189 protein-coding genes, 5 tRNA genes and 1 pseudogene are annotated in these 230,686 nt (G+C 69.3%); 107 read left to right on the top strand and 88 right to left on the bottom strand.

The features are described 5' to 3' along the window. Positions 1-178 precede the first annotated feature (178 nt). Positions 179-5,422, top strand: coding sequence for a PAS domain-containing protein (locus ACWD26_RS04960; protein WP_451266261.1), 5,244 nt, complete (start codon positions 179-181; stop codon positions 5,420-5,422). A gap of 72 nt (positions 5,423-5,494) precedes the next feature. On the opposite strand, the gene ACWD26_RS04965 is transcribed toward ACWD26_RS04960, so the two are convergent. From ACWD26_RS04965 to ACWD26_RS04985, 5 genes are all read right to left on the bottom strand, one after another. Beyond that, the gene (locus ACWD26_RS04965) at positions 5,495-7,153 is read right to left on the bottom strand and encodes a long-chain fatty acid--CoA ligase (protein WP_451266263.1); all 1,659 of its coding nucleotides are present in this window, start codon (positions 7,151-7,153) and stop codon (positions 5,495-5,497) included. Positions 7,154-7,305: 152 nt separating this feature from the next. Then, positions 7,306-7,947, bottom strand: coding sequence for a SigE family RNA polymerase sigma factor (locus tag ACWD26_RS04970; RefSeq protein ID WP_451266265.1), 642 nt, complete (start codon positions 7,945-7,947; stop codon positions 7,306-7,308). A 226-nt stretch (positions 7,948-8,173) separates the two neighbouring features. Continuing rightward, entirely contained in the window at positions 8,174-9,340 is a 1,167-nt protein-coding gene (locus ACWD26_RS04975) for a lipid-transfer protein (RefSeq protein WP_451266267.1), read from the bottom strand. Continuing rightward, complete coding sequence (locus tag ACWD26_RS04980; RefSeq protein ID WP_451266269.1) at positions 9,337-9,786, bottom strand: MaoC family dehydratase; 450 nt, start codon at positions 9,784-9,786, stop codon at positions 9,337-9,339. Before ACWD26_RS04980 ends, ACWD26_RS04975 begins: the two co-directional genes overlap by 4 nt. Next, a complete protein-coding gene (locus tag ACWD26_RS04985; protein ID WP_451266271.1) occupies positions 9,783-10,778 on the bottom strand; it encodes a bifunctional MaoC family dehydratase N-terminal/OB-fold nucleic acid binding domain-containing protein in 996 nt (331 codons plus the stop codon). Before ACWD26_RS04985 ends, ACWD26_RS04980 begins: the two co-directional genes overlap by 4 nt. 481 nt (positions 10,779-11,259) lie before the next feature. On the opposite strand from ACWD26_RS04985, the gene ACWD26_RS04990 reads away from it, so the two are divergent. After that, positions 11,260-12,123, top strand: a complete 864-nt coding sequence (locus ACWD26_RS04990) for a bifunctional DNA primase/polymerase (protein WP_451266273.1) — start codon at positions 11,260-11,262, stop codon at positions 12,121-12,123. A gap of 93 nt (positions 12,124-12,216) precedes the next feature. Here the strand turns inward: ACWD26_RS04990 and ACWD26_RS04995 are convergent, their stop codons facing one another. Then, on the bottom strand, positions 12,217-12,426 hold the full coding sequence (locus ACWD26_RS04995; RefSeq protein ID WP_451266275.1) for an antitoxin: 210 nt from the start codon (positions 12,424-12,426) through the stop codon (positions 12,217-12,219). A 187-nt stretch (positions 12,427-12,613) separates the two neighbouring features. Here ACWD26_RS04995 and ACWD26_RS05000 point away from each other — a divergent pair, with 187 nt between their 5' ends. Then, the gene (locus ACWD26_RS05000; RefSeq protein ID WP_451266277.1) at positions 12,614-13,630 is read left to right on the top strand and encodes an HNH endonuclease signature motif containing protein; all 1,017 of its coding nucleotides are present in this window, start codon (positions 12,614-12,616) and stop codon (positions 13,628-13,630) included. Between the two features lie 163 nt (positions 13,631-13,793). Here the strand turns inward: ACWD26_RS05000 and ACWD26_RS05005 are convergent. The 4 genes from ACWD26_RS05005 to ACWD26_RS05020 form a co-directional block, all read right to left on the bottom strand. Beyond that, a tRNA-Ser gene (locus ACWD26_RS05005) sits at positions 13,794-13,880 on the bottom strand. A 102-nt stretch (positions 13,881-13,982) separates the two neighbouring features. Then, positions 13,983-15,014, bottom strand: a complete 1,032-nt coding sequence (locus ACWD26_RS05010; RefSeq protein WP_451266279.1) for a glycoside hydrolase family 5 protein — start codon at positions 15,012-15,014, stop codon at positions 13,983-13,985. A gap of 457 nt (positions 15,015-15,471) precedes the next feature. After that, a complete protein-coding gene (locus ACWD26_RS05015; RefSeq protein ID WP_451266281.1) occupies positions 15,472-16,821 on the bottom strand; it encodes an LmeA family phospholipid-binding protein in 1,350 nt (449 codons plus the stop codon). A 268-nt stretch (positions 16,822-17,089) separates the two neighbouring features. Beyond that, positions 17,090-18,856, bottom strand: a complete 1,767-nt coding sequence (locus tag ACWD26_RS05020; protein WP_451266283.1) for a S1C family serine protease — start codon at positions 18,854-18,856, stop codon at positions 17,090-17,092. Between the two features lie 264 nt (positions 18,857-19,120). Between ACWD26_RS05020 and ACWD26_RS05025 the strand changes: the two genes are divergently transcribed. From ACWD26_RS05025 to ACWD26_RS05035, 3 genes are all read left to right on the top strand, one after another. Then, complete coding sequence (locus ACWD26_RS05025) at positions 19,121-19,930, top strand: glycerophosphodiester phosphodiesterase (protein WP_451266285.1); 810 nt, start codon at positions 19,121-19,123, stop codon at positions 19,928-19,930. Between the two features lie 351 nt (positions 19,931-20,281). After that, positions 20,282-20,824, top strand: a complete 543-nt coding sequence (locus ACWD26_RS05030; protein WP_451266287.1) for an ATP-binding protein — start codon at positions 20,282-20,284, stop codon at positions 20,822-20,824. Positions 20,825-21,051: 227 nt separating this feature from the next. Further along, positions 21,052-22,041: a DUF5926 family protein gene (locus ACWD26_RS05035; RefSeq protein WP_451266289.1), complete on the top strand. Its 990-nt coding sequence runs from the start codon at positions 21,052-21,054 to the stop codon at positions 22,039-22,041. A 255-nt stretch (positions 22,042-22,296) separates the two neighbouring features. Here the strand turns inward: ACWD26_RS05035 and ACWD26_RS05040 are convergent, their stop codons facing one another. Beyond that, positions 22,297-23,163, bottom strand: a complete 867-nt coding sequence (locus ACWD26_RS05040) for a hypothetical protein (protein WP_451266291.1) — start codon at positions 23,161-23,163, stop codon at positions 22,297-22,299. 55 nt (positions 23,164-23,218) lie between these two features. Beyond that, positions 23,219-23,884 (bottom strand): bifunctional DNA primase/polymerase, encoded by a 666-nt coding sequence (locus ACWD26_RS05045; RefSeq protein WP_451266293.1) that lies wholly within the window; start codon positions 23,882-23,884, stop codon positions 23,219-23,221. Between the two features lie 513 nt (positions 23,885-24,397). On the opposite strand from ACWD26_RS05045, the gene ACWD26_RS05050 reads away from it, so the two are divergent. The 7 genes from ACWD26_RS05050 to fxsT all read left to right on the top strand — a co-directional run bounded on the left by ACWD26_RS05050 (position 24,398) and on the right by fxsT (position 37,161). After that, positions 24,398-25,921, top strand: a complete 1,524-nt coding sequence (locus tag ACWD26_RS05050; protein ID WP_451266295.1) for a PP2C family protein-serine/threonine phosphatase — start codon at positions 24,398-24,400, stop codon at positions 25,919-25,921. Positions 25,922-26,227: 306 nt separating this feature from the next. Then, positions 26,228-27,712, top strand: a complete 1,485-nt coding sequence (locus ACWD26_RS05055) for an aminopeptidase P family protein (protein ID WP_451266297.1) — start codon at positions 26,228-26,230, stop codon at positions 27,710-27,712. A 910-nt stretch (positions 27,713-28,622) separates the two neighbouring features. Further along, positions 28,623-28,820, top strand: coding sequence for an FxSxx-COOH cyclophane-containing RiPP peptide (gene fxsA, locus ACWD26_RS05060; protein WP_451266299.1), 198 nt, complete (start codon positions 28,623-28,625; stop codon positions 28,818-28,820). 22 nt (positions 28,821-28,842) lie between these two features. Next, positions 28,843-31,245 (top strand): FxsB family cyclophane-forming radical SAM/SPASM peptide maturase, encoded by a 2,403-nt coding sequence (locus ACWD26_RS05065; RefSeq protein ID WP_451266301.1) that lies wholly within the window; start codon positions 28,843-28,845, stop codon positions 31,243-31,245. A gap of 148 nt (positions 31,246-31,393) precedes the next feature. Then, the gene (locus tag ACWD26_RS05070; protein ID WP_451266303.1) at positions 31,394-31,705 is read left to right on the top strand and encodes a hypothetical protein; all 312 of its coding nucleotides are present in this window, start codon (positions 31,394-31,396) and stop codon (positions 31,703-31,705) included. A 125-nt stretch (positions 31,706-31,830) separates the two neighbouring features. Beyond that, positions 31,831-33,078 carry a TIR-like protein FxsC gene (locus tag ACWD26_RS05075; protein ID WP_451266305.1) on the top strand — a complete coding sequence of 416 codons (1,248 nt, stop codon included), beginning with the start codon at positions 31,831-31,833 and terminating at the stop codon, positions 33,076-33,078. A 102-nt stretch (positions 33,079-33,180) separates the two neighbouring features. Further along, the gene (gene fxsT, locus ACWD26_RS05080) at positions 33,181-37,161 is read left to right on the top strand and encodes an FxSxx-COOH system tetratricopeptide repeat protein (protein ID WP_451266307.1); all 3,981 of its coding nucleotides are present in this window, start codon (positions 33,181-33,183) and stop codon (positions 37,159-37,161) included. Positions 37,162-37,197: 36 nt separating this feature from the next. On the opposite strand, the gene ACWD26_RS05085 is transcribed toward fxsT, so the two are convergent. Together ACWD26_RS05085 and ACWD26_RS05090 are read right to left on the bottom strand one after the other, a co-directional pair. Further along, positions 37,198-38,061, bottom strand: a complete 864-nt coding sequence (locus ACWD26_RS05085) for an alpha/beta fold hydrolase (protein ID WP_451266644.1) — start codon at positions 38,059-38,061, stop codon at positions 37,198-37,200. A gap of 673 nt (positions 38,062-38,734) precedes the next feature. Continuing rightward, positions 38,735-39,181, bottom strand: coding sequence for an ATP-binding protein (locus tag ACWD26_RS05090; protein ID WP_451266309.1), 447 nt, complete (start codon positions 39,179-39,181; stop codon positions 38,735-38,737). Between the two features lie 315 nt (positions 39,182-39,496). On the opposite strand from ACWD26_RS05090, the gene ACWD26_RS05095 reads away from it, so the two are divergent. The 9 genes from ACWD26_RS05095 (at position 39,497) to ACWD26_RS05135 (ending at position 50,140) form a co-directional block, all read left to right on the top strand. Beyond that, positions 39,497-40,294, top strand: coding sequence for a hypothetical protein (locus ACWD26_RS05095; protein WP_451266311.1), 798 nt, complete (start codon positions 39,497-39,499; stop codon positions 40,292-40,294). A 297-nt stretch (positions 40,295-40,591) separates the two neighbouring features. Then, on the top strand, positions 40,592-41,344 hold the full coding sequence (locus ACWD26_RS05100) for a YcnI family copper-binding membrane protein (RefSeq protein WP_451266313.1): 753 nt from the start codon (positions 40,592-40,594) through the stop codon (positions 41,342-41,344). 118 nt (positions 41,345-41,462) lie between these two features. Further along, on the top strand, positions 41,463-42,137 hold the full coding sequence (locus tag ACWD26_RS05105) for an SCO family protein (protein ID WP_451266315.1): 675 nt from the start codon (positions 41,463-41,465) through the stop codon (positions 42,135-42,137). Continuing rightward, positions 42,134-42,616, top strand: a complete 483-nt coding sequence (locus tag ACWD26_RS05110; protein WP_451266317.1) for a copper chaperone PCu(A)C — start codon at positions 42,134-42,136, stop codon at positions 42,614-42,616. The genes ACWD26_RS05105 and ACWD26_RS05110 overlap by 4 nt, the downstream gene beginning before the upstream one ends. 14 nt (positions 42,617-42,630) lie before the next feature. Beyond that, positions 42,631-44,709: a copper resistance CopC/CopD family protein gene (locus ACWD26_RS05115; protein WP_451266319.1), complete on the top strand. Its 2,079-nt coding sequence runs from the start codon at positions 42,631-42,633 to the stop codon at positions 44,707-44,709. Positions 44,710-44,717: 8 nt separating this feature from the next. Continuing rightward, positions 44,718-46,115 (top strand): iron uptake transporter deferrochelatase/peroxidase subunit, encoded by a 1,398-nt coding sequence (gene efeB, locus ACWD26_RS05120; protein ID WP_451266321.1) that lies wholly within the window; start codon positions 44,718-44,720, stop codon positions 46,113-46,115. Positions 46,116-46,177: 62 nt separating this feature from the next. After that, positions 46,178-47,113 carry a prephenate dehydratase gene (pheA, locus tag ACWD26_RS05125; protein WP_451266323.1) on the top strand — a complete coding sequence of 312 codons (936 nt, stop codon included), beginning with the start codon at positions 46,178-46,180 and terminating at the stop codon, positions 47,111-47,113. 844 nt (positions 47,114-47,957) lie between these two features. After that, a complete protein-coding gene (gene serS, locus ACWD26_RS05130) occupies positions 47,958-49,235 on the top strand; it encodes a serine--tRNA ligase (RefSeq protein ID WP_451266325.1) in 1,278 nt (425 codons plus the stop codon). 53 nt (positions 49,236-49,288) lie between these two features. Next, positions 49,289-50,140, top strand: coding sequence for an HAD family hydrolase (locus ACWD26_RS05135; protein WP_451266646.1), 852 nt, complete (start codon positions 49,289-49,291; stop codon positions 50,138-50,140). A gap of 563 nt (positions 50,141-50,703) precedes the next feature. On the opposite strand, the gene ACWD26_RS05140 is transcribed toward ACWD26_RS05135, so the two are convergent. The 6 genes from ACWD26_RS05140 to ACWD26_RS05165 all read right to left on the bottom strand — a co-directional run bounded on the left by ACWD26_RS05140 (position 50,704) and on the right by ACWD26_RS05165 (position 55,218). After that, a tRNA-Ser gene (locus tag ACWD26_RS05140) sits at positions 50,704-50,786 on the bottom strand. A gap of 284 nt (positions 50,787-51,070) precedes the next feature. Then, positions 51,071-51,298 carry an SGM_3592 family protein gene (locus ACWD26_RS05145; RefSeq protein WP_451266648.1) on the bottom strand — a complete coding sequence of 76 codons (228 nt, stop codon included), beginning with the start codon at positions 51,296-51,298 and terminating at the stop codon, positions 51,071-51,073. 349 nt (positions 51,299-51,647) lie between these two features. After that, the gene (locus tag ACWD26_RS05150) at positions 51,648-52,367 is read right to left on the bottom strand and encodes an ABC transporter permease (RefSeq protein WP_451266327.1); all 720 of its coding nucleotides are present in this window, start codon (positions 52,365-52,367) and stop codon (positions 51,648-51,650) included. A 10-nt stretch (positions 52,368-52,377) separates the two neighbouring features. Next, the gene (locus ACWD26_RS05155; protein WP_451266329.1) at positions 52,378-53,289 is read right to left on the bottom strand and encodes an ABC transporter ATP-binding protein; all 912 of its coding nucleotides are present in this window, start codon (positions 53,287-53,289) and stop codon (positions 52,378-52,380) included. Beyond that, a complete protein-coding gene (locus ACWD26_RS05160; RefSeq protein ID WP_451266331.1) occupies positions 53,286-54,239 on the bottom strand; it encodes an ABC transporter permease subunit in 954 nt (317 codons plus the stop codon). Before ACWD26_RS05160 ends, ACWD26_RS05155 begins: the two co-directional genes overlap by 4 nt. Next, positions 54,229-55,218 (bottom strand): ABC transporter ATP-binding protein, encoded by a 990-nt coding sequence (locus ACWD26_RS05165; RefSeq protein ID WP_451266650.1) that lies wholly within the window; start codon positions 55,216-55,218, stop codon positions 54,229-54,231. Before ACWD26_RS05165 ends, ACWD26_RS05160 begins: the two co-directional genes overlap by 11 nt. Before the next feature lie 393 nt (positions 55,219-55,611). Here ACWD26_RS05165 and ACWD26_RS05170 point away from each other — a divergent pair, with 393 nt between their 5' ends. The 7 genes and pseudogenes from ACWD26_RS05170 to ACWD26_RS05200 all read left to right on the top strand — a co-directional run bounded on the left by ACWD26_RS05170 (position 55,612) and on the right by ACWD26_RS05200 (position 62,895). Then, positions 55,612-56,460 carry a M24 family metallopeptidase gene (locus ACWD26_RS05170; RefSeq protein ID WP_451266333.1) on the top strand — a complete coding sequence of 283 codons (849 nt, stop codon included), beginning with the start codon at positions 55,612-55,614 and terminating at the stop codon, positions 56,458-56,460. Beyond that, a complete protein-coding gene (locus ACWD26_RS05175) occupies positions 56,457-58,241 on the top strand; it encodes an SDR family oxidoreductase (RefSeq protein ID WP_451266335.1) in 1,785 nt (594 codons plus the stop codon). The genes ACWD26_RS05170 and ACWD26_RS05175 overlap by 4 nt, the downstream gene beginning before the upstream one ends. Continuing rightward, positions 58,238-59,175, top strand: a pseudogene (locus tag ACWD26_RS05180) (metal-dependent hydrolase). Before ACWD26_RS05175 ends, ACWD26_RS05180 begins: the two are co-directional and overlap by 4 nt. Positions 59,176-59,219: 44 nt before the next feature. Next, complete coding sequence (locus tag ACWD26_RS05185; RefSeq protein WP_451266337.1) at positions 59,220-60,167, top strand: MerR family transcriptional regulator; 948 nt, start codon at positions 59,220-59,222, stop codon at positions 60,165-60,167. A gap of 123 nt (positions 60,168-60,290) precedes the next feature. Then, positions 60,291-60,839 (top strand): RNA 2'-phosphotransferase, encoded by a 549-nt coding sequence (locus ACWD26_RS05190; protein WP_451266339.1) that lies wholly within the window; start codon positions 60,291-60,293, stop codon positions 60,837-60,839. Positions 60,840-61,002: 163 nt separating this feature from the next. Beyond that, the gene (locus tag ACWD26_RS05195) at positions 61,003-61,905 is read left to right on the top strand and encodes an LLM class flavin-dependent oxidoreductase (RefSeq protein WP_451266341.1); all 903 of its coding nucleotides are present in this window, start codon (positions 61,003-61,005) and stop codon (positions 61,903-61,905) included. 120 nt (positions 61,906-62,025) lie between these two features. Further along, positions 62,026-62,895 carry an HAD family hydrolase gene (locus ACWD26_RS05200; RefSeq protein WP_451266343.1) on the top strand — a complete coding sequence of 290 codons (870 nt, stop codon included), beginning with the start codon at positions 62,026-62,028 and terminating at the stop codon, positions 62,893-62,895. 84 nt (positions 62,896-62,979) lie between these two features. Here ACWD26_RS05200 and ACWD26_RS05205 read toward each other — a convergent pair whose 3' ends face one another. From ACWD26_RS05205 to hisC, 5 genes are all read right to left on the bottom strand, one after another. After that, positions 62,980-64,044: a M23 family metallopeptidase gene (locus ACWD26_RS05205; protein WP_451266345.1), complete on the bottom strand. Its 1,065-nt coding sequence runs from the start codon at positions 64,042-64,044 to the stop codon at positions 62,980-62,982. Between the two features lie 196 nt (positions 64,045-64,240). Then, positions 64,241-67,798 (bottom strand): thiol reductant ABC exporter subunit CydD, encoded by a 3,558-nt coding sequence (gene cydD, locus ACWD26_RS05210; RefSeq protein WP_451266347.1) that lies wholly within the window; start codon positions 67,796-67,798, stop codon positions 64,241-64,243. A 99-nt stretch (positions 67,799-67,897) separates the two neighbouring features. Beyond that, complete coding sequence (gene cydB, locus ACWD26_RS05215; RefSeq protein ID WP_451266349.1) at positions 67,898-68,902, bottom strand: cytochrome d ubiquinol oxidase subunit II; 1,005 nt, start codon at positions 68,900-68,902, stop codon at positions 67,898-67,900. A 27-nt stretch (positions 68,903-68,929) separates the two neighbouring features. After that, entirely contained in the window at positions 68,930-70,438 is a 1,509-nt protein-coding gene (locus ACWD26_RS05220; protein ID WP_451266351.1) for a cytochrome ubiquinol oxidase subunit I, read from the bottom strand. Positions 70,439-70,658: 220 nt separating this feature from the next. Then, positions 70,659-71,738: a histidinol-phosphate transaminase gene (hisC, locus tag ACWD26_RS05225; RefSeq protein ID WP_451266353.1), complete on the bottom strand. Its 1,080-nt coding sequence runs from the start codon at positions 71,736-71,738 to the stop codon at positions 70,659-70,661. 436 nt (positions 71,739-72,174) lie between these two features. Between hisC and ACWD26_RS05230 the strand changes: the two genes are divergently transcribed. The 3 genes from ACWD26_RS05230 (at position 72,175) to ACWD26_RS05240 (ending at position 75,640) form a co-directional block, all read left to right on the top strand. Next, a complete protein-coding gene (locus tag ACWD26_RS05230; RefSeq protein WP_451266355.1) occupies positions 72,175-73,287 on the top strand; it encodes a LacI family DNA-binding transcriptional regulator in 1,113 nt (370 codons plus the stop codon). 200 nt (positions 73,288-73,487) lie between these two features. Further along, positions 73,488-74,582, top strand: a complete 1,095-nt coding sequence (locus tag ACWD26_RS05235; protein WP_451266652.1) for a metallophosphoesterase — start codon at positions 73,488-73,490, stop codon at positions 74,580-74,582. A gap of 182 nt (positions 74,583-74,764) precedes the next feature. After that, complete coding sequence (locus tag ACWD26_RS05240; protein ID WP_451266357.1) at positions 74,765-75,640, top strand: hypothetical protein; 876 nt, start codon at positions 74,765-74,767, stop codon at positions 75,638-75,640. Positions 75,641-75,843: 203 nt separating this feature from the next. On the opposite strand, the gene thiC is transcribed toward ACWD26_RS05240, so the two are convergent. Beyond that, the gene (gene thiC / locus ACWD26_RS05245) at positions 75,844-77,670 is read right to left on the bottom strand and encodes a phosphomethylpyrimidine synthase ThiC (protein ID WP_451266358.1); all 1,827 of its coding nucleotides are present in this window, start codon (positions 77,668-77,670) and stop codon (positions 75,844-75,846) included. 220 nt (positions 77,671-77,890) lie between these two features. On the opposite strand from thiC, the gene ACWD26_RS05250 reads away from it, so the two are divergent. After that, positions 77,891-79,369: a YibE/F family protein gene (locus ACWD26_RS05250; RefSeq protein WP_451266360.1), complete on the top strand. Its 1,479-nt coding sequence runs from the start codon at positions 77,891-77,893 to the stop codon at positions 79,367-79,369. Between the two features lie 31 nt (positions 79,370-79,400). On the opposite strand, the gene ACWD26_RS05255 is transcribed toward ACWD26_RS05250, so the two are convergent. The 4 genes from ACWD26_RS05255 to ACWD26_RS05270 all read right to left on the bottom strand — a co-directional run bounded on the left by ACWD26_RS05255 (position 79,401) and on the right by ACWD26_RS05270 (position 82,098). After that, positions 79,401-79,838 carry an SsgA family sporulation/cell division regulator gene (locus tag ACWD26_RS05255; RefSeq protein ID WP_451266362.1) on the bottom strand — a complete coding sequence of 146 codons (438 nt, stop codon included), beginning with the start codon at positions 79,836-79,838 and terminating at the stop codon, positions 79,401-79,403. A gap of 98 nt (positions 79,839-79,936) precedes the next feature. Further along, complete coding sequence (locus tag ACWD26_RS05260) at positions 79,937-80,674, bottom strand: IclR family transcriptional regulator (RefSeq protein WP_451266654.1); 738 nt, start codon at positions 80,672-80,674, stop codon at positions 79,937-79,939. A gap of 728 nt (positions 80,675-81,402) precedes the next feature. After that, complete coding sequence (locus tag ACWD26_RS05265; RefSeq protein WP_451266364.1) at positions 81,403-81,615, bottom strand: DUF5326 family protein; 213 nt, start codon at positions 81,613-81,615, stop codon at positions 81,403-81,405. A gap of 165 nt (positions 81,616-81,780) precedes the next feature. Next, complete coding sequence (locus ACWD26_RS05270; protein WP_451266366.1) at positions 81,781-82,098, bottom strand: cupin domain-containing protein; 318 nt, start codon at positions 82,096-82,098, stop codon at positions 81,781-81,783. Positions 82,099-82,155: 57 nt separating this feature from the next. Between ACWD26_RS05270 and ACWD26_RS05275 the strand changes: the two genes are divergently transcribed. The 5 genes from ACWD26_RS05275 (at position 82,156) to ACWD26_RS05295 (ending at position 85,879) form a co-directional block, all read left to right on the top strand. Further along, positions 82,156-82,533 carry a phage holin family protein gene (locus ACWD26_RS05275; protein WP_451266368.1) on the top strand — a complete coding sequence of 126 codons (378 nt, stop codon included), beginning with the start codon at positions 82,156-82,158 and terminating at the stop codon, positions 82,531-82,533. A 9-nt stretch (positions 82,534-82,542) separates the two neighbouring features. After that, on the top strand, positions 82,543-83,034 hold the full coding sequence (locus ACWD26_RS05280) for a low molecular weight protein-tyrosine-phosphatase (protein ID WP_451266370.1): 492 nt from the start codon (positions 82,543-82,545) through the stop codon (positions 83,032-83,034). After that, positions 83,031-84,176, top strand: a complete 1,146-nt coding sequence (locus ACWD26_RS05285) for a cystathionine gamma-lyase (protein ID WP_451266372.1) — start codon at positions 83,031-83,033, stop codon at positions 84,174-84,176. The genes ACWD26_RS05280 and ACWD26_RS05285 overlap by 4 nt, the downstream gene beginning before the upstream one ends. A gap of 195 nt (positions 84,177-84,371) precedes the next feature. Then, positions 84,372-85,277, top strand: a complete 906-nt coding sequence (locus tag ACWD26_RS05290) for a LysR family transcriptional regulator (protein WP_451266374.1) — start codon at positions 84,372-84,374, stop codon at positions 85,275-85,277. A gap of 122 nt (positions 85,278-85,399) precedes the next feature. Further along, positions 85,400-85,879, top strand: a complete 480-nt coding sequence (locus tag ACWD26_RS05295) for an NUDIX domain-containing protein (RefSeq protein WP_451266376.1) — start codon at positions 85,400-85,402, stop codon at positions 85,877-85,879. 34 nt (positions 85,880-85,913) lie between these two features. Here ACWD26_RS05295 and ACWD26_RS05300 read toward each other — a convergent pair whose 3' ends face one another. Together ACWD26_RS05300 and ACWD26_RS05305 are read right to left on the bottom strand one after the other, a co-directional pair. Further along, entirely contained in the window at positions 85,914-87,371 is a 1,458-nt protein-coding gene (locus ACWD26_RS05300; RefSeq protein WP_451266377.1) for a globin domain-containing protein, read from the bottom strand. 417 nt (positions 87,372-87,788) lie between these two features. Further along, entirely contained in the window at positions 87,789-88,421 is a 633-nt protein-coding gene (locus ACWD26_RS05305) for an HAD family hydrolase (protein ID WP_451266379.1), read from the bottom strand. 165 nt (positions 88,422-88,586) lie between these two features. Here ACWD26_RS05305 and ACWD26_RS05310 point away from each other — a divergent pair, with 165 nt between their 5' ends. Then, positions 88,587-89,453, top strand: coding sequence for a GNAT family N-acetyltransferase (locus ACWD26_RS05310; protein WP_451266381.1), 867 nt, complete (start codon positions 88,587-88,589; stop codon positions 89,451-89,453). A 30-nt stretch (positions 89,454-89,483) separates the two neighbouring features. Here the strand turns inward: ACWD26_RS05310 and ACWD26_RS05315 are convergent, their stop codons facing one another. Continuing rightward, positions 89,484-90,692 carry an MFS transporter gene (locus ACWD26_RS05315; RefSeq protein ID WP_451266383.1) on the bottom strand — a complete coding sequence of 403 codons (1,209 nt, stop codon included), beginning with the start codon at positions 90,690-90,692 and terminating at the stop codon, positions 89,484-89,486. Positions 90,693-90,831: 139 nt separating this feature from the next. On the opposite strand from ACWD26_RS05315, the gene ACWD26_RS05320 reads away from it, so the two are divergent. Next, on the top strand, positions 90,832-91,290 hold the full coding sequence (locus tag ACWD26_RS05320) for a MarR family winged helix-turn-helix transcriptional regulator (protein WP_451266385.1): 459 nt from the start codon (positions 90,832-90,834) through the stop codon (positions 91,288-91,290). Between the two features lie 9 nt (positions 91,291-91,299). Next, positions 91,300-91,752, top strand: coding sequence for an N-acetyltransferase family protein (locus ACWD26_RS05325; RefSeq protein ID WP_451266387.1), 453 nt, complete (start codon positions 91,300-91,302; stop codon positions 91,750-91,752). A gap of 69 nt (positions 91,753-91,821) precedes the next feature. Here ACWD26_RS05325 and ACWD26_RS05330 read toward each other — a convergent pair whose 3' ends face one another. Both ACWD26_RS05330 and dnaB read right to left on the bottom strand, forming a co-directional pair. Beyond that, a complete protein-coding gene (locus tag ACWD26_RS05330) occupies positions 91,822-93,207 on the bottom strand; it encodes a serine hydrolase domain-containing protein (protein WP_451266389.1) in 1,386 nt (461 codons plus the stop codon). A 51-nt stretch (positions 93,208-93,258) separates the two neighbouring features. Then, positions 93,259-94,734, bottom strand: a complete 1,476-nt coding sequence (dnaB, locus tag ACWD26_RS05335) for a replicative DNA helicase (RefSeq protein ID WP_451266391.1) — start codon at positions 94,732-94,734, stop codon at positions 93,259-93,261. 449 nt (positions 94,735-95,183) lie between these two features. On the opposite strand from dnaB, the gene ACWD26_RS05340 reads away from it, so the two are divergent. Further along, the gene (locus tag ACWD26_RS05340; RefSeq protein WP_451266393.1) at positions 95,184-96,530 is read left to right on the top strand and encodes an MATE family efflux transporter; all 1,347 of its coding nucleotides are present in this window, start codon (positions 95,184-95,186) and stop codon (positions 96,528-96,530) included. Positions 96,531-96,716: 186 nt separating this feature from the next. Here ACWD26_RS05340 and rplI read toward each other — a convergent pair whose 3' ends face one another. The 4 genes from rplI to rpsF all read right to left on the bottom strand — a co-directional run bounded on the left by rplI (position 96,717) and on the right by rpsF (position 98,462). After that, entirely contained in the window at positions 96,717-97,163 is a 447-nt protein-coding gene (gene rplI / locus ACWD26_RS05345) for a 50S ribosomal protein L9 (protein WP_142153548.1), read from the bottom strand. 18 nt (positions 97,164-97,181) lie between these two features. Further along, a complete protein-coding gene (gene rpsR, locus ACWD26_RS05350) occupies positions 97,182-97,418 on the bottom strand; it encodes a 30S ribosomal protein S18 (protein WP_003949403.1) in 237 nt (78 codons plus the stop codon). Between the two features lie 82 nt (positions 97,419-97,500). Next, positions 97,501-98,094, bottom strand: a complete 594-nt coding sequence (locus ACWD26_RS05355; RefSeq protein ID WP_451266395.1) for a single-stranded DNA-binding protein — start codon at positions 98,092-98,094, stop codon at positions 97,501-97,503. A 77-nt stretch (positions 98,095-98,171) separates the two neighbouring features. Further along, positions 98,172-98,462, bottom strand: a complete 291-nt coding sequence (gene rpsF / locus ACWD26_RS05360) for a 30S ribosomal protein S6 (protein WP_005482942.1) — start codon at positions 98,460-98,462, stop codon at positions 98,172-98,174. A 265-nt stretch (positions 98,463-98,727) separates the two neighbouring features. On the opposite strand from rpsF, the gene ACWD26_RS05365 reads away from it, so the two are divergent. The 3 genes from ACWD26_RS05365 (at position 98,728) to ACWD26_RS05375 (ending at position 101,472) form a co-directional block, all read left to right on the top strand. Continuing rightward, entirely contained in the window at positions 98,728-99,030 is a 303-nt protein-coding gene (locus ACWD26_RS05365; protein ID WP_451266397.1) for a hypothetical protein, read from the top strand. Positions 99,031-99,253: 223 nt separating this feature from the next. Beyond that, a complete protein-coding gene (gene femX, locus ACWD26_RS05370; protein WP_451266399.1) occupies positions 99,254-100,375 on the top strand; it encodes a peptidoglycan bridge formation glycyltransferase FemX in 1,122 nt (373 codons plus the stop codon). 65 nt (positions 100,376-100,440) lie between these two features. Further along, positions 100,441-101,472, top strand: coding sequence for an alanine racemase (locus ACWD26_RS05375; RefSeq protein WP_451266401.1), 1,032 nt, complete (start codon positions 100,441-100,443; stop codon positions 101,470-101,472). Positions 101,473-101,595: 123 nt separating this feature from the next. Here ACWD26_RS05375 and ACWD26_RS05380 read toward each other — a convergent pair whose 3' ends face one another. Continuing rightward, on the bottom strand, positions 101,596-103,104 hold the full coding sequence (locus ACWD26_RS05380; protein WP_451266656.1) for a glycosyltransferase family 87 protein: 1,509 nt from the start codon (positions 103,102-103,104) through the stop codon (positions 101,596-101,598). A gap of 187 nt (positions 103,105-103,291) precedes the next feature. Continuing rightward, complete coding sequence (locus ACWD26_RS05385; RefSeq protein ID WP_451266403.1) at positions 103,292-105,955, bottom strand: transglycosylase domain-containing protein; 2,664 nt, start codon at positions 105,953-105,955, stop codon at positions 103,292-103,294. A 372-nt stretch (positions 105,956-106,327) separates the two neighbouring features. Between ACWD26_RS05385 and ACWD26_RS05390 the strand changes: the two genes are divergently transcribed. The 3 genes from ACWD26_RS05390 to ACWD26_RS05400 all read left to right on the top strand — a co-directional run bounded on the left by ACWD26_RS05390 (position 106,328) and on the right by ACWD26_RS05400 (position 109,503). Next, positions 106,328-107,008, top strand: a complete 681-nt coding sequence (locus ACWD26_RS05390) for a helix-turn-helix transcriptional regulator (protein WP_451266405.1) — start codon at positions 106,328-106,330, stop codon at positions 107,006-107,008. Positions 107,009-107,052: 44 nt separating this feature from the next. Further along, on the top strand, positions 107,053-108,135 hold the full coding sequence (locus ACWD26_RS05395) for an inositol-3-phosphate synthase (RefSeq protein WP_451266407.1): 1,083 nt from the start codon (positions 107,053-107,055) through the stop codon (positions 108,133-108,135). Between the two features lie 78 nt (positions 108,136-108,213). Continuing rightward, positions 108,214-109,503: an MFS transporter gene (locus ACWD26_RS05400; RefSeq protein WP_451266409.1), complete on the top strand. Its 1,290-nt coding sequence runs from the start codon at positions 108,214-108,216 to the stop codon at positions 109,501-109,503. Positions 109,504-109,643: 140 nt separating this feature from the next. On the opposite strand, the gene ACWD26_RS05405 is transcribed toward ACWD26_RS05400, so the two are convergent. Continuing rightward, positions 109,644-111,092 carry a CCA tRNA nucleotidyltransferase gene (locus ACWD26_RS05405; RefSeq protein WP_451266411.1) on the bottom strand — a complete coding sequence of 483 codons (1,449 nt, stop codon included), beginning with the start codon at positions 111,090-111,092 and terminating at the stop codon, positions 109,644-109,646. Positions 111,093-111,327: 235 nt separating this feature from the next. Between ACWD26_RS05405 and ACWD26_RS05410 the strand changes: the two genes are divergently transcribed. The 7 genes from ACWD26_RS05410 (at position 111,328) to trxA (ending at position 120,991) form a co-directional block, all read left to right on the top strand. Then, positions 111,328-113,736, top strand: a complete 2,409-nt coding sequence (locus ACWD26_RS05410; protein WP_451266413.1) for a DUF6049 family protein — start codon at positions 111,328-111,330, stop codon at positions 113,734-113,736. A 47-nt stretch (positions 113,737-113,783) separates the two neighbouring features. Next, complete coding sequence (murJ, locus tag ACWD26_RS05415) at positions 113,784-115,991, top strand: murein biosynthesis integral membrane protein MurJ (protein WP_451266415.1); 2,208 nt, start codon at positions 113,784-113,786, stop codon at positions 115,989-115,991. Positions 115,992-116,109: 118 nt separating this feature from the next. After that, positions 116,110-117,837, top strand: coding sequence for a protein kinase family protein (locus ACWD26_RS05420; RefSeq protein WP_451266417.1), 1,728 nt, complete (start codon positions 116,110-116,112; stop codon positions 117,835-117,837). Positions 117,838-117,861: 24 nt separating this feature from the next. Then, on the top strand, positions 117,862-118,575 hold the full coding sequence (sigM, locus tag ACWD26_RS05425; RefSeq protein ID WP_451266419.1) for an RNA polymerase sigma factor SigM: 714 nt from the start codon (positions 117,862-117,864) through the stop codon (positions 118,573-118,575). Continuing rightward, complete coding sequence (locus tag ACWD26_RS05430; RefSeq protein WP_451266421.1) at positions 118,572-119,474, top strand: anti-sigma factor family protein; 903 nt, start codon at positions 118,572-118,574, stop codon at positions 119,472-119,474. Before sigM ends, ACWD26_RS05430 begins: the two co-directional genes overlap by 4 nt. Before the next feature lie 172 nt (positions 119,475-119,646). Continuing rightward, a complete protein-coding gene (trxB, locus tag ACWD26_RS05435) occupies positions 119,647-120,618 on the top strand; it encodes a thioredoxin-disulfide reductase (protein ID WP_451266423.1) in 972 nt (323 codons plus the stop codon). Positions 120,619-120,658: 40 nt separating this feature from the next. Beyond that, positions 120,659-120,991 carry a thioredoxin gene (gene trxA / locus ACWD26_RS05440; protein WP_045558506.1) on the top strand — a complete coding sequence of 111 codons (333 nt, stop codon included), beginning with the start codon at positions 120,659-120,661 and terminating at the stop codon, positions 120,989-120,991. Between the two features lie 52 nt (positions 120,992-121,043). On the opposite strand, the gene ACWD26_RS05445 is transcribed toward trxA, so the two are convergent. The 9 genes from ACWD26_RS05445 to rpmH all read right to left on the bottom strand — a co-directional run bounded on the left by ACWD26_RS05445 (position 121,044) and on the right by rpmH (position 127,963). After that, positions 121,044-121,661: a GNAT family N-acetyltransferase gene (locus ACWD26_RS05445; RefSeq protein WP_451266426.1), complete on the bottom strand. Its 618-nt coding sequence runs from the start codon at positions 121,659-121,661 to the stop codon at positions 121,044-121,046. 325 nt (positions 121,662-121,986) lie between these two features. Further along, on the bottom strand, positions 121,987-123,084 hold the full coding sequence (locus ACWD26_RS05450; RefSeq protein ID WP_451266428.1) for a ParB/RepB/Spo0J family partition protein: 1,098 nt from the start codon (positions 123,082-123,084) through the stop codon (positions 121,987-121,989). Next, positions 123,081-124,154 carry a ParA family protein gene (locus ACWD26_RS05455; protein WP_451266658.1) on the bottom strand — a complete coding sequence of 358 codons (1,074 nt, stop codon included), beginning with the start codon at positions 124,152-124,154 and terminating at the stop codon, positions 123,081-123,083. Before ACWD26_RS05455 ends, ACWD26_RS05450 begins: the two co-directional genes overlap by 4 nt. Before the next feature lie 288 nt (positions 124,155-124,442). After that, positions 124,443-125,159, bottom strand: a complete 717-nt coding sequence (rsmG, locus tag ACWD26_RS05460; RefSeq protein WP_451266430.1) for a 16S rRNA (guanine(527)-N(7))-methyltransferase RsmG — start codon at positions 125,157-125,159, stop codon at positions 124,443-124,445. Positions 125,160-125,274: 115 nt separating this feature from the next. Continuing rightward, a complete protein-coding gene (locus tag ACWD26_RS05465) occupies positions 125,275-125,787 on the bottom strand; it encodes a Jag family protein (RefSeq protein ID WP_451266432.1) in 513 nt (170 codons plus the stop codon). Between the two features lie 17 nt (positions 125,788-125,804). After that, positions 125,805-127,079, bottom strand: coding sequence for a membrane protein insertase YidC (gene yidC, locus ACWD26_RS05470; protein WP_451266434.1), 1,275 nt, complete (start codon positions 127,077-127,079; stop codon positions 125,805-125,807). Between the two features lie 3 nt (positions 127,080-127,082). Beyond that, positions 127,083-127,436, bottom strand: coding sequence for a membrane protein insertion efficiency factor YidD (gene yidD, locus ACWD26_RS05475; protein ID WP_451266436.1), 354 nt, complete (start codon positions 127,434-127,436; stop codon positions 127,083-127,085). Further along, complete coding sequence (gene rnpA, locus ACWD26_RS05480) at positions 127,433-127,804, bottom strand: ribonuclease P protein component (protein ID WP_451266438.1); 372 nt, start codon at positions 127,802-127,804, stop codon at positions 127,433-127,435. The genes yidD and rnpA overlap by 4 nt, the downstream gene beginning before the upstream one ends. Before the next feature lie 21 nt (positions 127,805-127,825). Continuing rightward, the gene (rpmH, locus tag ACWD26_RS05485; protein WP_005482975.1) at positions 127,826-127,963 is read right to left on the bottom strand and encodes a 50S ribosomal protein L34; all 138 of its coding nucleotides are present in this window, start codon (positions 127,961-127,963) and stop codon (positions 127,826-127,828) included. A gap of 417 nt (positions 127,964-128,380) precedes the next feature. On the opposite strand from rpmH, the gene dnaA reads away from it, so the two are divergent. The 9 genes from dnaA to ACWD26_RS05530 all read left to right on the top strand — a co-directional run bounded on the left by dnaA (position 128,381) and on the right by ACWD26_RS05530 (position 141,442). Continuing rightward, positions 128,381-130,417, top strand: a complete 2,037-nt coding sequence (dnaA, locus tag ACWD26_RS05490) for a chromosomal replication initiator protein DnaA (RefSeq protein WP_451266440.1) — start codon at positions 128,381-128,383, stop codon at positions 130,415-130,417. Positions 130,418-131,298: 881 nt separating this feature from the next. Then, positions 131,299-132,429: a DNA polymerase III subunit beta gene (gene dnaN / locus ACWD26_RS05495; RefSeq protein WP_215456970.1), complete on the top strand. Its 1,131-nt coding sequence runs from the start codon at positions 131,299-131,301 to the stop codon at positions 132,427-132,429. A gap of 205 nt (positions 132,430-132,634) precedes the next feature. Beyond that, positions 132,635-133,510 (top strand): phosphogluconate dehydrogenase (NAD(+)-dependent, decarboxylating), encoded by an 876-nt coding sequence (gene gnd / locus ACWD26_RS05500; protein ID WP_451266442.1) that lies wholly within the window; start codon positions 132,635-132,637, stop codon positions 133,508-133,510. Positions 133,511-133,637: 127 nt separating this feature from the next. Further along, entirely contained in the window at positions 133,638-134,762 is a 1,125-nt protein-coding gene (gene recF, locus ACWD26_RS05505) for a DNA replication/repair protein RecF (protein WP_451266444.1), read from the top strand. Continuing rightward, complete coding sequence (locus ACWD26_RS05510; RefSeq protein ID WP_451266446.1) at positions 134,759-135,292, top strand: DUF721 domain-containing protein; 534 nt, start codon at positions 134,759-134,761, stop codon at positions 135,290-135,292. Before recF ends, ACWD26_RS05510 begins: the two co-directional genes overlap by 4 nt. A 393-nt stretch (positions 135,293-135,685) precedes the next feature. Further along, complete coding sequence (gyrB, locus tag ACWD26_RS05515) at positions 135,686-137,755, top strand: DNA topoisomerase (ATP-hydrolyzing) subunit B (RefSeq protein WP_451266448.1); 2,070 nt, start codon at positions 135,686-135,688, stop codon at positions 137,753-137,755. Between the two features lie 42 nt (positions 137,756-137,797). Continuing rightward, positions 137,798-140,395 (top strand): DNA gyrase subunit A, encoded by a 2,598-nt coding sequence (gyrA, locus tag ACWD26_RS05520; protein ID WP_451266450.1) that lies wholly within the window; start codon positions 137,798-137,800, stop codon positions 140,393-140,395. Between the two features lie 18 nt (positions 140,396-140,413). Next, entirely contained in the window at positions 140,414-141,232 is an 819-nt protein-coding gene (locus ACWD26_RS05525; RefSeq protein WP_451266452.1) for a DUF3566 domain-containing protein, read from the top strand. Between the two features lie 133 nt (positions 141,233-141,365). Further along, positions 141,366-141,442, top strand: a tRNA-Ile gene (locus ACWD26_RS05530). Between the two features lie 55 nt (positions 141,443-141,497). Here the strand turns inward: ACWD26_RS05530 and ACWD26_RS05535 are convergent. From ACWD26_RS05535 to ACWD26_RS05590, 12 genes are all read right to left on the bottom strand, one after another. Beyond that, a complete protein-coding gene (locus tag ACWD26_RS05535; RefSeq protein WP_451266454.1) occupies positions 141,498-142,655 on the bottom strand; it encodes a tyrosine-type recombinase/integrase in 1,158 nt (385 codons plus the stop codon). Then, positions 142,655-142,843, bottom strand: a complete 189-nt coding sequence (locus ACWD26_RS05540; RefSeq protein WP_451266456.1) for a helix-turn-helix domain-containing protein — start codon at positions 142,841-142,843, stop codon at positions 142,655-142,657. Before ACWD26_RS05540 ends, ACWD26_RS05535 begins: the two co-directional genes overlap by 1 nt. Then, positions 142,840-144,264 (bottom strand): replication initiator protein RepSA, encoded by a 1,425-nt coding sequence (repSA, locus tag ACWD26_RS05545; RefSeq protein ID WP_451266458.1) that lies wholly within the window; start codon positions 144,262-144,264, stop codon positions 142,840-142,842. Before repSA ends, ACWD26_RS05540 begins: the two co-directional genes overlap by 4 nt. Continuing rightward, positions 144,261-145,298 carry a DNA cytosine methyltransferase gene (locus ACWD26_RS05550; protein WP_451266460.1) on the bottom strand — a complete coding sequence of 346 codons (1,038 nt, stop codon included), beginning with the start codon at positions 145,296-145,298 and terminating at the stop codon, positions 144,261-144,263. Before ACWD26_RS05550 ends, repSA begins: the two co-directional genes overlap by 4 nt. After that, entirely contained in the window at positions 145,295-145,510 is a 216-nt protein-coding gene (locus ACWD26_RS05555) for a hypothetical protein (RefSeq protein WP_451266660.1), read from the bottom strand. The genes ACWD26_RS05550 and ACWD26_RS05555 overlap by 4 nt, the downstream gene beginning before the upstream one ends. Positions 145,511-145,515: 5 nt before the next feature. Then, positions 145,516-145,698 carry a hypothetical protein gene (locus ACWD26_RS05560; protein ID WP_451266462.1) on the bottom strand — a complete coding sequence of 61 codons (183 nt, stop codon included), beginning with the start codon at positions 145,696-145,698 and terminating at the stop codon, positions 145,516-145,518. A gap of 93 nt (positions 145,699-145,791) precedes the next feature. Next, a complete protein-coding gene (locus ACWD26_RS05565; RefSeq protein ID WP_451266464.1) occupies positions 145,792-146,097 on the bottom strand; it encodes a hypothetical protein in 306 nt (101 codons plus the stop codon). Between the two features lie 14 nt (positions 146,098-146,111). After that, positions 146,112-146,303, bottom strand: a complete 192-nt coding sequence (locus ACWD26_RS05570) for a mobile element transfer protein (RefSeq protein WP_055519984.1) — start codon at positions 146,301-146,303, stop codon at positions 146,112-146,114. A gap of 19 nt (positions 146,304-146,322) precedes the next feature. Further along, a complete protein-coding gene (locus tag ACWD26_RS05575; RefSeq protein ID WP_451266466.1) occupies positions 146,323-147,000 on the bottom strand; it encodes a DUF2637 domain-containing protein in 678 nt (225 codons plus the stop codon). A gap of 80 nt (positions 147,001-147,080) precedes the next feature. Further along, complete coding sequence (locus ACWD26_RS05580; protein ID WP_451266468.1) at positions 147,081-147,248, bottom strand: hypothetical protein; 168 nt, start codon at positions 147,246-147,248, stop codon at positions 147,081-147,083. Between the two features lie 84 nt (positions 147,249-147,332). After that, a complete protein-coding gene (locus tag ACWD26_RS05585) occupies positions 147,333-148,694 on the bottom strand; it encodes an FtsK/SpoIIIE domain-containing protein (protein WP_451266470.1) in 1,362 nt (453 codons plus the stop codon). A 2-nt stretch (positions 148,695-148,696) separates the two neighbouring features. Next, positions 148,697-149,026, bottom strand: a complete 330-nt coding sequence (locus tag ACWD26_RS05590; protein ID WP_451266472.1) for an SCO3933 family regulatory protein — start codon at positions 149,024-149,026, stop codon at positions 148,697-148,699. Between the two features lie 191 nt (positions 149,027-149,217). Here ACWD26_RS05590 and ACWD26_RS05595 point away from each other — a divergent pair, with 191 nt between their 5' ends. From ACWD26_RS05595 to ACWD26_RS05605, 3 genes are all read left to right on the top strand, one after another. Next, positions 149,218-149,538 carry a putative quinol monooxygenase gene (locus tag ACWD26_RS05595; RefSeq protein ID WP_351405704.1) on the top strand — a complete coding sequence of 107 codons (321 nt, stop codon included), beginning with the start codon at positions 149,218-149,220 and terminating at the stop codon, positions 149,536-149,538. 32 nt (positions 149,539-149,570) lie between these two features. Continuing rightward, a complete protein-coding gene (locus ACWD26_RS05600) occupies positions 149,571-150,770 on the top strand; it encodes a helix-turn-helix domain-containing protein (protein ID WP_451266474.1) in 1,200 nt (399 codons plus the stop codon). A gap of 832 nt (positions 150,771-151,602) precedes the next feature. After that, on the top strand, positions 151,603-151,872 hold the full coding sequence (locus tag ACWD26_RS05605) for a hypothetical protein (protein WP_451266476.1): 270 nt from the start codon (positions 151,603-151,605) through the stop codon (positions 151,870-151,872). 564 nt (positions 151,873-152,436) lie between these two features. Here the strand turns inward: ACWD26_RS05605 and ACWD26_RS05610 are convergent. Next, a complete protein-coding gene (locus ACWD26_RS05610; RefSeq protein WP_451266478.1) occupies positions 152,437-152,805 on the bottom strand; it encodes a DUF6344 domain-containing protein in 369 nt (122 codons plus the stop codon). Positions 152,806-153,173: 368 nt separating this feature from the next. Between ACWD26_RS05610 and ACWD26_RS05615 the strand changes: the two genes are divergently transcribed. After that, positions 153,174-153,302, top strand: a complete 129-nt coding sequence (locus ACWD26_RS05615) for a DLW-39 family protein (RefSeq protein ID WP_003999697.1) — start codon at positions 153,174-153,176, stop codon at positions 153,300-153,302. Between the two features lie 292 nt (positions 153,303-153,594). After that, positions 153,595-155,127, top strand: coding sequence for a hypothetical protein (locus ACWD26_RS05620; RefSeq protein WP_451266480.1), 1,533 nt, complete (start codon positions 153,595-153,597; stop codon positions 155,125-155,127). A gap of 243 nt (positions 155,128-155,370) precedes the next feature. Here the strand turns inward: ACWD26_RS05620 and ACWD26_RS05625 are convergent, their stop codons facing one another. Further along, positions 155,371-157,290 carry a serine/threonine-protein kinase gene (locus ACWD26_RS05625; RefSeq protein WP_451266482.1) on the bottom strand — a complete coding sequence of 640 codons (1,920 nt, stop codon included), beginning with the start codon at positions 157,288-157,290 and terminating at the stop codon, positions 155,371-155,373. Positions 157,291-157,567: 277 nt separating this feature from the next. After that, positions 157,568-158,116: a helix-turn-helix domain-containing protein gene (locus ACWD26_RS05630; protein WP_451266484.1), complete on the bottom strand. Its 549-nt coding sequence runs from the start codon at positions 158,114-158,116 to the stop codon at positions 157,568-157,570. Between the two features lie 182 nt (positions 158,117-158,298). On the opposite strand from ACWD26_RS05630, the gene ACWD26_RS05635 reads away from it, so the two are divergent. Beyond that, positions 158,299-158,371 (top strand) — tRNA-Ala (locus ACWD26_RS05635). 470 nt (positions 158,372-158,841) lie between these two features. Here ACWD26_RS05635 and ACWD26_RS05640 read toward each other — a convergent pair. Then, positions 158,842-159,543 carry a DUF5324 family protein gene (locus ACWD26_RS05640; RefSeq protein WP_451266486.1) on the bottom strand — a complete coding sequence of 234 codons (702 nt, stop codon included), beginning with the start codon at positions 159,541-159,543 and terminating at the stop codon, positions 158,842-158,844. A gap of 363 nt (positions 159,544-159,906) precedes the next feature. Here ACWD26_RS05640 and ACWD26_RS05645 point away from each other — a divergent pair, with 363 nt between their 5' ends. Both ACWD26_RS05645 and ACWD26_RS05650 read left to right on the top strand, forming a co-directional pair. Further along, positions 159,907-160,440, top strand: a complete 534-nt coding sequence (locus ACWD26_RS05645; protein ID WP_451266488.1) for a peptidylprolyl isomerase — start codon at positions 159,907-159,909, stop codon at positions 160,438-160,440. Positions 160,441-160,652: 212 nt separating this feature from the next. Then, a complete protein-coding gene (locus ACWD26_RS05650) occupies positions 160,653-161,546 on the top strand; it encodes a rhomboid family intramembrane serine protease (protein WP_451266490.1) in 894 nt (297 codons plus the stop codon). Positions 161,547-161,849: 303 nt separating this feature from the next. Here ACWD26_RS05650 and crgA read toward each other — a convergent pair whose 3' ends face one another. Next, positions 161,850-162,104, bottom strand: a complete 255-nt coding sequence (crgA, locus tag ACWD26_RS05655) for a cell division protein CrgA (RefSeq protein WP_045558527.1) — start codon at positions 162,102-162,104, stop codon at positions 161,850-161,852. A 142-nt stretch (positions 162,105-162,246) separates the two neighbouring features. Here crgA and ACWD26_RS05660 point away from each other — a divergent pair, with 142 nt between their 5' ends. Genes ACWD26_RS05660 through ACWD26_RS05685 form a run of 6 tightly spaced genes read left to right on the top strand, consistent with a single transcriptional unit; the run spans position 162,247 to position 166,692 of the window. Continuing rightward, on the top strand, positions 162,247-163,095 hold the full coding sequence (locus tag ACWD26_RS05660; protein ID WP_451266492.1) for a DUF881 domain-containing protein: 849 nt from the start codon (positions 162,247-162,249) through the stop codon (positions 163,093-163,095). A 23-nt stretch (positions 163,096-163,118) separates the two neighbouring features. Then, positions 163,119-163,805 carry a class E sortase gene (locus ACWD26_RS05665; protein WP_451266494.1) on the top strand — a complete coding sequence of 229 codons (687 nt, stop codon included), beginning with the start codon at positions 163,119-163,121 and terminating at the stop codon, positions 163,803-163,805. A gap of 53 nt (positions 163,806-163,858) precedes the next feature. Further along, positions 163,859-164,020 carry a hypothetical protein gene (locus ACWD26_RS05670; RefSeq protein ID WP_451266496.1) on the top strand — a complete coding sequence of 54 codons (162 nt, stop codon included), beginning with the start codon at positions 163,859-163,861 and terminating at the stop codon, positions 164,018-164,020. Next, positions 164,017-164,667 (top strand): aminodeoxychorismate/anthranilate synthase component II, encoded by a 651-nt coding sequence (locus ACWD26_RS05675; RefSeq protein WP_451266498.1) that lies wholly within the window; start codon positions 164,017-164,019, stop codon positions 164,665-164,667. The genes ACWD26_RS05670 and ACWD26_RS05675 overlap by 4 nt, the downstream gene beginning before the upstream one ends. After that, positions 164,664-165,926, top strand: coding sequence for a class E sortase (locus ACWD26_RS05680; protein WP_451266500.1), 1,263 nt, complete (start codon positions 164,664-164,666; stop codon positions 165,924-165,926). The genes ACWD26_RS05675 and ACWD26_RS05680 overlap by 4 nt, the downstream gene beginning before the upstream one ends. 31 nt (positions 165,927-165,957) lie before the next feature. Beyond that, entirely contained in the window at positions 165,958-166,692 is a 735-nt protein-coding gene (locus tag ACWD26_RS05685; protein WP_451266502.1) for a class E sortase, read from the top strand. Positions 166,693-166,861: 169 nt separating this feature from the next. Here the strand turns inward: ACWD26_RS05685 and pknB are convergent, their stop codons facing one another. The 6 genes from pknB to ACWD26_RS05715 all read right to left on the bottom strand — a co-directional run bounded on the left by pknB (position 166,862) and on the right by ACWD26_RS05715 (position 174,991). After that, on the bottom strand, positions 166,862-168,859 hold the full coding sequence (gene pknB / locus ACWD26_RS05690; RefSeq protein ID WP_451266504.1) for a Stk1 family PASTA domain-containing Ser/Thr kinase: 1,998 nt from the start codon (positions 168,857-168,859) through the stop codon (positions 166,862-166,864). Positions 168,860-169,028: 169 nt separating this feature from the next. Beyond that, complete coding sequence (locus ACWD26_RS05695; RefSeq protein ID WP_451266506.1) at positions 169,029-170,489, bottom strand: peptidoglycan D,D-transpeptidase FtsI family protein; 1,461 nt, start codon at positions 170,487-170,489, stop codon at positions 169,029-169,031. After that, positions 170,486-171,922 (bottom strand): FtsW/RodA/SpoVE family cell cycle protein, encoded by a 1,437-nt coding sequence (locus ACWD26_RS05700; protein ID WP_451266508.1) that lies wholly within the window; start codon positions 171,920-171,922, stop codon positions 170,486-170,488. Before ACWD26_RS05700 ends, ACWD26_RS05695 begins: the two co-directional genes overlap by 4 nt. 27 nt (positions 171,923-171,949) lie before the next feature. Beyond that, complete coding sequence (locus tag ACWD26_RS05705) at positions 171,950-173,506, bottom strand: Stp1/IreP family PP2C-type Ser/Thr phosphatase (RefSeq protein WP_451266662.1); 1,557 nt, start codon at positions 173,504-173,506, stop codon at positions 171,950-171,952. Positions 173,507-173,604: 98 nt separating this feature from the next. Further along, positions 173,605-174,132 carry an FHA domain-containing protein FhaB/FipA gene (locus ACWD26_RS05710; RefSeq protein ID WP_451266510.1) on the bottom strand — a complete coding sequence of 176 codons (528 nt, stop codon included), beginning with the start codon at positions 174,130-174,132 and terminating at the stop codon, positions 173,605-173,607. A 10-nt stretch (positions 174,133-174,142) separates the two neighbouring features. Then, on the bottom strand, positions 174,143-174,991 hold the full coding sequence (locus ACWD26_RS05715; RefSeq protein WP_451266512.1) for an FhaA domain-containing protein: 849 nt from the start codon (positions 174,989-174,991) through the stop codon (positions 174,143-174,145). Positions 174,992-175,475: 484 nt separating this feature from the next. Between ACWD26_RS05715 and ACWD26_RS05720 the strand changes: the two genes are divergently transcribed. The 5 genes from ACWD26_RS05720 to ACWD26_RS05740 all read left to right on the top strand — a co-directional run bounded on the left by ACWD26_RS05720 (position 175,476) and on the right by ACWD26_RS05740 (position 182,308). Next, positions 175,476-175,559: transfer RNA gene (locus tag ACWD26_RS05720), tRNA-Leu, on the top strand. Positions 175,560-176,005: 446 nt separating this feature from the next. Beyond that, positions 176,006-178,816 (top strand): beta-L-arabinofuranosidase domain-containing protein, encoded by a 2,811-nt coding sequence (locus tag ACWD26_RS05725; RefSeq protein WP_451266514.1) that lies wholly within the window; start codon positions 176,006-176,008, stop codon positions 178,814-178,816. Positions 178,817-179,144: 328 nt separating this feature from the next. Further along, positions 179,145-180,614: a DUF2252 domain-containing protein gene (locus tag ACWD26_RS05730; RefSeq protein ID WP_451266664.1), complete on the top strand. Its 1,470-nt coding sequence runs from the start codon at positions 179,145-179,147 to the stop codon at positions 180,612-180,614. A gap of 289 nt (positions 180,615-180,903) precedes the next feature. Then, positions 180,904-181,854: a hypothetical protein gene (locus ACWD26_RS05735; RefSeq protein WP_451266516.1), complete on the top strand. Its 951-nt coding sequence runs from the start codon at positions 180,904-180,906 to the stop codon at positions 181,852-181,854. A 124-nt stretch (positions 181,855-181,978) separates the two neighbouring features. Then, positions 181,979-182,308, top strand: a complete 330-nt coding sequence (locus ACWD26_RS05740) for a rhodanese-like domain-containing protein (protein WP_451266666.1) — start codon at positions 181,979-181,981, stop codon at positions 182,306-182,308. Positions 182,309-182,379: 71 nt separating this feature from the next. Here ACWD26_RS05740 and ACWD26_RS05745 read toward each other — a convergent pair whose 3' ends face one another. Further along, positions 182,380-183,573 (bottom strand): acyl-CoA dehydrogenase family protein, encoded by a 1,194-nt coding sequence (locus ACWD26_RS05745; RefSeq protein WP_451266518.1) that lies wholly within the window; start codon positions 183,571-183,573, stop codon positions 182,380-182,382. Positions 183,574-183,880: 307 nt separating this feature from the next. On the opposite strand from ACWD26_RS05745, the gene ACWD26_RS05750 reads away from it, so the two are divergent. The 3 genes from ACWD26_RS05750 to ACWD26_RS05760 all read left to right on the top strand — a co-directional run bounded on the left by ACWD26_RS05750 (position 183,881) and on the right by ACWD26_RS05760 (position 187,067). Beyond that, complete coding sequence (locus ACWD26_RS05750) at positions 183,881-184,834, top strand: DUF5819 family protein (protein ID WP_451266668.1); 954 nt, start codon at positions 183,881-183,883, stop codon at positions 184,832-184,834. A gap of 77 nt (positions 184,835-184,911) precedes the next feature. After that, positions 184,912-186,153, top strand: a complete 1,242-nt coding sequence (locus ACWD26_RS05755) for an HTTM domain-containing protein (protein WP_451266670.1) — start codon at positions 184,912-184,914, stop codon at positions 186,151-186,153. A 107-nt stretch (positions 186,154-186,260) separates the two neighbouring features. Beyond that, a complete protein-coding gene (locus tag ACWD26_RS05760; protein WP_451266672.1) occupies positions 186,261-187,067 on the top strand; it encodes a TrmH family RNA methyltransferase in 807 nt (268 codons plus the stop codon). A gap of 2 nt (positions 187,068-187,069) precedes the next feature. Here ACWD26_RS05760 and paaN read toward each other — a convergent pair whose 3' ends face one another. Further along, the gene (gene paaN, locus ACWD26_RS05765; protein WP_451266520.1) at positions 187,070-188,776 is read right to left on the bottom strand and encodes a phenylacetic acid degradation protein PaaN; all 1,707 of its coding nucleotides are present in this window, start codon (positions 188,774-188,776) and stop codon (positions 187,070-187,072) included. 160 nt (positions 188,777-188,936) lie between these two features. Between paaN and ACWD26_RS05770 the strand changes: the two genes are divergently transcribed. Together ACWD26_RS05770 and ACWD26_RS05775 are read left to right on the top strand one after the other, a co-directional pair. After that, positions 188,937-190,454 carry a 3-hydroxyacyl-CoA dehydrogenase gene (locus ACWD26_RS05770; RefSeq protein ID WP_451266522.1) on the top strand — a complete coding sequence of 506 codons (1,518 nt, stop codon included), beginning with the start codon at positions 188,937-188,939 and terminating at the stop codon, positions 190,452-190,454. Further along, entirely contained in the window at positions 190,451-191,041 is a 591-nt protein-coding gene (locus ACWD26_RS05775; RefSeq protein ID WP_451266524.1) for a TetR/AcrR family transcriptional regulator, read from the top strand. Before ACWD26_RS05770 ends, ACWD26_RS05775 begins: the two co-directional genes overlap by 4 nt. A gap of 50 nt (positions 191,042-191,091) precedes the next feature. On the opposite strand, the gene ACWD26_RS05780 is transcribed toward ACWD26_RS05775, so the two are convergent. Then, on the bottom strand, positions 191,092-191,577 hold the full coding sequence (locus ACWD26_RS05780; protein WP_013002201.1) for an Lrp/AsnC family transcriptional regulator: 486 nt from the start codon (positions 191,575-191,577) through the stop codon (positions 191,092-191,094). Positions 191,578-191,766: 189 nt separating this feature from the next. On the opposite strand from ACWD26_RS05780, the gene pdhA (ACWD26_RS05785) reads away from it, so the two are divergent. The 6 genes from pdhA (ACWD26_RS05785) to ACWD26_RS05810 all read left to right on the top strand — a co-directional run bounded on the left by pdhA (ACWD26_RS05785) (position 191,767) and on the right by ACWD26_RS05810 (position 198,930). Beyond that, entirely contained in the window at positions 191,767-192,900 is a 1,134-nt protein-coding gene (gene pdhA, locus ACWD26_RS05785; RefSeq protein WP_451266526.1) for a pyruvate dehydrogenase (acetyl-transferring) E1 component subunit alpha, read from the top strand. Continuing rightward, the gene (locus tag ACWD26_RS05790) at positions 192,900-193,904 is read left to right on the top strand and encodes an alpha-ketoacid dehydrogenase subunit beta (RefSeq protein ID WP_451266528.1); all 1,005 of its coding nucleotides are present in this window, start codon (positions 192,900-192,902) and stop codon (positions 193,902-193,904) included. The genes pdhA (ACWD26_RS05785) and ACWD26_RS05790 overlap by 1 nt, the downstream gene beginning before the upstream one ends. Further along, positions 193,904-195,277, top strand: a complete 1,374-nt coding sequence (locus ACWD26_RS05795; protein WP_451266530.1) for a dihydrolipoamide acetyltransferase family protein — start codon at positions 193,904-193,906, stop codon at positions 195,275-195,277. Before ACWD26_RS05790 ends, ACWD26_RS05795 begins: the two co-directional genes overlap by 1 nt. A gap of 173 nt (positions 195,278-195,450) precedes the next feature. Continuing rightward, positions 195,451-196,374: an NTP transferase domain-containing protein gene (locus ACWD26_RS05800; RefSeq protein ID WP_451266532.1), complete on the top strand. Its 924-nt coding sequence runs from the start codon at positions 195,451-195,453 to the stop codon at positions 196,372-196,374. After that, positions 196,371-197,726, top strand: coding sequence for a molybdopterin molybdotransferase MoeA (locus tag ACWD26_RS05805; protein ID WP_451266534.1), 1,356 nt, complete (start codon positions 196,371-196,373; stop codon positions 197,724-197,726). The genes ACWD26_RS05800 and ACWD26_RS05805 overlap by 4 nt, the downstream gene beginning before the upstream one ends. Positions 197,727-197,838: 112 nt before the next feature. Then, on the top strand, positions 197,839-198,930 hold the full coding sequence (locus ACWD26_RS05810; protein ID WP_451266536.1) for a potassium channel family protein: 1,092 nt from the start codon (positions 197,839-197,841) through the stop codon (positions 198,928-198,930). 80 nt (positions 198,931-199,010) lie between these two features. Here ACWD26_RS05810 and ACWD26_RS05815 read toward each other — a convergent pair whose 3' ends face one another. Together ACWD26_RS05815 and ACWD26_RS05820 are read right to left on the bottom strand one after the other, a co-directional pair. After that, on the bottom strand, positions 199,011-199,859 hold the full coding sequence (locus ACWD26_RS05815) for an ABC transporter permease (RefSeq protein ID WP_451266538.1): 849 nt from the start codon (positions 199,857-199,859) through the stop codon (positions 199,011-199,013). After that, a complete protein-coding gene (locus ACWD26_RS05820) occupies positions 199,856-200,878 on the bottom strand; it encodes an ATP-binding cassette domain-containing protein (protein ID WP_451266540.1) in 1,023 nt (340 codons plus the stop codon). Before ACWD26_RS05820 ends, ACWD26_RS05815 begins: the two co-directional genes overlap by 4 nt. Before the next feature lie 470 nt (positions 200,879-201,348). Here ACWD26_RS05820 and ACWD26_RS05825 point away from each other — a divergent pair, with 470 nt between their 5' ends. After that, the gene (locus tag ACWD26_RS05825; protein ID WP_451266542.1) at positions 201,349-202,329 is read left to right on the top strand and encodes an NAD(P)H-quinone oxidoreductase; all 981 of its coding nucleotides are present in this window, start codon (positions 201,349-201,351) and stop codon (positions 202,327-202,329) included. Between the two features lie 178 nt (positions 202,330-202,507). On the opposite strand, the gene ACWD26_RS05830 is transcribed toward ACWD26_RS05825, so the two are convergent. Then, on the bottom strand, positions 202,508-202,915 hold the full coding sequence (locus ACWD26_RS05830) for a hypothetical protein (RefSeq protein ID WP_451266544.1): 408 nt from the start codon (positions 202,913-202,915) through the stop codon (positions 202,508-202,510). Between the two features lie 247 nt (positions 202,916-203,162). Here ACWD26_RS05830 and ACWD26_RS05835 point away from each other — a divergent pair, with 247 nt between their 5' ends. Further along, complete coding sequence (locus tag ACWD26_RS05835) at positions 203,163-203,708, top strand: bacterial proteasome activator family protein (RefSeq protein ID WP_451266546.1); 546 nt, start codon at positions 203,163-203,165, stop codon at positions 203,706-203,708. Positions 203,709-203,807: 99 nt separating this feature from the next. Here the strand turns inward: ACWD26_RS05835 and ACWD26_RS05840 are convergent, their stop codons facing one another. Beyond that, positions 203,808-205,469, bottom strand: coding sequence for a protein kinase domain-containing protein (locus tag ACWD26_RS05840; RefSeq protein ID WP_451266548.1), 1,662 nt, complete (start codon positions 205,467-205,469; stop codon positions 203,808-203,810). 399 nt (positions 205,470-205,868) lie between these two features. Between ACWD26_RS05840 and ACWD26_RS05845 the strand changes: the two genes are divergently transcribed. From ACWD26_RS05845 to ACWD26_RS05860, 4 genes are all read left to right on the top strand, one after another. Beyond that, on the top strand, positions 205,869-207,458 hold the full coding sequence (locus ACWD26_RS05845) for a protein kinase domain-containing protein (protein WP_451266550.1): 1,590 nt from the start codon (positions 205,869-205,871) through the stop codon (positions 207,456-207,458). A gap of 700 nt (positions 207,459-208,158) precedes the next feature. Beyond that, positions 208,159-209,376: a pyruvate dehydrogenase (acetyl-transferring) E1 component subunit alpha gene (gene pdhA / locus ACWD26_RS05850; protein ID WP_451266552.1), complete on the top strand. Its 1,218-nt coding sequence runs from the start codon at positions 208,159-208,161 to the stop codon at positions 209,374-209,376. Positions 209,377-209,378: 2 nt separating this feature from the next. Further along, positions 209,379-210,407 (top strand): alpha-ketoacid dehydrogenase subunit beta, encoded by a 1,029-nt coding sequence (locus tag ACWD26_RS05855; RefSeq protein WP_451266554.1) that lies wholly within the window; start codon positions 209,379-209,381, stop codon positions 210,405-210,407. Between the two features lie 11 nt (positions 210,408-210,418). Further along, on the top strand, positions 210,419-211,876 hold the full coding sequence (locus ACWD26_RS05860; protein ID WP_451266556.1) for a dihydrolipoamide acetyltransferase family protein: 1,458 nt from the start codon (positions 210,419-210,421) through the stop codon (positions 211,874-211,876). A gap of 107 nt (positions 211,877-211,983) precedes the next feature. Here ACWD26_RS05860 and ACWD26_RS05865 read toward each other — a convergent pair whose 3' ends face one another. Together ACWD26_RS05865 and ACWD26_RS05870 are read right to left on the bottom strand one after the other, a co-directional pair. After that, positions 211,984-212,967, bottom strand: a complete 984-nt coding sequence (locus ACWD26_RS05865) for a BRO-N domain-containing protein (RefSeq protein WP_451266558.1) — start codon at positions 212,965-212,967, stop codon at positions 211,984-211,986. A gap of 181 nt (positions 212,968-213,148) precedes the next feature. Next, entirely contained in the window at positions 213,149-213,979 is an 831-nt protein-coding gene (locus ACWD26_RS05870) for a D-alanyl-D-alanine carboxypeptidase family protein (RefSeq protein ID WP_451266560.1), read from the bottom strand. A 303-nt stretch (positions 213,980-214,282) separates the two neighbouring features. Here ACWD26_RS05870 and ACWD26_RS05875 point away from each other — a divergent pair, with 303 nt between their 5' ends. After that, positions 214,283-214,957, top strand: coding sequence for a GntR family transcriptional regulator (locus ACWD26_RS05875; RefSeq protein WP_451266562.1), 675 nt, complete (start codon positions 214,283-214,285; stop codon positions 214,955-214,957). Continuing rightward, the gene (locus ACWD26_RS05880) at positions 214,954-216,270 is read left to right on the top strand and encodes an MFS transporter (protein WP_451266564.1); all 1,317 of its coding nucleotides are present in this window, start codon (positions 214,954-214,956) and stop codon (positions 216,268-216,270) included. Before ACWD26_RS05875 ends, ACWD26_RS05880 begins: the two co-directional genes overlap by 4 nt. A 136-nt stretch (positions 216,271-216,406) precedes the next feature. On the opposite strand, the gene ACWD26_RS05885 is transcribed toward ACWD26_RS05880, so the two are convergent. Beyond that, on the bottom strand, positions 216,407-217,231 hold the full coding sequence (locus tag ACWD26_RS05885) for a maleylpyruvate isomerase family mycothiol-dependent enzyme (RefSeq protein ID WP_451266566.1): 825 nt from the start codon (positions 217,229-217,231) through the stop codon (positions 216,407-216,409). 232 nt (positions 217,232-217,463) lie between these two features. Between ACWD26_RS05885 and ACWD26_RS05890 the strand changes: the two genes are divergently transcribed. Both ACWD26_RS05890 and ACWD26_RS05895 read left to right on the top strand, forming a co-directional pair. Then, the gene (locus ACWD26_RS05890) at positions 217,464-218,258 is read left to right on the top strand and encodes a carbon-nitrogen family hydrolase (RefSeq protein ID WP_451266568.1); all 795 of its coding nucleotides are present in this window, start codon (positions 217,464-217,466) and stop codon (positions 218,256-218,258) included. A gap of 171 nt (positions 218,259-218,429) precedes the next feature. Further along, positions 218,430-220,277 (top strand): thioredoxin-like domain-containing protein, encoded by a 1,848-nt coding sequence (locus ACWD26_RS05895; RefSeq protein ID WP_451266570.1) that lies wholly within the window; start codon positions 218,430-218,432, stop codon positions 220,275-220,277. Between the two features lie 29 nt (positions 220,278-220,306). On the opposite strand, the gene ACWD26_RS05900 is transcribed toward ACWD26_RS05895, so the two are convergent. The 3 genes from ACWD26_RS05900 to ACWD26_RS05910 all read right to left on the bottom strand — a co-directional run bounded on the left by ACWD26_RS05900 (position 220,307) and on the right by ACWD26_RS05910 (position 223,934). Continuing rightward, the gene (locus ACWD26_RS05900) at positions 220,307-220,543 is read right to left on the bottom strand and encodes a DUF6458 family protein (RefSeq protein WP_451266572.1); all 237 of its coding nucleotides are present in this window, start codon (positions 220,541-220,543) and stop codon (positions 220,307-220,309) included. 121 nt (positions 220,544-220,664) lie between these two features. After that, positions 220,665-221,963 carry a M18 family aminopeptidase gene (locus tag ACWD26_RS05905; RefSeq protein ID WP_451266574.1) on the bottom strand — a complete coding sequence of 433 codons (1,299 nt, stop codon included), beginning with the start codon at positions 221,961-221,963 and terminating at the stop codon, positions 220,665-220,667. Positions 221,964-222,107: 144 nt separating this feature from the next. Further along, positions 222,108-223,934 (bottom strand): acyl-CoA dehydrogenase, encoded by a 1,827-nt coding sequence (locus ACWD26_RS05910; RefSeq protein WP_451266576.1) that lies wholly within the window; start codon positions 223,932-223,934, stop codon positions 222,108-222,110. Positions 223,935-224,081: 147 nt separating this feature from the next. On the opposite strand from ACWD26_RS05910, the gene ACWD26_RS05915 reads away from it, so the two are divergent. The 3 genes from ACWD26_RS05915 to ACWD26_RS05925 all read left to right on the top strand — a co-directional run bounded on the left by ACWD26_RS05915 (position 224,082) and on the right by ACWD26_RS05925 (position 227,982). Continuing rightward, the gene (locus tag ACWD26_RS05915; protein ID WP_189780811.1) at positions 224,082-224,579 is read left to right on the top strand and encodes an SseB family protein; all 498 of its coding nucleotides are present in this window, start codon (positions 224,082-224,084) and stop codon (positions 224,577-224,579) included. 350 nt (positions 224,580-224,929) lie between these two features. Further along, positions 224,930-225,901 carry a pirin family protein gene (locus ACWD26_RS05920; protein ID WP_451266578.1) on the top strand — a complete coding sequence of 324 codons (972 nt, stop codon included), beginning with the start codon at positions 224,930-224,932 and terminating at the stop codon, positions 225,899-225,901. A gap of 632 nt (positions 225,902-226,533) precedes the next feature. Next, complete coding sequence (locus tag ACWD26_RS05925; RefSeq protein WP_451266674.1) at positions 226,534-227,982, top strand: glycosyltransferase family 39 protein; 1,449 nt, start codon at positions 226,534-226,536, stop codon at positions 227,980-227,982. Between the two features lie 39 nt (positions 227,983-228,021). Here the strand turns inward: ACWD26_RS05925 and ACWD26_RS05930 are convergent, their stop codons facing one another. After that, on the bottom strand, positions 228,022-230,601 hold the full coding sequence (locus tag ACWD26_RS05930) for a SpoIIE family protein phosphatase (protein ID WP_451266580.1): 2,580 nt from the start codon (positions 230,599-230,601) through the stop codon (positions 228,022-228,024). Positions 230,602-230,686 lie beyond the last annotated feature (85 nt).

Consider the following 230,686-nt stretch of genomic DNA (forward strand, 5'->3'; position numbering starts at 1 on the left):
CCCCCGTCCGCACCGTCACGGCATCTCCGGATATTCGGTGTGCGACCTCCCTCTCATCCGGCGTCGCGAGCGCAACCTCTGCCCGTAGACTCCCTCGCGTGACACGTCGCGGGCCGGTTGGCAAGATGGCCATGGCCCCAGCGGTCGGCAAGGTGCGGTAACAGGGAGGAAGCGTCTCGTGAGCAGCAGGCCATCCCGAGGCGCTGCTCGCCTCGCAGCCATACTGGACGCGCTGCCCGACGCGTTGCTCCTGGTCAACGCCAACGGGACCGTCGTCAACGCCAACACGATCGCGCTGGAGGCCTTCGAGGCCCCCGGGACCGCGTTGGTCGGGCGCGGGTTGCTCGATCTGCTGCCGGAGTTCGACTCACGGCTCATCCCGGGATCCATGCGCCGGCCCGACACCATGGACCCGACGGGGCGGACCAAGCCGACCCGTATGACCGCCCGCCGGACCGACGGCAGCGACTTCCCGGTCGAAGTCACAAGCGCGAATCTGGAGAACGGCCAGCAGGCGTACGACGGTTACGGCTACGCCAATGACGAGCTGCTCATGCTGGTCGTACGGGATCTTTCGGGCACTGTCGACACCGAGGCCGAACTCGCGCGTTCGCAACGGCAGACCGAGATGATTCTGCGGGCCGCGTCCGAGGGCGTGGTCGGGACCGACACGGACGGACGGATCGTCCTCGTCAATCCGGCCGCCGCTCAGATACTGGGTTATCGGGCCAGTGACCTGGGAGGGCGTGAGCTGCACACGCTCGTGCTGCACTCGCGCGAGGACGGCTCCCCCTTCCCGTACACCGAGTCGCCGCTCGCGGACACCCTGCGGTCCGGGCGCAAGCACCGGGTGCGCGGGCAGGTGTTGTGGGCGAAGAACGGCGAGAAGGTGTCGGTCGATCTGACAACCGCGCCGGTGCGCGACGGGGACCAGCTCGTCGGTGCGGTGATGACGTTCACCGACCGGCGGCCGTACGACAAACTCGCCGAGGAGAAGGACGCCGAGGCGGAGGCGCACGCGGAGGAGCTGGAGCGGCTCGGCAAGGAGCACGCCGAAGAGCTGGAGAGCGTGCGGGAGAAGCACGCCGCCGAGCTGGCCGAGCTGAGCGAGCAGCACGCCGAGGAACTCGCCGCCGGGGACGAGCGGTACGCGGCGCTCGGCGAGCGGGAGAAGGACCGGTACGAGGCGTTGGCCGCGCGGCACGAGCAGCTGCTCGCCGTGCTGGGCACCTCGCTGCGCGGACCGCTCGACCAACTCCGCGGGGAACTGGGCACGCTCGCCGCCGACGACGCCGGACAGCTGTGGCCCGAGGCCAACCAGGTCCTGCACCACCTGACCGCCGGGTACTCGCGGATCACGACCCTCATCGACAACGTGCTCGGCTACCAGCGGATCGACGCGGGCGAGGACGATCTCGTCCGTACGGCCGTCATGCTCGACGCGGTCGTGGCGGCCGGGGTCGACGGGGCCGTGGAACTGGTCGGGCCGGGGCGGGTGCAGTTCGCCGTGCACGCGCCGCCCATCGAGGCCGAGGTGGACCAGACGCGGCTCGCGACCGCGCTCGCCCACCTCGTCGCGGACGTGGCCGGTGTCGACGCGACGGGCAACGCGCCCATGTCCGTCGGCGGCTACATGGACAACACGGTCGTCGTGGCGGCCGCCCAGCGCGGTGAGGTCGTACGCATCGAGGTGCGCGGGCCGTACGCCGGGGGAGACCCGGTGCACCAGCCGATCGTCCAGGGGATCGTGCGGGCGCACGGCGGTGTGCTCCAGACGGTCGAGGTGCCCGGGATGAGCGGCAGCGCGTATGTGCTGGAGGTTCCGCTGGGTGGCGGTGCCGGGGCGGTGCCCGCCCAGGCGCTCCCCGCCGCGGTCGTCGAGGCCGAGGCCGACTCCGGGTCGGGGGCCGTGGCCACAGGCGCCGAGGTCTCCCTGCACGAGCAGGCCGCCGGTGGTGGCGGGCGGCGGCGGGCGCGGCGGTCGTCGGTGGACGCGTTCCTGGAGAGTGAGGACGCGCCGGAGGGTGGCGAGGCGGAGGCCGCCGTCGCTCCCACCGGGCGGCGCAGGCGGCGGGCCGAGGACGCGGCGGGCGGGGCCGGGGAGGGTTCCGGGTCGGCGCAGGGTGCCGACGGCGAGGGCGCCGGGGGTACCGGGCGCCGGCGTGGACGTGCGGCCTCGGGCGAGGCCGGCGGTGAGCCCGTGGCCGCCGAGGGTGCGGTCGTCACGGCGGCCGAGCACGCGGCGGGTGCCGCTGCCGCCGCCAACGGACTGGGCGGGACGGTGCCGCCGCAGGGCGTGCCCACGCCCGGCGGGCGGCGCGCGCGCCGAGAGCCCGCACAGAACGCGCTGCCGCCGGCGCTGCCCGCGGGGCCGAGTCCGGTCACCGGGGCGACCGCGGCCGACGCCGCGTCCGGCGAGGCGGGCGGCGCACAGCAGCCCACCGGGCGCCGTCGTCGCGCGCTCGCCCAGGCGGAGCAGCGCGCCGCCGCCGCTCCCGAGCCGGGCGCGCGAGCGGTCTTCGCGCTGCCGCCGGCCGAGGCCGACCGGGGACCCGACTACGGCCAGGCCGCCGGGCTCGGGCCCGTGCCGGTCCCTGCGGGGCCGGGTGCGCCGGGTGCGCAGGGAATGCCGGGTGCGCCCATGCCCATGCCGCTGCCCGCCGGGACCACTGTCCCCACCGCGCCCGCGCAGGGCGGGGAGGGGTACGAGGGTGAGGGCGGCCAGGGTGCGAGCGCCGCGCCCGGCGGGATGCTTCCCGCCGCCGGTGGGCCGGTTCACGCTGGTGGGCCCGTGCCTGTCGGGGGAGCGGTGCCCGCGGGTGGCGACATGCTTGCCGGAGGGCCCGTGCCCGCCAACGGGGTTGGGCAGCAGGCCGCCGGCGGTGCGCAGCAGGTCGCTCAGGGTGGCACGGGGGCGCCGGGTGGCGTCGCCGGGCCGGATGCGGGTCAGGCAGCAGGGGCGGGTCATGTGGTCGGCGCGGTTCAGGCACCGGGTGCCGGTCAGGTCCCTGGTGCGGGTGGTGCGGGCCAAGTGACCGCTGGGCAGGTGTCCGGGGCTCCGGCCGGGGGTGTCGACGACGGTCGCCATGACGCCGCTCCGCACAACCCGGCCGACGACCACACACCGCCGCAGCCGCATCCGGTGCCGACCCCGACCGGCCGCCGCCGGGCGGTACGGCAGCAGCCCGCTGCCCAGCAGGGTGAGGGCGCCGCCACGGTGGTGCCTGGGCAAGGGGGGCCGGTCCAGGGCGCTCCCTCCCAGGGGGTTCCTCCGCAGGTAGGGCCGGGTCAGCCGGTGACCGCGCAGGCTGTGCCGGTCGGCGCCGCCCAGCCCGTGCCCGCACAGGGCGTTCCGGGTGGCCCGCAGCCCGTTGCCGCGCAGGGCGCTCCAGGCGGCCCGCAGCCCGTGCCCGCACAAGGCGCCGCCGCCACTCCCGGCCGGCCCGTGCCGCCGCAGGCCGCAGTCGCAGCTCCCGGCCAGCCCGTCCCGGGTGCGGTCGCGGCCGCGCAGCCCGTCGCTCAGCAGGGGGCTGCCGGGCACGTCCTGGCCGCTCAGGCCGCAGCCGGGCAGGCAGCCGCACAGGCCGGCGCAGCCCAGGCTGCCGCCGGGCAGGCCATGGCCGCACAGGCCGCCCCCGGGCAACCCGTCGCCGCCGCGCAAGGCGCCGTACCGCCCCAAGGCACCCCCGGTGACCAGCAGCTGGTGCCCGCGCAGGCCGGAGCCACCGGCCAGCCCGTGACCGTCGTGGGAGTCCATGTCGTACACGGGGTGCAGGGAGCTCACGGTGTGCAGGCGGTTCAAGGGGCCGCCCAGCCCGTGCCCGCCCAAGGTGCGCCCGGTGCCCCGCAGCCCGTCACCGCTCAGGGCGCGGCCCCCGCCACGCCCCGGCAGCAGGCACAACCGCAGCCCCAGTCCTGGCCGGACCCTCACCAGGAGGCCTCCGGCGCAGGCATCCCCGTAGCCGCCCCTCAGACGGCGCTGCCCCCGCAGTCCACCCCCTCCTCCGGCACCCCGCTGCCGCCTGAGGTCGCCGTGCAGCCGCGTGCCGCGCAGCCGTTGCCCGCCGAAGCCGCGGCCCCGGCCCAAGCCCGGGCACAAGGCCAGGCCGTGCCGACGACTCAGGCCCCCGCTGCCACCCCCTCGGCTCCCGCTGCCGTCGACATCAACTCGACCCAGGGACGGGCGATCAGCGTGCGGACGCTCGGGCAGGGCGTCCCGTTCGCCCGCCAGGGCGGCCCCCAGGCGCAACCCCAGACCGGAGCCACGCCCGCGCCGAACCAGCCCGGTGGTTCCGGCAGGCGCCGCAAGCTCGGTACGCCGCCCCAGGCGAGCACCGACCGCCCGGAGACGGGCGCGCGCCCGCACCCGCAGTCCACACCCGCGGGCGGCACCGGCCAGACCCCGCTCCCCGCTCAGGCGGCCCAGCCGCAGCAGTCACCGGCACAGGGGGCGCAGCCCTCGCCGACCGGGCAGGTCCCGCTGCCGCCGCAGCCCTCGCCGACCGGGCAGGTTCCGCTCCCGCCACAGCCGTCCCTCGCCGGGCAGTCGCGGCTGACGGGCCGTACGGAGGGGGCCGGGCGCTCGTACGCCATAGGGGCACCCGACGAGAACGCGGCCGAAGGTCCCGAACCGCTGGACGGCCCCGGGGGCGCCGTGGAGGTGCCCGACCAGCCGCATCCGCAGCCGATGGACGACGAGTTGCCGCCGGAGCCGCTGGACAACCCGCGCCGGCTGCTGGTGTGGCCCGCGCCGGACGTGACGACGCACCAGGCGCTGAGCGACCGCGGCTACCGGCCCGTCATCGTGAACTCCCGCGAGGACGTGGACGCCCAGATCGCCGCCTACCCGGCCGCCCTGTTCGTCGACCCGCTGACCGGGCCCATCACGCGCACGGCACTCCAGTCCCTGCGCCAGGCCGCCGTGGCCGCCGAGGTCCCCGTCCTGGTGACGGCGGGGCTCGGCCAGGCGACGCGGGAGGCGGCGTACGGCGCCGACCCGGCCATCCTGCTGAAGGCGCTCGCGCCGCGCGACTCCGAGCAGCACCCGCCGCGCGTCCTGCTCATCGAGGAGCACGCGGAGATCGCGCTCGCCCTGACCGCGACGCTGGAACGGCGTGGCATGCAGGTCGCACGGGCCGCGTCCGACGCGGACGCCGTCACCCTGGCCGCGCAGATGCGGCCGAACCTCGTGGTGATGGACCTGCTGCAGGTGCACCGCCGCCAGGCCGGGATCATCGACTGGCTGCGGACGAACGGCCAGCTGAACCGCACCCCGCTCGTCGTCTACACCGCCGCCGTCGACCCGTCCGAACTCCCCCGCCTGGCCTCGGGCGAGACGGTCCTCTTCCTCGCGGAGCGCTCGACGAGCCCCGAGGTACAGACCCGGATCGTCGACCTGTTGGCACGAGTCGGTACGAACTGAGCCCGTTACGAACGGATGTGGGGCGGTGTTTCACGTGAAACACCGCCCCACATCACCTCACCGAGACGCGTCCTAGATCTGCGTCACGTCCAGCGCGCCCTCCGCGTACTGCCTCCGCAGTACCTTCTTGTCGAACTTGCCCACGCTCGTCTTCGGCACCGACTCGATGATCGTCCAGCGCTCGGGCAGCTGCCACTTGGCGATGTGGCCGTCGTCGGCGAGGAAGGAGCGGAGGGCCTCGAAATCGGTGGTCGAGCCCTCCTTCAGCACGACCGTGGCGAGGGGGCGCTCGCCCCACTTCTCGTCCGGTACGGCCACGACGGCGGCCTCGGCGACATCCGGGTGGGCCATGAGGGCGTTCTCCAGCTCGACCGAGGAGATCCACTCGCCGCCGGACTTGATGACGTCCTTGGCACGGTCGGTGAGAGTGAGGAAGCCGTCGGGGCTGATCGTGCCGACGTCGCCCGTCTTCAGCCAGCCGTCCTCGCTGAACTTGTCGTCGGGGCGGACGGGTTCGGCGCCCTGACCGCCGAAGTACGCGCCCGCGATCCAGGGGCCGCGGACCTCCAGCTCACCGGCGGACTCGCCGTCCCAGGGCAGGCGTTCGCCGCCGGGGCCCGTGAGGCGGGCCTCGACGGATGCGGGGAAGCGGCCCTGGGTGAGGCGGTACGCGAACTCCTCCTCCGAGCCGGCCTCGATGTGGGCCGGCGGCCGGGCGATCGTGCCCAGCGGGGAGGTCTCCGTCATGCCCCAGGCGTGGCAGACGCGCATGCCCAGCTTGTCGAAGGCCTCCATAAGGGCGGGCGGGCAGGCCGAGCCGCCGATGGTGACCTGGGTGAGCGAGCCCACCTCGCGCGGGCGGGCGGCCAGCTCGGCGAGCAGGCCCTGCCAGATGGTGGGGACGGCGGCGGCGTGCGTCGGCTTCTGCGTCTCGATCATCTCGGCGAGCGGGCCGGGCTGCAGGAACCGGTCCGGCATCAGCAGGTTGACGCCGGTCATGAAGGTCGCGTGCGGCACGCCCCAGGCGTTGACGTGGAACTGCGGGACGACGACGAGGGAGAGGTCCGCGTCCGTCAGACCCATGGACTGGGCCATGTTGATCTGCATGGAGTGCAGATAGATCGAACGGTGGGAGTACACGACGCCCTTGGGGTCGCCGGTGGTGCCGGAGGTGTAACACATGGCCGCGGCCGTGCGTTCGTCCAGCTCGGGCCAGTCGTACGTGGTCGGCTTGCCGGCGATCAGGTCCTCGTACTCGTGCACCTGGACGCCCGCTCCGGCGAGCAGCGACCGGTCGCCGGGCCCGGAGACGACGACGTGCTCCACCGGCTTGAGGTGCGGGAGGAGCGGCGCGAGGAGGGGGAGCAGCGAACCGTTGGCGATGATCACCCGGTCGGCGGCGTGGTTGACGATCCATGCGAGCTGCTCAGGAGGCAGCCGCAGATTGAGGGTATGGAGGACGGCGCCCATGGAGGGGATCGCGAAGTACGCCTCGACATGTTCCGAGTTGTTCCACATGAGAGTCGCGACGCGTTCGTCGCCGTCGACTCCGAGGTCCTCGCGCAGAGCGTGGGCCAACTGTGCGGCGCGGGCGCCGATCTCGGCGTAGGAACGGCGGTGGGGCTCACCCTCACCGGTCCAGGTGATCACCTGCGACGTCCCGTGGATGCTCGACCCATGGGTCAGGATCCTGGAGATCAACAGCGGTACGTCCTGCATGGTGCTCAGCACGGCGTCCTCCCGGGGCGGCTCTGCCTACGCGGTGGTAACGGTTGCGCTGATTCTGCTCACATACCGCTTGGTATGTCACTAGGTGCGGGATGATCGATCAGAGTGAATCCCGGGGAGCCGGATGGCAGCCGCATGCCAGGCCAACGAGCGAGCTACCGCACGGGTTCCAGCTCGGGGTCCTCACGCAGCTTGCCCAGCGCGCGGGAGACCGCCGACTTCACCGTGCCGACCGAGACCCCGAGGACCTCGGCCGTCTGGACCTCGCTCAGGTCCTCGTAGTACCTGAGGACGACCATCGCCCGCTGACGCGCCGGCAGCTTCATGATCGCCCGCCACATCGCGTCGTGCAGGCCCTGCTGCTCGGCCGGGTCGGCGGACTGGACCCCCTCCGGCTCCGGCAGTTCGTCGCACGCGAACTCGTCCACCTTGCGCTTGCGCCACTGGGACGTGCGCGTGTTCAGCAGCGCCCGGCGCACATAGCCGTCGAGGGCCCGGTGGTCCTCGATGCGCTCCCAGGCGACGTACGTCTTGGCGAGCGCGGTCTGCAACAGGTCCTCGGCGTCGCACGGGTTCGCGGTCAGCGACCGGGCGGTCCGCAGCAGCACCGGCTGGCGGGCCTTCACGTACGCCGAGAACGACGGGTACGACAGGTTCGTCAGGCTCGACAGGTTCGGCCGGGTCGAGGCCGAGCGGGCCGAAGTCGAGCGGGTCGAGGCCGAGCGGGCCGAGGTCGGCAGGGTCCGCGTCACGGGTGCAGCGGCCTTCGAAGCGCTGGTGCAGACGGGTGTGGTCATGGCTCCACGCTAGGAGCGGGCCCCGCCCGGCGGATCGGCCGCAGGTCCCGAAGACGAATCCCCCTCAGGTTGTAGGAGTGGGGCGGGCCCCACCTACTGGAGGTGGATGAACAGCCCCCAGGTACTGAGGGTGTACCCCTGAGAAGCACTGCCCAGGTTGTACGGACCGCGTCCCACCGGCCCCCAGGGTGCCCGAAGCCTCCCTCAGCCGCCACACCAGGACCACTCACCCGTCCGTCCCCAGCACCAACCCCGAGGTCGGCACCCCCGTCCCCGCCGTGACCAGCACCCGTTCCGCGCCGCGCACCTGGTTCACGGCGGTGCCCCGCAGCTGCCGTACCGCCTCCGCGATGCCGTTCATCCCGTGCAGATACGCCTCGCCGAGCTGCCCGCCGTGGGTGTTGAGCGGCAGTCGCTCCGCCGCGACGAAGTCCGCCGCCTCCCCCGGCCCGCAGAACCCGAACTCCTCCAGCTGCATCAGCACGAACGGCGTGAAGTGGTCGTACAGGATGCCGACGTCGATGTCGCTCGGGACGAGCCCCGAGGTCTGCCGGAGCCGGCGGGCGACGACGCCCATCTCCGGCAGCCCGGTGAGATCACCGTCGTAGAAGCCGGTCATCTGCTGCTGCGCCCGGCCCGCGCCCTGGGCGGCCGCCACCACCACGGCCGGCGGCCGGGGCAGATCGCGGGCCCGCTCCACGGAGGTCACGACGAGCGCCTGGCCGCCGTCCGTCTCCTGGCAGCAGTCCAGCAGCCGCAACGGCTCCACGATCCAGCGGGAGGCCGCGTGCTCGTCGAGGGTGATGGGGCGGCCGTGGAAGTACGCCGCCGGGTTCGTCGCCGCGTACTTGCGGTCCACCACGGCCACGTGCCCGAACACCTCGGGGGTCAGCCCGTACGCGTACAGGTACCGCTGGGCCGCCATCGCCACCCAGGACGCGGGCGTGAGCAGCCCGAACGGCAGCGTCCAGCCCAGCGCCACACCCTCCGCCGACGGCTCCCGGTGCCGTACGCCCGAGCCGAACCGCCGCCCCGAGCGTTCGTTGAACGCCCGGTAGCAGACCACGACCTCCGCCACGCCTGTCGCGACCGCGAGCGCCGCCTGCTGCACGGTCGCGCACGCGGCGCCGCCGCCGTAGTGGACACGCGAGAAGAAGGACAGCTCGCCGATGCCGGCCGCCTGCGCGACCGTGATCTCCGGGCTGGTGTCCATGGTGAACGTCACCATTCCGTCCACGTCGGCCGGTGCCAGCCCCGCGTCGTCGAGCGCCGCCCGCACCGCTTCGACGGCCAGCCGCAGCTCACTGCGCCCCGAATCCTTGGAGAAGTCGGTCGCCCCGATCCCGACGACGGCCGCCCGTCCGCCGAGCCGGTCCTTGGTCCGTACGCTCATGCGGCGCCCTCCGCCTCGGCCGGGGGCGGGTCCTGGGGCGGGACCGGGGACGGGACCGGGGGCGGGACCGTGACGGTGACCGTTCCGGTGACGTGTCGGCCGATGCCGTTGTCGCCGACGACCTTGACCGTGGCCGTACGACCGTCGGTCGCCTCGACCGTGCCGGTCAGCACCATCGTGTCGCCCGGGTAGTTGGGGGCACCGAGCCGGATGGCCACCTTGCGCAGGACCGCGGCCGGCCCGAAGTGGTCGGTGACGTACCGCCCCACCAGCCCGTTCGTCGTCAGGATGTTCATGAAGACGTCCGGCGACCCGCGCCGCCGCGCCAGCTCCGGATCGTGGTGCACGTCCTGGTAGTCGCGCGAGGCGATCGCCCCCGCGACGACGAGCGTGCGGGTGATCTCGATCTCCAACGACGGCAGTACGTCCCCCGCCTCGGCCCTCATGTCCGGGCCACCTCCTCCTCCACGCGGAACACCGGCAGCTCCAACTCCTCGTCGCAGCGCATGAACTCGAGCCGTACGGGCATCCCGATCCGCACCTTGTCGTACGGCACCCCGGTGACGCCGCTGACGATCCGCACCCCTTCCGCCAGCTCGATCAGCCCGACGGCGTACGGCGGATCGAAGGCCGGGAAGGGCGGGTGGTGCATGACGACGTACGAGTACACGACCCCGTCGCCGCCGGCCTCGACCGTGTCCCACTCGGGCGAGCCGCAGGCGTTGCACCCGGGCAGCCAGGGGAGGCGGAGGGTGGCGCAGTCGGCGCAGCGCTGGATGAGGAGTTGGTGACGCGAGACGCCTTCCCAGAAGCCGGCGTTGTCGCGGTTGACGACGGGGCGGGGGCGGCGGGGTGGTTGTTCGCGGGGGTGGGACTCGCGGAGTTGTTGTTCGCGAGGCTCTTGTTCGCGGGGTTGTTGTGCGCGGGGTTGGGGCTTGGCCTTCGTCGTCCGCGTACTCGGCGCGTACTTGAGGATCCGGAAGCGATGGGTGCCGACGAGTTCGTCGCCGACCCGCACGTCCATGCGGGTCGTGACGAAGTACCCGGTGCCGAGCTTGGTGGTCTTCCGGTTCGACACCGACTCGATGACCGAGTCGAAGGTGATCTCGTCCCCCGGCCGCAGCGCCCGCAGGTACTCCTGCTCGCAGTCGGTGGCGACGACGGAGGTGCAGCCGGCGCGGTCGAGGAGCGCGAGGAGTTCGTCGTACGCCGGCGCGCGGGTCTCGTGGCCGCTCAGCCCGCCCATCGTCCACACCTGGAGCATGGTCGGCGGGGCGACGGCGTCCGGCCCGGTGTACGCGGGGTTGGCGTCACCCATGGCCTCGCACCAGTGCCGGATCATGGGCGGGTTGACGGGATCCTTGCCACGGCCGCCGAGGACGGCCGCGCACCCCTCATAGGCCTTGAGCCGTACGGACAGGTCCTCGGTTGCCGCCACCGTTCCCCCTCCGAAGATTTCTGACTGTCCGTCAGATTGAAGGAACTGGCGCCGGAACTGTCAAGGTCGCGAGGGCGCGCCTGCGAGCCGCGAGGGCGTAGAAACGTCTGTGCGGCGATGCCGAAGCACCGCCGCACAGGCGTGCCACACCCCACGAACATGTCCCACATGTCCTACGTCGCCCGAGGGTCGGACTGGTGCCGTTGTTGTCGTGGCCGGCGCCGCTGCCGACGAGGTTCGCCACACCCGCGTTCGATCCGTTGTCCGCGAAGGAGCCGTTGCGAGAAGTCGAACAAACCCCTTTAGATCAAGAAACTCCCAGCTCAGACCCAATAAGCCGACACGGCGGAAGCAAAATCAAGCCGGGCAAGGGGTGAAGCGTTCCCTCACCCTTCCGGCCAACCCTCGAACAGACCTTCCACGACCGAAAGACCCCCTCGAACCCCTTCCCTTTATCGAACACCCGTACGAACATAGAAGCATGGCCACCACGGACCGGCAGGCCACCACCCTGGCCCTGGCGCACGCCCTATCCGCCGCCGAACGCGGACTGGCGGTGATCCCCCTGTCCCGCTCGAAACTCCCGGCCCTGCGTTCCCCCCACCGGGACGACCCCGTCCCCTCCCCCTGCCACGGCGAATGCGGCCGCTTCGGCCACGGCGTGTACGACGCCTCCACCGACGCCCAACGCATCCGCGAACTCTTCGCCGCCGCCCCCTGGGCCACCGGCTACGGCATCGCCTGCGGTGTCCACCCCCACCACCTGATCGGCATCGACCTCGACACGAAATCCGGCACGGACTCCTCGACGGCCCTGCGTGAACTGGCTCTGCGCCACCTCTTCACGATCCCCGAGACGGTCGTCGTGCTGACCCCCAGCGGCGGCCGCCACCTCTGGCTCACCGGCCCGCCCGACGTCGTCGTCCCCAACTCCGCGAGCCGCCTCGCCCCCGGCATCGACATCCGCGGCGCCGGCGGCTACCTCGTCGGCCCCGGCTCCCGCACCGACCACGGCGTCTACGGCACGGCCCCCGGCACGTCCCACCTGCCCCCGGCCCCCTGCCCACCGGCCCTGCTCCGCCTCCTCCTGCCCCCACCGCGCACGGCCACCCCGTCCCGGACGGCCGACGGCCACGGCCACGGCCTGATCCACTTCGTCCTCACCGCCCAGGAGGGCCAGCGCAACACCCGCCTCTTCTGGGCGGCCTGCCGCGCCTACGAGAACGGTCTCGGCCCCGACCTGACGAACGCGCTGATCGAGGCGGCCGTACGCACGGGCCTCACGGAACGGGAGGCGAGGTCGACGGTGGCGTCCGCTGCGCGGATGTCGGGGCGGGGCGTGTGATGCGGACGTCGCGGACACCGGCCGTGAAGCCGAGGCTGCGCCACTGGCCCCTGTCAGGAAGTCACCGAGACGTCCGCCGTGCCCGCTGTGAAGTCACCGCGGCGGTTCCTCGCGGCCGGTGTCGGTCTGCCCTGTCTGCTCCGAGCCGAACTGCTGCCTGAGCCGCTCCTGAGCCGTGTCGACCTGGCCGCTGTACTTCCCCTGCGTCCGCTCGTCGACCCGGTCGCCAGCCCTGTCGACACCCTTGCCGGCCTGCTCCTCATGGCCCTTCAGCATCTGCTTGAGCTTGTCCATCACAGACATCGCGACTCCTTCCGCCGTTTGCCATCCCCTCCAGAATCAGCGCCCCTCCCACAGGTCGCATCTCGTACGCACACCGAAGGGGCGCCCCGCAACCGGGACACCCCTTCCCCCTTCTGCCCGGCACCGGATTGTCAGTAGCGGATGGCATCCTTCCCGCTGACCTTCGACGTCCCATCCCAGGAGAAACGTGCCGAAGAAGAAGCAGAAGCCCCGCAAGAAGCAGACGCGACGTACGCCGGCCCCCAAGGGGGTTCTGCTTTACCACGACATGGCCGTGTACGAGAATTTCGAGCGATGCACTCAGAGAGTTCTCCAGGTCCTTCAATCGGCGCAGAAAAAGAGCCCTGGAGCCCCCAGACGCCTCCTCTTCCGGGTTCAGGGCCACAGAAACAGCGAAGGCGGTTACGATCACGACTCCTGGGAGATGATCCGACACTTCCTCCCGGATATCATCCTCCCCCACCTGACGGAACTGATCACGCCCCTGTATGAGGTGCGAAACCCGAGGAAGCAGAACAACGTCATACCTGACGAACTGCACATCTCCTATCCCCCAGGAAACAAAGGCTTCTGGTACGACACCGACCTGCTCCCCCTGCGGGCGCGCGAAACAGCTCCCGAGAGCCGGAAGACACCTCCCTCACGGCAGGCGATAGCGGACTACCTGGGCATGGGCGAGGAAGCATCCTGCCTGGTGTGCTGGGGCGTACCGGCCGAGCGTGCACACGTGGTACCGACCTCACTCGGCGGCTCCATGGACGTTCGGAACTTCGCTCTCCTGTGCAGCCAACACCATAAACAGGCACCGGACATCGCCGATGCCGAGGCTTTCTGGGCATGGGTCGACTATGCGGAGCTGAGAGATTCCGGCAGCAAGTGGTCAAGGGCTCCCGAAGACCTGAAGGATTGGCTGCAAAACCAGGGTGTCAGAACAGAGATGCAGTCCCGCGAGGATCTCGAATTCCTCGCCGACGTGAAATTTGAGCTGAAGCATCTCTACGGCTGGTCCGAAGACGACTTCTCCCATGCCTCTTGGGACCTCACCGAGGAGTACCACCGAGTCTTGGACGCGGCAACAGGAAAACACTTCGGCGTGGAGAAGAAAGTCGCGACCCACGCCTGGGCCTATCACATCGCAAGGCAGCGACTCACCACGCGCAAGCCGGGTGGGCAGGCGAACAGGGGCTACGGACCGCCGACCTGATCCCGAGCAGGCCCACGAGCCGTCCGCACAGGCTGACCGGAAACGGTAGCCAAACGCCCCGAAACGAGAAAAGACAACGCAGAAGGGGCGCCTCCCGGAGAGACACCCCTTCCGACCTTCCGACCTTCTGACCTTCTGGCCAGCAAGTCACACTCGCCTGCTGCGGTGGGTGTGGGATTTGAACCCACGGTGACATCGCTGCCACGACGGTTTTCAAGACCGTTCCCTTAGGCCGCTCGGGCAACCCACCTTTGCCCCGGACCACCTGGGTCGGAGTCGGAGCGGGTACAGCGTACCGGCACCGAGCGGTTGGCGGGGGCGCGGTCCATGCGGGGTCCGCGCCCCCGGTGTGTTACTGCTTCCAGGCCCAGTGGAGGCGGTCGAGGCCGCTCTGGTTGTTCAGCTTCAGGGTGAGGCGGGTGCCCGTGCCCTGGAGGGTGGTGAGGGAGTAGGTGTCGCCGTTGCGCAGGCCGGGCCAGTAGACCGAGCCGAGGCCCATCTCCCGGATGGTGTCGGTCGCGGCCTGGATGTAGGCGACCTCGTTGGAGCCGCTGACCGGACCGTTGTAGTCCAGGCCGGTGGTCATGGAGGCGCCGAACTCGTCGAGGATCGTGCGCGAGGCGCAGTCGCCGATGCGCTCCTTGAAGTCCGCCTTCCACTGGTCGACGCTGGTCCAGTCGGTGTGCCAGAAGCCGTAGTTGTGCAGCGCGATCCGCGTGCCGTCGAGCCGGCTGTCGGCGCACACGGGCTTGACGTCCTCGCTGTACTTGATGCCGCCGACGAGGACCCGGTCGCGCGGCACGAAGCGGTGCGTCTTCAGCCAGCGGGCGGCCACGTCGCGCCACTCCTGGGAGGTGTAGCCGAACGGCTCGTTCATCGGCTCGAAGTACACCTTGGAATTGCCCGCGTAGGCGGAGGTGATCCGCGCCCACATCCGGTCCCAGGAAGCCTGGTCGTCGATCTTGCCGTCCTTGGCGTTGTCGGCCTCCCAGTAGCCCAGGATGACCTTGAAGCCCTTGGCGGTGGCCGCGTCGATCGCGCCCCGGTACGACTTCCAGAAGGCGCCGTTCACGGAGGTCGGGTTGACCGGGAGGCGGACCGTGTTGGCGCCGAGCTTGGAGAAGCCGCCGATGATCGCCTTGGACTTGGCGTAGGTCGTGGCGTAGCTGTCGGAGGTGGACAGGCCCGAGGGCACGACCGCGTCGTCGGCGTAGTTGTCGCGCGGGTCGGCCCAGTTGACCCCCTGGAAGTCGCTGACGGGCGGCGGCGAGGCGTGGCGGGAGGCGCCTGCGGAGGCGGGGGAGGCGAGCGCCCCGCTGACTGCCGTGGCGCCGGCCAGGAACGCTCCCAGGCACGCTGTCCGGCGGTGGTTCTTTCGTGGCACGGCATCCCTTTCTGGGCAGGTGCGTTCGCGAGATCTCACCTGCGGGTCGGCGGCTCTGTGGCTTCCGCAAACTAGAAGGCATCTCAAACAGAGGTCAACACATCTGCACACCAAATTTCATCAAGATCGCAGTAAGGGAACGGGCGATCACGAACGCAGGCCATGAACGTCGCCCATGAACGTCGCTCATGAACGCAGCTCACCAACGCGGCTCACTTGGCTGGGTCCTTACGGCGTGACCGACGCGACGGGAGCGGCCGGTGTGTCCGACGCGAGCCCCCACGCCGACCGCCGAGGGTCGGCGGTACGACGATGGCCGTCCCCGCCGCCGCCGGCTCACCTGGCTGCCCCGGCCGTCCAGGCGGATCCGGCAGCCCGGCTCCGACCGACGCCGACGCCCCGGCCCATACCCAACGCGGCTCATGAACCCAGCTCCAGCGCAGCTCATGAGCGCGGCTCACGAACCGCCCACTGCCAGCCCCGACCCCGTCAGCCGCACCCGGATGCCGTCCTCCTCCACGCGGACGTCCCGCAGCCGCACATTCCCCCGCTTCGGCTCGGGCAGTTCGAAGGACAGGGACAGCCGGTCGGCGAGGACCGGTCGGGTGAGCTGGGACAGGGCGTCGAGGAGACCCGGGTCGAGGCCCAGATCCCGGAGCAACTCGGGGTTCTCCAGGGCCAGATCGATGAGGTTGAGGCTCTGGGCCTGGCGGGCGAAGCGCGGGGAGCCGGTCAGCTCGGCGAGCTTTCCGTCGTCGCCCAGGGCCTCGCGTACGGTCGCCTCGGGCACCCCCATGCGCCGCACGATCGCCGGGACCGACAGCAGCGCCTTCGCCTTACGGGTCTCCCGGGCGAGGTCGGCGGACGCCTTCGGCGTCAGGTGCAGGCCTTCCGAGGAGCGGGTGCCGGGCCGGTAGGTGGCCAGGTCCCCGATGTCCAGGCGCATACCGCCGATCTCCGTGGCGATGCCCCGCTCGCCCTGCCGCTGGATCGTGGCCTCGGCGCGCAGCCGGAGGTCGTGCCCGGCGACCGGCAGGGTGCCGCGGGCCCGGACCCGATCCGGGCCGTCACCCGTGAACGTCACCTGGGACGCGCCGAGTTCGCGGTTGAGGTCGGCGAAGGACAGCAGGACGTCGCCGTCGAGGCGGGGGACGCGGGCGCCGCGCACCGAGGTGAGGCCGTCGGCGTCCAGCCGTATGTCGTGGGCCGTGGCCGACACCTTCGCCAGTGAGACCCGGTCGGCCGCCACGTCCGGCACGGTCAGCCGCACCGACTCCAGCCGTTTGTCCACGAGTTGGGTGAGGAAGGGGAAACCGCCGATCTCCACCTCGGGCGCCGCGGCCAGGTCCAGCCGGTCCTTGAGGGTGTCCGCGGTCCTGTGCTCGGCGTACAGCAGTGCCCAGCGGTCGGTGAGGGCGACGAAGGCGGCGAGGACCACCAGGCCCACCACCGCCTTCAGAGCGAGGGGCAGCCCGGCGAAACGGCCACGGCCACGCCTGCGCCGGCCGCCGCGGCGGTGGACGGGCGGAGTCCACTCCGGCTCCTCCTCGGGCTCCCTCTCCGGCTCGGCCCCCGGCTCGCCCGTACCGCCGCCCAGAAACTCCTCCAGAGAGGTGTCCTCCAGAGGGCCGTCGTCGAGGTCGGCGAGTTCCTCGTAGGGGTTGCGGCGGGCTCCGGAACGAACGTGAGGTACGTCGGAACGGCCGTCGAGCGCTTCGGAGTGGTCGTGGGGGTGGGGCTGGGAGTGGGCGTGGGGATCAATGCGGTGGGAGTGGGCCTGCGGATCGATGCGGTGGGGGGTGCGCATCGATTCATCCGAACATGTGCACCACCCCTGGCCGCAACCTGAATCCCGCCTATGCGACTTACTTCACGATCGCTGCGGCCCGCCTTCACGATCGCTGCGGCCCGTTTTCGCCGCTCGATCGTGGTTCCCCACCCAGGCCCAGGAGTTGACCGTCAGGCACCCACTGCCCACAGCACAGCACAGCACCGGGCAGGACAGGACAGCACCGCGCCGCAGCACCCGTGATGCTGGGTTGCTGCGGCGCGGTGGCGACGAGATGGGGACGGCGTCAGCTGTCGCCCTCGCGTTCGCCGAGGGTCACTTCCGCCGTACGGGTCTTGCCGTCACGGGTGTACGTGAGGGTGACCCTGTCGCCGGGGAGGTGCGTCCAGATCTCGCCGATGAGGGTGGGGCCGCTGTCGATGACGTGGTCGTCGAGCTTGGTGATGACGTCACCGGGCTGGAGGCCGGCCTTGTCGGCGGGGCCGCCCGGCGTGATGGAGTCCGCGCCCCCCTCGGTGATCTTCGCGCCGCCCGTGCCCTCCTCCAGGGAGACCGAGGCGCCGATCACCGGGTACACCGGCTTGCCCGTCTTGATCAACTGCTGGGCCACGTTCTTGGCCTGGTTGATCGGGATGGCGAAGCCGAGGCCGATGGAGCCCGCCTGGCCGGAGCCGAAGCTGCCGTTGCTGGCGGACTGGATGGCCGAGTTGATGCCGATGACGTTGCCCTGGGCGTCGAGGAGGGGGCCACCGGAGTTGCCCGGGTTGATCGACGCGTCGGTCTGCAGGGCGCTCATGTAGGAGGCCTTGCTGCCGGAGGAGCCGTCGCTGGAGGCCACCGGACGGTTCTTGGCGCTGATGATGCCCGTCGTGACCGTGTTGGAGAGGCCGAAGGGTGCGCCGATCGCGATCGTCGAGTCGCCCACCGCCACCTTGTCGGAGTCGCCGAGCGTCAGCGGCTGCAGGTCCGACGGGGCGTTCTTCAGCTTGATGACCGCCACGTCGTAGCCCTGTGCGTGGCCGACGACCTCGGCGTTGTACTTTTTGCCGTTCGGGAAGGTGGCCGACACCTTTCCGCCGTCGACGGCCTCCGCCACCACGTGGTTGTTGGTGACGATGTGGCCTTCCTTGTCGAACACGAAGCCCGTGCCCGTGCCGCCCTCGCCGTCGCTGCCCGACGCCTCGATGGTGACCGTGCTCGGCAGCGCCGCGGAGGCCACCGCGGCGACCGTACCGGCCGCGCGCTTGACGTCCCCGCCGTTCTGCGAGGCCGAGACGGTCGTGGAGCCCGTGGAGTCGTCGTTGCGGTCGGCCAGCGTGTAGCCGATGCCGCCGCCGACGCCGCCCGCGACCAGCGCGGCGATGAGGATCGCGGCGATCAGACCGCCCCGCTTGTTGCCCGCCGGCTTGGGGGCGGGCTGCTGCGTCTGCTGCCACGAGGAGCCCCAGCCACCGCCACCGCCACCGCCACCGGGGCCACCGGCGCCTCCGGGCGCGCCCGCGTTTCCGTACGCGCCGCCCGCGTCCGCGTACGCGCCGCCACCGTTGTCCGCGTACGACGGGACGGCGTGCGGCGCCGGGGGCGGCCAGGCTGCGTCGGGTGCGGAGGACCCACCGGGCCCGCCTGCGCCACCCGGCCCGCCGGGGGGTGGTCCGTAGCCGCCACCACCGGCCGCCTGTCCCCTGTCATACCCCTGCCCGTGCCCCGAGGCCGCCGCGTAACCGGGCGCCCCGGCCGACACAAGCTCCGGCTGCGACTGTGGCTGCGGGTGGTGAGCCGTCGACTGCTGAGCTGTCGGCTGCTCCGCCTGCGGCACAGGCGGCTGGCCCGCGGTCGCGCCCGGCTCCGGGGCGGTCGGCGGGACCGGCGGCAGCTGGGCCGTCGGCGCGTTCTCGGCGGTGGTTCCGGCCGGGGCCACCTGGGCGGTGGGGTCCGCCGGTGCCGCGCTCGGCTCGTGCGCCGGGGCCGGCGCGGAGGCAGCGGGAGTTTCCACCGGCACGGGAGGTGCGGACGGGGCCGGGGGTACCGCGGTGCCCTCGTTCTCGGTGCTCACAGCTTTTCTCCTCGATCCACGGCTTCACCTTGTCGGCGGTCGACTGTTCTTGGTCGCACATGAGGCTGTGCGTGACTCTTGTATGCGGTCAGCTTTTCCCACGAGCCGTCAGGGCACCATAAGCGGTGACTGTGGGTCCGGGACCATTCTTTATATAGGATCTGTCGGACGAATGACCTGTATCGCCCGTGTGAACCCGGTCGTCCCCCGGTCATCCACCGTCACGCCCCCACGCGTACCCCGTCACGGTGGCACCATGACGCGGTGACCCACGCACGACAGCTCCCGATTCAGGTCGTCGCCCACCGGGGGGCCTCCGAGGCGGCCCCCGAGCACACCCTGGCCGCGTACAAGAAGGCGATCGAGGACGGTGCGGACGCCCTCGAATGCGATGTCCGGCTGACGGCGGACGGCCACCTCGTCTGCGTCCACGACCGACGCGTCAACCGTACGTCGAACGGCCGCGGCGCGGTCTCCGCCCTGGAGCTCGCCGACCTGGCGGCCCTGGACTTCGGCTCCTGGCACAACGGTGACGAGGCCCCCGACTGGGAGGTCACCCCCGAGGACCGGGCGGACACCTCCGTCCTCACCCTTGAACGCCTGCTCGAACTCGTCGCCGACGCTGGACGCCCGGTGGAGCTGGCCATCGAGACCAAGCACCCCACACGCTGGGCCGGCCAGGTCGAGGAGCGGCTGCTGGTCCTGCTGAAGCGGTTCGGCCTGGACGCGCCGGAGCCGGGCGGCGAGTCGCCGGTACGGGTCATGAGCTTCTCGGCGCGCTCACTGCACCGGGTCCGGGCCGCGTCCCCGACACTGCCGACGGTCTACCTGATGCAGTTCGTCTCCCCGCGGCTGCGCGACGGACGGCTGCCGTCCGGTGTCCGGATCGCGGGCCCCTCCATCCGGATCGTGCGCAACCACCCCGCCTACATCGAGCGCCTGAAGAACGCCGGCCACCAGGTGCACGTGTGGACCGTGAACGAGCCCGAGGACGTCGATCTCTGCGTCGAGCTCGGCGTCGACGCCATCATCACCAACCGCCCCCGCGCCGTCCTGGACCAACTCGGCCGCTGACACGGTCTCCAACGACTCCGAACACACCTATTTCGACAACTCCGAACACACCCGCTCTCGACAGCTTCGAACACGTCCGTCTTCACACCTGCGAGCGTTCCACCGAGCCCTGCCGCACCCGTCGAAGGGCTCTTGGCGGAGGTAAGAATTCCGCCAAGTCGGCCGGACTTCGCCACCGGACAAGTCAGGACATCGGGGGCGAAAATCAGCCAGGCAGCTACGGGGAGTGCACCGGCGCGTTCGATCCGTATTCGATCGTTGCGAGTGCGTCAGAGCACGTGCGTTGGCCGGTTTCCAGTCCAGTCCAATGGGGCATTCACACCGTGGCGTGGGGCGAAGGAGGTCTCGGGGGTGGCGTTGGTGGTGGCACAGGAGGTGCCCACGTCGTCGAGCATGGCCGTACCCCATGGCCCTGCGGGCGTGGGGAAAGCGAGGCACCGGATGCGCGATCAGTTGCGCGACGGTGGTGTGGCGGAATCGGTCATCGACGACGCCCTACTGATCCTTTCCGAACTGCTCAGCAATGCCTGCAAACACGGCAGGCCGCTGGGCGACGCGCTGGCCGGTGACGGCGATGTGCGCTGCGCCTGGCGCGTGGACCCCTCGGGGCGGCTCACGGTCGAGGTGACGGACGGCGGTGGTCCGACCCGCCCGGTTCCGTCCACGCCCTCGGTCACCGCACACGGCGGCCGCGGGCTGAACATCGTCACGGCACTGGCCGACGACTGGGGCGTGCGCGACGACGCCCGTGGCGAGGTCACGGTGTGGGTGGTCGTCCAGGACGACGTCCGGCACGCCCATCGCAGGGACGACTTCGCCACCCGCGTCGTCGCCCCGTCGGTCTCCACCCTCCCCGACCTGGACTTCGCGGACGCGTTCGAGGACATGGACTGACCGGCCGACCGAAAGCCGACCGGCAGCCGACCGACAGCCGGCCATCAGTGTGCGATCAGTCCGCGATCAGTCCGCGATCAGCAGTCAGCGATCAGCGGTGCACAACCTGACCTGAACCACCGGTTCCGGGACGACTCGGTGCGTTGCCCACAGGGTCCCGTCGGGCGTCGTACGAGCGGCTAGGCTCGCGCAAGTACGAGACGAGCCGTGATCGGGAGACACCCACGATGGCCAAGAAGCGACCCCACACGAAGGCCAAGCGCCCGCAGGGCACCGGCGGAGTCGGCGCCGCAGGCGCCGATGGGCAGGTCCCGGTTGTCGGCGCGCGCGAGCAATGCCCCTGCGGCAGCGGCCGCCGCTACAAGGCCTGTCACGGCCGGGCCGCCGCCCAGGCGGTGACCGAGCTGGTGCACCGTCCCTTCGAGGGTCTGCCGGGCGAGTGCGACTGGGTCGCGCTGCGCGAGCTGGTGCCCGCCGCCACCGTCGAGCTGAAGCTGAAGGACGCGCTGCCCGAGGGCGTCCCCTCGGTCACGCTCGCCACCGTCCTGCCGATGGCGTGGCCCGCGCTGCGTCGCGACGACGGCACGGTGCTGCTCGGCCTGCAGAACGACACGTCGTCCGGCGACATCAGCCGCGACCTCGCCGACACCCTCCAGCGTGCCCTCGTCGCCGAGCCGGGCACTCCGGTGCAGGGCCGGCGCGCCCCGGCCGACGGCCCGCGCCTGCAGGACCTGCTCGACCCCGAAGGTGACTTCGAGCCAGTTGTGCACTCCGGCTTCGAGTTCTGGGTACCGGACACGGAGAGCACGACTCCGGAGGTCACCGCCTCCCTGGAGCGCGCCAACTCCGCGGCCATCCCGACCGTGAAGCTCGCGGGCGTCGACTCGGCGTACTGGTGCGAGACCCCCGAGAAGAACCACCTGCGCTGGGTCATGCCGCACGCGGAGGAGCGGCTTCTGGACGCTCTCGCGCGGCTGCACGCGGCGGGGCGCTCCAGCCTCGGCGAGGGCACGCGCCTGGTGGGATCCTTCCGTGCTCACGGCCTCACGGTGCCGGTCTGGGACCTCCCCAGCGGGGTCGGCGCGGACGACATCGAGAAGCCGGCGGCCGAGTTCGCCGAGCGGCTCGCCGCCGCCCTGACGGACGAGTCTCCGCTCACCCCGGAGGAGCGCCGGGCGCGCGGCGGACTCACCAACCGGCAGGTCACGCTCAGCTGACGTACGTTCTCGGGCCGACCGGACGGTCGGCTGATCGAGTGCGTTCGAAATGTGGTGACTCCTGTCACAACTCCCCTACGTGACAGGCAAATTCGTGTCCGAATAGCCGAGATCGAATTTGCGAAGCGCCGATCTCTTGTTACGGTTCCATTAGCCCGGTTGCTGGTGCATCCCCCGTCGCCAGCAACCGGGTCTTTTCATGCCCGCGTTCCGGAGCGTCCGTGCTGTACGGAACCCGCGTCGGCGTCAACTGCCTTACGAGCGGCCCGAGTTGCTCCCTGAGCGCAGCAACAGCGGTCCACTGCCGTCGGGTGCCGCGAACTCCACCACGGCCGTGTACGCCTCCGCCCCGCCCCGCGTACGCTCCCTCGGCGTCTCGCACACCCCCGGCTCGTCGTGCGCGCCCACGGCGCAGTGCATGCGTACGGTGCGCCCACCGGGCGCCATCATGCTGAGGACCGCACTCAGCTCCCGCCCGGTCGCGTTGCGGTAGTACGTGCGGGCCCAGGTTTCCTCACCCTGCGTGAGGACACAGGTCTGCGCCTCGATGCCGTCGGGGGAGGTGAGCTCGGGGCCGCAGCGGGCAGCAGTGGCGAGTCCCACACCGAGCGGCCTGCCCGACGGGCGCTCGGCGTCGTCCGGGGTACCGCCCACGTCCGCCGCGTCATCACCGCCCCCGTCCGCCGTCTCCTCGTTCGCCCCGCCCGCCTTGGGATCGAGGCGCCCGGAAGAGTCCTCGGCGCCCTCACCGGAGCCATCCCCACGGCCGGAGGTGCCACTTCCGCTTCCGGCTCCGAGTCCGGCGGCATCACCGACACGCCCGGCGGCCCGGTCGAGCTCGGAGGTGAGAGCGGACTCAGAGGTGAGGGCAGGCCTGGAGGTGAGAGCGGACTCGGAGGTGAGGGCGCGTTCGGACGTACGTACGTCGTCGAGCGGACCGGCGGACGCGACGAGGGGCAGGCCCAGCGCGACCGCCACCGCGGCGGTCAGTCCCGCGAGGCGCAGTCGGCGTGGATCCGGCCCGCCCCCCGCCGACTCGGGTGCTCGGTGGCTCCGGGACGGGGGAGCGCAGTGGCGGCCGCGCGGCGACGGGGCGCCATGGCCCCCGGGAAGACGCTGCATGTGCGGAAGATAACGACCGACCGGGGGCGCCCGGCCCCACGCGCGCCGGGCGGGCTCAGAACTCGGGTGCGCTCACACCCGTACGAGTGAGGGCGTCGACGACCGCGTCCACGACCGCCTCGACGTCGGGCACCCAGGGCGCGGCCGAACCGGGCAGCGGCGCGCGCTCCCAGCGGATCGAGCCGTGACCGGTCTCGGAGGGGGGCAGTGCCAGATAGCCGCCCTCGCCGTGGAAGCGGAGGGAGCCGGGGACGAAGTCCTTGGCGTAGAGCAGCTCGCCCAACTGTTCCATGGAGTACGGCGCGACGAGGATCGCCCAGCGGTGCGGTGCCGCGACCACGGGGCCGAGGCGCATCCCGGTGCGGTCGAGCGCGGCGAGGGCACGCGAGGCGGCGAGCGCCGGCAGGCTCACCGCACAGGGAGCGGTGCCTCCGGTGGCGAGCACGATCGGCGCGGTCGGCCGGTTGGTCCACCACCAGCGGACCATGCGCTCGTCCGTCGTGGCGGCGAGCAGGCCGGGGTCGAAGGGGTGAGCGCCGGGAACCACGCACTCCGGGTCCGGGCAGCCGCAGCGGGCGCGCCCCTGCGGATCCGGCGCCACACCCGGGAGCACGGGCCACTGCCATTCCGTCGCGAACGTCAGGGCCTGCTCAAGAAGCTCTGGCCTCCCGCCGTTGCGCTTGGACAGGAGCCTGCGTCGCCTTCCGGGAATCTCGCGCATGAGCGCTCGTCCTTTCCGTTGCACGCATGGCAACACCGTGGGTCACATCACAACATGTGTCGTTCACTTCACTGTGCGTACCTGCTGGCGCATCACACCCCTGTCGCGGACAAGGGGAACCCTTGAGAGCCGAGCTCGGTTACGTCCGCGTCCATCGCTTGCGTCGACTTGCGTCTGTCAAAAGCATGGGCATGGCGTAGGGGTGGCGGCGCCTGGCGTTTTGCTGTCACGCATGTGCTCGCCGCCTCCGCCACGGGAGGATGGGGCTCGGTCGTCGGTGGATAGGACGCCCGGTTCCGTCGCCAGGTTCCGGGCGGCTCACGCCGCCCCTGGTCTTCACCGAGTACGTACCCATCACGACCGCTGTGACGCTCTGTTGAACAAGGCCAGTCGACCTCAATACACCGTTCACCACAACACTTTTAAGCCAACTTTCCTTTTTCCAAAGGACTGGACAAGAAGGGGACGGGAGTCCAACAGCACCTCACGGACACCAGATATCCCAGCAGGACAATGCTGGACATCCCCTCACGAGTGCGTGTACATGTGGAGACACTGCTAGCGGCGCAGAATGACATGGGGGTTTGCGATGCTTTTGAGCAATACGCACCGGTCGGAAAGCCGGACACCATGAACGCCCCTCACCCTCCGAAAGTGGCTGGAATCGATTCAACGGTTCCCTCCCCCGCACACACTGTCGCGCCCGCGCCCGCCGCCCCCGACTCCCCATCGGCCACTCCCGCCACAGGACCGGGCGCCGCTCCCGGCGCCGTTCTCCAGGACAGACTCGCGGGCTGGGTCTCGGACCTCACGACGCTGCACGAACTCACCGAACGTCTGGCCCGCACGGACTCGCTCGACAGCGCCCTGCAGGAAGCCCTGCACGCCGGAGCCTCCCTCGTCGGCGCCCGCCGCGGTCTCGTCGTCCTGGAACCGGGCGACGGACTCGGGCCGGACACCACCATCGGTCTCGGCCTCGGCCGCGCCGACCTCGGGCACATCGAGACCGTGCCGCGCAGCTCCCTGGCGTACGGCCGCATCCTCGACGGACTGCCGGGCGGTGACGGCGAGATCGCCCAGCCCGACCTGTTCGCCGAGGACGGACTCGACCCCCGCCACCGCGAGGTCGCCGCCCGCCTCGGCTACGCGGCGAGCTACGCGCTTCCCCTGTCCACCGAGGCCGCCGGCCGGCTCGGCGCCGCCGTCTGGCTGTACGACGAGCCCGCGGAGCCGGTCGAGCGGCAGCGGCACCTCGTCGGGCTGTACACGCGGTACGCCGCCGAGCACCTGACGCGGCTCGTCGAGGTCGAGCGCACCCGCGCCTCCATGAACACCATCGCCGAGGAACTGCTCCCCTCCCGGCTGCCCCGCGTCGCCGGCGTCCAGCTCGCCGCCCGGCACCGCACCGGACCGCGCGGCGGCGGCGACTGGTACGACGCGCTGCCGCTGCCGGACGCCGCGCTCGGCCTCGCGGTCGGCTCGGTCACCGGGTCGGGGCCCAGCGCGGTCGCCGCGATGGGCCGGCTGAGAGCCTCCCTGCGGGCGTACGCCGTGATGGAGGGCGAGGACCCCGTCGCCGTCCTCTCCGACCTCGAACTACTCCTCCGGCTCACCGAACCGGCCCGCTCCGCCACCGCGCTCTTCGCCTACGTCGAGCCCGCGCTGCGCAAGCTCACCCTGGCCGGGGCCGGGCACAGTCCACCGCTGGTGATCGGCGAGCGGCGCACGGAGTACGTGGAGACGTCCCTGTCCGCGCCGCTCGGCATGCTCGCCTGCTGGGAGGCGCCCAGTGTCGAGCTGACCGCCGGACCAGGAGAAACCGTTTTGCTCTACACCGACGGCCTCCTCCAGCGCACCGGCGAGACGGTCGACCGCGCCTTCGCCCGCCTCCACGCGGCCGCGGCCTGCGTCCCCCGGGCCCTGCGCACCGACCCCGGCGCCCTCGCCGACCACATCCTGCGCACCGTCCTGCCGAACGGCCTCGACGAGACCGGCGGCACGGAGGACGTGGTGCTGCTGGCGGCGCGGTTCGAGTAGATACCGGCTGCCGGTGGCCGACTGCCGGTTGCCGCTTGCCGACTGCCGGGCGCCGGGTGCCGGGGGGACGCGGTCGCCGCACGTCAGGGGCCCCGGACTCAGGGCTGCCGCACACCAAGGGCGGAGCCTCACGGCTGCCGCGCACCAGAGCCCGGCAACTCCCGGCTGCCGCGCGTCAGGAGATCGGAAACCCTCGCGGCTGCTTGCCGTAAGGGCTCGGTGACCAGCGGTGAAAGGCGCTTCGGCACCTGGGCGCTCTTGGGCACGACCGTACGATGGGCGGGGTCCAGTGCCGTACCTAGGAGGATGACCGTGGCGGACGAGCTCGAACCGGCGATCCCGGAGACCGAGGCGACCGAAGCCGAGGAGCCGATCAAGCAGCGCAAGAACGGCCTGTACCCGGGCGTGTCCGACGAGCTGGCCGAGAACATGAAGTCGGGCTGGGCCGACACCGAGCTGCACGGCCTGGAGCCGATCCCCCAGGCCGCCGAGACCGCCGCCCGCCGCGCCGCGCTCTCCGCGCGCTTCCCGGGCGAGCGCCTGGTGATCCCCTCGGGCAACCTGAAGACCCGCTCGAACGACACCGAGTACCCCTTCCGGGCATCGGTCGAGTACGCGTACCTCACCGGCAACCAGACCGAGGACGGGGTCCTGGTCCTGGAGCCCTCGGGCCAGGGCCACGACGCGACGATCTACCTGCTGCCGCGCTCCGACCGGGAGAACGGCGAGTTCTGGCTCTCCGGCCAGGGCGAGCTGTGGGTCGGCCGCCGGCACTCGCTGACCGAGTCGGAGAAGCTGTACGGCATCCCGGCCGCCGATGTGCGCGAACTCGCCGACAAGCTGCGCGAGGCCACCGGCCCGGTCCGGGTCGTACGCGGGTACGACGCCGGCATCGAGGCGGCGCTCACCGACAAGGTCACCGCCGAGCGCGACGAGGAGCTGCGAGGCTTCCTCTCCGAGGCGCGGCTGGTCAAGGACGAGTTCGAGATCGGCGAGTTGCAGAAGGCGGTCGACTCGACCGTGCGCGGCTTCGAGGACGTCGTCCGCGTGCTGGACAAGGCCGAGGCCACCTCGGAGCGCTATATCGAGGGAACGTTCTTCCTTCGGGCCCGGGTCGAGGGCAACGACGTCGGCTACGGCTCCATCTGCGCCGCCGGCCCGCACGCGACCACGCTGCACTGGGTCCGCAACGACGGCCCGGTCCGCTCCGGCGACCTGCTCCTGCTGGACGCGGGCGTGGAGACGCACACGTACTACACCGCCGACGTCACGCGCACGCTGCCGATCAACGGCACGTTCAGCGAGATCCAGAAGAAGATCTACGACGCCGTGTACGACGCCCAGGAGGCCGGTATCGCCGCCGTACGGCCGGGCGGCAAGTACCGCGACTTCCATGACGCCGCGCAGCACGTACTGGCCGAACGGCTGGTCGAGTGGGGGCTCGTCGAGGGCCCGGTGGAGCGGGTCCTGGAGCTGGGCCTCCAGCGCCGGTGGACCCTCCACGGCACCGGGCACATGCTCGGCATGGACGTCCACGACTGCGCCGCCGCGCGGGTCGAGTCGTACGTCGACGGGACGCTGGAGCCGGGGATGGTCCTGACGGTGGAGCCCGGCCTCTACTTCCAGGCCGACGACCTCACCGTCCCGGAGGAGTACCGGGGCATCGGTGTCCGCATCGAGGACGACATCCTGGTGACGGCAGACGGCAACCGCAACCTCAGCGCCGGGTTGCCGCGCCGCTCCGATGAGGTCGAGCTGTGGATGGCCTCGTTGAAGGGTTCGCGGGCCTGAAGACAACGGCCGTACGGCCCTGAAAAGCCCAGGGCGCAGCCCCGGGCTTTTCAGGGGCGCGGGGAACTGCGCGAGCAACCACACACCACCCGCACCCGCACCCGCACCCGCCAGAACGCACGCACCCCCCTGGTTTCCCGTCACGGCGGTGAAGTTAGGGAGGCCGTCCGTCAGGGGGCTGGGGCGCGGCTGTGAGGGGGCTGCGAGTGCCGAGAAGGCCGAAGCGGCTCCGCCCGGCGGCCGGAACCACGGCGGCGGACGGGGCGTCCCTGTCCGCAAGCAGCCGACTCGGGCGTTACGGACGGTCATGAAACCAGAAGGCTTCCCCCGAGTGGCTGAGCCAGGTTGAAGTGGGCTCGAATCCGGTTCAGGCAGGGCTTCGGGAGCACCCACATGCGCGGGCGCGCACGCCTTGGCGCGTGGAAGCGCGACCCTCACCCGGTTCACTCCCTCTGCCTCGGGAGGCCCAACTACGCTATTTGCAGTATGAGTTGCCGGCACATCGACTCGAATTAGGTAAATACTTGGCAAAAAGCTCCTGGCCCGTCACGCCTGCAAGGATCGTCGGGAAGCGCGAGGTTGAGCGAGGTCCAGTGCGGTGGCCTCGGCTTTGACAGCGCCGAGAGATCTGATCGCTCACCCGGCAGCGTGACCTGTCTCACGTTTATTTGCCAATGGGCCGGTGGGGCACGGCGTGGGGACCAAGCTAGGGGGGCTATGGTCTGCTCGCAATCAGTGGCTCGACTGGGCCTGATGCCCCGCTTGCCGTGTCGGCCACTTCAGCGTTTCCGCGGACTCAGCAGGCTCGTCAGCAGGCAGCCCCAGCCGACCAGTGCTTCAGTAAACCGCAAGGTCTAAGCCACTTTCCGTGCCGACAGGCGCTGAAGGTTGACAGATAGATGAGGTCCGAATGAACGCATCCCTCGACATCGCGGCCGAAGAGCCGGGAAAGCCGACCGCCGTCGGCCCGGAGCGGATTTCCCTGGTGCGCTTGGCTGCTCAGAGTAACGGTGCGTTGTCGCCCGCGCTTACTCGTGCCGTTTCCAACGGTGTCGAGCGGCGGGGGCCGGGCAGGGTCGCTGTCGCGGCCTTCAACTCCTCCGTCTGACCCTAGGACCACCAGCACCCTCATGACACCCATGGGCCGACCACCCCACCCCTTACGCCAATTCGTGCTCAAAATGCACAGCCGCTGCGATCTGGCATGTGACCACTGCTACGTGTTCGAACATGCGGACCAAAGTTGGCGCGGTCGGCCCATCGTGACGTCCAACGACGTCCTCCGGGCCACGGCAGAACGTATCGCCGAACATGCCACGACCCATGGCCTGGACATCGTCCATGTCGTCCTGCACGGTGGTGAACCGCTCCTGGCCGGACGGGCCCGGCTGCGCAGGGCGGCCGAGGAGCTGAGCAACGCGCTCAGCGGTGTCTGCGCCCTGGATCTGCGGATCCACACGAATGCCGTCACCCTCGATGAGCGGTTCCTGGACCTGTTCGCCGAGTTCGACATCAAGGTCGGCGTCTCGTTGGACGGCGACAAAGCCGCGAACGACCTGCATCGCCGCTACGCCAACGGACGCAGCAGCCACGATCGTGTCCTCCGGGGCATTGCCCTTCTCAATCAACCGCGCTACCGCCACCTCTTCGCGGGCATCCTGTGCACGATCGACGTACGCAACGACCCCGTCGCGGTCTACGACGCGCTCGCCGAACTCGCTCCGCCTCGCGTCGACTTCCTGCTGCCCCACGCCACATGGGACGAGCCCCCGCCGCGCCCGGCGGACGACACCGCCGGCACGGCGTACGCGCGCTGGCTGCTGGCGGTCCATGACCGCTGGGTCGCGGACAGCCGCCCCATGGAGGTACGCGTCTTCGACTCAGTGCTGCGCACCCTGCGCGGCGACAGCAGCCTGACCGAGTCGCTGGGGCTGGCTCCGGCCGACCTCGCGGTGATCGAGACCGACGGCACGTTCGAGCAGGCCGACTCGCTGAAGACCGCCTACGACGGCGCTCCCGTCACCGGCATGGATGTCATCGCCAACTCGCTCGACGAGGTGGCCGCGCATCCAGGTCTCGTGGCTCGGCAGCAGGGACTCGAAGGGCTGTCCGAGCAGTGCAGGGCCTGTCCGGTCGTACGCTCCTGCGGCGGTGGCCTCTACGCCCACAGGTACAAGACCGGCAGCGGGTTCCTGAACCCGTCCGTGTACTGCTCCGACCTGCTGCGCCTCATCACCGACATCCGGGACCGTCACATGTCCGACCAGTCCGACCAGCCCGCGCTCGCCGACCACCACCTCGCGGAACTCGCCGTCGGCCTCGGCTCCACCGTCACCACGGACCTGCTGGCTCGCCATCAACTCGCCCTAGGGCGCGAACTGTTGGGCCTCGTCTGGCACGAGACACCACACACCCCTCTGGGTGAGGCCGCCTGGGAGACACTGACTGTCCTCGACAGCGCGGCGCCGGAGTTCGTGGACCGGGTCCTGTCCCATCCCTACGTACGGCCGTGGGCTCTGCGATCCCTGCAAGGCGATGCGGAGGCGGCCGAGACCGCCATGCGCGGTATGGCGGAGATCGCCGCGGCAGCGGCGCTGCGCGCCGGTCATGAGGAGGCGGTCGTCGTCCCCGTGCACGACGGGTTGCTGCGGCTGCCGACGCTCGGCGCACTCACGGTGGGAGACGCCTGTGAGCGGGCCGAGGTGCGCACGGATGACGACGGCTTCGCGGTCCGCGCGGGCGGGGAGACGTACAGGCTGTCCTGGAAGGGCGCCAAAAACCCGGCCTGGCAGGGGGCCCGACGGTTCGAGCTGGACGGCTGGGCCGTCGCCCTGGAGGACACCGACCCCTGGCGGGACTGCCATGGACACCCGGCGCACCCCCGGCTCACCGAGGGGGAGGCCGAGGCATGGCGGGCCGACCTGGCCGCTGCGTGGTCGTGGATCCGCCGCGAGCTGCCGCAGTATGCCCCCGGAATCGCGGCCGGGCTCCGCTTGGTCACGCCTCTCACTCCCGCTCCCGAGGGCACCGACATCAGCTCGGCCGCCCGAGACGCCTTCGGGGCGGTCGCCATCGCCCGGCCGGCCACTGCCGAGGCCCTCGCGCTGTTGCTCGTCCACGAGTTCCAGCACGTCAAGCTCGGGGCTGTGCTCGACCTGACAGATCTTTACGACCCGTCCTGCGAGCGACTGTTCTATGCGCCATGGCGTCCTGACCCACGCCCTCTTGAGGGATTGCTGCAGGGCACGTACGCGCATCTCGCGGTCATCGACTTCTGGTTCGCCCGCCGCCGGTCTGCCGTCGGCGACGACGCCCGCGCCGCCGAGGTCCAGTTCTCGCGCTGGCGGGACCAGACAGCGGATGCGGTGGAGACCCTGGCGGCGTCAGGTGCGTTGACGCCGGCCGGGGAGCGGTTCGTGGCGGGGATGCGGGAGACCGTGCGGGGGACGATGGCAGCCGACGTCGGAGCGGATGCTCTCGGAGAAGCCAGACGCGTGGCTGAGGAGCACCGATTGGCCTGGCAGATGCGCTGACGCCGTGCAGACCTCAGCCCCCGTCCCGGGGGCTGAGGTCTGCACGCAACCGGCACACGGAAGACCTCTCGACACCTAAGTCGAGTGGGCGCCTCCTGGGAGCGCGCTTCGAAGCAGGATCGAGTCGGATTACGCCCTGCTGGACGACGTGGTTGTCATCCTCGACGCGTTGGCGGCCGTCTCGGCGACGAAGGCCGCCCTAACCGAACTGGACAAGTTGCTCAGCCGTATCAAGCAGGCCGAGCAGCGCTTCCTCGACATCCCCTTCGGGATCGTTGCGGCCGCCATGGAGGCGTATCAGGAAACCGTGCTGCCCGACGGCTATGCACGGAAGCTGGCTGCGGAGGAGACAGCGGAGGTGATCCTCGGCCCGTGCCGTCAGCAGGGCTCCGCGATCGAAGTCGTGCGCGCCGCGATCGTCACCGTTCAACGGGACATCGAGCGGCGTACCAAGCGCTGATCGTTCGGCACCGTACGGCCTCACCGGGCGAACATGACGCCGAGTCGGGTGTGTTCGTCCTGTTCCGAACAGGACTTGTGCCTTCCTACACTAGGGGCCCAGTCACGCAGCGTCGGGGGGCATACGTGCAAGGAGCCAGTCTGGGCAGAGAAGGGAGCAGTCCGTACTTCTTCCTCAGCTACGCGCACACGCCGAATCACGATTCGAGCGGCGCCGACCCCATCGTGTGGGTGAAGAAGCTGTTCGACGGGCTGTGCGAGCACATCATGGAGCTGACCGACCTGCCCAAGGGGGCCAAGGTCGGTTTTCTGGACCAGGGGATACAGGTCGGCACCCGGTGGACCGACGAACTGTCGGTGAACCTCGCACGCTGCAAGGTGTTCGTACCGTTGTACTCACCTCGCTATTTCCGCAGCGCGCAGTGCGGCCGGGAGTGGTGGGCCTTCTCCCAGCGCCAGGTGAACCATCGGGCCCGCGGCGGCGTGGCCCGGGAGAGCGCGATCATCCCGGCGTTATGGGTGCCCGTGGAGCCCGCTCAAATGCCCCAGGTGGCAAGGGACCTGCAGTTCAACCACGCCACCTTCGGGCAGGACTACGCGGACGAGGGCCTCTACGGGCTGACGAAACTGCGCTACCTCCGTGACGAGTACGAACGCGCCGTCTACCGGCTGGCCAAGCAGATCGTGCGGGTGGCCAACGAGGCAGCGCTGGAGGAGGGCAGGTACTCCAAGGACTACGAGTCGTTGCCGACCGCGTTCGGATCGGCGGAGCATCCAGCGGAGTTCGACATATCGGTGCTCGCCTGCACCCGGTCGGACCTGCCACAGGGCCGCAAGCCGGACTACTACGGGGACCGGCCGCACGACTGGAACCCCTACCACCCCGAGTCCACCCTGCCGCTCGGCGACCACGCGGCCGACCTCGTGCGCACCATGGACTACAAGGTGAACGTCGGAGCCCTCGACGACAACACCCGTATGCTCCGCCAGGAGAAGCCCCAGGCGCCCGGACTGATGCTGCTCGACCGGTGGGCGCTGGAATCCACCAAGGGCAAGGAACTCATGGGCAAGCTGTGTGGGGAGCACCGCCCGTGGGTCAGCGTCATGATCCCGCGGCACCGGAACGACATCGTGCCCGCCGAGAAGGAGCAGGAGCTCGAAGAGCGCACGTACCGGACGCTGATCCCGCGGATGGCGGACGGCGCCGGTCACTGCGCGGCCAACGGCAGCATCCGCGACCTAGACGCCTTCGGCAATGAGTTGCAGCGGGCCGTCGCCTCGGCCGTCTTCTACTACTGGGAACACGTCGAGACCTATCCACCGGAGGGACCACCGATCAAGCCTCCACGGCTGAAGGGGCCCGACCTGGGCTAGCGGAACCCGGGTGAGGGTCCCCGGCAGCACCACCTTGCACGACCACCGAAAGGCGCGCGACGAGCGAGGCCGAAAGAGGCCGACAGGGCGGAAGGCAGAAACATGGCACAAAGCCGCAATGGCACCGTGATCACGTTCTACTCGTACAAGGGTGGTACCGGACGGACCATGGCACTCGCCAATGTGGCGTGGATCCTGGCCGCGAACGGCCATCGTGTGCTGGCCGTCGACTGGGACCTGGAGGCACCGGGCCTGCACAAGTTCTTCCATCCCTTTCTGGATGCCCAGTTACTGCGCGGCACACCGGGGCTGATCAACCTCATAGACGACTACCGCCGTGAGGCCCTGCGCAATCTGCCCGACCGGGCGTCGGACTGGCACCGCAGCTACGCCAGGGTCCGGCCGCACGCCCTCTCCCTCGACTGGGCCTTCCCGGACGGCGGAAGCCTGGACTTCCTGTCCGCCGGGAAGAGGCACCGGGACTATCCCATCGTGGGCAACATGGACTGGGACCGCTTCTACGCGAGCTACGGCGGCGGCCAGTTCTTCGACGCGATGCGCGCCGACATGCAGCGCTACTACGACTTCACCCTGATCGACAGCCGCACCGGTCTCAGCGACCTCGCGGACATCTGCACCGTCCAGATGCCCAACACCCTGGTCGTCTGCTACACCCTCAGCGAACAGAGCATCGAGGGTGCCGCCTCCGTCGCCCAGGACATCAAGGAACTGCACGGTGACAAGGGCATCCGTATCCTGCCCGTCGCCATGCGGATCGACCTCGGTGAGAAGGACAAGCTCGACGCCGGTCGCGCACGCGCCAAAGAACGCTTCTCCGGACTGCCGGCCGGCCTGAACTCCGAACAGCTGGCCGACTACTGGGCATCCACGGAGATCCTGTACCAGCCGTACTACGCCTACGAGGAGATCCTCGCGGCGTTCGGCGATCCGCCGAAGTCCGCCAACTCCATGCTGAGCGCCTGCGAGCGGCTCACCTCGGTCATCACGGAGGAGCGGGTCACCAAGCTGCCGCCGATCAGCGAGGCGAAGCGGGCCCAGTACAAGAGCGCGTACACCCGGCAGCGGCCTGTTCCGCTGTCCCAGCTGACGCTCTACTACGTGTCCGAGGACCGGATGTGGGTGGACTGGTTGGAGTCGGTACTGCGCGGGTCCGGTTTCGAGGTGGTGCCCAAGAACGTGCAGTCGATGCTGACGGCAGAGATCGGTGCCGAAGCCGTGCCCGGCCAGGCGCACCGGGTGCTCGCCGTGCTCTCGCCGAGCTTCGTCGATTCCCGGCGTGCACGGGCGGCATGGGAGGCGGCGGTGCACTCGGGCGGATCGGAGAAGCGGCAGCAACCGGTGGCCATCCGTGTCGACGACGTGCAGCTCAGCCTTCCGTACGCCAGCCGGGGCGTCATCGATCTGAAGGGGCTCGACGAATCGCAGGCGTACAGCGCGCTGCTGACCGGCCTCGATCGCGCGGACGCCGTCTCGACGGTTTCCCCGAGCACTCGCGGCCTGCGCTTTCCCAGCATCGGTAGGCGGATCTCCAACATCCCCACCCGATATCGCTGGTTCACCGGCCGTTCCACCATCCTGGACCGGTTGCGTGAGCAACTGGCCAGCGGTCGCCCAGGACAGCGTCTCCCCCAGGTGCTGCACGGCCTCGGAGGGGTGGGCAAGACGCAGCTCGCCCGCGAATACGCCCACCGCTTCATGGCGGACTACGACGTGGTGTGGTGGGTGGACGCCGAGCAGCCGGAGCTGGTGCCGCCGAAACTGGCCGCGCTCGCCCAGCACCTCGGCGTCGGCGGTGGAGACGACGTCGGGGAGGCGGCTCAGGCCGCCATCCAAGCCCTCAGGAGCGGGGAACAGTACGACCGCTGGCTGTTGATCTTCGACAACGTCGAGGATCTGGACAAGGCGCTGGAGCTGTTCCCGGAGCAGACCGCGCCTGTCGACGACAATGTCTACGGCCATCTCCTGGTCACCACCCGCGCCAGGCCCACCTCGCCCCGGGTCCAGCCACTGCAGGTGGAGGTCTTCACCCGCGAGGAGAGCGTCGAGCACCTGTGCCGCCGGGTGCCCGGGCTGAACGAGGAGAATTCCGGGGACGCTGACCGAGTAGCCGACGCCGTGGGCGACCTGCCGCTGGCCATCGAGGTGGCGGCGGCCTGGCTGGAGGCGACGGCCACGCCGGTCGAGGACTACATCCAGCAGCTGCGCGAGCAGTCCACCCAGGTGCTCTCCGTGAAGGAAGCGGTGGAGGCCGTGGAGTACCCCTCTTCCGTCGGCGCCACCTGGAACATTTCGATCAGGCGTTTGCGCGAGGAATCCCCGGCCGCGGCCCGGCTGCTCGAACTGTGCAGCTTCTTCGCGGCAGAACCGATCTCGATGGGGCTGATCGGAAGCGACGCGATGATCAGCGCACTGCTCCCGTACGACAAGGACCTCCGCGCCCGTTACATGCTCGGCCGGGTCACCCAGGCGCTGAACCGCTTCGCGCTGGCCAAGGTCGACTCGACCGACAACTCGATCCAGGTGCACCGACTGGTGCAGGCGGCGGTGCGCGACAGCATGGCCGCGCAGAAGCACGAGGACACGATCCACGAGGTGCACCGCATCCTCGCCGCGGCCCGGCCGCCCGAGGGCGCCGTGGACGATCCCGCCCAGTGGGCCGGGTACGAGGTGATCTGGCCACATCTGACTCCTTCGAACATCCGGGAGTGCGCGGAGGAGCAGCCACGGCAGCTCATGGTCGACCGCGTCCGCTACCTGTGGAAGCGCGGTGAGCTGCACGCCGCCCGGACCCTGGCCACCCAGCTCGACGAGTTCTGGACCACCGAGTTCCCGGACGCCAACGACGAGCAGATCCTCAACCTCCGCTTCGAGCTGGCCAACGTGCTCCGCTCGCAGGGCCAGCACCAGTCCGCCCGCGACCTGGACGAGAAGACCCTGGCCAGCCAGCGCCAGTTGCTCGGTGAGGGCCACCCCAGCATTCTCATCACCTCCGGAAGCCTCGCCGCCGACCTCAGGGCCCTGGGCCGCTTCAAGGAAGCCCTGCAACTGGACGAGCGGATCTACCGGGGCTTCCGCGAGATATTCGGCGAGGATCACCCACGTACGCTGTCCGCCGCCAACAACCTCGCGATCGACTACCGGCTGGCCGGCAACAGCCAGGCCGCCCGCAGGCTCGACGAGGACACCGTGCGCCGCCGCGCCGCCCTCCTCGGCCCACTGCATCCCTACACCCTGATCACCAAGGGACACCACGCCCGCGACCTGCGCGAACTGGGCGACTACACGGGCTCGATCGAGATCTTGCGCGAGGTGCGCGAGAGCTACAAGCAGGTGCTCAACCCTGACGTGCCGGAGGTGTTGCGCGTCGACAAGAGTCTTGCCGTCTCCCTGCGCAAAGCGGGTCACCTCCCCGAGGCCCTGCGGCTTACCGAGGGCGCCTGGGAGACGTACGCGCGCTACCGCGACCGCTACGGCAGCACCATCCCCGAGGCCTTGGCATGCGGGCTCAACCTCGCTGCGGACTACTTCGCCACGGATCCCGTGAACGGCGCCGGGCGGGCAGTGATCCTGGTCAACGAGATACTGGAGGGCTACAAAAACTCCTTCGGCGCCGAGCATCCGTTCGTCATGTACTGCATGAACAACCTGTCCATCTATCACCGGGCTCTCGGGGAGCCGGAGAAGGCAGCCGAGCTCAGCGAACGGGCCCGCGACGCGCTCGCGACGGACCTCGGGGATGCCCACCCGGCCGTCCTGTGCGCCGGCCTCAACCTCGCGAACGCCCACAGCGACCTGGGCATGAACGACCTGGCCGAGCAGGCGGAGCGACAGGCCTTGGAGGGCCTGCGCCAACGGTTCGGCACGGACCACCCCGACGTGCTGGTCAGCACCGGGAATCTCGCGATGACCCTGCGGGAGTTGGGACGTCAGCAGGAGGCCATACGGCTCCAGGAGGAGGCGGAGGCACAACTGTCCCAGGTGCTGGGCGACGCGCATCCCGTCACCGAGTCGGTGCGCGCCTGGCGGCGGGTGGGCAGGGACCTGGAACCGCAGCAGCTGTGACGCTCAGCCGGCCGCAGCCCCTGCTGACCGCCACGGCTATCTGACGCCCCAGTTCAGCACACGCGTCATCACACGCAGTGCCCCGAAGTGCGCGGCGCCCGGTTCGACCTCGACCCGGGCGCCCGGGATGTTCCGGCCCAGCCATCGGGTGTGCTCCACGGGGGCGAAGATGTCGTCCTCGCCGTGCCAGAGCAACACCGGAGTGGTGATACGGCTCAGGTCGAAACCCCAACCCGTGCTTAACGCCATGACGTCGTCCACCCAGCCGTCCGCCGAACTACGCAGCCCCTCGATGAAATTGCGCTCGAGCATGTCCTGGATCCCGGCGTCCGCGACGATCCACCGGTCGGACTCGGGCAGGCTGCTGGTCATCTCGGCGACCGAACGGGCCGGATCGGCGAGGATCGACAACGAGCGGAGGCCCAGGGTCGCAGTGACTCGGTTCCGGCCGATCGACGCGTTGACGTACTCGCGCACGTTCGACTCGGTCATCCCCTCGAACCAGTCGAGCCCCAGCGCGTCCCGCGGAGCGAGGCTGACCAGCGCGGCCACCCGTGTCGTACGTTCCGGCAGCAGCGCGGCACACGCCAGCGCGTGTGGGGCGCCGCCCGAGCGGCCGACCACCGCGAAGCGGCCGATACCGAGCGCGTCCGCGATGCGCGCCACGTCAGCGGCCACCGCGCTCACCGTGCGGCCCGGCAACCGGTCCGAGTCCCCGTAGCCCGGGCGGTCGAAGGCGATCAGCCGGACGCCCAGGTGGTAGAGCACCCGCTCACGCGGCGCGGGACCGAAGCGGCTGCCGGGAGTGCCGTGCAGCAGGAACACCGGTCGGCCGGTCTGAGGTCCGCTGTCCTGGACCGCCAACCGCCGCCCGTCCGACGTACGCACGATTCCTTGCATCGCCATCCCCTGTCGTCCCGTCCCGCCCATGTGTCCCGCCGATCCCCGCCTCCGCCGGTCGTCAACCACCGCGGCGGGCATGGGCTTCGCACCGCGTTCGGCTTCGGTGGGAGACACCGGGGGAGGCCACGCCCACGAGTGCCGAGGGCACGTGGGCCGACGGTGGCTCGGGGCGGGGTGGTGTGCGGTGGCACGGCCCCGTCATGGGGCAGGCCGTCGCCGTACGGGACGCCGTCCTCGTACGGCATGACGGGGGTGTGGGCGTGAGCTTCGGCGTCGGCGTCGGCGTCGGCGTCGGCGTCGGCGTCGGCGTCGGCGTATGAGATGACTCCGTCGTACGGCATGACGTCGTCGTACGGCATGACGGCGTCGTACGTCGTGGAATCACGCACTGCCGGATCACGAGCCGTGGAGCCACACGCTGTGGCGCCGCGTTCCGCGGAACCGCGCCCTGCCGCATCGCACGGGCCATGACGGCCGTGTTTCGTGACATCGTGCCGGCCGTCGGCTCGATCCCCCTCACCGGCGGATGCCCGTGCTGGTCGCCAACTCCCCCATCCGGCCAGTATGCAGCCGGAGGGCCACCCGGCCCAGACCGCGTGCGGGTCGGGTCAGGACAGGTCGGGGGTGAGGCGTGGCGGGTCCGGGCACGCCGTGGCGGGCCCCGGTGGGGCTACACCGCCACCAAAGGTGCGTCCTCGCGCCACTTCAGAATCTTGTCGAAGCTGACGATCGCGCCGCCCCGGCCCGGTTTGTTGCCGATGTGGACGTGGTCGGCCAGTTCACGGATGAGGCAGAGGCCGCGGCCGTTCTCGTCGTCGGAGTGGGCCGGGCGGACCGGATGGCGGTGGGGGAATCCGGGGCCCGAGTCGGCGACCTCGATACGGCACTTCTCGCCGTCGAGGTAGGCGGTGACCCGGTATGCCTCGGAGGTGCCGCCCGCCGCGATCGCGCCGCCGTGCTCAACGGCGTTCGCACAGGCCTCGCTGAGGGCGATCGAGAGGTCGTAGGAGACGTCCGGGTCGACGCCCGCCGTCTCCATCGTGCCGATCAGCAGCCGCCGGGCGAGCGGAACGCTCGCAGCCTCACGCCGCAAATGGAGTGACCACCAGATGCTCATGCTCCAGCCTCCCGGCCGCGGCTCGACATACCGTTACGTATTGCCGCCGAGGGCGGTACGCAATCACCTGGAAGCCTTCTCTCCGCCCATACGGCGGATGCGTCCACCTCACAATCGGTGTATGCGGACGCGTTTCAGGGGCGCGGGGAACCATGCGACAAAGCCACACCCGTCGCGCACCCGCCTCACGCACCACACCCCTCACGCCCTGTCACGCCCGAACGCCCACCTGAACACCGGTCCCCTGCTCCCCGTACCTCCCGTTGTGAACCCGCCGAACCCAGCGGAGCGCCCCGGTGCGATGATGAGCCCGCCATGAAAGCCCCCCACCCGCGCCGGTCGCGCGCCGGAGACGGTCTCCGGATTCCGCGGGCCGCGGTCTTCGCCGCGGTCTGCGTCGTGCTGGCCGGAGCCGGGCACGCGCTCGCCTCGTGCGCGACGGTCCCGCTGTGGAGCCTGGGCGTCGGGTTCGTCGGCGCCTTCGCCGTCGCGACCGCGCTGGCCGGACGGGAACGCTCGCTGCCGGGCATCGCGGCGATGCTGGCGGTGGGCCAGACCGTGCTGCACACCCTGTTCGGGCTCGGCCAGCACGGGACGGCGGCCACATCGCGGGCCGCCGAGGCCATGGACGCGGCGCTCGTCGAGCGCGCCGCCGGCTTCGTGTGCGGCGTGACCGCGGCGGCCCTGAGCCCCGCGCAGGCCCGGCGGATCCTCGTCGAGGCCGGGGTCGGCGGCGCGCACGCCACGCACCACCCGGCGGACGCCATGACGACGGCGGCGGGCTCCTCCGCCGCCGTGCTCCCGTCCCTGCCCATGCTGCTCGGCCATGTCCTCGCGGCCGTCGCCGCCGGCTGGGTGCTCCGCCACGGCGACCTGGCGCTGCTGCGCCTCGTCCGGCTGTCCGCCCAGGAGCCGCTCGTACGGTCCCTGCGCGGGGCGCTCGCATTGGCGCGGGCACTGCGGTCCGGGCTGCCGAGTGCGCCGGAGACCGCGTCGCGCGCCCAGCGAGCCGTGTACGCGGCGCCCGCGACCCTGCGGACGGCCGCCCTCCAGCACACGCTGATCCGGCGCGGCCCGCCGCCCGCCGCCCCCGCCTTCGGCCTCGCCGCCTGACACGACGCGCATCCACACCCCTGCACGACCTCTGCATGCCCTCTGCACGCCCCCTGGGAGAGGACGCCGTCGCAAGGCGACGAGGCGCGCGCAGCCGTTCCGGTTCCGCCTCTTGTTCCAGTTCTGGTCCCGGTTTCCGGCTTCGGTTCTCGGTTTCCGGTTTCCGGTTCTCGGTTCCGGTTCTCGGCTCGGGTCCCGGCTCCGGCCCGGACCTCGGCCTCGGCTGCCGGCTCCGGCGTGCGCGCGCTGCCCCTGTTTCCTCTCTTCTCCCTCACTCACTGTGGAGTGTCACCAGTCATGAAGGCTTCTCGTATCGCCGCCGTCGGCGCCCTCGCCGGTTCGGCCGTCTTCCTCCTGTCCGGCCCCGCGTTCGCGCACGTCACCGTCGCGGCGGAGGGCACGGCGGCCAAGGGCGGGTACGCGACCGTCAACTTCAAGGTCCCCAACGAGCGCGACGACGCCACGACGACCAAGCTCGAGGTGAACTTCCCGACGGACCACCCGCTCGCCTCGGCCCAGCCGGAGGCCATCCCCGGCTGGAAGGTCGAGGTCACCAAGGCCAAGCTCGACAAGCCGGTCGAACTGCACGGCGAGCAGATCGACGAGGCCGTCTCCAAGATCACCTGGACCGCCAGCGGCAAGGGCATCGAGGAGGGCTTCTTCCAGAAGTTCCCGGTCTCCATCGGACAGCTCCCCGAGAACACCGACGAGCTGGTCTTCAAGGCCCTGCAGACGTACTCCAACAAGGAGGTCGTCCGCTGGATCGAGGTCCCGCAGGAGGGCCAGGACGAGCCCGACTACCCGGCGCCCGTGCTCGCGCTGTCCGCCGCGTCCGACGACCACCACGGCTCGTCCGGCGCCTCCACCGCCTCCGACGAGTCGGAAGACGCCAAGGACGCCGAGGACGCCAAGGCGGCATCGAACGAGACCGCCGCCCCCGCCGACAGCAGCGACACCACCGCCCGCGTCCTCGGCGTCGTCGGCATCGTCATCGGCGCCGCCGGCGTGGCGTACGGCGTCCTGGCCGGCCGCCGGCGCACGAACGCCTGAGCCCGGGGCTCCTAGCCTTTCTCTCCCCTCGGCGCGCACGCGGCCCGTACACGCTGGCTGTCCGCGGCGGTGTACGCCCCCGTGCGCGCCGGGGCTCGAACATCTGGGACATTTCTCTATGCGCACGAACACGAAGAAGAAGACGTTCGCGGCCGGCACCCTGCTCGTCGCGGCCGTCCTCACCCTCTCCGCCTGCGGCACCGGCGACAGCTCCACGACGTCGGTCGCGGAGGTCTCCGACACCGGCCCGCGCAAGGCCGCCACGGTCCTCGACCAGCCGTTCACCAAGCCGGACCTGGTCCTCACCGACACGAACGGCAAGTCGTACGACCTCCGCAAGGAGACCGAGGGCAAGCCGACGCTGATCTACTTCGGCTACACCAACTGCCCCGACGTCTGCCCGCTGACCATGAACAACCTCGCGGTCGCCAAGAAGGAGGTGTCGAAGAAGCTGTCGAAGTCGGAGCTGGCGAACCTCCGCCTCGTCTTCGTCACCACCGACCCGGAGCGCGACACCTCGGCGGAACTCGGCAAGTGGCTCAAGGGCATCGATCCCGAGATCGTCGGCCTGACCGGCGACTTCGACGAGATCCAGGCCGGCGCTCGCACCCTCGGCATCTCCATCGCCCCGCCGACCAAGGACAAGAACGGCAAGACCGTCTCCGAGCACGGCACCCAGGTCATCGCCTTCTCGCCGAAGACCGACGAGGGCTATGTGCTGTACGGCGAGGGCGCGAGCGTGCAGGACTACGAGAAGGACCTGCCGAAGCTGCTCAAGGGCGAGAAGCCGTGAGACCACTCGCCGGGCCCGTCCTGACCACCGCCGCCGCGCTCGCCCTCGTCCTCGCCGTCGCCGGGTGCGGTTCCTCCGATTCCTCCTCCGCCTCTTCCTCCTCCGCAGCGAAGCTCTCCGTGAAGTCCGCCTACATGCCGCAGCCCGTCACGGACTCCATGGCCGCCGGTTTCCTCGTCATCGAGAACGACGGCGGTACGGCGGACGAGCTGACCTCCGTCACCAGCGACCTCGCCCAGGACGTCAGCGTCCACGAGACGACCGGGCAGTCGATGCAGGAGGTCGCGGGCCTGGAGGTCCCCGCCGACGGTGAACTCGTACTCAAGAGCGGCGGAAACCACCTGATGTTCGAGAACCTGAAGCGCACGCCGAAGGAAGGCGAGACGGTGTCTCTGCGGTTGAACTTCACCAAGTCCAAGGCCATCACGGTCGAGATGCCCGTGAAGTCGGCGACGTACCAGCCGACCAGCGGGCACTGAAGGAGGTAGCTCCGTTGAGCCGGTTGAGGCCGTTGCTGTTGCTGTTGTTCGCCACCGTCGGAGCGCTGCTCGCCGGTGCCGGGCCTGTCTCCGCGCACGCCGCGTTGACCGGCAGCGACCCACAGCAGGGGTCGGTGGTCCAGGAGGCCCCGTCCCAGGTGTCGCTCACGTTCTCCGAGAAGGTCGCGTTGTCCGACGGCTCGGTGCGCGTGTACGACCCCAAGGGCAAGGAGGCCGACACCGGCGAGGTCACCGACCTGGGCGGCAACAGCTACGGCGTCGAACTGCACTCTGGCCTGCCCGACGGCACGTTCACCGTCACCTACCAGGTCGTCTCGGCGGACAGCCACCCCGTCTCCGGCGCCTTCACCTTCTCCGTGGGGGCGCCCTCCAAGACGACGGTCGCGGTCCCCGAGCAGGCGGCCGGCGGCGGAATCGTCGGCGGTCTCTACGGGTTCGGGCGCTACCTGTCGTACGCCGGGTTCATCCTGCTGGTCGGCGGCGCCGCCTTCGTCCTGGCCTGCTGGCAGCGCGGCGCGGGGGTACGGCCCGTGCAGCGGCTCGTGGTCTCCGGCTGGCTCGCGCTGACCACCGCCACCCTCGCGATGCTGCTCCTGCGCGGCTCCTACACCGGCTCCGGGAAACTCGGCGACGTCTTCGACCTGGACCTCCTCGGCCAGGTCCTCCAGACGAAGACGGGGGCCGCCCTCGTCTCCCGCCTGCTGCTGCTCGCCGCCGCGGCACTGTTCATCGCGGTGCTGTTCGGCGCGTACGCGCGGCGGGGCAAGGAGATCGAGGACGACGGGGAGATCGAGGAGGTGGTGGAGAGCAAGGCCGTGGCTCCGGTGGAGGTCGGCGGAGAGGCCGCCGAGACCTCCGAGGCCGACCGGGACCACCAGGACGACGAGGACGACGAGGACGACGAGGACGACGCCCTCCGCAGGGACCTCACCTTCGGGCTCGCCATCGGTGGGGGCGTGATCTCCGCCGGACTCGCCGCGAGCTGGGCGATGGCCGAGCACGCCTCGACCGGCATCCAGACGGGCATCTCCATGCCCCTGGACGTCCTGCACCTGCTGGCGGTCGCCGCCTGGCTGGGCGGCCTGGCGACACTGCTCGTGGCACTGTTCCGGGCACCCGTCGACGCCCAGATCGAGACCGCGGCCGTACGACGGTTCTCGCGGGTCGCGTTCGGCAGCGTGCTCGTGCTGACCGCGACCGGGATCTACCAGTCCTGGCGCCAGGTCGGCACCTGGTCCGCACTGACCGGTACCTCGTACGGGCAGCTCCTCCTCGTGAAGATCGGCCTGGTCGCCGTACTCGTCGGCATCGCGTGGATCTCACGCCGGTGGACCGCGCAGCTGGCGGAGGCGCCGGTCGCGGCGGCTGCGGAAGCGACGGAGGAGAAGGAGCCCGCGCCCGTGCATGCCACGGGCGGCCGAGCCGAACGGGCGGCGGAGGGAGGCAGGAAAGGCGCCACGGAGGACGGTTCCTCATCTGCCTCCGACGGTGGTTCCGAGCGGGCCGCCCAGCTCGCCCGGCAGCGGGCGGCGATGACGAGCGCGCGTGAGAGGCGGATGCGGGATGCCGATCCGGGGCGTACGGGTCTGCGCCGGTCGGTGCTGGCGGAGGCGGGCGTCGCCGTCGTACTGCTCGCCGTCACGACGGTGCTGACGGCCACCGAGCCGGGGCGGACGGTGGAGGAGGCCAAGGCGGCCAGCGCGGCCGTCACGCAGGAGGACGAGACGGCAGGGGCGCTGGCACTGGACATGTCGTTCGACACGGGCGGCAAGAACGGCCAGGGCGTGGCGCGGCTGCAGATCGACCCCGCGCGCGTGGGCGCCAACGAGATGCACGTCTATGTGCAGCGCCCCGACGGCAAGCCCTTCGACGTCCCCGAGGTGCAGGTCGCCTTCACGCTGGAGGCCAAGAAGATCGGCCCCCTGCCCGTCGTCCCCGACCGCGTCACCACCGGCCACTGGACGGCGGACGGCGTCCAGCTCCCCATGGCGGGCGACTGGAAGATCGAGATCACCGTACGGACATCTGACATCGACCAGGTGACCGTCAGCAAGAACGCGAAGATCGGCTGAAACACACCATGGCTGACCACAACCTCGTCGAAGACGGCTCCGCCGGCCCGGGAGGGGCTCGGAAAACCGGGCGAGAGGCGACGGACGATGCCCACTCGCCGTCCGGCCTCGCGAAGGCGGAGCGAAGCGGTGGCGCCGCATCCCCGGGTGGAACGATCTCGCGTCGCCGCCTCCTCGGCACCGCTGGTGCCACCGGCCTCGCACTGGGGGCGGCCGGCGGCGCCGCCGGTTATGCGGCAGCGTCCTCCGCCTCGTCCTCGGCCGGGAACGTCACCCCCTTGTCCTCCCTCGGCGCGGGGGAGGTGATGTTTCACGTGAAACATCAGCCGGGGATCACCACCCCCCTCCAGGCCCGCGGCCACCTCGTCGCGTTCGACCTGGCCGCCGGTGCGGGTCGCAAGGAGGCCGCCGCCCTGCTGCGCCGCTGGTCGGACACGGCCCGGCGGCTGATGGCGGGCGAGGCCGCAGCCCAGGACGACACGGATATCGCCCGGGACGCGGGGCCGTCGTCATTGACGGTGACCTTCGGCTTCGGGCACAGCTTCTTCGCCCGTACCGGCCTGGAGAAGCAGCGCCCGGACTCCCTGGACCCGCTGCCGGACTTCTCCTCGGACCAACTTGACAAGACGCGCAGCAACGGCGACCTGTGGGTGCAGATCGGCGCCGACGACGCGCTCGTCGCCTTCCACGCCCTGCGCGCGATCCAGAAGGACGCGGATGGCGTGGCCCGGGTGCGCTGGCAGATGAACGGCTTCAACCGTTCGCCGGGCGCCACGGCCCACCCCATGACGGCACGCAACCTCATGGGGCAGATCGACGGCACCCGCAACCCGAAGCCGACCGAGTCCGACTTCGACGAGCGGATCTTCGTCCCGGCGTCCGCCTCACCCGGCACCTCCGGCGACCCGGCGTGGATGGCGAACGGCTCCTACGCCGTCGTACGCCGCATCCGCATGCTCCTCGACGACTGGGAACAGCTCTCGCACAAGGAGCAGGAGGACGTCATCGGGCGCCGTAAGTCCGACGGCGCACCGCTGAGCGGGGGACCGAAGGCGACAGAGACGACCGCGATGGACCTGGAGAAGACCGACTCCCAGGGCAACCTCCTCGTGCCGATCAACGCGCACGCCCGGATCACCCGCCCCGACCAGAACGGCGGCGCGGCCATGCTCCGCCGCCCGTTCTCCTTCCACGACGGCATCGACGCGAAGGGCGTCCCCGACGCGGGCCTCCTGTTCGTCTGCTGGCAGGCCGACCCCCTCCGCGGATTCGTCACCGTCCAACGCAAACTCGACCGCGGCGACGCCCTCTCCAAGTTCATCCGCCACGAATCGAGCGGCCTCTTCGCGGTACCGGGGGGCGCGGCGAAGGGGGAGTACGTGGGGCAGGCGTTGCTGGAGGGCTAGCCGTTCCCGCCGACGGTGGGATGTGTGCGCGGGGGTCCCGTGAGGCCCACTAGGGTGAGTCCATGCCAGCCAGCTACGTGTACCTCGGCCCCGAGGGCACCTTCACCGAGGTCGCCCTGCGCACGCTGCCGGAGTCCGCGACCCGCGAGCTCGTCCCGATGGTGTCCGTGCCCGCCGCGCTCGACGCCGTCCGCAACGGCGAGGCCGAGGCCGCGTTCGTCCCGATCGAGAACTCCGTGGAGGGTGGCATCACAACCACCCTCGACGAGCTGGTCGCCGGTGCCCCGCTGATGATCTACCGCGAGGTGCTGCTCTCGATCACCTTCGCGCTGCTGGTCCGGCCGGGCACCAAGCTCTCGGAGATCAAGACGGTCACCGCGCATCCGGCCGCCCAGCCGCAGGTCCGCAACTGGATGAAGGCCAACCTCCCGCCCGACGTCGTCTGGGAGTCCGCCGCCTCGAACGCCGACGGAGCCCGCCTCGTCCAGGAGGGCCGTTACGACGCAGCCTTCGCCGGAGAGTTCGCGGCCTCGCGGTACGGCCTGGAGGCCCTGGAGACCGAGATCCACGACGCGGAGAACGCCCAGACCCGGTTCGTCCTGGTCGGCCGTCCCGCCCGGCCCGCCGCCCCGACCGGCGTCGACAAGACCTCCGTCGTCATCTGGCAGCGCGACGACCACCCCGGCGGACTGCGTGACCTGCTCGGCGAGTTCGCGGTCCGGGGCGTCAACCTCATGCTGCTGCAGTCCCGCCCGACCGGCGAGGGCATCGGCAACTACTGCTTCGCCATCGATGCCGAGGGCCACATCTCCGACCGGCGGGTGGCCGAGGCCCTGATGGGCCTCAAGCGGGTCTGCCTCCAGGTGCGCTTCCTCGGTTCGTACCCGCGGGCGGATGCCACCACGGCGAAGATCCGGCCCACTCTGCCGGGCACCTCCGACGCCGAGTTCGTGGCGGCATCGGACTGGGTGGCGCGCTGCCAGGACGGCCGGTTCTAGGACCGGCTGGTTCAAGGACCGGCTGGTTCAAGGACCGGCTGGTCGAGGGCCATCGGGTTCCAGGTGGCCGTGGATTTCGAGGGTCGGCTGGTTCGAGGACCGTCGGTCCAGAGGTCGTGGACTGCGAGGGCCGTCGATTTTCATGGCCACCCGTGCTGGGAATCGGGTGGTTCCGGGAATCGGGCGGTTCCGGAAGCCGGGCGCTTCCTGGAGCGGGGCGGTTCCGGAAGCCGGGCGCTTCCCAGGGTCCGTCCGTTGCGGGGGCAGCCCTGCCGCCGACCCTACCTGCTTATTTTCTTTGTCCACAGAAGTTATCCACAGGGCGGCTTCTCGACCTGGGGACAAGTCGACAACACGGCGCCACCCAGTCGACAAATCCCCTTCGTGAGCCCCCCTGCGTCCACAACCCCGTAGGTCACCCTTCGTCCACGCGTTTCCTCTGGTCAATCCTTTAGGGCGACCCATTTCCCCGCGAAACCACTCGAACGTGGGCGTGAGGGCGGTTTGAGTCGGGAATCCTCACGTCGGCACCCGCCCTTCCCGACGATCTCCCGCACAGTCCACAGATCTTTCGCACAGCCTGTGGATAACTTTCCCGCACTGCGGACTCCTGTGGACAGCCGATCCCCAAGTCCCGTACGACACAAGGGAGTCGAGTCAACCAGGTGCCACAACCATGCCTCCTTTCAGGGGTTCAGCCCCCGATTCATTGACTTTCACCGGGCGCCGCTCACCGGCCCGAGATCCCCACCACCGCGATCGACATTCAGGTCAAATCACCTCAGGAGCGGCGTAGAGCGAATTCGAGTCGTGGGCCGGAACCACACACCGGTAGCCTTGTGGGGTGATTGACCTTCGCCTGCTCCGTGAGGACCCCGACCGTGTGCGCGCGTCGCAGCGTGCCCGTGGAGAGGACGTCGCGCTCGTCGACTCCCTCCTGTCTGCCGACGAGCGGCGCAGGTCCTCCGGCGTCCGCTTCGATGAGCTCCGCGCCGAGCAGAAGTCGCTCGGCAAGCTGATCCCCAAGGCCTCCGCCGAAGAGAAGGCCGAGCTGCTCAAGCGCGCCGAACAGCTGAAGGCCGACGTCAAGGCCGCCGACGCCGAGCGCGACGCGGCCGACACGGAGACCCAGGAGCTCCTCCTCCAGCTCGGCAACCTCGTCCACCCCGACGTCCCCGTCGGCGGCGAGGAGGACTTCGTCACGCTGGAGACGCACGGCGAGATCCGCGACTTCACGGCCGAGGGCTTCGAACCGAAGGACCACCTGGAGCTCGGCACGATCCTCGGCGCCATCGACACCGAGCGCGGCGCCAAGGTCTCCGGCTCGCGCTTCTACTTCCTCACCGGCGTCGGCGCCCTCCTGGAACTCGCCCTGGTCAACGCCGCGATGGCCCAGGCCACCGCGGCCGGCTTCACCCCGATGCTGACCCCGGCGCTGGTCCGCCCGCAGTCGATGGCCGGCACGGGCTTCCTGGGCCAGGCCGCCCAGGACGTCTACCACCTCGACAAGGACGACCTGTACCTGGTCGGCACGTCCGAGGTCGCGCTGGCGGCGTACCACATGGACGAGATCCTCGACGCCGACCGCCTCCCCCTGCGCTACGCGGGCTTCTCGCCGTGCTTCCGCCGCGAGGCCGGCTCCCACGGCAAGGACACCCGGGGCATCTTCCGCGTCCACCAGTTCGACAAGGTCGAGATGTTCTCCTACGTCGCTCCGGAGGACTCGCAGGCCGAGCACCAGCGCCTGCTCGACTGGGAGAAGCAGTGGCTGACGTCGCTCGAACTGCCCTTCCGGGTCATCGACGTCGCCTCCGCCGACCTCGGCTCCTCGGCCTCCCGCAAGTTCGACTGCGAGGCCTGGATCCCGACCCAGGGCAAGTACCGCGAGCTGACCTCGACCTCCGACTGCACGGAGTTCCAGTCGCGCCGCCTGCAGATCCGTGTCCGTGACGGCAAGCAGGTCAAGCCACTGGCCACGCTGAACGGCACGCTCTGCGCCGTCCCCCGCACAATCGTCGCGATCCTGGAGAACCACCAGCAGGCCGACGGCTCCGTCCGCGTCCCCGAGATCCTGCGCCCCTACCTGGGCGGCCGCGAGGTGCTGGAGCCGGTAGCCAAGTGACCGAAGCGGCTGCCACCGAGGGCGCCGAGGGCCCCATGGGGTCTGAGGAAACCATGGGGTCCAAGGAACCCTCGGATCCCTCTGCCCCCTCGGGCTTCCCATACAAGCTGATCGCGACCGACCTCGACGGAACGCTCCTGCGCTCCGACGAGTCGGTCTCCCGGCGCACGCGTGAGGCACTCGCCGCGGCCACCGCTGCAGGCGCCGCCCACATCGTCGTCACCGGCCGGGCCGTCCCCTGGACCCGCCACATCCTCGACGACCTCGGCTACCGGGGACTGGCCGTCTGCGGCCAGGGGGCGCAGGTCTACCACGCCGGAGAGCACCGTCTCCTCACGGCCGTCACCCTGGACCGCCAGCTCGCCGCGGTGGCCCTCGCCAAGATCGAGGCGGAGGTCGGCCCGCTGCACCTGGCCGCCAGCCGCGCGGGCCTGGACGGCGAGATACTGGTCGGCGCCGGCTACGCCCTCCACGGCTCGCTCCCCACCACCCCACTCACCGACGTGTCCGACCTCTGGGTGGCCCCGCTGAACAAGATCTACATACAGCACCCCACCCTGAACTCCGACGAACTCACCGAAGCCTCCCGTCAGGCCGCCGGCGGCTTCGTCACGGTCGCCATGGCCGGCGAGGGCATCGTCGAACTCCTCCCCCTCGGCCTCACCAAGGCCACCGGCCTCTCCCTCGCCGCCCGCCGCCTCGGCGCGAAGCGCACCGACACCATCGCCTTCGGCGACATGCCCAACGACATCCCCATGTTCACCTGGTCCACCCACGGCGTAGCCATGGCCAACGCCCACGCCGACCTCAAGGCCATCGCCGACGAAGTGACCTCCTCCAACGAGAACGACGGCATCGCAGAGGTCCTTGAACGGCTGCTCAACACGGGGCTCGCCAGGCACTGACTGGAGCCTCGGCCAGGCCCCTCAGGGCCAGACGACTCCAACGACGTCTGGACGACGCCTGAGTGCGGGGGGGCAGTGGGAGCCGGTGGTACCGAGAGGCACCGTGTCGAAGAACCCGAGGACCCCCAGGAACAGCCCACGCTAAACAAGCCGAAATGCTGAGGGCAGCACGCTAAGGACTCCGAGGACCCCGAGGACCCCGAGGACCCCGAGGACCCCGAGGACCCCGAGGACCCCGAGGACCCCGAGGGACAACGTCCTGTAGAGACTGGCGATACCGACGGGCGGCGCGCTGTGATGGCCGATCGCGGCCGGGGCATTCGCTGTCGGCCGAGGCCCCTCACGGCCGCCACCCCCGCCGCCGCCCCTAGCTGCGGGCAGTGCCGCTAAGGCGGCACGGGTGGGCGCAGCGGCACCCTGCGAGCGCCGGTAAGCGAAACCCACCCCTGGCCGGCACAAACCGCCGTACACCTTCAAGGCCCCAATGCCCAGCACAGCCCAGGAGCCCCCTGCACTTACCCCCAGCCCAGAAGCGCGGCCAGGTCACAGCGACAGCGAAAACGCGGAGGATGCACGATTCGAACGTGCGCGGGCAAACCCGACCACGGCTTAGCAAGCCGGTGCCTTACCACTCGGCCAATCCTCCGGGTGGGCGGCCCACGCGAAGCGATTCGCGCGCTCGAAGCGGCCGCCCCGGGCAGCCCCCCACTCGGGGGACGGACTCGACGGAGGGGTAACTACTCCGGAACCCGCCGTGGGCTGCCCTGCCGGGAACTCGACGTACTGCGCCTGAAGGACAGCATCGCCGGGCTCCTCTCCCAGAACATGGCGCCGGCTCGACCCGGCGACCTGGACATCAACCACTCTGCCCGGCGGCCGAGTTGCTCGCCACCGAATATCCACCGCACCGCTGCCCGCCGGGCGACACAGTCACCGGGGGCGCCACCTGCGTCGTCGCGCCTTGCTGAAGAACCATCCGGCGGGCGGCTCGTCCGACCGCCACGGCTGGGGATCGGGGGCCCGCTGCCGCCAGCGCGCCGTGAGCATCCGGGCCCGCGCCGACGGCTCGGCCGTCTCGGCGGACCGTATGAAGTCCTCGTCCAGCACGATGCCGTCCCAGGCATCCGCGCTCTCGGCCCCGGCTGTCGGCCCCGGTATGGATCCGGATCCACCCCTGACGCCCGCGCCGCCCTCGGAGCCCGGGCCAGCCCCGAGGCCCGCTCCGGTGCCGTCGGCGCCCACCGCGTCTACGGCTCCGCCTTCGGCACCTGGTCCAAACGCGGCACCCGCTCCCGTCCCAGCCGCGCTGTCGGTCACCCCGTCCTGCGCCTCGCCCCCATCGGGCGACACCTCCGCTGCCATCCCCGTTCCTCCCGCCTCCTGGCCGCCCTTCCTGGCCGCGTATGCCCCGCCGATACCGCCTTGCCCAGTCTGCCTGGACGTGCGTGAAGCCCCCGTCAAGATCCAGAGAGGTGGTCCTCCGGGACGGCGGCCCCGGAGGATGCGGTCACTCCTCGCCGGCCAGCTTCAGCGTCCGCAGCTTCTGGCCCGCATACCAGGTCGCGCCCGCCGTGACGACCGTCAGCAGGATCACCGCGGTCGGCAGCCCGACCTCGGAGGTCACGAGGCCGCCGTCGGTGACCTTCTGGGCGACGGCGAGCGCCCACTGCTGGACACTGAGCGTGCGCGCCCCGTCCACCAGGGACCCGAAGAGGGTCTCCCAGACAAGCGCGTACACGAGCCCGAAGACGACCGCGTGCCGGGTGACCGTCCCGAGGAGCAGGAACATCGCGGCGTACGCGATCGAGGCGACCAGCGCCGCCACGGTGTAGGCGACCGCGATCTGCTGTCCGTTGCCGTTCAGGATGATGCCCGCGAGCAGTGTCGGTATGGCCGAGAAGGCCATGGTCACCGCGATCGCCACGATCAGCTTGGTGAAGATGATCGTCGGCCGCTTCACCGGCTTGGCCAGCAGATACACCACGGAGCCGTCGTCGATCTCCGGCCCGATCGCGCCCGTTCCCGCGATGACGCCGATGATCGGCACCATCGTGGCGAGCGCGAATCCGCCGAGGAGGTCCGCGGCCACCTGGTCGTCGGCGCCGCTCAGGGCGCGCACGGCCACGGAGATCACGATGAGCAGGGCGGGCAGCGCGCTGAGGATAAGAGCCCGACGGCGGCCGAGCAGGGCCCGGTAGGTGAGCCGGGCGACTGTGGGGTCGTACATCTTCGGCCTCCTACGCCGCGACGAGATACGAGAAGACGGACTCGAGGGACTCGTCCGACGGCGAGACCGTGAGCAGACGGATACCGTGGTCCCGTGCCACCCTCGGCAACAGGGCCGTGAACCGGCCGAAGTCGACAGCCTGAACGCGCAACGCGCCCTCCGCGAGGTCCACTTCGATCCCGGCGGTCGACGGGTCGGCGATCAGCGCGGCGGCCAGGGCCCGGTCGTCGCTGGAACGCACCAGATAGCGGTGCGGGCGGTCGGTCATCAGGCGGCGAATGCGCCGGAAGTCGCCGCTCGCCGCGTGCCGTCCGGCGACGATCACTTCGATATGGGCCGCCAACTGCTCGACCTCTTCGAGGATGTGGGACGAGAACAGCACCGTGCGTCCCTCGTCGCCCATCCGCCGCAGGAGGTCCATCAGCTGCATGCGCTGGCGAGGATCCATGCCATTGAACGGCTCGTCCAGCAGGAGCAGCGACGGTTCGTGGACCAGCGCCGAGGCCATCTTCACGCGCTGGCGCATGCCCTTGGAGTACGTCGAGATCTTGCGGTCCTGCGCGTACTCCATCTCCACCGTGGCGAGCGCCCGCTGGGCGGCCTTCGCGCCGAGTCCGTGCAATTCGGCGTTCGCGACGACGAATTCGCGGCCGGAGAGGAAGTCGTACATCGCCTCGCGCTCGGGGACGATGCCGATGTGCTTGTAGATCTGCTCGTTGCGCCACACCGGCTTGCCGTCGAGGGTGACGGAGCCCGTGGAAGGGGCCAGGAAGCCGCCCATCATGTTGATGAGAGTGGACTTGCCTGCGCCGTTCGGGCCGAGGAGTCCGGTGACGCCGGGGCCGATCGTCATCGTGACGTCGTTGACCGCCACCACGTTGCCGAACCAGCGTGAGACGTGGTCGATGTTGAGCGTGGTCACAGCCCGACCTTTCGGTAGCGGCGCATCAGCAGGCCGTAGGAGCCGGCGATGAGACCCAGGACGACGAGGACGTAGAGGGCTCCCTGCCCGTCGGAGGGCCCGTGCCCGCCGGGGAAGGCGGAGGGGGCGCCCAGGAAGGCGGTCTGCACGCCGTCGATGAGCGTGATGGGCGAGAAGAAGCCGAGCCAGGGCACCGTGTCCGAGCTGTTCTGCTCGGTGGCGATGGCCTGGACGACGGACACCGCGCCGTAGGAGATGGTCAGGACGGCGATGACGGCCGCGATGCCGAAGCCGCGCCGCGGGGTGACCGCCGAGATCACCAGGCCGATACCGGCGAAGAGGAGCGACAGCAACGCCACGGACACCAGTCCCTGTGCCAATCCCTTGGTCTGGTCGGTGAAGTCGAACTCGGCCAGCAACGCGCCCACATAGAGCACGAGCAGGGGCACCGCGGTCAGGATGAAGAGCGCCGAGGTCAGCGCCGCGAACTTCGCGCGGACGTAGTCGGCGGTCTCGATCGGGCGCGAGAAGTACAGCGGGACGGTCTTGAAGCGCAGGTCGCGCGAGACGGCCTGCGGTGCCTGGGAGGCGACGTACAGGCCGATGACGGCCTGCATGATGACCGCGTACTCGGTGTACTTGACGGGCAGGTCCTTGACGGGCAGGCCCTGGGACTGGGTGGCGATCGCGACCGCCACCATAATGGCCGCCGGCACGCACATCACCGCGAAGAGCAGCATGGGCAGCACCTTGGACTTGGCCGAGCGGCCCAGCCCGTACGCGCCGCGCAGGGACTGCGAGAACAGCGAGCGGCGGGCGTAGGCACGGCCCAGGCGAGGGCCGTCGTAGGAGCGGTATCCGATGTTGTGGATGCGGCTCTGTTCGCCCGCGCGCGCGGGCTGTCCACCGGCGAGGGCCGGTGCCTGTGCACCGTGCTGCTCAACCGCCATGGCCGACCGCCTCCTTCCCTGCGTCCTGGGCGCTCATGGTGCCCGTCTGTTCGTCGTCGTCCTTGAAGACCTCGGCGATGTGGTGCCTGCGCTGCTCCATACGGACCAGCCCCAGGCCCAGGTCGGCGACCAGGTCGCGGACCAGGTCGTAGGTCTCCTCACCCTGGGCGGTGAGCAGCAGGATGTGCCCGGCGCCCGGCAGACCGCTGCCGTCGGAGACGGTCACCCCGCGCGCGTGGAGCGCCTCGCGCAGCACGCCGGTGCCGTCCGGATGCTCGTCGCTGTCGGTGACCTCGATCGCGAGAGTCGCCGTGCTCTGGGTGAAGTCCCTGGTGGAGCTGGAGCGCAGGAGCTTGCCGCCGTCGACCACGACCACGTGGTCGCAGGTGCGCTCCAACTCGCCGAGCAGGTGGGAAGTGACCAGGACGGAGATGCCGAAGTCGGTGTGGATGCGGCGGATCAGGCCGAGCATCTCGTCCCGGCCGACCGGGTCCAGGCCGTTGGTCGGCTCGTCCAGGAAGACAAGCTGCGGGTCGTGCACCAGGGCCTGGGCGAGTTTCACCCGCTGCTTCATGCCCGTGGAGTAGCCGCCTATGGGGCGGTACCGCTCCTCGTACAGGCCTACGTGGCGCAGGGTGTCCGCGGTGCGCTCGCGTGCGGCGGTCGGCGGGAGCCCTGACATGCGGGCCATGTGCACGACGAACTCGGTGGCCGAGACGTCGGGCGGCAGGCAGTCGTGCTCCGGCATGTACCCCACGCGCTCGCGGATGGCGCCGCCCTCCGTGGCGACGTCGAGGCCGAGCACCTCGGCACGGCCCTCCGATGCGGGGGACAGACCCAGAAGGATCTTGATCAGTGTGGACTTGCCGGCGCCATTGGCACCGACAAGTCCCGTCACACCGGGTCCGATGTCCACGGAGAGCCGGTCAAGAGCGGTCACCCTCGGGAACCGCTTGCTCAGGCTTTCGGTCGCGATCACAGTCACGATTCAGACATTAGAGGCGCGGGCCGCCGCGGTCGTCACCCCGCAGAGCTGTCTCGGCCTCACTCTCGAGTCGTACGGGCCCGTAGGGGGCATCAACCGCCGGTCTCCCTAGGGGTCACCCTGAGGTCGAACAACCGACGGGCCCGAGCCGCCGCACCGATGGCTGTCATGAGGTTGAACGACCGGCGTCGCCGTTTCGTGCCCGGCCACCCACCTGCCTTGGCTCCGCCGACAGTCCTGCCGACAGTGCCGACGGTTCCGCCGACGCCCGTCGGTTTTCCACAGTCCCGCACACCTCTCTTGACGCAGCCTCCAAGCACTGTCACATTCATCAATGTCACATTGCGAACACGGACCGTAGTCGATGAAGACAGGTGGGGCAGTGACATGACCTCGGCGTTGACAGGCGGGTTCACTGCGGATTTGCGGGGGTTCAGGCAGGTGCAGACCCTCGCGTACGAGTGCGCGGAAGCGGTCGCGGCCCAGTTGAAGCCGGGTGTGACCGAGCGCGAGGCGGCGCGGATGCAGCGCAGCTGGCTGCGCGAGCGCGGCGTGCGGGACTGGTTCCACCTGCCCTTCGCCTGGTTCGGAGACCGCACGGCTTTCGTGAACTTCCGGATACCGCTGCAGTTCTTCCCCACCGACCGCCGGCTCGAGGCGGGCATGCCGTTCATCCTCGACATGGCCCCCATATACAAGGGCCACACGGCGGACATCGGCTACTCGGGCTGTCTCGGACCGAATCCGCTGCACGACAAGCTGATGGCGGACCTGCGGGCGCACCGCGAGCTGATCCTGCGCGAGGTGCGCGAGCGCCGGTCGCTGCGCGAGATCTACGAGGACGTGGACCGGCTCATGGTCCGCCAGGGATACGCCAACCGGCATCGTGCGTACCCCTTCGGTGTCATCGCGCACAAGGTGGACCGGGTGAAGGAACGCCGCTGGTCACCGCATGTTTTCGGGTTTGGTACCCAGGCGTTGAAGGGCCTGGCGGCCGACGCGCTGCGTGGGCACCGCGACGGCTGGTCGCCGCTGTGGTCGCCGTACCGGTTCTCCGACCACCCCCCGCAGCCAGGGCTGTGGGCGGTCGAGCCGCACCTCGGTTTCCGGGGCACGGGCGCGAAGTTCGAGGAGCTCCTGGTCGTCACGGACTCCAGGAACCCCGAGGAGAGCGCGTTCTGGCTCGACAACGACCTGCCGCACGTGCGCCGGTGGGCGGAGGAGAAGTGCCGATGAGCGAAGGGGGAGACGTGACGGGTGAAACGGGGCTCGAGAACGCACGAATGCGCCGGGTGCGCGCGGGCGGAGTGGAGTTGTGCGTCGCCGAGCTGGGCGATCCCGGGCAGCCGACCGTGTTGCTCGTGCACGGCTACCCCGACTCGAAAGAGGTGTGGTCCGAGGTCGCGGTCCGGCTCGCGGAACGCTTCCATGTGGTGCTGTACGACGTGCGTGGCCACGGCGGTTCGACGGCGCCGAAGCCACTGCGCGGCGGGTTCACCTTGGAGAAGCTGACGGACGACTTCCTGGCGGTCGCTGACGCGGTCAGTCCCGACCGGCCTGTGCATCTGGTGGGGCACGACTGGGGTTCGGTGCAAGGCTGGGAGTTCGTGACGGTCGAACGCACCGAGGGCCGTATCGCATCGTTCACCTCGATGTCCGGCCCGTCCCTGGACCACCTGGGGCACTGGGTCAAGCGGCGGGTGCGGCGGCCGACCCCGCGCCGGATCGGTCAACTCCTCGGCCAAGGCGCCAAATCCTGGTACGTCTACCTGCTCCACACCCCCCTGCTGCCCGAGCTCGCCTGGCGCGGCCCCCTCGGCAAGCAGTGGCCCGGCCTGGTCCGGCGGGCCGAGAAACTGCCCCAGGGCGACTACCCCAGCCCGACGCTGCCCAAGGACGCCGCGCACGGGGCGTGGCTGTACCGGGACAACATGCGAGCGCGTCTGGCACGCCCCCGGGACGACGCGTACGCGCACGCGCCCGTGCAGCTGATCACGCCCCTGGGAGACCAGTTTCTCTCCGAACAGCTCTACGACGACCTGGAGACGTGGGCCCCGCGGCTGATCCGCCGCACCCTGCCCGCCAAGCACTGGATCCCGCGCACCCGCCCTGACCAACTCGCGTCCTGGATCACCGAGTTCGTCACTGCCACCGAGGGCGGACGGCCCGCACCGGCAGCCACCGGGAAGTACGCGGACCGGTTCGGCGGGCAGTTGGTGCTGGTCACCGGCGCGGGCGGTGGTATCGGCCGGGCCACGGCCTTCGCGTTCGCCGAGGCCGGCGCGCGGGTGATCGCCGTCGACCTGGACGCCGAAGGAGCGTCGCGCACGGCGGAGTTGTCCCGGCTGATCGGAGCCCCCGAGGCCTGGGCCGAGGCGGTCGACGTCTCGGACGAGCAGGCCATGGAGAAGCTCGCCGGGAAGGTCGCCACCGAGTACGGCGTGGTGGACGTGCTGGTGAACAACGCCGGGGTCGGACTCTCGGGATCCTTCCTCGACACCACGCCGGAGGACTGGCGGAAGGTCCTCGACGTCAATCTGTGGGGCGTGATCCACGGCTGCCGGCTCTTCGGGAAGCAGATGGCCGAGCGGGGCCAGGGCGGTCACATCGTCAACACCGCCTCCGCTGCCGCGTATCTGCCCTCCAGGTCGCTGCCGGCGTACAGCACGTCCAAGGCAGCGGTGCTGATGCTCAGCGAGTGCCTGCGCGCGGAGCTGGCCGGACAGGGCATCGGCGTCTCGGCGATCTGCCCCGGCATCGTCAACACCAACATCACCTCGACCGCGCGCTTCGCCGGTGTCGAAGCCGAGGAGGAACAGCGTCGGCAGCGTAAGACAGCGCGGCTGTACGCACTGCGGAACTACCCACCGGAGAAGGTCGCCGACGCCGTCCTGCGCGCGATCGTCCGCAACCAGGCCGTCGTCCCCGTCACCCCGGAGGCCCACGGCGGCCGCCTCATGTCCCGGTTCGCCCCGAGAGCGCTGCGCGCGCTCGCCCGGCTGGAGCCGCCGCTGTGAGCCCCCGGTTCGAGCAGAACGAGCACCACGAGCACCGCGAGATCGCTCCACGCCGGGTCTCCTTCGACTGGGAGAAGACCCCGCTGCACCGGATCCCCGACGAGCCCACCGCCACCCACGTCATCAATGTGCCGCCTGCTGCCGGCGGGGGAGCGGTGGTTCGTCAAGGTCTTCAGGGAGGGGCTGCCGCTGGTCAGGGGCCCCGACTGCTCAAGGCGTCAGGGGTTTCATGGGGCGGCAGGAGGCGCCACACAGCGTGCAGCACGCATGTGCCGAGCCCTCTCGCGGTGCAGCGGCTCGGCACCGCGGACTTCACCCGGTACGTCGGCTTCCTCTTCGAGAAGCTGCTCGGCGACAAGCGACCTCTGGGAGCGCCGGTTCCGCCTCGGGAATGGCCGCGTTTCCGGCTGTCGGTGATCGCGGCGGTAGAGCAGTTCACGGCTGTCCTCGGCGACTGGGTGCTGACCGTCGAGGGGCTCGACAGGGCCGGGTCGGACGAGGTCATGCTGGACCTGCTGCGCCGGCATGGCGCGGAGGTGGTCGAGCACCGCGCGGTCGCCTTCGACATGTTCCAGCACAGCGGCGGCCGCGGCCGGCCCCGCTACGCCCGCCGGGTGGCGGGCATGGCGGTCACGGCACCGGTGATGCTCTCCATGTGGTCGTGGGGCAGCGGCGTACCTCATACGGCACGACCCGAAGCTCGCCGGACGCCTGTGCTACTTCCTGGCAGCGCACAACAGGGCCGGACGCAAGGGGACTGCTGCCCACGTGGAAGGAGCCCGGCGCGGCCGTCCCCCGCTACCTGCGCCGCTCCTACCACCTGTCTCAGGAGGGTTCACCGCGCGGGGCGGTCGAGTATCTGGCGAGGTCGCCTGCGACACGCGGCACAACGGGCATCGCGGCGGGCACGAACACACGGGCGGCGTCCGCGTAACCGTCGGCGGACGGCACAGGAAGGCAGAAGGAGGCACGAGGACCGTGAACGACGAAACGGCCGGGGCCGCGTACCGCATCGAGGACCTGGCGCACCGCAGCGGCGCCACGGTCCGGACGATCCGGGCCTACCAGGACCGTGGTCTGCTCCCCCGCCCCGAACGGCGCGGCCGGGCGAACGTGTACTCGGACGCGCATCTGACCAGGCTGCGCCAGATCGCCGGCCTCCTCGACCGCGGCTACACCCTGGCTTCCATCAAGGAGCTCCTGGAGGCCTGGGACACGGGCCGTGGCCTCGGCGGGGTGCTCGGCCTGGTCACGGAGGTCGACGGACCGTGGACCGACGAGGAGGCCGTACGGATCTCGCGTACCGAACTGGTCGAGCGGTTCGGCGGTGCCCCGGACGAGGCCGCGGTGGCGGACGCGGTCGAGCTGGGCGTACTGGAGCCGGTGCCCGGCGAGGAGGATCTGTTCCTCGTGCCGAGCCGTCAAGAGCTGGCGGTGGCAGTCGAGTTGCACGAGGCGGGAGTCCCCCTGACCGCGATCGCGGCATATCGGAGGGAGTTGCGGGGACAGGTCGAGCCCATCGCCGCACGATTCCTGGAGTTCACCACCGAGCACGTGCTCTCCCGCTACCTGGGGCAGCACGAGCCACCGACAGACGCCGAGGCGGTCGAGGCCGCCACGCTCGTACGGCGGCTGCGGCCGCTGGCCCAGCAGACGGTGGACGCCGAACTCGCGCGTGCGATGCGCCTGTTCGCATCCCGTCAGCTACGTCGACACCTTGATGCGCACGCTCCCACAGATACCTCTGACGAGGCGTGTTCCGTACGGATACCGGCTTCGACGATGCGGGCCGTGGAGAAGCTGGTTGGGCCTGAGCAGGCGTCGGCCTTCATCACAGCGGCGACCGAACGAGAGGTACAGTCACGCACCTTGGACACACTCACCGCAAATATGACCGTAAGCCCCAAAGTTGATCAATCGCCGTGAACTACACAGGGAGTTGTCCACAGAATCTTCAATTCCCCTGTGGATAACTCCACTTGGCTGTGGATCAAACATCCGGATCAAAACCAAGTGCGTGACACGGGTCTCTCCAGGCACGCTGACAGGATGAACGAACGACGTACCGTGAGGGTGTCGAAGTACCTCTCGAAACACCTTCGACACCAACCGGAGCGGATCGGGCTCACGCTCGACGAGGGCGGCTGGGTCGGCATCGACACGCTCATCGAGGCCGCCGCCGCCCACGGCTTCCGCTTCACCCGGGCCGAGCTCGACCACGTGGTCGAGGCCAACGACAAGCAGCGCTTCGCCGTCGAGGGCGACCGGATCCGCGCCAGTCAGGGCCACACCGTCGAGGTCGACCTCGGACTGCCCCCGGCGACCCCTCCGCCGTACCTCTACCACGGGACCGTGGCGGCCTACCTGAGCGCGATCCGGGCCGAGGGTCTGCGCGCCATGAACCGGCACGACGTGCACCTCTCGCCCGACCGCGAGACCGCCACCCGCGTCGGTGCCCGCCGCGGCCGCCCCGTCGTGCTCTCTGTGGACGCCGGCGCCATGCACCGGGACGGCCATGTCTTCCGCGTCAGCGACAACGGCGTCTGGCTGACCGAGGCGGTGCCACCCCAGTACTTGCGCTTCCCGGAATCGCACTGAGCGAGACCGGCCGAAGCCTTGCCCGCCGAAGCCTTGCCCGCCGAGGCCTCGTCCCGCTCAGCCCTGACCGATTCCGCCCCCACCGGGCCTGCCCGACCCTGACCGTCCCCCAGCCTGTCCGGACCGGTCAGGACCATCCGATGGCTGCGCTTACGCTCGATGTATGAGTCTGCGTCTGAGCACCGTGATCCTGCCGTACCTCCGCTGGCACGAGGGCGGTCGTGCCACGTGGCAGCGGGCCGAGCAGCTCGGGTTCCACACCGCCTTCACCTACGACCACCTGTCGTGGCGGACCTTCCGGGACGGGCCGTGGTTCGGCGCCGTGCCGACCCTGACCGCGGCGACCGCCGTCACCGACCAACTGCGCCTCGGCACGCTGGTGACCTCACCGAACTTCCGGCATCCGGTGACCCTCGCCAAGGAACTGATCTCCCTCGACGACATCTCGGGAGGCCGGATCACCCTCGGCGTCGGCGCGGGCGGCACCGGCTTCGACGCCACCGCGCTCGGCCAGGAGCCATGGACCCCGCGCGAGCGCGCCGATCGTTTCGCCGAGTTCGTCCCCCTGCTCGACCGGCTGCTGACCGAGGACTCCGTCTCGTACGAGGGCGACCACTACTCGGCTCACGAGGCGCGCAACATCCCCGGCTGCGTCCAGCGTCCCCGGCTGCCCTTCGCGGTGGCCGCGACCGGGCCGCGCGGGATGCGGCTGGCCGCACAGTACGGGCAGGCGTGGGTGACCACCGGGGACCCCAGGCTCTACGAGACGGGCACCCCCGAACAGTCGGTTCAAGCCATTCGCGAGCAGGTCGCGAGGCTGGCCGAAACAGCCACCGAGCTCGGCCGGGACGCGGCCAGGCTCGACAAGGTCCTGCTCACCGGGTTCACTCCGGACCGCACCCGACCGCTGGAGTCGCTGGACGCGTTCGTGGACTTCGCCGGCCGCCACGCAGAGCTGGGCTTCACCGACCTCGTGATCCACTGGCCGATCCCTGACTCGGACTTCGCCGCGGACGAGAAGGTCTTCGAGCGGATCGCCATGGAGGCACCGACCCAGCTGGCGTGAGCGTCGTGGTGTCACAGCCGGGGTCGGGACAGCGCTGGCAGTGAGCGTGCGAGGGCGGTAATCACTCACCTGTGCAGGGGCCCGCACGACCGTGCGCGCATATGCGCGACAATGGGACCCGTGACCTCAGCGACGAGACAGCCCGAGACCCCGGCCCCGACCGTCCCGCCCCGGCTGATAGCCACGGATCTCGACGGCACCCTGCTCCGCGACGACAAGTCGGTCTCCCCGCGTACCGTCGCCGCCCTCGCGGCCGCCGAGGAGGCCGGCATCGAGGTCTTCTTCGTCACCGGCCGCCCGGCCCGCTGGATGGACGTCGTCAGTGCACACGTCCACGGACACGGCCTCGCGATCTGCGGAAACGGCGCCGCCGTGGTCGACCTGCACGGCGGCCCCGGCACCCACCGCTTCGTCAAGGTGCGCGAGCTGGCACGGGAGAACGCGCTCGACGCCGTACGGCTACTGCGCGAGGCAGCGCCCGGCACGGTGTACGCGGTCGAGCAGACGTACGGCTTCAACCAGGAGCCCGAGTACCCGAAGCTCCACATGGAGATCCCCGACATCCTCGCGCCTGCCGAGAAGCTGCTGGCCCCGGGAGGAGTCGCCGACGACGAGCCGGTGCTGAAGATCCTCGCGTACCACCCCTCGATCGACCCCGACGACTTCCTCGCCACCGCCCGTATCGCCGTCGGCGACCGTGCCACCATCACCCGCTCCAGCCCCAGCGCCCTGTTGGAGATCAGCGGCCCGGGCGTCTCCAAGGCCAGCACCCTCGCCCTGTGCTGCGCCGAGCGCGGGATCTCGCACGAGGAGGTCGTCGCCTTCGGTGACATGCCGAACGACGTCGAGATGCTCACCTGGGCGGGACAGTCGTACGCCATGGGCAACGCCCACCCGGACGTCCTCGCGGCGGCCTCCGGTCGTACCGTCGCCAACAACGAGGACGGCGTGGCGATCGTGATCGAGCGCCTGCTGGCGGAACGGCTGTAGCCACGACCGCCGAGCCCAGGACCGCCGCCCCGGCCACGGCGGACACCGCCGCGGCGCCGGCCGGCCCCGTGCCGGAGTAGCCGGCTACAACTTCACCCCGTGCTTCAGCAGCCACGGCACGGGGTCCACGGCCGACCCCAGCTCCGGTGTCACCCGTACCTCGAAGTGCAGGTGCGGTCCGGTGGAGTTGCCGGTGGTGCCCGACTGGCCGATCCACTGCCCCGGGGCCACCCGGTCGCCCTGGTCGACGGCGACGGCCGCGAGGTGCGCGTACTGCGTGTAGTAGCCGTCGGCGTGCTGGACGACGATCTCGATGCCGAAAGCACCACCGCACGACACCCTCACCACGCGCCCCGCTCCGACCGCCCGCACCGGCGTGCCGATCGGTACCGCGAAGTCCTGCCCGGTGTGGCTGCCGACCCAGCGTTCACCACCGCTGCCGTACCCCGCCGAGAGCTCGTACGACTCGACGGGCGCCACCCACGCACTCCTGGAGCCGCCGTCCGGCTGGTCAAGCTGGACGGCTCCCCGGCAGGCGCCGGCCGCGACCGCGGCGTCGGCCTGTCCCTGGAGCGTCCACTGCGCCTCTTCGAGTTTCCGCTGGATCGTCTGCTTGATCTCGGCGAGTTCGGTGTTCCGCCGCTTCAGCGCCCGCCAGGCCGCTGCGGCTTTCGCCTCGTCCGCGACCAGCCTCGTCTCTGCTCGACGGCTCTTGGTCACCGCGCTGTTGACCGCCAGATCGGCCTGCAGGACAGCCCGCTGACCGCGCATCAGCTCCTCGGGATCGTCCGCGAAGAGCATCTGGGCGGTGTACGGCACCCCACCGCCCTCGCGGTACTGGGCGCGCGCGATCCGACCGAGATCGGCGTTCAAAACCGCCAGCTGCTTCCGCTCCCGCGCGAGCAAGCGCTCCAGCCCCTCCGCCTGCGCCTTCTGCGCATCCGCCGCCCGCCGTCCCGCCTCGTAGTGCCGCGTCGCCACCGCCGCGTCCTGGAACAGCCGCGTCACCCGGGCGCTGATCCCGGCGTCACCGGGCGCCCCCGGGTTCCCGCCCACATCGCTCTCGGCCGCCGTGGGCCGGGCCATGAGAACCGCCGCGGCGCACAGCGGCACTACGACGAACAGCGGGCGTCGGCGAGAGAAGCGCATGCCAGTGATCGTGGCCCGCCCCGGTGTCCCCGGTCCTCTTCAACCGTGCGGCTGGGGGACGGCGTGCCCCGGACGGACCAAGCGGCTGGGCCGAACAGGGGCCGGACCGCCGGATGTTCGGCGAGGAAGCTTGCGGACGGCACCGCCCCTCAGCGGGCGAAGGACTCGCGCAGGACCGCGCCGGGTAGCGAGAGGCTCAGACCCCGGCCAGCAGCTCCCCCATGGCCTCGCGTTCCACCATCGTCCGCAAGGGACCGTCGACCGCGGCCAGTTCCGCGTACGTCCCGCGCTGCGCGACACGTCCCTCCGCCAGCACGACCACCTCGTCCACGGCTTCCAGGCCGGCCAGCCGATGGGTGATCAGCAGGGTCGTACGGCCCTGGGTCGCGGCCAGCAGGTCAGCGGTGAGCGCGTCGGCGGTGGGCAGATCCAAGTGTTCCGCGGGCTCGTCGAGGACGAGGACCGGGAAGTCGGCCAGCAGCGCGCGGGCAAGGGCGAGCCGCTGACGCTGCCCACCGGACAGCCGCGCTCCGTGCTCACCGATCGGTGTGTCGAGCCCAGCGGGAAGTTCGTCGACCCAGTCAAGCAGCCGCGCCCGCGCGAGAGCGTCCCGCACCTCCGCCTCGGTGGCGTCCTTCCGGGCGAGCAGCAGGTTCTCGCGCACCGAGCTGTCGAAGAGGTGCGCGTCCTGGGCACACAGACCGACGAGCCGTCGTACGGCGTCCCCGTCAAGCGTGTAGGCGTCCACGCCGCCGAGCGTGTACGTCCCCTCGCGCGCGTCCAAGAACCGCAGCAGCACCTGCGCGAGCGTCGTCTTGCCCGCCCCCGAGACCCCGACCACGGCGATCCTGCGCCCCCGTTCGAGGGTGAGGTCCAGTCCGGCCAGCGCGTCCCGATTCTGCCCCGCATACCGTGCGCCGATCCCTTCGAGCCGCAGCGGGAACGGCGACACCGGCGCCTCGGCCGGCTTCTCCGGTTCGTGTACGTGATCGGGGGAGTCCAGTACGTCGTACACGCGCTCCGCGCTCCTGCGCACCCGCTGGCGGAACTGGACGGCGAGCGGCATCCCCAGCACCGCCTCGAACGCGGCCAGCGGAGTGAGCACGACGACGGCCATGGCCACACCGCTCAGCCGCCCGTCGACGACCGCCTGTGCGCCGAAGAGCGCCGTGGCGGCGACGGTGAGCCCGGAGACGAGCGCGGTGAGCCCGTCGCCGAGCGCGGTGGCCGTGGCCGCCCGGGAGGCGATCCGGGTGAGCACACGGTCGGCCCGACGCGCCTCGGCGGTACGGGCGGGCAGGGCGCCCGCGACCGTCAACTCGGCGGTGCCGGTGAGCAGATCGGCCACGCGTGTGGCCAGGACCCCTCGGGCCGGCGCCAGCCGGTTCTCCGCCCGCCGAGCCACGGCGTCTGTCAGGAAGGGGACTCCGGCCCCGGCGGCGAGCAGCCCGACGGCGAGGACGGCGCCGGCCTCGGGCAGCAGCCAGGCGGTGAACCCGACGGAGGCGGTGGACACGGCCACCGCGGCCCAGGCGGGCAGCAGCCACCGCACCCAGTAGTCCTGCAGGGCGTCCACATCGGCGACCAGCCGTGAGAGCAAATCTCCGCGTCGAGTCGTCCGCAGCCCGGCGGGGGCCAGCCGCTCCAGCCGCCGGTATACGGCCACCCTCGTGTCGGCCAGCATCCGCAGCACGGTGTCGTGCGACACCAGCCGCTCCGCGTACCGGAACACCGCCCGCCCTATCCCGAACGCTCGCGTCGCCGTCACCGCGACCATCAGATACAGCACCGGAGGCTGCTGCGAAGCCCGTGAGATCAGCCATCCGGAGGTGGCCATCAGCCCGACGGCGCTGCCCAGCGCGAGACTGCCGAGCAACAGGGCGAGGGCGAGCCGTCCTCGGCGAGGCCCGGCCATGTGGCGGACACGGCCGAGTACAGCATGCCGGGAGACGTGGGGCGACGCGTCAGGACGAGTCACCGCGCTGCGCGCATCCGCCCCAGCCGTGTCGAGGGGCGCACGCACAGCGGCAGGCCTCTCGGGCTCCCCCGAACCGACAGGCAGCGCCGCAGATGCTCGCTCCTCCAGCCCCACGACGGGCAGCGCTGCAGCGGCCCGTCCCTGTAGCCGCACCACCCGGTCCGCCACCCCCAGCAGCGCCGGCCGGTGCACCACCAGCAGCACGGTCCGGCCCACTGCCAGCCGCCGTACCGCCTCCACGACCTCGGCCTCGGTCTCCCCGTCCAGCGAAGCCGTCGGCTCGTCGAGGAGCAGCACGGGCCGGTCGGCGAGGAACGCCCGGGCAAGGGCGAGCCGTTGCCGCTGTCCGGCGGAGAGACCCGTACCGCCCTCACCGAGGACCGTCTCGGCCCCGGCGGGCAGCGCGTCCACGAACTCCAGCGCCCCCGCGTCGGCCAGCGCCCGCTGTACCGCCTCGTCATCCGCGTCCGGACGAGCCAGCCGTACGTTCTCGGCGATCGACCCGGCGTACAGGTGAGGTCGCTGTGGCACCCAGGCGACGTGCGAACGCCACTCGTCCCTGTCGAGCGAGGCGAGATCGGCTCCCCCCACCCGGACCACGCCCGCCGTAGCCTGCGTGAACCCGAGCAGGACGTTGATCAGCGTCGACTTGCCCACGCCGCTCGGTCCGACGAGGGCCACCGTCTCGCCGGGGGCCACCGTGAAGGACACTTCCGTGACGGCGTCGTACGACCGCCCGGGATACCGGACCGTCACCCCCTCGAACTGGATATCACCTGCGTCCGGCACTGTCCCGGTCCCGGACGCAGGTACGGGTGTCTCCAGGACCTCGAAGATCTCCTCGGCTGCCGCGAGCCCCTCGGCGGCCGCGTGGAACTGGGCGCCCACCTGGCGGACCGGCAGATACGCCTCGGGGGCGAGGATGAGGATGATTAGCCCGATGTACAGGTCCATCTCTCCGTGCACGAGCCGCATTCCGATGGTGACGGCGACCAGCGCGACCGAGATCGTCGCGAGCAGCTCCAGCGCGAAGGACGACAGGAAAGCGATCCGCAACGTCCGCATGGTCGCCTGGCGGTACTCACCCGTGATCCGCCTGATCGACTCGGCCTGTGCCTTGGCCCGGCCGAACACCTTGAGCGTCGGCAGCCCGGCGACGACGTCCAGGAAGTGCCCGGACAGCTGTGACAGCAGCCTCCACTGACGGTCCATCTGCGAGCGAGTGGCCCAGCCGATGAGCACCATGAAGACCGGAATCAGCGGCAGTGTGCCGACGATGATCGCCGCCGACACCCAGTCCTCGGTGACGATCCGCGCGAGGACCGCGACGGGCACGACGAGGGCAAGGCCCAGTTGCGGCAGATAGCGCGAGAAGTAGTCGTCCAGGGCGTCGACTCCACGGGTGGCGAGGGTGACCAGCGAGCCCGTCCGCTGCCCGCTCAACCAGCCCGGCCCCAGCTCGGCGGCCCGCTCCAGCAGCCGACCTCGCAACTCCGACTTCACCGCCGCACTCGCGCGGTGAGCGGCCAGCTCAGTGAGCCAGGAGACCAGTGCCCGCCCCAGTGCGACAGCGGCCAACAGCAGCAGGGGAGTGCGCAGTGCGGAGACGGACATCCCCTGCTGAAAAGCACCGACCACCGCTTCGGCGATGAGCATGGCCTGTGCGATGACAAGTGCCGCCCCGACAACGCCCAGGCCTACGACCGCCAACAGGAAGCGGCGGGTGGCGCGGGCGTATCGCAGCAGTCGCGGGTCGATCGGTTTCACGTGAAACACCCTCTTCTCAACAGGCATGTTTCACGTGAAACATGCCCCTTCGACCTGAGGGGGCGTGTTTCACGTGAAACATCGTCAACCACGCCCCCTCACCGGGACTCAGTGCACCGACTCGGCGATGTGCTGGGTGCCGATCCGCTTGCGGAACACCCAGTACGTCCACCCTTGGTAGAGCATCACGACCGGAGTGGCGATCGCCGCGCACCACGTCATGATCTTCAGGGTGTACGGGCTGGACGAGGCGTTGGTGACTGTGAGGCTCCACTCCTCGTTCAGCGAGGACGGCATGACGTTCGGGAAGAGCGTCAGGAAGAGCATCGCCACGGTGGCCACGATGGTGATCCCGGACAGGGCGAACGCCCAGCCCTCGCGGCCTGCTCGAACCACCATCAGCGCCACCACAAGAGCGGCGACCGCGCCGACCGCCGCGACCAGCGAGACGGCGTCGCCCTTCTCGATCTGTGTCCAGAGCAGGAAGAGAAGCGCCAGTCCGGCCGTCACGGCACCGACACCCAGAGCCAGCTTCCGCGCCCGCTCCCGGATGTCCCCGACCGTCTTCAGACCGACGAAGACCGTCCCGTGGAAGGTGAACAGCGTCAGCGTGACCAGGCCGCCCAGGAGGGCGTAGGGGTTGAGCAGGTCGGCGAGGCTGCCCACGTACTCGAAGTCGCGGTCGATCTTCACTCCGCGCACGATGTTGGCGAAGGCCACGCCCCACAGGAAGGCAGGTAGCAGCGAGGTCCAGAAGATCGCTGTCTCCCAGTTGCGCTGCCACCTCTCCTCGGGCCGCTTTACCCGGTACTCGAAGGCGACGCCCCGGACGATCAGGCAGACCAGGATGAGCAGCAGTGGCAGATAGAAGCCGGAGAAGAGGGTGGCGTACCACTCGGGGAAGGCTGCGAAGGTGGCGCCGCCCGCCGAGAGCAGCCAGACCTCGTTGCCGTCCCAGACAGGTCCGATGGTGTTGATGAGGACCCGCTTCTCCGGACGGTTCCGGGCCAGCAGCTTGGTGAGGACACCGACCCCGAAGTCGAAGCCCTCCAGGAAGAAGTAGCCGGTCCACAGGACGGCGATGAGGACGAACCAGACGTCGTGAAGTTCCATGACTGTGCTCCCTTGGCCCGGTGCGGCCTAGTACGAGAAGGCCATCGGCTTGTCGGCGTCACGGGAGTCGCCGCCGATCTTCGTGGGCGGGTTGAGGTCGGCCTCCGTCAGCTCGGGCGGACCCGCCTTGACGTACTTCACGAGCAGCTTGACCTCGACGACGGCGAGGATGGCGTAGAGCGTGGTGAAGACGAGCATCGAGGTGAGGATCTCCCCCTGGGAGACACCGGGGGAGACCGCGTCCTCGGTGCGCAGCACGCCGTAGACGACCCACGGCTGGCGGCCCATCTCGGTGAAGATCCAGCCCCAGGAGCTGGCGATCAGCGGGAAGCCCAAGGTCAGCACCGCGATGCGCCAGTACCACTTGGTGAGGGTCGGGCCGAGGGCCTTCTTCGGCAACAGCACGAGATGCGGCACCTCGTCGTCGCCTACCCGCAGATGCTGCGGCAGCAGGAACTTCGTGCGGGTGAGCCAGAGTCCGACGAGGCCGATGGCGAAGGACGTCATGCCGAAGCCGATCATCCAGCGGAAGCCCCAGTAGGCGACGGGGATGTTGGGCCGGTAGTCACCGGGCCCGTACTTCTCCTGCTCGGCCTTGTTGACGTCGTTGATGCCGGGGACGTACGAGTCGAAGTCGTCATTGGCGAGGAAGGACAGCAGGCCGGGGATCTCGATGGCGACCTTGTTGTGGCCCTCGTCGACGTCGCCGTAGGCGAAGACGGAGAAGGGCGCGGGCGCCTCGCCGTCCCACAGGGCCTCGGCGGCGGCCATCTTCATGGGCTGCTGCTTGAACATGACCTTGCCGAGCAGGTCGCCGCTGATCGCGGTGAGCATGCCGGCGATGACCACGGTCACCAGACCGAGGCGCAGCGAGGTCTTCATCACCGGGATGTGCTTCTTGCGGGCCAGATGGAAGGCGGCGATGCCGACCATGAAGGCGCCACCGGTGAGGAAGGCCGCCGAAAGGGTGTGAAAGACCTGGGTGAGCGCGGTGTTCTGGGTCAGGACAAGCCAGAAGTCGGTGAGCTCGGCCCGCCCCTTCGCCTCGTTGATCCGGTAGCCGACGGGGTGCTGCATCCAGGAGTTGGCCGCGAGGATGAAGTACGCCGACAGGGTCGTGCCGATGGAGACCATCCATATACAGGCGAGATGGATCTTCTGCGGCAGCTTGTCCCAGCCGAAGATCCACAGCCCGATGAAGGTGGACTCGAAGAAGAAGGCGATCAGTGCCTCGAAGGCGAGCGGGGCTCCGAAGACGTCGCCGACGAAGCGCGAGTAGTCGGACCAGTTCATCCCGAACTGGAACTCCTGCACGATGCCGGTGACGACGCCCATCGCGATGTTGATCAGGAAGAGCTTGCCCCAGAACTTGGTGGCCTTGAGGTACTTCTCCTTCCCCGAGCGCACCCAGGCGGTCTGCAGGCCGGCGGTGAGCGCGGCGAGCGAGATCGTGAGGGGGACGAAGAGGAAGTGGTAGACGGTGGTGATACCGAACTGCCATCGCGCCAGAGTCTCCGGCGCCAGAGCGAGGTCCACGTCTTCTCCTTACATGCCGTGGCACTGCGGCAGTTTGCCCTGTTTGTCACGTACACCACAGGGCAACCGGGACGCGCTTGTGAACGCGTTCACATTCACAAGCAATTATGGCGCATGGCCGTTCGAGGCATGAGCGTGGGGGCCCCCGAAAACGCAAGAGTGGGGCAGAACACATCAGGGGGCCCGGGGAAAATCCCCGGACCCCCTGGTCAGTTGCTGTCTAGAGTTCCTTGCGGAACGTCTCCGTCACCTTGAGGAAGATGTCGTTCGCCTCGGTCTCGCCGATCGTCACCCGCACGCCCTCACCCGGGAACGGTCGCACGACGACGCCGGCCTGCTCGCACACACCGGCGAAGTCGACCGTGCGCTCCCCCAGCCGCAGCCACACGAAGTTCGCCTGGGTCTCCGGTACCGTCCAGCCCTGGCCGCGCAGCGTCTCGACGACCCGGTTCCGTTCGCAGACCAGCGAGCCGACCCGGCCGAGCAACTCGTCCTCGGCGCGCAGCGAGGCGACCGCCGCGTCCTGCGCGAGCTGGCTCACCCCGAACGGCACGGCCGTCTTGCGCAGCGCGGCCGCCACCGGTTCATGAGCGATCGCGAAACCCACCCGGAGTCCTGCGAGGCCGTACGCCTTGGAGAAGGTGCGCAGCACACAGACGTTCGGCCGCTCGCGGTAGAACTCGACGCCGTCCGGCACCTCGACATCCCGTACGAACTCGCGGTACGCCTCGTCCAGCACCACCAGCACATCACCGGGCACCCGGTCGAGGAAGCGCTCCAGCTCGGCCCGGCGCACCGCCGTGCCCGTCGGATTGTTCGGGTTGCAGACGAAAATCAGGCGGGTCCGGTCCGTGATCGCGTCCGCCATCGCGTCCAGATCGTGCACGTCGCCCGGGGTCAGTGGCACCTGCACGGACGTGGCCCCGCTGATCTGCGTGATGATCGGGTACGCCTCGAACGACCGCCAGGCGTAGATCACCTCGTCACCGGGTCCCGAGGTCGCCTGCAGCAGCTGCTGGGCCACGCCGACCGAGCCGGTGCCCGTGGCAAGGTCGGCGACCGGCACCCCGAAGCGGTCCGACAGCTCGTTCATCAGCCCTGTGCACGCCATGTCCGGGTACCGGTTGAAGGACGCGGCCGATCCGGTCACGCTCTCCAGCACGCCGGGCAGCGGCGGGTAGGGATTCTCGTTGGAGGACAACTTGTACGCCACCGGGCCGCCCGCCGCGGCCGGCTTGCCGGGCTTGTAGGTGGGGATACCCTCCAGCTCGGCTCGCAGCTTGGGGCTCGTCTCGCTCACCGCAGTCCTCCTCGTCGACGTAATGCTTCTCACCTTATGAGGATTCGGCGCCCCTGCGAATGGCCTGTGGACAACCGCGCCCACCCCACACTCCAGGCATCTTCTGTGCCGTCATCCACGCCCCTGCCGTCCCATCGACCTCACGGGCATCACCACACGAAGGTGTACGAATCAGGGGGCGCGCCACTTGCGGGCGCGCGCGCCGGTGGCTCGCGCCGTGGCGCGCATCACCCGTGCAGGTGAGTTGAGACCTCTTCGAAACTTCGGGTACTTGGCAGGCCCATGCGCGTCTACGAGTCACGTCCTGACATTGGATCGCCCAACTCCCTTTCATTGTAAGGTAATTGGCCCCTAGTGACCTTGCAGAAACGTGCCTGTCAACGAGTGCATATGCGTCCGCACTACCCCACCGCATGAGCCCTACTATCGGCTCGCCATGACAGCAGCAGGGAAGCACCAGGTGAGCCGCGCGGAAACTCCCCGCCGAGGCAACCGGTCGGGCCGGGCGGGCATCCGAGACGTGGCCGCCGCCGCCGGAGTCTCCATCACGACCGTCTCCGACGCCCTCAACGGCAAGGGCCGGCTCCCGGACGCCACCCGACGCCATGTACGTGAGGTCGCCGACCGACTTGGCTACCGCCCCTCGGCGGCGGCCCGAACCCTCAGAACCGGCAAGTCCGGCCTCATCGGCCTGACCGTGACCACGTATGGGGATGAACCTTTCACCTTCACCGAGTTCGCGTACTTCGCGGAAATGGCGCGGGCCGCCACCTCGGCCGCGCTGGCCCGGGGCTATGCCCTGGTCATCCTCCCCGCGACCTCTCGCCACGACGTGTGGTCGAACGTCGCCCTGGACGGCACCGTGGTCATCGACCCCTCCGACCACGATCCGGTCGTCAGCGAACTGGTCCGCCAGGGGTTACCGGTCGTCTCCGACGGCCGCCCGGCCGGCTCGCTCCCGGTCACCGCGTGGGTCGACAACGACCACGAGGCCGCGGTCCTCGGCATCCTCGACCACCTGGCCGACGCGGGCGCCCGCCGGATCGGACTCCTCACGGGCACGACGACGGACACATACACCCATCTCTCCACCACCGCATACCTGCGCTGGTGCGAGCGTGTGGGCCAGGATCCGGTGTACGAGGCCTATCCGGCGCACGATCCATGCGCGGGGGCCGTCGCCGCCGACCGGCTGCTGGCCCGGCCGGACCGCCCCGACGCGGTCTACGGCCTCTTCGACCCCAACGGCACCGATCTGCTGGCCGCTGCCCGGCGGTACGGTCTGCGCGTCCCCGACGACCTGCTGCTCGTCTGCTGCAGCGAGTCCGCCGTGTACGCGACCACCGAGCCGCCGATCACCACGCTCTCGTTGAAGCCGCGCCGCATCGGCACGGCGGTGGTCCAGCTCCTCATCGACGCCATCGAGGGGGTCGAATCGGACCAACCGGTCGAGCAGGTGATACCGACGGAGCTGATCGTTCGGACCTCGTCCGAGCGACGTCCACCGCGTACGACGGTCAGCCCGCCACGATCGCCTGAAGAGGGTTGACGTCCTGCTTGAGGACCCGAACGGGAATTGGGCGGGGAGAGCCCCGCCCAATTCGGGAGAAAACCGCGGTGAACTGGGGGCCTGCGCCATTTCACCACCCCTGGGTCATCACATGGCGCGATCCGCATTCCTATGATGGGCGCACGACACCGCGGGCCGCTGCGACCAGGCAGTCCGATGCGGTGCAGATGCGGGCGATGGTGGTGGAGGGGTCGATGACTCAGGGGGCCGGTCAGGGACCCGAGGTGCGGACGCCGACGGTGCGCGATTTCCGCGTGCCCGCGTACGTCCACGAGGCCGGTCCGTACGGACACACCACGCACCCCGGCGAGGCCGCCAGGCCCGCCGACGAGCCGGAGGGCTACCCGGAGGGGTACACCCCGACCCAGCGGGATCTGCCGGTGATCAACCGGGGAGACACGGTTCAGGTCGTGATCGACCCGGAGACCGTGCCGGCCGAGCAGACCTCCGCCCGGCCCGGACCGCTCTTCGTCGTCGGGGACGTCCACGGCTACCTCGACGAGCTCCTCGCCGCGCTCCGCGAGAAGGGCCTCGTCGACGCCGCGGGCAACTGGTCGGCGGGCACCGCCCGGCTCTGGTTCCTCGGCGACTTCACCGACCGCGGCCCGGACGGCATCGGCGTCATCGACCTCGTGATGCGTCTGTCCGCCGAGGCGGCCGCGGCCGGCGGCTACTGCAAGGCCCTCATGGGCAACCACGAGCTGCTGCTGCTGGGCGCCAAGCGGTTCGGCGACACGCCCGTCAACTCCGGCGCGGGCACCGCCACCTTCCAGGCCGCCTGGCTCCTCAACGGCGGGCAGAAGACCGACATGGACCGCCTCCAGGACCACCACCTCCAGTGGATGGCCCGCCTCGACGCCATGGAGGAGGTCGACGGCCACCTCCTTGTGCACTCCGACACCACCGCCTACCGCGACTACGGCGACTCCATCGAGGCGGTCAACGACACCATCCGCGAGACGATCACGCGCAACGACGCGGACGAGGTCTGGGACCTCTTCCGCAAGTTCACCCGGCGCTTCTCCTTCCGCGACGAGGGCGGAGCCGACGCCGTGCGCTCCCTGCTCGATGTCTACGGCGGCACGCGCATCGTCCATGGTCACAGCCCCATTCCGTACCTCCTGGGCGAGGTCGGCTCGGAGGACGGCGAGGACGACACGGGACCTTCGGTCGAAGGGCCGTACATCTATGCGGACGGTCTGGCCGTCGCCATGGACGGCGGCGTGACCATGGCCGGAAAGCTGCTGGTCCAGGAACTTCCGCTGCGTACCTGAGCCTTCGCCGGGCAGGCGTCTTCCGTCGGAAGACTTCGCTGGCCAGGGGCCAATTTCTTCAAACCCCCTGTCACCGCCTGCCGTCACCGCTCTACCATCGGCTTATCCGTAGCAGGCTCCCCTCCGTTTCTGCCCGACGGCTCGTCAGCATGCCGAGCCACAGCCCTACGGAGCATCGGGGGATGCACATGAACAGCGTTCCGCAGCACCTGCTCAGTGAGGACCGCCAGGAGTACGAGCGGATCCTCGGCGAGGCGCTGCGCTCCGCACCACACCGCCCGGAATTCGCTGCTGGTCTGCAGAGGCTCAACCCCGAACAGCTGCGCACCATGGCCCTCAACGCCACGGCGATCATCACGGCCGCCGCGTCGACCGAATACCAGTACTACGTAAAGGTCCGCGACGAATTCCGCAGCCCGTCGTCGGCGACCACATCCACCCCCGAGAAAACGACGTCCGGCCCCGAACCGGACGGCACCACGGTGGGGCTCGCCGCCGCCATGGGCGAGGTCACCGAAGCGGTCGGCGCGGGCGCCGGTGCCATAGCCGCGGTGCTCGCACCCGTCCTCGCGGGAACCGCCGCGGTGCTCTTCCTGCTCGTGGGATACGTCATGAAGGTGCTCGACCCCGAGCGGGCGATCGCCGAGACCCTCCTCACCACAGGATGGGTCTTCGGCGCGGTCACGGCGGCGGCGATCCTCGTGGCCGCGGTCGGTCTCCTGCTCACCGCTCTGCGCAACAACGCCACCGCCCTGCTGGACGACGGAGCGCGCAGCGAGTTGAACGACGAGGTGAACCGGGCCAGGGAGGCCTGGCGCCTGGCCCTCCTGGAGCGCGGCATCCTGCCGTTCCTCCGTGACGCCCTGGCGAACCCGGGCCCGGCGGCGCTGAGCGAACCGGACCGGCCGGCCCGGCCCAGCCGCATGCCGCACCTCGGCTACAACCGCCCGAGCTTCAGCAGCAGCCCGGACAGCGGCGGCGCCGGTTCCCGCCCCAGCTACACCAGCCCGGACTTCACCAGCCCGGACTTCGGCGGCCCGGAGCATCAGCCCGAGTAGCGCCCGGGTTCCGGCCGCCGCCCCGGAAGCCACCGGGTTTCGGCGGCCACCCGGCGCGACACGGGCCTTCGCCCGAACCGTCCCACCGCACCGCCGACCCGCGACGGGCTCTCCCGGCAACCAGCCGGAAGAGCGCCGCTCGTCGCACGGCCGGTCGACCGCCACGACCATGTCGCCACGTGTCGACCTGCGCGTCGCTGCGCCTAGTCCGCCATCGGCAGATAGACGCGGTTGCCCGCCTCCGCGAACTCCTTGGACTTCTGGGCCATGCCCGCCTCGATCTCGTCCCGGGAGCCGCCGTGTTCACGGCGGATGTCCTGGGAGATCTTCATCGAGCAGAACTTCGGACCACACATGGAGCAGAAGTGGGCCGTCTTGGCCGGCTCGGCGGGGAGCGTCTCGTCGTGGAACTCACGGGCCGTGTCGGGGTCGAGGGCCAGGTTGAACTGGTCCTCCCAACGGAACTCGAAGCGGGCGTCCGACAACGCGTCGTCCCACTCCTGTGCGCCCGGGTGTCCCTTGGCGATGTCCGCCGCATGGGCGGCGATCTTGTAGGTGATGACGCCGGTCTTCACGTCGTCACGATTAGGCAGTCCCAAGTGCTCCTTGGGCGTCACGTAGCAGAGCATCGCGGTGCCCCACCACGCGATCATCGCGGCGCCTATGCCCGAGGTGATGTGGTCGTACGCCGGTGCGACGTCCGTGGTCAGCGGGCCGAGCGTATAGAACGGAGCCTCATCGCAGATCTCCTGCTGCAGGTCGATGTTCTCCTTGATCTTGTGCATCGGGACATGTCCCGGGCCCTCGATCATGGTCTGTACATCAAAACGCTTCGCGATCCGGTTGAGTTCCCCGAGCGTGCGCAACTCCGCGAACTGCGCCTCGTCGTTGGCGTCCGCGATGGAGCCCGGCCGAAGGCCGTCGCCGAGGGAGTACGTGACGTCGTAGGCGGCGAGGATCTCGCACAGTTCCTCGAAGTTCTCGTAGAGGAACGACTCCTTGTGGTGCGCCAGACACCAGGCCGCCATGATCGAGCCGCCGCGCGAGACGATGCCGGTCTTACGGTTCGCAGTCAGCGGTACGTACGCCAGGCGCACGCCCGCGTGGACCGTCATGTAGTCCACGCCTTGTTCGGCCTGCTCGATGACCGTGTCCTTGTAGATCTCCCAGGTCAGCTCCTCGGCCTTGCCGTCGACCTTCTCCAGTGCCTGATAGAGCGGCACGGTGCCGATGGGGACGGGGGAGTTGCGCAGCACCCATTCGCGGGTGGTGTGGATGTTCCGGCCCGTGGACAGGTCCATGACCGTGTCGGCGCCCCAGCGAGTCGCCCAGGTCATCTTCTCCACCTCCTCCTCGATGGAGGAGGTGACCGCGGAGTTGCCGATGTTGGCGTTGACCTTCACCAGGAACCGCTTGCCGATGATCATCGGCTCGATCTCCGGATGGTTCACATTGGCAGGCAGGACGGCCCTGCCCCCGGCGATCTCCTCCCGGACGACCTCCGGCGAGACATTCTCTCGTACGGCGACGAACTCCATCTCGGGGGTGATCTCCCCGCGTCGCGCGTACGCGAGTTGGGTCACCGCTCGGCCGTCGCGGCTCCGGCGCGGCTGGCGCGGCCGCCCCGGGAACACCGCGTCGAGGTTGCGCAGCCCGCCGCGCGGCGACGTGTGCTTGATCCCGTCGTCCTCGGGGCGGACAGGACGGCCCGCGTACTCCTCCGTGTCCCCCCGGCCGATGATCCAGTTCTCACGAACGGGGACGAGCCCCCTCCTGACATCGGTCTCCGCATTCGGATCGGTGTACGGGCCGGAGGTGTCGTACAGAGTGACGGACTGCCCGTTGGTGAGGTGCACCTGGCGGACCGGCACCCGCAGATCGGGGCGCGAGCCCTCGATGTACGCCTTGTGCCAGCCGATGGACTTCCCGGCCTCCAGGGGCTGTTCGCCCTGGTTCCTTTCGCCCTCGGACGCGGCAGATGCCCCGTCTGTCTGGCTGGAGGCAGGCGTGCGTGTGTCCTCGATGGTCATGAGACCTACTCCCTACGCCGGCATTACCCGGTAACAGGTTCAGCGGTCGACGCAGCGATTTCCGCCCGACGATGTTCCACGTGAAACATCGCGTCTGCGGAGGTCAGCGCCCTCTCAGCCCGGTGCTCCGAGCTCCCGCGTGTGCAAAGGTGCCTCCACGCTAGCGGCAGATGTGGCGCGGTGAACAGTGGGCATCGCTCGTTCTTGCGATGATCGGTCGGTGACCACGACGCAGCAGCCCCCGCCTCCGCCCCCCGAGCCGCCCCATGGCCATGGCCCAGGAAACGGCCATGGGCATGGCTCCGGCGGCGGCCATGGATACGGCTCCGGGGGCGGACACGGCTCCGGAGGCGGGAATGGCCCCGGTGACGGACATGGCCACGGCTCCTCCTCCGGCGGCGGCCACGGCCATTCCCACAGCCACAGCCACGGCCCCGCCGCACCCGTCTCACAGCACCTGCGCAAGGTCATCGCCGCAGTGCTGATCCCCTTCGCGACCGCGGTCGTCGTGGGCCTCGTCGTGCTCTGGCCCGGCGGCGCACCGGCGCATGAGCGCACCGGGGTGGGCTTCGACCGGCAGACACAACAGGCGACCGTCACCAAGGTCGAAGAGGTCGACTGCTCGTCGGTCAACGCCTCGGGCGTCCCCCCGACCGGCGACACGTCCACGGCCGAGGGCTCGTCCGCCCAGCAGCAGGCGAACGGCACATGCAAAAAGGCCACGATCCGGGTCGACACCGGCAAGGACAAGGGCCGTACGTTCACGGAGATCGTGCAGCCCGACCAGTCACGGCAGTTGGAGCAGGACCAGGAGGTCGTGGTCGCGTACGAGCCTGCCGCGCCCAGGGACCTGCAGTACTCGGTCACCGATGTGAACCGGAAGTTCCCGATGGCGCTGCTCGCCGGGATCTTCGCGCTCGCCGTCGTGGCGGTGGGCCGGCTGCGCGGTCTCATGGCCCTGATCGCGCTGGCCATCAGCTTCCTGGTGCTGACGCTCTTCATCCTGCCGGCCATCCTCCAGGGATCGAATCCGCTGGTGGTGGCGGTGGTCGGGTCGAGCGCCATCATGCTGATCGCGCTCTATATGTGCCACGGGCTCTCGGCCCGGACATCCGTGGCGGTCCTCGGCACCCTGATCTCACTGCTGCTGATCGGTCTGCTGGGTTCGGGGTTCATCGGCTGGGCCTATCTGACCGGCAACACGGACGACAACACCGGCCTGATCCACGGTCTGTACCCGACGATCGACATGAGCGGTCTGCTGCTCGCGGGCGTCATCATCGGTTCGCTCGGTGTCCTCGACGACGTGACGGTCACCCAGACGTCGGCGGTCTGGGAGCTGCACGAGGCGAACCCGGCGATGGGCTGGCGGGGGCTGTACCGCGCGGGCATCCGGATCGGCCGGGACCACATCGCCTCGGTGGTCAACACGCTCGTGCTGGCCTACGCCGGTGCGGCGCTGCCCCTGCTGCTGCTCTTCTCGATCGCGCAGAGCAGTGTCGGCACGGTCGCCAACAGCGAACTGGTCGCCGAGGAGATCGTGCGCACGCTCGTCGGCTCGATCGGCCTGGTGGCGTCCGTCCCGGTGACCACGGCACTGGCCGCCCTCGTCGTCTCGGCCGATCGCCCCAGCGCCCCGGAAGCGGCGGCCGTGCCGGCTCCGGCACGTGGGGGAAGGGGCCGCCGCCGCAAGCGCTGAAGCGTTACGGCGCCGTCGGCGCCGTAACGCTTCATCCCGCGCTCTGTTCCTCCGCCAGGATGCGGTCCAGCGCCTCGTCGAGCAGCATGTCGAAGTCGGCGAGGGAACGCTCCTGCCCCAGCGGCACGAGCTTGTCCGTACGGTCCAGGAAGGCCACCAGCGGCGCTGTGCCCACCCGGAACATCGCCTGGTCGGTGCCCACCTGAAGCCGGATCAGGACCTCGCCGAACGTCTCCGGATCGGCGGGCGCGATGTGGACGTCCCCGTCCCCGCACGGCCGCCCCACCCCGTCGATGAGCAGCTCCCGCCCGAAGGCCCACGTGACGGGGGCGTCGCCGGGCAGGTGGAAGGTCAGCCGCACGGCGTAGGGATCACAGGTGTCGTAACGCAGCTCCACCGGGATGCGGAAGGAGAGCTCCTCCGAGACGAGGAAGCTCATCATGACCTCTGCCTGTACCGACTCGCGCATCGCCTACCCCGCCGTGTTCGTCGACTGGCCAGGAATCATCCGCCTGACACCTCTGGAAGTTTGCTGAAAGTACACGAGAGATCACAAGGAGTGATTTTTCAGATGCTGATAGAGATCGCGAGTGTCCCTAGTAGCTTTCCGATCTCCGTCTGCAACTGATGGGCCGCGGGCAACAGCCGGTCGGCCTGGTGGCAGGGAAGCGAGATGGCCAGCGTCGCGGCGGTCGTCCCGGCGGTGATGGGAATCGCGGCACAGACCGTCCCGAGGGCGTACTCCTGCCGCTCCACGACCGGTTCCATCCGCCCGATCCGGTCCAGGCGCCGTAGCAGCGTCTCGGTGTCACGGACCGTGTACGGGGTGATCGACTGCACCGGATAACGCTCGAGGTGGTCACGGCGGGCCTCGTCGCTCAGTTGGGACAGCAGACACTGCCCGATGGCGTGCGCGTGGCCCGTCTCCCGGAAGTCGGCCCACTCCTCCACTGCCGGAGTGCTCGGGCTGTCGGCGACGCACATGACCTCGATCTCGCCGTCCCGGTAGATCGCGAAGTAGACGGGGGCGCCGAGGGCGTCCCGCCAGTGCGCCAAAGCCTCACCCACCGTGCTGCGACGTTTCTGCTGCGCTCCGCTGCTGCTCAGCCGCTCGGCCGCCTCGCCGAGGAAGAACAGTCCTTTCTCCCTGTGCAGATAGCCCTCGTGCACCAGCGTGCGCAGCAGGTGGTACGCCGTGGGCAGGGCGAGCCCGGCGTCCCGCGCCAGTTGTTTGGCGGGCGCGCCTTGTTCCCGCTCGGCGACTGCCTCCAGCAACCGCATCGCCCGCTGGACGGAGCCGATCAGCGTGCCGGAGTTCGCCTCCGACGCGGCCGGTGACGCCGGGGACGGGATGCGCGCTCCCCTCGCTGTCCCGTGCCCTTGAGGCGGCACGGGACGGACGGGCCCCGCCGTCCGCGTCCGTGTCTGGGACCGGCTCCGAGTCCGGGTCGGGGGTGCCGGTGGCTGCGCCTGCGCCAAGGACGGTGACGCCGAGGACTCCGTCCGCGTCTGCGTCACGGACGGCATAGCGCCTCGCACGTTCTCCTCGCCCGGTGAGGTGCGTGGCTGCACGGGAGGAGCGGGGGCCTTCGAGGGCGTCGCACGCGGCGGTGGCGGCGGGGCCTGTGTCTTGGCGGCCTGGACACGCGGCTGCTCAGCGGCCTGGGCACACGGCTGCTCGGCGGCTGCCGGTGTCGATCGAGGTCCCGGCTGTGTGGGGGGAGCCGCGCTCTGTGACCGGGAGCGCTGTCGGGCGGGTGAGGTGAACGGTTCTGCGGGTGCGGTGTCAGCCGTGGCCAAGGGTCACTCCCGAAGCGCGAGGAGGGCCGCCCGTGCGGGGACACGGGAGGGAGATGCGCCGCCCGCGGGGTCGAACCCGCGACGAGTGCCCGGACTCTAGCCGCCCGTCACCGCTCGCAGACGGCCCAGCCGGGAAACTTCCCCCTGGCGAGGGAACCTCACGTTCCTTTTACCGCCGTGCCCTGGCCAGGCCTCACCCACTCACGCCTCAGCCGTCGCGCCGTGCTGACGTCTCACCAGTCGCCGCGTGACGAGGAGCCCGCCGTGAACTTCCGTACGGCGTAGATCAGTCCGCCGACCAGCGCCACGAAGACCAGCACCTTGAAGAGCAGGCTCACCACGACCTGGACGACGCTGACTATCAGCCCTCCGAACACCAGCAGGGCGATGACCGGCACCGCGATCCACTTCACCCACCACGGCATCCCCGCGAAGATCTCCCGCATCGCCCTTGCTCCTCACGTCGCCACCCGTCGCCCCGCACACCGGGGCACTGATTCCGGGCCTTCTGCTGTCCTGCCATCGATGCTAGGGCCGCGAAGAGGCCGTTCGGGGGCTTCGCACCCCTTGTCCGTCCCTGATCGTCCCCCTAGGGAACACGGAAGCGGACGTCAGCCCTCCGGCGGAGAGAACACCACCACGACCCTCAAGTCCTCGGTGATGTGGTGGAACTTGTGGGCGACTCCGGCAGGCACGTACACGACACTGCCGCGCGCCACCTGGGTGGTCTCGAAGCCGACCGTGAGCGAGGCGCGGCCGCTCACGACGAGGTACACCTCGTCCTGACCGTGCGGCTTCTGCGGATCAAGGTCACCGGCATCGAGCGCGTACAGACCGACGGACATGTTCCGCTCGTGCAGGAACTGCAGGTAAGCACCGTCGTTGGCGGCGCGCTCCGCCTCCAGTTCGTCCAACCGGAATGCCTTCATCGACTTAGTCGCCCCTGCCCAGTGCTCGTACCGATCTCGTCTGCCACGATCAGACACATGATGAATTTCCTAGTCAAGACGATCGCCAACGCGGGCGCGCTGGCAGTCGCCGTATGGCTGCTCGACAAGATCACGCTGACCGGGGACAGCACGGGCAAGAAGGTCGGCACGCTACTGCTGGTCGCCCTCGTTTTCGGCTTGGTCAACGCGCTGGTCAAGCCGCTTGTGAAGCTGCTCACCCTCCCGCTGTTCATCCTGACGCTCGGCCTGTTCACGCTGGTCGTGAACGCCCTGATGCTGCTGCTCACCTCATGGCTGGCCGACAAGCTCGACCTGAGCTTCCACGTGGAGGGCTTCTGGACCGCCGTCCTCGGCGGCCTGATCATCTCGATCGTCTCCTGGGCACTCCACCTCGTCCTGCCTGACGGAGACTGAGGGCCCGGCATGACGTACCGAGTCTGCTTCGTCTGCACCGGCAACATCTGCCGCTCCCCCATGGCCGAGTCCGTCTTCCGCGCCCGCATAGCGGAAGCCGGGCTCGACTGCCTGGTCGAGGTCGACAGCGCGGGCACCGGCGGCTGGCACGAGGGTGACGCCGCCGATCCGCGCACCGTCTCCGTCCTGGAGGCGAATGGTTACGGCAGCATCCACGCGGCCCGGCAGTTCCAGGTCTCCTGGTTCTCCCGCCTCGACCTCGTGATCGCCCTCGACGAGGGCCACCTCAAGGCCCTGCGCCGCCTAGCGCCGACCGCGGCGGACGCGGACAAGATCCGGCTCCTGCGCTCCTACGACCCCGCAGCCGGCGACGACCTCGACGTTCCCGACCCCTATTACGGGGGCATGGACGGCTTCGAGGAGTGCCTGGAGCTCGTGGAGGCGGCGAGCCCCGGTCTGCTGGACGCCGTACGCGAGAAGGTGGAGGGACGGGCCGCATGAGCACGGAGAACCCCGCCAGGGGCCCCGGTGACGGCACCCGCGCGGTGCGGGCCGGGCTGCCCGAGCCCGTCAAGCACGAGCCGACCCTCCCGGGGCCGGTCTTCGCCGCTCACTACCACCTGCCGGGCGAGCCCACCGGCCCGTACGCCTACGGACGGGACCAGAACCCCACCTGGACCCTCCTGGAGAGCGCGATCGGCTCACTGGAGGCACCCGGGCAGGCCGACGCCGAGGCGGTCGCCTTCGCCTCCGGCATGGCCGCCATCTCGGCCGTCCTCTTCTCCCAGCTGCGCACCGGTGACGTCCTGGTCCTGCCGAGCGACGGATACAACGTCCTGCCCCTCGCGGGTGAGCAGCTGCGGTCGTACGGCATCGAGGTACGCAGCGCCCCGACGGGCGGTGACGCGCAGCTCGACGCGCTCGACGGCGCCAAGCTGCTGTGGCTGGAGACACCGTCGAACCCGGGCCTCGACGTGTGCGACGTGCGGCGGTTGAGCGAGGCGGCACGCGCGCGTGGCTGTCTCGTCGCCGTCGACAACACCCTGGCGACCCCACTCGGGCAGCGGCCGCTGGATCTGGGCGCCGACTTCGCCGTCGCCAGCGGCACCAAGCAACTGACCGGGCACGGGGACGTCCTGCTCGGATACGTGGCCGGGCGCGACGCCTCGCTGATGGCCGGTGTACGGCGCTGGCGCAAGATCGTCGGGGCGATCCCGGGCCCGATGGAGGCCTGGCTCGCACACCGCTCGCTCGCCACACTCCAACTGCGCGCCGACCGTCAGAACACCAATGCCCTGGCCGTGGCCGAGGCGCTCAAGGGACGGCCCGCGGTGACCGGACTGCGCTACCCGGGACTGCCAGACGACCCCTCGCACAAGATCGCCTCGCAGCAGATGCGGCGCTACGGGTGTGTGGTCTCGTTCGCGTTGCCCACACGCGCGTGCGCCGACCGCTTCCTCGACGCGCTCCGGCTCGTGGACGACGCCACGAGCTTCGGCGGGGTGCGGTCCACCGCCGAGCGTCGTGGGCGGTGGGGAGGCGACGCGGTCCCGGAGGGCTTCATCCGATTCTCGGCCGGCGCGGAGGACACCGACGACCTGGTGGCGGATGTGCTGCGGGCGCTCGCTGTTGCTACCGACTAGTACTCAGCTACGCCCAACGGACGGTCCGAGCCTCCCCCCTCGTGGCTCGGACCGTCCCCGGTTCCGCGCGCGAAGAACCGCGCGAACAAGGCTAGTTGACTCTGTGTCAGTGTCCAATCACAGTAGCGACAGGGACCTATCGACTTATTTATAGTTGGGCGCTCCGGAGCGGCGAGGGGAGGGGAAGGGGCGACCATGGATCTGGCCTTACTGCGTACCTTCGTGACCGTGCACCGGGCCGGTTCCTTCACCCGCGCCGCCGCTCTGCTCGGCCTCTCGCAGCCGGCCGTCACCTCGCAGATACGCACCCTGGAGCGACAGCTGGGGCGTCCGCTCTTCCTGCGCCAGGCCCGAGGGGTGACCCCGACGACCATCGGCGACGAACTCGCCCACAAGGCGGCGCCGCATCTGGACGCGCTGGTGGAGATCACCGAGACCGGCCTCGACGACGACTCCTCCTTACGGACCCTCCATCTCGCCGGCCCACCGGAGTTCACCGCCGAGCGGGCCCTGCCCGCCCTCACCGAGCTGACCGGCGACGACGGCCAGGGTTTCGCGCTGCGAGTCTCCTTCGGGAACTCCGACGAGACGCTGGAGGGCCTTGCCGCCGGCCACCACGATCTGGCCATCACCACCGCCCAGCCGCGGGGTGCCCTGCTCACAGCAACTGCACTCTGCGACGAGGAACACGTCCTGGTCGCCGCCCCGCGCTGGGCGCAGCAGATCGCTCCCGCCAAGCTGCGCCGCAAGGGGGCGCACATGCTGAAGGATCTCCCGGTCGTCGAGGTACACGAGTCACTGCCGTTCATCGCTCGCTACTGGGCCTCGGTCTTCGACTCCCGGCCCGCCTCCTCCGGCACCGTCGTCGTCCCGGACCTGCGCGCGGTCCTCGCCTGCGCGATCTCGGGCGCCGGTCTGGCGGTACTGCCCCGCTACCTGTGCGCCTCCGCCCTGGAACGCGGCGACGTCGTCGCGCTCTTCGACCCGACGGTGCCCCCGCTGCGGACGTACTTCCTGGTGGTCCGTACCGGCACCCTAGCCATGCCGCACATCGCGCGGGCGCACGATTGGCTGCTGCGGGCCGCGGTGGGCTGGTCCTGAGGCGGCCTTGAGCTCCTCGACGGAAGCGGGTGGCGACGGCGGGCCATGCACGAGCGCCGGGGAGCCGCTGTTCCTCGCTTCGGCGATGTTTCACGTGGAACATGCAGGGCCACATTTCTCCCATGACCGTACGACCCGTGGTCAAGCGCACCGCCCGTGCCGTTCTGCTCGACGGCGACGACCTGATCCTGATCAAGCGGACCAAGCCGGGCGTCGATCCCTACTGGCTCACGCCGGGCGGCGGGGTCGAACCGGAGGACACGACTGTGGTCGACGCGCTCCACCGCGAAGTGCACGAGGAACTCGGCGCCAAGATCACCGATGTGGTGCCCTGCTTCGTGGACACCGTCGAGCACATCGGGGACGGCGGCGCCACCGGTGTGAAGGTCCAGCACTTCTTCGTCTGCCGTCTGGAGTCCATGGACCCCTCCAAGCGGCACGGCCCCGAGGTGGACGAACCTCAGGGCGAGTACGAGATCGTGCGTATCCCCTTCACCCGGGTCGGCATCGCCTCCGTGCACCTCGTCCCGCTGTCCCTGCGCCACTACCTGGACGGGAACATCGAGGGCGTACGCGCGATGCACGCGCCCGACCTGGGCTGATGTCGACCCGGGCCCGTAGAGGAGACCTCGGCGGTCAGTCTCCGGCGGCCACCAGTTCCTCCACCGAGTCATGGCGTATGCGCTCCGAGGGGATGCCGGCGTCCCTCAACGCGTCCACACCACTGCGGATCATGCCGGGCGGGCCCGAGAGATACACGTCGTACTCGTTCCACGGGCCGTAGTCGCGTATGGCATCGGGCAGCTGGAGCAGTCCGTGCCGGTCGACGACCGGACGGACCTCGAGCCACGAATTGCTCTGCTGCAGCCTCAGCAGCGTGTCGAGGTCGTAGAGGTCCTGGCCGGTGCGGGCTCCGTAGAAGACCTCGACCGGACGGTGCCGCCCGTGTTCCGCGACGTCCTCGACGATGGCCTTGATGGGTGCGATACCGGTGCCGCCGCCCAGACAGAGCAGGCCGCTGTCGGTGGTGTGGTCCACGGTCATCGCGCCGGCCGGCGGCCCCAGGCGCAGAACGTCGCCGGGCCGGGCACGGTGCACGAGGGCGTTGGAGACCCAGCCCGCGGAGATCGCCTTCACATGGAACGACAGCAGTCCGTCCGAGCGGGGCGACGAGGCGAACGAGTAGTGCCGCCAGATCCGCGGCCACCAGGGGGTCTCCAGGCTCGTGTACTGCCCGGCGAGGAAGGGGTACGGCTGGTTCGGGCGGACGGTGAGGACCGCTATGTCGGCGGTTCTCAGCTCGTGCGAGACGACCTCGGCGAGCCACCAGGGCGGGGAGCGCAGTTCGTCGGCGGCCGCCGCGTCGATCATCACTTGGGAGATCGTCGTGTATGCCCGAACCCAGGCCGCCTCGGTCTCGTCGTCCCAGCTCTCCTTGGCGTACCGGCTCAGTGCGCCGATCAGGCATTCGCCGACGGCAGGGTAGTGCTCGGCCTGGGTACCGTACTTGCGGTGGCCGCGGCCGAGGCCCTGCAGATAGTCGACGAGGACCGGAGTGTTGTCGATGTGCTCGGCAGCGGTCAGCAGTGCCTTGAGCAGTCGGTCGCGCTGGGCGTCCATCGCCGGGGGAAACATCGAGCGCAGATCCGGGTGCTGGACGAAGAGCATCGCGTAGAAGTACGAGGTGACCTTGTCGGCGACGGGTCCGATCTCGTTCATCGTCCGCCGGATGAGAACGGCGTCGGGGGAGGCGGCGGTACTGTCGGCGCGCTGAATGGGCAGCCGGGTGTCGAAGACGGACTGATCGGAGCCGGGCTCCGCGGCCACCGGGCCGGGCTGGGGCTGAGGCGCCGCGTTGAGCGGAACGTCCGCGGAGGTCTGTATTCGCTCCCTCGCGGCGTCGCCACGGTCCTGCTGCGCGCTGCTCTTCGGCTCCTGGGGCCGCCCCATGGGCCGTAGGGCGGCGAGACGGTTGCCCTCGGGCTCCTTGTCCCCGCCGGGGGACGGCGGAGACAAGCGCGGCGTGAACCAGCCGCCTCCGTCACTGTCCCCCGAAGTGCCGTTGCCGGCCGACGTGGTGGTCGGAGCGTCCATGGTCTGCCTCGCCTCGAGCATCTTTCGGTCGATCTGCGCACTTCCCCAGTCGGGAGTCGCACGCTTTCCCCCGCGGACGGCCTTGCTTTCCCCGTTCGTTCCCGGTCGACCATTGCGGCCACATTCAATCCGGGTTCCCACTCCGTACGGACAAGTAGGTGAGAGTGTGACGTGAGCCGCAGCCCTCACCGCAGCGTTCCACAGCACACGAGCACCTCACCTCGTAACGGTAAACACAGGTCCTCGATCTCCCTGTCCGGTTAGGCTGCATTGAGCTGCGTTCACGCCCCCGCCATGAGACGACTGCATCTCGCTTCGGACACGAACCGGAATCGACCCTACCGGCAGGCGCGCCACACACAAGTCCCCCCTTGCCTTACAAGGAATTCAATGGGGGCGAATCAACAATTCCTTCAATTACCGGGCGCGGCCCACCAATCCATAGGCATCCCACAGATCCTGCCCTGTGTACGAGTGAGTGGCGAGCCCCGTCAGATGACGGTCGGCATTCACCGCGACCGAGATCGGCACAGTACCGAACAGTTCCGCGTCGGAGAGAGAGTCGCCGTATGCGACGCAATCAGCGCGGGTCAACCCGAACTCCGCGCAGAGCCGGTCCGCGATCTCCACCTTGGCCCCCGGTGTGAGGATCCCGTCGGGGTCGACAGGCTCGGTGAAAGGCACACAGGGGAAACGCGAACCGTATGCCGCGTGCACGCCCCACGCCGTGAGCCGCTCGACGAAGAACGAGGGCGAGAGCGAGATGACGGCGCAGTACTCTCCCCGGTCCTGGATCTCGGCCCAGGTGTCCCGGATCCGTCGCAGCCAGGGCGCACCTTCGAAGGCCGCAGCGACATGGCTCTCGGTGAGGCCGGCCCACAGCGCGTGGACGCGTTGTGCGTAGCCCCGTGAGTCGATGTGTCGTGTCACAAAGTCTCGTTCGAGCTTGGCTATCTCTTTGTCCAGACCGAGCTGCCGCGAGATCTCCACGGGGGCCGCCGTGCCGTGTAACAGGGTTCCGTCCAAGTCGAACAGGTGCAGTCGCGTCATGGGAGCCGAGGCTAGCCGCGCACCTGCACGCGTATGCCTGGAGGCGATGTTTCACGTGAAACATCTGCCCGCGCGCTGTGCGGTTGTGTACGAGATGGCCAAAAAACCGTGCGTCTGACGGCAAACCAGTGGACGCGAGGGCTCGTGTCGGACAGCCTGACCTGCGTGTCGACACCTTCCCCCGCAGCTCTGCCCATCCGCCGCCTGACGCCTCGCGATCTCACCGCGTGCGCCGATCTGTCCCAGGACCGGGGCTGGCCACGCGAGGAGCACAAGTGGGGGCTGCTTCTCACAGCCGGCACCGGGTACGGCGTCGATGATCCCGAGGGTGGTCTCGTCACCGCCTGCGTGGTGACCGAGTACGGCCCGGCGGGCCGCCCGGATCTCGGCGCGATCGGCATGGTTCTGGTGGCCGAGCGGCACGCCCGCCAGGGCATCGGCCGCCGTCTGATGCGCCATGTCCTCTCGCAGATGGGTACGACCCCGCTGACCCTGCACTCCACTCCCTACGGGCGTCCGCTCTATGAGGAGTTGGGCTTCAAGATCACTGGAGAGGCGGAGATGGTCTGCGGGCACTTCACGCCGGGCGGACCTGATCCCGCCGTCTCCACGCGCCCTGCCACGGCCGAGGACCTCACCACGCTCCTGCGCCTCGACGAGGAGGCCTTCGGCACGGATCGCACCCACATCCTCACCCGGCTCCCCGCCTTCGCAGATCAACTGCGCGTGGCCGAGGAGAACGGCCGGATCATCGGATACGCGGCCGCCTGGCCCAACATGGACACACACGTCGTCGGCCCGCTGATCGCCCGTGACGCACAGACGGCGAAGGCGCTCATCGCCTCCCTGGCCGCCCACACCGACCGACCGTTGCGCACCGACATCGACGTACGCCATGAGGGCCTGCTGAGGTGGGTGAAGGAACGCGGCCTGGCATCGGTCGCCTTCAACACGGTGATGACGTACGGGATTTCGGAGCTCCCGGGTGACTGGACCCGACGTTACGCCCCGCTGACCGTGGCGGCGGGCTGAGGCCGAGTCCAGCAGCGCGTCGGACGACCATCACCGATGGATGGCGGCCCGCTGTTCGGCCGTGACCGCTCCCGCGACCACAGTGCCGGCGACGGTCTCCTTGCGCTCGAGCGTCGCCGAGACGAACGCCAACGCGAGAGCACTGGCCGCCAGGGCCGCTCCGACCCAGTTGGGGGCCGTGTAGCCGAGGCCCGCGCCGATGACGAGGCCGCCCAGCCAGGCAGCGAGCGCGTTACCGAGGTTGAAGGCAGCGATGTTCATGGCCGAGGCCAGTGTGGGTGCCCCGTGCGCCTGGTCGAGGACCCGCTTCTGCAGCGGCGGAACGCTCGCGAAGCCCAGAGCGCCGACCAGCGTAAGGGTCACCGCCGCAGCGATCTTGTTGTGCGCGGTGAGCGAGAACAGCGCGAGGACGACGGCCAGGGCTCCCAGTGAGACATACAGCAAGGGCATCAGCGCGCGGTCCGCATATGTACCACCCACGAGATTGCCGCCGACCATGCCGAGGCCGAGCAGGACGAGAAGCCATGTGACGGAGGAGTCGGCGAAGCCGGCGACTTGGATCATCATCGGCGCGATGTAGGTGATGGCCGCGAAGACTCCGCCGAATCCCAGCACGGTCATCGCCATGGCGAGCAGGACCTGGGCGTTCTTGAAAGCGGCCAGTTCATGGCGCAGGCGTACACCCTCCGGCCTGGGTATCTCGGGGACCAGCCGGGCGATGCCCAGCAGTCCGACGACGCCCAGCGCGGCGACCCCGGCGAAAGTGATCCGCCAGCCCACGGACTGCCCGATCAAAGTGCCGAGCGGGACCCCGACGACGTTCGCGACGGTCAGACCGCTGAACATCATCGCGATGGCACCGGCCTTCCGGTCCGGGGCGACGAGGTCGGCTGCGACCACCGAGCCGATACCGAAGAAGGCCCCGTGCGCGAGCGAGGCGACCACCCGGCCGACCAGCATGACGGAGTAGGCGGGGGCGACCACGGAGAGCAGGTTGCCCGCGATGAACAGTCCCATCAGCAGCATGAGCATCCGTTTGCGGGACACCCTCGTACCCAGTGCGGTCATGATCGGCGCTCCGAACACGACCCCGAGTGCGTAGCCGGTCACCAGGAAGCCCGCAGTCGGGATGGAGACAGCGAAGTCTTCCGCGACCTCGGGCAGCACACCCATGATCACGAACTCTGTCGTGCCGATGCCGAAGGCCCCGATCGCGAGAGCCAGAAGCGCGAGAGGCATGGGGAGGTACACCTTCCATTTGATTGCGTATGCGCCATGGAAGCGTACACAATAATTGCAGACGCTCTCTATCTGTGATCGCGGGCAATTGCGGAGGTGCCCTATCCTGGACTTCAGCCGCTCCGGGACGGAGGAACCGATGACAACGACGGACCCTGCTCTCACCGCCCTGGCCCAGGGCTGGTGTGCCCTCTCCCTCCTGCACGGGAGGATCGAGGCGCGCATCGAACGCGCACTGCAGTCCGCGCACGATCTGAGCGTGCGTGAGTACTCCCTGCTCGACGTGCTCAGCCGCCAGCACGACGGGGAGGGCGGGCACCTCCAGATGAAGCAGGTCGCCGACGCGGTCGTCCTCAGCCAGAGCGCCACCACCCGGCTGGTCACCCGGCTCGAGGACCGCGGGCTGCTCGCGCGCTATCTGTGCCCGACCGACCGCCGAGGTATCTACACCGACGTCTCCGAAGCCGGCCTGAAACTCCTCACAGAGGCCCGCCCCACCAACGACGCCGCCTTGCGCGAGGCCCTCGACGAGGCCGCGAAGAATCCCGAACTGGCCCCTCTGGTCCGCGTCGTGGAGTCCCTGAACATGCCCGCATAGGGTGCAGGTATGGGAGATCTTGAAATCCGCCCGGCGACCGAGGGCGACCTGCCTGCCATCGTCACGATGCTGGCCGATGACCCCCTGGGGGCTCAGCGCGAGTCGCCGGACGACCTAGTCCCCTACGTCACCGCACTGGAGCGCCTGAACGGCGACCCGAACCAGCACCTGGTGGTCGCCGTCCGCGAGGGCCGTGTCATCGGCACGCTCCAGCTGACGGTCATTCCTGGGCTCTCCCGGCGCGGCTCCACCCGCTCGATCATCGAGGGTGTACGTGTCCACGCCGATGAGCGCGGCAGCGGTCTCGGCACGCAGCTCATCGAGTGGGCGATCGACGCGTCACGGCAGCAGGGCTGCCAATTGGTACAGCTGACGTCCGACGCCACGCGCACCGACGCGCACCGCTTCTACGAGCGGCTCGGCTTCGAGGCTTCCCATGTGGGCTTCAAGCTGCCGCTCTGAGGAGCGGCCCAATGATGCGAGTGGGGTCATGTTTCACGTGAAACATGACCCCACCACCGTCGAACGACGCTACGAGATCCCGCGCCACCCCTCGGGATCCACTCCACCCGGCACCGGAGCCCCCTCCTCGTACGGCTGACGCGTGAACACGAACGACCCGAGGTCCAGATGGCTCACGGTCCCGTCCGGCCTTCGTACCGCCCGCAGGAGCTCTCCGGCGAAGTATCCGTTGAGCCCGGTCCAACTGCCGTCGTTGTTGCGCCGGAAGTGAGCGCCGCGCAGAGTGGCGGACAACGGCTCCAGTGAGACACCGCCGTCGGCGACGAGCCGCAGCACGAAGCTGTACGTGCCCCAGTACCAAGGTCCGGCCAGCTCCAGGACCGAACGGTCCAGTTCGGGCAATGGCCGCCACGGCTCGGGGATCCGGGGCTCCGCCTCCGCCACAATGCGCACGAGATCGGCGGCCACCTCCGAGACCACCGGCCCGGAGGTGCAGTTGGTCAGCACGACGGCTGCCACATCGTCCTCGACGCTCATGGTGAGCTGTGCGAGGAAACCCGGAACCGAACCGCCGTGGCCGACGAGGAACCGGCCGTCCCGGTGTTGAAGCTGCATCCCGAGCCCGTACGCCGAGCCTGCCGCCACATCGGCGGCCTCCCCCGGCGCAGCCGGCGTCCGCATCTCCCGGAGGGACTCCGCGCTGAGCACTCGGCCGTCCCCCTTGGCCAGAAAGACCGCGAAACGGGCCAAGTCCGCAGCCGTGGACCAGAGTTGACCGGCTGGCCCCATCCGGCCCAGATCCTCAACCTGCTCCGGCAGCATCACATCGGCCCAGGGATGCACGGCCCAGCCACCGGCATGCGGTGCCTCCGGGTGCCAGGTCGTACGGTGCAGGCTCAGCGGTTCGAGCACCTCGCGTCGCAGGACGTCTTCCCAGGGAGCGCCCCGCAACTGCTCGACGAGTGCGCCGAGGAGGGTGAAGCCGGGGTTGGAGTAGTGGAAGCGGCGGCCGACGGGATGCCGGTGGGGGTGCTCGCCCAGCACATCCGTGAGTTCGGGACGCAGGGAGCCGGGGGTGCGCTCCCACCAGGGCGAGGGCGTCTCGGCCGCCAGTCCGCCCGTGTGGGAGAGAAGTTCGGCGATGGTGGCCTCCCCCGCGCCGGTACCCGGCAGATGCTTCTCCAACGGATCGCCAAGATCCAAGACGCTCTCGTCACGCAGGCGCAGGACCAGAACGGCGGTGAAGGTCTTGGTGATCGAGCCGATCCGGTACTGCACATTCGTATCGGGCCCGTGTCCCTCCACGGACGTCCGCGCCCCGCTCCACACCGTCTCCCCGCCCCGGGCCACTGCCGCGACCAGCGACGGTGCCCGCCCCTCGGCCTGAGCGACGGCGATTCGGTGCAGCAGAGCCCGGCGCGTGGCGGGCAGCAGCTCTTCCTGAGGTGTTGTCATGCGCCCAGTCCACCGGGCCCGGCAACGCACGTCGAGCGCATTTCCCTCGGATCAGGTCTGCGCCATGTCCACGAACCGCGAGTAGTGGCCCTGGAAGGCGACCGTGATGGTGGCTGTCGGACCGTTACGGTGCTTGCCCACGATGATGTCGGCCTCGCCCGCGCGCGGCGACTCCTTCTCGTACGCGTCCTCGCGGTGCAGCAGGATCACCATGTCCGCGTCCTGCTCGATCGAGCCCGACTCACGCAGGTCGGAGACCATGGGCTTCTTGTCCGTACGCTGCTCAGGACCACGGTTGAGCTGGGACAGCGCGATCACCGGCAGCTCCAGCTCCTTGGCCAGCAGCTTCAGGTTTCGCGACATGTCCGAGACCTCCTGCTGACGGCTCTCGGACCGCTTACCGCCGGACTGCATGAGCTGCAGATAGTCGATGATGACGAGCTTCAGATCGTTACGCTGCTTCAAACGCCGGCACTTGGCGCGGATCTCCATCATCGACAGGTTCGGGGAGTCGTCGATGTAGAGCGGCGCGGCCGAGACGTCCGGCATTCGGCGGGCGAGGCGCGTCCAGTCCTCGTCGGTCATCGTCCCGGACCGCATGTGATGCAGAGCCACGCGCGCCTCGGCCGACAACAGACGCATCGCGATCTCGTTACGCCCCATTTCGAGCGAGAAGATGACGCTCGGCATGTTGTGCTTGATCGAACAGGCCCGTGCGAAGTCCAGCGCCAGCGTCGACTTACCCATGGCGGGACGGGCCGCGATGATGATCATCTGGCCCGGGTGCAGACCGTTGGTGAGCTGATCGAGGTCGGTGAAGCCGGTCGGCACACCGGTCATCTCCCCCGACCGTGAACCGATCGCCTCGATCTCGTCGAGCGCGCCCTCCATGATGTCGCCGAGCGGCAGATAGTCCTCGGTGGTGCGCTGCTCGGTGACCGCGAAGATCTCGGCCTGAGCCCTGTTGACGATCTCGTCGACGTCGTCGTCGGCCGCGTATCCCATCTGGGTGATGCGGGTGCCGGCCTCGACCAGGCGGCGCAGGACGGCCCGCTCGTGGACGATCTCCGCGTAGTACTCCGCGTTCGCCGCCGTCGGCACCGTCTGGACGAGGGTGTGCAGATAAGAGGCACCGCCGACCTTGGTGATCTCGCCGCGCTTGGTGAGCTCGGCGGCGATGGTGATCGGGTCGGCGGGCTCGCCCTTGGCGTAGACATCGAGGATCGCCTGGTAGATCGTCTCGTGCGCCGGCTTGTAGAAGTCGGGGCCCTTGAGGATCTCGACCACATCGGCGATGGCGTCCTTGGACAGCAGCATGCCGCCGAGAACGGACTGCTCGGCGTCGAGATCCTGCGGGGGCACGCGCTCGAAGGCCGAACCTCCGCCGTCCCACTCACCGTTGTCCCGGCCTCGGTCATGCTGCTCGTCCCTGCCCCGGCCGCCGTCGGGGCGTCGGCGGGAGGCGGGCAGGCGATCACTGGGTCCGCTGTCGGCCCACGGGTCGTCCAGGGGCTCGGAAATGCTCACCGAGCGACCTCCTCCCGTCCGCCGAGCGGACCTCGCCGTGCTTCTCATTTCTACGGCACGACACTGACAAATGAGACGCCCAACTCCGGTTCTGGCGCGTCGGTTTTGCGAGGTTTCCGTGATCTGCCGAGGAGCGGGCGCCGCACCACCGTAGGCCCGTCGGCACCGTCAGCCAATCTGGTTATCCACAGGCCATGTGGACGACGGCCCAGATGCTGTGGAGAACCCCGCGAAACCTGTGCACGACTCGGTGGACAGGCCTGTGAACAAGACCTCGCCCGCACCGACAGATCGGCCCTGACCTGCCTCTTTACCGTCCACCGGCTGTGCAGAAGAAAAACTTTCCCGACTCACTCGAGATCGTCACGATCAGCGCACGACAGTGTGTCCGACCAAGCGAACTGTAATAGTCACTAGTCCATTGCATCTCTTACCTGTGGAAGATTAGATTGGTGGTCATGACACAGGCTTCCGCGACCCCCAGGGCCACTCGGCGTCGGCACGATCGAGAGATCGTCACGCTGGCCGTTCCGGCCTTCGGCGCGCTCGTCGCCGAACCTCTTTTTCTGATGGTCGACACGGCAATCGTGGGCCACCTCGGCACCGCGCAGCTGGCCGGACTCGGCGTCGCCTCGGCCCTCCTCGTCACCGCGGTGAGCGTCTTCGTCTTCCTGGCGTACGCCACCACGGCCGCCGTGGCCCGGCGGGTCGGAGCCGGTGATCTGCGGGCCGCCATCCGCCAGGGCATGGACGGTATCTGGCTCGCCCTCCTTCTCGGCGCTGCCGTCGTCATCGTCGTCGTCCCCACAGCGCCCGCGCTCGTGGCGCTCTTCGGCTCCTCGGACACAGCGGCTCCCTATGCCACGACGTATTTGCGCATCTCCGCCCTGGGCATCCCGGCCATGCTCGTTGTGCTCGCCGCCACCGGTGTTCTGCGCGGCCTGCAGGACACGAAGACACCTCTGTACGTCGCCGTCGCGGGCTTCGTCGCCAATGGAGCCCTGAACGCGGGCCTTGTCTACGGCGCCGACCTGGGCATAGCAGGATCCGCCTGGGGCACGGTCATCGCCCAGGTCGGCATGGCCGCCGCATACCTCTGGGTCGTCGTCCGGGGAGCACGTAGACACGGCGCCTCACTTCGTCCGGACGCTGTCGGCATACGTGCCTCGGCCCAGGCCGGAATGCCCCTGCTGGTCCGTACGCTCTCACTGCGCGCGATTCTCATGATCGCCACTGCCGTCGCCGCCCGGCTCGGGGACGAGGACATCGCCGCGCACCAGATCATCCTCTCGCTCTGGAGTCTGCTTGCCTTCGCCCTGGACGCGATCGCCATAGCCGGGCAAGCCATCATCGGCCGCTACCTCGGGGCGGGCGACACTCAGGGCGCCCGCGAGGCCTGCCGCCGCATGGTGCAGTGGGGGATCGCCACGGGTGCCGTGCTCGGAGTCCTCGTGTTCGTCGCCCGCCCCTTGTTCATCCCGCTCTTCACGGGCGACCCTGCAGTTGAGCAAGCCGCGCTGCCCGCCCTCATCGTGGTGGCGCTCGCTCAGCCGATCTCCGGGATCGTCTTTGTGCTCGACGGCGTGCTGATGGGCGCGGGCGATGGCCCCTACCTGGCCCGGGCCATGTTGCTGACCTTGGCTGTCTTCATCCCGGCTGCTTTGCTCGTCCCCACCTTCGGTGGTGGCCTGACCGCCCTGTGGGGTGCCATGACGCTGATGATGGCGACGCGCCTGCTGACTCTGTGGCTGCGCTCCCGCTCCGGCCTCTGGATCGTCACCGGAGCTACACGCTGAGAGTCTCGCCAAGGTCCCGCTTCGTTTCACGTGAAACATCGCCCACTTCACGCTGTTTCACGTGAAACAGCCGCTTGGCGGTCAATCCTGAGTCGGCCCACACCGGTCAGCAAAGAACCTGACAAGCATGTGGGGCCGCACCCTTCACGGGTGCGGCCCCATACGCCAATTCAGCGAGTGCAGCCCTTAGGCCGCGACAACCTCGATGTTGACCTTGGCGGCAACCTCGGGGTGCAGACGCACGGACGTCTCGTGGGCGCCCAGCGTCTTGATCGGAGCAGTCAGCTCGATGCGGCGCTTGTCGACCTCGGGGCCACCGGAAGCCTTGATCGCGGAAGCGATGTCGGCCGGGGTGACGGAACCGAAGAGACGACCGGCGTCGCCGGAGCGGACAGCCAGACGGACCTTGACGGCCTCCAGCTGACCCTTGACCTGGTTGGCCTGCTCGATGGTCTGGATCTCGTGGATCTTGCGAGCACGACGAATCTGCTCGACGTCCTTCTCGCCACCCTTGGTCCAGCGGATAGCGAACTTCCGCGGGATCAGGTAGTTGCGAGCGTAACCGTCCTTGACGTCGACGACGTCGCCGGCAGCGCCGAGGCCGGAGACCTCGTGGGTAAGGATGATCTTCATTGGTCGGTCACCCTTCCTTTAGCGCGCGGTGGACGTGTAGGGCAGCAGCGCCATCTCACGGCTGTTCTTGACGGCCGTGGCGACGTCACGCTGGTGCTGCGTGCAGTTGCCGGTCACGCGGCGGGCACGGATCTTGCCGCGGTCGGAAATGAACTTCCGCAGCATGTTCGTGTCCTTGTAGTCCACGTACGTGACCTTGTCCTTGCAGAAAGCGCAGACCTTCTTCTTCGGCTTGCGCACAGGCGGCTTCGCCATGGTGATTCTCCTGTGTGATCAAGAAGTGTGGGGTACGGCCCCGCCCTCGACCTCAATGACCGGTGCTCCGGCCCAAGGGGTCTTAGAAGGGGGGCTCGTCCGAGTAGCCGCCACCGCCGCCGGAGCTTCCGCCCCAGCCGCCGCCACCGCCCTGGTTGCCACCGGCGGGAGCGCCGCTGGCCCACGGGTCGTCAGCGGGAGCGCCGCCGCCCTGCTGGCCACCACCGGGGCCTCCGCCCCAGCCGCCACCACCCTGGCCGCCACCGCCACCGCCACCGCCGCCGTAACCACCCTGGCCCTGGCCACCGCGGCCGGCGGTCTTGGTGACCTTGGCCGTGGCACTGCGCAGGCTGGCGCCGACTTCCTCGACGTCCAGCTCGTAGACCGTGCGCTTGACGCCCTCACGGTCCTCGTAGGACCGCTGCTTCAGCCGGCCCTGCACGATGACGCGCATGCCTCGCTGGAGCGACTCGGCGACGTTCTCCGCCGCCTGACGCCAGACCGAGCAGGTCAGGAACAGGCTCTCGCCGTCCTTCCACTCGTTCGTCTGACGGTCGAAGGTGCGGGGGGTGGACGCGACACGGAACTTCGCGACCGCCGCACCGGAAGGGGTGAAGCGCAGCTCGGGGTCGTCGACAAGATTGCCGACGACCGTGATGACGGTCTCGCCTGCCATGGGGGAACCTCTCGGCGGGTTTGCTGCTGGCTGCTTGTGCTGCTACTCGGATCCCGGGATCAACTGAGCGAAAGAGCTCAGTGGGTCTCGGGACGGAGGACCTTGGTCCGGAGGACCGACTCGTTCAGGTTCATCTGGCGGTCGAGCTCCTTGACGACCGCAGGCTCGGCCTGCAGGTCGATGACCGAGTAGATGCCCTCAGGCTTCTTCTTGATCTCGTACGAGAGACGACGACGGCCCCAGGTGTCGACCTTCTCGACCTTCCCGTTGCCCTCACGGACGACGGAGAGGAAGTTCTCGATCAGGGGGGCGACAGCGCGCTCCTCCAGATCGGGGTCGAGGATGACCATCACCTCGTAGTGACGCATGTGGAACCCACCTCCTTTGGACTCAGCGGCCACGGTCGTTCCGTGGCAGGAGGGTTGTGATGCGTACGCAACGGTATCGGCCGCCACTGACAATCGGGGGTCCCCGCTGGGGGATCCCTGTCATGGCCTGGGCAGACACCGGTGCAGACGGTACAGACTACCCGCACACCCGCTTCCGGTTGAAATCCGGGGGTGGTGACCGTCAGTCTGTACACATCGGGTGTGTATGGCGCTACGATGCGCCGCCTTCCGCAGGAGGTGCCCCATGGCACAGACATTGCGACCCAACATCGCCGGCTCTCTGCTCGCCACCGACGACAAGCCCCACCCCGTGCAGGACACCCTGCTCGCCGTGACGCTCGCGCTCGGGGCGGTCTCCTTCATCACGGCGATGTTCCACCATCTGCACCTGCTCAGTTCCTGGACGGGCCTGGTGGGAATCCTGACCGGCGCGTACGGGCAGTTCATCTCGGAGACCACCCGTGAACGCTTCGGTCTGATCGTGGGTCTCGGTGCCTCCGCCGTCGGTTTCTTCCTCGGCATGGCACATGGAGGCCTCTTCGGCTGACTCCGTACCCCGGCCGCGTGGACGGCGGACCGAGCCCCTCGCCGTCCACTGCCTTACATCGGACCAAGCGGCCGAATAACACCACCTGACGTCCTGGCCGCGCATCGGCCAAGGCCCAGGTTCCATACGGCCATCCGGGCCGCCCGCGGGGCGCAGTAGGCTTCGGCGCGAGAGCCGGAGCCCCTGTACCCATGGGGACACACCAGCCCGAGGAGCGCCCCGAATGAGCCTGACCCTGAGGACGATCAGCCGAGAGCAGCATCTGGCGTACATCCAGAGCCTGCCCGCGGCTAGCCACATGCAGGTCCCGGCCTGGGCCGACGTCAAGGCCGAGTGGCGCTCCGAGAGCCTCGGGTGGTTCGACGGCAAGACCGGTGAGATGGTCGGTGCCGGCCTGGTGCTGTACCGCCAGCTGCCCAAGATCAAGCGCTACCTCGCCTATCTGCCCGAGGGTCCGGTCATCAACTGGTTCGCGCCGAACCTCATCGACTGGCTGGAGCCGATGCTGGCGCACCTGAAGCACCAGGGTGCCTTCTCGGTGAAGATGGGCCCGCCGGTGATCATCCGGCGCTGGGAGGCCACCTCCATCAAGGCGGGCATCCAGAATCCGGACGTGAAGCGCCTGCGCGACATCGAGGCGGACTTCATCGAACCGCGTGCCTTCGAGGTCGCCGACAAGCTGCGCCGCATGGGCTGGCAGCAGGGCGAGGACGGCGGGGCCGGCTTCGGCGACGTACAGCCTCGCTACGTCTACCAGGTGCCGCTCGCCAACCGTTCCCTGGAAGAGGTCCACAAGAACTTCAACCAGCTGTGGCGCCGCAACATCAAGAAGGCCGAGAAGGCGGGCGTCGAGGTCGTCCAGGGCGGCTACCACGACTTGGAGGAGTGGCAGCGGTTGTACGAGATCACGGCCGTGCGCGACCGCTTCCGGCCCCGCCCGCTGTCGTACTTCCAGCGCATGTGGACGGCCCTCAACACCGAGGACCCCAACCGCATGCGGCTCTACTTCGCCCGGCACAACGGCGTGAACTTGTCCGCCGCCACGATGCTGGTCGTCGGCGGGCACGTCTGGTACTCGTACGGCGCCTCGGACAACATCGGACGTGAAGTCCGGCCCTCGAACGCGATGCAGTGGCGCATGCTGCGCGACGCGTACGCCCTCGGTGCGACCGTCTACGACCTGCGCGGCATCTCCGACTCCCTGGACGAGACGGATCACCTCTTCGGCCTGATCCAGTTCAAGGTGGGCACGGGCGGCCAGGCCGCCGAATACCTCGGTGAGTGGGACTTCCCGCTGAACAAGCTGCTCCACAAGGCGCTCGACATCTACATGTCGCGCCGCTGACGCCCCCGTTTTTGCTTCCATACCTCTGATACACCGCAGCCACTAGAAAGGTTCCGGGACCGGCCATGGCGCTCACGCTCTACGTCGACACCGCGCGCTGGCGGGCACACCACAAGCACGTTCAGGAGCAGTTCCCGGGACTCGTCCCCGTCTGCAAGGGCAACGGCTACGGCTTCGGGCACGAGAAGCTGGCGGAAGAGGCCACGCGCCTCGGGTCGGACGTCCTCGCCGTCGGCACCACGTACGAGGCGGCCCGGATCAAGGACTGGTTCAGCGGCGACCTGCTGGTGCTGACGCCCTACCGACGCGCTGAAGAGCCCGTACCACTGCCCGACCGCGTCATCCGCTCCGTGTCGTCGGTCGACGGCGTGTACGGCCTGGTGGGCGCCCGCGTCGTCATCGAGGTCATGTCCTCGATGAAGCGGCACGGCGTGAGCGAGCAGGAGCTGCCGCAGCTCCACGCGGCCATAGAGAACGTGCGTCTGGAGGGCTTCGCCATCCACCTGCCGCTGGACCGCACCGACGGCTCGGACGCCGTCGAGGAGGTCATCGGCTGGATGGACCGCCTGCGCGCGGCCCGCCTCCCGCTGCACACGATGTTCGTCAGCCACCTCAAGGCCGAGGAACTCATTCGTCTCCAGCAGCAGTTCCCGCAGACTCACTTCCGGGCCCGTATCGGCACGCGGCTGTGGCTGGGCGACCACGAGGCGACCGAGTACCGCGGGGCCGTACTGGACGTCACGCGAGTAGCCAAGGGCGACCGTTTCGGTTACCGCCAGCAGAAGGCGGCCTCCGACGGCTTCCTTGTCGTCGTGGCGGGCGGTACGTCGCACGGGGTGGGTCTGGAGGCCCCCAAGGCCATGCACGGCGTCATGCCGCGCGCCAAGGGTGTCGCCCGCGCGGGCCTCGCGACAGTCAACCGGAACCTTTCTCCGTTCGTCTGGGGCGGCAAGCAGCGCTGGTTCGCCGAACCACCCCACATGCAGGTGTCGATCCTCTTCGTGCCGTCGGACGCCCCGGAGCCGAAGGTCGGTGAGGAGCTGGTGGCTCATCTGCGCCACACCACCACCCAGTTCGACCGCATCGTCGACCGCTGAGCCCTCGCCTCTCCAGGGGCGGAGAAGCGGATCGGCGAGCGGGATCGACCAGTGGCCGCGCGGAAGGCCGTACACGAGTTCTCGTGTACGGCCTTCCGCGTCGTCCGCCTGTGCGTTGTTCGCTCAGGGCGAACCGTCTCTCGGGCCACGGCTGCCCCACTCCACCTGCGGCCCCTCGAAGTGCATCGCGTGCCGCGGGGGACGAGCCGCCGCGCCGTAGACATGGACGTCCTCCGCGCCGTCGAGCACCCCGCCGGAGGGATCGTCGTCGCCGGCCCGGCGCACCATGTCCCGGTCCGGCATGAAGATGTCACGCACGACGACGAGACACAGATAGAGCGTCCCCAACAGGTGGGCCACGATGGCGAGTTGGTAGCCCTCGGCAGGCAGACCCTTGTGGGCATCGCCGCTGGTGGTGTACGCGAGATACATCCAGATCCCCAGGAAGTACGCGACCTCGCACGCCTGCCAGATCAGGAAGTCCCGCCAGCGAGGCCGGGCCAGCGCGGCGAGGGGGACCAGCCAGAGCACGTACTGCGGCGAGTAGACCTTGTTGGTGAGGATGAAGGCCGCGACGATCAGGAAGGCGAGCTGAGCGAAGCGCGGGCGGCGTGGGGCGGTCAGCGTGAGCGCCGTGATGCCCGCGCAGACAAGCACCATCGAGACCATCGCGTACGCGTTCGCCGTCTCGGCGGTGATCTGGATGTTCATCCGCTGCGCGATGACGAGGAAGAAGGAGCCGAAGTCGACGCCGCGCTCCTGGCTGAAGCGATAGAACTTCACCCACCCCTCGGGGGCCAGCAGCATCACCGGAAGGTTCACCGCGAGCCAGGCCCCGACGGCACCGAGCAGGGCGGTCCCGTATGCGCGCCACTTGCCCGCCCGCCAGCACAGCACGAAGAGCGGCCCGAGCACCAGGAACGGGTAGAACTTGGCAGCCGTGGCAAGCCCGATCAGCACACCGAAGGCGAGAGGCCGATGGCGCGACCACATCAGCATCGCGGCGGCCAGCAGGGCCACGGCGAGGAGGTCCCAGTTGATGGTGGCGGTCAGCGCGAAAGCGGGCGCCAGGGCCACCAGAAGGCCGTCCCAGGGTCGCCGGCGGTGGATGCGCGCACAGCAGACGGCGATGACCGCCGCGCACGCCATCAGCATCCCGGCATTGACCATCCAGTACCACTGCTCTTGCTCCTGGATGGTGCCGCTGCCGGGGGTGAGCCAGGCGGCGACCTCCATGAACACACCGGTCAGCACGGGGTACTCGAGGTACTCCATGTCGCCGGGGATCTTGTCGAAGTACGGCACGAGGCCGTCCGCGAAACCACGCCCCTGGTAGAGGTGCGGGATGTCCGAGTAGCAGGCGTGTGTGTACTGGGAGCTGGCTCCGAAGAACCAGGCTCCGTCGTAACAGGGCAGCTTCTGCACCATGCCGAGGGCGAACATGCCGATCGCCACGAGTACGACGACCCGTACCGGCGTCCACCAGGACGTGCCGAGCAGTGCCCGCCGCCCGATCGGGCCACCGATCAGCTCACTGCCGGTCGAAGCGACCTCGTCCTCCTTGGTCGGCCGCACCGGCTCCGGCTCGTCCACGCTCACTCGCGTCGTCTCTGCACTGGGCATGCCGCACATCCTGCCGTACGCGCCTAGGGATACGCCGAGGACCACCGCATCCCGTCGCATGCGAGGGCTCATGTTTCACGTGAAACACCTCTCAGGCCGCCCTGTCTGATTCCCCCGGCGAACAAGGCAAGGGCCACCGCACCAGATCGGTGCGATGGCCCTTGTTTCACGTGAAACACGTCCCCCCGGGCGGGGGCTATCCGGTGTTGCCTCCGAAGAGGCCCCCGTTCTGGTTGCCTCTTGTGTCTTCCTCGGACTCCGACGGTGAAGCGGTCACCCCACCATCGACACCTCCGGTGTCTGTACCGCCCGTGTCCGTACCACCGGGCTCCTCACAGGTGGGATCGAACGGGTTGGTGCAGACCTCGCTGGGGGACGGAGACGGCAGGATCTCGCTCTCGGTCGGCGTCGGGCTCGGCTCGGGGCTCTCCTCCTCCGACTCGGTCACCGTCGGGGTGGGAATCGGGTCCGGGTCGTCGTTGACGATCACACCGATTGGCTCGGGCTCCGGGAAGTCCTTCGCCGGGACGCCCTTGAGCGCGTCCTCCATGTAGTCGTGCCAGATCTCGGCCGGGAACGAGGCACCGTGGATCGTCTCTTGACCACCGGTGCCGTACATCTCCAAGAACGTCCGGTTCTTGTTGGACTCGTCGTCGTCCATGCGGTACATGCTGATCGCTGTCGACAGCTGCGGCGTGTACCCGACGAACCAGGCCGACTTGTTGCCGTCGGTGGTACCGGTCTTGCCCGCCACCTCACGGCCGGTCAGCTGGGCCGAGGTACCTGTTCCCTCGTCCACGACGGTCTTGAGGACGTCGGTGACGTTGTCGGCGACCTCCGACGTGAAGGCACGCTTGGGCTCCGCGACGTCATCGTGGTCGAACACGGTCAGACCCTCATGCTCGACCGTCTTGACGGAGAACGGGTCGTTCTGCTTGCCACTGGCGGCGAAGGTCGCGTACGAGCCAGCCATACGGATCGCGCTGGGATCGGAGATGCCGATCGAGAAGGACGGGAAGCCGGTGCCGGTGAGGCTGCCTTTCTTGAGGCCCGCCTCGATGGCCGCTTCCTTCACCCGGTCCAGGCCGACGTCCATGCCCAGCTGGACGAAGGCGGAGTTCGCCGAGACGCGCATCGCCTCACGGAGATCGATCTGGTACTTCGGTGGGCTGCCGTACGACTCGTCGCCGTCGTTGGCCTGCAGCCACTCCTTGCCCTCTTCGTTGGTCCAGATGTCGCCGTTGTAGTCCCTGATCTTGAGATCGTTCTTGCCGCTGTAGAGGCTCTTCGGCGAGACGATGGTGCGCTCGTCCTGCGCCTGGTCCGGATCGAGACCGGGGTCACGCTTGCCCCAGGTCATGGCTGCCGCCAGGACGAAGGGCTTGAACGTCGAACCGACCTGTGCGCCCGTGACGTCGGCGTTGTTGGTGAAGTGCTTGGTGGCGTCCTCACCGCCGTAGATCGCCTCGATGGCACCCGACTTCGGGCTCACCGACGCGCCACCGAACTGCACATGGGTGTCGGTCTCCGGACGCAGGTCCGGCTTGATGTTCTCCTTGCGGACCTTGTTCACGGCCTTCTCGAGCTCCTTGACCTTGTTCTTGTCGAAGGTCGTGTGGATCTCGTAGCCACCCTGTTCGAGCTGCTTCTGCGTGATGTCCGTGTTGTTGAGGATGTAGCCCTTGGCCGTGTCGACGAGGTAACCGATCTGGCCGCCGAGCTGGGCATTGGACCGAGGGCTCTGGATCTTGGGGAACTCGGAGTACTTCGCCCGATCCTCCGCGGACAGATGCTTGTCCTTGACCATCTCGTCGAGGATCCAGCTCCAGCGCTCCGTGGCCCGCTTGAGGTTGGCCTGCGGCGTGGCCGCCGGGTCGATCGACGTCGCGCCGGCCGGGTCGTAGTACGTGGCGCCCTTGAGGACGGCGGCGAGGAAGGCGCACTGGCTCGCGTTGAGCTTGTCCGCGTCCGTGCCGAAGTACGTGCGGGCGGCCGCCTGAATGCCGTAGGCACCGCGTCCGTAGTACGCGGTGTTCAGGTAGCCCCGCATGATGTCTTCCTTCTCGACCGAGGTACCCACCTTGACCGAGATGAAGAGCTCCTTGACCTTCCGCGACAGGGTCTGCGACTGGTCGTCGAGCATCGCGTTCTTCACGTACTGCTGGGTGATGGTGGAACCACCCTGCGTCTGACCGCCCTTGGCCATGTTGACGACGGCACGGGCGATGCCCATCGGGTCGACGCCGCTGTCGGTCTCGAACGTCTTGTTCTCGGCCGAGATGACGGCGTACCGCATCTCCTTGGGAATTTTCTCGTACGCGATGATCTGACGGTTGACCTCACCACCCGTCGCGACCATCTGGGAGCCGTCCGACCAGTAGTAGACGTTGTTCTGCGCCGTCGCGGCCTGGGCCGGGTTGGGCACGGCCACGACCGCGTATCCGATGCCGGCCGCCGCCACCAGGCATCCGAAGAACCCGATGAACACTCCGGTCACCTGGCGCCACGAGGGCACCCAGCGCATCGCCCCGTACTTGCCGGCGCGCGGATAGTCGATAAAACGCTTCTTACCTGGCGGGGCGGCGCGCCCACGGCCACGACCGGGCCCGCGCCCCGCGGGTTCGGCCGCTCTACGACGGCCGCCGCCCGGACCGGTGCCGGTGCTTCTCTGCGCCGCTCGTCGAACCGCGGCGCGGCCCTCGTACTGGGTCTCCTCACCCCCCGAGCCATAGGTCTCGGAAAGTGACCCGGTGGCGCCCCGCGGTGCCGCGCGGCGGCCGGAGGACGCCGACTGGCCGCGTCGGGCCGCGGCACGTCCGCCTCCCTGCGGCTGCGGCGGTTTGCGACGGTGCTCGCTCATCGAACGACTACTCCTCGGGCAGGCGCACCCGTGCGCGCCTGGAAACGGCGGCTGGTTTCCGGTCCCCCCGAAGTACGGATGCGGTCGTGTGGGTATTCATCCGTACCGCACCTAGGACGACGACGTGCTCAAACGTCACTCGGTTCCCAGTGGTGTGCATGCCGCACAGACTACGCACCGCCAAAACCCACTGGGCACCGAACTTCACCCCAAATCAGGCAACTTGCTTCCTACTAATCGGTGATGTGATCCCGTTCACCGCGTCCCCACTTGTCGCATCCGTAGGGGCGTTCTATCGTCTGGATGTATCGAGTCGATACATCAGCTCGGCATAAACGTGCCGCCAGCGCGAGTGGGAGAGGGGAGGCGACGATGAGCCGGCGCTCCGGGATCCTCGAGTTCGCCGTCCTCGGCCTGCTCCGCGAAGCCCCGATGCACGGCTACGAGCTGCGCAAACGACTCAACACGTCACTGGGTGTGTTCCGTGCGTTCAGCTACGGGACGCTCTACCCCTGCCTCAAGACGCTGGTCGCCAACGGCTGGTTGATCGAGGAGTCGGGGGGTGCCCCAGAGGATGCCGCCGCCGCACCGCTCACGGGCCGCCGCGCCAAGATCGTCTACCGGTTGACGGCGGAAGGTAAGGAACACTTCGAGGAGCTGCTCTCGCAGACGGGCCCCGACGCCTACGAGGACGAGCACTTCGCCGCTCGCTTCGCATTCTTCGGGCAGACCTCCCGTGATGTGCGCATGCGCGTCCTGGAGGGCCGTCGCAGCCGGTTGGAGGAACGGCTGGAGAAGATGCGCGCCTCTCTGGCGCGCACCCGGGAGCGCCTCGACGACTACACGCTTGAGCTCCAGCGCCACGGGATGGAGTCCGTGGAGCGCGAAGTGCGCTGGCTGAACGAGCTCATCGAGAGCGAGCGGGCGGGCCGGGACCTGAAGGGCCCCGCCCACGGAGAAACCGCTCGCGACACCACAGAGGGAGCGCCGGGCGCCCTGCCCCGGCCCGGGGACGCCCCCGGTCCGGATGCGCCCGGCGACACCGCCACGTGAGGTCCCTGCCAGGACCTCACTCGTACACACAGGGAGCAACCGGAATGGGTTCGGTTCGCGTAGCCGTCGTCGGCGTGGGCAACTGCGCCGCGTCGCTGGTGCAGGGAGTCGAGTACTACAAGGACGCCGACCCGGCGTCCAAGGTCCCAGGCCTCATGCACGTGCAGTTCGGTGACTATCACGTTCGTGACGTGGAGTTTGTCGCGGCCTTCGATGTCGATGCCAAGAAGGTCGGTCTCGACCTCGCGGACGCCATCGGGGCCTCCGAGAACAACACCATCAAGATCTGTGACGTGCCGAGCACCGGTGTGACCGTGCAGCGCGGCCACACGCTCGACGGTCTCGGCAAGTACTACCGCGAGACCATCGAGGAGTCCGCCGAGCCCCCGGTCGACGTCGTCCAGGTCCTCAAGGACAAGCAGGTCGACGTCCTCGTCTGCTACCTGCCCGTCGGTTCCGAGGACGCCGCGAAGTTCTACGCCCAGTGCGCCATCGACGCCAAGGTCGCCTTCGTCAACGCTCTGCCCGTCTTCATCGCCGGCACCAAGGCGTGGGCTGACAAGTTCACCGAGGCGGGCGTGCCGATCGTCGGTGACGACATCAAGTCGCAGGTCGGTGCCACCATCACGCATCGCGTCATGGCGAAGCTGTTCGAGGACCGGGGTGTGGTCCTGGACCGCACGATGCAGCTGAACGTCGGCGGCAACATGGACTTCAAGAACATGCTCGAGCGCGACCGCCTGGAGTCCAAGAAGATCTCCAAGACCCAGGCCGTCACCTCTCAGATCCCCGATCGTGAGCTCGGCGAGAAGAACGTCCATATCGGCCCCTCCGACTACGTCGCCTGGCTCGACGACCGCAAGTGGGCGTACGTCCGGCTCGAAGGCCGCGCGTTCGGTGACGTCCCGCTGAACCTGGAGTACAAGCTCGAGGTCTGGGACTCCCCGAACTCCGCTGGTGTCATCATCGACGCACTGCGCGCCGCGAAGATCGCCAAGGACCGCGGCATCGGCGGTCCGATCCTGTCGGCGTCGTCGTACTTCATGAAGTCCCCGCCAGTGCAGTACTTCGACGACGAGGCCCGCGAGAACGTCGAGAAGTTCATCAAGGGCGAGGTCGAGCGCTGACCAGGCGTTCTTAGTGGGTTGTGGAGGGTCTCCGGGTCATGTGCCCGGGGGCCCTCCCCGTATGTGAGGCTGTGCCCCATGTCCGTCGTGCGCGACCTGCGCGTCCTGCTCCGTTTCAGGAACTTCCGGCGTCTGCTGGCCGTACGACTGCTGTCCCAGGGAGCCGACGGCGTCTATCAGGTCGCGCTCGCCACATACGTCGTCTTCTCCCCCGAGAAGCAGACCTCGGCGGCCGCGATCGCCTCCGCGATGGCAGTCCTGCTGCTCCCGTACTCCCTCGTCGGGCCCTTCGCGGGCGTCCTGCTCGATCGCTGGCGGCGCCGCCAGGTCCTGCTGTACGGCAATCTGCTGCGCGCCATGCTGGCATCGGTGACAGCCGTCCTGATCCTGATCGACGTCCCCGACTGGCTCTTCTACGTCTCCGCTCTCTGCGTCACGGCGGTCAACCGCTTCGTCCTGGCGGGACTCTCCGCCGCCCTGCCCCGCGTGGTGGACGACGAACGTCTGGTCGTCGCCAACTCGCTCTCGCCGACAGCCGGAACGCTCGCCGCCACCGCGGGCGGCGGACTCGCCTTCGTCGTTCGGCTGGTGGCCGCGGACTCCGACGCCGTGGTGGTCCTCCTCGGCTCGGCCCTGTACCTGTGCGCGGCCCTCGCCTCATTGCGTATCGCCCGGGAGCTACTCGGTCCCGACCCCGCGTTGGTGCAGCCACGACTGGGCGCGGCGCTCGCCGGCACGGCACGTGGCCTGGTGGCAGGTGTACGGCATCTCACCGAGCCGGGACGGCGGGCAGCGGCCTGGGCGTTGGCATCGATGACGCTGATGAGGTTCTGCTACGGCGCTCTGACGGTCATGGTGCTCATGCTCTGCCGATACGCCTGGTCGTCCGACAGCTCTGGCGCATCCGGCTCGGACGAGGGGTTGGCCCTCCTCGGTCTCGCCGTGGGGATCTCGGGAGCGGGGTTCTTCGCCGCGGCGGTGATGACGCCCTGGGCGGCGGGGCGGTTGGGGCCGGGCCTTTGGATCGCCACCTGCGCTGCGGCCGCCGCCGCGCTGGAACCGGCCCTCGGCCTGCCTTTCACGGAAGTCCCCATGATGATCGCGGCGTTCGTTCTGGGTCTCGTCACGCAGGGGGCCAAGATCGCCACGGACACGATCGTTCAGTCCTCGGTCGACGACGGCTATCGAGGCCGGATCTTCTCCCTCTACGACGTTCTGTTCAATGTGGCCTTCGTCGGCGCCGCCGCCGTGGCCGCCCTGATGCTCCCTCCCGACGGCCGTTCTGTCGCTCTGGTGGCCACCGTGGCCGTGATCTACGGAGTGATCGCTGCGGCCATGGCCCGCTTCGGAGTCCCGCAGCGGCACTGATGCGAGGTGGGGATGTTTCACGTGAAACATCCCCACGCGGTACCTGCGTTCAGACTCCACGACACAGCAGAGCGACGCGATGTTTCACGTGAAACATCGCGTCGCTCTGCTGTTCTCCCGAAGTAACGGAGGATCTGCCGTCACGAAACGCGCGACGCCTGAGCCCACCACTCCTTGAGTGCCGCGACCGCCTCATCGTGTTCCATCGGCCCGTTCTCCAGCCGCAGCTCCAGCAGGAACTTGTACGCCTGCCCGATCACCGGGCCGGGGCTGACGCCCAGGATCTCCATGATCTGGTTGCCATCGAGATCCGGGCGGATGGCATCCAGCTCCTCCTGCTCCTGGAGCTGGGCGATGCGCTCCTCCAGACCGTCGTAGGCGCGAGACAGAGCGTTCGCCTTGCGCTTGTTCCGCGTGGTGCAGTCGGAACGGGTCAGTTTGTGGAGCCGGTCGAGGAGCGGCCCGGCATCGCGCACATAGCGGCGGACGGCGGAGTCCGTCCACTCCCCGGTGCCGTACCCATGGAAGCGCAGGTGGAGCTCGACCAGACGCGAGACGTCCTTGACGAGCTCATTGGAGTACTTCAGGGCCGCCATACGCTTCTTGGTCATCTTGGCTCCCACCACTTCGTGGTGGTGGAAGGAGACCCGGCCGTCCTTCTCGAAGCGCCGTGTCCGAGGCTTGCCGATGTCATGCAGCAGCGCCGCGAGCCGGAGCGTGAGGTCCGGTCCGCTGTCCTCCAGCGCGATCGCCTGCTCCAGGACGATCAGTGTGTGGTCGTAGACGTCCTTGTGTCGGTGGTGCTCGTCCCGCTCCAGCCGCAGCGCCGGCAGCTCGGGCAGGACGTGCACGGCGAGGCCGGTGTCGACCAGCAAGGACAGGCCCTTGCGCGGGTGAGCGGAGAGGATCAGCTTGTTCAGCTCGTCCCGCACCCGCTCCGCTGAGACGATCTCGAGCCGGCCGGCCATGTCGGTCATCGCCGACACGACCTCGGGAGCCACCTCGAAGTCCAGCTGCGCGGCGAAACGCGCGGCCCGCATCATGCGCAGCGGATCGTCGGAGAAGGACTCCTCAGGGGTGCCAGGGGTACGAAGTAGCCGTGCCGAGAGGTCCTCGAGCCCGCCGTGGGGGTCGATGAACTCCTTCTCGGGGAGCGCCACCGCCATCGCGTTCACCGTGAAGTCACGGCGGACGAGGTCTTCCTCGATCGAGTCGCCGTACGACACCTCCGGCTTGCGCGAGGTCCGGTCGTACGCCTCGGAGCGGTAGGTCGTGACCTCGATCTGATAGCCGTCCTTCTGCGCCCCCACCGTGCCGAAGGCGATCCCGACCTCCCAGACGGCGTCCGCCCAGGGGCGCACGATCTTCAGCACGTCCTCGGGACGAGCGTCCGTCGTGAAGTCCAGATCGTTGCCGAGCCGGCCGAGCAGAGCGTCCCTGACCGAACCGCCGACCAGGGCGAGCGAGAACCCGGCCTCCTGGAAACGGCGGGCGAGGTCGTCGGCGACAGGCGACACTCGCAGCAGTTCACTCACCGCGCGGCGCTGTACCTGGCTCAGGGCACTGATGTCTTCGTTGGCGTTCGGCACAACAGAAAAGGGTACGTGGCGCTGGTGGCCGCGGTCGCCTCCATTGAACGCGCACAAGGGCTTCGCGCAGGTGACCCCATCGTCGACTCCTTGGATACGTGCACATAGGGGGACAGCCCGGTCTCGTCCCCGATCTTGTGGACCGGACCGCGGCACTTCCCCTCAGCGCGCATCGTTACCATGCGTGGACGCACATTCCGACGACCACTGACGACGACGAGGGACGGGCGAGCGCGTGGCCGAGGCGGCAGACTTCCAGGGGATGAGTCCCTCACCTGCCCGCCGCTGGCTGCTGCGCACCGGAGCACTGTTCGCCGGGATGCCCCTGCTGGCCGGTCTGCTCCAGCTGTCCGCGGCCCCGGACGCCCAGGCGGCACAGAAAACCTCCCTGGCCGACGCCACGGGGTCGAACACCGTCGAAGTCGCCCTGGACTCCCTCAGCCCCAGTGTTCCCACGGACGGCGACACGGTCACCGTGTCCGGCACGGTCACGAACAAGGGCAAGCAGACCGTCACGGACGCCCACGTCGGCCTTCGCATGGCATCGGCGGCCGTCACAGGCCGCTCGGCCATCGACGACGCGGCCAAGCGCACCGGTTTCGATCAGTTCACCGACGGGAGGGAAGTCGGCGGCAAGTATGTGGAGAAGTTCTCCGAACTCGCCTCCGGTGTGGCCCAACCCTTCACCATCTCGGTGCCCGTCAAGGAGCTCGACCTCGGCTCGGACGGTGTCTACCAGCTGGGTGTATCACTCTCGGGTAAAACCTCGGCCGCTCCGTACGACCAGGTCCTCGGCATCCAGCGCACCTTCCTGCCGTGGCAGCCCGACGAGGCCGGTACGAAAACGAAGACGACGTACCTCTGGCCGCTGATCTCCACCACCCATCTGACGGCCGAGACAGGTCCCGGCGAGCAGCAGACACCGGTCTTCCTCAACGACGACCTGGCCAAGGAGATCTCCCCGGGCGGACGCCTCGAGCAAATGCTGACGCTGGGCAAGAACCTCGACATCACCTGGGTGATCGACCCTGACCTGCTGGCATCCGTGGTGGCGATGACGGACGGCTACCAGGTCCGCAGCGGCGGCACCACCGTCGCGGGCGAGAACCAGGCCGTCGCCAAGAAGTGGCTGGCGGAACTGGAGACGGCGGTCCAGGGCGAAGAGGTGATCGCTCTGCCCTTCGCCGACCCCGACCTCGCGTCGCTGGCGCACAACGGCAAGACGGTCACCGGCTCCCTCAGCCGACTGAAGGACGCCACCGACGTGGCCTCGGACACAGTCCAGAACATCCTCCGGGTCGTGCCGGAAACGGATTTCGCCTGGCCCGTGAACGGCGCCGTCGACCCGTCGATCGTCAAGGTCGCCATCTCCGCGGGCGCCGACAAGGTGATCGCCCGCAGTGACAGCCTGCAGGAAAGCAGCAGCCTGTCCTACACGCCCAACGCCGCCCGGCCCATCGGCGGCGGCACCACGGCCGTGGTGGCGGACGCCCGGCTGTCGACGGCCTTCCAAGGCGACATGACGAAGGCCGAGAGCTCCACGCTGGCGGTGCAGAGGTTCCTCGCCCAGAGTCTGATGACGGGCCTCCAGAACAACAAGCAGCGCAGCATCGTGATCGCCCCGCAGCGCATGCCGTCCGCGAGTCAGGCGCAGACGATGGCACAGGCTCTGACGGCGCTCCAGGGGGGAACCTGGTCGCAGTCGCAGGAGCTGTCCGAGGCCGCCGCCGCGAAGCCCGATCCCGGCGCCACCACCAAGATCCCGGCGGCATCGGCCTACCCCTCGTCGCTGCGCAAGCAGGCACTGCCGAAGTCGGCTTTCGAGAACATCCAGGACACGCAGGCCGACCTCGACCGGTTCAAGGTGATCCTCTCCGACCAGTCCCGTGTGGTCACGCCCTTCGGCAGAACCATGGACCGGGAGATGTCCACCTCCTGGCGGGGCCACTCCGTTCAGGCCGCGGTCTACCGCAACGAGGTGCAGTCGTACCTCAACACGCTCACCGACCAGGTACGGCTGATCGAGAAGTCCGAGACGAAGCTCTCGGGCCGCAGCGCCACCATCCCCGTGACCGTGCAGAACAACCTCGTGCAGGGTGTCGACAACCTGACGCTGCGCCTCACGTCGAAGGCCCCGAAGCGTCTGAAGATCGGCAACACAACCTTCGACGAGCAGTCCGTCGACATCTCCGGCGGGCACAGCGAGTCCGTGAAGTTCACCACCAACGCCGAGGCCAACGGGCCGGTCACCGTCGTCGCCCAGCTCTACACGGCCGACGGCGAGGCGTACGGCGAGGAGGTCACCTTCACGGTGAACGTCACCGAGATCACACCCACGGTGATGCTGGTCATCGCCGGTGGCGTCCTGCTCCTCGTCCTCGCCGGCTTCCGGATGTACACGCAGCGCAAGCGCGCCGCCGCGCGGCTGGAGGCGGAGGGGAGCTCGACGGACGAAAACTCGTCGGAAGGCGTCTCACCGGACGACGACGCGAACGCCGAGGCGGCCTCAGTCGTACACACTGCCGAGGAGGAGTCCCCGGTGAACTCCGGGGCAGACGAGCCGGAGCACGCGAGTGACCGCGTACAGGACACCGCACCGGAAAGCGCCGACCCGTCCGGCACGGGTGAGAGAGTGGACCGTTGAGCGATTGTCGCGGCCGGTTGGCCCGGGGACGATGAGGTGGGGTAACCATGAACGCGCCGTACGACGGTGACCGCGGTCAGGGCGCGGCCGACTCGGGGTATCCCGACGGCCCGCTGCCCGGGCCGGGCCAGGTGCCGCCGCAGCCTCCGGCGGACATGTACCTCCAGGACGCCTACGCCCAGGACCCCTACCGCGCAAGCGACCTGGCATCTCAGGACCCGGTTGCCGAGGCACTCTACGACCGTGCCGCGCATCCGCCGCCGGCTCCGGGCACCCACCAGCCGCAGCAGCCGCTCTACAGCCAGCCGTCGGCGCCGCAGTACGCACCCGATCCGCGTGTGTGGGCCCAGACACCTGCGCCCGAGCCGGAAGGGCCGACCCGGCATCTGCCGTACGGGGACGACGCCCGTACGACCCAGTTCGTCGGTGTGGACGACCTGGTGACGCAGGCCGGCGAGGAGCGCCACGAGCCGGACGCCTTCGCGCACCTCTTCCGCGACCAGCAGCAGAGCGGCCACGCCCCCACGGGGCAGCCGTCCGTTCCCGGTCCGGCCCCCGCCCCGGGCCGTCCCACGTACGAGGAGCCCGCCGCTGCCCCCACCCCCGCGCCTCCGGCCAAGAAGGGGGGGCGGGCCTCAGGTCTGCTGAAGTCGAGCGCCGTGATGGCGGCGGGCACCATGGTCTCGCGCCTCACCGGCTTCATCCGCTCGGCGATGATCGTCTCGGCGCTCGGCCTCGCCCTGCTCGGTGAGTCCTTCCAGGTGGCCTACCAGCTGCCGACGATGATCTACATCCTGACCGTCGGCGGTGGTCTCAACTCCGTCTTCGTCCCCCAGCTCGTGCGCGCCATGAAGGAGGACGACGACGGCGGAGAGGCGTACGCCAACCGACTCCTGACCTTGGTCATGGTGGTCCTCGGCGTGCTCACCGCGCTCGCCATGTTCGCCGCACCACTCCTCGTCCGCGCGCTTTCGACCCCCCTCGCCACCGACGCCGACGCCAACGACGTCGCGGTCACCTTCACGCGGTACTTCCTGCCCTCGATCTTCTTCATGGGCATCCACGTGGTGATGGGTCAGATCCTCAACGCCCGTGGCCGGTTCGGCGCGATGATGTGGACCCCGGTCCTGAACAACATCGTCATCATCGTCACCCTCGGCGCGTTCCTCTGGGTCTACGGCAGTGCGGCCGAGTCGAACATGCAGGTCAGCACCATCCCGCCGGAGGGCGTGCGGCTGCTCGGCATCGGCATCCTCCTGGGCCTCGTGGTCCAGGCGCTGGCGATGATCCCGTACCTGCGGGAGACCGGATTCCGGCTGCGGCTGCGCTTCGACTGGAAGGGCCACGGTCTCGGCAAGGCCGCGATGCTCGCCAAGTGGACGATCCTGTTCGTACTCGCCAACCAGGCGGGTGCCCTCGTCGTCACCCAGCTGGCGACCGCTGCGGTCACTGAGACGAAGATCTCCGGCACCGGTTTCAGCGCTTATGCCAACGCCCAGCTCATCTGGGGCCTGCCGCAGGCCATCATCACCGTCTCGCTCATGGCCGCTCTCCTGCCGCGCATCTCGCGCTCGGCCGCCGAGGAAGACGCCGGCGCGGTTCGTGACGACATCTCACAGGGCCTGCGCACCACGGCGGTCGCCATCGTGCCGATCGCCTTCGGCTTCGTCGCACTCGGCATCCCGATGTGCACACTGATCTTCGGTTCCTCCGGCATCGGCGCCGCCACGAACATGGGCTTCATGCTGATGGCCTTCGGGCTCGGTCTGATCCCGTACTCCGTGCAGTACGTCGTCCTCCGTGCCTTCTACGCGTACGAGGACACCCGGACGCCGTTCTACAACACGGTCATCGTGGCGGCTGTCAACGCGAGCGCCTCCGCGGTCTGCTTCTTCGTGATCCCGGCCCGCTGGGCCGTGGTCGGCATGGCGGCCTCGTACGGTCTGGCGTACATGATCGGTGTCGGTGTCGCCTGGCGTCGTCTCAAGAAGCGGCTGAGCGGGGACCTGGACGGATCCAGGGTCATGCGGACGTACGCCCGGCTGTCCATCGCCTCGCTGCCCGCGGCGCTGCTCAGCGGCGCGGCCTGCTACGGCATCAGCCGGTCCTTGGGGCAGGGCGTCGGCGGCTCGATGCTCGCACTCGTCGGAGGAGGAATCGTCCTGCTCGGTGTCTTCTACGTCGCCGCGCGGCGCATGCGCATCGAAGAGCTCAACTCGATGGTCGGCATGGTCCGCGGGCGGCTGGGGCGCTGAGGCTGGGGTACGCGCACAACCATTGTCCGCCGCCGCGTGTCGCTCATAGCGGTGGACTGTGGGCACAATTGGCTTGGCGTCGCAGAGCGCTCAACGGATTGGGGAGGCAGGAACGACGGTGGCGGAACGGAGCACGGCTGCCGTCGACGTGGCAGACAACAGCGGCGACGAGCCGCTGACCGCACAAGCGGACCAGTCCACGGCCGACGGGGAGGCCCAGAACCGGGAGCGGGACACGGAAAGCTCGGCGAGCGAAGAGGCACAGGGGAGCGGCGGTACCGAGAGCCCCTCGAAGACGACACCGCCCGAACTACACAGCGGCCACAAGCTCGCCAGACGCTACCGCCTCGAAGAGTGCGTCACCCGTCTGGACGGTTTCAGCAGTTGGCGTGCCGTGGACGAGAAACTGCGTCGCGCGGTCGGCGTGCATGTGCTGCCCGCCGACCACGCGCGCGCCCGTTCCGTGCTGGCGGCGGCCCGCTCCTCGGCGCTGCTGGGTGATCCCCGCTTCGTCCAGGTACTGGACGCTGTCGAGGAGAACGACCTCGTGTACGTGGTGCACGAGTGGCTGCCCGATGCCACGGAACTGACGGCGTTGCTGGCCTCTGGCCCGCTGGAACCGCACGACGCGTACCAGATGGTCAGCCAGGTCTCCCACGCCATGGCCGCCGCGCACCGAGAGGGCCTGTCGCATCTCCGGCTCAACCCGAGCGCCGTGCTGCGCTCCGCCGCAGGGCAGTGGCGCATCCGCGGTCTCGCAGTGAACGCCGCGCTGCGCGGCATCGGCTCGGACACCCCGCAGCGCACGGACACGGAGGCGATCGGCGCACTGCTGTACGCGGCGCTCACCCAGCGCTGGCCGTACGAGAACCACGCGCACGGTCTCTCCGGCCTCCCCAAGGGTGTCGGGCTCATCGCACCCGACCAGGTACGGGCGGGCGTCCACCGCGGGCTGTCGGAGCTCGCCATGCGTGCGCTCGCCAACGACGGCGCCACCGCCTCCCGCCACGAGTCCCCTTGCACGACGCCGGAGGAACTGGTGAAGGCGATCGGCGAGATGCCGCGCATCCGCCCGCCGGAGCCCGCCTTCACCGCACCGCCGGACTACCAGCGCACGACGTTCCAGCAGGGCTCGTACGGCCGTCAGGCACCGCACCAGGGCGTCACTCAGCAGCTGCAGCCCCCGCCGCCCCCGCTGCAGAGCCGGACCGGCAGAGCCCTCAAGTGGGCTGTCTCGGCGTTGCTGATCGCCGCGCTCGGTCTCGGCAGCTGGCAGCTCGCCGACGCGCTCATGAGCCATGGGGACCAGTCCAGCGAGCCGGATACGAGCCAGACCGCCGACGGCAACGACAAGGGCACCGACAAGGCCAAACCGATCACGACGCTGAGCATCAAGGACGCCGCGGAGTACTACCCGGACGGGAAGCCCCAGCATGCCGAAGACGTGGGCCTGACGTACGACAAGAGCACGTCCACGTACTGGCGGACCTACTCCTACACCGCCGGCCCCACGCTGGCGCCGTTCAAGCAGGGCGTCGGCATCGTCTACGACCTCGGCTCGGTCCGGGAGGTGTCGGCTGCTTCGATAGGGCTCTACTACCCCGGCGACCACACGACGGCCACGCTCTACGCGGCCGACTCCTTGTCGTCCTCTGCTCCTATCAGCTCGATGACGAAGATCGCCACGAACAAGACGACCGGGACGGAACTGAAGATCTCCGCCAAGGAACCGGTGAAGACCCGGTACGTTCTGGTCTGGCTCACCGATGTGCCGAAGGCAGCCCGTGACCAGTTCAGTGGCGCCGGCTACAAGCAGGCGATCACCAACGTGAAGTTCACGGGCTGAAATCTCACCCAGGGAGGAGGTCCGATGGCGCACGGCGCTGATCTCAGCGGGGTAAGCGATCAGGATCTCCTGGCCCGACACGTCGAGGGTGACCCCGACGCGTTCGGAGAGCTCGTGAGGCGCCACCGGGACCGGCTGTGGGCGGTGGCGCTGCGGACCCTGGGGGACCGCGAGGAGGCCGCCGACGCCGTCCAGGACGCGCTGGTGTCCGCCTATCGGGCCGCCCACACCTTCCGCGGTCAGTCGGCCGTCACGACCTGGCTGCACCGCATCACGGTGAACGCCTGCCTGGACCGTGCCCGCAAGGCTGCGTCCCGTAAGACGTCTCCGGTCGACGACACCGAGCGCCTGGAGCAACTACTGGAGCCGCACGAGTCGGCTTCCGCTCCGGCCGAGCGCAACGATCTGCACCGGGAGCTGCTGGAGGCGCTGGGTACTCTGCCGCAGGACCAGCGGGCGGCGCTCGTCCTGGTGGACATGCAGGGCTACCCGGTGGCGGAGGCCGCGCGGATCCTCGACGTGCCGACCGGCACGGTGAAGAGCCGGTGCGCCCGTGGCAGAGCCAGACTTCTGCCGCTCCTGACCCACCTCCGCAAGGATGGCGAGGGTGACGGCGGCCAAAAGTCGGGGCGCGGAAGGAACCGGACGCAGGGTGCATCCGTCCCACCCGCAGCGGGACCACATGATGCAGGGCCAAGCGATTCAGCTGCTGTGAAGGGCGGAGGTGGGCGAGCGTGACATCCACGACCGACATGGCCGGGCACCCGGAAGTCGCGGAAATCTCCGACCTCACCGAGGGGCTGCTCCCACCGTCCCGTACCGCGGATGTCCGTCGGCATCTGGACGAGTGCCCTCTCTGCGCCGACGTGTACGCCTCGCTGGAGGAGATCCGCAGCACGCTCGGCACCCTGCCGGGCCCTCCGCGTATGCCCGACGACGTGGTGGGGCGGATCGACGCCGCACTGGCCGCCGAGGCGCTGCTGAACGCCACGGCACAGCCTGAGAACGCCGAAGAGCCTGCCGCTGCCGATGCCTCCCGCCCTGTGGCGAGTGAAGGCGACGCGGATGTTTCACGTGAAACATCGCCTGTGGTGGATCGCCCTGTCGGGCATCCACGCGCGTCCACCGGCCCGGGCCGCGCACGTCGGAGGCGTCACAACCGTCGTCGGACGGTCATCGGTGCCGTCTTCGCGATGGCCGCACTGGGCTTCAGTGCACTCGTCGTCCAGTCGATGAGTGAGAGCGACGGTCCCACGCGTGTGGCCCCGGCCGCCGATACCTTCTCCGGCGTCAAGCTGGAGAAGCGGGTCGAAGACCTCCTGGGCACGGTCAAGAACGAGACCCAGGGACAGCGTGACAAGGATGATCTCGGGACTGCGGGGACCCCGGACAAGAGCACGCACAAGATCTTCAAGACCGACGTGCCCGACTGCATCGCGAAGGGCATCGGCGACACCACAGGCGCGATCGCCTCCGAGCAAGGGACCTACCGGGGCAAGGACGCGTACCTCGTGCTCCTGCCCGACCGCTCCGACGACGCACGCGTCACCGCTTATGTCGTCGATGCCTCGTGCTTGGACAAGGCTTCGGAGCCCGCCGGCGACGTTCTCGTGAAGCAGTCCTACACCCGCCCCTGACGACTGTCACTCGTCCTGTGACACCCTTGGCATCCCTGTGCGGTGCACCGTCTCCGTGTGCCCGGACACACCGGGAATGCACGCCCCTTAGGATCCGTTGGGTGGGGTGAGAGTTCCGAGAGCAGCTCCCACCGGCAGTACGCAGCAGTCTCCAGAGACGAGGAATCAAGCCGTGAGCGACGTCCGTAACGTGATCATCATCGGCTCCGGGCCCGCCGGCTACACGGCGGCGCTCTACACCGCGCGCGCGTCGCTGAAGCCGCTGGTGTTCGAGGGCGCCGTCACCGCCGGCGGCGCGCTGATGAACACCACCGAGGTGGAGAACTTCCCCGGTTTCCGGGACGGCATCATGGGCCCCGACCTCATGGACAACATGCGTGCCCAGGCCGAGCGCTTCGGTGCCGAGCTCGTCCCGGACGACATCGTCGCCGTTGACCTGAGCGGTGAGGTCAAGACCGTCACGGACACCGCGGGCACGGTGCACCGCGCGAAGGCCGTCATCGTCACCACGGGTTCTCAGCACCGCAAGCTCGGGCTGCCGAACGAGGATGCTCTCTCCGGCCGCGGTGTCTCCTGGTGCGCCACCTGTGACGGGTTCTTCTTCAAGGACCAGGACATCGCCGTGATCGGCGGCGGTGACACCGCCATGGAGGAGGCGACCTTCCTCTCCCGGTTCGCCAAGTCCGTGACCATCGTCCACCGCCGGGACACGCTGCGCGCTTCCAAGGCGATGCAGGAGCGTGCCTTCGCAGACCCGAAGATCTCCTTCGTGTGGGACAGCGAGGTCGCCGAGATCCAGGGCGACCAGAAGCTCGCCGGCCTGAAGCTGCGCAACCTCAAGACGGGCGGGTCCTCCGAGCTGCCGGTGACGGGTCTGTTCATCGCGATCGGCCACGACCCGCGCACGGAACTCTTCAAGGGTCAGCTCGACCTGGACGACGAGGGCTATCTGAAGGTGGCCGCTCCGTCGACCCGGACGAACCTGACCGGTGTCTTCGGCGCCGGTGACGTCGTCGACCACACGTACCGCCAGGCGATCACCGCGGCCGGCACTGGCTGCTCCGCCGCTCTCGACGCCGAGCGCTACCTCGCCGCCCTCGCCGACGGCGAGCAGGCCGCCGAGCCCGAGAAGACCACCGTCTGACCCCCGTCCGCCCCACCGCACAACCAGTTAGGAGCCCTCAGTGGCCGGCACTCTGAAGAACGTGACCGACGACTCCTTCGAGCAGGACGTCCTCAAGAACGACAAGCCCGTCCTGGTGGACTTCTGGGCCGCCTGGTGCGGTCCGTGCCGCCAGATCGCGCCGTCCCTCGAAGCGATCGCCCAGGAGTACGGCGACAAGATCGAGATCGTCAAGCTCAACATCGACGAGAACCCGGCCACGGCTGCCAAGTACGGCGTCATGTCCATCCCGACGCTGAACGTGTACCAGGGTGGCGAGGTCGCCAAGACCATCGTCGGCGCCAAGCCGAAGGCCGCGATCGTGCGTGACCTCGAGGACTTCATCGCCGAGTGATGTTTCACGTGAAACAGTAAGGGGCCGACCCAGGCGGGTCGGCCCCTTCGCTTCAGAGCGGGCGCAACGCCGGCTCCTTCTGTACAGCGCCAAGAAGCCGGTCCAGCGCCAACTCGACGTCCTCCTTCCAGGAGAGCGTCGTCCGCAACTCCAACCGCAGCCGCGGGTAACTCGGATGGGGACGGGCCGTCTTGAAGCCCACGGCCGTCAGATGGTCAGCGGGAAGGACACACGCCGGCTCGCTCCAGCGGGCGTCCCCGAAAGCCTCGATCGCCTTGAAGCCCCGCCGCAACAGATCTTTGGCAACCGTCTGGACCATCACACGCCCGAGCCCCTGTCCCTGATAGCCCGGCATGATGAAGGCGGTCATCAACTGAACCGCGTCGGGAGACACCGGACTCGTGGGGAACGCCGTGGAGCGGGGTACATAGGCCGGAGGCGCGTACAGCACGAAGCCCACCGGTACCTCGTCCACATAGACGACCCGGCCACAGGACCCCCAGTCCAGCAGGACGGCGGAAATCCACGCCTCCTTCTCCAGTGCGGGGGTGCCCGCCTTTACCGCTGCCTCGCCGCTGACTGGGTCCAGCTCCCAGAAGACACACGAGCGACAGCGCTTGGGAAGGTCCTGAAGGTTGTCCAGCGTGAGCGGTACGAGCCGACGCCCCATGAAGGCTGTTCCTCGCTTCCTTCGCCCGCAGCGTCGCGAGCTGCTGTCAGAGCGCTCCGCTCCCTGAGCAGACTGCCGACAAAGCCGCCGACCGCCCCCAGTCCCAGTCCTGCGGTCACCAGACCGGAACGGCTCACGGTTCGCATGGCCCCCGCCTCTCCCAAGAAGATCCGCCAGGTCGATGCGTCATACCCGAACGCATCGTATCCACGATGAGATTGCCTAGATACCGCCTCAAAGCAAAGAGCGGGCTGTGTCCGGTATACATCGGACACAGCCCGCTCATGCGGTCGACCGGCCGAAGGCCGTCCTGCCATTCGGAGGCTCAGGCCTCCGTTTCCTCCGAGTCGTCGTCCAGAAGGCTCTTCTGGAGAGCGAGCTTCTCGCCCGGAGCGAGCGTGCTCAGGATCCGCTCAAGGTCCTCCGTGGAGGCGAACTCCACGGTGATCTTGCCTTTCTTCTGACCCAGGTCGATCTTCACCCGCGTCTCGAAACGATCCGAGAGTCGGGTAGCGAGCTCACCCAGCGCCGGAGACGGCACGGAGCCGGCTCGGGGCCCCTTGGACCGTGTGGGGGTCCTGGGCCCCGAGCCCATGAGAGTGACGATTTCTTCGACGGCCCGTACCGACAGTCCCTCGGCCACGATCCGGTGCGCCAGCTTGTCCTGCTCTTCGGAGTCCTCGACGGAGAGCAGAGCCCGGGCGTGCCCGGCCGAGAGAACTCCGGCGGCCACCCGTCGCTGAACCGCCGGCGGGAGCTTCAGCAGACGCAGGGTGTTGGAGACCTGCGGGCGGGACCGACCGATGCGGTCTGCCAACTGGTCGTGCGTGCAGTTGAAGTCCTTGAGCAACTGGTCGTAGGCGAACGCCTCTTCCAGCGGGTTCAGCTGGGCACGGTGCAGGTTCTCCAAGAGCGCGTCCAGAAGGAGCTTCTCGTCATCCGTCGCCCGCACGATTGCCGGGATCGCCTCCAGCTCCGCCTCATGGCAGGCTCGCCAGCGCCGCTCACCCATGATGAGCTCGTAACGGGCCGGGCCCACTTGACGCACGACGATGGGCTGGAGAAGGCCGACTTCCTTGATGGAGGTGACGAGTTCCTGAAGAAGGTCGTCGTCGAACTCCTTGCGCGGCTGGCGCGGGTTCGGGGTGATGGAGTCGAGGGGCAGCTCGGCGAAGTACGCACCAATGGGCGCTGCGGGCAGCTCCACCGCGCCGTTCGACGACTCCTCCGTTGTTTCACGTGAAACAGGCGGAAGCGTGGTCACCTTCGAGGCTGCCAGCCCGCGCTCAGGCGTGAAGACGGATGCCGCCGTCGGCGGTGCTGTCGCGGGGCCTCCCTGTGCGGGAGGCTCCTTCTCTCCTGTTGAGGCCGCTGGGATCAGTGCGGCGAGACCACGGCCCAACCCCCTCCGTCGATCGCTCACTGGATCCCCTCCACCACACTCGGATTGTTCTGAGCACCGATGTGGGCGTGCGTCGGGTCGTACCCCACGCCCACGCCCTTCAGCGCGATTTCTCGTGCCGCCTCAAGGTAGGAGAGGGCACCACTCGATCCTGGATCGTAGGTCAGCACCGTCTGCCCATAGCTCGGCGCCTCGGAGATACGGACCGAGCGGGGAATGCTAGTCCGCAGCACCTCCTCGCCGAAGTGGGTACGCACCTCGTCGGCAACCTGCGACGCCAGGCGCGTCCGGCCGTCATACATGGTGAGCAGGATGGTCGACACATGGAGGACGGGGTTGAGGTGCCCCCGTACCAGGTCGACATTGCGGAGCAGCTGACCCAGGCCCTCCAGTGCGTAGTACTCACACTGGATCGGGATGAGTACCTCCTGGCCGGCGACCAAAGCGTTGACCGTCAACAGCCCGAGCGAGGGCGGGCAGTCGATGAGGACGTAGTCCAGGGGCTGCTCGTACGCCTGAATCGCCCGCTGCAGCCGGCTCTCTCGTGCCACCAGGGACACCAACTCGATCTCCGCACCGGCGAGATCGATCGTGGCGGGTGCACAGAAGAGACCTTCGACATCAGGAACGGGCTGGACGACTTCTGCCAGCGGCTTGCTGTCGATCAGCACGTCGTAGATGGAAGGCACCTCCGCGTGGTGGTCGATTCCCAGCGCGGTGGACGCGTTGCCCTGGGGGTCAAGGTCGACCACGAGGACACGGGCGCCGTGCAGAGCCAGCGAAGCGGCGAGGTTGACCGTCGTCGTGGTCTTGCCCACGCCGCCCTTCTGGTTGGCGACCACCATGACTCGGGTCTGCTCGGGCCGAGGCAGTCCCTCGCCGGCGCGGCCCAGAGCCTCTACCGCCAGTTGGGCAGCACGACCGATGGGAGTGTCGTCCATCGGGGGCGGTGTTTCACGTGAAACATCCTCCCCCATCGACTCGGTACGGGGACCGGGGACCGGATCGGTCATCGGTCCCGCGATGTTGGCGTCGGACCGCAAGGATTCACTCTCCTCGACTTCAGGCTCGCAATGAACAGAGCCTCCCATGTCTTCGGGGTCGTGAACCAGTGAGGCCTGGTGTTCTGTGGAGAATTCCACCTCTGTGGAAATCTCCGTTACCTCTCCGAGTGACCCGAGAGGCTTCCGGTCGCGCGGTTCGGCCGCAGCGCGGCCACGACTGATGATGCCGTGCAGCAGTGAGCGACGTTTCACGTGAAACACGATGCCCAGCACTACTGGCCACGCCCGCGCGACACTCCGAGATGCGTAGGTTTGGAAGCTTGTGTGGAGTACGACTCGTCGTCAGGACGGATCAGCGAACGTCCAGATCAACGCTCAGCGACGTCGACGTGCCCGCCCTGTCCGGGCTGCCTTTGCCCGCTTCGCCGCGAAGCGCACGCCACCCGGGCTCTCTCCTACCTCTACGCGGACGACTGTGGACAGCGGATCGACGACGCCATCGCCGACATGGAGGATGGACGTCTCCACCGCGCCGAGCTTACTCAGGGCCGTGGAAGCACTCTTCAGCTCCTCCTCGGCAGTGTCGCCCTTGAGCGCCAGCATCTCTCCATACGGACGCAGCAGCGGAATGCCCCAGGCAGCCAGTCGGTCCAGTGGTGCCACGGCCCGCGCCGTCACCACATGCACCGGTTGCAGCGTCCCGAGGACCTCCTCGGCGCGGCCGCGGACGACGGTCACGTGATCGAGGCCCAAGAGCTCGACGACCTCGGTCAGGAAATTGGTACGCCGCAGCAACGGCTCCAGCAGCGTGATCTTCAGGTCGTCCCGGACCAAGGCCAACGGAATGCCGGGCAGCCCCGCACCGGAGCCGACATCGCAGACCGTCACCCCCTCGGGCACGACCTCGGAGAGCACCGCGCAGTTCAGCAGGTGCCTCTCCCACAGGCGGGGTACCTCACGCGGACCGATGAGCCCTCGCTGCACACCCGCCTCCGCGAGGAGCTCGGCGTACCGGACCGCGTCCGCATAGCGATCACCGAATACGTCGCGCGCCTGCTCGGGCGCAGGGGGAAGCTCCGCTGCCTCCGTCACGGGGACCGTCCTTCCGTACCGCAAGAGCGCACTGGGCGCTGACACCAGAACTACAGGCTGACAAAGTTCGGCCCCGCCTGCGGGCAGACGGGGCCGAAGGGACGTACGCGCCGAATCAGGCGGGAAGCACGACGACGAAGCGCTGCGGCTCCTCGCCCTCGGACTCGCTGCGCAGGCCCGCGGACTTGACCGCGTCGTGCACGACCTTGCGCTCGAAGGGCGTCATCGGCTTCATTTTCACGGGCTCGCCGGTGCTCTTGGCCTCGGCCGCGGCCTTGGCACCCAGCTCGGAGAGTTCGGCGCGTTTCTTGGCGCGGTAACCGCCGATGTCCAGCATCAGACGGCTACGGTCGCCGGTCTCGCGGTGCACGGCCAGGCGCGTGAGCTCCTGGAGCGCCTCGAGCACCTCGCCTTCACGGCCGACGAGCTTGTTCAGATCGCGGCTACCGGAATCGCTGATGATCGAGACAGAGGCACGGTCGGCCTCGACGTCCATGTCGATGTCGCCGTCAAGGTCGGCGATGTCCAGCAGACCTTCCAGGTAGTCCGCCGCGATCTCACCCTCCTGCTCCAGGCGGGTCAGGGTGTCGCCACCCTCGGAGGCTGCGGAGGTGGTGCCTTCCGTCACGGGATGGGCTCCTCTTCTTACTTCTTGGACGGGGACTTGGGCCGCTGCTGGCCCTTGCGCTGACCGGACTGGGCCTTGCTGCGGCCACCGGAGCCGGGCTTGGGTGCGGCCTTCTTGGCGGCGGCGGGCTTGGCATCCTCGGGCTGGTCGGACTTGCTCAGCGAGGTGGGCTCGGTCGTCGGCTCGGCCTCGTCGGCAGTCTTCGCACCACCGGACTGACGCTGAGCCTTGGTCTGGCGCTTGGGCTGCTGACGCTTGGGGGTCGCCGGCGCACCGTCCTCGGCCGTGGCGACGGCCGAGGCCTCGCTCTTGACCACGGTGCCGTCGCCCTGGGCCGCGAGGCCCTCCTTGCCCAGGCCGGTGATGAACTTCCGCTCGTACTCGTTGCGGTCACGGCCCTTGGCGACGATCGCCTTGATGATGGCGCGCTCGCGGCGGTTGCGGGTCTTGCCGTGCCGCGTGACGTGCTTGAAGAGGCGCTCCAGGTAAGCGGCCTGGGCCTTGGAACCCGGGGTCGGGTTGTTGTGGATGACGTACATCTGCTGGCCCATGGTCCACACGTTGGTGGTCAGCCAGTAGACGAGGACACCGACCGGGAAGTTGATGCCGAAGACGGCGAACATGATCGGGAAGATGTACATCAGCATCTTCTGCTGCTGCATGAACGGCGTCTTCACCGTGGTGTCGACGTTCTTCGTCATCAACTGACGCTGCGTGTAGAACTGCGACGCCGACATCAGGACGATCATGACCGCGGTGACGATGCGGACCGTGGTCAGCGAGGCGTCGAGTGCCGCGACGTCCGCGGAGCTGTCCGTGAACTTCGCGGCCAGCGGGGCCCCGAAGATGTGCGCCTTCTGCGCGCTCTCCAGCAGGCTCGCGTTGATGACACCGACGGTGTCGTTGTTCGCGATGCTGTTGAGCACGTGGTACAGGGCGAAGAAGAACGGGGACTGCGCCAGGATGGGAAGGCACGAGGAGAGCGGGTTGGTGCCCGTCTCCTTGTACAGCTTCATCATCTCTTCGGACTGACGCTGCTTGTCGTTCTTGTAGCGCTCCTGGATCTTCTTCATCTCGGGCTGGAGCGTCTGCATCGCCCGGGTCGCCTTGATCTGCTTCACAAAGAGCGGGATCAGGCAGATACGGATCAGAATCACCAGGGACACGATGGACAGGCCCCAGGCCCACCCGGTGTCGTCGCCGAAGAGGGCGCCGTACACCTTGTGGAACTGGACGATGACCCAGGAGACAGGTGTCGTGATGAAGCTGAAGAGGCTGGCAATCGTGTCCACTAATCATGCTCCTTGGGCATGGGACGGGCTCTCGGCGGCCGGGCTCGAAGGGACGTGCCCCTCGGTGGCCGGTTCGACGGCGGAGGACCCGCCCTTGCGTGCGCGCCAGGTGCCACGCACCATCTCGTGCCACCGCGGACGCTTACGCGGCGGGACATGGTCCACACCGCCGAGCGACCAGGGATTGCACCGCAGGATGCGCCAGGCGGTGAGTGCCGTTCCCTTGATCGCACCGTGCCGGTCGATGGCCGTGTAGCCGTAGTGGGAGCACGACGGGTAGTACTTGCACACCGGGCCGAGCAACGGACTGATCGTCCACTGGTACAGCTTGATCAGCGCCAGCAGCGGGTACTTCATCGTGCGCCCCCTCCCAGCAACCGCCCTATGGCGGCATCCAGGTCTTGGGCCAGTTGTACGTGGTCGGCGTCACCCGCTCCGGGCAGCGCTCGTACGACTACCAGGCTACCGGGGGGAAACAGGGCGACTCGATCGCGCATCAGATGGCGAAGCCTGCGCTTCACCTTGTTACGCACGACCGCGCCACCGACAGCCTTGCTCACGACGAAACCCGCACGCGTCGGGGGAGCGTTCTCCCCAGGCGCGTGCGGGTCCGTGGCACCGCTACGTAGGTGAACGACGAGAAGCGGGCGTCCGGCCCGGCGTCCTCGGCGTACCGCGGTCGCGAAGTCCTCGCGCCGCCTCAGCCGATGCTCGGTAGGCAGCACGACGTCATGACCTGATCAGGATCAGGCGGACAGGCTGGCGCGACCCTTGCTGCGGCGGTTCGCGAGAATCGCGCGGCCGGCACGGGTGCGCATCCGCAGGCGGAAGCCGTGGGTCTTCGCGCGACGACGGTTGTTCGGCTGGAAGGTGCGCTTGCTCACTCGGGGGCTCCAGAAATAAATCGGGGTTTGCGGGTGCCGTGCTGGCTGTCACCGTGCGCCCACGAGTAGCTCGTATAAACGCCCGAGTGCACCGCTTTCCGATCACCTGACGCGATCTGTGCCCATCGGAGGCAGGCGGCAGCAGCCATCGACAACTCGACCTGGTTACGGTACGCGCGGCTACGCCATTCGGTCAAACCGGAGGTCACGGGGAGACACTATCCACAGGCTGGGGACAACAACTTGAACCGCACCGGCCGCCGTGACTACCGTGACTGAACTCCGATTCGTTCCCTTTCCATTGGCTGCTGGGCACCGACCCACCCCTCAGCACCTCGTTCCGAGCGCCCCACCCGAGTTCAAAACCGACCCGTCCCAGAACCACACGTTCGTGGGACCTGTGAGAGAGCGTGCCCTGTGGCTGACGTACCTGCCGATCTTGCCGCAGTGTGGCCACGAGTACTGGAAAAGCTCCTCGGTGAGGGCCGCGGTCAAGGCGTCGAGGTGAAGGACGAGCGCTGGATCAAGCGCTGCCAGCCGCTCGCACTGGTGGCGGACACGGCTCTTCTGGCAGTCCCGAACGAGTTCGCCAAGGGCGTACTCGAGGGCCGTCTCGCGCCGATCGTCAGCGAGACCCTGAGCCGGGAGTGCGGCCGCCCCATCCGTATCGCGATCACCGTCGACAGCTCGGTGGGCGAACCCCCACCGCCGCCGGTCCAGCCCCGCTTCGAGGAGCCGGAGCTGCCCTCGGCCCCGGGCCGGGACCGCGACCGCGACGCCTATGACAGCAGGGACGCGTACGACGGTCAGGGGCGCGACTCCCGTGGTTCCTACGAGGGCCCGAGCGCGTATGACAACCAGAACTCCTACGACGGCCAGGCCCGCGATCCCTACGAGGGGTACGGCCGCCACCGCGCCGACGACCGAGGTCCGGGACGGGGTGACCAGCCGACCGGCGGGCCCGGCGACCAGCTGCCGCCCCCGCGCACTGAGCAGATGTCCATCGGCCGCGGCGACCAGTTGCCGACCGCCCGCCCCGCGTATCCCTCCGAATACCAGCGGCCCGAGCCGGGCGCGTGGCCCCGGTCGTCGCAGGACGACTACGGCTGGCAGCAGCAGCGGCTCGGTTTTCCGGAGCGGGACCCGTACGCTTCGCCGTCGTCGGACTACCGCTCGCAGTCGAGGGAGCGGTCGCCGTACGACCAGCAGCGCGCCGAGTACGACTCCGGACGCGCCGACTACGACCAGCCCCGTGGTGAGTACGACCGGCCGGGGGCCGATTCCGACTATCCGCGCTCGGACCGGCGTGAGCTTCCCGATCCGCCACCGGGTTCGGGGCACGTGCACCGGGGCGGCCCGGCCAGCAGCGCGCCCGGTCCGCTGGCGGCGCAGCCCGCTCCGGCGCCGGGGCCTGGTGAGCCCACGGCGCGCCTGAATCCGAAGTACCTCTTCGACACGTTCGTCATCGGCGCCTCGAACCGCTTCGCCCACGCGGCCGCGGTGGCCGTCGCCGAGGCGCCGGCGAAGGCGTACAACCCCCTCTTCATCTATGGGGAGTCCGGGCTCGGCAAGACGCACCTGCTGCACGCGATCGGACACTACGCGCGGAGCCTCTACCCGGGCACCCGGGTCCGGTACGTGAGCTCGGAGGAGTTCACCAACGAGTTCATCAACTCCATCCGCGACGGCAAGGGCGACAGCTTCCGCAAGCGGTACCGGGAGATGGACATCCTGCTCGTCGACGACATCCAGTTCCTCGCGGACAAGGAGTCGACGCAGGAGGAGTTCTTCCACACCTTCAATACGCTCCACAACGCGAACAAGCAGATCGTGCTCTCCAGCGACCGGCCGCCGAAGCAGCTGGTGACCCTGGAGGACCGGCTGCGGAACCGTTTCGAGTGGGGTCTGATCACCGATGTCCAGCCGCCCGAGTTGGAGACGCGTATCGCGATCCTCCGCAAGAAGGCGGTGCAGGAGCAGCTCAACGCCCCACCGGAGGTACTTGAGTTCATCGCGTCCCGCATCTCGCGCAACATCCGCGAGTTGGAGGGCGCGCTGATCCGGGTGACGGCGTTCGCCTCGCTCAACCGGCAGCCGGTGGACCTCGGGCTGACCGAGATCGTCCTCAAGGACCTGATCCCGGGTGGCGAGAACGCGTCCCCGGAGATCACCGCCACGGCGATCATGGCCGCGACGGCCGACTACTTCGGGCTCACGGTCGAGGACCTGTGCGGCACCTCGCGCGGTCGTGCCCTGGTGACCGCCCGCCAGATCGCCATGTATCTGTGCCGTGAGCTGACCGACCTGTCGCTGCCCAAGATCGGCGCGCAGTTCGGCAACCGCGACCACACCACCGTCATGCACGCCGACCGCAAGATCCGCGCGCTGATGGCCGAGCGGCGCTCCATCTACAACCAGGTGACAGAGCTGACGAACCGCATCAAGAACGGCTGACGGAAGGCCCTGACGCATCGCTGAGGGCGCCCCGGGACGAGTTCCCGAGGGCGCCCTCAGCGTTCTGCGGCTCCTTCCTCAGTCGCCGGCCCGTCATCAGGTGTTCGAATACCTGCCGCGTTACGGCCTCCCTCCACAGATTCAGGGACTTTCTCCCGTCCACACCCTGGGGATCGGGAAGTTATGCAGATCATGTCCACAGGGCAGCCTGTTGCGGGATCATCGGGCCAGCTCAGCTGCCTGTGGATCCGTGGACGAAAGATCTCCACAGGCTGTGGACGAAGCGGAGATCCACAGCCTGTGGACTGAGTTGTCCACCGACGCCCCACAGGCTGTGGCTGGTTGTCCCCAGTGATCGACGGCTTCTCCACATGGCTGTCCACTGTTCGGCAAGCCCACGCGCCTTCTCACCTTGCCGAGTGAAAGGCGTCACATGAGGTTGCCTGGTTGGGCTGTGGGAAAGGCGGGTAAACCTGGGGACGCCGTTGGGGAGAAGTGCCCCGGGGCTGTGCACGGTGTGTGCAGAACTTTCTGTTCTCCACAGATACCCCCGGTTGTCCACCGCCCCCACCCACAGGCCCGGTGGACAAAACTTCGCCTCTGAGCTGCGAAAACGGGGTTATCCACGGTTTCCACAGGCCCTACTACTACTCCCAACTAGAGAGAGCTGGGAATCCGTTTCGAAGCGGGCCCTGTGCACAACTCGCTCTGGGCTGCCTGACCGCGCCTCGTCACGACTTGACCCCGAGAGGCTCCGAGTGTCAGCGGTGTGCGTCAGACTGTTCCCCGGTGTCCTTCCCCTCACAGGAACCAGCGACACCGAGACAGACGACGAAGCCAGGCAGGGCGAGAAGCGCCGGCAACAGCAGGAGGCGGCAACAGTGAAGATCCGGGTGGAACGCGACGTACTCGCGGAGGCAGTTGCCTGGGCGGCGCGCAGCCTCCCGGCCCGTCCGCCGGCGCCTGTCCTCGCCGGCCTCCTTCTGAAGGCCGAGGAAGGCCAGCTGAGCCTCTCCAGCTTCGACTACGAGGTCTCCGCGCGCGTGTCCGTGGAGGCCGAGGTCGACGAGGAGGGCACGGTGCTCGTCTCAGGCCGCCTCCTCGCCGACATCTGCCGCGCCCTCCCCAACCGTCCGGTGGAGATTTCCACAGACGGTGTACGGGCGACGGTGGTCTGCGGCTCCTCGCGGTTCACCCTCCACACACTGCCTGTGGAGGAGTACCCGGCCCTGCCGCAGATGCCGAACGCCACGGGCACCGTCCCCGGTGAGGTCTTCGCCTCCGCCGCCGCCCAGGTGGCCATCGCCGCGGGGCGCGACGACACACTGCCCGTGCTGACCGGTGTACGCATCGAGATCGAGGGCGACACGGTCACGCTGGCCTCCACCGACCGCTACCGCTTCGCGGTCCGCGAGTTCCTGTGGAAGCCGGAGAACCCCGAGGCGTCCGCGGTCGCCCTGGTGCCCGCCAAGACGCTCCTGGACACCGCCAAGGCCCTCACGAGCGGCGACAGCGTCATCCTGGCGCTCTCCGGCTCGGGCTCGGGCGAGGGTCTGATCGGTTTCGAGGGCGCGGGCCGCCGTACGACCACGCGACTGCTGGAGGGTGACCTCCCGAAGTACCGCACGCTGTTCCCGACGGAGTTCAACAGCGTGGCCGTCATCGAGACCGCTCCCTTCGTGGAGGCCGTCAAGCGTGTGGCCCTGGTCGCCGAGCGGAACACCCCGGTGCGGCTGAGCTTCGAGCAGGGCGTGCTGATCCTGGAGGCCGGCTCCAGCGACGACGCGCAGGCTGTGGAAAGGGTCGACGCCCAGCTGGAGGGCGACGACATCTCGATCGCCTTCAACCCGACGTTCCTGCTGGACGGTCTGAGCGCGATCGACTCTCCGGTCGCCCAGCTGTCCTTCACGACGTCCACCAAGCCCGCACTGCTCAGCGGCAAGCCTGCCGTGGACGCCGAGGCGGACGAGGCCTACAAGTACCTGATCATGCCGGTGCGGCTCAGCGGCTGAGGCCGGACCGGTTTCGGCGCGGCCGACGGTTGTCCACAGAGCTGTGGGGCCCGGTGGATGGATCACCGGGCCCTCGACATGAAGCCGCAGGTCGGGGCGTACGTATGAGCGCGTATGCCCACAGGTGTGCGTGAGCGTCCGGGTTTAGGCTCGTGCGTGGGTACGCAGGTGCCCTCATGCCACGTCGCAACCTAAGGAACAACTGATGGAGCTCGGTCTCGTCGGCCTCGGCAAGATGGGCGGCAACATGCGTGAGCGGATTCGCCGCGCGGGCCACACCGTCATCGGATACGACCGGAACCCGGATCTCGCCGATGTCCACAGCCTCGAGGAGCTTGTGGGCAAGCTCAAGGGCCCGCGGGTCGTGTGGGTGATGGTCCCGGCCGGTGCCGCCACCCAGTCGACCATCGACGAGCTGGCCGAGCTGCTCCAGCCCGGCGATGTCGTCGTGGACGGCGGCAACTCGCGGTGGACGGACGACGAGAAGCACGCCGAGGAGCTGGCGGCCAAGGGCATCGGCTTCGTCGACTGCGGCGTCTCCGGCGGCGTCTGGGGCCTGGAGAACGGCTACGCACTGATGTACGGCGGCGACGCGGAGAACGTCGCCAAGGTGCGGCCGGTCTTCGACGCGCTGAAGCCCGAGGGCGACCTCGGCGCGGTGCACGCAGGCAAGGTCGGCGCCGGGCACTTCGCGAAGATGGTCCACAACGGCATCGAGTACGCGATGATGCAGGCCTACGCCGAGGGCTGGGAGCTCCTGGAGAAGGTCGACTCGGTGACGGACGTTCGCGAGGTCTTCCGATCCTGGCAGGAGGGCACGGTCATCCGCTCCTGGCTGCTCGACCTGGCCGTGAACGCCCTTGACGAGGACGAGCACCTGGACCGGCTCAAGGGTTACGCGCAGGATTCCGGCGAGGGCAGGTGGACCGTGGAGGCGGCCATCGACCACGCCGTGCCGCTGCCCGCGATCACGGCCTCCCTCTTCGCGCGGTTCGCGTCGCGCCAGGAGGACTCTCCGCAGATGAAGATGATCGCGGCGCTGCGGAACCAGTTCGGCGGCCACGCGGTCGAGAAGAAGTAGCCCAAGGCAAAGAACGACAAACACGGCTCACGACAACACACGGCCGGAACGCGAGAACGGTCGAGCGAGAAGTCATCCACAGGTCCGCACAGCGGTCCACAACCCCGGGGGAGGTCGGCACCCGACCATGCACGTCACGCACCTGTCGCTGGCCGACTTCCGCTCGTACGCCCGGGTCGAGGTCCCGCTCGACCCGGGCGTCACCGCGTTCGTGGGCCCCAATGGGCAGGGCAAGACGAACCTGGTCGAGGCCGTCGGCTATCTCGCCACCCTCGGCAGCCACCGGGTGTCGTCGGACGCGCCCCTGGTCCGCATGGGCGCCGACCGCGCGGTGATCCGGGCGCAGGTGCGGCAGGGCGAGCGGCAGCAGCTGGTCGAGCTGGAGCTGAACCCCGGCAAGGCCAACCGGGCCCGCATCAACAGGTCCTCGCAGGTCCGACCGCGCGATGTGCTCGGCATCGTGCGGACGGTGCTGTTCGCGCCGGAGGACCTCACCCTGGTCAAGGGCGACCCCGGTGAGCGGCGGCGCTTCCTCGACGAGCTGATCACCGCGCGAGCGCCACGCATGGCGGGTGTGCGCTCGGACTACGAGCGGGTCCTCAAGCAGCGCAACACACTCCTGAAGACGGCCGCGCTGGCCCGCCGGCACGGCGGGCGCACGATGGACCTCTCCACCCTCGACGTCTGGGACCAGCACCTCGCGCGCGTGGGCGCCGAGTTGCTCGCCCAGCGCCTGGACCTGGTCGCCGCGATCCAGCCACTGGCCGACAAGGCGTACGAGCAGTTGGCGCCGGGCGGCGGTCCGGTGAGTTTGGAATACAAACCCTCGTCCCCCGGCATCATCGGCCACGCGCGCGAGGAGCTGTACGAGCAGCTGATCGCCGCCCTCGGCGAGGCCCGCAAGCAGGAGATCGAGCGGGGCGTCACCCTCGTAGGGCCCCATCGGGACGATGTGGTTCTCAAACTCGGTCAGCTGCCGGCCAAGGGATACGCCTCCCACGGGGAGTCCTGGTCGTACGCCCTGGCGCTGCGGCTCGCCTCGTACGACCTGCTGCGGGCCGAGGGCAACGAACCGGTGCTGATCCTCGACGACGTCTTCGCCGAGCTGGACTCCCGCCGCAGGGAGCGTCTGGCGGAGCTGGTCGCGCCGGGCGAGCAGGTGCTGGTGACCGCCGCGGTCGACGACGACGTACCGGACGTACTGACGGGGACGCGGTACACCGTGTCCGACGGGACGGTGGAGCGCGTATGAGCGGATCCGAGGGAGCCCCGAAGCCTCCCGAGCCCTCCGGCGTGGACCTCGCGCGCGTGGCGCTGCGGGCCGCGAAGGAGGCGGCACGCGCGCGAGGCGAGGCCTCCCAGCAGCAGAAGCAGGCCAGGCGCGGCGGCGGGCTGCGCTCCGGCGCCCGTGCCGACGGCCGCGACCCGATGCCTCTCGGCCCCGCGATCAACCGTCTGATCACCGAGCGGGGCTGGGAGACGCCGGCCGCCGTCGGTGGGGTCATGGGCCGCTGGCCGCAGATCGTCGGCGACGATCTGGCCAGAAGATGCGTACCGGAGCGGTACGACGAGGACGAGCGCGTCCTGCACGTGAGGTGCGACTCGACGGCCTGGGCCACGAACGTGCGGCTGCTCGCCCCGCAGCTGGTCGCGCGGCTCAACGAGGACCTCGGCCATGGCACCGTACGGCTGCTCAAGGTCCACGGTCCCGGCGGTTCCGCCCGTCGCTACGGGCCTCTGCGCGCCCCGGGAAGCACCGGTCCCGGCGATACCTACGGGTGAGCGTAATCACATTTCCAGGCGCTTCCGTGCCCATCACCGGGAGTTCTTCGCGGGTCGGCGGACGACCCTGTGCTCCGGCGCGGACTTTCGCATGCGGTTGCGAACATCGACCTGACCCGGGAGTAGCAAAGGGTTGACACCCGGAAGCGCTGAGTGCCGCTGTGAGCCTCTTGGAGCCCCGCTCCGCATATGGGGAGTCGGGAGAGACCGGTTCAGGGCGGCACATGCGGACTCAGGTACCGGCAAACCCCCATCACTGTCGGCGCTACCGGTAGACTGGAAGCTAATCCCGCCCCATCCGTGGGGACCGCTTCGGAAACACTGTGTAACGCTGACAAAGGCTTCCACCGCAATGCCGCAGCCGCTCCGGCAAACCCGCCGGGAGCCTGGCTTGTGCTGTGCCAGAAAGGGCGCTTCGTGGCCGATTCCGGCAACCTCAACGAGAACATCCCGTCCACCGAGGCCCTGGCCGGAACGGCCGAGGCCTCATCCTCGGCGTACGACGCCAGTGCCATCACCGTCCTCGAAGGGCTGGACGCGGTCCGCAAGCGCCCCGGTATGTACATCGGCTCGACCGGTGAGCGGGGCCTGCATCACCTGGTGCAGGAGGTCGTCGACAACTCGGTCGACGAGGCGCTGGCCGGCCACGCGGACACCATCGACGTCACGATCCTCGCCGACGGCGGCGTCCGGGTCGTCGACAACGGCCGAGGCATCCCGGTGGGCATCGTGCCGTCAGAGGGCAAGCCGGCCGTCGAGGTCGTGCTGACCGTGCTGCACGCGGGCGGCAAGTTCGGCGGCGGCGGCTACGCGGTCTCCGGCGGTCTGCACGGCGTCGGCGTCTCCGTGGTGAACGCCCTGTCGACGAAGGTCGCCGTCGAGGTCAAGACCGACGGCCACCGCTGGACGCAGGACTACAAGCTCGGCGTCCCGACCGCCCCGCTCGCCAAGCACGAGGCCACGGAGGAGCACGGCACCTCGGTCACCTTCTGGGCCGACCCGGATATCTTCGAGACCACCGACTACTCCTTCGAGACGCTCTCGCGGCGCTTCCAGGAGATGGCGTTCCTCAACAAGGGGTTGAGCATCAACCTCACCGACGAGCGCGAGTCCGCGAAGGCCACAGCCGGGGCGGACGAGGCCGGCGAGGACGAGAAGCACGAGGTCAAGACCGTCTCGTACCACTACGAGGGCGGCATCGTCGACTTCGTGAAGCACCTCAACTCCCGCAAGGGCGATGTGGTGCACCCCTCTGTTGTCGACTTCGAGGCCGAGGACAAGGACAAGGCCCTGTCCGTCGAGGTCGCGATGCAGTGGAACAGCGGTTACAGCGAGGGCGTGTACTCCTTCGCCAACATCATCCACACGCATGAGGGCGGCACCCACGAGGAGGGCTTCCGCGCGGCGCTCACCGGTCTGATCAACCGCTACGCGCGCGACAAGAAGCTGCTGCGCGAGAAGGACGACAACCTCACGGGCGACGACATCCGCGAGGGTCTGACCGCGATCATCTCGATCAAGCTCAGCGAGCCCCAGTTCGAGGGCCAGACCAAGACCAAGCTGGGCAACACGGAGGCGAAGACCTTCGTGCAGAAGGTCGTGCACGAGCACCTCACGGACTGGCTGGACCGCAACCCGAACGAGGCCGCGGACATCATCCGCAAGTCCATCCAGGCGGCCACCGCGCGCGTGGCGGCCCGCAAGGCCCGTGACCTCACGCGCCGCAAGGGCCTGCTGGAGACGGCGTCCCTGCCGGGCAAGCTGAGCGACTGCCAGTCGAACGACCCCACCAAGTGCGAGATCTTCATCGTCGAGGGTGACTCCGCCGGCGGCTCGGCCAAGTCCGGCCGCAACCCGCAGTACCAGGCGATCCTCCCGATCCGCGGCAAGATCCTCAACGTGGAGAAGGCGCGGATCGACAAGATCCTGCAGAACCAGGAGATCCAGGCGCTGATCTCCGCCTTCGGCACGGGTGTGCACGAGGACTTCGACATCGAGAAGCTCCGCTATCACAAGATCATCCTGATGGCGGACGCCGACGTCGACGGCCAGCACATCAACACCCTGCTGCTGACCTTCCTGTTCCGCTTCATGCGGCCGCTGGTCGAGGCCGGACACGTGTTCCTGTCGCGTCCCCCGCTCTACAAGATCAAGTGGGGCCGCGACGACTTCGAGTACGCGTACTCGGACCGCGAGCGCGACGCCCTGATCGAGCTCGGCCGCCAGAACGGCAAGCGCATCAGGGAAGACTCGATCCAGCGCTTCAAGGGGCTCGGCGAGATGAACGCCGAGGAACTGCGCATCACGACCATGGACCAGGACCACCGCGTCCTCGGCCAGGTCACGCTCGACGACGCCGCCCAGGCCGACGAACTGTTCTCGGTCCTCATGGGTGAAGACGTCGAGGCCCGGCGCCAGTTCATCCAGCGCAACGCCAAGGACGTCCGCTTCCTCGACATCTGAGTCGGTCTCAGCTGACCGCACCAGGAAGGATCCCCACCAGCAATGGCCGACGAGAACACTCCAGTCATGCCTGAGCCTTCTGAAGGCGAGACGACCGTGCGCATCGAGCCCGTCGGGCTCGAGACGGAGATGCAGCGCTCGTACCTGGACTACGCGATGTCCGTCATCGTGTCCCGCGCGCTGCCCGACGTACGTGACGGTCTCAAGCCCGTCCACCGCCGTGTCCTGTACGCCATGTACGACGGCGGCTACCGGCCCGAGAAGGGCTTCTACAAGTGCGCCCGTGTCGTCGGCGACGTCATGGGCAACTACCACCCGCACGGCGACTCCTCGATCTACGACGCGCTGGTCCGCCTCGCGCAGCCGTGGTCGATGCGGATGCCGCTGGTGGACTCCAACGGCAACTTCGGCTCTCCGGGCAACGACCCGGCGGCGGCCATGCGCTACACCGAGTGCAAGATGGCGCCGCTGTCGATGGAGATGGTCCGTGACATCGACGAGGAGACCGTCGACTTCACGGACAACTACGACGGCCGCTCCCAGGAGCCGACCGTCCTGCCGGCCCGCTTCCCGAACCTGCTGATCAACGGCTCGGCCGGTATCGCGGTCGGCATGGCGACCAACATCCCGCCGCACAACCTCCGCGAGGTCGCGGCCGGCGCCCAGTGGTACCTGGAGAACCCCGAGGCCTCCCACGAGGAGCTTTTGGACGCGCTGATCGAGCGCATCAAGGGCCCCGATTTCCCGACCGGCGCCCTGGTCGTCGGCCGCAAGGGCATCGAGGAGGCGTACCGCACGGGCCGTGGCTCCATCACGATGCGCGCGGTCGTCGAGGTCGAGGAGATCCAGAACCGCCAGTGCCTGGTGGTCACGGAGCTGCCCTACCAAGTCAACCCGGACAACCTCGCGCAGAAGATCGCCGACCTCGTGAAGGACGGCAAGATCGGCGGCATCGCGGACGTCCGAGACGAGACGTCGTCCCGTACGGGCCAGCGCCTGGTCATCGTCCTCAAGCGCGACGCGGTCGCCAAGGTCGTGCTGAACAACCTGTACAAGCACACCGACCTGCAGACGAACTTTGGCGCCAACATGCTGGCGCTGGTCGACGGCGTGCCCCGCACCCTCTCCCTGGACGCGTTCATCCGCCACTGGGTGACGCACCAGATCGAGGTCATCGTCCGCCGTACGAAGTTCCGGCTGCGCAAGGCCGAGGAGCGGGCGCACATCCTGCGCGGCCTGCTGAAGGCCCTGGACGCCATCGACGAGGTCATCGCGCTGATCCGGCGCAGCGACACCGTCGACATCGCGCGTACGGGCCTGATGGACCTCCTGGAGATCGACGAGATCCAGGCCAACGCCATCCTCGAGATGCAGCTGCGGCGACTGGCCGCCCTGGAGCGTCAGAAGATCATCCAGGAGCACGACGAACTCCAGGCCAAGATCCGCGAGTACAACGAGATCCTCGCCTCCCCCGTCCGCCAGCGCGGGATCGTCAGCGCGGAACTCGCCGCGATCGTCGAGAAGTACGGCGACGACCGCAAGACGATGCTGGTGCCTTACGACGGTGACATGTCCATCGAGGACCTCATCGCCGAGGAGGACATCGTCGTCACCGTCTCGCGCAGCGGCTACGTCAAGCGGACGAAGACGGTCGACTACCGCGCCCAGAAGCGGGGCGGCAAGGGCGTACGCGGCACGAAGCTCAAGGAAGACGACATCGTCGACCACTTCTTCGTGTCCACGACCCACCACTGGCTGCTGTTCTTCACCAACAAGGGCCGCGTCTACCGGGCCAAGGCCTACGAGCTGCCGGACGCCGGACGTGACGCGCGTGGACAGCACGTCGCCAACCTGCTGGCCTTCCAGCCGGACGAGTCGATCGCCGAGATCCTCGCGATCCGCGACTACGAGGCCGCGTCCTATCTGGTGCTCGCCACCAAGGGCGGTCTTGTGAAGAAGACGCCTCTGAAGGATTACGATTCGCCTCGTTCCGGCGGTGTCATCGCGATCAACCTCCGTGAAAAGGAGGACGGTTCCGATGACGAACTGATCGGAGCCGAACTCGTATCGGCAGAGGATGACATCCTTCTGATCAGCAAGAAGGCACAGTCGATCCGCTTCACGGCGACGGACGATGCGCTGCGCCCCATGGGGCGTGCGACCTCGGGTGTCAAGGGCATGAGTTTCCGCGAGGGGGACGAGCTGCTCTCGATGAATGTTGTTCGACCCGGTACGTTCGTGTTCACTGCCACAGACGGTGGGTACGCGAAGCGGACCGCCGTCGACGAGTACCGCGTCCAGGGTCGCGGTGGCCTCGGTATCAAGGCCGCCAAGATCGTCGAGGACCGCGGCTCGCTCGTCGGCGCGCTGGTGGTCGAGGAGACCGACGAGATCCTCGCCATCACACTGTCGGGCGGTGTGATTCGTACGCGAGTCAACGAGATCAGGGAAACCGGCCGTGACACCATGGGCGTCCAACTGATCAACCTGGGCAAGCGCGATGCCGTGGTCGGCATCGCCCGTAACGCCGAGGCGGGGCGCGAGGCGGAGGAGGTCGACGGCGACATCGCCGTGGACGAGACCGCCGAGAGCGCCGTGACGGTCGGTACGGACGAGGGTGAGGCGCCCTCGTCCGAGTAGCACGAGGAGTGAGTCAGCGTGAGCGGAGCCACGGGCGCCGGATCGTCCGGTACTTCGGCCGGTACTTCGACCGAGTCGGAAGCGGACGGCGGCGGCCGTGGCTCCGCCGCGCGTGCGATGGACACGCACACGACCCAACTCAAAGCGATCAAGCCGGGTACGACCGACTCGGCTTCGCCCTCGCCCGACGGGCCTGGATCCCAGGGGGGAACTGTGACGGACACCCGAGGTCCGCAGACCCAGCCGCCCGCGGCAGGCGGCCCGGCCGCGGCGCCGGGAGGGGCCGCCGCCCGCCCGGCTTCGGCCCAGCCCCAGCCGAAGGCCCCGACGCAGGCCGGTGGCTCGGCACTGCCCGGGGAGCGGCAGTCGCAGCAGCAGGCGGGCCCGTACCACCCGCCGCAGGCCTACCAGCCGGCGCCCGAGGAATCCTCCCGCAAGCCGCGGACGGGGGCGCGTACGGCGCCCCGGACGCGCAAAGCGCGGCTGCGGGTGGCCAAGGCCGACCCCTGGTCCGTGATGAAGGTCAGCTTCCTGCTCTCCATCGCCCTCGGTATCTGCACGGTCGTCGCGGCCGCGGTGCTGTGGATGGTCATGAACGCGATGGGCGTCTTCTCCACCGTCGGCGCCACCATCTCCGAGGCCACCGGCTCGAACGAGTCCAACGGATTCGATCTGCAGTCGTTCCTGTCGCTGCCCAACGTGCTGATCTTCACGACGATCATCGCGGTCATCGACGTCGTCCTCGCCACGGCCCTCGCCACCCTCGGAGCCTTCATCTACAACCTCTCCGCGGGCTTCGTGGGCGGCATCGAGCTGACGCTCGCCGAGGACGAGTGAGGACGGGGAACATCGTTTCCGCGAGGTGCCCCACCACCTCGCGGTCCCCCTCCGGGTATCGATTTTGGGACTGCCCACGTCGTGCGCTAATCTTCAGGAGTCAGCGCGCGGGACATACACCGCAGAGCGCGGCGGGGCTATAGCTCAGTTGGTTAGAGCGCATCCCTGATAAGGATGAGGCCACAGGTTCAAATCCTGTTAGCCCCACCAGCCAAAAGACCACCTGCTCTTTGAGTAGGTGGTCTTTTGACATCTACGGCTGACATCAGCCGATGATTTGATCTTCCAGTAGCTCGGCGAGCATCTCGGTTGCTTCGCGTTGGTCGGAGCCGACCACGTGTGTGTAGACGTCCATGGTCATGCTGATCTGGCTGTGCCGGAGGATCGTCTGAGCCACCTTGGGGTGCACCTTCAGGAAGGCGAGCAGGGTCCCGCAGGTGTGCCGAGCGAGTCGAACTGTGATCCGACGCACACCGGCCCGCTTCACGAGGGCGTTGAAGGCTCGGGAGAAGCCCACCGGGTCGGTCAGCCCACCGCGCTCCGAGGAGAAGATCACGTCATGGTCCGGCGCTTGCTCCCAGCCGGCCCCGACGATCTGTCGCTCTAGATCTTGCAGTTCGCGGCGTTCTTCCAGGGCGCGAGCGCAGAACTCCGGAAGCGGCAGAACGGCCGTCGAGGAATCGGTCTTGAGGTCCTTGAGGATCAGTCCCACTCCCTTCTCCCGCTGCACCTGCTTGGTCGGGGTGAACTGCCGGTTCTCGAAGTCGATGTCCTGCCAGCGAAGGCCCAGCACCTCACTCCGGCGCAGACCGAGGACGAGGATCAGAACGCAGGCCGCGTAGAAGCGGTGAGCGCGGGCAGTCCGCAGGAAGCTGATTGCCTCACGCGCGCTCCAGGCCCGTCCCTTGTCCTTGCTGACCTTGGGCATGTCGACCAGGAGCGCGACGTTACGCGTCAGCAGCTCCTCACGCATGGCGCGATTGAGGGCATTCCGGAGCGTGCGCAGCACCTCGAAGCGGGTAGCCGCGGGAACCTTCTCGCGCGTCAACGCGGCCATGCACGTACGGATCTGCGCCGGCGAGAGCTTGACCATGGGCTTCTTGCCGAGGTGAGGCACGAGGTAGAGCCGCACCTTCGACTCGTACTTGACGTACGTGTTGTGCTCGCGATCCGGCTTCACGATGTGCTCAAGCCAGTAGGCCAACCACTCCCCGAGACTCCAGGACCGGGACGGCACCGGGATGCCGTTGCGTTCCTGGTCTTGCAGCTTGCCGAGCTTCTCAGCGGCTTCATCCCAGGTCGCGCCGTAGACGTACTTCCGGACGCGGTTGCCCTCGGTGTCGGTGACGTACGCGGCTCCCTGGTAGCGGCCGTCAGCGCGCTTGGCGATCGTTCCGCCGCCGTTGGGTCGACGCTTGGCCATCAGGCAGCCCTCTCGATCTGCCCTCGGATGAATTCCGCGACCGAGTCAGCAGGGATACGGCGGCACCCGTCGACCTTGATCGAGACGAGGCGGTGTGTACGGATCAGGTCGTACACCTTGGTCCGGCCCATCTTGAGCAGCACCTTGACCTCATCCACGGTCAGCAGCACGGGAGTGACGGTGGTCATGCGGCGACTCCTTCCAGGTCGGGTAGATCGGCGAGGGCTTCGCGGGCGGTTTCGCGGTTGAGTTGGATGTCCCGGCGGATGGTGGCCGCGAGCCAGGATTCGCCGGGGGTGTAGCCGTGGCCGGCGTAGGTCCAGTGGGCGAGCGTGAGCGTGGTTGCCTCCGGGGTGTCGTCGGGGTCGGGCAGACCGAGGGCCGCGCGGTGCTGGGCAGCGCGGTAGTCGGCCCGGACCTGGCGGAGGGCGCCGAGGGTGGTGGAGTAGCGGCGTGACTTGGTGGAGAAGTGGCCCCGGAAGCCGAGCATGTGAGCCCAGTCCCGCAGCTTCCGATCCGGGTAGAGCGCATGCAGGTCTAGGCACGCTTCGATCAGCCGGCGGGGGTGGTCGGGCACGCTGAGGAGTACGAGGGCTTCTTTGTTGCCGATCCGGCGGTCCACGGTGCCGGTGGTCTCAGCCGCTTTCGTGGCGTACTTCGCGACGTACGAGGCGACAGCGTTTTCGGTGATCTCTTCGCCGTGACCGAAGGCGCCGATCGGCTGCACATCGACCTGGGTCCCCCATCGCAGCGTGCGAGCCGGCTCGGTGCGTGCGGGCTGGTCGGGGTTCGGCTGGAAGCGGGCCAGGGGCACCTCGACCGCGACGCGGGCAGCGGCGGCGCCGATCGCTTCGGTGAGCAGGTCGAGGGTGGCCCAGGCCGGCGGCGGGGAGTCGGGGCCGTCCGGTCCGTCGAAGCGGATCACCGCGTGGAAGTGCACGGCCCCGCGTTTCTGGTACTCGGCGACCTTGCCGAAGGCCAGCCGGGACTGTTCATGGGCAGCTTTCTGCGTGAGTCCGGCCCGTCGCGCGATCTCGCGGCGGAGGTAGATCGTGAAGTAGCGCCACAGGTCGGAGGCGTGGTTGTTCCACAGCACCGCGCCCGCGTAGTCGTACGAGGCAGGGTCGAGGGCGGTGCCGAGTTCGGGTGCGTCTTCGGGGTGCCGCACACCGCAGCGGCAGGGCCGGTTGCCGGGGCGGTTGTGGACGGGGCCGAAGGAGGGGGCGGTGAGGGTGGCGAAGACGCGGGGGTGTTCGCGCACGGTCTCGGGGGTGCCTTTGGCGGGGTCGCCGGTGAGTCCGGCGCGGATGAGGTGGTAGGTGTCGCCGGCGTAGGTCCAGGCGCAGGCCGGGCAGCGCGAGGCACGGCGGTTGCCGCACGCGACGCGGAGCATGCCGCCGGGCTCGGTGTCGGTGGAGTAGGCGTGCAGGATCGTCTTCGTGGTCGGGTCGATCGTCTTCGTGCCGCCCATCAGCCGGATGGGGTCGGAGCAGCCGCCGGTACGGCGGATCTGCTCATTCCAGCGGTCGAAGTCGGCCGAACCGGCCACCCTCAGCGCATCAGCGAGGGTGGCCGGGTCGAGACCCGCCAGGGTGGCGGTGTCGGTCACGCAGCCACCCCCAGCGCGGCGGGCACCAGAGGACTGAGGGCCACAGCGGCGAGCAGCGGCGGGACTGCGTTGCCGATCTGCAAGGAGCACTGCCCCTTGTTGCCCTGGAAGGGGTAGCCGTCGCGGAACGACTGGAGCCGGGCGCCCTCTGCCGGTTCGAGGCTGAGGTGGCCGCCGGTCTGTTTGCCGCCGACGTGGCCGATGGTCCCGGACACGGTGTGGGCGGGGCGCCTCCAGGCCCAGTGGTCGGGGTTGTCCATGGCGGCGCGCATGGCCTTGCGGGAGGTGTTCCCGAAGGGCTCGGGGCCGCCGGATTTCGTGCCGCCGCCCGTGACGGTGGGGGCGGGACGACGGGTGTATCCCCAGCCGAGAGCGTCCGCCATGGTGACCCACGGCGCCAGTGCGGGGCCGAACAGGGTCTCGGGGCCGGGGTTCCTGGCGTGGGTGGGCTCGGGTGGTGCAGCGGTGCGGGTACGGGAGGCGAGGAGGAAGGCGCGGCGGCGGGTCTGCGGGACGCCGTAGTCGGCAGCGTTGAGCACGCCGGTCCACACCGAGTAGCCCAGAGCGCGCAGGATGCCAGCAATGTGGGCGAACAGCGGTGCCACGGCGGGGACTTGCTCCAGGGCGATCCACTCCGGGCGCAGGTCGAGGGCGTAGCGAAGGGGTTCGATGACGAGCAGGGAGCGCGGGTCAGCGCAGGCGGCGCGAAGCGCGGTGCGGGTGTCCCTGCCGTGGGCGAGGTCGTCCATGCCCTGGTGACACAGGGCCATGTCGTCGCTTCCGGCGTGCAGTCCGGCGGCGCTGAAGGTCTGGCAGGGAGCCGAACCGATCACTCCGGCCACCTTCCCGCGCAGAGGCGCGGTGGGGTAAGCGGCGACATCGGCGCGGATCGTGGTGTGCCCGGCGGCGGCACGCGTCGCGCAGGCGGCCGGGTCGATCTCGATCCCGACGTCACGCAGGCCGAGGGCGCGCAGTCCCTCCGACCAGCCGCCGGGGCCGGCGAAAAGGTCCAGAGCGGGAAGCATGGTGTTCATCCCCTGCCTCCCCTGCGGTGGGCGGGGCCGTGGTTGTCGGTGTAGTCCTGGACCAGGGCCGTGACGTCGTTGTCGCCGTTGGCGTGGTCCTCGGCACCGCAGCCGCCGCACACGTAGTCGCCCTGGGAGCGGCTGTACTTGGTGCCAGCCTTGACGCGCAGGCCGGGGCTGTCCTCGGTGGGCCGCAGGTCGGCGGGGAGTTTGCGGAACATCCCGGTCACCGCCCCGTCTTCGCGAAGGCGGACGCGGGGAGGGTGTGGCCGGTGCCCCGGCAGGCGTTGCAGATGACGCGGAGCAGGACGCGGGAGCCGTCGGGGTGGCGGGCGCCGGTGGTGATCGAGACGACGGGGAAGCCGTCGCAGGAGCGGCAGACCGGACGGTTCGGGACGCGGGAAGGCATGATGAAGGTAGCCCTTTCGGATCGGAAGATCGGGAAGTGGTGGAGCCGTCCGGGGCGGCGGAAACTTGGCGGTTGAGGCCGCCCCGGAGGGTGTTACTTGCCGAGCGCGCGAGACGATCCCTTGCGCTTGGCGGTGCGGCTGAGCGTGTAGGTGATGCCGCAGGTCGCCGACAGGACCGAGACGAGCGACGCGGCGATGACCTGGGTGACGTACGCGATGACCAGCAGCACGACCACGGAGCCGGCGGTGATGACGAGGGTCAGCACGATCGGGCCCGTGTAGGAGCGCGGGGCTTCCTGCACGATCACGACCTTGCGCACGTCGGTGCCGGGCGGGATCTGCCGGTACACGCTGGCGGGGATGTGTCCGGCGCGGCGCTGTTCGTCGGGCAGTCGCATCGGGGCACCTCCTCTCAGGCCGTGCAGCGGTGGGTGCGGGCGGCGAGTTCGGCCGCCGACCGGTCGCCGTACTCGGACGAGAAACCGCACTTCGGGGCGGTGCACGCGGCCGTGTGCTTGGTCTGGCCGCGTCCGTTGTAGAAGGAGCCGACCTTGACGGGACCGATGCGGATCACGTCGTAGAAGGTGTTCGGGCGGCGGGACATGGGTGAACCTCCTTGTCTGTCAGGCGAGTTGGGCGGCGATTGCGCCGGCGAGGTCGTCCGGGATGCCGAGGCGGGCGCGCAGGGTGGCGGTGTCGATGTCGGTACCGGTGCGGGCGCGGTGGTCGGTGGCGACCTTGCGGGCGTGGTCGACCAGCGCCGGAGGCACGACCGGGACGTTCACGGGGGAGGCCGGTTGAGCGGCGGGCAGTTCCGGCACGGACGCCGGCTCAGGCGCCGGGACCGGGGCCGGGGCGGGCGGTTCGTCGCGGACCGTCTCGACCTCGACCGAAGCCGGTTCCTCACCGGCCGCCGCCGGGGCGGGGGGCACGTGGTCGACCGTGGGGGCGTGGACGAGGAGCGTGCCGCCGAGGAAGGCCAGCGCGGGCCAGCCGGCCACGAGGATGCGCAGCCAGGCCGGGACCGCGTGGAGGTCGAGGAGTCCGGCGGTGGCGATGTTGGCCCCGAGGGAGGCGGCCAGGGCGATCACGAACCAGGTCCAGGCGGCGCGGTCGCGGCGGGCGGTGCGCAGCCGGCGCCAGGCAGCGACGAGGAGCAGGTCAACGCTGATCGGGTAGGCCCACGCCTTCCAGCCGGTTTGTCCGGCTGCTTCGGCGAGGTCGTGCAGGTGGGCGAAGGACAACGCCCCGGCGATCACGGCCTGTACGAGTACGGCGTCCGGGCGGATCGAGCGGGTCACGGGTCTTCACCTCCTTCGCGGGGTGTCGGGCCGGGGCGGGCGGGGAGCAGGTGTCCGGCCGCCCGGCCCCGAGCAGGGGTTCAGTCGTCGGCGGGGATCTCGCCGGAACCCAGGCAGTTCAGGCACAGACCGGTCTGCTGACCGACCGTCCGCTGCTTGCGTCCGACGCGGACCGTGCGGGAGACCTCACCGGTACCGCCACACGGCGAACAGGGCTTGGTCTGCGGTTTCGCGGGCTTGCGGGCCATGAGCGATCTCCGTTCGGTTTTCGGCATGGCGCGGGTAGGGACTTGGCGCGGGAGCGGTCGCGCCGACCGTGGAGCAGTGGGGTGTTACTCGGTGACCGGGCGGGGCTGTACCAGCGGCGGCACGGTCGGCATCGGCGGCACGACGAGCGGCGACGGGGCCATCCGGGCCACCGGCCGGAACGGTGCCAGGAACGGCAGCTCGGGGGTGAGGTGGGCGAACTCCCGGCACACGGCAGCCGCTTCGGCCGGGCTGATCTCGGGGGTGCGGATGCGGGACCAGCCGCCGGAGGTGTCGCCGGCCACCGCCGTACCGGGACGGTTCGCCGCGATCGACGTGGACGCTACGACCGCTTCCGGGGAGATGTCCGACAGGCCCATCTCGGCACTGGCCTTGTCGTTGACGCGGTGCACCACACGGCCGGTGAGCTGGGCCCGCAGCGCGGTCGCGCCACGGCCGAGGTCGGAGCCGAACCGCTGCCCGCAGACCTCCAGGAAGATCCCGATGGCACGGGCCATCTGTCCCAGCCGCACCAGTTGCATGACCGTGCGGTCGCGGGCTGGCTCATCCTTCTTGGAGACCACGAGGAACAGTTCCGCGATCTCGTCGATCAGCACCACCAGCGGCACCGGCCGCAGACGCTCGGGCAGCTCCCACAGATCCGACACCCCGTGCAGGGCGAGGAGGTCGAAGCGCTCTTCCATCTCGACGACCAGCGCGTCTATCAGCCGTGCGGCATCTTCCGGGGTGGTGACCAGCGCCGACAGCCGGGGCGCGTAGCGGCTCTGCTCCACACCGCGCTTGCAGTCGATACCGATCAGCCCCACCGGCAACTGCGCGAGCCCCTTGATCAGGCTCCGCTGATAGACCGACTTCCCCGACAGCGTGGCCCCGAGGGTCAGCGCCATCGGGACCGCGCGGTAGTCGCGCTCGAAGACCGTGCCGTCCTCCCGCAGCGCGACCGGGACAACCAGATCACGGGACCGGGCCTTGCGCGGCAGACGGACCCTGTTGAGCACGTCGTAACCGGTCATCCGCAGCTCGACATAGCCCGGCTTGATCTCCGCCACCGACACCGAACGGACGCCCCAGGCGTGACGCAGACGCTCGGTCGACGCGGCGATGTCAGCGGGCTCCAAGCCGGCGGGGAGACGGAGCGTCACCCGTAGACCGGTCGAGGTCGGGACCACCCGGCGGACCTTCGGCGGCACCGGCCGAACCTCACTGCGGGCCAGGTTCCGGGTCACGAAGGCACGGAAGCCGGACGGCTGCACCGTCAGCCCGCACACCTCCATCGTCGAGCCGTAGGTCCAGGAGAACCGGCCCCAGGTGACCGGCAGACCGACCAGCGACCAGTACACGCGCGGAGCACGTGCCTTCGCGTAGCCGAGCCCGCCAGCACCAGCAGCCACGGTCCCCAGTTCCACCCAGGGGGACAGGTCGGCCATGATCAGGCCGCCGCAGTGACCGCGACCGCACGGAACGAGATCCCGTGCCGCTTCTGGCCGTTGAACTCGTTCTCCCAGTCACGCGCCTTGAGCCCGACGACCCGCACCGGCATGCCCGGCGCCAGGCCCTCCGGGAGACCCGTCTCCGGAACGGTCACCTGGTAGAGGTTGCCCTCACCCTCGTCCGAGACCAGCAGGCCGACCGTCGACAGACCCGCGTTGGTCTCGCGGTCCACGGCCCGTTCCCCGGTCTTCTTGTTGACCATCTTCGGTTCCGGCGCGGTCGCCACGAACACCACAGCGGTCGAGAGGTCGATTTTGAAGGACGGCATTATGGAGTCTCCCTTTGAGGGACAGGCCCCGGGCTGCGTTGTGATCTTGGCGGATGGCACGCAGTTCGGGGCTGCTTGTGTTCCGACACCATCGAAGCTACTCGCAGAAAAACTGCGAGTCAACAGAAAAGCTGCGACTAGTAGGAGAACTCCGAGTCTGCGAGACTGGACGCGACAAGGAAGGTGGAGATATGAGCAACTTTGGGCTTTTTGTTCGCTTTACGTTGCGCGACGGTGCAGGCGAGGCGTTTGACGCGCTGGTGGAAGCGACCACCGCAGGCATTCGGGCACACGAGCCCGGCACGCTGATCTACTCGTGCCACGAAGTCGAGGGCGCGCCCAACGAGCGGACCTTCTACGAGCTGTATGCCGATCACGCAGCTTTCGAGGAGCACGAGCGCCAGCCCCACACGCGCCACTTCCTCAGCGAGCGGGACAAGTACGTCGAGAAGACCGAGGTTGACCGCCTCCAGCCGTACGCCGGCAAGTACCCGACCGGAGCCGACAAGTGAGTGGCTCAGACACCGTCACTGTCGGCCAACGAGTGAAGGAGCTGCGTCGAGCCGCAGGCATGTCCCAAAGCGACCTTGCCGCCGCTATGGGACGCTCCGAGAGCTGGGTGTCCCAGGTCGAGAGAGGCGTACAGCCCGTCGAGAGGCTGTCGATCCTTCAGGGCCTCGCCGATGCACTCAACGTCTCCGTGCGAGAGGTGAGGGCCGACGCTGCACCCGCCGAAGAGGCCCCGCCTGAGAACCTGCCGAAGAGCAATGATCTCGACGGACTACGTGTAGCACTGACCGGCCATCCTGCACTGGCCAGCTTGTTTCAGCAGGCTCCGACCAAGCCCGAGCCATCACTTGCCGACTTCCGCCGACAGGTGGAGGAGGCATGGGCACTCGCGCACGCATCGAGCTACGCAAGGCTGAGCGATCACCTCGCTGAACTCCTGCCGAGCATCGAGGCCGCAGTGCGCCACGCGCCGGCGGGAGACCGCACCGAACTGCATGCCTTGCGCGCCAAGGCGTACCAGGTAGCCGCAGCCAGTTTCACCCGGCAAGACCAGGCGGACGCGGCATGGATCGCAGCCGATCGGGCGCTACAGGCAGCCGAGCTAGCAGGTCAGCCCTTGGAGGTTGTCTCCAGCCTGTTCCGCATGGCGCATGCCTTCATGCGGCAGCAGCACATGGAGCAGGCCGAACAGGCCGCGAAGTCGGCGGTAGCCGTCATGGCTCCCAGGGCGGAGGCGGCGACGTGCCCACCAGAGGAACTGTCTCTCCTCGGCGCCATGAATCTGGTCCTTGCCGTGATCAATGCGAGGGAGGGGCACCGGGGTCCAACTCGCCACCACATCGAGCGAGCACGAGAGATCGCAGCGCGGTTGGGTGGGGACCGAAACGACTTCGACACGGAGTTCGGGCCGACCAACGTTGAGATCCACGCTGTGAGCACGGCGGTGGAGTTGGGAGACGCGGGCCTTGCCCTGGAAGTAGCGGAGCAGGTGGACGCATCGGCACTCTCGAACGAGCGGCAGGCCCGTTTCCTGCTTGACGTGGCGCGGGCGCACGCGCAGCGGCGACACGTCGGGGAAGCCACAGCCGCGCTTCTGGAAGCCGAGGCCCTCACGCCCGAGCAGATCCACGATCACTACTTGGCACGCGAGGTCATCCGGGACCTGATCCAGCTCTCAGAGCCACGCGTGCCTGGTCCGCTGCGCGACTTGGCCGATCGAAGCGCTGTCGTCTAGCCGAGCTGTTACAGGTTTCTCTACCTCATCAAGCCCCGGCTGCGCTCCGCTCCGCCGGGCGCGCTTCCCGGCTCTGGCCGCGCCCGCGCTCCTGCCTTCGGCCCGCTCGGCGCCGCCGACGCCGACGCGCGCCCACATGTTGGATAGGGCCGAGGGCCATGGGGTGATCACCGTGCAGAGCAGCCACGCTACGAACAAGCCTCCGGCGGGGGCGCTCAGGCTCCGAGATGGCAGGGGGCCCGGTACGCGGGTGCCGGCCGTGAGTGGCTGGTGCGGGGGCTCCCATCCCGTCTGCCGTCGACCCAGGCAGAGCCGAGCAGTCGCGGCCCAGGGCGTCAAGGTCGTTCGTACAGTGGCGCGCTCCACCTTGACGCCCTGAACCACGCCCGCTCCACGGTGTGTGGGTCGACGGCAGACGGGATGGGAGCTGGGGTGGTGGAGGGGTGAGCGTGGGATGTTAAGTCGCCGGATCAGTCTAGTGACCTTGGTCACTGGTCAAATAGGGACATTCAACGCGTGTTTCACGTGAAACAAGCACAATGTTTCACGTGAAACATGGGGCGGTGGGCTAGGCGCCCTCGATTTGTCGGTGCCATGTGATAAGAGCTTCTATTTCCGCAGGTCAGCAGAGTGCAGCAGGTCAGGTCACACTGTCACTCAGTGGCGCGAAGGTGTACTCGGCGACTGTGTTCACGATGCGAGGTTCGGATGGACGTGGAGCGTGCCGTGGTGTCAGCGACGTGCCATACCTTTGAACTGTCAACACCGAAGGGCGCGCCCGCTCTTGGGGAAGAGGCATCGGGCGCGCCCAACTGATAACCAAGGAGGACGAATGCCCGTCCCGGGTATTGGCGGACTGCCGATGTTCGACGCCCACCTGCTTCAAACTGTCGCACGTGGGACTGACAGCCGCAAGAAAGTCATGATCGCTTCGGCTGTAATGCTGGCCTGCGTGCTCAACGGCGACACCGTGACTGGTGTACTGCGCCAGAGTACGTGGCTGGTTGTGGCGATCACGATCTTGATCGTCGTGCAGGTGGTCGCGAGTTACCTTCCAGAGCCGGTTGTCAAGCCCGCTCTCTCGTCTGACATCAACAGCTGACACCAACAGCTGCGGACTCAGACGGATCAGGGCGGATCGGTACGACCAGCGCCAGGCCGCAGAGCAGCCGAGCGGCAGGTTCAATGGATCGCCTTGATCGACCTGATAAGGATGAGGCCACAGGTTCAAATCCTGTTAGCCCCACCAGCACGAAGACCCCCAACCGGTCATGGTCGGGGGTCTTCGGCGTCTGTGGTCGACATCAGCGCGGTCTGGGCCTTCCTTACGGCATCGGGCGCGGCGGGCGGCTTTCCTCCCGCCCTGTGATACCGCCCGTCCCCAGAGCGCAACCTCACCCCAACAAGGTGGGGGACCTGGCGAGTTGCTCCCTCTATTGGTGGCCCGTCGGCTTCCCTACAGCACCTGGACGAAGGCCACCACGACCACCGCCCGCAGCCACACCGACCCCTTGTGGGTTTCGCCTGCGGGGGCTCAAGCCGTTCTGCCGGCTTCACCAGCACGAAGACCCTCAGCCTGTGTCGGCTGAGGGTCTTCGGCGTTCACGGTCTTCTTCAGGGCGTCGTACGCAAGATCGCCGCTGGGTGGGTGTCTTCCGGCCGGAGATCAGCGCTGGAGGGGTGCGACGGGATGCTCGGCCTGTGGGAGAGGGGTGTCGGGGGCGGCGGCCGGACCGGGCACGTTCGTGGCGGTGTCCGTGGCCGTGTGCAGGGCCGTGCGGTGGCGGCAGGAGGGGGAGGAGCCGTGGGCCTCGGCGCGGATGCGTTGCTTCATCGTGGGGGGCAGCGCGCGGTCGTGGGGCCGGGCCGGGAGGGACATCGCCGACGTCGTCGTGGGGGCCGCGCAATGGCGGGTGGTCTCGGTCTGCGGTACCGCGGCGGAGGCGGTGGCCGTGACGAGTCCGAGCGCCGTGCACAGCGCGAGGAAGGCGGTGACGATGGCGGTCCACAGCTTCATGACCTTGTTCTGGGCCATGGCCCCTCACTTTCGGGTTGGGCGATTTGCGTACTTTCCTCATGATGTGTATGTGCGCTCCGAAATCGCGGACCGACGCCCATGGCGCGTCGATCTTCAGATCAACACCACTCGGATGGGTGCAGGGGATGCCGAGAGCCCTGGACGGTCGCGGGAAGGAGGTGAGGGCGGAGTCCATGACGCCGTCGAGGTGTGCGAGATGTGATGGACCTGTGTGATGAGCCTGCGATCGGAACAGTGACGTCCGGTTCTACTGCGGTCTTCCCGGCGGGAGTTGAGCGGCCGACGCAGGTCACCGATCGGTATCGGTCGGTGTGTATAGTCGGGCGCCAGAGGTCCCCTACGTCAAGGAAAGACGAGGTCGCGCGGTGAAGAAGCTTCTCCTGGTCGCACTGGCCGCCATCGGCGGGCTCCTCGTGTACCGCCAGATCCAGGCGGATCGCGCCGAGCAGGATCTGTGGACGGAGGCGACTGACTCCGTGCCCACGGGTTCGTGAACATCGACATCAGTCTCAGAGCAGACCCCGGCCGCGATTGCGGTCGGGGTTTTGTGTCGCCAGGGCGCATCGTCCCGGACATTTACCCCCCATTCGGCGGGGATCGACTTCGCCTTGGCGAACGATGCGCCCGCCGAAGTGAAACAACGGTCCCCGTAGAGGCCGTTTTCGGCCGCTCGTTCCCAGGAAGGCGGGCATTGGAGCGCACCGCCCGGCAGGATGGGCGCGTTCGGGGCCGCGACCACTGAGCCGGGGCTTCGGAATCGCGGTCTACGACGAGGGGTGGCGCGTGATGGGGCGGCGCACGGTCTGGTGGCGAGCTGCGGCCGCCTTGGGAGCGGCCCTGTGTGCGATGACAGCGCTGCCCGGACCCGCCGCGGCGGCCGACGCGCCCACTCCGTACTCCTACGCCGCGGGCGCGAAGACCGTCGAGGGCGCCACGAGCAGCACCGGAGCCGCGCGGCTGGAGGCCGGCGAGACGTACCAGAGCTCCATCGGCCCGGGCGGCAAGCTCTACTACCGTCTCGGCCTCGACGCCGCCTCCCACGCGTACGTGTCGGCCACGGCCGTGCCAGGAGCGGGAGCGACGGTCGCCACCGGGGACGGGATCAGGGTGTCCCTGCAGGACGCCGACGCGCATCGGTGCTCCCACCAGACGGCGCGCTTCGGCCCGACCCGCAGCGCTCATCCGGTCACCGCCTGGGCCTCGCGGGAGATCGGCAGCGACGAGTACATGTGCCAGGCGGCCGGGGTCTACTACCTCGTCGTCGAGCGGGTCGGTTCGGCCGCGGGGACCCGTGCGGGTTCGAGTGCGGGGTCGAGTACGGGATCGGCTTCCGGCTCGGTGTCGGGCTCGACGCCGGGCTCCGTCCCGGACGGCTCGTCGGAGGAGTGGGGGCTGGAGCTCGGGCTCGTGTCGGAGCCTCTGGTGAAGAAGGGCGGTTCGACGAGTGCCCCCGAGAGCTGGAACTCCGCGTCGCCCGAAGGGCTGGCGGGGGACCCCGAGGGGCGTCGTGGTGGAAGCGGCTTCGCCACGGCGAGCCCCGTGGCGCAGGGCGTCTGGCAGGACGAGGTCGGGATCAGGCCCGGGGAGACGCTCTTCTACAAGGTGCCTGTCGGCTGGGGGCAGCAGCTCTACGCCACCGCCGAGCTGGGCAGCACGACCGGCGGCGACGGTTATGTGGGGAACGCGTTCGTCATGTCGCTCTACAACCCCGTACGGGGCCTGGTGGACGACAGAACCGCCAACTACGGGGGGCAACAGCAGTTCGCCGCTCTGGATCCGCTCCCGCCGGTCGCGTACGAGAACCGTTTCTCCCTCGATGACGAGGTGAGCGGAATGCGGTTCGCGGGCTGGTACTACCTGGCGGTCCACCTCGGGACATCGGTCGCCGACCGGTACGGCGAAAAGCCCATCGGCCTGACTCTGCGGGTGCGGCTGGAGGGCGAGGCCGGGCCCGGTCCGGGATATCTGGGCACCGCCGAGCCACAAGGGGTCTTCGAGGTCACGGAGGAGGACCGGGAGGCCGCGCAGAGTGGGGCGACGGGGGACACGCTGGACAGTGTGGGGGACAGCGGCGGCGGAGGGGACGCGGAGACTTCCGACAGCGGGGAAGGCACCGGGGACTCGTCGGGCGCCGGGGACCAGCGTCTGGTCATGACGGTCGTGGCGGCGGGCGGCATCGGCACAGGGACTCTGCTGGTTCTTGTGCTCGTGGTGTGGACCCTGGTGGCGCGCCGGCGTGCGGCCAAAGGCGGGGAGTCCGAAGGGCCGAGGGCGGGCACGGCTCCGCGGGGGCGGCATGGGGCGTCACGGGGGTGGTAGGGCTCCGAGGGCGTATCAGGCCTACTGGGCCTACTGGCCGTACCTGGCGTACCGGGCGTACCGGGTGTATGGACGTCGCGGAGGTGTAGGGAGCTGGTCGTCTCAGGTCGGTGCCTGACAGCGGTGCGTCAGGGCCTGATCTCGCGGGGGCGGGGGCGGGGGCAGGCGTCGACGGACGGGTGCCGGTGGTCGGGCTGCGCCGCCGGCCGGGGCTGAGCCGTCGATGGGCCTCGTTGGACAGGCTCAGAGCCGGCCCAGCGCCCAGAACCCCACCGCGAAGCAGACCAGCGCGAGCAGCAGGACCGGAACGACCACCTTGGCGGGTGGACCGGGACGGCGCCGTGGAAGTGCCCTCGATCGCCGTGGAACCTGCTGAGGGCGAGCGGTGTATGAACCAGTAGAGGCGTACGCGTGCTGCTGCACCGTCGGGGTCGGGGGCTGGGAGAGGCCCAGCGGCGGATGCGGCTGAAGGGAGGGCACATGCGCGGGTTCGGGGCGTGGAGCCGGAGCGGCATGTACGGGCGTCGCGGTCGGGGGAGTGGCCTGCTGCTCGGACTGGTGCTGTGGGTAGCCGGGGTCGTGCTGCTCCGCCTGGCGCGACGGTGTGTGGGCGGCGAGCACCTGGGGCGGCGGCAGATGGAAGCTTCCGGTGTCCGACATGGTGGACGGCTGCTGCGGTGGCACGGGATCACGGTCGGGACGCGGCGGTACGACGGTCGGGGGCGACTCGGTGGATATGGGATCGGTGTGCGCCGAAGACGCCGGAGAGAGGGGGCCGGAATCCTGGGACCACTGCTCAGCGCCGGCCCCGGTGCTCGCGCCTGTGACTGAATCGGAGTCGGTCCGGGGCGGGGCGGTGGGAGGCATGGGCGGCGGCACTATGGAGCCCGGGTACGGGGGCTGAGGTGTGGAGCCGGTTGGTGGTGTCGGCGGCGTGGAGCCGTTGGGTGGTGCTGGTGGCGTGCCTGTGTCGGGGCGTGGTGGGTCCTGGGGCCGTGGGCTGTACGACGGCGGATTGTGGGGCGGCGGCGGTGTCGCGTCCACGCCGGACGAGGGGACGCTTCCCGTGACCGGCCGCGAGATCGAGGCCGAGGATCCAGAGGCGGGGGGCGGTGATCCGGCGGACGGTGAGGAGGCGGGAGTCGAGGGAACGGGGGGAACCGAAGGCGCTGAAGGATCGGACCAGCCTGGAAAGTCGGAAAGTGAGTTCGTACCTGGGCGGGGAGTCGACGAGGGCGTGCCGTCGGTGTTCGTGCCGGTCTTGTCCAGTCCCGACGCCCGGTGCAATGGTCCTTCGGGGCCGAACCCCGTGGGAAGTGGGCCGAGTTGGTCGAAGACCTCCACCGACTCGTCGTCGGGGCCCGGCTCGGGCAGGAGTTCCACGGCTGCGGCGAGGGCCTTGCGGGCGCCCGTGGCGGTACGGAAGCGGGAGTCGGGGTCCGGCTGGAGCAGCGTGGCGATGACCTGCCAGAGCGGCTCGGGGATGCCTCGCGGGGCCTTCGGTGTGCCGTGGGCGGCGAAGTGCTCGATGAGGGCCTTGGCGTCGGGCTTGGCGCCTTCCAGCAAGTACAGGGCGACGAGGCCCACGGCGAAGAGATCGGCCGGGAAGTCCGGGTCGGCGCCCAGCATCTGCTCGGGGGCGAAGTAACCCGGCGTTCCCACCACGTAGTTGGTCTCGGTCAGCCGGGGCTCGCCCAGGCGCATGGCGATGCCGAAGTCGGACAGACGCAGGCGGGGCCGGGCCGTGCCGGTGGCCTCCAGCAGCACGTTGGCGGGCTTGATGTCGCGGTGAATGACACCTTCCGCGTGCACGGCGGTGAGGCCGGACAACAGCTGGTCGAGCAGGGTACAGACATAGGCGGGCGGAAGGGGGCCGTAGTCATTGATGAGGTTCACCAGGGAGCCTCCGGCGACCAGGTCCATGGTGAACAGGACCTTGTCGTCGTCGGCTGCCCAGCTGGCGGGCGCGAGCACATGGGGATGGTCGATCCGCACGGCTTGCTCGCGGACGAAGCGCAGCAGGGCGTGCGCGTCGCGCTGTTGCAGGACCTTGGCGGCCACATAGCGGCGGCGGCGGTGGTCCCAGGTGCGCCAGACCGCGCCGACTCCCCCGCGTCCGATCGGGTCGACCAGTTCGTACCGGCCGGCGAAGACCTCACCCATGGCTGTGCGTCGTTCCCCCTTCGGCTCCCCCCTTGGCTGCCCGTCGGCGGAGGACACGGCGCTCGCGCCGCCCTCCGCGGAGCCGGCCTGCACGTGCCCGGCTTTCTCGGAGCTTGTTTCCCGCCGCTGTCCCCCTGCCGTTCTGTTCCGCTGACCGCTCGCCTCTTCTGGAGCCTACGTCCACGTCTCCGTGGCTCACGAGGGGCCTACAGACCCCTCGCCCCCCTTCGGCCTCGGCCCGGTCGCCAAACCCCCTTTCGGGGAACGGGCCTTGAACTCAGTTCTGGTGGGACTGGTAGTGCGCCACCGCGTCCGAGGTGCGGCCCGCGCCGTACACCCGGAGGAACTCTGCCAGTTCCGGGTGGGTCGGGGCGAGGGTGTCCGCCGCCTCGATGATGTCGCCCGCGGCCGCGACGGAGCGCAGCAGTGACTGGATCTCGCGGACGACCCGCTTGACCGTAGGCGCCCCCGAACTCGTCGTCGACGGCGTGGTGTTGCTGAGCACAGATCCCCCCTGTGACTTCTTGATCTCGTCCATGCGCTCGGTTGCCTCGGCGGCGCTCACGCTGCCGTCCGCGACCTGCCCCGCAAGGTCCTGCAGCAGCTGGACCCGCTGGACCACTGCCGGATTGCCGATCTTGGCACGCTGACCGCTCATCAGCTGCGACAACATCGGTGCGGACAGGCCCAGCACCCCCGCGAGACGGGCCTGATTGAGCCCCAGATCCTCAATGAGCCTACGGAAGAGCGCCCCCAACGGCTCTCCGTACCAGTTCCGCTGCAGCTCCCGGGCTCTTGCGGTCGCTTCCTGCTGTGCGGCGTCCATTGCGTCTCCCCATCGCTTCCCCAAATACCGTGGTTCGCTGTAGCGAACCACGACGAGCATCTTACGGAGAGTGGTCGTTCACGGGGACCCCCAATCTTTTTGCGAGATCCCGGGGGTGACCCGGTACTCTGGTCTGCGAAGCCCTCCGGTGGTCGGTTCCTCCGGGTGGATGCTTCCCTTCCGGGGCCTTAGCTCAGTTGGTAGAGCGCTGTCTTTGCATGGCAGATGTCAGGGGTTCGACTCCCCTAGGCTCCACAGTGGATCGACCGGGCCGGATGTCGTAGGACATCCGGTCCGGTCTTTTTCTTGTCTCCCGGTGTTGGCGGGGCTCGGGCTGCCTATGGCGCTCGGAGCATGGGTCGTCGCGATCGCTATCTGTGCACTCCGTGAAGAGATGGCCGTTGGTGGGGGGTGACGGGTGATGGCACGTGTCGGCGTGCGCATATGCGAAACCGGTGCTCTGGGACGCAGAGGAGCGCGACCGGATGTGTGCGTCACCCTTCGCAACCGGATCAATACATTCCGGGTGTTGTGGCTCGGTGGCCCGGAGGGCGTGGACGTTTCACGTGAAACAGCCCTGTGGGGCAGAAGACTTTCAAGTCTTCTGCCCCACAGGGCGGTTGAAAGGTGCCCAGGCGAACGCACTCTCGGGCAGAAGGGGCTCGCGAGACTCGCCTCCGGGGCGGGAAGCAGCCTCGGAAGAAAATCTTCTCGGTTTCCGGCTCTCAGCGGCGGTTGTCGCGGTCGGCTTCCTCCTCGTCGGCCTGCTTGGCCTGGACCTCCGGGTCGAGGACGGACTGGCCGCTGCCGTCCACGGAGGACAGACGACCGGGTTCCGAGACCTCGGTGGCGGCGGGGGGCTCGACCAGCCAGTCGGGGTTGGCCTGCTTGTCCCACCACTTCCAGGCGGCGAAGGCGCCGCCTGCCAGGGCGCCCAGCACGGCCAGTCCCTTGACGGCACGGCCGAGCTTCGCCCGGCGTTGCTGCCTGCGAACCAGCTTCTGGATCTGCTGGGGCGAAACCTGCCCGCGCAGTGCGGCCAGCGCGGCGACACTGCGGGCAGTGGCCTCCTCGCGGGCGGGCCCGGCAACGGCCACGGCCTGTTCAATGCGCGGACGGGAGTAGTCGGCGGCCTGGCGGGCCGCCTTGCGAGTGCGGACGGCGGCTTCATGGGCCGCGTGGTCGACCTTCGGCGGTACATGCGTGCGAGCCTGTTCAAGGCGCGGGACGACATGGGCGCCGTACTGGACGCGTGCCTGTTCCGCGGCCTGCGACACCTTCGGCGCGAGTCGTACGCGTGCCTCGTGCGCGTAGTGCGAGGCCTTGTCCTTGGCCGTGTCGGCGTAGGGCGCCACCACTTCCGCGGCGTGCAGCACGCTGTCCTTCGCCGAGCCGGTCGCGGCGCGCACGCTGTCGATGCGGGTCACGGGATCCTCCTCCTCGGTGGCGTACGGTAATTCGACTTTCCACCCTTTTGGGGATCATGCCTCCCGGAGCGCTCCGGGGCATGTGCGGGCGGGCATCCGGGTCATGGATACCGACTCCGGTTGATCATCGAGCAGGAGTCGCTCATGAACCGGTCACGTGCAATAGAGGATGAATGCGGGGCAACGGGAGCTTGTCCACGACAATGCCGACAATGCCACGGATCGCCGCGAAGCGCGCCGGTACCGGGGGTACTCGACCGGTTTTCCGCGCACCCGCCGTACAAGAGCGCGGGCGTCGGGGGACGGACGGCGCCGTCCGTGCGAGGATCGGGGGAGTTCACAGAGGACAACGGAAGGCAGATCGTGGCTGAGCAGCTGTACGCCACCCTGAAGACCAACCACGGCGACATCGAGGTGCGGCTGCTGCCGAACCACGCGCCCAAGACGGTCCGTAACTTCGTCGAGCTCGCCCAGGGCGAGCGTGAGTGGACCAACCCGGCCACCGGCCAGAAGTCCACGGACAAGCTCTACGACGGCACGGTCTTCCACCGGGTGATCAGCGGATTCATGATCCAGGGCGGTGACCCGCTGGGCAACGGCACCGGTGGTCCCGGCTACCAGTTCGCGGACGAGTTCCACCCGGACCTCGGCTTCGACAAGCCCTACCTGCTGGCCATGGCCAACGCGGGCCCGGGCACCAACGGCTCGCAGTTCTTCATCACCGTCGCCCCGACGGCGTGGCTGAACCGCAAGCACACCATCTTCGGCGAGGTCGTCGACGCGGCCAGCCAGAAGGTCGTGGACGCCATCGCCGGCGCCCAGACCAACCCGCGCACCGACCGCCCGGTCAACGACGTCGTCATCGAGTCGGTCGTCGTCGAGACCCGCCAGGGCTGAGCCCACGGCGGTCGCCGCCAGGGCCGAGCCCGCGCCTGGTCTCGCCGCGTCCGCCTCGTCCGGCGGGTTCACCGCCGAGGCCGAGCGCGCCGGGTTCACCACGCGGGCGGAGCCGAAAAGGTTCGCAAGGTCCCGAAGGGAACCATTCGCCCCGCTCATCCGTAAGGATGGGCGGGGCCGATGCGTTCCACACAGGAGATGGAGGGGACCCCATGGACCAGGTGCCGAGCAGCTCGCGGGACGCGCAGAGCCTGCCCACCTGTTACCGGCACCCGGACCGCGAGACGGGTATCCGCTGCACCCGATGCGAGCGCCCCATCTGCCCCGAGTGCATGGTGAGCGCCTCCGTCGGCTTCCAGTGCCCCGAATGCGTCCGCGGCGGCTCCGGCACAGGCCATGCGCCCTCCGCCTCTGCCCCTCGCACCCTCGCCGGCGGCACGGTCACCGCCGACCCACGGCTCCTCACCAAGATCCTGGTCGGCGTGAACGTGCTGCTCTTCCTGGTGCAGATGTCCGCGGGTGACCGTTTCACCGACCGGTTCGACCTCATCGGGCGGGCCTGGGTACCGGAACTGGGCTCCTCGCTCCAGGGCGTCGCCGAGGGCCAGTGGTACCGGCTCGTGACGTCGATGTTCCTGCACAGCGGCGTCACGCACATCCTGTTCAACATGCTCAGCCTGTGGTGGATCGGCGGTCCGCTGGAGGCGGCCCTCGGCCGAGCCCGTTATCTGGCGCTCTACTTCGTCTCGGGCCTCGCGGGCAGTGCGCTCACCTACCTGCTCGCCGCGCAGAACCAACCGTCCCTCGGTGCTTCCGGCGCCATCTTCGGCCTCTTCGGCGCGACCGGCGTCCTCATGCGCCGCCTCAACTACGACATGCGCCCGCTGATCATCCTGCTGGTGATCAACCTGATCTTCACCTTCACCCCGATGTTCAACATCGCCTGGCAGGCCCATGTCGGCGGCCTCGTCGGTGGTGTCCTGGTCGGCTACGCGATGGTGCACGCGCCGCGTGAGCGGCGGGCGCTGATCCAGTACGGCGCATGCGCTCTGGTACTGGCCGCCGTGGTGGTCATGACGCTGGTCAGGACCGCGCAGCTGACCTGAGGTGATGTCGCACCGTCACCGGTCCGGCGCCCCGAGGGCACCGTTACGGCACTGTTGTCCACAGACCGTGGCGGATCTTGTGCATAGGGTGCGGGAACAGGTGTGCCCCCTGTCGCTCACCTGCGTTTTCGCAGGTCAGGCAGGGGGCGAACATGTTTGCGGATACTGGTGGAGCAGTCATACCGGCGTCAACGCCCAGTGAGTTATCCACAGATCGTCGTTCTTTTTCCCCACTGTGGAAAACGCCTGTGGATAACTCCGTGGATAGCTCTGGGGAGAGTTACTTCCACCGAGCGGAGACCGCTACTTCCACTGGGTCGAGACGCCGAATCCCGCGGCGATGAAGCCGAAGCCGACCACGATGTTCCAGTTACCGAGGGAGTCGATCGGCAGCGAGCCGTCGGTCACATAGAAGACGACGATCCAGGCGAGGCCGATGAGGAACATGGCCAGCATGACGGGCGCCACCCAGCCACGGCTGTTCAGCTTGATATTCGTGGCCTGCTTGGACGGCGGCGGCGTGTAGTCGGCCTTCTTGCGGATACGTGACTTCGGCACGAGGGTCTCTCCTGTCGATGCGCTGCGTGGCCGCGCAGGGAACTGTGGCGGGCTCCGGGGCAGCGTACAAGGGGACACTGATTGCTCCCCCGGGCGTCCGTTAGCGTAGTGCTTCCGTGGCGCCTAAGGAGATAAGGGTACGTTGAGCAATTCAGCCGACTCCCCCAAGGCTGGTTCCGGCACCTCCCCGGAGGCCGGTTCCGCCGACTCCTCCGGGGCCGGCCCCGAGGCCGCCTCCCGGAACGGCGATCCCTCCGACCGAGGCGGTTTCCGGCCCGTGCGCGTGCTCACCGTCGGCGTCTTCGCCCTGGCCGGGCTGATCTTCTTCACCAGCTTCGACACCGCCAAGGGCACCAACATCCGTACGGACGCCTCACTGCTGAAGCTCTCCGACCTCATTCAGGAACGCAGCCACAAGAACGGGCAGCTCGACGAGTCCAACGCGGTCCTCCGGGGCGACGTCGAGGCCCTCGCCGAAAGGGACGACGGCAGCACCGAGGCCGAGGACGCGCGGCTCAAGGCCCTGGAGAAGAACGCCGGCACCCAGAAGCTCAAGGGCGAGGCGCTCACGGTCACCCTCAACGACGCCCCGCCGGACGCCACCGCCAAGCTCCCCGGCTACCCCGAGCCGCAGCCCGACTACCTCGTCATCCACCAGCAGGATCTGCAGGCCGTGGTGAACGCCCTGTGGCTGGGCGGCGCCGAGGGCATCAAGGTCATGGATCAGCGGCTGATCTCCACCAGCGCCGTGCGCTGCGTCGGCAACACCCTGATCCTCCAGGGCCGCGTCTACTCACCCCCGTACAAGATCCAGGCGGTCGGTGACCCGGAGAAGCTGCAGAAGGCGCTCGCCGCGAGCGAGGCGATCCAGAACTACATGGTGTACGTCAACGTCTACGGACTGGGCTGGAAAGTGACCGAGGACGGGCCGGTGACTCTTCCCGGCTACTCGGGCACAGTGGATCTGAAGTACGCGAAGCCCGTGGAGTGACGGCAGCCGGGGGACCCGTGTCGGTGCGCGTGATCGTGAGGACCGTCAGCGAACTCTGCATCACCGCAGGCACCCTGATCCTGCTCTTCGTCGTCTACGTGCTGTTCTGGACCGGTGTGAAGGCCGACACCGAGATGGACCACCAGGTCGACCTGCTCCAGGACCAGTGGGCGAAGCAGCCGGTGAGGCCGACGTCCGGCCCGGGCACCACGGCGGCTCCGGAGCCACCCGCTCCGTACGAGGCAGGCAAGCCCTTCGCCCTCATGTACATCCCGCGGCTTGGTTTCACGTGGAACAAGCCCGTCCTCGAAGGCACGAAGACGGACACTCTCAAGAAAGGGCTCGGGCACTACGCGAACACCGCTCAGCTGGGACAGAAGGGGAACTTCGCGGTCGCCGGCCACCGCCGGACCTACGGTGATCCCTTCAAAGATTTTCCCAAGCTGCGCCCCGGTGACGCGGTCGTCCTGAGCGACGGAGCGAACTGGTTCACGTACGTCATCGACGAAGGGCCTTATCGGACATTGCCCACGGACGTCCAGGTCATCGACCCCGTACCGAAGAAATCGGGCTACACGCGCGCGGGGCGGTATCTGACGCTGACGACGTGCGACCCGGAGTGGGGACACAGCCATCGGCTCATCGTCTGGGGCCATCTCGAATCCACACAGCCTGTGGAGGCCGGGAAACCGGAGGCACTCCGCCGTTAGTCTGGTGGCGGTACGGCGTGAGACCGGTGCCGTGGTGTGAAGGAAGGGACGGCATGTACGGCTGGATCTGGCGACATCTGCCGGGCAACGTATGGGTGAAGGCGCTGGTCTCCATCGTGCTGACCCTGGCCGTCGTCTATGTCCTCTTCCAATACGTCTTTCCCTGGGCGGAGCCCCTGCTGCCCTTCAACGATGTGACGGTGAACGACCAGTGAGTGCCGCCCGACCCGCCCGGGTCCTCGTCGTCGACAACTACGACAGCTTCGTCTTCAACCTGGTCCAGTACCTGTACCAACTGGGCGCCGAGTGCGAGGTGCTGCGCAACGACGAGGTGGCGACCTCGCACGCCCAGGACGGCTTCGACGGCGTGCTCCTGTCCCCCGGGCCGGGCACCCCGGAGGAGGCCGGCGTCTGCGTCGACATGGTCCGCCACTGTGCCGCGACCGGCGTCCCCGTCTTCGGCGTCTGCCTCGGCATGCAGTCCATGCAGGTGGCGTACGGCGGTGTCGTGGACCGCGCGCCCGAACTGCTGCACGGCAAGACATCGCTGGTGGAGCACGAGGGCAAGGGGGTCTTCGCGGGCCTGCCCACCCCTTTCACCGCGACCCGCTACCACTCCCTGGCCGCCGAGCCCGCGACGGTGCCGGCGGAGCTGGAGGTCACGGCGCGTACCCACGACGGGATCATCATGGGCCTCAGGCACCGTGAACTGCCCGTCGAGGGCGTGCAGTTCCACCCCGAGTCGGTGCTCACCGAGCACGGCCACCACATGCTCGCCAACTGGTTGGCGGAATGCGGCGACCAAGGGGCCGTGGCGAGGTCGACGGGGCTCGCCCCCGTGGTGGGCAGGGCCACGGCGTGACGGCCCTGCGTCCCGAGCGCGAGAGTGCCCCCTACGGCGGCGAGGCCGCGTACGGGGGCGCCGAGTCGTTCGAGGCGGAGGCCTTCCAGTCCGGGCCGTACGCCGACCCGGCCGAGCCTCAGCAGCAGTGGGCCGCCCAGCCGACCACGCCGTACGTCCAGGGCGACTGGTACGGGCAGCAGCAGCCGGACGCGGAGCCCTCCTTCCAGCCGTATGAGGGCTACGGCGACCGCCTCCAGGCCACGTCCGAGGGCTCCTTCGAGGCCTATGGAGCGGCCACCGTCCATGAGCGGGTCTCGGCCGACACCGCCCAGGAGCACCCTCCGATCGACGAGGAGACCGTGGCGCTCCGGGTGGAGGAGGCGCGGCGCATGGCGGCTGCGGCCGAGCCGATATCCGCGCCCCCCGCCCCAGGAGGCCGTGCGGCCCGCCGTAAGGCCGCGAGACGGCACGGGAGGCATGGGGGCTCCCCGGGGGCCCACGTGGGCTCCGGAGTCGCTCAGGGGCCCGAGCAGGCCTTAGGGGCGGCTGGCCGGACATCGCCCCGTTCCCGGGTCGAGGCACGGCGGGCGGCGCGGGCGCAGAAGCCCAGTGCCGGGGTGATCGCCAGCCGGGTCATCGGAGAGGTGTTCATCACCACCGGTGTGGTGATGCTGCTGTTCGTCACGTACCAGCTCTGGTGGTCGAACATCCGGGCCCATCAGCAGGCGGGCAGGGAGGCGACGAGCCTCCAGGAGGAGTGGAAGAACGGCAAGCGCGCGCCGGGCGCGTTCGAGCCGGGGCAGGGCTTCGCCATCCTGCACATTCCGAAGCTGGACGTCGTCGTGCCGATCGCCGAGGGCATCAACAAGTCGAAGGTCCTCGACCGCGGAATGGTCGGGCACTACGACGAGAACAGCATCAAGACGGCGATGCCCGAGGACAAGACCGGCAACTTCGGTATCGCCGGTCACCGCAACACCCATGGTGAACCGTTCCGGTACATCAACCGGCTCAAGCCCGGTGACCCGATCGTCGTGGAGACGCAGGACAAGTACTACGTCTACGACATGGCCTCGATCCTGCCGGTGACGCCTCCGACCAACGTCAGCGTGCTCGACCCCGTTCCCCCGGGATCCGGCTTCACCGAGCCGGGCCGCTACATCACGCTGACCACGTGCACGCCCGAGTTCACGAGCAAGTACCGCATGATCGTGTGGGGCAAGATGGTGGAGGAACGGCCGCGCAGCGAGGGGAAGCCCGACGCGCTCGTCCAGTAGGGGCTCGACCAAGGGCGGAAGAACTGTGGCAGTGACCACCGACGACACCGAAGAGAAGACAGGCGTGTCCGAGACCGCGCCACGGCGCCGTGGCATGAGCCGGCTGGCCATGGCCGTCAGTGTCTTCGGCGAACTCCTCATCACAGCGGGGCTGGTGCTCGGCCTGTTCGTCGTCTACTCGCTGTGGTGGACGAACGTCCTCGCCGACCGCGAGGCGGACAAGGAAGCGAACAAGGTCCGCGACAACTGGTCCGCCGACACCGGCCCGGGCGCCCTGGACACCAAGGACGGCATCGGCTTCCTGCATGTTCCCGCGATGAACAACGGCGAGGTCCTGGTGAAGAAGGGCACCTCGCCCAAGATCCTCAACGGTGGTGTCGCCGGCTACTACACCGACCCCGTCAAGGCGACTCTCCCCACCTCCGACAAGGACGGCAACTTCACCCTCGCCGCCCATCGCGACGGCCACGGTGCCAAGTTCCACAACATCGACAAGCTTGCGAAGGGCGACTCGATCGTCTTCGAGACCCGCGACAACTGGTACGTCTACAAGGTCTACGACACCCTCGCCGAGACCTCGAAGTACAACGTCAAGGTCCTGTCGAACATCCCGAAGGAGTCCGGCAAGAAGAAAGCCGGCAAGTACATCACCCTCACCACCTGCACGCCCGTCTACACCTCGCGGTACCGGTACATCGTGTGGGGCGAGCTGGAGCGCGTGGAACGGGTCAACGCGGAACGCACCCTCCCGAAGGAACTGCGGTAGAGCCACGGCAGGTTGCTTGCGCGTAGGGATGTTTCACGTGAAACATCCGGTTTCACGTGAAACATCTGGACAACGAAGGAGCCCCGGCACCCCCTTCAGGGAGGTGCCGGGGCTCCTTCGTTGTACGGGACGAGGGGTGGATCATTCCTCGTCGTGGGGAGCGGTGGCGTTATCCGAAGAACCCGCCGCCGTTGCTCCCGCCATTGTTGTTGTTGCCGTTGTTGCCACCGAAGCCCACCGAGGCGAGGGTGATCGTCGTCTGGCTGGGGTCGGCGCCGTTGCCGCCGTCCGGGTCCTGGTCGGTGACGATCGCGGTGTCGCTCTGGTCGCTGCCTTGGGCGAACTGGATGTTGGTGAAGCCGGATGCCTGCAGGATCTGCTTGGCCTGGCCAACGGTCCGTCCCACGACATTCGGGACCTCGGCCTCCTGCTCCTCCTCCTCGGCCGCCTTACCGATCTGGATGGTGACCGTGTCGCCCTTGTTGAGCTCTGTTCCTGCCTCAGGGCTGGTCGCCACGACCTTGCCGACGAGGTTGGGGTCACTGGTCTCGACCTCGGTACAGGTGCCGACGAGGTTGTTGGCCTCCATCTGGGACTTGGCGTCGTCACAGCTCCGGCCAGTGACGGTCGGCACGGTGGCCTTCTCCTCGGCCTTGGCAACCGTCAGGGTGATCGTGGAGCCCTTCTCCACTTCCTTGCCGGTTGTGGGGTTCTGGTCGAGAACCGTGCCGGCCTCCTCCGGGGACTCCTTCGTCTTGGTCTCGACGACGAACTCGTAGTCCTCGCCCTCCAGCTTGTCCTTCGCGTCCTCGATCTGGTCACCGATGACGCTAGGAACTGCCACCTTCGGCGCGCCCGTGGACACCACCAAGTCGATGGTGTCGCCCTTCTTCACTTCGACACCCGCCTGCGGGTTCTGCTCGCAGACGTTGCCCTTCTTCTGGTCCTCGCAGGGCTTCTGGGAGACCTGTACCTTCAGGTCGACGTTCGTGGCCGCCTGTTTCGCCTCCGCCTCGCTCTGGCCGATGAAGTTCGGCGCCTTGAGGGTGTCGTTGCCGACGTCGTTCCCCGGGAACATCCATCGCCCGATGAGGATCGCGCCGATCAGCACCAGCACACCCGCGACGACCAGGAGGATCGTCGAGGTGTTGTTCTTCTTCTGCTGGCGTCGGCGGCCCTGGCGGTCGTCGTAGCCGTAGCCATCGTCCGGACCGACAGGCGGCAGCATCGTCGTGGCACCGGCGTCGGCGCGCAGGGCGGTGGTCGGCTGGTCGTCGGGGTAGCCGCCGTAACCGACCGAGCCCATGGCCGCCGTGGCCGCGACGGGCTGGCCGTCGAGGCAGGCCTCGATGTCGGCGCGCATCTCGTCGGCGGACTGGTAGCGGTAGTCCGGGTCCTTGACCAGGGCACGCAGGACGATGGCGTCCATCTCCGGCGTGATCTCCGGGTCGAAGACGCTCGGGGGCTGCGGCTCCTCCCGCACATGCTGGTAGGCGACCGCCACGGGGGAGTCGCCGACGAACGGCGGGCGGACCGTCAGCAGCTCGTAGAGCAGACAGCCCGTCGAGTACAGGTCGGACCGGGCGTCCACCTGCTCACCCTTGGCCTGCTCCGGCGAAAGGTACTGCGCGGTGCCGATGACCGCGGAGGTCTGCGTCATCGTCATACCGGCGTCGCCCATGGCGCGGGCGATGCCGAAGTCCATCACCTTGACCTGGCCGTTGCGCGTCAGCATGACGTTGGCCGGCTTGATGTCGCGGTGGACGATCTGGTTGCGGTGGGCGTACTCCAGTCCCTGGAGGATGCCGATGGTCATCTCCATGGCCCGCTCCGGCAGCAGCTTGCGGCCGCTGTGAAGAAGCTCACGGAGGGTCGAGCCCTCGACGTACTCCATGACGATGTACGGGATCGAGACCCCGTCGATGTAGTCCTCGCCCGTGTCGTAGACCGCCACGATCGCGGGGTGGTTGAGCGAGGCGGCCGACTGGGCCTCCCGGCGGAACCGGGCCTGGAAGGTGGGGTCGCGCGCGAGGTCCGCTCGCAGCGTCTTCACCGCCACGGTGCGGCCGAGGCGGGTGTCCATCGCGAGGTAGACCTCCGCCATGCCACCACGGCCGAGCACCTGGCCCAGCTCGTACCGGCCGCCGAGGCGACGCGGCTCTTCCATAGCTTCCTACCAGCCCTCTCCGTCGGTCCCGACCGCACCCATGTGTGGTCCGGCGGCTGTGCTCCGGGCATACGGTACCCGGCTCGCCTTCTGTGACCTGGCCAACCGCGTCACCCGATACAGGACCGGTATCGCAACGTGCACTGATGTGAAGGTGACGTGATCGGGGTCACTTCTTGCTGTTGATCACTGCCTCCATCACGCTTTTCGCGATCGGGGCGGCGAGACCGCCACCGGAGATGTCACCGCGGTTCGCCGAACCGTCCTCGACGACCACGGCCACGGCGACCGGCGAGCTGCCGTCGCTGAGCTTGGCGTACGAGATGAACCAGGCGTACGGCTTCTCCTTGTTGTTCACGCCGTGCTGCGCGGTACCGGTCTTGCCGCCGACGGTGACGCCGTCGATCTGCGCCCTGGTGCCGGTGCCCGTCTTGACGACGGTCTCCATCATCTCCTGCAGCTTCTGGGCGGTCTCCGCGGAGACCGCCTGGGACAGCGTCTCGGGGTCGTGCGTCTCGATGACGTCGAGGTTGGACGCGCGCAGCTGGTCGACCATGTACGGCTTCATCAGCTCCCCGTCGTTGGCGACGGCCGAGGCGACCATGGCCATCTGCAGCGGGGTGGCGCGGTTGGAGGCCTGCCCGATGCCGGCCATCGCGTTCTGCGGGCGGTTGTCCTCGGGGTAGACGCTCTCCGCAGCGCGGACGGGGGTGTCCAGCGTGGCCTCGTTGAAGCCGAACTTCTCGGCCTGCTCAATCATCTTGTCGTTGCCGACGGTGTCGGAGAGCTTGCCGAAGACCGTGTTGCAGGACTGCTCCAGCGCGTAACGGAGCGTGGCGTTCTTACACACACCGTGCTCGTTGGTGAGCTTGCTGGACGACTCCGGCAGCGGGTACGGGTCCGGGGTGTCCGTCTTGTCGTCAATGCCTGAGACGGCGCCGTCCTCCAGCGCCGCGGCGGCCGTGACCACCTTGAACGTGGAGCCCGGCGGGTAGGTCTCGCGCAGCGCGCGGTTCAGCATCGGCTTGTCGGAGTCCTTCTCCAGCTTCTGGAAGGTCTCGCTGTCCTTGCTGCTGATGCCGGCGAAGGTCGACGGGTCGTACGACGGAGTGGAGGCCAGGGCGAGGATCGCACCGGTCTTGGGGTCGAGCGCGGCGACGGCGCCCTTCTTGTCGCCGAGGCCCTCGAAGGCCGCCTTCTGTGCGGCCGGGTTGAGGGTGGTGACGACGCTGCCGCCCTCTTTTTTCTTACCGGTGATCATGTCCAGCGTGTTCCGGAAGAACAGCCGGTCGTCATTGCCGGTGAGAATGCCGTCCTCAAGGCTCTCCAGCTGGGTGGTGCCGACGATCTGGGAGGCGTACCCGGTGACCGGGGCCCACATCTCGCCGTTCTTCCAGGTGCGCTTGTACTTGTAGTCGGTGCCCTTGACTTCCATGGATCCGGTGATGGCCTTGCCGTCGACGATGATGTCGCCGCGCGGTGTGGCGTAGCGCTCGATGGAGACCCGCCGGTTCTCCATGCGTGACTGCAGGGCATCGGCCTGGACGTACTGGATCCAGTTGTCGCGAATGAGCAGGGTGAGGACGAGGAGTCCGCAGAAGATCGCGATCCGGCGCAGGGGCTTGTTCACGGTCGGACCACCTGGGTCATCTCGGCGTCGGGGTTGCTTGCGGGGGCGGGGGCCGGGCGGCGCGCGGTGTCGCTGATACGGAGCAGAAGACCGATGAGGGCCCAGTTCGCGATCACGGAAGAACCACCGGCCGCGAAGAACGGCATGGTCATACCGGTCAGCGGGATCAGACCCATGACACCGCCGACCACCACGAAGATCTGCAGGGCGAAGGCGCCGGAGAGGCCGACGGCGAAGAGCTTGCCGAAGGGGTCGCGGGCGGCCAGCGCCGTGCGCACACCTCGCTCGATGATCAGCCCGTACAGCAGCAGGATCCCCATGACACCGGCCAGCCCGAGCTCCTCACCGACGGTGGAGAAGATGAAGTCGGAGTTGGCGGCGAAACCGATGAGATCGGAGTTGCCCTGGCCGAGCCCCGTACCGAGGACTCCACCGGAACCGAAGGCCATGATCGACTGGCCGATCTGGTAGCAGGCATCGGAGTTCTCGTAGCAGGACCACGGGTCGAGCCAGGCGTTGACGCGGGCCTGAACGTGACCGGCGAACGACGCCACACCGACGGCGCCGGCGGCGGACATCAGCAGGCCGATCACAATCCAGCTCGTCCGCTCGGTGGCTACGTACAGCATGATCACGAACATGCCGAAGAACAGGAGCGACGTTCCCAGGTCGTTCTCGAAGATGAGGATGAGTAGGCTCACGGCCCAGATCGTGATGATCGGGCCCAGGTCGCGCCCACGTGGCAGGTAAAGGCCCATGAACCGGCGGCTGGCCAGGGCCAGCGCGTCTCGCTTCACCATGAGGTAGCCGGAGAAGAAGATCGCGAGAACGATCTTCGCGAACTCGCCCGGCTGGATGGAGAATCCGGCGACGCTGATCCAGATCTTGGCGCCGAACACGTTGGCGCCGAGGCCTGGGACGAGCGGCAGAAGCAGCAACACCAGCGCGGCCACCATGGAGATGTAGGTGTAGCGCTGGAGAATGCGGTGGTCCTTGAGGAATACGAGTACCGCGACGAACAGCGCGAGACCGATGGCCGAGTACATCAGCTGATTCGGAGCCGACGGGGAAAAGGCGCCGAAGGCGTTCTCGGCCAGCTGCTGGAGTCTCTCCGACTGGTCGAGCCGCCAGATGAATACCAGCCCTAGCCCGTTCAGAAGCGTGGCCAGCGGCAGCAGCAGCGGGTCCGCGTACGCCGCGAACTTACGTACGACGAGGTGGCCGATGCCGGCCAGCAGGCCGAGACCGAGGCCGTAGCCCAGCAGACCGGTGGGCACCTCGTCGTTGATGGCGAGACCCACGTTGGCGTAGGCGAACACCGGGATGACGACCGCGAACGCCAGCAGCGCCAGCTCGGTGTTGCGTCGGCTCGGGGTGCCGATCGCGCCGATCGTGGACGTGTGCTGCGTCGACGTGTTGGTAGTACTGCTCATCGTGTGAGTGGGCCCCTCGCGGCTTGCCTACTGCTCACCGCACCGCGAGACCAGCTCCTGCTCCTCCTCCGAGAGGCTGGGGCCGGTCGACGGTGTGGGTGCGGTCTGGGTCGGGGTCGACGTCGACGGTGTCGACGTCGGGGACGGTGTGGCCTTGGACGTCAGGGAGGTCTTCGTGGTTCCCGTGACGCCGCCGGCCTCGCCCTCGCCGGTCTTGGCGTTGTTGTCCGCCGCCTCGCGGCGCTCGGCGTTCTTCTTGCACGCCGACGCCTGGGTGGACAGCTCCTCGATCTTCTTCCGGGCGTCGTTCAGGTTGCCCTGGGGGATCGTGGCCTCGACCTGCTTCTGCCAGAACGAGGGCAGGTACTTGAGTTCGATCTCGGGGTGGTCCTTCTCCACCTTCGAGAGCGAGATCCACGCCAGGTCCTGGCTGATGCCGCGGTACAGCGCCACGTGGTTGTCGTTGGCGCCGACGTAGTACTGCGTCTGGGTCCAGCGGTAACCGCCGTAGAGGCCCCCGCCGAGGACGGCGAGGGCGAGGATGCCGAAGAAGGATCTCTTGAGCCACTTGCGCTTCTTGCGTGGCTTGACGAAGTCGTCGTCGGAGTAGTCCCCGAAGCTGCCCGCCGCCGGCATGTAGCCGGTGGTGTCGCCGGAGCCGGGCGGGCCGAACTCGCCGCCGCCCTGTCCGTGCCCCTGACGGCCGAGACCGGAGGCACGGCCGGCCGGGGTCTGCATGATGCCGTTGTCCTGCAGGTGCAGCTGGTTCTCGGCGACCGCGCCGACCACGACCGGCGTGTCGGAGAGCTGCCCGGCGAGGGTGTCGCCGGTGTCGAGGTCGAGGACGTCGGCGACGATGACCGTGATGTTGTCCGGGCCGCCGCCGCGCAGCGCGAGCTGGATCAGCTCCTGCACGGTCTCCTGCGGGCCCTGGTAGCTGGCGAGGGTGTCCTCCATCGTCTGGTGGGACACGACGCCGGACAGACCGTCGGAGCAGATCAGGTACCGGTCGCCGGCGCGGACCTCGCGGATGGAGAGGTCGGGCTCGACGTGCTCGCCGCTGCCCAGCGCGCGCATCAGCAGGGAGCGCTGCGGATGGGTGGTGGCCTCCTCCTCGGTGATGCGGCCCTCGTCGACCAGACGCTGCACCCAGGTGTGGTCCTGGGTGATCTGGGTGAGGACGCCGTCCCTGAGGAGGTACGCGCGGGAGTCGCCGACGTGTACGAGGCCGAGCCGCTGGCCGGTCCACAGCAGGGCGGTGAGCGTGGTGCCCATGCCCTCCAGCTGGGGGTCCTCCTCGACCATCGCGCGCAGCTGGTCGTTGGCGCGCTGCACGGCGGTGCCGAGGGAGGTGAGGATGTCGGAGCCGGGGATGTCGTCGTCGAGCGTGACGAGGGTGGAGATCACCTCGGAGGAGGCGACCTCGCCGGCCGCCTGGCCGCCCATGCCGTCGGCGATCGCGAGCAGCCGCGGACCGGCGTAGCCGGAGTCCTCGTTGCCCTCGCGGATCATGCCTTTGTGCGATCCGGCGGCGAAGCGCAGTGACAGACTCATGCGCACCTCGCCCGTCGGCTCCGGGTACATCCGCACGGTGCCCACCCTCCGGTCGGGAGCGCGCCGGGGCCCTTGGTGGGGGCCACCACTGCGTGCTCGCTCCGCTCGCGCCTATTCATGATGTAGCACTACTTCCGCAGCTCGATGACGGTCTTGCCGATGCGGATCGGCGCGCCCAGCGGAATGGGCGTGGGAGTCGTCAGTCGGTTCCGGTCGAGATACGTGCCGTTGGTGGACCCCAGGTCCTCGACGATCCACTGGCCGTCGCGGTCCGGGTAGATCCGGGCGTGCCGGCTGGAGGCGTAGTCGTCGTCCAGCACGATCGTGGAGTCGTGGGCGCGGCCCAGGGTGATGGTCTGGCCCTGCAGCGTCACGGTCGTCCCCGTCAGCGTGCCCTCGCTGACGACGAGCTTGGTCGGCGCGTTGCGCCCGCGGCGACCGCCGCCGGAGGGGGCCGCGGGCTGCTGGCCGCGCTGCTGCGGGGGCGCGGCCTGCCGGGCGGCCTGCTGCGGCCGCGCGTTCTCCCGGCGCGACCCCCGCTGGGTGACGCGCGTACCGAAGAGGTCGCTGCGGATGACCTGCACGGCCACGATCACGAACAGCCACAGTACGGCCAGGAAACCCAGCCGCATGACCGTGAGGGTCAGCTCTGACATTGCCCCCGCTTCACCCTTCGGCTTGCCGGTAAATGATGGTGCTGCTGCCCACGACGATCCGCGAGCCGTCGCGGAGCGTAGCGCGGGTGGTGTGCTGCCCGTCCACCACGATGCCGTTGGTGGATCCGAGATCCTGGATCGTCGAGGGCGTTCCGGTCCGGATCTCGCAGTGCCGGCGGGAGACGCCGGGGTCGTCGATCCGCACGTCGGCTTCGGTGCTGCGGCCCAGCACCAGCGTCGGGCGGGAGATCTGATGGCGGGTGCCGTTGATCTCGATCCAGTAGCGCGTGCGCCCACCGGCCGCCGGGGCGGCGGGTGGCCGCTGGCCGAGCGGGGCGGCACCGGGGCGGCCACCGCCGGGCGGCGGGGTGGCCGGCATGGGCGGGGCTCCCGCGGGCGCGGGGGTGGGCGGGTAGCCGTAGCCTCCGGGGCGGCCCGCGGCGGGGCTCGCCGGGGCGCCGCCCGAGGGGGCCTGCTGGTTGGTGGAGGAGGCGAGCGTACGGCTGCGCACCCGGTACAGACCGGTGTCGAGGTCGTCGGCCTTCTCCAGGTGGACCTTGATGGGGCCCATGAAGGTGTAGCGCTGCTGCTTGGCGTAGTCGCGCACCATGCCGGCGAGCTCGTCGCCGAGCTGGCCGGAGTAGGGGCTGAGGCGCTCGAAGTCGGGCGTGCTCAGCTCCACGATGAAGTCGTTGGGGACGACCGTCCGGTCGCGGTTCCAGATGGTCGCGTTGTTGTCGCACTCGCGCTGGAGCGCTCCCGCGATCTCCACGGGCTGGACCTCGGACTTGAACACCTTGGCGAAGGTGCCGTTGACCAGACCTTCGAGACGTTGCTCGAACTTCTTCAGGACTCCCATGGGGCACCTCCTCCGTCGTCACCGCTCTGCGTACCGCGTCGGTACTGCTTACTGATCGTATCCACGCGCCGGGAAATCGGCTGGTTCCCCCTGTCGGCCCGGTCGACCGGTGTCACCCGGTATCGACGCCCACTGAAGTCCCCTCCCGGATTCCCGCCGGAGCTCCTCTTCGAACTCCCTCGTCCGCACTCTGCCAAGGATCGTAGAGGCGGTGCGAGACCAGTGTCCCGCACCGGACTGTGCGTCCTGTCCCTCTGCAGTAGAGATGGCCGGGACCGGTACGAGGTTGATACGTGAACAAGCATCCGTTGATACGTGGCGGGAGGGGCAGCGCGTTCGGTCCGCGCTGGTCGGCCGGGTCACGTCGTGGTGGCGGGGGCCGGCCGCGGATAAGGGATGTGAAGCCACCCTCTCCAGCGTGCTAATCTTCTCGATGTCGGAAGGCGCCACACCGCAAGGCACGGAGCCCGAAGACACACCTAATGCGCGGGTGGCGGAATAGGCAGACGCGCTGGATTCAGGTTCCAGTGCCCGCAAGGGCGTGGGGGTTCAACTCCCCCCTCGCGCACAGCGAAGCGGTCCCATCGTGATCACGATGGGACCGCTTCTTTTTGCCCACTCGCTCAGCGCGTCGAGACGAGACGGTGAGTCGGCTACGGGCTCTGAGGTGTGAGGAGTCTCTCAGGAGATTCGGGTAAGGCCTTTCGGCTTCCGGTGGCGCGGGACGGCCCGGGGGCGCGCTTCGCCTCACGCGCGCGGTGAGCGGTGGTGTCAGGGTCAGCATCACGTGAATCGCCGTAGATGCGTATACGAACGATGTTTCACGTGAAACGGTGCCGAGTGGCCGTTTCGCGCTGCTCCTTATGCGTGCCACCCTCGGCAATCCCGTCAGGACCGTTGACGCTCGCCTACCCCCTCCCTATCTTCTGGTCGGACTGTCGCACAACGTTCGTTATTTCGAACGCAGTTCATTGCTGATGACCTTACGACGCACCTGCCAGAGACGAGGCGCACATGGCACCGCCCCTCTCCAGACGCTTTCTTCTTCAGTCCGCGATACTCGCCGCGGCCGTACCCGGGGTCTCCTTCGGGGCGGGTGGTGGCCGTGCGGTCGCCGCCACCGTCCCGACACCGTCCACCTGGCCGGTGCGGCCCTTCGAGCTCAAGGACGTGACGCTCGGCCAGGGTCTGTTCGCCGACAAACGGCAGCTGATGCTCGACCACGGCCGCGGCTACGACGTCGACCGGTTGCTGCAGGTCTTCCGCGCCAACGCGGGCCTCTCCACCAAGGGCGCGGTCGCCCCCGGCGGCTGGGAAGGGCTGGACGGCGAGGCCAACGGCAACCTTCGCGGCCACTACACGGGGCACTTCCTGACCATGCTGGCGCAGGCGTACGCGAGCACAGGCGACCAGGTGTACGCCGACAAGATCCGGACCATGGTCGGTGCGCTGACCGAGGTGCGGGAGGCGCTGCGCAATGATCCGCGCATGCTCGCCGTCACGGGGAAGTGGGGCGGCGCGCACGAGAACGTCCGGGGTTCGTACCAGTACGTCGACCTGCCTGCCGCCGTCCTCGGTGGTGCCTCGGCGATCACCCTGTCGGTCTGGGTGAAGCCCACCCACGACGCCAACTGGCAGCGGATCTTCGACTTCGGCAACAACACCAACCGGTACATGTACCTGGCCTCCCGCAACGCGGCCGGCGTACCGCGCTTCGCCATCACCACCGGCGGTGCGGGCGGAGAGCAGGCCCTCAACGGCACCACCGCCCTGCCGCTCAACCAGTGGAGCCACCTGGCCGTCACGATCAGCGGCACCACGGGCACCCTCTACGTCAACGGCACCGCCGTCGCCCAGAACACCTCGATGACGCTCAACCCCTCCGTCCTGGGCACCCTGACGAACAACTGGCTGGGCCGCTCGAACTACTCAGGCGACCCGGTCTTCGCGGGCGCCTTCGACGAGTTCAACGTCTGGTCGAGGGCGCTGACCGCGGCCGAGATCACATCGCTGCAGACCAACGAGGCCAAGAGGTCCTCCGCGGGGCTCGGCAACCTCGCGTCGTACTACTTCTTCGCCACCTCCGGCGGCACGTTCGACGACGCCTCCGGACGCGGCCTGACCGCCACGCTGCGCCGCACCTGGGGCGGACCCAGCCACGCCGGCTTCCTGGCCGCGTACCCGGAGACGCAGTTCATCGACCTGGAGACGCGGACCAGTGCCGACTACACCAAGGTGTGGGCGCCGTACTACACCGCACACAAGATCCTCAAGGGCCTGCTCGACGCCTACCTCGCCACGGACGACGCCCGGGCGCTAGACCTCGCGTCCGGGATGTGCGACTGGATGTACTCCCGGCTGTCCAAGCTGCCCGACGCCACACTGCAGCGGATGTGGGGCATTTTCTCCAGCGGCGAGTTCGGCGGCATCGTCGAGACGATCGTCGACCTGTACTCGATCACCGGCAAGGCCGACCACCTCGCACTGGCCAAGCTGTTCGACCTCGACCGGCTCATCGACGCCTGTGCCGCCGACACCGACATCCTGGACGGCCTGCACGCCAACCAGCACATCCCGATCATGACCGGCTACGTCCGGCTGTACGACGCCACGGGCGAAACCCGCTACCTCACCGCCGCCAAGAACTTCTGGGGCATGGTGATCCCCACGCGCATGTACGGCATCGGCGGCACCAGCACGGCCGAGTTCTGGAAGGCACGCGGGATCATCTCGGGGACGATCAGCGACACCAACGCCGAGACCTGCTGTGCGTACAACCTGCTCAAGCTGAGCCGGAGCCTGTTCTTCCACGAGCAGGACCCGAAGTACATGGACTACTACGAGCGGGCCCTGCTCAACCAGGTCCTCGGCTCCAAGCAGGACAAGGCGGACGCGGAGAAACCGCTGGTCACGTACTTCATCGGGCTGGAGCCCGGTCATGTACGCGACTACACCCCCAAGCAGGGCACCACCTGCTGCGAGGGCACAGGCATGGAGAGCGCCACCAAGTACCAGGACTCGGTGTACTTCACGAGGGCCGACGGCGGCGCGCTCTACGTCAACCTGTACAGCGCCGCCACCCTGAACTGGTCCGCCAAGGGCGTGACCGTCACGCAGACCACCGACTACCCGCGTGAGCAGGGCTCCACGATCACCATCGGGGGCGGCAGCGCGGCCTTCGAACTGCGGCTGCGGGTCCCGTCCTGGGCCACTACAGGCTTCCGGGTGACTGTCAACGGCAGTGCGGTGAGCGGCACTCCGGCCGCGGGCAGCTACTTCACGATCCCCTCTCGCACCTGGCGCAGCGGGGACGTCGTACGCGTGACGATCCCGTTCCGGCTGCGGGTGGAGAAGGCCCTCGACGACCCGTCGCTCCAGACCCTGTTCTACGGGCCCGTCAACCTGGTCGGCAGGAACAGCAGTACGAGCTACCTGTCGTTCGGCCTGTATCGCAACGCCGGACTCTCCGGTGACCTGCTGCCCTCCCTCACCCCGGTGAGCGGAAAACCGCTGCACTACACGCTGGACGGCACCGAGTTCGCTCCCTTCTACGAAGGGAGCGAGGATCCGACGCACGCCTACATCAAGCGCTCCGAGCCGAAGGTCGTGTTCGGGGGCACCGACTCGGGTGTCGCCAACCCGGCGAAGTCCGACGGCACGACCCTGCTCGACGAGATCTGGGGCGGGGCTCCGTTCGCTGCCAAGGGGGCGCTGGTCACGCGCGTGCAGTCGACCGTCAACTCCTGGGTGTCGGCCGGGCTGCTGAGCCAGGCGGACGGTCAGAAGGTGGTGACCACTGCGCAGAACGCGACGTACGCGGTGTGACGGCACGTGCGTGGTCTGACGCATGTACGGCGGGCTGACGGCACGTGCGTGGTCTGATGGCATGTACGCGGCCATGTTTGGCCGGGATGCCACGGGCGGCTGCTCCTTCGGTGGGGGTGGCCGCCCTTCGCGTCCCCCCTCGGAGGGGCCTACGCGGCGTGGCGCTCCGCCATCCTCCTGGGCCGGGTTTTCCACAGGCGTGGGTGGTCGGGGCGCGGAGTTGTCCACAGGGTGTGACGCGTTTTCGCCGTCGGCTGTACCGTCGTCACGAGTTGATGTTCGTGCGTGGACGTGTGCGGGGGAGGCGGACGGTGTGACCGAGGCCGGTATGACGACGGCGGGGCGGGCGGCCGAGGAAGAATCGGCGGAATCCCGGAAGACCGGGGCGGAGGCGGCGTTGCCGCAGCCTGTCGGCGCCCGTGTGCCGGGGGTGCCGGGGTTCGCCCGGTGGCCCTCGGAGGGGTCGCCCAAGGAGGACGGCAAGGCGCTGCGTGTGCGGGTCCCCCGCAGCGCGCATGCGGACCTGGTGCTCACCACCGACCGGCCGGACGCCGTGTCCGCGGTGGAGGAGTCCAACCGCGGACGCATCCCCGGCCTCGCGCCGATAAGGGTCGGCAGGATGGCGGCCACCCCCTTCGCGTTCCTGCGCGGCTCGGCGGGCCTCATGGCCTACGACCTCGCCCGTACGCCCATGACCGGTATCGGCACCCAGATCTGCGGCGACGCCCACGCGGCCAACTTCGGCCTGTACGGAGACGCCCGTGGTGGCCTCGTCATCGACCTCAACGACTTCGACGAGACCGTGCACGGCCCTTGGGAGTGGGACCTCAAACGCCTGGCAGCCTCGCTGGTGCTCGCCGGCCGTGAGGGGGGTGCGAGCGAGGACATCTGCCGCAAGGCGGCCTACGACGCGACGGGCGCCTACCGGCGCACGATGCGGCTCCTCGCCAAGCTCGCGGCGCTCGACGCGTGGAACGCCATCGCGGACGAGGAACTGGTCTCCTACACCGACGCCCACGACCTGTTGGGCACGCTGGAGCGGGTGTCGGAGAAGGCGCGTGCCAACACGAGCGGCCGCTTCGCGGCCAAGTCCACCGAGCAGGTGGAGGGCGGCGGCCGCCGCTTCGTGGATGCCCCGCCGGTGCTGCGCCGGGTGGGCGACGAGGAGGCCGCGGCGGTGGCCACCTCCCTGGCGCAGTATCTGGACACGCTCTCCGAGGACCGTCACCCGCTGCTCGCCCGGTACGCCGTGCACGACGTGGCGTTCCGCGTGGTCGGCACCGGCAGCGTGGGCACGCGCTCCTACGTCGTCCTGCTCCTGGACCACCGCGGCGAACCGCTCGTCCTGCAGGTGAAGGAGGCTCGCCCCTCGGCGCTCGAGCCGCATCTCGCGACCGCCGGTTTCGAGGTGCCGGAGGTCGACCACGAGGGCCGCCGCGTGGTCCTCGGCCAGAAGCGCATGCAGGTCGTCAGCGACATACTCCTGGGCTGGACCACGGTCGACGGACTCCCCTTCCAGGTACGCCAGTTCCGCAACCGCAAGGGCAGCGTCGACCCGGCGGCCCTGGCCGCCGACCAGGTCGACGACTACGGCCGGATGACGGGCGCCCTCCTCGCCCGGGCCCACGCCCACAGCGCCGACCCTCGCCTCATCGCCGGCTACTGCGGCAAGAACGACGAACTCGACGAGGCGATGGCCACCTTCGCCGCGACCTACGCGGACCGCACGGAGGCGGACCACGCGGATCTGGTGGCGGCGGTGCGGGCGGGGCGGATCGCGGCGGAGGTGGGGGTTTGAGGGGAGGGGCGGCGGGGCGTTCGGCTACATGACCGCGTCCAGGCCGGGGGGCTGCGTGAGCGGGTGAAGAGTTCGGGTGGCTGGAATGCCTTCGCTGCGCCGACCGGAGGGCATGGGCATACGCCCACTGGAGCGCGTGGGCATCCGCCGACTGGAGTGCGTGTGCGAGCGCCGGCCGGGCAGTCGGATCGGCGTGCCGGGCAGCGGATGTGACGGGGATGGTCTCACCGCGTTCCAGGTCGCCGGTGGTCTTCGGTGGGGCTCGGAGCCGTGGCCTAGGCTGGGTCGGGTGACGACCCCGGAAGCCGAGCAGACACCGTCCGCCGACAGCCCCACCGAGCCCGTAGCGCCCGACGGGGGCGCGGCATCTGCCGAGGGTGCGGCGTCCGCCGCGGACGAGACCTCCGCCGGGGGAGCCGTGTCTTCCGGCAGTGAGGCCGCCGAGGGCGTGGGAGCGGGGCGGCCCGAGGAGCGGCTGGAGCGGGCCGTGCGGGCGGCCGAGCAGGCGCTGATCGAGTACGAGATCGCCGTGGAGACCTTCCGGGTCGAGGTGGAGAACTTCTCCAGGCTGCACCACCAGAAGCTCGGCCCCATGTACGCGCGGCTCGACGAGCTGGACGCCCAGATCGCCGAGGCGAAGGCCGCCCGCACGGGCGACCCCGAGGATGTGCGGAAGGCACAGGAGGCTCGGGCCCGGGTCATGCCCATGCCGGGCGTGGAGGAACTGTTCCACGGCTGGATGGACTCGGAGGGTCTGTTCCCTGAAGCCGCCGCCATGCTCACCGACCAGCCCGTACGGCCCCCGGAGCGGGTGCGCCCGAGTGACGAGGCCCGCAGGCTCTACCGCGAGCTGGTTCGAAAGGCCCACCCCGACCTGGCGCGGGACGACAGGGAGCGGGAGCGGCGGGACGAGTTCATATCGCGGGTGAACGCCGCTTACGGCCGGGGTGACGAGGTGCTGTTGCGGGAGCTCTCCGAGGAATGGGCGGCAGGGCCCGTACCGGAGGAGCGCAGGCCGAGTCGTGCCGAGGAGCTGTACGCACGTCTCGAATGGCTCGCCCAGCGCAAGGAACTCCTTGCTCTGGTCGCCCGCGAGCTGGAGGAGGGGGCCATCGGCTCGATGCTCCGCCTCGCCCCGGACGACCCCGACCGTCTCCTCGACGAGATCGCCGACCAGCTGCTGGCGGAGGTCGAGCAGCGGGAGGCGAAGCTGGCGGGGCTGCTCGGCCAGGACGGGTAGCCCGGGAGACCTGCGGGTGGCCGCGGGCGATCTGGGGGCGTCTGTCAGGCGCTCGGCCTGGCTGGGGCTCGGCCTGTGGGCCGTGCGGTCGGGTAGCGTCGTACGTATGCATTTCGGATCTGGTGTGCCCACGGTCGAGGTCGGAGACCTCAAGGACGACGACTTCCTGCTGGACGTCCGTGAGAACGACGAGTGGCAGGCGGGTCATGCCGAAGGGGCGCTGCACATCCCCATCAGCGAGTTCGTGGAGCGTTACGGCGAGCTCACCGAGGCGGCGCCGCAGGACGGCACGGTCCATGTGATCTGCCGCTCGGGCGGGCGCTCGGCGCAGGTCACCATGTATCTCGTCCAGCAGGGCATCGACGCCGTGAACGTGGACGGCGGCATGCAGGTCTGGGCAGCCGCCGGCCGACCGGTGGTGGACGACAAGGGCGGGACAGGGTTCGTCCTCTAGGGACGCGCCAGGACCCGGCAAGGGGCGTGCAACCCGGTCGTGTGCGCCCCAGGCGACGGCGCGGGCGGCGCTCAGCCCAGCGGGTGCGCCGCCAGCAGGTCGCCCAACGCCTCCTCGTGGGCGGCGGCCGGGCCGAGTGACAGCTCCAGATGCTTGGCCCAGGCGTGGTAGCGGTGCAACGGGTAGTCGACGTCGGCGCCGAAGCCCCCGTGCAGATGCTGCGCGGTCTGCACGACCCGGCGTACGCCCTCCGAGGCCCAGATCTTGGCCACGGCGACATCCCCGGCCGAGGGCAGCGCGCCTCCCGCCCCGGAGGTGATCCGCCAGGCGGCCTGCCACAGCGTCGCCTCCATGGCGCGCAGGTCGATGAAGCGGTCGGCGGCCTGTACGGCGACGGCCTGGAACGAGGCGATCGGAAACCCGAACTGTTCCCGCTTGCCGGCGTATTCGCTGGTCATGCGGAGTACACCCTCGCCCAGCCCGAGCGCCAGCGCGCAGGTGCCGGTGGCCAGCAGCTCCCGCAGCCGTTCCCAGGCTCCCTCCGCGTCGATGACGTCCCGCGCGGTGATCCGGGCCGACTCCAGACGTAGCTCGGCGAGCCGTTCACCGGTGGTGGAGACCTGTTCGGCGAGTGCCACACCCTCGTGGACGCGGGGGACGAGGGCGAGCACGACGCGGCCGTCGGTGCCGGCGGTCGGGCCCGGCTCGTCGGCGGAGACGGCGGGCGCGACCGACTGCGGCGCGACCGTCGCGGGCACGACGACGAAGTCCGAGTTGTACGCCCACGGCACCGCCGTCTGCACGCCGTCCAGGACCCAGGCGTCGTCGGCCTCCCACCGTGCGGTCACGGCCAGTTCGGCCGGATCGTGGCCCGTGCGGCCGTGCGGGGCGACGGTCAGGACGACCTCGCCCCGGCCGACACCTGGCAGGAGCGCCGCCTTCAACTCCTCGCCCCCGTACGCCTGTACGGTCACCGCGGCCGCGCTGCTCTCCAGCAACGGCCCCCTGGCCAGCACCTTCGCCGACTCGCGCAGCACCAGGCACAACGCGATCGCGTCGAGCCCCGAGCCGCCGTAGGAGGGGTCCAGCAACAGGCTGAGGAGGTCCGCGTCGGCGAGCTTCGCCCACAGCGCCCGGTCGAAGTCGTCGGCGACGGCGCCCGGTACGAGCGAGGGGCTCGGCACTCCGTCCGGCGTGACCCCGGCGAACACCGCCCTCGCCGCCTCGGCCGCCGCCTGCTGCTCCTCGGTGAACGTGAAGTCCACGGTCCCGCCCCTTCCGTATCGCCGATGACGGGGCGTCAAGATAGAACAGGTTCTAGAAGAAGGGAATGGCGTGGACCAAGGCCCCGCCCTCGATGCCTACCGATCGTTCGGTCTGCACGGTCGGTCCGACGCCATGGTGGACCACCGCGCCGTAAGGTGTCCCCCGCTGTGGATAACCTCATGGGTGCCGTGTGAGCGGTGTGACGATGTGACTGCTGTGGCTGTCGGGGCTGTGCCGGAGGAACGCGGCTGAGTAAGTTCCGGTGGAGAAGTGGACCGGGTAGTGGGAATCGGGGAGCTGGGCGGAATGGACGCGTACGACGAGGTCTCGAACGCCCGGCGCGGGCCGGACGAGCCCGAGGGCTCGGCCCCCGCGAACGATGTGAAACCGCAGGCCCAGCCACCCCGGCAGCCCTCGGACCAGGCCCCCGGGCCGTCGTTCCCGCAGCAGTCGCGGACGCAATCGGAGCCAGAACCGGAGCCGGAGTCGGAACTGGAGCCGGAACCGGATTCGGAGCGGCGATCGCGGCCGGAGCACATAGCCGAGCCCGCGCAGTCGGCCCCCGGAATCGCCGCACTCACCCTCCCGTACCAGATCGCCGTGGCGGTGGTGCTCGCGCTCGTGGCGGTGGGGGCCTGTGTGCATCTCGGGCTGGTGTTTCTGCATATCGCCCCCTCGAACACGCTGACGAAGCAGCATGGCCGGGCGGTGGACGAGTGGGTGTATCCGGAGTTCGAGCAGAACTGGAAGCTGTTCGCGCCGAACCCGTTGCAACAGAACATCGCGGTGCAGGCGCGCGCCGAGGTCCGCACCGCCGAAGGAGAGCTGCGCGAGACCGGCTGGTACGACCTGTCGGCGCTGGACGGCGCCGCCATCGACCGCAATCCGGTGCCGAGCCACACCCAGCAGAACGAGCTGCGCCGGGCCTGGGACTTCTACGTCGCCACGCATGACGGCGAGAACCGCGCCACCACCTCGCGCGGCGATCTCTCCGAGCGTTATGTGCGCCGCATCGTGGTGATGCGCCTCGACCGCGAGGAGGCCGGCGGCCCCGGCGCTGTGATCGAGCGGATCCAGCTCCGGTCCCGTACCACCAACGTGCAGCCACCCGAGTGGAGCGAGGAAAAGGTGTCCGACAAGCCCGTCGTCCGTGAGCTGCCCTGGTGGTCGGTGACCGAAGGCGACCGGACGGACGCCGCCGCCAACGCGGCCGGCGACGGCCGGAGCGTCACCGGCCGGACGGAGGCGAGCGCCGAATGAGCTCCGTGGGCCCGAGCAACCCGAGCAACCCCATAAATCCGAGCAACCCGAGCAATCCGGTGCGGCCGGTGAGCCCGATGGGGCGTCTCGCCGCCGGGGCAGGCACCGGGATCACCCGGGTCACGGATCGCGCGCTGGGCCCGTACCAGAGCGCGATCATCCGTATCGGCTTCTCCGCGACCTGGCTGCTGTTCCTGCTGCGGGAGTTCCCGCACCGGCGCGAGCTGTACGGCCCCGACGGGCCCTGGAGCTGGGACCTCGCACAGCAGCTGATCGCGGACAACGACGCCTTCACGGTGCTGATGTGGTCCGACAGCATGGTGTGGTTCGAGATCGTCTACGCCGTCGCCGTCCTGTCGGCCCTCCTGCTGCTGCTCGGCTGGCGCACCCGCGCCATGAGCGTGCTCTTCATGGTGGGCGTTCTGTCGCTGCAGAACCGCAGCGTCTTCATGGGTGACGGCGGCGACAACGTCCTCCACCTCATGGCGATCTACCTCGTGTTCGTCCGTTGCGCCCAGGTCTGGTCGCTGGACGCGCGGCGCGCACGGCGCACGCGAGAGCGCGCCCTGCGCGAGGGCAAGGAGCCGGAGGACCACGTCGGACCGGTCCTGTGGAGCGGGCTCGGCTTCGTACTCCTCGTGGTGAGCTTCGGCGGCCTGCTCAGCGTCGGCTGGTCGGTGATCTTCTGGGGCCTGTGGCTCGTGCACGCGGTGTGGTGGTTCGTGCGCCGTGTGGACCGGCACGGGAGGTCCCACATCGTGTTCGACATCGTCGGCAATCTCGTGCACAACGCCGCCCTTGTCGTGATCATGGCCGAGGCGTGTCTGATCTACGCCGCCGCCGGCTGGTACAAGATCCAGGGCTCGCGCTGGCAGGACGGCACGGCCGCGTACTACCCCTTCCACCTGGACTATTTCTCGCCCTGGACCGCGCTCTCCGACTTGATGTCGTCCAGCGGCACGATGGTGATGCTGGCGACCTACGGAACGGTGATCGTGCAGGTCGCCTTCCCGTTCACGCTCTTCAACCGGCGCGTCAAGAACGTCCTGCTGGCGGTCATGATGACCGAGCACGCCGTGATCGCGATCGTGCTGGGCCTGCCGTTCTTCTCGCTCGCGATGATCGCCGCCGATGCCGTCTTCCTGCCTACGCCGTTCCTGAAGCGCCTGGGCGGCCTGGTGGCACGCGCGCGTGACCGCGTCGTCCGGCGTGTGCGGCCGGGGCGCGGCCGTACGGTGCCGGGCCAGCGGGAGCGGCAGCCGTCGCTCCCGGAGGAGAAGGAGACGACCGAGCAGGCGCGCGTAGGCTTCACCGCATGAACGATCCGGTGAGCGGACCAGCGGATGACCCGGCGGGCGGCTCGGTGGCCGGATCCGACGACCGCCCGGTGGCCGACCGCCCGGTGGCCGGATCCGATGACCGTCCGATGGCCGACCGCCCGCTGGCCGACGTCCCGGTGGCTGACCGCACGGCCGACCGTCTGACGGCCGATCCCGTACGGTCCTGGCGCCGCCTCGCCGACGCCTGCGTCCTGCTCGACGGCTTCCACGCCCTGAAGCACGCCGTGCGCTTCGGTGCCGAGGTCCCGGTGGCCGTCACCGCCGACCGCACGGCGGCCCTCGCTCTCGCCGACGACCTGGCCCCGGACGTACGGGACCGGCTCGCACACCTCCTCCAGGAGGTCTCGGAGGAGACGTACCGCACCCTCGTGCCACGCCCGCATCCCACGGCGGTCGCCGCCCTGGCCGTACGCCCCGCGCGGGCGACCAATCTGGCGGCCCTCGCCCACGCCCCGCGCACCGCCCCCGTCGTCGTCCTCGACAACCCGCGCAATCTGGGCAACGCCGGTGCCGTGATCCGCCTGGCCGCCGGTTTCGGCGCGACCGGGGTGGTCACCACGGGCACCCTGGACCCCTGGCACCCCACGGTCGTACGCGGCGGAGCGGGCCTGCACTTCGCGACGGCCGTGGAGCGCCTGGACGTGGCCGACCTGCCCCCGGGCCCGCTCTTCGCCCTCGACCCCGAGGGCGACGACATCCGGGGCCTGAAGCTCCCGGACGACGCCGTTCTCGCCTTCGGCTCGGAACGCAGCGGCCTCTCCCCCGAACTTCGCGCCCGGGCCGACCACTTGCTGTCCCTCCCGATGCGCCCCCAGGTCTCCAGCTACAACTTGGCGACGAGCGTGGCGATGACGCTGTACCACTGGAGCGCGACCGGGGGCGCACTTTCGTAGGCTCACGCCTCGCGCCGGACCTCCACCACCCGGAACCGGTTCGCCACGAACGCTCCGTCGCACAGCGCCGCGTTCGCCGCGGGGTTCCCACCCGACCCGTGGAAGTCGGAGAACGCGGCGGTCTGGTTCACATAGACCCCGCCCGTGAGGTTCAGCGACAGCTGCGCGCACTCCTCCAGGCAGGCCTCCTCGACGGCCTCGGCCACCTCGCCGGAGGTCGTGTACGCGCCGACGGTCATCGCGCCCTTGTCGCCGATCGTCCGCCGCAACAACTCCACGCCGTCCGCGGCCGAGTCGACGGCGACGGCGAAGGACACCGGCCCGAAGCACTCGTTCATGAACGCGGCCTCGTCCTCCGTCCGCTCCCAGTACTTCCGCGCGCCGTCGAGCTTCACGATCACCGGCGTCCGGACGACCGCGTCCGGGAACTCGGGGTTGGTGATCTCCCGTGAGGCGAGGGCGACCTCGCCGAGCGACGCGGCGGCATCGAGGCGGGCCTTGACGTCGGGGTTCACGATCGCGCCGAGCAGCGCGTTCGCGCGCGCGTCGTCGCCCAGCAGGCCGCCGACCGACTTGGCGAGGTCGGCGACGACCTCGTCGTAGGACCTGTGGCCCTCGTCGGTGGTGATGCCGTCGCGGGGGATCAGCAGGTTCTGCGGGGTGGTGCACATCTGGCCGCTGTACAGGGACAGGGAGAAGGCCAGGTTGGACAGCATGCCCTTGTAGTCGTCGGTGGAGTCGACGAGCACCGTGTTGACGCCGGCCTTCTCCGTGTAGACCTCCGCCTGGCGGGCGTTGGCCTCCAGCCAGTCGCCGAAGGACGTCGAGCCGGTGTAGTCGATGATGCGGATCTCGGGTCGGGTCGCCAGGTCCTTGGCGATGCCCTCGCCGGGTCGCTCGGCGGCCAGCGCGACCAGGTTGGCGTCGAAGCCGGCCTCGGTGAGGACCTCGCGGGCGACCTGGACGGTGAGCGCGAGCGGCAGCACCGCGCGCGGGTGGGGCTTCACCAGGACCGCGTTGCCGGTGGCGAGGGAGGCGAACAGGCCCGGGTAGCCGTTCCACGTCGGGAAGGTGTTGCAGCCGATGACGAGGGCGATGCCGCGCGGGACGGGCTTGAACCGCTTGGTGAGCGCGAGCGGGTCGCGCTTGCCCTGCGGCTTGGTCCACTCCGCGGTGTCGGGGGTGCGGACCTGCTCCGCGTACGCGTACGCCACCGCCTCCAGACCCCGGTCCTGGGCGTGGGGGCCGCCGGCCTGGAAGGCCATCATGAAGGCCTGGCCGCTGGTGTGCATGACCGCGTGCGCGAACTCGTGGGTGCGGTCGCTGATCCGCTTGAGGATCTCCAGGCAGACCGCCGCGCGCGCCTCGGCGCCCGCGTCGCGCCACGCGCGCTGGCCGGCCTTCATGGCGGGCAGCAGGGCGTCGATGTCCGCGTGCGGGTAGGTGACGCCCAGCTCGATGCCGTACGGCGAGATCTCGCCGCCCACCCAGTCGTCGGTGCCGGGCTGGCCGAGGTCGAGGCGGGTGCCCTGGAGGGCGTCGAAGGCGGCCTTGCCAGCCGCCGCGTCCAGGCTGCCGTGCTCGCCGTAGGCCTTGGGGTGTTCGGGGTGCGGGGACCAGTACGCCCGGGTGCGGATCGCCTCCAGCGCCTGGTCGAGGGTGGGCCGGTGCTTGGCGATGAGCTCGTGCGTGGTCTGTTCGGCGGCCATGCGGGACCAACTCCTCGTTTCCTGAACTCTTCCTTGAGCTCATGACCTGGGCAGAAACATGGGCAGGTGCAGCCAGTCAGAGTTAGAGTAACCGAACGATCGGTCGGGACAAGGGGGTCCGCCGCATCTGTGGACAACCCCGTGCGGGAGGATCGCGCACATGACAGCACTCGACCTCAGCAGCCCCGTGGCCGTCGTCGGCACCGGCACCATGGGCCAGGGCATCGCCCAGGTCGCGCTGGTCGCGGGCCACCCCGTACGGCTGTTCGACGCCGTGCCCGGCCGTGCCCGGGAGGCGGCCGAGGCGATCGGCGCCCGGCTCGACCGGCTCGTCGCCAAGGACCGCATGACCGGCGCCGACCGCGACGCCGCGCGTGCCCGGCTGTACGCCGCGGAGAACCTCGCCGACCTCGCGGACTGCGCCCTCGTCGTGGAGGCGATTCTTGAGCGGCTGGAGGTCAAACAGGAGCTGTTCCGCGCGCTGGAGGACGTCGTCGGCGAGGACTGCCTGCTCGCCACCAACACCTCCTCCCTGTCGGTCACGGCCATCGGCGGCGCCCTGTGTAACCCGGGCCGTTTCCTGGGCCTGCACTTCTTCAACCCCGCGCCGCTGCTGCCCCTCGTCGAGGTCGTCTCCGGGTTCGCCACCGACGTCACGTCGGCCACGCGCGCGTACGAGACGGCCCGCGCCTGGGGCAAGACGCCGGTCGCGTGCGCCGACACCCCCGGGTTCATCGTCAACCGCATCGCACGGCCGTTCTACGCCGAGGCCTTCGCCGTGTACGAGGCGCAGGCCGCCGACCCCGCCACCATCGACGCCGTCCTGCGCGAGTGCGGCGGGTTCAGGATGGGCGCCTTCGAACTGACCGACCTCATCGGGCAGGACGTCAACGAGTCCGTCACGCACTCCGTCTGGCAGGCCTTCTTCCAGGACGTGCGCTTCACGCCCTCGCTGGCGCAGCGGCGGCTCGTCGAGTCCGGCCGGCTCGGCCGTAAGACGGGGCAGGGCTGGTACGACTACGGTGACGACGCCGAGCGCCCCGAGCCGCACACCGCCGAACCGGTCCCGCCGCCCGCGTACGTCGTCGCCGAGGGTGACCTGGGGCCCGCCTCCGAACTGCTCACGCTGATCCGGGAGGCGGGCATCGCCGTCCGCGAGGACGACGAGGACCACGGCACCCGGTTCGTCCTGCCGAGTGGCGGCCAGTTGGCGCTCGCCGACGGGCAGACCTCGGTGGAGTTCCGGGACGTCGTCTACTTCGACCTCGCGCTGGACTACCGCAGGGCGACCCGGATCGCCCTGTCCGCCTCCCAGGACACCTCCTCGCAGACCCTCACCGAGGCCATCGGGCTCTTCCAGGCGCTCGGCAAGGACGTCAGCGTCCTCGGCGACGCCCCCGGCATGATCGTCGCCCGCACGGTGGCCCGGATCGTCGACCTCGCGCACGACGCCGTCGCCAAGGGCGTGGCCACCGAGGAGGACATCGACACGGCGATGCGGCTGGGCGTCAACTACCCGCTCGGGCCCTTCGAATGGAGCCGCAGGCTGGGCCGCAACTGGGCGTACGCACTCCTGGACGACCTGCATCTGCGCGACCCCTCCGGGCGCTACGCGCCGTCCCTGGCGCTCTACCGCCACGCCTACGCCTCCGACAAGCGGGAGGGCACCTCCTCATGACCACCGCCAAGCGCGACACGTACACCCCGGAGACGCTCCTGTCCGTCGCCGTCCGGGTCTTCAACGAGCGGGGCTACGACGGCACCTCCATGGAGCACCTCTCCAAGGCGGCCGGTATCTCCAAGTCGTCGATATACCACCACGTCACGGGCAAGGAGGAGTTGCTGCGCCGGGCCGTCAGCCGGGCGCTGGACGGGCTCTTCGGGATCCTCGACGAGGAGCACGCGCGCGAGGGGCGCGCGGTGGAGCGGCTGGAACACGTCGTGCGGCGCATGGTCGAGGTCCTCATCGACGAACTGCCCTACGTGACGCTGCTGCTGCGTGTCCGCGGCAACACCGGCACCGAGCGGTGGGCCCTCGAGCGGCGCCGCGACTTCGACCACCAGGTCGCCGAGCTGCTGAAGGCCGCGGCCGCCGACGGGGACGTGCGCGGTGACGTGGAGGTGCGGCTCGCGACCCGGCTGGTCTTCGGGATGATCAACTCGATCGTGGAGTGGTACCGGCCGGACGGGCGGGGCATGGGCGAGCGAGAGGTCTCCGAAGCGGTGGCGCATCTGGTCTTCACGGGGCTGCGCGCCCAGGACTGAATCGCCCTACGAGGGGCCTGCCGCGCGGGAGTCGCGCCCGCCGGGGCCGATCACCCCTCCGGTTCCACGTCCTCCTCCTCGAACACCAGCAGCGTGCGGGTGCTGAGCACCTCCGGGATGGCCTGGAGCTTGGTGAGGACGACCTCGCGCAGGGCCCGGTTGTCCGAGGTGTGCACCAGGAGCAGGACGTCGTAGTCGCCGCCCACCAGCGCGATGTGGGCGGCGCCGGACAGCTGGCGCAGCTGGTCGCGGACCGTGCGCCAGGAGTTCTGCACGATCTTGAGGGTGATGTAGGCGGAGGTGCCCTTTCCGGCGCGCTCGTGGTTCACGCGCGCCCCGAAGCCCCGGATCACGCCGTCCTCGATGAGGCGGTTGATGCGGGCGTAGGCGTTGGCGCGGGAGACGTGGACCCGTTCGGCGACGGAGCGTATCGACGCGCGGCCGTCGGCCTGCAGCATGCGCAGGATGTCCTGATCTATGGCGTCCAGCGGTCGAGGGGGTGGCAGGGCCGGGCCGTGCTCCGGCGGCTCGGCCATTTGTTCAGATGCCATGTGCCCCCGCCTCTCTACCATGGACGTACTGCGTTCATTGCAGGCTGTGCAGAACCGTTTGTCCACAGCCTGAGGGTGCCTGTAGCCAAAATGCGTCAGCGACCGAACAATCGGTAGGTGAGACGCGTCACAGCCGTGCCGTGTCCCTGAGCCACTCCCACGAGGAGGTGCCGTATGACGGTCATGGAGCAGCGGGGCGCGTACCGCCCGACACCGCCGCCCGCCTGGCAGCCCCGCACGGACCCCGCGCCCCTGCTGCCCGACGCGCGGCCGTACCGCGTCCTCGGCACCGACGCGGCGGCCGACGCCGACCCGTCGTTGCTGCGCCGGCTCTACGCGGAGCTGGTGCGCGGCCGCCGTTACAACACGCAGGCCACGGCTCTGACCAAGCAGGGCAGGCTCGCCGTCTACCCCTCCAGCACCGGTCAGGAGGCCTGCGAGGTCGCCGCCGCGCTTGTCCTGGAGGAGCGTGACTGGCTCTTCCCGAGCTACCGCGACACCCTCGCCGCCGTCGCCCGTGGCCTCGACCCGGTACAGGCGCTCACGCTGCTGCGCGGCGACTGGCACACCGGCTACGACCCGCACGAACACCGGATCGCGCCTCTGTGCACCCCGCTCGCCACCCAGCTCCCGCACGCCGTGGGCCTCGCGCACGCCGCCCACCTCAAGGGCGACGACGTGGTCGCGCTCGCCCTGGTCGGCGACGGCGGCACCAGCGAGGGCGACTTCCACGAGGCCCTCAACTTCGCCGCCGTCTGGCAGGCCCCGGTCGTCTTCCTCGTCCAGAACAACGGCTTCGCGATCTCCGTGCCCTTGGCGAAACAGACCGCTGCCCCGTCGCTGGCCCACAAGGCCGTCGGCTACGGGATGCCGGGCCGCCTGGTCGACGGCAACGACGCGGTCGCCGTGCACCAGGTGCTCGCCGAAGCCGTGGCCCACGCGCGCGCGGGCGGCGGCCCCACGCTGGTCGAGGCGGTGACGTACCGCATCGACGCCCACACCAACGCCGACGACGCGACCCGCTACCGGGGTGACGCCGAGGTCGAGACCTGGCGGGCCCACGACCCGATCGCGCTCCTGGAGCACGAGCTGACCGAGCGCGGACTCCTCGACGAGGACGGCATCCGGGCCGCCCGTGACGCCGCCGAGACGATGGCGGCCGACCTGCGCGAGCGCATGAACCAGGACCCGGCGCTCGACCCCATGGACCTCTTCGCCCATGTGTACGCCGAGCCCACCCCTCAACTGCGCGAGCAGGAGGCCCTGCTGAGGGCCGAGCTGGCGGCGGAGCGAGAAGGGGCGCACTGATGACCACCGTCGCTCTCAAGCCCGCCACCATGGCGCAGGCGCTCACCCGCGCCCTCCGCGACGCCATGACCGCCGATCCGACCGTGCACGTCATGGGCGAGGACGTCGGCACCCTCGGCGGTGTCTTCCGGGTCACCGACGGGCTCGCCAAGGAGTTCGGCGAGGACCGGGTCACCGACACCCCGCTCGCCGAGGCGGGCATCCTCGGCACGGCCGTCGGCATGGCCATGTACGGGCTGAGGCCGGTCGTCGAGATGCAGTTCGACGCGTTCGCCTACCCGGCGTTCGAGCAGCTCATCAGCCATGTCGCCCGAATGCGCAACCGCACGCGCGGCGCCATGCCGCTGCCGATCACCATCCGCGTCCCGTACGGCGGCGGCATCGGCGGGGTCGAGCACCACAGCGACTCCTCCGAGGCGTACTACATGGCGACTCCGGGGCTCCATGTCGTCACGCCCGCCACGGTCGCCGACGCCTACGGGCTGCTGCGCGCCGCCATCGCCTCCGACGACCCGGTCGTCTTCCTGGAGCCCAAGCGGCTGTACTGGTCGAAGGACTCCTGGAACCCCGAGGAACCGCAGGCCGTCGAGCCGATCGGGCGGGCTGCCGTGCGTCGTTCCGGCCGCAGCGCCACGCTGATCACCTACGGCCCGTCCGTGCCCGTCTGTTTGGAGGCCGCCGAGGCCGCCACGGCCGAGGGCTGGGACCTCGAAGTCGTCGACCTGCGTTCCCTGGTGCCCTTCGACGACGAGACGGTCGCCGCGTCGGTCCGGCGGACCGGCCGCGCCGTCGTCGTCCACGAGTCCGGCTCCTACGGAGGGCCGGGCGGCGAGATCGCGGCCCGTGTCACCGAGCGCTGCTTCCACCACCTGGAGGCGCCCGTCCTGCGCGTCGCCGGGTTCGACATCCCCTATCCGCCGCCGATGCTGGAGCGCCACCATCTGCCCGGCGTCGACCGGATCCTGGACGCCGTGGGGCGTCTGCAGTGGGAGGCGGAGAGCTGATGGCCCAGGTGCTGGAGTTCAAGCTGCCCGACCTCGGTGAAGGGCTCACCGAGGCGGAAATCGTCCGCTGGCTGGTCCAGGTCGGGGACGTCGTCGCGATCGACCAGCCCGTCGTCGAGGTCGAGACGGCCAAGGCGATGGTCGAGGTCCCCTGCCCCTACGGCGGCGTCGTCACCGCCCGCTTCGGCGAGGAGGGCACGGAACTGCCGGTGGGAGCGCCGCTGCTGACGGTGGCGGTGGGAGCGCCGGTCACCGACGGTTCCACCGGGGGCACGGGAGCGGACTCCGCCGAAAAGAGCGAGGGCTCCGGCAACGTGCTGGTCGGATACGGCACCGGGGCGCCTCCGGCCCGGCGCAGGAGGGTGCGGCCGGGGGAGCCGATCCGGCCCGCGGTGCCTGTGGCGCCGCCCGTACGGTCCACCGTCGTCGAGACGGCAGCCGCCCCGGTCGCCGCGCCCGAGCGCCTGGACGGGCCCGTGCCGGTCATCTCCCCGCTCGTCCGCCGGCTCGCCCGCGAGAACGGCCTGGATCTGCGGAAGCTGCACGGCTCGGGCCCGGAGGGGCTGATCCTGCGGGCGGACGTGGAGCATGCGCTGAGGGCCGCCACGGCCTCGGCCCAGGCTTTGGAGGCACCGGCCGCGCAGCCCGCCGCCCTCTCCGCACCCACACGTGCGGAGACCGCCTCCGGCACGCGCATCCCCCTTCGGGGCGTACGCGGCGCCGTCGCCGACAAGCTCTCCCGCAGCCGGCGCGAGATCCCCGACGCGACCTGCTGGGTGGACGCCGACGCGACGGAGCTGATGAACGCCCGTACGGCCATGAACGCGGCCGGCGGCCCGAAGATCTCTCTCCTCGCCCTCCTCGCCCGGATCTGCACCGCCGCCCTGGCCCGCTTCCCGGAGCTCAACTCGACGGTCGACATGGAGGCCCGTGAGGTCGTACGGCTCGACCAGGTACACCTCGGGTTCGCCGCACAGACCGAGCGGGGGCTGGTCGTGCCCGTCGTGCGGGACGCCCACACCAGGAACGCGGAGTCGCTGAGCGCCGAGTTCGCCCGGCTGACGGAGGCGGCACGGACCGGGACGCTGACGCCGGGCCAGCTGACCGGCGGGACCTTCACCTTGAACAACTACGGCGTGTTCGGCGTCGACGGCTCCACGCCGATCATCAACCACCCCGAGGCCGCCATGCTCGGCGTCGGCCGTATCGTCCCCAAGCCCTGGGTGCACCAGGGGGAGCTGGCGGCGCGGCAGGTCGTCCAGCTGTCGCTCACCTTCGACCACCGGGTGTGCGACGGCGGTACGGCGGGCGGCTTCCTGCGGTACGTGGCGGACTGCGTCGAACAACCGGCTGTGCTGCTGCGCACGCTCTGACCACGGGCTTCGCCGGTCGGGTTCTCCGACCAGAGGTTACAGCTTCCGGGTCCGCCGACCACGGGCTTCGCCCGGTCGGGTCCGATCGCTCTGAGCCATCGGACCCGACCGGGACGTGATCGCGCCGTCTCCCCCGCGTTCCCTGTGATCGTGCGGACACGCATACTCGGAGGGTGACCGCGTACGAGCCCCCGGGTGGCCCCGGTACCGAGGCGTTCGACGCCGTCGTGCTCGCCGGCGGCGCTGCCCGGCGGCTCGGCGGCGCCGACAAACCCGCCGTGCGCGTGGGAGGCCGAGCCTTGCTCGACCGGGTGCTGGCCGCCTGCGCCGGGGCCCGGACGACCGTCGTCGTCGCCGACCCCCGCCGCACCGCGCGGCCCGTCCTGTGGGCCCGTGAGGAACCCCCCGGCGGCGGCCCCCTCGCCGCGCTGGACGCCGGACTCCGTCACACCACAGCGCCGTACGTCGTGGCCCTCTCCGCCGACCTGCCGTTCCTGGACGAGGAGACGGTACGGCGGCTGCTCGGCACTCTGCGGGACGGTACGGACCTCGCCGACGGCGTCCTGGTCACCGACCCCGACGGGCGGGACCAGCCCCTCGTCGCCGCCTATCGGGCCGCAGCCCTGCGCCGGGAGCTGGCGCGGCTCGCCGCCGAGCACGACGGCCTGACCGGGCTTCCCCTTCGGCGGCTGACCGCCGCGCTGCGCCTCACCCGCCTCACCGACCCCGTCGCGTCCTTCGACTGCGACACCTGGGACGACATCGCCGCCGCCCGCGCACGGATCAGGGAGCATGGCCACGTGTTGGATGAATGGATTTCCGCAGTCAAGGACGAGCTGGGGATCGACCTCGACGTCGACATCACCGAGCTGCTCGACCTCGCCCGTGACGCCGCCCACAACGTGGCCCGGCCGGCCGCCCCGCTGACCACGTTCCTCGTCGGCTACGCCGCAGCCAAGGCCGGAGGAGGCCCCGAAGCGGTCACCGAGGCCGCCCGCAAGGCCGCCGCTCTGGCCCTGCGCTGGTCCGACGAGGACAGCCCCGACGCCAAGCCGGACGCCGCGCCCGGTCCGGACACCGCACCGGACGCCGGATGACCGCCCAGGACGCCGAAGAACTCGACGTGGAGGAGGCGCTGGCCGTGGCCAACGACAGGGCCGCCCGCGGGCCGGGCCAACCCCGCGTCTCCCGCGAAACCCCCACGACCGGACAGGCCGACGCGCACCGGGCCGAGGACGACTCCCACCACAAGGCCACCTCCTGGCCCGAGGCCCGAGCCGTCGCCGAACGCGCCGCCCGCTCGGCCGGAGGACGGTCCCCCGTGTCCGTCACCGTCGACAACGCCCTCGGCCTCGTCCTCGCCGCCCCCCTCACCGCCCTCACCGACCTCCCCTCCTTCGACACCTCCGCGATGGACGGCTGGGCGGTCGCGGGCCCCGGCCCCTGGGACGTACGGGAGGACGGCGTGCTGGCAGGGCACGCCGAGCCCGGACGGCTCACGGACGGGGAGGCGGCCCGTATCGCCACCGGCGCCCGCATCCCGTCCGACACGACCGCCGTTCTGCGCAGCGAGCACGGACGGACCGACGACAAGGGGCGGTTGCACCCGACCCGGGACCTGGCCCACGGACAGGACATCCGCCCACGGGGCCAGGAGTGCCGCAACGGCGACCAACTGCTGCCCCTCGGCACGCAGATCACCCCGGCCGCGCTCGGGCTGGCGGCCGCCGCCGGGTACGACACCTTGGCGGTGCTCCCCCGTCCGCGCGTCGAACTGCTCGTCCTGGGCGACGAACTGCTCAGCGACGGGCTCCCGCGCGGGGGCCTGATCCGGGACGCTCTCGGCCCGATGTTGCCGCCCTGGCTCCGGGCACTCGGCGCGGAGGTCACCGCCGTACGCCGCCTCGGGGACGACGCCGAAGCCCTGTACCGGGCCGTGCAGAAGTCCTCCGCCGACCTCATCGTCACCACGGGCGGCACGGCTTCCGGACCCGTCGACCATGTCCACCCCACCCTGCGCCGTGTCGGCGCGGAACTCCTCGTCGACGGCGTGAAGGTGCGCCCGGGCCACCCCATGCTGCTGGCTCGCATCAAGCAGGACCAGCATCTCGTGGGCCTGCCCGGCAACCCGCTGGCCGCCGTCTCCGGGCTGTTCACACTCGCCGAGCCCCTGCTGCGGACCCTGGCCGGACGCGCCGCTCCGGAGCCGTACACGATGCCCCTGCGAGAGGCGGTCCATGGGCATCCGTACGACACCAGGCTCATCCCCGTCGCCCTGCGTGGCGACGACGCCGTGCCGCTGCACTACAACGGCCCCGCTATGCTCCGCGGCATCGCCACCGCCGATGCCCTTGCCGTCGTACCGCCCGGTGGTGCCCGCTCGGGGCAGGAGCTGGAGCTGCTCGACCTGCCCTGGGCGACAGCGGGGATCCAGGTGTGTTTCACGTGAAACATCCATATGCCCGATGGGGCATGCGACCAACGGTGTTTCACGTGAAACAACGGGCCGACGGGGGCGCGGTACAGCCAGGGGATGTACGTCGAAACGGGGAGTGTTTCACGTGAAACTGTCGGGCCATGACGCGATCGCCCGCAACGCGGACGAGCGTCACGTGACCCACCAGGTGAGACTGCCGAAGAGGGAGGTCGAGCGGCCGATCCGCCAGGTCGCCAAACGGTTGGCGATGGCACTGTTCGTGCTGGTCGGGACCGCGTTCATCGTCTACGCCGACCATGAGGGCTACAACGACAACTCCGACGGGTCGGTCGATCTGCTCGACGCGTTCTACTACGCCACCGTCACCCTCTCCACCACCGGGTACGGCGACATCACGCCGGTCAGTGATGCCGCCCGATTCACCAACATCTTCGTGATCACGCCGCTGCGTGTGCTGTTCCTGATCATTCTGGTCGGCACCACGCTGGAGGTCCTCACGGAGCGCACGCGCGAGGAATGGCGACTGAACCGCTGGAGGGCGGCCTTGAGGGAGCACACCGTTGTCGTTGGCTGGGGGACGAAGGGGCGGTCGGCAGTCCAGACCGTCTGTGCGACGGGTTTGAAGAAGGAGCAGGTCGTCGTCGTGGACCCCAGCTCGAAGGCCATCGAGGCGGCGGCAGCCGAGGGGTACACAGGGGTCGTCGGCGATGCGACGCGCAGTGATGTGCTGTTGCGGGCCGAGCTGCAGAAGGCACGACAGATCATCATCTCGACCGCGCGGGACGACACCGCCGTGCTGGTCGCGCTGACGGCTCGCCAGCTCAACCGCGGGGCGAAGATCGTGGCCGCCGTACGCGAGGAGGAGAACGCGCCGCTGCTGAAGCAGTCTGGGGCCGACGTCGTCATCACCAGCGCCAGCGCGGCCGGACGGCTCCTCGGGCTCTCCGTGCTCAGCCCCGCCGCCGGCATGGTCATGGAGGACCTCATCCAGCAGGGCAGCGGGCTCGACATCGCCGAACGGCCGGTCATAAAGGCCGAGGTGGGGCGTGGCGTGCGGGAGACGGAGGACCTGGTGGTCAGCGTGCTGCGCGGACACCGGGTGCTCGGTTACGACGATCCGTCCATCGGAGAGCTCCAGTTGACGGACCGGCTCATCACGATCGTCCGCGCCACACCGAGCACGAAGGTGACCCCGGAGACCAAGCACCTGCCGTAGGGCAACGACAAGAGGGCGCCCCGGGGGATGTGCTCCCCGGGGCGCCCTCAACGCATGCCCCGACCGGTCCGGGCGGATCGCTACTTGCGGTTGTACAGCCGCATGGTGATCGGCCCGAAGATCAGCACGAACAGGGCGGACCAGCCCAGCGTCCAGGCGATCTCCGCGGTCGGCCACTCGCCCGCCATCAACTCGCGCACCGCCGAGGCCAGATGCGTGACCGGGCTGTTGTTGACGAACGCCTGGAGCCAGCCGGGCATGGTCTTCGGGTCGACGAAGACGTTGGACAGGAAGGTCAGCGGGAAGATCACCATCATGCTGACGCCCATCACGGACTTCTCGGTGCGCAGCATGAGGCCGAACATCGTCCAGATCCACGAGAAGGCGAACGAGAAGACGATGAGCAGCGCGACCCCGGCGACCACGCCCACCACCCCGCCGTCCGGGCGGTAGCCGAGGATCATGCCGACGGTGAGCATCACCACGGACGCGATCGCGTAGCGCAGGGCGTCGCCCAGCAGATAGCCGACCATCGTCGACGGCCGCCAGATCGGCAGCGAGCGGAACCGGTCGAAGACACCCTTCTCGATGTCCGTGTTGACCGAGACGCCGGTGTACATCGTGATCATCACGACCGACATCACCAGGATGCCCGGCAGCAGGAACTGGATGTACTCCTTCGGCGAACCGGCCAGCGCACCGCCGAAGAGGTACGTGTACATCAGCACCATCATGATCGGGAAGGCGGTGACGTCGAAGAGCTGCTCCGGCACGTGTTTGATCTTGAGCATGGCCCGCCAGCCGAAGGTCAGCGACGCCGACAGGGCGCTGGGCCGCGGCGGCCGGTCCTTGGCGATCAGCAGCGCGGCGAGTGACTCGGCGCTGACGGGGGCGAGTTCCTTGCTGTCGGTGGTGGTCGCGGTGCTCATGCCGCCGCCTCGTCCTTCGTGTTGACGACCTTGGAGTCGTGGGCCTTCGTGTCGTGTCCGGTGAGGGCGAGGAAGACCTCGTCCAGGCTGGGTTGCCCCAGCGAGAAGTTGTCGACGGTGATGCCGCTACGGGCCAGCTCGGCGAGCGCGCGGGCGGCCGCCTCGGCGGCACCCTGGCCGTTGGCCGACCCCGTGCCGACGCGTGCCGTCAGCGCCACCGGGTCCGGCTCGCGCTGCACATCGGCGTCCAGCGCGAGCCGCAGCACCTCCTCAGCCTGCGGTCGCTGGGCCGCGTCGCGCAGCCGCAGATGGACGGAACCGGCGCCCACGGACGCCTTCAGCTCACCCTTGGTGCCCTCCGCGATCACCTTGCCCTGGTCGATGACCGCGATCCGGGACGCCAGCTGGTCGGCCTCGTCCAGATACTGCGTGGTCAGCAGCACCGTCGTGCCCTGGGCGACCACCGCGCGCACGATGTCCCACACCTGGTTGCGGCTGCGCGGGTCGAGGCCGGTCGTCGGCTCGTCCAGGAACAGCAGATCGGGGGTGTTGAGGATGGACGCGGCGATGTCGATACGGCGCCGCATGCCGCCCGAGTAGTGCTTGACCTGTTTCCCGGCCGCCTCGCTCAGCCCGAAGGCTTCCAGCAGCTGCTCGGCACGGAGCCGGGCCGCGCGTTTGTCGTGGCCGAGGAGACGGGCGAGCAGCACCAGGTTCTCGGTGCCGGTCAGGTCCTCGTCCACGGAGGCGTACTGCCCGGTCAGGCTCACCCGGCCGCGTACCTCGTCGGCCTCCCGGACGACGTCGTGACCGAAGACATGCGCCTGACCGCCGTCGGGTCGCAGCAGGGTGGCGAGCATCTTCACCGTGGTCGTCTTGCCGGCGCCGTTCGGGCCGAGGACGCCGTAGACCGTGCCGGCCGGCACGGCCAGGTCGACGCCGTCGACGGCCCGGGTCTCGCCGAACGTCTTGACCAGACCCGCGGTCTCGATCGCGAGGCCGGATGTCTGTGCGCTCATGTCTGAGATCCTTCCGCGTACGGGGCCCGTGTCCGGGGCTACGCAAGGGGAGACCACCGGGACCGCCGAAACTCATCGGTCGCCGCGCGGGCCATCACGACTCCGTCGGCTGCTTCGCCATCGGGGCGAAGCGCGTCCGGAAGCGGGAACCCTGCGGCCGTAGGGTCTCCACGGTCTCGCCGATGGAGCCAGATCGCACCCCAATTAGGACCAAGGGCGCAGCGGGACCGGACCAACGACGTAGTGGCGTCGGACCGGGGATGTGGGGTGGGTCGGCAGGGTTCGGGGAACGGGTGGCTGTCGAGGCAGGGGGAGCAAGGCCGCCGGGAACCTGGCAGATGCAAGGCCGCCGGGACCGGGGGATACAGAGCTGCCGGGATCGGGGGGATACAAGGCTCCTGGGATCGGGGGGATATAAGGCCGCCGGGACCGGGGGCACGGCGTGGAGGGCGGGGAGTAGCGTCCCTCTCATGCATGCGATCACGATTCCCCAACCCGGTGGACCCGAGGCGCTGGTGTGGGACGAGGTCCCCGACCCGGTGCCCGGTGAGGGCGAAGTCCTCATCGAGGTGGCGGCGAGCGCCGTGAACCGCGCCGACCTGCTCCAGCGGCAGGGCTTCTACGACCCACCGCCCGGCGCCTCCCCCTATCCCGGCCTGGAGTGTTCCGGACGGATCGCGGAGATCGGCCCCGGCGTGTCCGGATGGAGCGTCGGCGACGAGGTGTGCGCGCTGCTCTCGGGCGGCGGCTACGCGGAGAAGGTCGTCGCCCCGGCCGGCCAGCTGCTGCCCGTGCCGTCCGGCCTCGACCTCAACCACGCCGCCGCGCTGCCCGAGGTGACGTGCACGGTCTGGTCGAACGTCTTCATGATCGCCCATCTGCGCCCCGGTGAGACCCTTCTCGTGCACGGCGGCTCCAGCGGCATCGGCACGATGGCCATCCAGTTGGCGAAGGCCGTCGGTGCGAAGGTCGCCGTCACCGCGGGGACCGAGGAGAAGCTCGCACAGTGCGCCGCCCTGGGCGCGGACGTTCTGGTCAACTACCGCGAGCAGGACTTCGTCGAGGAGGTCCGGAAGGCCACCGACGGCAAGGGCGCGGACGTCATCCTCGACAACATGGGCGCCAAGTACCTCGACCGCAACGTCCGCGTCCTCGCCGTCAACGGCCGCCTCGCGATCATCGGCATGCAGGGCGGCATCAAGGGTGAACTGAACATCGGCGCCCTTCTCGCCAAGCGCGCGGCGATCAGCGCGACCTCGCTGCGGGCCCGGCCGCTGGAGGAGAAGACCACCATCGTCGCCGCCGTACGCGAACATGTGTGGCCGCTGGTCGGCGGCGGCCACGTCCGCCCGGTCGTCGACCGCGAGATCCCCATGAACGACGCGGGCACGGCCCATCGGGTGCTGGAGGAGAGCGGTCACGTGGGGAAGGTGCTTCTGGTCGTGCCGTAGACGGGCCGGCCCGGGGGAGTACGGCGGGAAGCCGCCCCGGCCTGCCCGCCGTCGGAAGGCCGAACGGGCGACCGAGCGATCGGGCGGCGCGGCGGACCACCGAGCCCGCCTCAGCCCCAGGCCAGGCCCGCCGCAGCCCGCTCAGTCCCCGGTGTCCGTAGCCGAAGGTAAGCCCGGCTCAGTCCCGGCGTATCCGCAGCCCCACGAAGGCCAGGCCGAGGCCCAGGCCCATCAGCATGAGGCCGCTGCCGAGGGCGAGGGCCGGGAGGACGGGTTCCTCGACGGTTTCGCTGCCGGACCCGGGTGGGCCGGGCGGGACGGGCAGGGCGGCGTTCTCGGACGGTTCGGGGGCGATGGTCGTGCCGGGGCCGTCCGGATCCGCGCCGGGCTCTTCCGGCGCGTACGCGTCGTCCTCGCCCTCCGGTTCCACGGGACCGGCGTCCTGCCGCCCCGGCCGCTCCCGCCCCTCGCCCGCGCGGCTGCCGGCCCAGGAGGTGGAGGGGTCGGGCTCGGCGGCGTACGTGGCCGGCCCGGCCCCCGCCACCAGGACCACGAGCATCCCTGTGACGAGAACCAGCCCTGTCACACGCACCGATCGAAGCCAAGAAGCCACGCCCTCAGCGTCACACGCCCCCAGCCCCCCGGCACGCCGGAATCCGCCTGCCAAGCCCCGACCCAGCCCCACCCGATGCCGAACCGGGCCGATGTACAACCGGCCCCCCGGGCAGTCGCCGATCCAAGCCATGACACGAATGGCTGGTACGTAAACGGTGGATCACGCTGCGTCGGGGGCAGCACGGTGGTGAGGTGTACGTGTGCGAGAGAATGGCGGCATGGAGATGCCGAGGAACGAACGGTCGCCCGAACAGCCCCAGATCCTGGTCGTGGGCCAGGACGGCATGGCGGTGGGCGGCGGCGGAGGAGACGAGGACTCCCGCGAGGTCCCGGTGACGGAGATGGTGGAACAACCGGCCAAGGTCATGCGCATCGGCAGCATGATCAAGCAGCTGCTCGAAGAGGTACGGGTGGCCCCCCTCGACGAGGCCAGCCGGGCCCGGCTGAAGGAGATCCACGCCAGCTCCGTCAAGGAACTCGAGGACGGTCTGGCGCCCGAACTGGTCGAGGAGTTGGAGCGGCTCTCCCTGCCCTTCACGGACGAGGCGATCCCGAGCGACGCGGAACTGCGGATCGCCCAGGCCCAGTTGGTCGGCTGGCTCGAAGGTCTCTTCCACGGGATCCAGACGACGCTGTTCGCCCAGCAGATGGCCGCCCGGGCCCAGTTGGAGCAGATGCGCCGCGCCCTCCCGCCCGGCGTCGGCGGCCAGGACGGCGACGACGACCCGCGCACGCTCGGCCGCTCGGGCGGCCCGTACCTCTAGCCTCCGCTCAACCCCCACCGTACGTACGCAAAGGGCCCGGCACGCGAAGTGCCGGGCCCTTCTTACGACAAGTGACAAGGGGCGACAGGGCCCCTGGCCTCAGGCCGGGTTGCCCGTCGAGACCTTGAGGATGATCGAGGGCATGTCCTTGGGGTCGACGTCCTCGTCGGCCGTCGGGTACTGCTCCATGACCGTGCCCTCGCCGTACGTGTTCTCGTCGACGTCCTGGACGTCGTACTGCCAGCCCGCCGCCTGGAAGCACTTCTTCACCGAGTCGATGTTTTTGAAGGTGAAGTCCGGCAGCTCGATCTTGGCGGGGTCGTTGTACGACTCCGTGGGCTCCGTGCACTCGGTCGAGTCGATGACCTTCGACGTGTCCGGCCCCTTGTGCCCCTCGACCACGGTCGGCGAGGCCGACGCGTTCGCGCCGCTGTCACCGCCCTCGGACTCGGTGCCGCTGCTCAGGCTGAGCGCCGTGATCAAGCCGCCGATCGCGACGAGCGACACGACGACCGCCCCCACGATCACGCCCCTGTTGTTCTTCCCGCCCCCGGAACGTCCCGCCGACAGCGAGGACTGCTGGGGCGCGATGTTGTACGGCGGCGGGGTGGACGCCCCCTGCTGCGGCGAGTACGCGGCGGTCTGCGGCGGCGTCTGGTAGCCACCCTGCTGCGGGTAGCCGTAGGACGGGGCGGGCGTCGGAGCGGGGGCGGGCGTCGGCGGGCCGTACCCGCCGCCTGTCTGCGCGTGCGGCTGGTACGGCGTCTGGACGCTGCCCGACTGCGGAGCGCCCGTCTGGTCGATGGGCGGGAAGACCGCGGAGGAGACGCCGGCGCCGCTGGACGTCTGCGCGCCCGGCACGATGCTCGGCGCGACGGGCTGGAGCGACGCGGCGACCCGCAGGCACTCGTCGCGCATCGCCTCGGCGCTCGGGAACCGCTCGTTCGGGTTCTTCTTCAGAGCGCGGGCGATGATGGCGTCCACGGCCGGCGGCAGGGAACGGTTGATCGAGGAGGGAGCGACCGGCTCCTCCTGGACGTGCGCATACGCGATGGCCAGCGGCGAGTCCGCCTCGAACGGCAGCCGCCCGGTGGTCAGTTGGAAGAGCATGATGCCGACCGAGTACAGGTCGGAGCGGGCGTCCACACCGCGGCCGAGGGCCTGCTCGGGCGAGAGGTACTGCGGGGTGCCGACGACCATGCCGGTCTGGGTCATCGACGTGACACCGGACTGCATGGCGCGGGCGATGCCGAAGTCCATGACCTTCACGATGTTGCGCTTGGTCATCATCACGTTGCCCGGCTTGATGTCCCGGTGGACCAGGCCCATCTCGTGGCTGATCTCCAGCGCGGCCAGCACATCCGCGGTGATCTTCAGCGCCTTGTCGGCGGGCATCGCCCCGAGCTGGGTGACATCCGCGTCGAGCACCGAGCCGAGCGGCTTGCCCTCGATGTACTCCATGACGATGTACGGCGTCGTCATGCCGTCCATCTCGTCCTCGCCGGTGTCGAAGACCGAGACGATGTTCGTGTGGGTGAGCTTCGCCACGGCCTGGGCCTCGCGGCGGAAACGCTCGCGGAAGGCCTGTTCGCGACCCAGCTCGGTGTGGAGTGTCTTGATCGCCACCTGTCGGTCGAGCACCGAGTCGTACGCGAGGTGGACGGATGCCATGCCGCCCTCGCCGAGCAGGTCCCGCAGCTGATACCGGCCGCCGGCTAGCGACCGCCCCGCGTACCGGCCCTGTGCGGCGTCCTGGCTCATCTTCCTGCGTCCCCCATCGGCGCGCGCGAAAGCTGCTGGCGTGGCTCTCGCGATCGGTGATCCCTGATGATGCTGGTGATCCTTTGTGCTATTCCCGGCCAAGTCTGCCCGAGGGCACTGACACGTCAAGCGCGGTGCCCGATCCGTGACCGTACGCGAAAGAAGCGTCGCGGAAGCGTTACAGGGGGCGTACGCCCGGTACACACAACTTGCACGAGTGCGCGCGCTGCGGGTTTCATGGCCGGTCAGCCTTCGAATCCACCGTGAATCCGTCGCGATCCCCGATTGCCGGCCGCGCATCCAACTCGGACCGGCCCGTTGCGTGAAGGCTGTAGCGTGGCCGACGGAGACCGTAACAAGTACCGCGCGGACCGCGGGCAGAAATGACGGCGAGGACTGATGGCACAGCAGCAGCGCTCTCAGGGCCCGTCCGACCCCGAGGCGACTGGCGGCGGCATGTCGGACGCGCCGGAGTTGTGGGGCAACGGCGGGCTTGTCGGCGACGGCCGGTACCGGATGACCCACAGACTCGGCCGGGGCGGCATGGCCGAGGTGTTCGCGGCCGAGGACGTACGCCTCGGTCGTACGGTCGCGGTCAAGTTGCTCCGCTCCGACCTCGCCGAAGACCCCATTTCCAAGGCCCGCTTCACGCGTGAGGCCCAGGCGGTGGCCGGTCTCAACCACCACTCGATCGTGGCGGTCTACGACTCCGGTGAAGATGTCGTGAACGGTACCCCGGTGCCGTACATCGTCATGGAGCTGGTCGAGGGCCGCACCATCCGCGACCTGTTGATCAACGCGGAGGCTCCCGGCCCCGAGCAGGCACTGATCATCGTCTCGGGTGTCCTCGAGGCGCTGGCCTACTCGCACCAGCACGGCATCGTGCACCGCGACATCAAGCCGGCGAACGTCATCATCACCACCACCGGCGCGGTGAAGGTGATGGACTTCGGCATCGCCCGCGCGTTGCACGGGGCGTCGACGACGATGACGCAGACCGGCATGGTCATGGGCACGCCCCAGTACCTGTCGCCGGAGCAGGCGCTCGGCAAGGCCGTCGACCACCGCTCCGACCTGTACGCCACGGGCTGTCTGCTCTACGAACTTCTCGCGCTGCGGCCGCCGTTCATCGGTGAGACCCCGCTGTCGGTGGTCTACCAGCACGTCCAGGACATCCCGGTGCCGCCCTCCGAGGTCTCGGAGGGCGCGGCGCCGCCGGAGCTCGACGGCCTGGTCATGCGCTCCCTCGCCAAGGAGCCGGACGACCGGTTCCAGACGGCCGAGGAGATGCGCGGCCTCGTCCAGTACGGCCTGCAGATGCTGTACGACCAGGGCGGCCACACCGGCACCTGGAACACCGGGCCCGTCACCATGCACGAGGGCCGGCACACACCGCCGGGCGGTATGTCCGGTACGACGGTCATGCCGCACCCCGGGGAGTCGGGCACCTCGCAGATCCCGCAGCCGATCCTGCCCGGCTACGGCGGTGGCGGCGGCCGCGACGACGGCGGCTTCGAGGGACAGGGCAACCGGGGCAGCGGCCGCGGCAAGCTGTGGATCCTCGCGGTCCTCGCGGTGATCGCCGTCTCGGCGGGTGTCGCGCTGGCGCTGAACGGCAACGACAACACCGGTGGCGGCGGCGGGACCACCAAGTCGCCGACGGCCTCGACGTCCAGCAAGGACAAGGACCCCAGCGAGTCGCCCAGCGACGAGGTGACCGAGGAGCCCACGGACGAGAACACCGGCTCCAGTGACAACGGCGGCGGCTACACGCCGTCGTACACCCAGTCTCCGTCCTTCAGCCAGTCGCCGACGCAGAGCCAGCCGACGCAGAGCCAGCCGACGGAGGAGGATCCGACGACGGCGGATCCGACGCCTTCGGACGACGGGGGGGAGTCGCCTCCGCCGGACGAGTCGCCCGACGACGGCAGCGGCGGCGACACCGGTGCGGTCACGAGCGGTGCCATCGGCGGCGAAGAAGGTCAGTGAGCCGAGGCGTTCGTGGAGTGGCCTCCCGGGGCGTTCCACGTTCGCCTCGCACGCCGCGTCGTACTCCCGTGTCCAGGCGCACTGCCCGGTGGTGAGCCGGCGGACGATCGCGGCCGGGTCGGCGGTTCCGGGGCACATGCCCGCCGAGCCGCTGACCTCGGGCGTGTCACGGACGGTCATTAACGGTCACAGGATGTACAGAACCGAACTGTGGCTCGATGCGCGCACATGCGGGCTCTGCGGCCGCCGTTCCCGAGAGAAATATGGCGATTCAGCCTCCTTCACGTATGGAGCAATTACTCCAGGCGATCTAGTGGCCCACCCCCTGCGAAGTCTTCCCGTGGCCGGGGTGGCCGGGATAACGTGCCGGTGTTCCGGCCCCCCTGCCAGGCTGTGACCAGTGCTGTGACCAGCAGATGTTCCCGACGGACGCGACTTACTTGGACCCCCTAGTACCGAATTACTTGGAAATCCAAGGAAAATCGCAGGTCAATAGGGGTTTCACAGGAATGTGGAGCACTGGGTAACGTGCCTCGTGCAGGGCGTTCGCCGGGGCACCTGTCACGTCTGTTCCCGGCCAAGGGCACCCACCCCGTGCACGGGCACCGGGATCAGGCGAGCCGCTCCCCCAGGCTCTCAAGGACTGGGGGGACCCCCAGTCCTCGGCAACCCCGGGGGCCGGACCGACGGAGGAGCACACGTGACCGTGGAGAGCACTGCCGCGCGCAAGCCGCGACGCAGCGCCGCAGGCAAAACCGGCACCACCGGCAGCAAGGCGGCCGGTACCACCGGCACCAGGCGCGCCACTGCGAAGAAGCCGACCGACGGCCGGCCCGAACTCGTTCAGCTGCTGACGCCCGAGGGCAAGCGCGTCAAGAATGCCGAGTACGACTCGTTCGTCGCCGACATCACGGCCGACGAGCTGCGTGGCCTGTACCGCGACATGGTGCTGACCCGCCGTTTCGACGCCGAGGCCACTTCCCTGCAGCGTCAGGGCGAGCTGGGCCTGTGGGCCTCGCTGCTCGGCCAAGAGGCCGCCCAGATCGGCTCCGGGCGGGCCACCCGCGAGGACGACTACGTCTTCCCGACCTATCGCGAGCACGGCGTCGCCTGGTGCCGAGGCGTCGACCCGACCAATCTGCTCGGCATGTTCCGCGGCGTGAACAACGGCGGCTGGGACCCGAACAGCAACAACTTCCACCTCTACACGATCGTCATCGGCTCCCAGACGCTGCACGCCACCGGCTACGCCATGGGCGTCGCCAAGGACGGCGCCGACTCGGCGGTCATCGCCTACTTCGGGGACGGGGCCTCCAGCCAGGGCGACGTCGCCGAGGCGTTCACCTTCTCGGCGGTCTACAACGCGCCCGTCGTGTTCTTCTGCCAGAACAACCAGTGGGCCATCTCGGAGCCCACGGAGAAGCAGACGCGCGTGCCGCTGTACCAGCGTGCTCAGGGCTTCGGTTTCCCGGGCGTCCGCGTCGACGGCAACGACGTCCTCGCCTGCCTCGCCGTCACCAAGTGGGCGCTGGAGCGCGCCCGCCGGGGCGAGGGACCCACGCTGGTGGAGGCGTACACGTACCGCATGGGCGCCCACACCACCTCCGACGACCCGACCCGCTACCGCCACGACGACGAGCGGGTGGCCTGGGAGGCGAAGGACCCGATCGCGCGTCTGCGCGGCTACCTCGAGTCCGAAACGGACACGAACGAGGGATTCTTCGCGGAACTCGAAGCGGAGAGCGAGGCGTTGGGAAGGCGAGTGCGCGAAGTGGTGCGTGCCATGCCCGACCCGGACCACTTCGCCATCTTCGAGAACGTGTACGCGGACGGACACGCGCTCGTGGACGAGGAGCGCGCCCAGTTCGACGCGTACCAGGCGTCGTTCGCCGATGTGGACGTAGAGGAGGGCAAGTAGCGATGACCACGCAGACAACCGCGCCGACTGCCGGGCAGACCGCCGGGCACTCCGGCGTGAAGAGCATGGCGGTCGCCAAGGCGATCAACGAATCGCTGCGCAAGGCCCTCGAAGCCGACCCCAAGGTCCTCGTCATGGGCGAGGACGTAGGCAAGCTCGGCGGTGTGTTCCGGGTGACGGACGGCCTGCAGAAGGACTTCGGCGAGGACCGGGTGATCGACACCCCGCTCGCCGAGTCGGGCATCGTCGGCACCGCCATCGGCCTCGCCCTGCGGGGCTACCGCCCGGTGGTCGAGATCCAGTTCGACGGTTTTGTTTTCCCGGCGTACGACCAGATCGTCACCCAGCTCGCCAAGATGCACGCGCGCTCGCTGGGCAAGGTCAAACTGCCCGTCGTCGTCCGCATCCCCTACGGCGGCGGCATCGGCGCGGTCGAGCACCACTCCGAGTCCCCGGAGGCGCTGTTCGCGCACGTCGCGGGTCTGAAGGTGGTCAGCCCGTCGAACGCCTCGGACGCCTACTGGATGATGCAGCAGGCCATCCAGAGCGACGACCCGGTGATCTTCTTCGAGCCGAAGCGCCGCTACTGGGACAAGGCCGAGGTCAACCCCGAAGCCATCCCCGGCCCGCTCCACAAGGCCCGCGTCGTCCGGGAGGGCACCGACCTCACGCTCGCCGCGTACGGCCCGATGGTGAAGCTCTGCCAGGAGGTCGCCGACGCGGCCGCCGAGGAGGGCAGGGCTCTGGAGGTCCTGGACCTGCGGTCGGTGTCCCCCCTGGACTTCGACTCGATCCAGGCGTCCGTGGAGAGGACCGGCCGTCTGGTCGTGGTCCACGAGGCCCCGGTGTTCTTCGGCTCGGGCGCCGAGATCGCCGCCCGCATCACCGAGCGGTGCTTCTACCACCTGGAGGCCCCCGTCCTCCGCGTCGGTGGGTACCACGCCCCCTATCCGCCGGCCCGCCTGGAGGAGGAGTACCTGCCGGGCCTGGACCGGGTGCTCGACGCCGTCGACCGCTCGCTGGCGTACTGAGGGAGAGGTCCGTGACGACGATGACAGACACGTCTCTGCGCGAGTTCAAGATGCCCGACGTGGGCGAGGGACTCACCGAGGCCGAGATCCTCAAGTGGTACGTCCAGCCCGGTGACACGGTCACCGACGGCCAGGTCGTCTGCGAGGTCGAGACGGCCAAGGCCGCCGTCGAACTGCCCATCCCGTACGACGGTGTCGTGCGCGCACTGCACTTCCCCGAGGGCACCACGGTCGACGTCGGCACGTCGATCATCGCGGTGGCCGTGGCGGGCGGTGCGGCTCCGGTCGAGGAGACGGCCCCCGCGAAGGAGGAGCCCCGGCCTCAGGCCCAGCCCAAGCCCCAGCCCGAGCCGGCGGCAAAGAAGCCCGAGGGCCGTAAGCCGGTCCTCGTCGGGTACGGGGTCGCCGAGTCGTCCACCAAGCGCCGGCCCCGTAAGGGGCTCCCGCCCGCCGCGGCCCCGGCCGAGGACACGCTGTACGCGGCCACCGCGATCCAGGGTGTTCAGGGTGTCCAGGGTGAGTTGAACGGACACGGTCATGCCCCCGGCGGGCAGCGTCCGCTGGCGAAGCCGCCGGTCCGCAAGCTGGCCAAGGACCTCGGCGTGGACCTGGCGACGATCACCCCGTCCGGCCCGGGCGGCATCATCACCCGCGAGGACGTCCACGCGGCGGTTGCCCCGGCGAAGGCCCCGGAACCGGTGGTGGAGGCTCCCGCGGCCCCCGCCGCTCCTGCGGCCGCCCCGGCGCCGGCGGTGTCGTACGACGGCGCGCGCGAGACCCGTATCCCCATCAAGGGTGTCCGAAAGGCGACGGCGGCGGCGATGGTCGGCTCGGCGTTCACCGCGCCGCATGTCACCGAGTTCGTGACGGTCGACGTCACGCGCACGGTGAAGCTGGTCGAGGAGCTGAAGCAGGACAAGGAGTTGGCGGGCCTGCGGGTCAACCCATTGTTGTTGATCGCCAAGGCCCTGCTGGTGGCGATCAAGCGCAATCCGGAGATCAACGCGTCCTGGGACGAGGCCGCGCAGGAGATCGTGGTCAAGCACTACGTGAACCTGGGCATCGCCGCGGCGACCCCGCGCGGTCTGATCGTCCCGAACATCAAGGACGCCCACGCGAAGACGCTGCCGCAGCTGGCGCAGTCGCTGGGCGAGCTGGTCACGACGGCCAAGGAGGGCCGGACCTCCCCTGCCGCCATGCAGGGTGGCACGGTCACCATCACCAACGTCGGCGTCTTCGGCATCGACACCGGCACGCCCATCCTCAACCCCGGCGAGTCGGCGATCCTCGCGGTCGGCGCGATCAAGCTCCAGCCGTGGGTCCACAAGGGCAAGGTGAAGCCCCGTCAGGTCACCACCCTGGCGCTCTCCTTCGACCACCGGCTGGTGGACGGGGAGCTGGGCTCCAAGGTGCTGGCCGATGTGGCGGCGATTCTGGAACAGCCGAAGAGGCTTATCACTTGGGCGTGAGACGCTCGACTGGATAGGCTCAAGGTGAAGGGGTCGGTCGCAACTTCGGACTGCGACCGGCCCCTTCTTTTCTGTCCCTGCCCAGGTGTCGTCAGCGCCTGGGTGCGTCAGCGTCGGCTGAGCACATACACCGGAGCACCGTCCTCCGCCGCGCCCAAGGGGTGGATGCAGGCGTGCTTGCGCAGCAACCGGAGACATTCGTTGACGCGGTGCACCGACAGACCCGTACGGGCCGCGATCGCGTCCAGGGGTTGCCGCAGCTCGCCCTCCTCGACCAGCACCGGGGCGATCACCACGGCCACCGTCCACACGTCCGCCGTCACGGACAACCGCTCCCGCCAGTCGGCCAGCACGGACTCCGTGGTCGGGTGCGCGGAGAAGGCGGTGGTGTTGGGCGCCGGTCGCTCGACGGACAGGGCGTCGAGCCGGTTCGCGATGCGTTCCATGGCTTGGGCGATGGCTTGCTGGGCGATGAGGGTGGCGCTGTGCAGCTCCACCATTTGCTCCTGCAGGGCGATCGACTTGTGCTGCAGGTCGAGTGACTTGTGCTGCGTGACCGCGAGTTGCTCGTCCGCCTGGAGGTTGCGCTCCTCCAGCCGGACGATGGCCTCGGCGACCTGCTCGGGCATGGCGTACGCGATGGGGGCACCCGGCTCGGCGGGTTGTACCTCGGCCTCCTCCAGGGTGTAGGAGCCCTCGCGCTGAATGGTCTCGATCACCTCGGCGACCCACTGTTTGAAAGGGGCGCACTCGGGCTTGGTGCAGGCGCTGACGAGAAGGATCAGGCCCTGGAGATCGATGAGATTCAGGTCTCGGCGCCACTCCCGACCTGCGGGAACGCTGAGACCGTAAGCTCCAGTTACGGTCTCGAGAATCTCTCGGTGCTCCTCGGGGACGTGGTCGGAGAGTGCCTGCCGAGAGTTGGTGTGCCCCAACTGCTTGCAGACATCGACCGCCGGAAACCAGTGGGTCCCGTCCGGCATGGTCAGTCGGCGGACGCGGGCTCCGGTAGCCGCGTAGACGAAGTCGCCGGCGTCGATCGCGTCGCGCTGTGTGCGCGGGTTGGGCTGGTGCTTGCTGGGTTCGATCATGTGAACCACCTCCGCTGCGGAACGTACGGCGGAGCAAATCGAATATGCCAGCTGGCTTAGCCATATTCACTATTGCGAGGGAAGTGCGTGCGTTCTTGTGATCAAGGACCTTACAGAACGAAGGGGGCCACCGCGGCGAGCGGTGGCCCCCTTGTCGTACCTCCGAAGAGGCCCGAGTCGCCTAGAGCGTGGCGAAGCCGTAGTCCATGAGCTTCTTCACGTCGGCCGTGCGGGTGGTCGCATTGGTGGACGTGAGGACGGTGCCCACGATCGTCTTGCCGTTGCGGGTCGCGGCGAAAACGAGGCAGTACTTGGCCTGGCTGCCGGAGCCGGTCTTCACACCGAACGTTCCCTTCCAGCCGAGCAGCTTGTTGGTGTTCTCCCAGGTGTAGTAGCGGTAGCCGCCACTCTTGGTGGTCACCTTCTGCTTGGTGGTCTTCGTGCCCACGATCGACTTGAACGTGGAGTTCTTCAGCGCGTTGCTGGCGAGCTTGGTGAGGTCACGCGGCGTCGAGTAGTTCGAGCCGTTGCTGATGCCGTCGAACGAGTCGAACTTCGTGTTCTTCATGCCGAGGCTCTTGGCGGTGGAGTTCATCTTGGAGAGGAACGACTTCACCCGCGCTGCACGCGTCGAGCCCGTGCCGAACTTGTCGGCGAGCGCGTACGCGGCGTCGCAGCCCGACGGGAGCATCAAGGCGTAGAGGAGTTGGCGGACGGTGACTTTGTCGCCGACGATCAGGCCTGCGTGGGACGCCTGGTTCTTGACGATGTAGTCGCTGTACGCCTTCGAGACCGTGACCTTGGCGTTCAGGTTCAGGTTCTTCTGCGACAACACGACCTTGGCGGTCATGATTTTGGTGGTGGAGCCCGTGGACCGCTTGGTGTCCGCGGCCTTCGTGTACAGCACCTTGCTGTTGGCGTTGTTCCACACGAACCCGCCCTTGGCGGTGATCGTCGGCTTCGCGGGAGCGGCCTGCGCGGGAGCGGAGGTGATGACTCCGGTCGCGATCATCGCACCGGTGGTCACGGCGACTGCGGCGGCCCTGCGGACACGTGCGCCCTTTATGGCGGTAATCAAGTCAAGTACCCCGATTGCGTCAAATGTCTGTGGAGCGCGGCCACTTGTGGCTCCGGTTTGCGGGCAAGCAGGGCCGCTTCTCGTGTGACAAGTGAGTAGCACAAAAGGTTGTGCGCTGGGTGAGGTGGGGGTCAATTCAAGTCCACCTGACAGTCCCCTGACAGATGCAGAGTGGAGTCACCGTCCGGATCGTGGACGACGAGGGCAATGCGTACGTGTTGTATCTATGCTGTGGGCATGCTCTCCGCCCCAACTCCCGCCCCCGCCCCCGCCGTGAAGCAGCCCCCTGCCGCCGAGCGTGTCTACGCCCACGTCAAACAGGGTGTCCTGGAGCGCCGCTACGAGGGCGGCACGCTGCTCACCGAGGGCGAGCTGGCCGAGGCGGTCGGGGTGTCCCGGACGCCGGTGCGCGAGGCGCTGCTGCGGCTGGAGGTCGAGGGGCTGATCAAGCTCTACCCCAAGAAGGGCGCCCTGGTCCTGCCCGTCTCCGCGCAGGAGATCGCGGACGTCGTCGAGACCCGGCAGCTGGTCGAGGAGCACGCCGTCCGCAAGACGGTGCCGGCCTCGCCGCAGCTGATCGAGCGCCTGGAGAGCCTCCTGGAGCAGCAGAAGGCGCAGGCCGCCGCCGGGGATCTGGCGGGCGCCGCGGTGACCGACCGCTGCTTCCATGCCGAGATCGTCCGCAGCGGGGGGAACGAGATCCTCTCACGCCTCTACGACCAGCTCCGCGACCGGCAGCTGCGCATGGGCGTCGCCGTGATGCACGCCCACCCCGACCGCATCACCAAGACGCTCACCGAGCACGAGGAGATCCTCCAGGCGCTGCGCGCGGGCGACGCGGAGGCGGCCGTGGGGCTCGTGCACCGGCACGTCAGCTGGTTCTCCAACCTGGCGCGGGGGGAGGTCCGTTGAGCCGCCCCGCCATATCCTCGTCCGCCGGGTCCCTGCCCGGAGACCCGCCCGGCGGCCGCCTCGCCCTCGCCGTCTGGGGTGTGGGTGTCTCCGTCTACTTCGTCGCCGTCATCTTCCGTACGTCGCTGGGGGTGGCCGGCCTCGACGCCGCCGACCGCTTCCATGTGGGCGCCTCCGCCCTGTCGACGTTCTCGATACTGCAGCTGCTGGTCTACGCGGGCATGCAGATACCCGTCGGCTTGCTGGTCGACCGGCTCGGCACCAAGAAGGTGCTGACCCTGGGCGTCCTGCTGTTCACGGCCGGCCAGATCGGCTTCGCGCTGTCACCGTCGTACGGCACGGCGCTGGCCTCGCGGGCGCTGCTGGGCTGCGGCGACGCGATGACGTTCATCAGCGTGCTGCGGCTGGGCAGCCGGTGGTTCCCGGCCCGGCGCGGGCCGCTGATCGCGCAGATGGCGGGCCTCGTCGGTATGGCGGGCAACCTGGTCTCGACGCTGCTGCTGGCCCGGCTGCTGCACGGCGTGGGCTGGACGGCGGCGTTCGCGGGCAGCTCCGTCGCCGGGCTCGTCGTCCTGGTCCTGACCCTGCTGTTCCTGAAGGACCACCCCGAGGGCCATGAGCCGGAGCCGTTCCCGCACCACGGGGCCGCGTACGTGCGGCGCCAGATCGCGGCGTCCTGGCGGGAGCCCGGCACCCGGCTCGGGCTGTGGGTGCACTTCACCACCCAGTTCCCGGCGATGGTGTTCCTGCTGCTGTGGGGGCTGCCGTTCCTCGTCGAGGCGCAGGGCCTGAGCCGGGGCACCGCGGGTGAACTGCTCACCCTCGTCGTCCTGTCCAACATGCTGGTCGGACTGGTGTACGGCCAGATCGTCGCCCGGCACCACGCGGCGCGGTTGCCGCTGGCGCTCGGCACGGTCCTCGCGACGGCGGCGGTCTGGGCGACCACGCTGCTGTACCCCGGCGAGCACGCGCCGATGTGGCTCCTGATCGTCCTGTGCACGGTCCTCGGTGCCTGTGGCCCGGCCTCAATGCTCGGCTTCGACTTCGCCCGTCCGGCGAACCCGCCGGAGCGTCAGGGCACCGCCTCCGGAATCACCAACATGGGCGGTTTCGTCGCCTCCATGACGACCCTGCTCGCGATCGGCGTCCTCCTGGACCTGACCGGCGACGACTACCGCGTCGCCTTCTCCGCCGTCTTCGTCCTCCAGGCCCTCGGCCTCACCCAGATCCTCCGCCTGCGTGGACGCGCGGCCCGCCGCGAGCGGGAACGCCTGGTGGCGAGCCGGGTGGAGACGGTGCACGTACCGGCGTGAGCGGCCCTCGTGAGCGAGCCCTCGTGCACGTTCTCGTAAGGGGCTTCACCCGATGGATGTCTGACGGCCGAGCCACTGCAGGCGCGCTGTGGAGTGCGCGTGAGCGCGCCACCGCCGGGCGGGGAGCCGCCCAGGGTTACACCGTCACCGCGAACGCCCGCAGGATCGCCGCGATCAGATGGGGGTCGCCCTCGCCCTTGATGCGGTCGGCGACGAGGTCGGCGGTGACGCGGCCGCAGGCCAGGCGGACGTAGGTCTCCCAGTCCAGCGTGAGGGTGGCGGCAGGGCCGAGCGCCGGGGCGGTCTCCAGGGTGCCTCGGCCCTGGATGTCGACGCGGACGGTCCGGATGAACTCCACCGGACCGTGGACGTCGAAGACGACGGCCGAACTGCGCGGTGCCTGCGCGTCCTCGGCGACGACCTTCGGCAGCACGGACAACAGCTCGTCACGGACGACGTACGCGCCCGGCGAGTCCAGGTTCCCCGGTTGGCCCAGCGCGGCCCGCAGGTCCTGCTCGTGGACCCATACGTCGAACGCTCGGTTGCGCATGGCCTGTTCGAGGGTCAGCTCCGTGCCGAGCGGACCGCGCACCGTGTGGCCCGGGTCCCGCGACTCGTTCCGCAGCTGGCGGTTGCGCCGGATGATCGTGTACTCCAGCTCGGAGGTCATCTCCGGCGCGGTGTGGTGACGGCGGGCGTCGACCTGCATCTCCATGTACCGCTGGTGCTCGGTCCGTACGTGGTACAGGTCGCGCGGCAGGGTGTGGATGGGGCGCGGGTCGCCGAGCATCTCGCAGTCCAGACCGATGACATGGGAGACCACATCGCGCACCGACCAGCCTGGACATGGCGTCCGCCGGTTCCACTCGCCCTCCACGAGCGGCGACACCAGCTCGGATATCGCGTCCACGGAGTGGGTCCAGGCGTCGGCGTAGGGCTGAAGAGTGGGATGCAGACTCACGGAACGGGACCCCTCGGGCGGTCGGTACGTGTCAGTACGGTCGGTACGTGTCGGCTACGTGGGCGGCGGTTTTCAGTAGGGGCGTCGGCGTTGACGGCGGTGAGTGGGCGTCGGCGGCTGTCAGTGGGTGCTGTGGAACGTTAAGTTACGCTGCTCCGAGGCACCCCGGCAGTGCTTTCGTGTGACGATCGTAGGCCCGTGTGGACGGCTCGAATGCCAGGACGGTGGTAGTGTGCGCGCCTCGCTCATCCAGATCGGCGTAGACGAGGACGAATCGGTCGATTCGCGCAGGCGGCGCGTGGCCTCGCTGGTCCGGGGCCAGGCCGGTGCCGATCTCGTCGTCCTCCCGGAGCTCTGGACCACCGGCGCTTTCGCGTTCGAATCCTTCACCTCGACGGCCGAGCCGCTGCGGGGCCCGACGTACGAGGCGATGGCCAAGGCCGCGAGCGACGCGGGTGTCTGGCTGCACGCGGGCTCGATCCCCGAGCTCGATCCTGACGGACTTCTCTACAACACCTCCCTCGTCTTCTCACCTTCCGGCGACCTCGCCGCCGCCTACCGCAAGATCCATCGCTTCGGTTTCGACAAGGGCGAGGCGGTGCTGATGGGCGCGGGCTCGGAGCTGGTGACGCTCCGCCTGCCCGAGACGACCCTCGGCGTCGCCACCTGCTACGACCTCCGCTTCCCCGAACTCTTCCGCGGCCTCGTCGACGCCGGAGCCGAGACCTTCGTCGTCCCCGCCGGCTGGCCCGAACGCCGCCGCTCCCACTGGACGCTGCTGGCCCAGGCCCGTGCCGTGGAGAACCAGGCGTACGTCCTCGCCTGCGGAACGGCCGGTACCCACGCGGGGGTTCCCCAGGCCGGTCACTCGATCGTGGTCGACCCCTGGGGCGAGGTCCTGGCCGAGGCCGGCTCCGGCGAGGAGGTCCTGACGGTCGACTTCGACCCGACGAAGGTCGCGACGACCCGCGAGCAGTTCCCGGCCCTGAAGGACAGGCTGCTGGGGCTGGAGACACCGCACCGCTGAGCCCTGCCGTCGACGGGCACTCCCGTGCCTCCGTGAGTCGTACTCCCGCAGGAGGGGGAGGCGCTTGCGGCGGTCGGCACGAGGCGGGGCCGCGAGAGTTTTCCACAGGCCTGTGCATGAGGTTGTCCACAGGCTCGCGAAGGGCTCCTCGACAAGTGGCACTCTTGATCCATGAGCGATTCCACCGAGCACCCGGCACCCCGCCGTGTCCGTGTCCGTGCCCCCGAGCTGATCGGTAAGGGCGGCTGGCTGAACACGGGCGGGAAGCAGTACGCCCTCGCTGACCTGCGGGGGAAGATAGTGGTGCTGGATTTCTGGACGTTCTGCTGCATCAACTGCCTGCATGTCCTGGACGAGCTGCGGGAGCTCGAGGAGAAGCACCGGGACACCGTCGTGGTCATCGGGGTGCACTCGCCGAAGTTCGCGCACGAGGCCGAGCACGGGGCGGTGGTCGACGCCGTCGAGCGGTACGGCGTGGAGCACCCGGTGCTCGACGATCCGGAGCTCGCCACCTGGAAGCAGTACGCGGTACGGGCCTGGCCGACACTCGTGGTGATCGACCCGGAGGGGTACGTGGTCGCGCAGCACGCGGGTGAGGGGCATGCGCACGCCATCGAGCGGCTGGTCGCCGAGCTGGAGGCCGAGCACGAGGGCAAGGGCACGCTGCGGCGCGGCGACGGGCCGTATGTGGCGCCCGAGCCCGAGCCGACGGTGCTGCGCTTCCCCGGCAAGGCGCTGCTCCTGCCGGACGGGGACTTCCTCGTCAGCGACACCACCCGGCACCAGCTGGTCCGGCTGGCGGCGGACGGCGAGACCGTCGTACGGCGTTACGGCTCCGGCGAGCGCGGATTCGTGGACGGCGGCGTGGAGCACGCCCGCTTCAGCGAGCCGCAGGGGCTGGCGCTGCTGGACAGCGGTGCGGTGGTCGTCGCCGACAGTGTGAACCACGCCCTTCGCCGGCTCGACCCGGTCACCGGCCAGGTCGTCACGCTCGCGGGCACCGGCCGCCAGTGGTGGCAGGGCTCGCCGACCTCCGGGCCGGCGTGGGAGATCGACCTGTCCTCACCGTGGGACGTGGCGGTCTTCGGCGGCAAGGTGTGGATCGCGATGGCCGGTGTCCACCAGCTGTGGACGTACGACCCGGCCGACCGCACGGTCGCCGTGGCCGCGGGGACGACGAACGAGGGGCTGGTGGACGGGCCGGGCGGCGAGGCCTGGTTCGCGCAGCCTTCCGGGCTCGCGGCCACCGCCGACCGGCTCTGGCTCGCCGACTCGGAGACGTCGGCGCTGCGCTGGGTGGACCTCGACGGGGCGGTCCACACGGCGGTCGGTACGGGGCTCTTCGACTTCGGGCACCGTGACGGCGCCGCCGAACAGGCCCTCCTCCAGCATCCGTTGGGGGTGACGGCCCTGCCGGACGGCTCGGTGGCGGTCAGCGACACCTACAACCACGCGTTGCGTCGCTACGACCCGGTGAAGGACGAGGTCACCACGCTGGCCACGGACCTGAGAGAGCCGAGTGACGCGGTGCTCGTCGGGGAGGACATCGTGGTCGTCGAGTCCGCCCGCCACCGGCTGACCCGGCTGCGGCTGCCGGAGGAGACGGTGAAGGTCGAGGCGGTCGCCCACCGGACGCGGCGCGCGGCCACCGAAGTGGCCCCGGGCAGCGTGCGGTTGGACGTCGTCTTCCAGGCCCCGGCGGGCCAGAAGCTCGACGAGCGGTACGGCCCGTCGACTCGGCTGCTCGTCTCCTCCACCCCGCCCGAGTTGCTGCTCCGGGGCGAAGGCGCGGACACGTCCCTGTCGCGCACGCTCGAACTGGACCCGTCCATATCCGAGGGCGTGCTCCATGTCTCGGCGATGGCGGCCTCCTGCGACGACGACCCTTCCCACGAGTACCCGGCCTGCCACGTCCACCAGCAGGACTGGGGCGTGCCGGTCCGGCTCACGGAGGGCGGGACGGACCGGCTGCCGCTGGTCCTGGCGGGCATGGACGAGAGCACCGACGGACTCGGCTGAGTCCGCCCGCTCTCGCTGTCCGCGGGAGGTCACACGCCGCCGTACCCGTCGCGGTTGTGCCGGCTCTCGTCGATGACAGAAGCCGAGGGCGGCACCACCACTCGCCTCCGCTTGGCGATGCTGCTGAACGTCGCAACTCCGATGAGTCCGACGATCATGAAGATGACGCCGACCAGGTCGAGGTTGACCCCTTGCATGTCCCAGTCGGTGGCGAACGTGAGGATGGCTCCCACGGCGATCAGAATGATGCACCCGCCCAGGCCCATGAGTGTTCCCTCCCAGTCCGGTTGGGTCGGCCGGTCGTTCCGGTCGTTCGGTCCTACCGGTTGACACCGGGTACCCGGACTGGACGGTCAGTAACGGGCCCTCGCGGGCCGGGCCATGGGGTCAGCCCTCCAGGAAGGCCACCAGAGCGTTCGCCAGAAGGTAGGGGTCCTTCGCCCCGCACAGCTCGCGGACGCTGTGCATGGAGAGGATGGCGACGCCGATGTCGACGGTGCGGATGCCGTGGCGGGCCGCGGTGATGGGGCCGATGGTGGTGCCGCAGGGCATGGAGTTGTTGGAGACGAACGTCTGGAAGGGCACGCCGGCCTTCTCGCAGGCGGCGGCGAAGACGGCCCGGCCCGAACCGTCGGTGGCGTAGCGGTTGTTGACGTTCACCTTCAGGATCGGGCCGGCGTCCGCGCGGGGGTGATGCGTCGGGTCGTGCCGCTCCGCGTAGTTGGGGTGGACGGCGTGCCCGGTGTCGGAGGAGAGACAGACCGTGCCGGCGAAGGCACGCGCCCGGTCCTCGTAGGAGCCGCCGCGGGCGAAGACCGAGCGCTCCAGCACCCCGCCGAGGAGGGGACCGTCCGCGCCGGTGTCGGACTGGGAGCCGTTCTCCTCGTGGTCGAAGGCGGCGAGGACGGGGATGAAGGGGAGGTCGTCGCCGGAGGTGGCGACCGAGGCGAGTGCGGCCGTACCGGCGTGCACGGAGAGGAGGTTGTCCATGCGGGGGCCGGCGAGGAGTTCCTTGTCGCGGCCCAGATACGCGGGGGGCTCGACGGGGTGGGTCATCAGGTCCCAGCCGGTGACCTCGCCCGAGGGGAGGCCCAACTCCTCCTCCAGGAAGGCGATGAGGTCGCCGTCGCGGATGTCGTCGCCGAGGCCCCAGACAGGCTGGAGGTGACGTTGCTTGTCGAGCTTGAGGCCCTCGGAGGTGACCGCGCGGTCGAGGTGGATGGCGAGTTGGGGGACGCGGAGGAGGGGTCTGTCGACGTTGACGAGGCGGCTGGTGCCGTCGCGCAGGGAGAGCCGGCCGGCGATGCCGAGGTCGCGGTCGAGCCAGGAGTTGAGCAGCGGTCCGCCGTAGATCTCGACGGCGACCTGGCGCCAGCCGTGGGCGCCGCTGTCGGGGCGGGGTTTCACCCGCAGATTGGGGGAGTCGGTGTGGGCACCGACGATGCGGAAGGGGGTGTGGGGGTGAGCGCCCTCCGGCACGTACCAGGCGATGATCGCGCCGCCGCGCAGTACGTACTTTCCGCCCAGCGAGCCGTCCCACGCGTCGGTCTCCGAGACCTGTCGGAAGCCGGCCTTCTCCAGCCGCTCCGCGGCGCTCGCCACCGCGTGGTACGGGGACGGGCTGCTCGTCAGGAAGGTCATCAGGTCGTCGGTGTGGCCGCGGTCGAAGCGTGGGGGTGTGCGCATGGGGTTCACCTTAACGACGTACGAGGGCCCGCTCCCGGGAGATGGGAGCGGGCCCTCGTGGTGAGCGTGTGGAGGAGAGGGCGCCGGACGGACGGGCAGGGTCCGTCCGGCGCCACGACCGGGGGGAGGCCGGGGGGCGGCTGTCTAGAACGCGGCCTCGTCCAGCTCCATCAGGTCCAGGTCGACGCCCTCGGAGACCTTGCGGGCGAGGGTGACGCCCGGGAGGACGTTGGCCGCGAAGAACTTCGCCGCCGCGATCTTGCCGGTGTAGAACGCCTTGTCCTTGGCGGAGGCGGTCTCCAGCTTCTCGGCGGCGACGGCGGCGCCCTTGAGGAGCAGGTAGCCGACGACCACGTCACCGGAGGCGAGCAGCAGGCGGGTGGTGTTGAGGCCCACCTTGTAGATGTTCTTGACGTCCTGCTCGGTGGCGGCGAGGTCGGTGAGGAGGAGGCCGACGATGGCCTCCAGTTCGACGGCGGCCTTGGCGAGGTGCTCACGGGCCCCGGCCAGCTCCTCGCCGCCCTCACCGAGTGCGAGGAACTTCTTGATTTCCTCGGCGAGGGTGTTCAGGGCGGCGCCCTGGTTGCGGACGATCTTCCGGAAGAAGAAGTCCTGGCCCTGGATCGCGGTGGTGCCCTCGTACAGGGTGTCGATCTTGGCGTCGCGGATGTACTGCTCGATCGGGTACTCCTGCAGGAAGCCGGAGCCGCCGAAGGTCTGCAGCGACTGGGCGAGCTGCTCGTAGCCCTTCTCGGAGCCGTAGCCCTTGACGATCGGCAGGAGGAGGTCGTTGAGCGCGTGCTCGGCCTTGGCGTCCTCGCCCGCCGCCTCCTTGACCGCGATGGAGTCCTGGACGGAGGCGGTGTAGAGGACGAGGGCGCGCATGCCCTCCGCGTACGCCTTCTGCGTCATCAGCGAGCGGCGGACGTCGGGGTGGTGCGTGATGGTGACCTTGGGCGCGGTCTTGTCCATGAAGTTCGCCAGGTCGGGGCCCTGGACGCGCTCCTTGGCGTACTCCAGCGCGTTCAGGTAGCCCGTCGACAGCGTGGAGATCGCCTTCGTGCCGACCATCATGCGGGCGAACTCGATGATGCGGAACATCTGGCGGATGCCGTCGTGCTTGTCGCCGATCAGCCAGCCCTTGGCCGGGTGACGGTCGCCGAAGGTCATCTCGCACGTGTTGGAGGCCTTGAGGCCCATCTTGTGCTCGACGTTGGTGGCGTAGACGCCGTTGCGCTCGCCCAACTCACCGGTCTCGAAGTCGAACAGGTACTTCGGGACGAGGAAGAGGGAGAGGCCCTTGGTGCCGGGGCCGTGGCCCTCGGGGCGGGCCAGCACGTAGTGAAGGATGTTCTCCTCCATGTCGTGCTCACCGGAGGTGATGAAGCGCTTCACACCCTCGATGTGCCAGGAGCCGTCCTCCTGCTGGATCGCCTTGGTGCGCCCGGCGCCCACGTCGGAGCCCGCGTCGGGCTCGGTGAGGACCATGGTGGAGCCCCAGGTCCGCTCGACCGCGATCTGGGCGATCTTCTTCTGGACGTCGTTGCCCTCGTCGTAGAGGATCCCGGCGAACGCCGGGCCGGAGGAGTACATCCACACGGCCGGGTTCGAGCCGAGGATCAGCTCCGCGTACGCCCAGATCAGGGAGGCGGGAGCGGTCGTACCGCCGATGCCCTCGGGCAGGCCGAGGCGCCAGTACTCCGACTCCATGAAGGCCTTGTAGCTCTTCTTGAAGGAGGCCGGTACCGGAGCGGTGTTCGTCTCCGGGTCGAAGACCGGCGGGTTGCGGTCGGCATCCGTGAAGGACTCGGCCAGCTCGTTCTCGGCGAGACGGGCCAGCTCTTCCAGGATGCTCTTGGCGGTGTCCGTGTCCATCTCCGCGAACGGGCCGGTGCCGTACAGCTTGTCGCGCCCGAGGACCTCGAAGAGGTTGAACTCGATGTCGCGGAGATTCGACTTGTAGTGCCCCATGGCGACGGCTCCGTAAGAGAGATCGGCGAGGGACTGGACCTCGCGCTAGTTCACATACCAACAAGTAGCTTCTGATCGATGATGCTACCCACCGGTAATAAGAAGCAACCCCGATCGGGTCATCTGTGACTCGTTACGCTTTGCCGCATGTACGGCTACGACCAGAGCGCTGGCACCCAGCAGCAGTACGCCCCGCCGCCGCAGCAGCAGATGCCGGGGCAGCAGATGCCCGGCGGCCCGATGGGCGGCGGGTACGGGCAGCAGCCACCGCTGTACCCGGAGCCGTCCCCACCCTCCCTCGCGGACGCGGTGCGCGCCTTCACCACCGGGCAGATGGCCGCGGAGGACTTCCAGCAGGTCTTCGCCACGTCCAAGGTGTACTGCCCGCGCGGTGACAATCCCGGGTTCCTGGCGCTGCACAACACCCAGCAGCCGGTGATCCCGATGTTCACCTCGCTCAAGGAGCTGCGTCGGTACGCCGGCAAGGAGTCCAAGTACTTCGTGATCACCGGCGCGGAGGTGATCGATCTGCTGCCGACCGGCTATGGCTTCGTCCTCGACATGGAGGGGGAGCACCGGATGGTGTTCGACGCGAAGGCCGTGGAGCAGATGGTGGAGTTCGCGATGCGGCGGATGTACGGGTAGCTCCGCTGGTTCTGCCGGTTCCGGGGCGGTGGGGGTGGGCTGTGGTTCGCCTCGGGGTGCGGGTCGTGTGGGGTTGCTCGCGCGGTTCCTCGCGCCCCTTGCTCGGCTGCCGTCGCCCTTCGTGGGTGCTGAACCGTTTCTTCCGGTGGATGGGGTCCCCTACTGTGCCCCGGTGACCGAGATCGACACCTCGCCGCTGGCCCTGCGTGGCCGGCGGCGTTCTGTTGTCCTGCCTTGAGGGGCTTTGCCCGGCCCGGGGCCGGGTGGGGAATGAGATGCGGTCTGTGCGCTGTTAAGGCTGGCAGAAAGTTCAACAATCAACTAAACTGAGCGCACAAGGAGGTACCGACATGCCCGCAGTGACCGTCGAGAACCCGCTGACCCTGCCCCGTGTCGCCGCACCGGCCGACGCGGTGGCCCGTCCGGTGCTCGCCGTGACGACCGCGCCCAGTGGCTTCGAGGGCGAGGGCTTCCCGGTCCGCCGTGCGTTCGCCGGGATCAACTACCGCCACCTCGACCCGTTCATCATGATGGACCAGATGGGCGAGGTGGACTACGCGCCGGGAGAGCCGAAGGGCACCCCCTGGCACCCCCACCGCGGCTTCGAGACCGTCACCTACATCATCGACGGGATCTTCGACCACCAGGACAGCCACGGCGGTGGCGGCACCATCACCAACGGTGACACCCAGTGGATGACGGCCGGCTCGGGCCTCCTGCACATCGAGGCGCCGCCGGAGTCCCTCGTCATGTCCGGCGGCCTCTTCCACGGCATCCAGCTGTGGGTGAACCTCCCGGCCCGGGACAAGATGATGGCCCCGAAGTACCAGGACATCCGCGGCGGCCAGGTTCAGCTCCTCACCACCCCCGACGGCGGCGCGCTCCTCCGTGTCATCGCCGGTGAGCTGGACGGCCACCAGGGCCCGGGCATCACCCACACCCCGATCACCCTGCTCCACGCGACCGTGGCGCCGGGCGCGGAGATCACCCTGCCGTGGCGCGAGGACTTCAACGCCCTCGCGTACGTGCTCGCCGGGCGTGGCAGCGTCGGTGCGGACCGGCGTCCGATCCAACGCGGCCAGACGGCCGTCTTCGGCGCGGGTTCCTCGATCACCTTCCGCGCGGACGAGAAGCAGGACTCCCATGCGCCGGACCTGGAGATCGTGCTCCTCGGCGGCCAGCCGATCCGTGAGCCGATGGCGCACTACGGCCCGTTCGTCATGAACACCCGCGAGGAGCTGCAGCAGGCGTTCGAGGACTTCCAGAAGGGCCGGCTGGGGACGATCCCGGCGGTTCACGGGATGACCTCCGACGGAATGTAGGCATTCGCGGTTCCGTCCGGCGGTGAAAAAGTTCGAGTGATTTCAGGAAAGCGCCGTCCCGCTGTGGACGGGGCTTTTCTGTGGGCTTTTCCGTGCACGACAGGGCGTCGCCAAAAGCGGTGAATGCGGCGCAGCTTCTCCAATCGGGCTGTGGGGAGTTCTCCGGGTTCACTGGCTCTCGGGTGATCATGCCCACCTGTTTGGCCACTGGATAGGTCTGGTTTCCGCCACGTAGGTTCAGGAACGTCCACTCGATCCGCCGACCTCCGGTACGGGTGGCTCTCACGGGGGCGGGACAGGTGCTCATATCCCGCGCTGGCCTGCGGCCAGGGCGTGATTCGGCGTGCCCGCCTGCCCCTTTCCCTCTGCCGCATGACCGGGGAACGGGGAACGGGGACCGGGGACCGGGGACCGGGGAACGGGGAAAGAGGGGCAGGAATGGGGAACGGGGGACGGGGAATGAGGCAAGAAGACATGTGCAGGGTGGTCCATGGCAGGGGACTTCGCTGCCGGCCCGGCAACTATCCGATAGCTTGAGCGCGAATTCGGCGCTGCGTGAGGAAACCGGATCGCATGCGGCGCGCGACGCTGCCGCCCCTGCACGTATCGCATCGCTGCTTCCGAGGTTTCACCTGACCGTCGTGGTCCCTGCGGTGTGGACCATCGCTCTCGGCCTGTGGGGGCTGTCCCGGCAGCACAGCGTGTGGCGGGACGAGGCCGCGACCTGGCAGGTGGCGCGGCGGTCGACCGCCGAGATCTGGCACATGCTGGGGCAGGTCGATGTCGTACATGGCTTCTACTACCTCCTGATGCACGGCCTGTTCGCCTGCTTCGGACCCGGCACGACGACTCTGCGGCTGCCTTCGGTGCTGGCCATGGCGGTGGCGGCCGCCTGTGTGGCGGTCATCGGCCGTCGGCTGGCCGGGGTCTGGGCGGGTCTGGGGGGCGGGCTGGCGTTCGGACTGCTGCCGGCCGTGCAGTTTTATCTCCAGGAGGGCCGCCCGTACGCGCTGATAGCGGCGGGCGCCGGAATCTCGACCCTGCTGCTGGTGACCGCGCTCCAGCGGACGGAGGCGCGGGCGGGGGCGGGTACGCGGGAGCGCGAGCGGGGTGGCCGAGGGGCGCACTGGGCGGCGTACGGGGGCGTGATCCTCGTGTGCGCCTTGCTGAACTGGCTGTCGTTGCTGATCGTGCCCGCGCATGCGGCGACCCTGGCGTGGACGCGGGCACCGGGAGCGATGTGGAGACGCTGGGCGGCGGCCTCGGCGGTCGCCGTGACGGGTGTCCTGCCGCTGATCCTCTTCAGTCGGCGGCAGTCCGGCCAGGTGTCCTGGATACCGCCGCTGACCTGGCACATGCTGATCGGCCCGGCGGTCCTGCTGGCGATCGGCGGTCTCGGCGCCCTGCTGAACCGGCCGCGGGTGGGGCGGTTGTCGGTGGCGGCCGTCGGGCTGCCGCTGCTGGCGGTGCCACAGATCGGCCTCATCGGCCTCTCCCTGATCCAGCCCCTGCTTCTGGACCGGTATGTCCTGTTCAGCATGCTGGGTGTGGCGTTGCTGATCGGGGCGGCCCTGAGCGCGGCGGTACAGGCCGCCCGGCCCCGGTTCCCGAGAGCGTCGTCGTGGCTCGTGCCGGTGCTGGTCGCTGCCGCGATGGTGGCGCTGTTGCCGCATTCGCTGGCCAAGCGGTCGCCCGAGAGCCGGGTCGACGACGTCCTGGCGGCAGCCGTGCACGTACGACGCCTGAAGCAGCCCGGCGACGCGGTGGTCTTCATGCCGTCGGCCCGGCGCGACACCGCGCTGGTCTCCCCCGACCACTTCGCGGGGACACGGGACATCGCGCTCGCCCTCAGCCCCGGGACGTCCGGGACGCTGAAGGGGGTGGAGGCCGATCCGGCCCGGATACGGGCCGCGATGCTGGCGCAGCGACGGATCCTGTTGGTCACCGACGCGCCCGGCGTGGCCCGGCCGCCGGCGGTGGGGCGGGACAGGGTGAAGGCCGCCGTGCTGAAGGTGTACTTCACCGTGGTGGCGGACGTGCGCATCCGGGGGCGGCGGGTGATCGTGTACGAGCATCGCTGACCGTCTCTGACCGTCGCTGCCGTAGATGCTCGATATGTCCTACCCCAACCCCACCGGTCCCTCCGGTGGTGCCGGTTCGTACAGTTCGAACCAGATGCTCTTGCCGTCGCCGCGCGGGTCCACGCCCCAGGCGTCCGCGAGCATGTCCATGAGGACGAGGCCGCGGCCGGAGGAGGCGAGCTCGCCGGGGTGGCGCTTGTGGGGGAGGTCGTCGCTGGTGTCGGTGACCTCGACGCGCATCCGGCGTTTGCCGCCGTCGCCGGTCACCTCGGCGACGAGGAGCGCGTCGGCGTCCGTGTGGACGAGGACGTTGGTGAGCATCTCGGAGACGAGGAGGACGGCGGAGTCGACCTGGTCGTCGCAGTTCCAGTCGTGCAGCAGTTCGCGTACCTGTTGACGGACGCCGGCGATGCGCTCCGGCTCGGCCTGGGCGACGGTCAACGCGGTGCGGCGTACGGGCGGACGTACGACGGTGCCGTCCTCCCAGCCGGATCCCTCGCTCTCCCGGCACAGCAGCAACATCGCTATGTCGTCCTCCCGCCGGTCCGCGAGCGGGCCGGGGGTGTGGTGGGAGGAGGGGCCGTGCACCCCTTGGACGAGCGCGTCGGCCAACGCCTCCAGACGCTCCGCCGCGAGCCCTGTCGGTTCCGGGCGCTTCGCCTCCCGCGACGCGACGGCAGCCGACTCGGGGTTCTCCGGCGTGTCGGCCCTCGCCGCCGAGCGACTTGTTTCACCGCGGACCGACTCAGAGCCACCTGCCTCATCGCCGGCCGCCGCATCGCCCTCGGGCCTCAGCCCGTCGATGCCCGGCCCACCGGAGCCGGAGTCCGGCCCACCGGAGCCGGAGCCCGGCCCACCGGCCCTGAGCCCGCTGCCGGCCGGCCGGCCGGTATCCAGCCCGTCGCCCTCCAGCCGGTCGCCATCCAACCCCCCGACACTCAACTCCCCGGCCCTCAGCTCATCGGCCCTCAGCCCATCGGTCCTCAGCCGCCCGCCATTCAGCCGCTGCGTCCCCAGCCTCCCGGCCGTACCCTCGTCCTCGGCCTCCCTCTCGTACGGTCTCGCGTCGAAGGACTCCAGGATGGAGCGGATGCGGCGCCAGCCCGTGTCGAGGTCGTGGCCCCCCGTCTCGATGAGTCCGTCGGTGCACAGGAGCATCGTCTCGCCGGGTTCGAGGACGAGGCGGGTGGTGGGGTAGTCGGCGTCGGGATCGATGCCGAGGGGGAGGCCGCCCGGGGTGGGGCGGACGAGAACGGTGCCGTCGGCCATGCGGATCACCGGGTCGGGGTGCCCGGCGCGGGCGATGTCGAGGACGCCGGAGACCGGGTCGACCTCGACGTACAGGCAGGTCGCGAAGCGCAGGTCGGTGAAGTCGGAGGCGGAGTCGTTGGTGACGCCGTGCAGGAAGCGGGAGGCGCGGGAGAGGACGGCGTCCGGGGGGTGCCCCTCGGAGGCGTAGGCGCGCAGAGCTATGCGGAGCTGGCCCATGAGGCCGGCGGCCCGTACGTCATGGCCCTGGACGTCGCCGATGACCAGGGCGAAGCGGCCGCTCGGCAGCGCGATCATGTCGTACCAGTCGCCGCCGACCTGGAGTCCGCCCCCGGTGGGGACGTATCGCGCGGCGACGCTCATGCCGGGTATCTCGGGGCCCAGCGTGGGCAGCATCGTGCGCTGGAGGCCATCGGTCAGTTCGCGTTCCGTCTCGGCGGCGCCGGCGCGGGAGAGCGCCTGGGCGAGCATGCGGGCGACGGTGGTCAGGACCGAGCGCTCGTCCGGGGTGAAGGTGACGGGGTTGGTGAAGCCCGCCATCCACGCGCCCATCGTGCGGCCGGCGACGATCAGTGGCAGGAAGGCCCACGACTGGCGGCGGAACTGTTCGGCGAGCGGCCAGGCCGTGGGGTAGCGCGCCTTGTAGTCCTCGGGGGAGGAGAGGTAGACGGCGCGGCCGGTGCGGACCACCTCGGCGGCCGGGTAGTCCGTCTCCAGCGGCATATGGGTGAAGGGGCCCTCGTCGCCCTGGCCGTGTCCGTGGTGCCCTATGACGGTGAGGCGGTCGGCCTCCACGCCGAAGACCGCGAGTCCGTCCGGGGAGAAGCCGGGCATCGCCAGGCCCGCCGCGACCCGCAGCACCTCCGCCGTGGACCGCGCCTCGGCCAGCGCGCGGCCCGCGTCCAGCAGGAACGCCTCGCGTGAGCGCCGCCAGTCGCCGGTGACGGACGGGGCCCGGGCGGCGGTCGCCGGTGTCGGGTCGGTGACCTCCTGGATGGTGCCGATCAGCTCGAAGGACTTGCGCACCGGGTCGAAGGTGGGCTTGGAGCGGCTGCGGACCGTGCGGATCACCCGGCCCCGTTCGTCCATGATTCTGACCCGGACCTCGGCGAGGGTGTCCTCGACGACGGCGAGCTGCACGACCGACACGATCTCGTTCCAGTCGACGGGGTGCAGACGTGCCCGCGCCCCGGCCTGGCTGAGTGTCGTCGGCTCCGCCGGAAGCCCCAGGAGCCGGGCGGCTTCGGCGTCCAACGTGACGGTTCCGGCAGCGCTGTCCCAGGTCCACAGTCCCGTCGCGAGGGCGGACAGGACGTCCCCCACAGTGGGCGGGGGCTCACCAGTGCGCATTGACCCACTCTAAGAACAGCTGATCGGACCGTGCCACCGAAGCTGACCGGGCACCGAGCGGTACCGGAGCCATGGCGAAGCCATG

The organism is Streptomyces sp. NPDC002787 (assembly GCF_053592095.1).

Bases quoted from the DNA above. Each gene is read 5' to 3' on its own strand.
- rplI (WP_142153548.1), bottom strand. From the start codon at position 97,163: ATGAAGATCATCCTTACCCACGAGGTCTCCGGCCTCGGCGCTGCCGGC.
- ACWD26_RS05605 (WP_451266476.1), top strand. From the start codon at position 151,603: ATGCCCGTCCCGGGTATTGGCGGACTGCCGATGTTCGACGCCCACCTG.
- ACWD26_RS05175 (WP_451266335.1), top strand. From the start codon at position 56,457: ATGAGCGAAGGGGGAGACGTGACGGGTGAAACGGGGCTCGAGAACGCA.
- ACWD26_RS05355 (WP_451266395.1), bottom strand. From the start codon at position 98,094: ATGGCAGGCGAGACCGTCATCACGGTCGTCGGCAATCTTGTCGACGAC.
- ACWD26_RS04990 (WP_451266273.1), top strand. From the start codon at position 11,260: ATGGCCACCACGGACCGGCAGGCCACCACCCTGGCCCTGGCGCACGCC.
- ACWD26_RS05845 (WP_451266550.1), top strand. From the start codon at position 205,869: ATGGCACAGCAGCAGCGCTCTCAGGGCCCGTCCGACCCCGAGGCGACT.
- ACWD26_RS05725 (WP_451266514.1), top strand. From the start codon at position 176,006: ATGGCACCGCCCCTCTCCAGACGCTTTCTTCTTCAGTCCGCGATACTC.
- ACWD26_RS05320 (WP_451266385.1), top strand. From the start codon at position 90,832: ATGACAACGACGGACCCTGCTCTCACCGCCCTGGCCCAGGGCTGGTGT.
- ACWD26_RS05065 (WP_451266301.1), top strand. From the start codon at position 28,843: ATGACACCCATGGGCCGACCACCCCACCCCTTACGCCAATTCGTGCTC.
- ACWD26_RS05385 (WP_451266403.1), bottom strand. From the start codon at position 105,955: ATGAGCGAGCACCGTCGCAAACCGCCGCAGCCGCAGGGAGGCGGACGT.
- ACWD26_RS05255 (WP_451266362.1), bottom strand. From the start codon at position 79,838: ATGCGCGAGTCGGTACAGGCAGAGGTCATGATGAGCTTCCTCGTCTCG.
- ACWD26_RS04975 (WP_451266267.1), bottom strand. From the start codon at position 9,340: ATGAGCGTACGGACCAAGGACCGGCTCGGCGGACGGGCGGCCGTCGTC.
- ACWD26_RS05610 (WP_451266478.1), bottom strand. From the start codon at position 152,805: ATGGCCCAGAACAAGGTCATGAAGCTGTGGACCGCCATCGTCACCGCC.
- ACWD26_RS05920 (WP_451266578.1), top strand. From the start codon at position 224,930: ATGCCCGCAGTGACCGTCGAGAACCCGCTGACCCTGCCCCGTGTCGCC.
- ACWD26_RS05330 (WP_451266389.1), bottom strand. From the start codon at position 93,207: ATGACAACACCTCAGGAAGAGCTGCTGCCCGCCACGCGCCGGGCTCTG.
- ACWD26_RS05710 (WP_451266510.1), bottom strand. From the start codon at position 174,132: ATGTCAGAGCTGACCCTCACGGTCATGCGGCTGGGTTTCCTGGCCGTA.
- ACWD26_RS05445 (WP_451266426.1), bottom strand. From the start codon at position 121,661: ATGGGGCGTCGGCTCGTACCGCTCACGCTGGACAACCTTCAGGACCTT.
- fxsT (WP_451266307.1), top strand. From the start codon at position 33,181: ATGGCACAAAGCCGCAATGGCACCGTGATCACGTTCTACTCGTACAAG.
- ACWD26_RS05705 (WP_451266662.1), bottom strand. From the start codon at position 173,506: ATGTACCCGGAGCCGACGGGCGAGGTGCGCATGAGTCTGTCACTGCGC.
- ACWD26_RS05280 (WP_451266370.1), top strand. From the start codon at position 82,543: ATGACGTACCGAGTCTGCTTCGTCTGCACCGGCAACATCTGCCGCTCC.
- paaN (WP_451266520.1), bottom strand. From the start codon at position 188,776: ATGGCCGCCGAACAGACCACGCACGAGCTCATCGCCAAGCACCGGCCC.
- ACWD26_RS05015 (WP_451266281.1), bottom strand. From the start codon at position 16,821: ATGCGCACCCCCCACCGCATCGATCCGCAGGCCCACTCCCACCGCATT.
- ACWD26_RS05815 (WP_451266538.1), bottom strand. From the start codon at position 199,859: ATGAGCACCGCGACCACCACCGACAGCAAGGAACTCGCCCCCGTCAGC.
- ACWD26_RS05170 (WP_451266333.1), top strand. From the start codon at position 55,612: ATGACCTCGGCGTTGACAGGCGGGTTCACTGCGGATTTGCGGGGGTTC.
- yidD (WP_451266436.1), bottom strand. From the start codon at position 127,436: ATGAAGTACCCGCTGCTGGCGCTGATCAAGCTGTACCAGTGGACGATC.
- ACWD26_RS05865 (WP_451266558.1), bottom strand. From the start codon at position 212,967: ATGATCGAACCCAGCAAGCACCAGCCCAACCCGCGCACACAGCGCGAC.
- ACWD26_RS05835 (WP_451266546.1), top strand. From the start codon at position 203,163: ATGGAGATGCCGAGGAACGAACGGTCGCCCGAACAGCCCCAGATCCTG.
- rpsF (WP_005482942.1), bottom strand. From the start codon at position 98,462: ATGCGTCACTACGAGGTGATGGTCATCCTCGACCCCGATCTGGAGGAG.
- ACWD26_RS05240 (WP_451266357.1), top strand. From the start codon at position 74,765: ATGCACATGAACAGCGTTCCGCAGCACCTGCTCAGTGAGGACCGCCAG.
- ACWD26_RS05205 (WP_451266345.1), bottom strand. From the start codon at position 64,044: ATGCGCTTCTCTCGCCGACGCCCGCTGTTCGTCGTAGTGCCGCTGTGC.
- ACWD26_RS05625 (WP_451266482.1), bottom strand. From the start codon at position 157,290: ATGGGTGAGGTCTTCGCCGGCCGGTACGAACTGGTCGACCCGATCGGA.
- ACWD26_RS05875 (WP_451266562.1), top strand. From the start codon at position 214,283: ATGCTCTCCGCCCCAACTCCCGCCCCCGCCCCCGCCGTGAAGCAGCCC.
- ACWD26_RS05910 (WP_451266576.1), bottom strand. From the start codon at position 223,934: ATGGGGCACTACAAGTCGAATCTCCGCGACATCGAGTTCAACCTCTTC.
- ACWD26_RS05090 (WP_451266309.1), bottom strand. From the start codon at position 39,181: ATGAGCATCTGGTGGTCACTCCATTTGCGGCGTGAGGCTGCGAGCGTT.
- fxsA (WP_451266299.1), top strand. From the start codon at position 28,623: ATGAACGCATCCCTCGACATCGCGGCCGAAGAGCCGGGAAAGCCGACC.
- ACWD26_RS05565 (WP_451266464.1), bottom strand. From the start codon at position 146,097: ATGCGACTGCCCGACGAACAGCGCCGCGCCGGACACATCCCCGCCAGC.
- rpsR (WP_003949403.1), bottom strand. From the start codon at position 97,418: ATGGCGAAGCCGCCTGTGCGCAAGCCGAAGAAGAAGGTCTGCGCTTTC.
- ACWD26_RS05050 (WP_451266295.1), top strand. From the start codon at position 24,398: ATGCTGGACATCCCCTCACGAGTGCGTGTACATGTGGAGACACTGCTA.
- recF (WP_451266444.1), top strand. From the start codon at position 133,638: ATGCACGTCACGCACCTGTCGCTGGCCGACTTCCGCTCGTACGCCCGG.
- femX (WP_451266399.1), top strand. From the start codon at position 99,254: ATGAGCCTGACCCTGAGGACGATCAGCCGAGAGCAGCATCTGGCGTAC.
- ACWD26_RS05585 (WP_451266470.1), bottom strand. From the start codon at position 148,694: ATGGCCGACCTGTCCCCCTGGGTGGAACTGGGGACCGTGGCTGCTGGT.
- ACWD26_RS05510 (WP_451266446.1), top strand. From the start codon at position 134,759: ATGAGCGGATCCGAGGGAGCCCCGAAGCCTCCCGAGCCCTCCGGCGTG.
- ACWD26_RS05300 (WP_451266377.1), bottom strand. From the start codon at position 87,371: ATGGACGCTCCGACCACCACGTCGGCCGGCAACGGCACTTCGGGGGAC.
- ACWD26_RS05040 (WP_451266291.1), bottom strand. From the start codon at position 23,163: ATGCAGCGTCTTCCCGGGGGCCATGGCGCCCCGTCGCCGCGCGGCCGC.
- murJ (WP_451266415.1), top strand. From the start codon at position 113,784: ATGAACGCGCCGTACGACGGTGACCGCGGTCAGGGCGCGGCCGACTCG.
- pdhA (WP_451266526.1), top strand. From the start codon at position 191,767: ATGACGGTCATGGAGCAGCGGGGCGCGTACCGCCCGACACCGCCGCCC.
- ACWD26_RS05590 (WP_451266472.1), bottom strand. From the start codon at position 149,026: ATGCCGTCCTTCAAAATCGACCTCTCGACCGCTGTGGTGTTCGTGGCG.
- ACWD26_RS05295 (WP_451266376.1), top strand. From the start codon at position 85,400: ATGACCGTACGACCCGTGGTCAAGCGCACCGCCCGTGCCGTTCTGCTC.
- ACWD26_RS05620 (WP_451266480.1), top strand. From the start codon at position 153,595: ATGGGGCGGCGCACGGTCTGGTGGCGAGCTGCGGCCGCCTTGGGAGCG.
- ACWD26_RS05820 (WP_451266540.1), bottom strand. From the start codon at position 200,878: ATGAGCGCACAGACATCCGGCCTCGCGATCGAGACCGCGGGTCTGGTC.
- ACWD26_RS05055 (WP_451266297.1), top strand. From the start codon at position 26,228: ATGACCGTGGCGGACGAGCTCGAACCGGCGATCCCGGAGACCGAGGCG.
- ACWD26_RS05795 (WP_451266530.1), top strand. From the start codon at position 193,904: ATGGCCCAGGTGCTGGAGTTCAAGCTGCCCGACCTCGGTGAAGGGCTC.
- ACWD26_RS05375 (WP_451266401.1), top strand. From the start codon at position 100,441: ATGGCGCTCACGCTCTACGTCGACACCGCGCGCTGGCGGGCACACCAC.
- ACWD26_RS05570 (WP_055519984.1), bottom strand. From the start codon at position 146,303: ATGTCCCGCCGCCCGAACACCTTCTACGACGTGATCCGCATCGGTCCC.
- ACWD26_RS05105 (WP_451266315.1), top strand. From the start codon at position 41,463: ATGCGCACGAACACGAAGAAGAAGACGTTCGCGGCCGGCACCCTGCTC.
- ACWD26_RS05395 (WP_451266407.1), top strand. From the start codon at position 107,053: ATGGGTTCGGTTCGCGTAGCCGTCGTCGGCGTGGGCAACTGCGCCGCG.
- ACWD26_RS05150 (WP_451266327.1), bottom strand. From the start codon at position 52,367: ATGTACGACCCCACAGTCGCCCGGCTCACCTACCGGGCCCTGCTCGGC.
- ACWD26_RS05790 (WP_451266528.1), top strand. From the start codon at position 192,900: ATGACCACCGTCGCTCTCAAGCCCGCCACCATGGCGCAGGCGCTCACC.
- ACWD26_RS05275 (WP_451266368.1), top strand. From the start codon at position 82,156: ATGATGAATTTCCTAGTCAAGACGATCGCCAACGCGGGCGCGCTGGCA.
- ACWD26_RS05100 (WP_451266313.1), top strand. From the start codon at position 40,592: ATGAAGGCTTCTCGTATCGCCGCCGTCGGCGCCCTCGCCGGTTCGGCC.
- ACWD26_RS05805 (WP_451266534.1), top strand. From the start codon at position 196,371: ATGACCGCCCAGGACGCCGAAGAACTCGACGTGGAGGAGGCGCTGGCC.
- ACWD26_RS05315 (WP_451266383.1), bottom strand. From the start codon at position 90,692: ATGCCTCTCGCGCTTCTGGCTCTCGCGATCGGGGCCTTCGGCATCGGC.
- cydB (WP_451266349.1), bottom strand. From the start codon at position 68,902: ATGGAACTTCACGACGTCTGGTTCGTCCTCATCGCCGTCCTGTGGACC.
- ACWD26_RS05285 (WP_451266372.1), top strand. From the start codon at position 83,031: ATGAGCACGGAGAACCCCGCCAGGGGCCCCGGTGACGGCACCCGCGCG.
- ACWD26_RS05085 (WP_451266644.1), bottom strand. From the start codon at position 38,061: ATGCAAGGAATCGTGCGTACGTCGGACGGGCGGCGGTTGGCGGTCCAG.
- ACWD26_RS05870 (WP_451266560.1), bottom strand. From the start codon at position 213,979: ATGATCGCGACCGGAGTCATCACCTCCGCTCCCGCGCAGGCCGCTCCC.
- ACWD26_RS04970 (WP_451266265.1), bottom strand. From the start codon at position 7,947: ATGACCACACCCGTCTGCACCAGCGCTTCGAAGGCCGCTGCACCCGTG.
- ACWD26_RS05190 (WP_451266339.1), top strand. From the start codon at position 60,291: ATGAACGAACGACGTACCGTGAGGGTGTCGAAGTACCTCTCGAAACAC.
- ACWD26_RS05555 (WP_451266660.1), bottom strand. From the start codon at position 145,510: ATGTTCCGCAAACTCCCCGCCGACCTGCGGCCCACCGAGGACAGCCCC.
- ACWD26_RS05230 (WP_451266355.1), top strand. From the start codon at position 72,175: ATGACAGCAGCAGGGAAGCACCAGGTGAGCCGCGCGGAAACTCCCCGC.
- ACWD26_RS05930 (WP_451266580.1), bottom strand. From the start codon at position 230,601: ATGCGCACTGGTGAGCCCCCGCCCACTGTGGGGGACGTCCTGTCCGCC.
- ACWD26_RS05750 (WP_451266668.1), top strand. From the start codon at position 183,881: ATGGACGCGTACGACGAGGTCTCGAACGCCCGGCGCGGGCCGGACGAG.
- sigM (WP_451266419.1), top strand. From the start codon at position 117,862: ATGGCGCACGGCGCTGATCTCAGCGGGGTAAGCGATCAGGATCTCCTG.
- ACWD26_RS05195 (WP_451266341.1), top strand. From the start codon at position 61,003: ATGAGTCTGCGTCTGAGCACCGTGATCCTGCCGTACCTCCGCTGGCAC.
- ACWD26_RS05535 (WP_451266454.1), bottom strand. From the start codon at position 142,655: ATGGCCAAGCGTCGACCCAACGGCGGCGGAACGATCGCCAAGCGCGCT.
- ACWD26_RS05840 (WP_451266548.1), bottom strand. From the start codon at position 205,469: ATGAGCCAGGACGCCGCACAGGGCCGGTACGCGGGGCGGTCGCTAGCC.
- ACWD26_RS05455 (WP_451266658.1), bottom strand. From the start codon at position 124,154: ATGGGAGGCTCTGTTCATTGCGAGCCTGAAGTCGAGGAGAGTGAATCC.
- ACWD26_RS05775 (WP_451266524.1), top strand. From the start codon at position 190,451: ATGACCACCGCCAAGCGCGACACGTACACCCCGGAGACGCTCCTGTCC.
- ACWD26_RS05265 (WP_451266364.1), bottom strand. From the start codon at position 81,615: ATGCGGGAGATCTTCGCGGGGATGCCGTGGTGGGTGAAGTGGATCGCG.
- ACWD26_RS05365 (WP_451266397.1), top strand. From the start codon at position 98,728: ATGGCACAGACATTGCGACCCAACATCGCCGGCTCTCTGCTCGCCACC.
- ACWD26_RS05290 (WP_451266374.1), top strand. From the start codon at position 84,372: ATGGATCTGGCCTTACTGCGTACCTTCGTGACCGTGCACCGGGCCGGT.
- ACWD26_RS05895 (WP_451266570.1), top strand. From the start codon at position 218,430: ATGAGCGATTCCACCGAGCACCCGGCACCCCGCCGTGTCCGTGTCCGT.
- ACWD26_RS05595 (WP_351405704.1), top strand. From the start codon at position 149,218: ATGAGCAACTTTGGGCTTTTTGTTCGCTTTACGTTGCGCGACGGTGCA.
- thiC (WP_451266358.1), bottom strand. From the start codon at position 77,670: ATGACCATCGAGGACACACGCACGCCTGCCTCCAGCCAGACAGACGGG.
- ACWD26_RS05390 (WP_451266405.1), top strand. From the start codon at position 106,328: ATGAGCCGGCGCTCCGGGATCCTCGAGTTCGCCGTCCTCGGCCTGCTC.
- ACWD26_RS05045 (WP_451266293.1), bottom strand. From the start codon at position 23,884: ATGCGCGAGATTCCCGGAAGGCGACGCAGGCTCCTGTCCAAGCGCAAC.
- ACWD26_RS05095 (WP_451266311.1), top strand. From the start codon at position 39,497: ATGAAAGCCCCCCACCCGCGCCGGTCGCGCGCCGGAGACGGTCTCCGG.
- ACWD26_RS05580 (WP_451266468.1), bottom strand. From the start codon at position 147,248: ATGGCCCGCAAGCCCGCGAAACCGCAGACCAAGCCCTGTTCGCCGTGT.
- gyrA (WP_451266450.1), top strand. From the start codon at position 137,798: ATGGCCGACGAGAACACTCCAGTCATGCCTGAGCCTTCTGAAGGCGAG.
- ACWD26_RS05305 (WP_451266379.1), bottom strand. From the start codon at position 88,421: ATGACGCGACTGCACCTGTTCGACTTGGACGGAACCCTGTTACACGGC.
- ACWD26_RS05900 (WP_451266572.1), bottom strand. From the start codon at position 220,543: ATGGGCCTGGGCGGGTGCATCATTCTGATCGCCGTGGGAGCCATCCTC.
- ACWD26_RS05700 (WP_451266508.1), bottom strand. From the start codon at position 171,922: ATGAGCAGTACTACCAACACGTCGACGCAGCACACGTCCACGATCGGC.
- ACWD26_RS05715 (WP_451266512.1), bottom strand. From the start codon at position 174,991: ATGGGAGTCCTGAAGAAGTTCGAGCAACGTCTCGAAGGTCTGGTCAAC.
- gnd (WP_451266442.1), top strand. From the start codon at position 132,635: ATGGAGCTCGGTCTCGTCGGCCTCGGCAAGATGGGCGGCAACATGCGT.
- ACWD26_RS05650 (WP_451266490.1), top strand. From the start codon at position 160,653: ATGGACCAGGTGCCGAGCAGCTCGCGGGACGCGCAGAGCCTGCCCACC.
- ACWD26_RS05670 (WP_451266496.1), top strand. From the start codon at position 163,859: ATGTACGGCTGGATCTGGCGACATCTGCCGGGCAACGTATGGGTGAAG.
- ACWD26_RS05540 (WP_451266456.1), bottom strand. From the start codon at position 142,843: ATGACCACCGTCACTCCCGTGCTGCTGACCGTGGATGAGGTCAAGGTG.
- ACWD26_RS04995 (WP_451266275.1), bottom strand. From the start codon at position 12,426: ATGTCTGTGATGGACAAGCTCAAGCAGATGCTGAAGGGCCATGAGGAG.
- pknB (WP_451266504.1), bottom strand. From the start codon at position 168,859: ATGGAAGAGCCGCGTCGCCTCGGCGGCCGGTACGAGCTGGGCCAGGTG.
- ACWD26_RS05035 (WP_451266289.1), top strand. From the start codon at position 21,052: ATGGCCAAGAAGCGACCCCACACGAAGGCCAAGCGCCCGCAGGGCACC.
- ACWD26_RS05400 (WP_451266409.1), top strand. From the start codon at position 108,214: ATGTCCGTCGTGCGCGACCTGCGCGTCCTGCTCCGTTTCAGGAACTTC.
- ACWD26_RS05730 (WP_451266664.1), top strand. From the start codon at position 179,145: ATGACGACGGCGGGGCGGGCGGCCGAGGAAGAATCGGCGGAATCCCGG.
- ACWD26_RS05550 (WP_451266460.1), bottom strand. From the start codon at position 145,298: ATGAACACCATGCTTCCCGCTCTGGACCTTTTCGCCGGCCCCGGCGGC.
- pheA (WP_451266323.1), top strand. From the start codon at position 46,178: ATGCCAGCCAGCTACGTGTACCTCGGCCCCGAGGGCACCTTCACCGAG.
- ACWD26_RS05135 (WP_451266646.1), top strand. From the start codon at position 49,289: ATGGGGTCCAAGGAACCCTCGGATCCCTCTGCCCCCTCGGGCTTCCCA.
- ACWD26_RS05915 (WP_189780811.1), top strand. From the start codon at position 224,082: ATGTACGGCTACGACCAGAGCGCTGGCACCCAGCAGCAGTACGCCCCG.
- ACWD26_RS05855 (WP_451266554.1), top strand. From the start codon at position 209,379: ATGACCACGCAGACAACCGCGCCGACTGCCGGGCAGACCGCCGGGCAC.
- ACWD26_RS05825 (WP_451266542.1), top strand. From the start codon at position 201,349: ATGCATGCGATCACGATTCCCCAACCCGGTGGACCCGAGGCGCTGGTG.
- ACWD26_RS05755 (WP_451266670.1), top strand. From the start codon at position 184,912: ATGGGGCGTCTCGCCGCCGGGGCAGGCACCGGGATCACCCGGGTCACG.
- ACWD26_RS05270 (WP_451266366.1), bottom strand. From the start codon at position 82,098: ATGAAGGCATTCCGGTTGGACGAACTGGAGGCGGAGCGCGCCGCCAAC.
- ACWD26_RS05325 (WP_451266387.1), top strand. From the start codon at position 91,300: ATGGGAGATCTTGAAATCCGCCCGGCGACCGAGGGCGACCTGCCTGCC.
- ACWD26_RS05560 (WP_451266462.1), bottom strand. From the start codon at position 145,698: ATGCCTTCCCGCGTCCCGAACCGTCCGGTCTGCCGCTCCTGCGACGGC.
- ACWD26_RS05780 (WP_013002201.1), bottom strand. From the start codon at position 191,577: ATGGCCGAGCCGCCGGAGCACGGCCCGGCCCTGCCACCCCCTCGACCG.
- ACWD26_RS05770 (WP_451266522.1), top strand. From the start codon at position 188,937: ATGACAGCACTCGACCTCAGCAGCCCCGTGGCCGTCGTCGGCACCGGC.
- efeB (WP_451266321.1), top strand. From the start codon at position 44,718: ATGGCTGACCACAACCTCGTCGAAGACGGCTCCGCCGGCCCGGGAGGG.
- ACWD26_RS05160 (WP_451266331.1), bottom strand. From the start codon at position 54,239: ATGGCGGTTGAGCAGCACGGTGCACAGGCACCGGCCCTCGCCGGTGGA.
- ACWD26_RS05905 (WP_451266574.1), bottom strand. From the start codon at position 221,963: ATGCGCACACCCCCACGCTTCGACCGCGGCCACACCGACGACCTGATG.
- ACWD26_RS05630 (WP_451266484.1), bottom strand. From the start codon at position 158,116: ATGGACGCCGCACAGCAGGAAGCGACCGCAAGAGCCCGGGAGCTGCAG.
- ACWD26_RS05380 (WP_451266656.1), bottom strand. From the start codon at position 103,104: ATGTGCGGCATGCCCAGTGCAGAGACGACGCGAGTGAGCGTGGACGAG.
- ACWD26_RS04980 (WP_451266269.1), bottom strand. From the start codon at position 9,786: ATGAGGGCCGAGGCGGGGGACGTACTGCCGTCGTTGGAGATCGAGATC.
- ACWD26_RS05760 (WP_451266672.1), top strand. From the start codon at position 186,261: ATGGCCGACCGCCCGCTGGCCGACGTCCCGGTGGCTGACCGCACGGCC.